Below are 230,686 nucleotides of genomic sequence, written 5' to 3' on the forward strand. Positions count from 1 at the left end.
CGCAGCCTTTGCGGACCGGGGCCGGGAGGGCTACGTAAGGCTTGCGGGGCATGACGAACACCCCGTCCGGACGTCGGCGGATCACGACCGATGTCTGGACGAGGGTGATCAGCAGGCGGTCGCCGGGATTCCAGCCGAGAGCGGCGACAGCACCGCGGTCCTGCAGCCGTCCCCCGCCGTCCATCAGCGCGATCGACAGCCGCGGACCATCCACGGCGCCGAGGTCGCGCAGCGGCGGGAGACCCATCGGGACGGGTGGCAAGGACTCAGCCGGAGACGGCATGGCGATCCGGCCGGGCAGGACCAGGGGTGAGAGGAAGGTGCTCACAACATGCCTCCCCTTCGAGCTGCGCGAAGGGAGGGCGCGTTCATGATCAGCGTAGCCGAGAGGTACTGAGACTGAACGCGAGAAAGACCCGCCGTGGCGGGTCGGTTACTCTGTGGTTTGGGAGATCTCCCACGTATTTGTGTCCGAGGGGCGACCTGCACACTAGCCACCCGTCTATCTCTGCTCTCATGAGGCGACCAGTTCTCAGAACGACACGAACAACTACTGTGCCATCTCACATGCGCCCGCAGACAGCGCCTCGCCGACTAGACTGTCACCATGACTATCTGGCTTGCAATAATAGGAGTCCTAGGCACCCTCGGTGGCGGATGGGGAAGCCAGTTGATTGCCGCCAAACGCGAACTCGCTCGCGAAAAACAAAAGATTGATAGCGCCCGAGAGGATCACTGGAGAGATCAACGACTCGCCGCGTACACAGAATTCATGATCACTCTCGACAAATTCATGGTTGCAACAAATGGCATCTCAGGAATGCTAGAAAGACTGAAGACTCATGACGTTAGATCAGAAATTCGTGCAGAAATTGAGAAGATTTCACAACTTCGCGAAGAGGCCGGGGTTAAAATGGCCGCAATGGAGATCCGCGGAACAATGCCCGTACTCAATGCCGCATCAGTGGCACTCAGCCGACTGGTAAGCCTGCGCCCGAAGACTCAAGATTACTTCCTTGCCATCGCAGACAAGAACTCGACTTCAGAAACTGTCAACCAAGCCGAGCAGGAATTTAACCAAGAACACGACCTATTTAACAAGTCGAGGTATGAAGTAGCCAAAGAAATTCGAAAGGAACTACTACTGAACGAAGAATGAACCTCCCGCCGCAACGCACCCCCGTCATCGAAAGTTCACAACGGACCGCGAGATTGGATGCGATACACTCACCCTCTAGCCCTTACCTTTACTGAATCCGCTCAAAGAATCGGAAACATTGTTAAGCTCAACGTACGCCGAGTACATTCGCGGAAGGCAAAGGAAAAACATCAGAAGAACGTAGCATCCAAGCCCGCAGGCGATTGCGCACCACACGCCAGCCACTTCATCATGCTTCGGACCGACATTCATTCCCAAGACGAGAATTGCCGCATTAACGGCACTAATTAGCGCACCCAAAAGTAGATGGGCGGCACTTTCGTCCAGCATTGCCCTCTCAGGTGAGAATACATCCTCGTCGTGCTTGGTCCACTCAGTCACCTTCATCCTAAGCGTAGACAGATGAGTGAACGCACTTAAGAGTGAGCCGGCCAACAGGGACATCCCTGCCAGCAAACCCGTCGGAGCCGAAATGCGCCAATCAAGAAAGAAAGAGACGAATCCAATTGATACTGACGGGATTAAAAGGAAGAGCCTACTCGGCCAGTCGGCTACGATCGGTTCACCATTTGCCAAGCCTCTAGACAAACCCTTCCAATGCCCCCGAAGAATGGGAATCGGACTAAATCTAGACACTTAAACCGTCTTTCCTAAAGTTGGCCAATCCACATCAATTTTCGCCGCGGTGGCCAAACACCCAAAGGTCACTCGAGCCTGATCGTAAAAAGTCGCATCATCTACTTTTTTCCCATCACTTAGCGGATAGGTAAATATTTCAGACATTCGACTAGGGCTTATGTTCGTTTTACGACCCGCCTCATCCTCCACTTGAACCCAGCCATCATCAAAGTCAAGGTTCTGTACACTCTCACCAAATATCGCCGCTAAGACCTTTGCTCCATCTTTGTCGGTGGACAGCTTCCGAGATTCTTCATTTTCGCTCGACAGGCGCTCAGTGAACCATCCTTTTATGGCTGCAGCAACTTCTTGCGCAACCCCCTCGTCGATCGACGGCGCCTTTAATTTGAATTTTGTTTTCCGCCGCGTTCTGTCCGTCTGGACCTCATGCTTAATCAGCTCGATGGAACCAAACTTTCCCTGCTTGATAATCTCCTGGAGCCGATCGTTATCCATCATAGGCTGAGCGACGGGTTTCCACCATTTTATCGCCTTGGGTCGAGACGTACTCGGCTCGTCGTAGCCCTCGTCATCAGACTCAGCCCCGAGAGCCAACTGCTGAGAACAATAGGCAAGCCAACGCACAAGAAGATCTACCGGACATACTCGACCGATAACCTCCACCACCAACACTCCCACGACGGCATCTTCAGGAAGAACGAGAGCGAAGCGAAATCTCTTCGATGGAGCATGCTCACCCAATTCCCTGTCTTCAGTTCTTCCCGGAACGCCAAGTGCGACCTCATACTCGCTAAATAATCCAGCGAAGACTTCTCCAAAGATAGCTCGCTGCACTCGCGTTGCAGAAATTACCTGGAAGGCTTTTTGCCCCGAAACATTATCGACTTCATCACCAGAAATTTCGTTCTCCTCTTCGGGCGCAGGTGAGTTCCGAAGGGTAGGCCGGCCAATCTGTGTCGACTTCAGCAACTGGAGCAGGTGAATAGCAATGTCCGCGTAGTGCTCGCCTGCACACTCAGACAAATTGACGGGCGAGCGTCCGAATCCATCTCGCAATTCGAACTTGAAGAGCCGATAGCCATAAGTCGCCACGTTACGCTCGATCCCGCTCAGGACGACCACTAGTCACGATCCAGAGGGTTGCGGGTTATGAATCGGCGACCAGTCGACGTCAAAAAGTTTGGAATGACGTCCCGGCAAGCTATGACCACAGCCAGACCTTGGAGAAGGACCGCTAACGAATCGTTTCCACTCCGTTGCTCGCTCAGCGTGCACGGATGGTGACGTCACGCTCCCTCCTAAATGTAGAACATACGTTCGATTATGCTGCTCTATGCGCTCTCGCGATAGGGCCAAATGGGTGGTTGACTGAAGCTCCAATGCTCACCTCGCCAGACCCGGCGCTGGTCACACTTGAGATCGCCCTGCAACGTCGAGCGTTGTTGCCACCAAGGCGACCATGCAGGTGACACTCAACCCGTAGGTCCGCAGGCCAGCCGCCGGCTCTGAAGCGCGATGACAGTTTGGGGGCAGGCCCTGCCACCCCGCCACGATCACGTTTCGGATACGCCCGCGAGCGGCCGTAACACCGCTGCGGCGATTGACGACCTTGATCCCGATGATCACCGTCTAGCGAGGGGGTCCGAGTCGTGGTTGCACCGGCCAGCAGTCCGACCACAGCGGCATATGTTGCGGTTCTGAAAGCCAAGCAAGGAGAGCTTCTTGCTGTTCAGTCGACTCCTCCGGACAGCTTCATTCCGCTACTCGAAATCGCCGACCCCGGCAAGGCAGCCGGACTGGGGCGTGCGTGGCCACACAGCGCACATGTGGCTTGGCTCCAACCTGTCAATCTCGACGGCCTGGCAGGAAATGATTGGGCCGTCCTTGTACGAACCATGTTCGATGAACTGCGAGCCACTGGCGCGATCGTGGTGCCAGTCGTTACTTTAGACGAAGCATCCGAACTCCATCTCGCGATTCGCGATACAGTACGAGCAGACGGACGTGGCTTAGTCGTACGCGTCGACTGTGCGGATGCCCTCGAAGAGCCCCCGGCCGACCTACTGGTCAACGTGGACGCCACCTTGACAGCGTGCGGGGTTCAGCCGGCGGATTGCGACCTAGTGCTCGACGCTGGTCTCGTTGACGGCGCTGCCGCAGTGCAAGCTGGGGCTGCCGGGGCCGCACTCGACGCTCTCCCTCATATGCCAGCTTGGCGCAATGTCGTGGTGACATTCTCCGCGTTCCCAGCGAACGTTTCCACTCACGTGCAGCCGTCAAGTGTCGTATCTATCCCCCGCATCGACGCAGCTGCCTTCAACCATCTCGCAACACGCTGGACTCAAAGATCCTTAATATTCGGCGATTATGCAGTAGGGGTGCCGACCTATGCGGACGTGAAGTGGAGTCCGATCCCAAATATTCGATATGCGGTGCAAGATAAATGGATCGTCCATCGGGCGATGACTAAGCGCAACCCGAGCCCTCAGTACATCCAACTCGCGAGAGACGTGTCCAACGCTTCTTACTTTTCCGGCCCAGCTTTCAGCCCCGGAGATAGCTATATCTACGACGTCGCTAACGGAGCCGACGGGCCAGGAAACGCGGGATCTTACCTGAAGGCCGCAATGTCTCGCCACTTCCACGTGGTACTGGATTCTCTCGCCAACCGCGGCGCGCCCTGATCTTGTCTCGCACCTCGCCGCGCAGCTGGTCGATTTCAAGAGACTGAGCCAGTCGCTCCCAGATGGCATCTCTAGGCTTCGTGCGCACCCCGTAGTCTTTTCCATGGTGAGCGAGAATATCGAGCGCCTCGTTGCGCCATAACAATTGCACGAGCGAATTTACCTGAATGTTCGGGTTCATCCGGGCCTTTCGCCGCTGACTTAGAACAATCGAGCCCGAAGCTTCTTTAGCTACCATGATCCCCCACCACGCCGGCAGCATCGTCCGCGCGCGCACGAGATGAACGTCCGCAACGACCAGAAACGCATAGTCCAAGACCCGGCCGTAGATCTCAACTTGGTTGGGGAGGCGATCTAGTCGGTCGCTTGCACTCTTAAGCTCGTATCCGGTCAGCGATCCGTTGACTACAGCGACGTCTACCCGCGCTTCCCCGCAAAGCCCCAACTCGTCAACCAGCAAAGTCTGATCGAAGTGCTCTGCGTGCTCGTCAAGCAGCCGCGCCCGGAGGGCGGTCCGCACGTCGTAGTCACGCATGCGCCCTACCGTACAGTGACTGCCCACGCTAACGAACGCGCCCAAGCCGGACGACTTCAGACATCGGCGTGCGCCGTCAACGTGTCGGTTCGCGACGCCACGTCAGGAGGCGGATGGCCATCTGACCGTCACAACGACCGAATCCGCCAGCGCCTCCCAAGAGTGGTCAACCCCAGGCGCCCACATCATGTACTCGCCCTGCCCTCTCAAGTTCGAACTGCCTCCCGTGACATCTACGCGAAACTGACCAGACACCAGAATCACAAGCGTGGTGTGCTGGTCCCCTGATGTCCACTCAGGTCGCTTTTCACCTGCAGGATGGTGAGCCCACTTCACTTCGACGTGTCCTGTGGCCCGGATGCCATGCGACGGGCTGATGAAGTGCCCTACCAGCCAGCCACGAGTATCAGCTGAGTCGTCGTACGCGTTGCCGGTTACCCAACCGCGTCTCACGAGCTCGTCGCTCACTGTTACCTCCTGCAGTCCCATGCAACGACAACAGCCGTAGCCGCCCGGCCCGCTGCAGCTGCTGACGGGTGAGATTGGCCGTCACATGCCGTCCCTGGTGCCAGTCACGCTGTCTCGCATGGCGTGACGGCTCGAAAGGTCGACCGACCTGCGAAAACCATACTTGTGACGGCTGTGGCTGCTTCCGCGCCGCTCGTCACGACTGATCATATGAGCCTCTGCAAGCTGGCGTTCGAAACGCCGCTCGTGCCCGTCACAGCTCAGCGTCGCCGCGGGGGCGGCGCGTAGTTGGGAGGAGTTTGACAGCGGCGAACGTGACCCGGCTCAGCGCGCCGACGTGCTCTGCGAACCTATCCCCGCCGAGGGACGTCAAGCGGAGTTTCTTAAGGTCCCCCTGCGTGCGGGCCTCCAGGTATCCCGCCGCGAGCAGGCACTCGACGTGCGTCACGAAGGATCGTTCGCCGAGCTGCAGAGCGCTCCGAACAGCGATGTCGTCGCTCCACTCCCCGTCGGCGAGTAGGCATGCAATGAACAGGCGGACTGGCATGAGCAGCAGCGGATCGAGTTCCTTCTGAAACGTCGGCAGAACGGCACGTACGGGTGGCGTCACGACTAGGCCGCCGGGAGTTCGCTGGTGGGGCGCGGTGAGCGCTGGAGGCAGATCAAGCACGGCATGCCGAGCGGGCGTTCCAGCAGCTCCAGTTCGCCGGGGCCGAACGTGGCGTCGCAGTACGCGGTCATGCGCTCCGGCATGACGGCATCGGCCGGCAGCGGGAACAGGTGGACCACGCGGCGAGTCTCGCCCACCGTGCCGGACAGCGGACGCGCGATGATCAGCCTGGTCGTCATCGTTCGCTCCGCAGTTCGTAGCGTCCGGCGAGGACGGGCGCGATCGGGGCGCTACCCGCCCCCGCCGGAGTCTGGGACCCGCGAGCGCGAGAAGTGCGGGCGCTGTGCGGGTGGGCCTGTTCAGGCACGTTGACCTGCGGGACGTGCTGGAAGAGGCGACGCCAGCGTGATGGCTTGCGGTGCCGCGGTGGGTGAAGGCGCTGTTCGACGACAGGGAGTGTGGTCCGAGCTGCTAGAAACGCGCGGCAGCGGACGCACGGCCGGCCGGGCGCGACGAGCATCGACGTTGGCAGCACGACGTGCCCGCACAGCCCCTCGTATCGGCCGAGCGCGGCGCGCCAGCCTCGGGAGAACTCCTCGTCGGTCACCGCGTGGTCGCGGCCGTCGATGTCGCTCCTGTGCCAGCTCACGTACAGTCCAGCGGCCCTCCCCTGCCCTACTACGTCGCTCATGAGCCCCTCCGCTACCTACCGGCTGACCAGCCACTACGGGCTGTAAGATCTGAAATCAGCCTGACTTGCGCGCTCATATAGGCGCCAGGTCACGCGGACGACATAGCGAGGACATGTCGCTGGCGGCTCGTCGAGAGGGCAGAGATGGCAGCTGGGGGCGGGACCGACGACCTGCCGCGCACCGTTCTGGAGCTGAAGCTCCGAGAGCGGAGTCAGACCCTCGCCGAGTTCGTCGAGGATGCCGAGCGCTTCGCGCGTACGTTCGGCGAGCCCGGCACGCTCAGCGTGCGGCACCTGCAGCGCCTGATCTCGGGACGCAAGCCCGACGGGGCTCCGGTCGGACGTCCGCGGCCGGCCACCGCCCGTCTGCTCGAACGGATGCTTGGCCTCCCGATTGACGACCTGCTGTCGTCACCTAACGTCGTCCGCGGGCCGGTCGAGGCGGCTGAAGAGGAGTTGCGGCAGCGGCTCAGCGCTGCCCGCCGCGTGAACGCCGACGTCCTGGCCTTGCTTCAGAACCAGTTGACTGCGGTGCGCCGTCTTGACCGGCAGCTGGGTGCCTCGACGGCGCACGAGGAGGTGTCCACCAAGGTCCGGCAGATCACGCGCCTGCGCTCGCACAGCCTGACTCCGGGGGTTCGGAGCCAGCTCGGAGCCCTACTCGCCGAGTTCGGCACGCTCGCCGGCTGGCAGCAGCTCGACATGGGGTTCGTCGGCGACTCCTGGCAGTTCTACGAGCGAGCCAAAGCGGCCGCCCACGAGTCCGGTGACGCGGCGTTTGAGGTGCACACGGCCGCCGAACAAGCTTTCGTGCTGATCGACGTCGAGGAGACAGCATCAGCCGTCGAGCTGCTGCAGGCCACCGAGCGGCGGGCCCAGCGCGTCGCGGGCCGCCTGCTGAGGTCGTGGCTCGCTGCCGCACACGGCGAAGCCCTCGCAGCGGACGGGCATCGCTCGGCGAGCATGCGTGCCTTCGACCGCGCCGCGGGGTTGTTGCCAGCCGATGTGTCCGCGGTGGACGGTCCTTACGTCGTCCTCGATCCAGTCCATCTGGCGCGCTGGCGTGGACACGCGCTCGCCCGCGTCGGCGAGACGGACGCCGTTGACGTGCTCTCCACGGCGTTGAGCCGTCTCGATCCGACGTTCACCCGCGCGGAGACGGGTTTGCGAGTGGACCTGGCGACGGCGTTCTTTGCGATGGGTGAGCGCGTTGAGGGACACGCGCACGCTCAGCGTGCTCGGACTTTGGCCGTCGAAATAGGTTCTGTCCGGCAGCAACGTCGGATCGCTCGGCTGATCGGGCCGGCGAACTGAAGGGCGGTACGAGCGGGAGCCGCCAGCCCGTAGGCTCGCGGCGTGGCTGACGAACATGGGTCGTGGAAGACGTTCGGTGAGCGGCTGGTCTACGACAACAAGTGGGTCAAGGTCGGGCTGACCGACGTCGAGGCGCCGAACGGCGAACGCTGGGACTACCACGTAGTGCACCTGGCCAGGATCGCCATAGCGCTGATCGTGAACGACCAGGATGAGGCGCTGATGCTGTGGCGCTACCGCTTCGCTACCGAGCAGTGGGGTTACGAGCTGCTGGGCGGCATGGTCGACAACGGCGACGACTCCGCCAGCACCGCCGCTCGTGAGGCGGCCGAGGAGTCCGGCTGGCAGCCCGTGGGCGAGCCCGAGCACCTGGTGAGCTTCGAGCCGCTTCCCGGCCAGGTCACCGCCCCGGTCGACGTGTACCTGTGGCGTCAGGCCGAGCACATCGGCGACCCGACCGACACCGAAGAGGTCGGCCGGGTTGAGTGGGTGCCGCTGTCTCGGGTCAACGAGCTTGCGCAACGTCAGGAACTGCTCGGCTCCGGCACGCTGGTATCGCTGCTCTACTACCTCAACTCACGCCGGGCGTGAGCCGGGCAGTACGAGCCGTTCGAGGCGGCGGCGCAATCGCACGGAACCAACCTGGGAGATGACCCGCCGGGCCTGCAGCGCGTAGGTCCTGGCTGCCTCCCGGTCGCTGGCTGCGCTGTACGCGAGGGCAAGATCCACGTACACCGCGGCGCCGGCCCGGACGAACGACGTCGACCCAATGCTGCCGACCACGCGCTCGAGGTGCTCGATCGCTTCCGGCGCGCCGAGGTGGACCAGGGCATTGCCGCGCCAACGGTCGAGGTGGCTGCCGCCGAGGAAGACGAACGGCAGCTCGGGGTGCACAACCTCGTTCGGCAGGAACGTGTCGGCTTCGTCGAACGATCGAAGAGCGTCGTCCCGATTGCCGGCGATCGCGTGGCCCTCCCCTTCGGCGGCCGCGAGCCAAGCTCGCAGTAGCTCCGGGGCTCGTTCGCCGATCGAGCGAGCTTCCCCGAACAGCGCGAGCGCGTCGTCAAGGTTGCCCACGTCGATGAGGACGAATGCCTGTTCGGCGGTGGCGTGGGCGAGCAGAGCGGCCGAGCCCGACTCCAGCGCGGCGTACTTCGCACGTTCGTAGTGCGTCCACGCCTGGTCGAGGGCGCCTATGTCGAGCGAGTTCCAGCCTGCCAGCGTCGAGGCTTCGACCAGCACGCTGGCCAGTGGTGCCCGGTCTCGACGCAAGATCGTGTGTCTGAGCAGGCCCTCTACCTCGGTGATCTGTCCGCGGAGCCGTTCGAGTCGCGCTGCCGAGCCGAACCGGCGGTCAGCGTGGCGGACGCTGATAACTTCCTCGCGGAACAGCTCGATCGTCTGCTCGTCGACCCGGCGGGCGATGATCAGCCGCTCGGCGAGTTCGTCGCCGGACGGGCCGGCGAAGTCGCCGGATGGGAACCCGAGGTCGTCATCGGTGCGGCCGTAGATCTCGCGCAGGACCGCGCGCATTGGCGGCTCGGGCATCACGTGCCCGTTCTCCCACCGCGAGATGTCCGTCTTCCGGCTCGCCACCGAACGCTCCGGCAATCCGTGCGCCGCTGCGCGCGCGTTGATTGCTCGTGCGAGCTTTTCCTGGCTCCAGCCGAGCGCATTGCGCGCCGCCTGCAAAGCGGTTGTCGACGTCATGACGGCGCCGCCAAATATGCGCTTTGACCTGCGTAAATAACAAGAGATAACACAGAGCTTGTCATCCGCTGCCAGCTGCCGGCCCGCGCGGAAATGCCGTTTCTTAGTGGCATGACACACGACGAGAAACACCGGTGGGCTGCCGAGTCGGCCGCCCACCACAAAGGACTCGCGCTAGTCGCGGGACTTCCCATCGCGGCGAAGCAGCTCAGTGAGATCGGCCAGTTGCTCGGTGATCGACGTCAGCCGCTGTTCGATCGCGGCGAGGCGTGCCGATACAGCGTCTTCCATGTTCTCGCGCGGCTGCCCCAGGGTCGGCGGGATGCGGCCGTGCAGCACGGCGAGCAGGTGTTGCGGGTGCAGGCCGAGCGCCACGGCCAGTGCTTCGAGCGTCCGGTCGCTGCGCTTGCGCTCGACGGTGTGGTTCTGGATCTCGCGGACGATCGCCTGGGAGACCTGCGAGCGCTCGGCCAGCTCGCGTTGCTTCCATCCGAGCTCGTTCACGCGCTCGTTGATGGCCTTCGCGACCGCCGCCCAGTCTTCCGACACCTATTCCTCCGTGGTCCGCCTCGGCGCCGACATTAGCGCTTACTGGATTCGACGGCGCCGAGATCCACACCGCGTCGCGCATTCGGACCGTTCCCGTGCTTTCATACGACTAAATCAGCTCTTTTTTAACGCTTAAATCAGCGTTTAGACTTTAAGGACCTCCCAATGCAGAAGAAAATGCCCAACGCCGGTGGTCCGGCGTTCTACTCGCCGGCCGAAGCTGCCTGGCTTCTCGGCGCCGACCTCAACTCGATCCATCGCGCCATCCGAGTCGGCGCGCTGCGTGCAGTGCGGCGCCGCTCCCGGCTCGTCATCCCGGCCGCCGAGCTGCGGCGGGCGCTCGGCGGTGGTGCACGATGAGCGATTACGACTACGCGGCGATCGCTGCCCGGCTCGACCGGTACGCCGCTGTGCCTGACGACGTGCTGACGAACGTAGTGGCCAGGGATGGCCTGTGCTTCTGGGCGTTCGAGCGGGCCGAGCTGCCGGAACTGACGGGGGACGATCCGCCGGACAGGGAGCTGGCTGCACGGCTCTGTGCCGGCTGCCCGGTGATCGATGAGTGCCTTGAACTCGACCTGCGTACCGCCGGGCCGGACACGCTGGGCGTGTGGGGCGCCCTGCCGGACACCGCCCGGCGTGTCCTCCACCCCGCCTGGGTGCGCCGGCGGGGAGGTGAGGCGCGATGACGCTCACTCTCTCGCCTACTCAGGTTCTTGCGGGCGCGGCGGTGCTGTTTGCCCTGTTCACGGTATGGCGGTTCGGCGCACGCAAGGCGCGCCGCGCTGCCGAGACCGCACGAGCCGGCGCCCGCGTGGTTTCGCTCGCCGGTCGGGTGCTGTTCACCGGCTCGGCATTCGTCGGCATTCAGTGGCTCGTGATCACGCACCCGGGGAACCCGACACTGCTGCTCGTGGTGCTCGGGGCGCCGGACCTGGTCGCGGCCTTCGTCCTGACGCGCGCTCTCACCGTGACGTCTCTGGACACGACGCGCCGGGGCGGTGGTCGCCGATGAGCGAGCAACTCCCCCGCGCTCAGCAGCTCGCTAAGGACGCCGCTGAAGCGGCTGACGTCCGGCGCTGGCGAACCCACCCGGACGTGGTCGCGCTGCAAGTCGAGCGAATTCGGACTCAGGTCGACCGGCTGTGCTGGGCCGGGATCGTCCTCGGCCTGGCGTTCACGACGGCCAACGTGCAGTGGTTCGCTGCTGCCGGAGCTACCTTCGGGTCGCTGCCCTGGCTGACGGCATGGCTACTGGACCCGACCGTCTGCCTGGTGCTGCTCGCGATCCTGCGGGCCGAACAGGTGACCGCCCGGTACCAGGTCCACACCGGACCGTGGGTCCGAGCGGCGAAGTGGCTCACGCTGGCGGCTACGTACGTCATGAACACCTGGTCGTCGTGGACGGCCGGATCGCCGGCCGGCGTGGTTCTGCACTCCGTGCCGCCGATGGTCGTGTTCGTCGCGGCCGAGGCTGTCACCGACCTGCGCGACAAGCTCACCGACGCCGTGCAGGCCGCACACGTGAACACCACGAACGTTCATGAACTGCCAGCGCCTGCTCGTGAACGACCTGCCCGACGGTTGTTTGCCGACTACCTCGCCGAAGCGCGCCAAGCATGGACGCCCGACGTGAAGGTGACGCCGGCATGGGTTCGGGAGGTCACCGGGTGCTCACGCGGGTTGTCGTCTCGGCTGGCCACCGCGCTTGCGGATGAGGTGCGCCATGACCGCTGAATCGGATGCCGCCGTGAACAGCAGTGCCACGCTCGCTCGGGTGGCTTCGGGGGACGTCGAGCACGTCGGCCCGGTGCTCGACGGCGAACTGATCGACGACACCTTGCCTCAGCCGCGTGCCCGGACTGTCCGACGTCGGTTCGCTCGGTGGTGGAAGCACTCGCCGCGCGTGCCCCTGTGGCTCAAGAGCAAGCCGCAAGCGATCCAGGCTGCGAAGGATGCCGTGGTCTGGGTGGTCAAGTCACCGGTCCGGTACGTCGGCGCAGTGGTGCGCGGGGTCGTGGTCGGAGTCCGGTCCTGGCGCGGTTGGGTTAAGGTGAACGACTACCGGACGGCAGCCGAGGAGTCGGAGAAGCTTGCCGACAAGTTCACGGAGATCCGTGAACTCACCTTGTTCCGCTGGAAAGTCACCGGCGCCATGGTCGCTGTCGCGGCGTTGATGGTCGCGGTGGTGAATCTGCTGTACGGCGCCGATCCGCTGTGGATCGGCGGGGCTGCCGCGTCGTTAGCGCTCGCGGTCCTGGGCCGCCGCAAGGACGGCAGTCCGGGACGGAAGCCCGCACTTGCCGGTCCGCGCACGCTCACGTGGACGATGGACCTGCAGGTCCTCGTGGACGCGTTCCGAGACGCGAAGCTCATCGGGAAGGATGAGACTCTCCGCTTGGTCGAGCGAGCGACGCGCGTCGGCGACGGGTGGGCTGTCACGACGGACCTGCCGGCCACGCGCAAGGCTGCGGACGTCGTGAAGAACCGGGATGCGCTCGCGTCGGCACTGGCGGTCGACGAAGTTCAGCTCATCGTCGAGCGCGTCCGCGGCAACGGCGGGCACGCCGGACGGATCTCGATGTGGGTAGCCGATGAGGACCCGTACGTTCGGCCGCCGCTCCAGACGCCGCTGCTCGGCGTGACGCACTGGGACGCGTGGCGGGCAGTCCCGTTCGGCCGCGACGCACGAGACCGACGGATCGACCTTCCACTCGTGTGGACGTCGTTGCTGATCGGCGCGATCCCCAGACAGGGTAAGACATTCGCTGCTCGGCTGGCGGCAAGCGGGCTCATCTTGGACGCGTGGGTGCGGCTCTACGTGGCGGACTTCAAGGCAGGAAAGGACTGGATCGCGGCCGCGCAGGTTGCACACCGCTTCATGGCGGGTGACGAACCCGAGCACGTCCTGGCGCTCGTCGACTGGCTGGTCGAACTGGTCGCCGAGGTCCAGGGCCGATACCGACGGATGCGAGACCTCGACGACATCGTGTGCCCGGAGTCGAAGGTGACGCCGGAGATGTCGCGGGACAAGGCCCTGAACATGCCGATCACGGCGATCTTCATCGACGAGGTTCAGGTACCGCTCGAAGACCGTACGCCCGTTGACGTACAAGGAAAGAAGCTTGCGGCGGGCGAGTACGTCGGCGAACTTCTGACGTGGCTGGCGAAGAAAGGGCCGGCGGCCGGGATCGTGCTTGTCCTGGCCACGCAACGGCCGGACTCGAAGACCATCCCGTCCGGGCTCCGCGCGGTGCTCGGGTCGCGGTTCGCGCTCCGGGTGATGGACTGGCGTGACTCCAACATCGTGCTCGGCGAGCAGATGAACACCCGCGGGTTCGACTCTTCGCGGCTGCTGGCGTCACACAAGGGCGTCGGGGTCCTTCGGCCGGACGGCGACACTGCGGCCGGGGCCGACGTGCTGGCCATGACGGTCCGGACGTACTACATGCCGAACGAGGACTGGCAGACCATCTGCCAGCAGGGGCGCGCTCTGCGCGAGGCCGCGGGGACGCTCACCGGGCACGCGGCCGGCCAGGACACCATGCCGACCCTCGACCATGCGGCCGTCGCGCACGCTCTCGGCGCCGGTACGGCCGCGCCGCTGGCCGAGTTGCCCGAACCGCTCGCCTCGCTCGTCACCTACCTGGGTGACGACCTCGGCCCCGACGGTCGCGACTTCGTGCCGACGGCCGAGCTGCTGGAGGCGTTGGACGCCGACCGGCGGACGTTCTCCCAGCAGATGAGCGAGGTGGGGTGCCGGCCAACGCGTGATCGCGTGACCAGCGAAGACGGCGAGACGCGGCAGGTGCGCGGCTACCTGACCGCTGATATCCGCCGAGCGGTCGAGCGTGCCCGCGCTGGCGGCGAATCGACCGGGGCCGGTGACCCGTCATGAGTGCACGAGTGGAAGGTCGGCCTTATCGGGTTATCCTACCTGCGGAATTGCCGCAGCTGACGCCTGCGGCTGCGCGCGCCTTGCTGGCCGCACTGATCGAACTGACCGAGGTGCCGGTTCTCGACGAACCGGCGAGGGAGGCGACCGATGCCCGCTGAAATCAGCGACCCATGGTCGAAATTAGACGAAATCCTCGGGCTAGAGGTGGCCGAGCCCGTAGATGAAGGGATCGGGGCCTTGGCCGTCTACGGGCGGTGCTCGACGGAGGACAACCAAGACCCGGAGACCTCGCGAGGCTGGCAGTTCGGGAACGCGCGGAAGTTCGTCGAGCCGCTGGGTGGCCGGATCGTGGCGGAGTACTTCGATATCGGGCAGTCTCGTTCGGTGCCGTGGGACCGGCGTACCGAGGCATCGCAGTTGCTCGCCCAGCTGAAGAATCCTCGACGCGGATGGGATGCCTTGGTCGTCAGCGAAGGCACGCGGTGCTGGTTCGGGAATCAATTCTCGCTCATCGCGCCGCGGTTCGCTGCCTACGGCGTGGACCTGTGGGTGCCGGAGTTGGGCGGAAAGTTCGACCCGCGGAACCCGTCGCACAAGATGCTGATGAGCGTGCTCGGCGGCATGAGCGAGTCGGAGCGGCAGCACGTTCAGGCTCGCGTGCGGGCCGCGATGGACGCGCAGGTAGTCAATGAGGGACGACACCAGGGCGGCCGGGCGCCGTTCGGGTATGTCGTCGTGGACGGCGGACCGCACCCGAACCCGAGGAAGGCAGCAGAGGGATTCCGGTTACGCCTGCTCGCTCTCGACGAGTCGGCCGCCGAGGTCGTGCGTCGCATCTTCGCCGAATACCTCGCCGGCAATGGAGACCGGGCTATTGCGAACGGGCTGAACCGCGACGGCATCCCCTGCCCGTCGGCACGACGGCCGGACCAGAACCGGCACCGACTTGCCGATGGCTGGCAAGGCAGCACAGTGCGGTCGATTCTGGAGAATCCGCGCTAGACCGGCTTCGCGTTCTTCGGGCGGTGGGCGCGGCAGGAAATGCTGCTTGATCCTGACGACGTCGCGGCCGGAAACGTCGTCCGTTTCCGTCGCGCCAAGCCGGACAAGGTAGTCCGCTCCCGCAAGCCCGCGCATCCCGAGATCGTGTCTGTCCAGGACTTCACGCAAACGCAGTTGATGCGGCGAGCCAAAGCGGCGGGTGGTCTGCGGACCGCGCGAAAGACCGAGCGCGCCGGCCGGACGGTCAAGCACGCGTACCTGTTCCGTGGACTTGTTCGGTGCGCCGCCTGCGGACGGAAGATGGAAGGCAGTCCAAGAAAGCACGGCATGTACTACCGCTGCCCGGCCCGGACGCTCACGCCCGGCTCGCCAGCCTTGCTCACGCATCCGCCGACGATTTACCTCAAAGAAGAGCCACTGCGGGACGCCCTGAACGAGTGGATCGGCGGCCTGTTCGACCGGCAGAACATCGCGCGGACCGTCGAACAACTGGTTCAGGCTCAACCGACACCGCGGGCAGCGGACGACGGGCCCGCACGGAAGCAACTGGAGGACGCGGAAGCCAGGCTGCAGCGGTTCCAGAACGCCATCTCCGCGGGCGTGGACCCATCAGCGGTCGTCGAGGGGATCAACCGGGCGCAGGCCGATCGGGCGGCCGCTCAGGCGGAACTGATGAGCGCTGGCGAGCCTGCGGGACTCGGCGAGGCAGAGGTCTACGCGATGATCGACTCACTCGGCAACGTCAGCGCCGCACTGGCCGACGGTCAGCCGGGCCGGCTGGCGCAGCTCTACCGGGACTTGCGGCTTGATCTGCGGTTCGACCACGAAAAAGAGGCTGTCGACGTGACGGCCTCTCCGCGGGTGAATAATGCGTGTGTCCGAGGGGGGACTTGAACCCCCACGCGTGGGAGATCTCCCAAGTTTAGGGAGATCATGCTGATATCGTAGCTCAGAGTTACCGCTGCCGCACGTGCCATCGATGTGCGGTTCTCGCCCTGCCCGCGATCCACCCGTACATGCAGGTCATGGACGCCGGGACGCCGACGCATTCGCGCACGATGACCGATGCCGTCATCCAACTCCGGGCCGACACGATGATGCTGCAGATAGCCACGGCGCTCGCCTGCGCCGGCGCCGACCTGCTCGCCGATTCGGCCAGCGTCCACCGCCGATCGACGGCCGCTCCGCGGTCTCGTACACCGTCGCCCCGGTCAGGTCCGGCTCCGCCGCCACGCGCGCTCCACATCCATCGTTCGGCCCAACGACCTCACCGCGCAGTCAGCCACGCGCAGCACGTTCTACCACGCATCTCCGCACCCCGCGGCGGGGCGCTCAACTGCGGTTACCAGCGTCACGCGCTGGTGCAGTGCACGTATTCGAATGTGCGATATTCGCCGAAGACAGGCCAGCCCGGCGGGCGTAGCCATCCCGCACGACGGTCTCTGCGGCGTTTCTCCGGCGGGGCGTGTTGCAAGTCGTATGGGAGCTGCGACTGTGGTGGGTATGGAGATTGAGTTGGCGGACGCGGTGGCCTCGGTCCGAGACGAGCTGATGGCCGCGGCGACGCGGGGAGCCGGCAGCGACGTCGAATTCGTGGTCGGCCCGATTGAGCTGGAGTTCGCGGTAGAGATGCGCCGGGACGCCAAGGTGAAGGCCGGGTTCAAGGCGTGGCTTGTCTCCGCCGACGCCGAAGGCGGGCTGGCGCAGGGCCGCACGCACAAGGTCAAGCTGACCCTGACCCCGCAGAAGGCCGGTGGCGGGGATTTGCTGGTGGCAGGTGAGAAGGCCCGGCCGGCCGGGCCGGGCGCGGTGTCCGGGCCTGTCGACCGCTGAGGGGTGCTGCGCAGGTGTGGGAGCGGGTCACCGCGGTCACCGGCCCGGGTGGCCCGGGATCGGGCTACGAGGTCGCACCGAGGCTGGTGTTGACCTCGGCACACGTCGTGGCCGAAGTGGGGGCGTCGGTGTCGGTGTTTCACCCGGGACGGCCAGGTGAGTTCACGGCGACGGTTCTCTGGTGCGGTACCCCCGGCGGAGAAGACGACGCGGCGTTGGTCGCGGTCGAGGACGATGCCTGGGAGACCGCGCCTGGCCAGGCCGGGTGGGGCCGCGCGGTCACTCACCAAGCGAGCATGGCCTGCGAGAGCTGGGGCGTGCCGAACCTCGTGCAACGGCCGGATCGTCCGATCGATGTGGTGCAGGCGAGCGGGACCCTCAACCCCGGCGACCGGACCGTCGGCCGTCGCTACGTGGCCCGCCTGGACGGATTCCCGCCCGAGGGCGACTCGCCTTGGGGCGGGATGTCCGGGGCGGCGCTGCTGAGCGAGGGCCTAGTCATCGGCGTCATCGCGACCGAGCCGGCCGGCCGCGCGCACGCGGTGCTGGAGGCGGTGCCGGTGTCGCTGTTGCTGCGCCACCCGGAATTTGCCGCCGCCGTCGCCGCACACACCGGGGCCGTCGCGACGCGGTGTGAGGCGGTCGAATTGCGCCGGCTGGCCGACGCACAGGCGAAAGCGCCCGACGGTCGGGTGGTGCCGTCGCCGGCGGGACTCCTGCCCGCACGGCGGGCGGTCGTTCCCTTCCACGGCCGCACCGGCCTACTCACCGACCTCACCACGTGGGCGCACGAGCCCGAGCTGGGTGTCTGGCTGCTGCACGGCCGAGGCGGGCAGGGCAAAACCCGGCTGGCGCACCACTTCGGCGAACAGCTCGCCGACCAGGGCTGGGCGACGGTGTGGCTGGACCCGCGAGCGGGTGCGGCCGAGCTGGCGCTGTTGGCGGAGGTCCGGGTGCCATTGCTGGTGGTGCTGGACTACGCCGAGGGCCGGACCGCCCAGATCGCCGACATCGCCGATCTGCCCACCCAGCGCGCCGGTGCGGCCCCGGTGAAGCTGCTGCTGCTCGCCCGGACCGCGGGCGCCTGGTGGACCGACACGCTGCCCACGGCTAGCGACGCTGTGCAGGACCTGGCCCAAACCGCCCGGGTCGCAGCGCTGCCGGTGCTGGACGACACGAGCCAGGACCGCCTTGACAGCTACCGGACGGCGGTGCAGGCCTTCGCCGCCGCCCTCATCCGCGTCCCTGGCTACGAGAACGAGCCCTGGGCTGCGGCGGCGGCCGACGTGACCGAGCGAGCAGCGCCGGAGGCCGGGGGGCAAACGGTGCTGGCCGTGCAGATGACCGCATTGGCCGACCTGCTCGACAACACCATGGCAACGTCGTCCGCGGGTGACTCGCCCGAGGATCGGTTGCTCCAGCACGAACGCCGGCACTGGGCGGCCAGCGCCGGGGACCTGGATTTGAGCCCGTCGGCGCAAAAGGACGTGGTCGCGGCCACGGCACTGCTCAGCCCCACAACGGCCCAGGAGCTGGACTCGGTCGTGGGGCTTGTTCCGGCCGTGGCCGAGCTTTCCCTCGACCGCCGGGACAGTGTGCGGGCGTGGCTGCTGCATCTCTATCCGGGCACCGAACCCGACACCTTCGCCGGGCTGGCACCGGACCGGCTCGCGGAACGCCTGATCGGCCGACTGCTCGCGGACACCACACGCGCCAGCGTCGTCGAGGCCATCGCTGCTGGGGTCGACGAAGCAGACGCGGAACGGCTGCTGATGGTGTCGGCCCGGGCTGCGGCGCACACGGTCGTTCAGCCCCAGGCAGGCGATGTCCTGACGTCACTGTGCGTACGGCATTCTGGGCTGCTGGTTGCGGCAGTCCGGGTCGTGCCCAGCATCGAGCAGGCCGCCCCGCTGCTGCGCGCCCTCGGACAGGCAGCCACCTCGACCTCCACCAGCACCACTCTGTTGCTCAGGCTCAGAGACGCGCTACCGGATCAGACGAACGTCCTCGCCGACACCGCGGCTGACATCACCGAGACGATCGTCGCGCGGCAGCGGCAAGCCCTCATCGATGATCCCTCTCTCAGTGACGCCGACCTCGCCACGAGTCTCATCCACCGCGCAATTAGGCTCTTCGCCCTCGGCCAGTACGACGAGGGTCTGCCCGTGATCACCGAAGCGGTCGACGTCTGCCGCCGGCTGGCCGAGCAACGCCCCGACGCCTATTTACTCAATCTCGCAGGGAGTCTCAACAATCGCGCAAGCATGCTCGGCGCCCTTGGCCGACACGAAGACGGCCTGGCCGCGACCACCGAAGCCATCGACATCTTCCGCCGGCTCGCCGAGCAACGCCCCGACACCTACCTGCCCAATCTCGCCATGAGTCTTAACAACCGCGCAAACATGCTCGGCGCCCTTGGCCGACACGAAGACGGCCTGGCCGCGACCACCGAAGCCGTCGCCATCCGACGCCGGCTCGCCGAGCAACGTCCCGACACCCACCTGCCCAGCCTCGCCTTGAGCCTCAACAACCACGCAGTGCGACTCGACGAGCTCGGCCGGCACGAAGACGGCTTGGCCGCGATCACCGAAGCCGTCGCCATCCGACGCCGGCTCGCCGAGCAACGTCCCGACACCTACCTGCCCAGCCTCGCCATGAGCCTCAGCAATCGCGCAAACTTGCTCGGCGCCCTTGGCCGACACGAAGACGGCCTGGCCGCGACCACCGAAGCCGTCGCCATCCGACGCCAGTTCGCCGAGCAACGTCCCGACACCTACCTGCCCGACCTCGCCATGTGCCTCAACAACCACGCAGTGCTGCTCGGCGCCCTTGGCCGGCACGAAGACGGCCTGGCCGCGACCACTGAAACCATCGACATATTCCGCCGGCTCGCCGAGCAACGCCTCGACACCTATATGCCCTACCTCGCCATGAGCCTCAACAACCACGCAATTAGGCTCTTCGCCCTCGGCCAGTACGACGAGGGTCTGCCCGTGATCACCGAAGTCGTCGCCATCCGACGCCGGCTCGCCGAGCAACGTCCCGACACCTACTTGCCCGACCTCGCCATGAGCCTCAACTATCGCGCAAACTTGCTCGGCGCCCTTGGCCGGCACGAAGACGGCCTGGCCGCGATCACCGAAGCCGTCGCTATCTACCGACAGCTAGCCAAGGAGCGGCCGGCGGTGCACGACGCGTCTTTGGAGCAGTCGCTACGTGTGCTCAAGTGGCTCCAACGAAGTCTCGAAGAGCCCTCGTAGGCGGCACCGCAGACGCTCAAGTCGCTTGCTTTCAAGGCATCGACGAACAGCGGGGTAGATCCAGGGAAGTCGGGTCGCCGTCACCGGCGAAGCCGGGAATGAAGCCCTGGTCGCGTTCGAGCGGTACCGGGGCCAGCGCGATGTTCGCCGTCTTCCACGCGGTGCTAGGAGCCCGTGGTCGTTGTCCGACCGCTCGGCGGGGAGCGCAGATGAGCGAAGAACGCCTCGACCTCAACGGCAGTCCACCGCCACCGCCACGGGCGCCCCCTCGGTCTTCGCCGAAAGCCGGCGGGTCAGCACCAGCCGGTTGCGGATCGTGTCTGACGTGGGCACGGCATCCGTTGCTGCCGATACCATCCAGCCAGCATCACCTCGAACAAAGACGACTCCGGGGCGGCGAACGACAGGCCGCCGCCCAGTTCTCAGTCGCATAGCATCACCCGAGTGCCCGTCTGCCGCCACGATGAAGCAGCACGATCCCGCCAGCGATGTCGCTGGCCGAGCTGCCCAGCTCGTCGGCGATCGCGACGATCGCCTGCGCCAGCTCGCGGGCGTGCTCGCGCAGCTGCTGCTCCTGCTCGGCGTCGGCGGTGCGCTCGGTCGCCCACAGGCAGTTGTCGTGCCGGGTCCGCAGCCATGCCAGTCGGGTCATCACCTCGGTGCGATCGGCGCGGCCGAGTGACCGAAGCCACTGGTCCAGCAGCAGGTCCCGGGCATCCACGAGTTCGCCCTCGTCGCTCAATCCCGCAGCGTTCCATTCCCCGCCGCGACCAGCAATCACCCCATGGGCGGCCCGTGACGCATTTCGGTGCGCGCGCCGGATCATTTGATGGTCGCAACGACCGCCACTGACCTCGACTGCGGCCGGACGGATACGACTGGTCTAACAGTCCAACGTCCGTTTCTGCCAATGACAGTGTGGGGCCTCGACGCAGCCGACCTCAGCGGCTGACCGGCGCCGCCAGTCAGCATCCTGTTCCGCAGTCCCTCGCCGAGCCGACGGAAATCTGAGAAGATCCCGCCAACGGTGTCCAGGGGGGACGATGACGCGAACGACCTTGCCCGTACTCGCCGGTGTGGATCTGGGAACGGAGTTCCGCTCACTGGTCGACGCGATCGCCGTGGTGGTGCCGCCGCTGAACGGCCGGATCATGGTGCTGCTCGATGATCTGCCGGACTCCTCCGCACGCCTGGATCTGGTGCGGCTGGCCGTGATCGTGATGCTGGAGCGGAAGGCCGAGAGCGTCGCGACACTGCCGGTCACTGCCTGCTACTGGAACCAGATCGGCACCGAGTGGCTGATCTCGCGGGCAGAGCCTGCTCACGGGTTCACGTTCCGCAACGGCAAAGAGCATCCGCGCGAGCGCACGGTGACCTTGGCCGACGGCGACGACGGGTTCGTGCACGTAACGGTGAACGGCGAGCGGGTCGAGGTTTCCCCGCCGTCCGAACAGGAGTGCCGTCGGTTGCTGGGATCCGAGGTGCGGGGCACGACGCTGCGGTTCCCGATCTTCCCGAGCTCGGGCCCCTCGATGCTCGCGCGCGGAGACGGACCGCGCGAGCTGGTGCTGTGGCGGTGCGGCACGCCGACAGTCAAGTTCCGACTGCCGGGCCCAGTGCTCGCCGCGATCCACGTGTCCGAATCGCACTACGAATCGCTGATCACGTTGATCGAGGTCGACCAGGAACTGGTGGTGCACGTCGAAGGCAGCCAGGACCTCGACGTGCGCAAGCTCCATGTGCCGATCGACTTCCACGTCGCCGAAGAGACTGAACACAACCTGTCGCCGCTGTACCTCGACATGGACGAGCCGTGGCGATTCGGCGTCTACTTCCACCGCGCGGGCGTGTGGTGGTACCTGCAGTGGTCCGCCGGCGACCACATCACGCTCGAGCGGTCGAACGCGGTCGTGCACCAGGCCGGTCGCTGGCCCTTCCACACCAACACCGACGGCGCCGGCCACACGCTGCTCGGGGCCGACTATTGGTACGCAGCCCCGCACGGACCCACCTGGAAGGCGTGGCACCACGACCGGCACGACGCGTTCATTGCCGTCCCGCCGGGCGAGGACGTGCTGGGTTTGGCTAATATCGGTGATCACCCTGCGCTGTTGACCCGTGAAGGCGCCACCGTCCGGGCGCGGACGCCGGACGACGTGCGCACGGTCGTCGAGTTCGCCGGACCGGTCGTGCGTCACCACGAGCTGCCGTGGGTCGCGGTGCAGCGCTCGGCACACCTGATCGAGATTCTGGACATCGCGTCCGGAACTGTCCTGCACCGCGTCGGAACCGAGGGCGAGGCCACCGGCAGATCAGGCCGGCCACACCTCGACTGAAAGTCCGTTGGCGGATCCACCGCGGACCGATCACAGCGACCGCACACGAATCCCGCCGCGATACACCAACGTCAGCTGTAGCAGCTCAGACCAATTCCCAGCGACCAGATGCCAGACAGATCTACGGTCTGGACGCTCCACAGGTGCTGGAACTCGGCCATGTGATGGAACACAACGGCGACAACGTGTTCGGTGCAGGCGAAATCGGGCGGAGTGACCCCCATGGTTCCGATTCAAGCGCCGGGCGCTTGCGGAACTGCCATTTGGCGGATCGATCTGCTGAGGCCGAACTCGACACCAGCAGCCCATGGCTACCGTCGCGGGCGAACGCGGCCGACGAGACTGAATCTCCGTCCACGCGAAGGAGTCCACCGGCGAGATCGTTCACCTCAGGCCTCACCGATTCCAGGCGTAGTCTCGGTGTGTCAGAATCAAGGCACCCGAACGCAACCGCGCCGAAGGGCCCACAGGGAGGAACGGAACGTGAGCATCGACACGCAGGCCGAAACGCCAGCCGGACTGCGCGAGCTAGCCGAGCGACTGCTGGACCGAGACGACGTCGCGGTCGATGCAGCTGCACTGCAGACGACCCTGCACGAGACAGAAGACGCCGACCTCGCAGAAGTTCTGACCGAAGAACTGCTGCGCGGCCGCCGCGCACTGCTTGCCGCACTGGTCGCTGCCCTGCGTCACGACGCCGGCGGAGCCGAGGGCACCTACGACGTCGGTTCATTCCTCGACGCAGCCGAGTGGATGGCGGGCGCCCTGGAGCGAGCAGCCTGAGAAAGCCTGCCACCCCTGGCGTGGACGCAACCGGACGTAAGGCTTGAACATTTGGCTGTTCAAAGGGCATTTCGCCGTTCGTCCCTTGCCATGCCGGCATGATGTCAACTCGTCCGGTTCCTATTGCACAAAACATGTCCAGCGGCATCAGCGTCCCTTCACGGTTTATGCAGATGACCAGCGGCAGCAGTCGCGTAAATCGTTATACGGTCACTCGACGTCGAGCACGAGCATCGCCACCACAACCACACCGGTTACGCAGAGCGACAAGGACTGGTACTTAAGGTTAGAAGCGCTGACCGCGACAGGTGCGTCGATGGAGCCAGTTGCTACTCGGCGTGCTCGGCGTCGCGCTGCTCGCCTGCTCGGGCCTGGTGTGGTGGTCAGCCGAGCAGGCACTCAGTCCTGCCCCGGAGATCCGGTCGTCGATGCGGGGCGGGCTCGTACGGTGCGGGTATCGGCCGGGTCTGAGCAGCTGCGATCCTCCTGCCCTATCAAGCGCGACGATCCTGGTAGTCGTCGCGTCGGCGATCATCGGCGCCGGACTGGTGGCCGTAGCACTTGTCAGCGCTCTACGGCGGGCGCCGGGCGTAGGTCAGACGCCGGGCGAGGGCTGGATCAGCCAGCCTTCGGCCCCCTCCGCGAAGGGCGCCTTCTCGAGTTCTGCGGGCTCAACCCGCCGACCGGAGTGCATGCAGGAACATCATCAGTTCACCTACCCACTCTCCGACACATCATCGAGCGGATGCTCGACGAGCAGGAGCTCGGAGTGTTCCCTCGGCTGCAGCACGAGGCACGACAGGGGGGCGTGCTTAAGGAGACCTGTCTCAGCCTCGTGACAGCGCCAGCAACGTGCCGCCTCTTCGGTCGAGCGTCGGTGAACAGACCGGCTACGCCCTCCCGCCGATACAGCTATCGATCACCGGGCACATTCTTCCCACCTTGGTCAAGAACAGGACAGTTCTCCCCGATAGCGAGTCGCTATCAGACGACACCCGCTCCTTTAAGCGAAGATGAGCAGATGCCGCCCTACACCTTGGCCAAGGCGTTCGAGGATGTGACGGTAGCCGTGCTCGAGTCCCACGAACCGCTCGGTTACGAGCGTCGGGTGCGGGCGGCACGGTTGCTGTGCACATTCGTCCGCGCCGCCTGCGCGGCCGGGCTGCCCGACGACCTCGACGAATGGCCTCCTCCGACCCATCCGGCCACCTGGATCGTGACAGCAATGCGCCATGCTGACGAGCCGCCAACCAACCAAGACATCGATCCGGCGAACAACGAAAACACCGAACTTCCCAACGCCGACCGCCTCGCCGAGTACGACGCGGCACTCCAGGCCAGCCCGACCTTCGACGAGTTCGACCCACTGATTCGACGCGCCTAACGTACGAAGACGACGTACCGGCAGCACTCACCCCGCAGCCGTCACCGACGGCGGCGTCCGGCTGGCGTCGCATGATGCCCGACCCCAGCCGGACGGGGTACCCACCCAGCCCGAGGTCTTCTCGGGCGCGGTGATCATGCCTCACCAGCCGCTGGTGAACGACGCTCCGCAAAGGCGCTGGTGCAGGCTGAGGCTGCAGCATCGCGCTTCGCGGACCCGGCTACGCCAGATCAGAGCAGAGCGGAGTACACCCGTTGCAGTTCGGGGCTCGGATCGGTTCCGAGTTCCTCGACGAGCCGCCGGCGGATCACCTCGTACCGGCGCACCGCCTCCGCCCGGCGGCCACAGCGGTCCAGCACCACGAGGTGCCGCACCCACAGAGACTCGCGAAGGGGGTAGCGAGCGGTCAGCACCTCCAACTCGGCCGTCAGCGACCCGTGCGCGCCCTCGAGGATCCTGAGGTCGATCCGCCGTTCCCGGGCGCACAGATACGCCTCGAGCAACCGCGGCCGCTCGCTCTGCCCCAGCCATCGGGAGTTCACGCCCTCGAACGGCTCACCGCGCCACAACGACAAAGCGCCGTCGAGCTGCGACTCTTCCCTATCGGTATCCGCGGCCGCGGTCTCTAGCCGGCGCAGAAACCGCAGCGCGTCGACGTCGTCGGGAGCGATGTCCAGCCGCAGGCCCGCCGGGTGCGTCTCGATGAAGCGAGCACCGAGCGCGCTGCGGAGCCGGGACACGTAGGTCTGCAGGCTGCGGCGAGGATCCACGGGCAAGTGGTCGCCCCACACGATCTCCGTCAGGCGCTGCAGTGGCACGGTCCGGCCGGCGGACATCGCCAGTCCCGCGAGCAAGGCGCGAAGCCGCCCCGCGGTCAGTGTGACGGTCCGCCCCCGGACTCGTACGGTGAGCGGCCCGAGCACATCCACGGCGAGTGGCGGCACGGCGCTTTCGCAGTCCTGCAAAAGCCCGGGCCACGGGCAATCGAACTCGGCTGGGTGAATGGTCGACGCTTCCCCTTGCGTACTCGTCACTCCTTCACCGTCCCACCGCGGGGGTCACAGGACAACGGTTCACCCACAGAGTCCCCTGGTGGGCTCAGCAGTATTCCCACACTGCGGTGAAGCCGTTCTGAAGCAGGCTTCACCCATCCTGGGTGTCGACTGGGGCTCGAGGAATCAGGGGTCGCAGCAACTGCCGAGGGAAGGACCTCCCATGTCAAGGATGCTCAACCGCGCGCCGAGAGCTGCCGTGATCGGTGTCGTGCTCTGCTTGGCGGGGGCCGGGACGGCTTCCGCGAGCGCGCAGGCGCGTGACGGCTACCCATGCCAGCAGTGGCACTTCTGCGGGTGGGACACCACCGGCCCCAACCCGACGGGGTTCCTCGTCGACATATCCGGCACCATCCCGTGCGGAATCACCATCGAGCTGCCGTCGGGTGTGCGGAACAGGCTCGGTTCGATCAACAACATGACGAGCGGGACCTGGGAGCTCAAGGACGGGTCCACGGTGAGGTTCACGGCGAACGAGACCTCGTGGGGAAACCTCCCGGCGGGCGCGCAGAACAACGTCGACAACCTGCGGTTCATCTGCACCTGACCCGGTGAACCGGCGGGCGTGCCGGTGCGCCCGCCGGTTCACGCTGCCGGTCGCTCAGGGATTTCAGCTCGCTCGAGCGGCTTTCGCACAAGATCGGTGACGCGGCGCCCGCGAGGGTGGCGGCCGCGCATAGAGACAGCGGTGTCGTCGCCGCCAGCGACGACACCGCGCGAGCGTGGGAGCTCGCCACCGGCGAAGAGGTCGCCGTCTTCGACTTTCGCGGGACCGGCGCCGCGGCGTTCGGGTCTGACGGGGAGCTCATCGTCTCGGCTGGCTGGGACCTCATCGTGTTCGACCGCATCACCAGGCCCTGACTCCGATCTGTAGAGGCGCAGCCAGCTGTACAAAAGCTAGTCCGATGTCAGCAAGGTCATTTCGCCGACGGCAACGTAGCCCCGTTTCAGGTTGACCCCGGAGCCGAACTCGGCGCCGCGCTTCGCCCGCTCCGGTGGTCACCACGAGGGCTCGACTGCCGAGCAGCTGGACGACGCCACCAGGGAATTCGCCGTGGCGGACTCACAGGGGACAAATCCGGTGATCGAGGCCGGCAGCGATGTCAGGCTCGACGACCGGGTTTCGCCCGGTCAAGCCGGGATGAACGGCTTGTCGTACGGCGCGGCGTCACGGGCTGCGAGCACGTGCGCCGCCACTGGGCCGACCGGGAGGCGCAGCGGTACCTCTGCCCGCTCGACCAGCTCGGCGAGCGTCGCGGCGGCCTGCTCGGGGGTGATCATCATTGCCGCAGGGACACCGCCGCCGGCGAAGAGAGCCGCGTACGGGTCCTCCGGCAGCCGGTACGCGAGGATGTCGTCCAGCACACCCGAGCTCACCGGTCCGGGCTCGGCAATGGCGACGTCGATGCCGAAGCAGGCCGAGCCGGGGATCACCTCCGACGGTGACGGAGCGCGGGACTCGGCCTGCGCCCGAGGCCCTCGATTGAGCTACAGTGTGGGCCACGGACTGGCTTGGCGGTCGTGCCGCGGGGCTCCCGGACCTCTTCCTTCTGCTCACTGACGGTGCCGCGCTGAGTCGCGCGCCGTCGGTGGTCTGCGCGTTCAGGAGACGCCCTTGACCAGCTACAGCCTTCTGGCCTCCGGTACCCGCTTCACCGTGCTCGCCACCTGGGCCGGGGTGGACAACGACTACACCGTGAAGGTCACGACCGTCGACAACGGCGACCTCGCCCGTGACCTCGCTGTCTACCTCACCCACGTGTCCGAAGGGGCGTGGGATGCCGCGCCGTGGCTCGACACTTACCCGGTCATCGAAGCCGGCATCGCCGAACTCATCGACCATCTCCGAGGCCCTGACGCCGCCATCCCGCGGATCAACCTGTCCGGAGACGGCTACCGCCACCACGACCAGTGGAGCTTCTTCGATGTCGCCGAAACCATGCTGTACCTACCGGATGTACTGAGCCGACTCACCAGAGCTCAGCGCCTGACCGTCGCCGACGAACTGGAGAACGACGCCGCCGGCCGCGCTGAAATGCTCCGCACACTGCATATACGGCAGGACGCCGCTACGGACGCATCCCGCGCATGGCAGGCCCTCGAGGTCACCCGCGCACTGCATAACGGCCAGCTCGGCCCGCTGCCAGAAGGCGCTGCGGGATGGATGGTGCGGGCGTGGGGAAGCGAACTCGTCCTGGTTGACCGGTGGGCTGCACGCGACCGGCTCGCTCGCATCGAGCAACTGGTGGCGGCGTGCCAGAAGTTCGGAGGCCGAGCAACAGCCGAGCTGGACCCCGACCTGTGCGCGCATCTCGTCGTACCCCGCAGCAAATCGTCAACCGACAACGACGTCTTCTATGTGATGGTGCCCTCCGGACACGGCGGCTCCCACGACGAGCGCCCCACGGCTCCCATGACAATCAAGCACGTCCACCGCACCCATCACACAGTCGACATCGTCGCGGTCCTCGAACCCAACGACGACGACGGCTTCGCCAGGGCACTTGGCGACTGGACGCGACTGGTGACCTCGCCCAGCATGCTCAGGTCGGCTGCCGCAAGCACCTCGAGCCCGCAGGAGACGTCAGCCTAACGACCTCCAGGTCCGTGAGCTTGCCGCCGCCACCTCGGTCGGCGGCAAGCTACGGGCACCACGCCCCGACGCGTTGCGACGTTGCGCCCCGTTCCCTCTTTGAACTAAGACCTCAGCGATGGTCGCCATACGCGCGCACGCGACAGGCATTCAGCGTGCGGCGGCGAGCAGCGGATCTGCGTCGGCCAACGGCTGCAGGAGCGGCCGCGGGGCCAAGGGGCGTCGCTCTTCAGCCGGCGATGATCAAAACTCCATGTTGTCGAGCCTGGACTGGTGGTAGTCAGTGCGCTCGATGAGGCGGTCGAACCGGTTATTTCTTCGTGCAGCATCGACCTCGGAGCGGAACGCTTCGTCGAAGCGGACGTTGAGGTCCGACTCGATCCATTGCATCGCCTCGGGCAGTTTGCTTTTCAACCACGTGTCGATCTCGTTGAAGAGCTCGAACACGTCGGCGATATCCGTCTCGGTCGTCGGCAGTAGGGAGAACAGGGGGCTGTTGCGTACCTTCGTCAGTCCTACCGGGACGGCGGCGTTCACGCCGGGCGTGTGCAGGTAGATCGTCGCGCCGTGGCCTTTTTCGAATCCGCCGTGCGAGTACGGGTTACGCCATCTCTCGACGACTTCGGTCAGGCGCTGCCGGTACTTTCCGGCGTCGCCGTCGGTGCCGAGCAGACGCTCGAACTTCAAGCCCCATCGCCATCCGATGACCTCTGTAACGTTGTCCGTCGCCGGGTCGAATCCGCTGAACGGCAAGGCCAGGACAAGGTCATGTTCCAAGAGGCTGAGGTAGGCCGTGATCGCCGCGATCATGTCGTGGAACGCGTTCATCTGCATGCGCCTTGCACCACTGAAGAACGTGACTCCCGTGCCGCGACCTTCGTACTCGGTGACGGTGGTCTCATCCTCGATGAAGATCGGTTCGGAAGCCCGCTCCCGGAAGTACTCGTAAGCCTGCCGCAGGGCCGAGTGCTGGTTCACCACGGTTGCGTTCCCGGCACTCAGGATTTCGGGCGCGGCGTCCACGATTAGCTTCTCGACCACGCGCAGGGAAGACCGCAGCTGCTTGACGATCCGCTCCATCTTCCTGTGCGCTTCGTCGATCGGCGCCTCGGTTGCCAGCATCAGCCGGACACCGAACTTCTGATGCGCCAGCTCACACCGCTCGTCCTGATACAGGAAGTCGATCCACCAAGCGACTTTCTCCCCTGGGCCGTGCGCGGGCAATCCGACGAGCTTCAGCGCGTACTTGAGCAAGACCGGAACCGGAACCGTGTCCCGACTCACTCGGAACTGGTAGCCCGGTCCAGGAGCTTCGCGCACGTCGTCGGGGACAGGCAAGAAGTCACGTAAGGCCGTGCGCTTTAGGCGCTGACCTGCTTCGTCTTCTCCGGCAAGTGAATCCACCAGATAAGCATGCCCTCCTGAGCTGGAGCTGCCGAACGAAATAGCATCCGGGTGAGCAATAGCCACCTGAAGGTGCAGCGCCACGACCTCGGCTCATTGCGTGCGTTCCGCATGAATTCGACCCGCGGTCCGGCGACTGCGTTCATGTGTTCGCTTCCGTTGCGCCACGTGCCCGCTCACCCGACCGTGCGGAGGCGCAGGGTGCGGGTTTGATCTGCCCTGCTACATCCTGGCCGAGCCAACCAGCGCTGGATACCCCAGGGCCAGCACCTAAGGGCGAGTCACTTCATTCCTCGACATCGACCGACCTAATCGTCACCACTGCGCAGACCCACGAAATGCCGTGGGACAAGCCAGATAACCCTTGCCGGCCAGGATCTTGTGCCACAAACTTGTCGGGATGTCGACCTCGGCGGCGGACCGGCGGTCGGCCGCCGCGTCTGCGCGATGGGCCTCAGCTTGGCGCCGTGCCCGTCTGCGGCGGAACCACCACTCTGGGCTAGCTGATCGTGTTGCTCGGCGGACCCACAGTGCGCAAGCGCCGAGCTCATCAGCCCAGCCCGGACACGGATAGCGGCAGCACGCGTTCTGCGCCGCGCGTCCTCCACTGCCACCAGCGCCCGTCCCTGGTCTCCGCACCGCTGGTCTCGCCAGCGGCAGCACCGCCCCGACCAGCCGGTGCCTGTGCACGGGTCTGCAGCTCAAGGTCCTCCGTGCTCGCGCGTGCACTGTGAATCGTGATGTGCTGTGCGGCGATAGCGGAATCACCCAGAGCGGTCATTTAGCAACAGTCTCACGATGCGGCAACCGGGGGGACTCAGCGGCCGACACATTCTTGTTCGAGCCGGGTCGGGCAAGAGGAGTTCACGCACGCCCGTGGTGCCGCTCGACGGCGACCTGGCCGAGTCCGGCATCGGCACGGCCGGTCCGCTCGCACGAGCCCCCGCCGATCCGAACTCCACAACCGGCTCGCCGAGTACCCTGGAGCCCGCCGACTCCATGCGGAACTACTCCTCGCGTGGGACTTGCTCCCAGCTGTCTACGCCGCGGCGCAGGTCTGCTGCCGTGACGATCGTGAGCACCCGGTCGTTCTTGTCGAGGCGCGGAGCGAACGTGCCGTCGGCTCGTTGGTAGTGGACGGTCTCGCCGTCGGACAGGACATGCCAGCGATCACCCAGCTTGCTGCCCTTCGCGGCGTACGTCGTTGCATCCGTCAAGTCCGGTTTGTCCTCCGTGGCCGCCACTCGGCCTCCTCCTTCAGCTCACACCAAGGCCCTAAAGATCAGCCATTCGGCCTATCTCCGCACCGCATTCAACCATGAGCGTCTGCTCTACGCACGGAGCCTGTCTTGATCGCGTGTCACTAGTCTCACCTGGCGTTATCGGTGACCACGACGAGTTGACAGGACGACGTTCACGGCCCACGATCGGGACAGCTGTCGTTCTGGTGTTCGAACTGTTGTCGCTGACTTCCCACAGCGATCTGGCGTGGTGTGGGAGCTTGTCGTGGCGTTCAACAACCCGAACGTGCCCTGGTCCGAAGTCGAACGGGTCGCCTCCGGCCGTGCCCCCGTCATCGGAGACGGCAGCGACTCCCCCGCCTGGTCGCGCAAGCGCGACGGCTACACCGGCGCCCCGCCGGACCTACGCGACCGCCGCGGCCGCGACGACGGCGGCGAACGCCTCCGGGCGCCGTACGCGGAGCTGCATGTCCACTCCAACTTCAGCTTCCTCGACGGCGCTTCCCACCCCGAGACCCTCGTCGAGGAGGCCGCGCGGCTCGAACTCGACGCGCTCGTGCTCACCGACCACGACGGCATGTACGGCGCGGTCCGGTTCAACGACGCCGCCCGCGAACTCGGCGTCCGAGTCGGGTTCGGCGCCGAACTGTCCCTCGACCTGCCCGCCCCACAGGCCGGCCAGCCCGATCCCGCCGGGTCGCACCTGCTGGTGCTGGCCCGGCAGCAGGAGGGCTACCACCGACTCTGCCGCGTCATCTCCCACGCCCAGATCGCCGGCGGCGAGAAAAGCCGCCCCGTCTACAACCTCGAAGAGGTCATCGACGAGCTGGCCGGGCACGTCATCGTCCTCACCGGCTGCCGCAAAGGCCGCGTCCGCCGAGCACTCGCCCAGCACGGGCCGGCCGCGGCGCGGGCCGAGCTGGAGCGGCTGGTCGACTGGTTCGGACACTCCCACGTCGCCGTCGAGCTGATCAACCACCGCCAGCCCCTCGACGACGCAGCCAACGACATGCTCGACGAGCTGGCCCGCGAGCTGCGGTTGCCGACGGTGGTGTCGAACAACGTCCACTACGCCACCCCCGCCGACGCCCCAGTCGCCGACGCAGTGGCCGCGGTGCGGGCCCGTCGGTCGACCGAGGAGCTGGAGGGGTGGCGGCCACCTTCGGGGCAGGCGTTCCTGCGCTCGGGGATCGAACAGCAGCGCCGGTTCGAGCGCCGCTACCCCGGCGCCGTCGGCCGCGCCGCGGTCCTCGGCGTCGAGGTGGCGTTCGACCTGCAGCTCGTGGCACCGGATCTGCCGCCGTTCGACGTGCCGGCCGGCCACGACGAGATGTCCTTCCTGACCGAACTCACCTGGACCGGCGCCGCCACCCGCTACGGCACCCGCGCCGACTCGCCGAAAGCATATGCGCAGCTGGACCACGAGCTGGACGTGATCAAGACCCTCGACTTCCCCGGCTACTTCCTCGTCGTGTGGGACATCGTCCGGTTCTGCAAGGAAGCCAACATCCTCTGCCAAGGCCGCGGCTCCGCCGCGAACTCCGCGGTCTGCTACGCGCTCGGGATCTGCCACGCCGACCCGGTGAAGTGGAACCTGCTCTTCGAGCGGTTCCTGGCCCCGGAGCGGGACGGGCCGCCGGACATCGACATCGACATCGAGTCCGACCGGCGTGAAGAAGCGATCCAGTACGTCTACGAGAAACACGGCCGGTTCCATGCCGCGCAGGTCGCCAACGTCATCACCTACCGGGCGCCCTCGGCGGTGCGGGACGCGGCGAAGGCGCTCGGGCATTCGCCGGGCCAGCAGGACGCCTACGGCAAGCTCGTCGATCGCTGGGGCGGCGTCGCCGCCACGAAACAGCAAACGGCCGGGGAGATCCCCGCCGACGTGCTCGACCTGGCCGGACGGATCGAAGACTTCCCCCGCCACCTCGGCATCCACTCCGGCGGCATGGTGATCTCGAAGCAACCGGTCTCGGAGATCGTCCCGGTCGAGTGGGCGACCATGGCGGACCGGTCGATCTTGCAGTGGGACAAAGACGACTGCGCCACCGTCGGACTGGTCAAGTTCGACCTGCTCGGCCTCGGCATGCTCTCCGCGCTGCACTACATGATCGACCTCGTCGCGGAGCACCACGACACCATCGTGGACATCGGGAAGCTCGACCTCGCCGACCCGGCCGTCTACGACATGCTCTGCGAAGCCGACGCCGTGGGCGTGTTCCAGGTCGAGTCCCGCGCACAGCTGGCGACGCTGCCGCGCCTGCGGCCGAGAAAATTCTACGACCTCGTCGTCGAAGTCGCCCTCATCCGCCCCGGCCCCATCCAAGGCGGTTCGGTCCACCCCTACATCCGCCGCCGCCGCGGAGAGGAGGAATGGCAGCACGCCCACCCGCTGCTCGCCAGCAGCCTGGACCGCACGCTCGGGGTGCCGCTGTTTCAGGAGCAGGTCATGCAGATGGCCGTCGACGTCGCCTCCTTCACCGGCGCCGAAGCCGACCAGCTGCGCCGCGCCATGGGCGCGAAACGCTCAAGCGCGAAGATGAAGGCCCTGATGGCGCGGTTCTTCGACGGCTGCGCCGCCAACGGCCTCGACCGCGAACTGGCGACGCGGATCTTCGAACAGATCCACGCCTTCTCCGGCTACGGCTTCCCCGAAGCCCACTCGATGTCCTTCGCGTTGCTGGTCTACGCGTCGGCGTGGTTCAAGCTCTACTACCCGGCCGCGTTCTGCGCCGGCCTGCTGCGCGCCCAGCCGATGGGGTTCTACAGCCCGCAGACCTTGGTCGCCGACGCCCGCCGCCACGGCGTCCTCGTACGAGAACCGGACATCAACGCCAGCCTCGCCCACGCCACCCTCGAACCCGACCCCGACAGCACCGGCGGCGTCGCGCTGCGGCTCGGACTCGCGGCGGTCCGGCACCTCGGCGACGCCGTCGCCGAACAGATCGTCGCCGAGCGCCAGGCCCACGAGCCCTACACGAGCATCGGTGACCTCACCGGGCGTCTTCAGCTCAAGCGCTCCGCCGCCGAGGCCCTGGCCACGGCCGGCGCGTTCAGCAGCTTCGGCGGCGACCGCCGCCAGGACCTCTGGGCCGCCGGCACTGCCGCGACCACCCGCCCTGACCACCTCCCCGGGCTCGTCCCCGGTCTGGACGCGCCGGCCCTGCCGGGTATGACCCGGTTCGAGGTCACCGCCGCGGACCTGTGGGCCACCAGCGTCTCCCCGGACTCCCACCCCGTGCAGTACCTGCGCGATCTGCTGAAGCAGCGCGGCGCCATCACCGCCGCGGACCTCGCCAAGGTCGAGGACGGCACACGGGTGTGGGTCGGCGGCGCGGTCACCCACCGGCAACGACCCGCGACAGCCGGCGGGATCACGTTCCTCAACCTCGAGGACGAGACAGGCATGGCCAACGTCCTCGTCTCCCCCGGGCTCTTTCACCGGTTTAGGCAGACATTGCGGAACCCTGCCGTTATGGTGCGCGGCATCGTCCAGGTTGGCCAGGGCGCAGTCTCGGTTGTGGCTGATCAGATCGTTCCGCTCGATATCCGCGAACTCGCTCTGCCGTCCCGTGATTTCCGCTGAAGACGCATCGAATGCGGATACTGGCAGCCAGACTTCTACTGCTGGTTCATCGCAAAGGACCAGAGGCGGCGTAAGCAGCGCGCCAGATCGCCGGATTGTGTTTACTCGTCTCATGATGGGCGGATACGGGTACGTTCCCCGCCTCCGATGAAGTTCCCGGAGCGGCCCTGAGGCAAGGGAGGGCAATGCGGGGCTGCTCGTCGACGCCGACGATTCTGCTGGCCGTTGGCGTCGAGCAGATGACGGCATGAGTCGTGATCCGCGACACTACCTTGCGGTGCTCCGAGACCTCGGCCATGACCCAGCTCACCTGCTCGGGGCACGATCGGGAGTGTGAATAACTCGGTGGTCGCGACGGGCATCGAACTGCTCGCGCAGGCAGGCGTCACACCGTCCACTCGTACCCGATCTTCGCGGGCCCGAGGAGATGCGGAGCGGCTGACAGGCGATCGGGTAACACTTGCCGGAGACAGTTGCCCGGCTATGGCCGTGTCCGAACAAAGGACACTTGTGCTACCCGCAGCTCTGACTCAGAATCGACACTCGTGACTACCCGTAAAACTATGATCACTGTTGCGGCCTGTCTGGCCTTGACCGCGGCGGCTCTCACCGCCGCACCCCCGGCTGGCGCTGTAAGCAAGGCCGTTGCCCCGGCTCCCGACCCGTCCATCTGCAAGATGGCCGGCGGTTACTACCAGAATCACCTCGACCCGCAGTATTTCTATACCTGCGATCTGGCTTACCGGCCTACTCTCGCGAAATGCCCTGGGGACTTGTGGTTCAACGAGGACCCCGACGTCGTGGTCTGTGACCTTCCCGAGAACGTCCGCGCCTACGGCACCGGCGGCACGGTCGCCACCCAGCAGGCACGGCTGCGGAAACTACCCCTCAAGGTCATAGGCCTCTCGGCAACCCTCAACCCCGGGATCGTCGGGGAAAAGGTCACCTTCACCTCGTACGGGAACGTCACGCTCTGCACGGCCACCGCCGTCGCGATCTCTCGTGACAAGGCCACCGCGACCTGTGACAGCCAGGGAGCGTTGGGCGACCTCGGCGCCACGCTCGACGGACTCCTGCGCGGCTACAAGGTCACCGTCGCGAACGACCCACGCACTGCCACCGGCACCATCGCCCTGCTCTGACCCTCCCGGCGCCGGAGGCACACGCGGACCCCACACCGGGTCGCCCGTAGGCACGCCCACTCAGCCGTCACCTTCCGACATGGCCCGGGCCCATACGACAGGGTGTCGTATGGGCCCGGGCCCGCAGCAGGAATCACGTGTCGGTCCGCGGCGGTGGGCCGGGACGTGAGTCCCGCCCTGATGACATGGCCGTCGCGGGGTCCGTGTCCTCGGGCACCGGGCCGGATACAGCGCGGCACCCACCGCGACGGTCAGGCTGTTCGGGTGAAGGTGAACGGTTTCTTGTCGGGCCCGGTGCCGGTCAGCTTCCGCGCGACACCGGCAGCATCGAACTCGGTGGTCATGTCGGTGATGACCACCACGATCCCGGCGTCGTCGCTCGGCTTTCCAGACCGCAGCCGGCCGGGTAAGCGGGGTTCGGAGGACAAGAATGTGGCGAGCAGGGACTCGTCGTCGATCAGCCGCACGTGCACCGTGCTGGTTCCCGAATCGTCGGCGCTCACCGCGTAGGCGCCCCAGCCGGTGCTGTCGGAGACTCCGAACTGGTTGGCGTGGGTGACCATGGTGGCTTGTCCGTCGATATGCAGGGTGAGTTCGTCCCAGGACGTCCGGCTGCGGCGTTCGGTCTGGTACTGGCCCGCGTAGGGGGCCAGCGCGGAGCCCTCTTTCGGGAGTCCTTCACTGCCGGAGGCTAGTTGGTAGGCCGCGACGATGGGGTCGATACGTTGATCCACCAGGGTCTTGACGCGGGCGGGATCGACTCGCGTGGCTACGGGCACGGCACCTTCTCCAGATCGGTCGGTCAGCACGAACGGGTCGCGATGTCCGCACGTCGACTTCTGTTGCGACGTCAGGCGAACACGGCGACGATCATGATGAGGCAATGTGCTTCCTGGCCGCGTCGGCCAGTCGGGGGCTCGCCGTCACCCACCCAGGCACGGTCACGATCGCTGTCGGTTAGACAGCTGAGGAGACAGCGGTTGAGAATCAGTTCCGCCCAGCCGACTGGTATCGCGCGAGCACCAGGCCGTGCCCCCGGTACGCTAGCAGTCTGCTCTGGTGCCGGCGCGGTCCGCTGTTTCGGAAAGGTCGCGGCCACTTCCGCGGCCAAGGCCGCGTCGAGCCGTGCCGCGTTGGCGGCATTGGAACCGGGTTTCGATAAATTACCGCCCGGCAGGCTCGGCCGTTGTCTATGCGGCGGACACTGTGAGCATTCTGGAGAGGCTCGCCGAGGATGTATCAGTACGCAGCTCAGGTAGACGCGTCGCAAGACAGCCCACGGGCGCCAGCCACCTGTGCCAGAAGGAGCCTGGGAGAGTGACTGGCTAACACCGCGATCAGATTCCCTGCAACCCTCGGGCAACGGGTCTTTGTTGCTCACGTTCCGTCGGCCAGGCTGCGACCTACATGCCTGAGCCCGCGATATCATTCCTTCGAGTGATGTCAAGCAGAGGTCGATCTGTCTCGTACTCGACAGCTGCTACTGATAAAGCATGACACAACAGCAATTCCGTGTTCCTGGGACGCTCGGGCTTCGGACCGCGGGGGTTTGCCTGGGTGCTGCAGTCCTTGCGACTGTCGGGTTGGTTCCCATGGTCACAGCGACGCAGGCGCAGGCGGCGGGGGGCAGCAGCGTCTTCAGCAGTCCTGGGAGCTCGACCTTCACGGTGCCGAAAGGCGTCGGGAAGATCATGACCTATGTCGTAGCAGCCGGTGCTGGCGGAGGTGGCGGCGGAGGAGGTGGCGGCGGAGGAACCGCCGCCGGTGGCCCCGGCGGCGCCGGCGGCGGAGGAGGTGGCGCCACGGTCGTCCAGTGTCCGCTGTATGTCGAGGGTGGCGACGTCCTGCGGATCGACGTGGCCCGGGGCGGCGCGGCAGGCCGGGGAGGCTCCGGCGGCGACGGCGGAGGGAAGAACGGGTCGGCCGGTTCCGCGGGCGGCTCCGGGTCGGAGGGAACGCAGTCCGGAATCACCCGCAAGGCCGGTGACCACCTCGTCGTCAGGGCCACCGGCGGAGTCCGCGGCCAAGGTGGCTCCGGCGGAGCCGGTGGCACTGTTGTCCCGGGCTCGCGAGGTTCGATGGGCGAGGGAGGCCTGCCCGGTGCGCGTGAAACCGGCACTGAGGGCCTGGTCGGTGCCGGTTGCGCGTCCGGCATCTCCAGCGGCCGGATCACGTTCGGCAGCGCAGGCGGGCCGGGCACCCTGTTTCTCTCTGGAGCAGGCGGTGAGGTGGCCACGGGTGTCCCGGCGGCCTGCCCGGCCGGCACAGGTGCCGGCGGGCGCGGCGGCGTCCTGGGGTCCGGTGGAGAAGCCCGCTCCCAGCGATCGGACGGGCTCCCGGGCGAGACCGGGAAATCTGGCAGTAACGGCTGCGTCGTGATCACCTGGTGATATCTGGTAATAGAAGCGCGCAGATCGTTCAGCCTCCGGAGGATAGGTAGCTCTGGGGAGTCTGCGGTCCAGGGCCGCAGACTCCCCAGCCTGGGTCATCTCGTACGCCACCGGGGCGACGACCAAGCCGGCGATTCCTCGCCTGCGATCACAACACGTGCCCGTGGCAGCCCTGCCTCTTGCCCGGCCTCTCCGCGCCGCGGACCCGCCCGGGGCTGCTGAGCCGCACGCCGGCCACCGTTAACCTGTATGCGCCGCAGGCGGCTGCGATTTCGTTCGAATGGCGGTCTGACACAACCACACCCCTTCGCTACTTTAGGCGCATGGTCGTTCACCTAGAGTGCACCTCTGGCGAAAGTTCTGATCATCGTTATGTCACGGCAAAGGTCAAGATCGGAAGCGACCCGTGTCACGTCATGACCAGGCTCGCCGCAGCGGTGGAACCCGCTGACTACGTCGTCTACGAAAAACCGCCAATGTGGACTTTCGCCGCCGGCAGCATCGCCGAGATCATCGTTACCCGCTGCCATTCGGTGTTGCTGGACTCCAGCGGCGAGCACATCGTCGCTCGTGATCCTCGCCCCCTCGGCGAGATCCCAGCGTTGCTCGATCGGGTGAATGTGTCAGATTGGTGTGCGTACGGTATCGCCGCCTTTGACCTCTGCCATGGTGACGCCCAAGGAAACGCGGCTGCCGACGACGCAATCCTGATGCACCTGATCATCCCCAGCGTCGAGGTCCGACTGATCGACGGATGGGCCACCGTTCGCGGTGTCAGCCAGGATGAGGTCCGGCGGCTGACCGACATCGCGCGTATCCCGGTGCCGCCACCGCGTCACCAAGGCACACCTATCGATGTCACGCGGGAGGACGGCACCGACTACCGGAAGGCGGTAGCCGATGTCATCGACGAGATCCACGCTCGCGAACTGCACAAGGTCGTCTTGTCCCGATCCGTGACGATCGATGGCGACGTCGATGTTCCCGCAACTTTCCTGCTCGGTCGCCGTCACAACAACCCTGCCCGGTCATTCATGACCAATCTCGACGGCGTGCGGGCCGCCGGGTACAGCCCGGAGATCATCGCGGAGGTGTCCCCCGACGGTCTGGTTCTGACGCAGCCGCTGGCCGGTACCCGAGCTTTCGTCGCGGGTGACACCACGCAGAACGACCGGCTCCAGGCCGAACTGCTTCAAGATTCGAAGGAGGTGTTCGAGCACGCTGTCGCAGTCCGCAATTCCTGCCATGACATGGCCGCCGTCTGTACACCTGAGTCGATTGCCGTTCAGGACTTCATGACTGTGCAACGGCGAGGAAGCTTGCAGCACCTCGGGTCTATCGTGAAAGGGACCCTTGCTCTCGAACAGGGCCCTTGGGACGCGTTCATCGCATTGCTTCCGACATTGATCGGCAGGCCACGACCAGAGGCCTATGCATTGATCCAGGAGTACGAAACCACTCCGCGTGGACTTTACGGCGGTGCAGTACTGGCAATCGACTCTCACGGTGGACTTGATGCCGCACTGGTAATCCGCGCTCTCTTCCAGGAGGGTGGCCGAACCTGGCTGCGCGCCGGAGCGGGAATTGTTCCAGAATCATCTCCTGGGCGGGAGTTCGAAGAAACTTGCGAGAAGCTGCGCAGCGTGTCGCCACACATCGTGGTCACGGCCACCGTCAGCGAATCCGGATCATCGGGGAATCCGGGACAGCACGAAACGTAGATCCGGCAACCAATCCACGTGAACCGCATGCTACCTGCTTGACGCTGCCTTTCGACTTGCGGCTCCAGGCAGTCAATGCCAGATACGGCCTGGAGGAGCCCGCTATCACTGTCGCTACCAAGATCGACATGTTTCGCTCAGCGATAGCTGACGACGTGGCAGCTCACTCCCGAACGGGTGCCAGCGACCTTGGCTACGCCGCTTGAGTGGCCGTCGTCATGACCGCAGGACAGGCATCCCGATGCTGACCGGCCCGCCGTCGCGGGCGCGCGCGATCGTGCGATCGAGGTCGACGAGCTTGGCGGTCGCCGCGTGCAGGCTGACAGTGAGGCCGTCTACTTCCCCCAGCCAGCCGTTCATCCGGGCTTCGTTGATGCGGCACCCGAGGTTGCGCACGATCTCTGCCAGCCGCTCACGCTGACGTGGATCAACGCGCAGCACGGGACAGCGGATGCAGGCGTGCTCGTGCTGGCACGGGGTCCCGTACGGGCGGCCGCAGGTGCCGAGCTCGAGCTTGCGGGTCTGGAAATGCTGCTGGAACTCGCTCCACTCCTCCTCGGTCGGCGAGCGATACTCCTCGGTCGGGCGGATCGCACGGCGCTGCGCAAGGAACGCCCGATAGGTGCGGACCAGGTCATCCTGGAACACCGCGACGTAGGCCTGGGTGGTGTCGAGCGAGGCGTGGCCGAGCAGCCGCGCGGCGATGTGCACCGGGAGGCCATTGGCCACGGCCTCGGTGGCGAACATACGGCGGAAGTCGTGCGGGGTGAAGGCCAACGGATCGCCACGGCTGTCGCGCAGCCCGGTCATCGCGAGCGTCCGGTTGATCAGCATGCGGATGCCGCCGTCGCTGATCACGACTTGCCGGCTGCCCCGCTGCCGCTGAAACAGGTGCGGCAGCGGCGGGCCGACCTCACGCTCGTAGCGGTCGTAGCGTGGGACTGACGGCACGACGCCGCCGTTCTGGTCACGCAGCCGGGTCACGATCGTGGCCAGCACGCTCGCCAACTCGGGGCTGACCAGCAGCAGCCGCTCTTCGTTGTTCTTCGACGGGATCACCTGCAGCAGCGGGATCAGCTCGTTGCTCTCGGGCAGGCGGTAGGACACGATCGCCAGCTGGGTCAGTTCGAGCAGTTCCTCCACGCGCAGCCCGGTGTGTCGGAGCGTCTCGATCGCGGCCCACGCCCAGAACCGTTCGTTTTCGCGGGCCGTGATGTTCTCGTCCTCGACGCCGAGGACGTCGCGCAGGTGGACGTTCCCGGCGCCGCGGTCGTTTGCCGATGTCCGCTGTGCCGCGTTCATTCGGGTTCGGCGGTACTGGCGGCCAGCGAACTCGAACTCGTCACCATGGGCGTGCTGCTGAGCGGCGGTGAGCAGGCCGGCCGCGTCGGCATGCAGCCGGTGGGCGGTGTCAGCCAGCAGCAGCAGGTGCGGAAGCCGTTCCCGGATGCGCTGGTGCATCCGGGAACGGGCCGCGCGTTGTTCCTTGGCGAAGCCGTGGCAGTCGTTGCGGCGAACCGGGCTGGGAACGGCCCACTCTGCCCAGTTCGCGTCCTCGACCGCCCAGCGTTGGATGTCAAGGTAGAAGGTGCGTACCCGGGTGAAGATGGCCAGCACGTCGGTGCGCGGGCGACGGGTTCCGTCGGTCTGTACGACGATGCGGGCGCGCTCACGCCACGCTGCCGCTTGCTCGGCCGACAGCTGCAGGGTGTTGATCCCGGGGTGGTGGCGTTCCAGGTCGGACCAGAACACCCCGGTGAGAATCGCAACGTCGCCGCGAAAGGAGTTGTAGTCAACAGCCGGCCGACGCGCGTCGAGGTAGCGGATCAGGACGTCCCGGACCCGTGGAGCCGCGATCTCGTAGTCGTCGACGAGATCGGCGGTGGGGCGCTGACCGAGCAGCACAGCGTGGCGGAGGCGGCTGTTGACGGGTGTGACACCGACCGCGGACAGCAGTTCCCAGGCCAGGTTCAGGCCATCGGTGGGTCTCGACGAGGCGCGCGGATGGTGCATCGCCCAGCCGTACATTTCCAGGACATCGTCGGGAGTCAGCAGACTCGGGCCGCGGCCGGTGTGCAGGACAATCTTGCTAATCGCCTTCATCGCCTGGGACCGGTGCTTGTCGTTGATGCCGCGGGCGTCCGCGGCTGCGGCCAGGGCGGCGAACTGGTCCGGCTCATGGATCATCCGGGTGTGCTTAAACAGCTTGCATGCGCGGAACGCGAGCAGGACGTCGTAGCTGGGCAGGATCACCTGGCCCAGGAACAGGTGGCCGATCGCCCGCACCCGCGGATCCCGCACCGCACGCGTGAACGGGCGCAGATCGGTCACCGTGGTGAGCCAGTCCAGCCCCCGGTCAGCGCCGGCGCTGACCCAGCGTTCCTGCCAGCCTGCGCCGGGGTGGGTCGCCAGCCACTCCAGCAGTCGGCGCAGCTCATTCAGCGTCGCCGAGTTCTCCTTCAACCCTGCGCGCCACACCGGTGACTGAGCCGGGATCCGCATGACCTGGTCGACGGTAAACGCATCGCCGCGGCCGGCACGCGGCCGCTCGAGCAGGTGGGCGAAGTCGACCATCCAGTACTTCTTGCGCGCCCGGATTGCGAGAGTCACGAGACGGTTCCTCCGAACAGGACAGCCAGGTCCTCGGCGTCATACGGCGCCGCCACCGTCGGCGGTCCCTGCGGTCGCTGCGCCCGGGCGGCCAGATGGTCGGCAACGCGGCGGATCACCTGCACCTCGTCCTCCACCAGGTAGACCTCCGCGGTCGTACTCAGGTGCGCGTGGCCGAGAATCGTCTGCAAGTCCCGCATCGACAGCCCGGGGTCGCGCGACATCCGGATCGCTGCGGTATGCCGCAGGTCGTGCAACGTCCAGTTCGTACCCAGCACGGCATTGAGCCGCCGGAACACTCCGCGCAACGCTTCATAGTTCAACGGCTGCCGCTGAAGCCCACCGCCGCGGTCGCGGCGACGTACTGTCTGCCACAACGGATCCCGCGGCTCGAAGGTCCCGAGCTCAGCGACGTACAACCGCAACCACACAAACGCCTCCGGGCTGGCCGGCAGCCACTGCTCGGCGCGGGTGCCCTTCCGCACCACGCGGATTAGCTGTTCACCCCAGTCCAGATCGACGCCGGACATTCCCAGCAGTTCGCTCGGCCGGGCTGCGCTGCTCACCCCGGCCGCGACGATCGCCCGGTCTCGGTTGGACCGCAGGGCACCGAATACCGCGTTCCACTGCTCATCCGGCATCGCCCGAGGAGCACGCTTCGGCAGACGCGGGTTGTAGCGGATTGTTCCCGCAGTCTCGGTGCGTTCTCCTGCCGCGCCGGGCGGTGGCCGCTGCCAGCCGCGACGCGGGTTGACCGGCATCGGATTGAGCAGTGGGCCCTCTCCCGTGTCGATCCAGAACTCGTAGAAGCTGCGGATCACCGCGTTGCTGTGCCGGATCGTGCGAGCCCGGTATCGATCATCCAAGGAGGACTTGCGAGTGATCAGGTTGACGGCGCCGGCCGTCGCGGCAGACACCGTCCGCGGGTGGTTCCGCGGTTTCACCGCAGCTTTCAGCCACAACACGAACCCGCGAGTCTCCGCCGAGGTCGCTCGGTCCCACGCGACCTCGACAACCACCAGCCAACGCCACCAGGGGAGCAGGTCGTAGGCGTAACTGCGCACACTACTCGGCTGGGTTCGACGGGCCGCGAAGTCCGACAGGTAGACCTCGATCGGCCGCACCGCCGCGCTGTCCGGCCCGACCACCATCCACGGCACCGTCGACCAGGGCACCACGCGACCCCACCTTGGCAACCGAACCGGCTCGATCGCCTGCGTACCCGCTGCGCACATGCAGTCCTCCAATCACTGGCTGCGCGCAGTCTCAAGCCAGGTGTCCAGTGACTTGCGGTTTCAGGGCGGCGTGTCGCTCCTTAGTCCGGTCAACAGTGTGGCAACGCAACCGGCTCGTCGACCGAGCCAGTACGGCTCTGCTCATCCGCGGACGGGTCCAGGCCGCCGAAGGCGTCGTCACCCTCGTCGCCGACCGAATCGAAGCGCTCGACCTGTCCATGGTGACCGCACCCTCACGCGACTTCCGATGACGCCAACCAGCCGCTGTAGGGTCCCAAATTTGATGGCACAACCCCGTCGAACTGCACAACGGCGACCTCAAACACCACGTCACCGCAACCACAACCCCACGATCCAGGACCGAACCGGCCGGCGGCGCACGCACCCACCGACGCCGCCAGAACCAGCCCGGCCGTGTCAAAGCCTTCTTCCGAAGGGCACCCGTCCGCTACGCCGCGGACCGGTAACGCCACATTTGCCTTACGGATTCATAGTGGCGCTGGATTACGGTTTCTCGCAGCCAGGGTCGGTGGCCGGCAACGCCCTCGCGTCGAAACCAGCGAAGCCGTCACTGAGTATCCACTGCTTCCCGTTTGGTCCACCATCAAGGATCTGAGGGTCCGCCAGACCTGACGGAGGCGGGGGGTTCTGCTCGGTCCCGTAGAGCCAGCCGCGAAGTCTCACACAGTATCCCGGCCCGACGTAAAGCCCTGCCGTGTGCGCGTAGCCCGAAAAGCGCCCGGCTGGAATCAGGTCGTCGTACTGACCGGGATGTTTGTAGGCATTGTCGAACACCTCGATGGCACCGATGCCGATCGTGCCTGTATTGCGAACTTCGTTGGCCGTGGGGGACGCCGACGCGGCAGACGTCAGACCGGTCAGGAGCGCGGCCGTCAGGACGGCCACGGATACCCATTTCATCTTTTGTATTCCCTCTTTCGTGTTTCGCGGTTTCCTGCTGGATTTTCGGTGAACCACATCGCGATCAAGCTCGGGGTCAGTCATCGGAGCCCTGCATTCGCGACGGCGCTGCTGCACCGACCGCCCCTGCATGGCCAGACCGACGCTTCGGCGGAGCCGATCGCCGGCGTCAGCGAGCCCATCAGCGTGAGCGCAGCGACGCCGGCCAAGCCACTCGTGTCACTTGTTCTTCGTGTCGCCCATCGGATTCCTCCCCCCTGTCCTACGGATCGCTGGTGACCGGGCGTGTTCTTCTCCGGTATCAGGTGCATCTCCCGGTCGCGACCTCCCGAACATCGTGCGCGGCGGCCGCTGGACGATGTTTGAGAGATCGTTGAATTCGCTGCTCAAGCGCCTAAACTCGAGTGCGGGGAAGCAGTCGGATTCTGCGGGGGGTCTGATGACAGTCGAGTTTCGGTTGCTCGGGGACGTAGAAGTGCTCGTGGACGGGGAATGGCTCGACGTCGGTCACGCCCGGCAGCGGGACGTGCTGGTGGCATTGCTGGTCGACGCGAACCGAACAGTGACGGTCGCGCAGTTGATCGATCGTGTCTGGGGATCTCTGCCACCACATCGTGCGCGCGGCACGCTCTCGTCGTACCTCACCCGGCTGCGGCAGGTGCTCTCGCGCGCCGCCGAGGAGGTCGTCATCACTCGACGGCCAGCCGGCTACGTGCTGACGACCGCCCCGGAGTCGGTCGACCTGCACCGGTTCCGGCTGCTGCTCGCCGAGGCTCACGACGCCGCGGACGAGCGAGCGGCCTCGTTGCTGGACCAGGCGCTGCGACTGTGGCGAGGTGAGGCGTTCGCGGACCTGGACCTGCCCTGGCTCATCGAACTTCGTGGCGAGCTGAGCCGGGAACGGCTGGGCGCCGAGCTCGATCGCAATGACCTGCGCCTGCGGCTCGGCCAGCACGCGCGCATTCTGCCCGAGCTCGCCGCACGAGCCCGGGAACATCCGCTCGAGGAGCGGCTGACTAGTCAGCTGATGCTCGCGCTCGCCCGATCCGGGCGCAGCGCCGAAGCGCTGCGGGTGTTCGACGCGGCCCGTCGCATCGTGATCGACGAGCTGGGCGTCGACCCGAGCCCGCAGCTGAGCCTGCTGCACGGGCGGATCCTGCGATCGGACCCCGAGCTCACCGCTTCAGCCGAGCTGCAGGGCGAAGGCCCCGTCGGGCGCAACTCCCTCCCCCGGGACATCACGGACTTCACCGGGTGCGAGACGGAGATGGCCCGGCTGCTCGAGGCATTGCCCAGCACAACAACCGGCGATGGTGGCCCCACCACGGCTGCGGTGATCCTCGCGATCGACGGCATGGCCGGAGTCGGCAAGACCAGCCTCGCCGTACACCTCGCTCATCACGTGGCAGACCGCTACCCCGATGCCCAGCTGTTGATCGATCTGCACGGACACACCCAACGGGACGCGATCGACCCGATGACCGCACTCGACGTGCTGCTCCGCGAGATCGGCGTACCGGGCGGGCAGATTCCCAACCGGCTGACGGACCGGGCTGCGCGGTGGCGCGCGGAGATGGTCCATCGCGCCGCTCTCGTGGTACTGGACAACGCCGCCGGCACGGCCCAGGTCCAGCCGTTGCTGGTGGGTGGCGCCCGATGCCTGACGCTGGTCACCAGCAGGCGGCGGCTGGTGGACTTGGACGTAACCCGGAGCCTGTCGCTCGGTGTGCTGCCGCGCTCCGATGGCGTCGACCTGTTCAACCGCATCGTCGATGACGACCGGAGCAATGCGGATCCCCGTGGGGCCGACGAGGTCGTTGCACAATGCGGCGACCTGCCGCTGGCGATCCGGGTGGCAGCCGCGCGCCTGCGTAGCCGGCCCGCGTGGACCATTCGCCACTTGGCCGACAGGTTGCGCGACCGGCGGCGCGGACTCGACGAGCTCACCGCGGGAGACCGCAGCGTCGCTGCGGCGTTCGCACTGTCCTATCAGGACCTCAGTGAGCCCCGGCAACGCATGTTCCGCTGTCTCGGGCTCCACCCTGGCCCGGACATCGACGTCTTCGCCGCTGCGGCACTGGTCGAGGCCGACGCCGAGGCGGCCGAACGGGCGTTGGAGGAGCTGCTCGACGTCCATCTGCTCCAGCAACCCCGTCCCGGCCGGTACCGGCTGCACGACCTGCTCCGCATCCACGCTCGCACCACCGCGGACGACGTCGACACCGCCGCGGATCGGGAGGCCGCGCTGCGACGGCTGGTCGGCTACTACACCCTGGCCGCCCTCGTCGCCAACCAGCGCTTGGACCCGGACCGCCCGCTGATCCGTTTCCAGACCCCCACGGCCACCTACTCCATCCCGGCGCCGGCCGACCAGGCGGCGGCGCTCGCGTGGTTCGACGCCGAACGTCACAACCTGCTGACCGTCCAGCAGCTCGCCGCCGAGCGGCAGTGGCACACCTGCGTATGGCAGCTTGCGTGGACGCTGCATTCGTACCAGCACCGGCGCGGCCATCTCGACGACAACCTGGCGGTGTGGCGGCTCGGCCAGGCGGCGACCGTCGAGCTGCGTGACCTCGCCGGCCGGTGTCTGGCCGAGCGCTACCTCGGAAGCGCCAACGCCCGCCTGGGACGGCACGCCGATGCCGTGCGTCATCTGCAGCACGCCCTTACGCTCGCCGAAGAAACACAAGAGTTGCGTCCGCAGGCCCACACCCAAAGCTCCCTGAGCTGGGCATGGGCCCAGGAAGGGGACCACAAACAGGCCCTCGAACACGGCCTCGCCGCGTTACGGATTGTCCAGCAGCTGGACAATCCGAGCTGGGAGGCGCTCGCACTCAACGCCGTCGGCTGGTGCGAGGCGCAGCTGGGCTGGTACGAACAGGCCCTCCAGCACTGCGACGCCGCACTGGCCCTAGCCCGCCGACACGGCATCCAAGACGTCGTGGCCCCCTCGCTCGACAGCCTCGGCTACATCGCCGACCGCACCGGCGAACACACCCGAGCACTGAGCTCCTACAGGCAAGCCATCACCGGCTTCCGCGAGCTGGGCAACGCCTACGAAGAGGCGAACAGCTTGGCACGACTCGCTGAAACCCACCGCGCCCTCGGCCACGCCGCTGAGGCGCGCCGCACCTGGCACGCCGCCCTACAGCTGTACGACGCCCAACACCGCACCGCCGACGCCGAACGCATGTGCAACCAGCTCGCGACAACAGCCGCCCCACGCGCCGCCGACGACGATGGAAGGGGGCAACCCTGAGCACGCCCAGCTACTCTGGGACTTTCTCCCGGAGCGAGGACACTTGAGGAAGTGTCATGGCATGTGAGACTGATCATGGTGATGTCACCGTGAGACAGCCCAGACACCTACAGGTCATCGGACACCCACATGTCATCAGCGGCGGGACCCTACAGTCGGCGGTCCGCGCTCCGGCGCCCGCGGCGAGTACGGCGACCTCCTGCCCATCCGCCCCGCCGCTGGCGTCCCCGTGCAGTGCTCGCGCGGGGAGTACCTGACTCACTACGGCATGACCCGCACCTACAGTCACCGGTACCGGTTGCACGGCACCCTCTGCTTCTGGGCCTGGTTCGAACGTGACCGTTGACCACGATGAAGGGCGGCGGGCACAGCCCGGGCACCGACAGCGGGCTGCCGGTCCGCCCCGCAGGTACGCACGCGCGGTGCCTGAACCGCAAGCATCACCTGGCGGTGAGCGGACAGACCGTCAGCTACGACCACTCGCTCAGGCCGCACACCACCAGCTGCAACTCCTGCCTGGAAGCCCACGCGGACCGGGCAACGTGGCTCGAACTCGACCTCCGACTCACCCACCAGCCACCCGATGACTGGGCCGGACTCGTCGTCCGGGCCCGGCCATCGAGCCAGCCAGCGGCGATCGGTGAGGTCGTCATCGAACTGCACGGCCAGAGCGTCGGGATCCTTGGCGTGGCGATGTGCGCGGTCGACCAGCGCGGCTTCATCACCCGAATCCAGGTCAACCCGTCGTACCGCCTTCGCCGATTCGGCACTGCGCTGGTCCTCGCAGCGCTCAACCACCGCCCCAGCTACCGCTGGGCCACCACCGACACCGGCACGTCGGCCACCGCGCGCATTCTGGACCGCGCAGCACCTGCCCGAGAACATGCAGCTCGGCAATCCCGTCTACTGCTCACATATGAAACAAGCTTAAGGAATCACTTGTACATGTTTGCGAACCTAGTTAGGGCCCGTCTGTGCACTGGAGGTCGCCGTACCAACAGTTGTTGGACGCTTTGTTCCCGTGTTCCACGTCGGTCAGTTCAATGATCACGGTCTGGATCCCGCCCGGCGTGTCCGTCGAGATCGATTTGGCCGACCATGCCCCGTCGCGCCCGCATTCCTTATATTTAGGGGACTTCGCTACCAGATTGTTGTTCTGGTAGCCGCCGTAGACCACGTACACACACTCACCGGCCCTGACGTAAAAGTCCTGGGGGCTGAAGGTAACCGTCCTCAAGGAGGCCGACCAGTTCATGTCCCCGTGAAGCCTGCCGACCAAGGTGCCGGAACTGTGGTAAACCTCCACCCAGGGGCCAGGCGGAAACTTCATAGTCGCCGAGGCGGTCGGCGCCACGGCGAGAAAGGCGGCTGCTGCGGTCGCGGCCACGGCTGCAACAGCCTTGACTCGCCTGAATCGGCCTGCCGTGCCCGCTACACCCCGGCGTCGGCCGCGTGTATTGCCCATTCTCGATCCCCTCTCGTCACCGCGAATACAGCCAGCGGCATTCTAGCAGCGGATATTGCGGTTGCTCTACATTTACAGAAAGCGGCTGACCAGAGGCCTTCACCAGCGTGATCAGCAGCCAGTTGCCGCCGTCCATCAGCGCGATAGACAGGCGGAGCCATCGGCCGCGCCGAGCTCAACAGAGCAGCAATGGCCGCAAAGCCACCTGCGTCTCCGTCGATATGCCTGGTCAGCGCACGACGACGTAGAACTCGTCGCCGTCGAGCATGTGTTCGCGGCCGTACCAGCTGGCCATCATGTTGCCCCCCTTGCCGTTGTGATCAGCCGCGATCGGTTTGGCCGCGAAACTCCACCCGCTGGCCTCCTTGACCTTGGCCGCGTTTTGGTAGGTGCTTGCGAATGGGTACTCATCACATTGCCGAGGGTTCCCGTTCTCATCCTTGGTATAGGGACCAGTTGTCACGCTTGCTTTACAGACACGTCGGATTTTCGATCTTGAACCCTTCTTTGAGTTGCCAGTGTCGTATCCGGAATACAGGTAGCTTAGCTTGCTCTCGTTGAAACGACCCGGCACCTTCTTCCCTTTGAGTTGCGGATTGATATTGATGATGTCAGGTTGGAGTTCTTGAGCTGCCTTGATGAACAGGGAAGACTCCTTGTACTCTTCATTGTTCAGATCGAAGAGCATCGTCGGCACTACGCCAGTGAAGACGCAGCGACTGCCGCGATTGGCGTACGTCGCCGAGTCGCAGCGAAATTTCTCAGGCCCGAGAGGGTTCGGAGTTGTGACACCTCCGCCACTTACTATTGATGTGACTCCGAAGAGGAAAGACCCGCGATACTCGTCGTGATACCTATGCGTGGCGTCGTCGGGCGGGACGGAGGTGGTGGCGGCGGTCGCGGTCCAACTGAAAGGCGTGTCGCCGCCGGGAGCCGCCCACATGCCGATCGGCTTGACAATCGGGGCGTGCACATAGTCGCAGGTACTGACGCGTTCCTCGTCGGCGTTGACGCAATCGAATAAAAACGTCAGGGTATATTCGGGAACAAGTTCGCCGTCCGTACCCAAGTACTTCACTCGCATACTGAACTTGATTTCGCTTGCCTTATCGGTGGCAACCCCGATGAACGTATAGCCGAAGTGCACCGTTCCCACTTTTACGAGGACGCCGTTTCTTAATGCATAATTGACCACGTCAAGTGCGCGACTCTGGCAGATATTGTACCGATTTTTATACCAGAAAGTTTCATTGCTGGTGTGCTGGTGGTCGCATTCGTCGAAGGTGACGGGGTCGGTCGGAAGGTCGGCGTCATCGATCCGCGACTCATAGGTGTAGGAGGCAGCAGCTGGCTGCGCAGTGGTTTGGGCACCGGTGTCAGCCGACACAGTCTGTGGGGAGATCAGCAGGGTTGCGGCGAGGGTGAGCACGCCGGCGAGTTTCAGGGTGCGTTTTCTCATTGCCGTCCTCACGTGATCAGGTCCATGGCGTTCCAGCCCGAACTGCCGATCTGAACCGGGGTGCCCAGAGCGGCGTTGGCGGTCCAGCCGCGGAAGGGGTAGAGCATGAGGGCGCCGCTGGTGGTGCGTTTAAGTACGTCGTCGCGGCCGTCGCCGTTGGCGTCGATGAGGGAGATCCACGTCGTGGTGTCTCCGCCGAAGGTGCCGGCTGGTGCGAGATCGGGGCAGTTCGCGGCGTCGGTGGCGAAGGTGTTGAGGCCGTCAAACGTATTGGTGTGCTTGCACGCGGTGAGCCGGCCGGTGGCGATCGAAGCGGCGATCATGTCCGGGTTCTCCCGGCTCCAGTTCGTGTTCATGTCCCATAACGGCCGTCCTGTTCGGACCTGGACGCGGGCTTTGAAGGTGTTCAGGCCGTCGAAGGTGCCGCTGTGGGGGTAGACCCACATCTTGTCCTGGTTGTCGATGGCGACGATGTCGTCGAACCCATCCGTGGTGACGTCCGCGAGCCTGATCGAATACATGGCGTTCCAGCCCGAGCGGCCCACCACGATCGGTGTGGCGGCGAGGGTGCTGGTGCCGTTGAGTTTCCCGCTGTGCGGGTAGACCAGCAGCGCGCCGTCGGACGCGCGTCGCACGAGCACGTCGGCCGGGGGCTCCGGGACAGTCTCGTACTCCTCGTTATCGCCGGTGATCTCGGCAGTGCCGACCCAGTTGTAGATGTTCCAGCCGGTCGCCACCAATGTCCTGGCGCCCAGGGTCGAAAGGCCTTGCAGCTTCCCCCTGGACGGGTAAACCCACATCGACCCGTTGTTCAGATCAGGTTGGCGAGCCAGCAGATCCGGGATCCCGTCCCCGGTCAGGTCATGGGAAAGCGTGCCTGAGCGTTGGACCCGGTCCCCGGCCGCGGCCGGGCTGAAATCGGAGGCCCTGGGTTCGGACGGCACGGCGGTGTCGGCGGTCGCCGTCGCGGGCACCACCGCGGCGGCGAGAACCGCCGCGATGAGCGCGAGCGTTCTCGACCACCGCGAACGCGCGATCATGGTCGGCTCCGACGTGGATCAGCCGGACAGCCGCGCGCCACGAATGCGGCAGGAGACATACGAGTTCCCTCCAGCAAGGCGGAGCCCGGCTCGTTCCGGCTCCTCGCCCAGCACGCCCGGCGCAATCATGAGGTTGAGACGATTCGACCCGGTTCACTCGAATGGTCCTCTGCGGACGTCGTGAATCCGAAGGATGCCCGTGCGAGCGGCCACGTACGATGCTCCTCATGGGAAGGTGAACATCTGCTCGGATCCGACGGTCCCTTTGACTGTTCACCGGACTGGCCCACCCGTCGTTGATCAGCGCAACACGCACCTTGCTCCATGGGCAGTCCCGCATTCGCCTGTTCGCCGAACTCGGGATTCGAGTCACGCCGACAGTGACGGGTATCGCCTGCGCCGGCGGGCGCTGGAGAGCTGAATCCTGCTGACCACCCGCCGACCGGCTTTGAGGCCGAGGAAGAGTCTGCTTGGTGCCTTCCTCGGCAGCAAGCAGCGTGCCACCGGCGCGCACGACCTGGGCTGGGAGGTGGTCGGCGAGTCCGTCCAGGGTCGCCGGGGTCAGCAGGTCGCTCAACTGAGGAAATGGGGGATCGGGCGGTCCGCTCGGTAGGGATGGGTGGCCAGGGAGCCGAGTTCGGTGATCTCGTCGGAGATGAGGTCGGTCAGCTGCGGCGCGAGCAGCACGCCGCAGCGGTAGGTCGCGGTGGCCAGCAGGACTCGCCGGTCGGCGGTCGGGCCGACCAGCGGCAGGTGGTCGGAGTGTAAGGCCGGTACCCGACCTGGCGGCCAGCACGACCCGCCCACAGACCACCATCGTGCCGTCCACAGACCACCGCAGCTGGACCGCCGTCCGGTCCGACATCACGCTGGTCGCCGCCGGATCGTGCCAGCGGGCGTTGCGGTGCCCGGCCACGGCCGCGCCGCGTGCCCAGCAGGCGGATGAATGTCGAGACTCGGCTCGGTCGACAGCCAGAGCGCAGCGGTCGGCGCAACCTCCGGGTCAAAGCCCGTCACATCGGCGTCGCGGCGGAGCTCGGCCGGGTGCGACTCGAAAACGGGCCCCGACCGCTCAGGACGAGCGGTCGGGGAACAGCAGTCAGCAGTGCTCACCGTCCGAGTCCTTGAGCCACACGTACTGCTTGCAGACCGCGTTCAGCGCGGTCACGCAGAGGCGGGGTGGGTGTCCGGTGGCCGAGTCATCGAACGCCGCAGCGGCGTGCTCGACGGTGTCCCACAGCCGGTAGGGCCCGGACACCGTCTGCCGGCGGGCCAGGTCGACCTCGGCGCGCGCGAGCCGCGTTCGGCGACTACGACACCGTGCCCGGCGCAGCAGGCCAGGCGCAAACCCAGCGCGTGCAGCCCCAGGAACGTCGCCCGCTAGGGCCGGTCCAACATCGCGCACCGGTCGCTCCTGCCCCGTTCGGGTGATGCACCAGCTGGCACATCAACCCACCCAGGCTCGCGGGTGTGGATGCGGTGAACCCATCCACACCACCGGAAGGCAGGATCGATGAGAACCCGGATCGCCCAGCTCACCATCGCCGCGACGTTGACCGCTGTCGGGGTGGCCGTTTCCCTGGCGTCGCCGGCGTCCGCCGCCCCCGCCTACTGCTCTGCCGAACAGTCGGGCAACGGGACGAGCGCGTACTGCTACGCGTCGGCGTCGGGCACGCAGTACCGGGCTGTGGCCCGCTGCAAGTACCTCACGCCCACTGGCAGCTGGGATTACTCCAACTTCTACAGCGCCTGGGAGAGGCAGGGAGATCCGGGCCGCGCCTACGTCGCTTGCGGCCTCGGGTGGAGTTTCCTCGAGCCCAACGCCCAGACGAGGTGACCACGCCGACCGACAACCAAGGGGTACGCCATACCAATCTCGCGTACCCCTTGGTGAACACACCACCCGGTGGACTGAGTCTTGGCCGTCAGCAGCACGACGTGAGCTGTTGACAGGGAACTTGTTCGGGGTTTCCCCACAGGACACCCTGAATCATGTTGGGGGGCGTGCCGTCGGTCAGCTGCTCCTGCCGCAACCAGTCGACGCGCCCGTCGAGCAGGGCGTGCAAGAACGGCGGCTGTGGTGTCGCGGTTGGCAGCTCGACGCGGGTGAGGACTACCTGCTAGAGGTTGGTGTTCATCGCGCAAGATCATCCGGTCACGACCAGCAGTGCACAACTCTGCGAAACCTGTCGCCTCATCGAAGCCCGCGAGCCGCACCAACGCCGCCTCGCCGAATGGGCCCACCTCGAGATCACCACCCAGCACCCACCCGAGACTGCGCCGGAACACGGACTCGTTCTCGCGACGCACCCACCTACCGCCGGCGTGCTGACCGGGCGCATCGAACTACGGCTGGACAACAGTCCGGTCGGGACCGTCACGATCACCTGCTGCCCGGCCTGCCGGACCGCGATCCTCGACTACGTCCACGTCGCCGCCGAATATCGCCGGCTCGGCTATGGGCGCGCGCTGGTCGCCGCGGCCCGCGTTCGCATGCCCGGCTACACCTGGACCGCACCGCTGCCAGCCGGAGGTATCGCCCAGGCTTTTCGAGCCCGCGTTCCCTACCCGCGCGCCGCTCCGCCCTGCGTGCATCGAACTGCGTCACGCGATCGCTGAAGGTAGGACTTCGGCCAGGCGCCGGCAGCTACCGTCCGACATGAGCGGGCAGCGATCGTGGCCACGATCGACAGCTGCGTTTTCCTTGTGTCCGAGCAATTCTCACCTGCATTGGTGGTCACCACGAGGTGTCGTCGGCCGCGAGCGCGTCAGCAAACTCGACCAACTTCAGCCGCAGTTCGGCGACGTGGACGTAGCTCAGCTCGACCGTGCGGTCATGAATCCGAGTGGTGGCGTCGATGACCGGGCCGTCGATCGTGATCCAGCCGTCCTCGGCGTGCGGACCAGCCCATCGGCCGAGGTCGACGTTCACCCGGCCGATGTAGTCGAGGTACAGGGGGTCGTCGAGGACTTGGTCGAGGGTGGCGATCACCGGTTCGAGGTCAGTGGTCTCGAACCCGAAGCCTCGATCTGACGGCACCGCCTCGATGTCCAGCTCGGGCAGCGTGACGTCGTCCTGCGCGGCATCGGCAGACCTGGCTGCGCCTGCGCCGGAGGCTGTGGTGTCGGCGGGCGCCATCCGGCGAAGGCACGTGCGGTCGGTGAACATCTCGACGGCCCAGGCGCCCATGTTGGGGGTCGGTCTCAGCAGTACGCCCACGATGTGCCCCGTTCGCCTCTGGCTCGTCCTGTTCTGACGTTCAGTGTCGGGAAGACTGGCCACACAACAGGGCAAAACTCGGGCAACCACCCGAACGAGTGCAGCCCATCGGACGGTTTCAGGCCGGTCAGTCGTAGACCCCGTCGACCGTCCACTGTGGCTTCTGGTCCAGCGTAACGGCCAAGATCAGTGCTCTATCGCGGTCGGCGTCCGCGTCGGCGACGACGACGACCTGCACCCGCGCCACCCCGTCGAATTCCCGGCTTGAGGGGCAAGGCGGTACAGCCAGGGACCGGCCCAGCTAACCACCGGCAACGCAGCCCCATCGCCGATCGCGACCGCCACAGGTGGCTCGGTCAGCTCGCCTCGAGACGTGCACCCGACGTCGCGCCCGCCGGCGTCTCGAACCGCGGCCTGGATGATGCGCCGCGGGGTAGTCGCCGGGGACGGCGCCGGGAGTCGGCCCGACAACCCCCGAGCCAGCCGGTGCGCGAGGATCGCATCACGCCGCCACGACCGCTCGGCCTGTGCTCTTTCGGCCTTGGACAAGCAGAGGACGAGGTCCGGACCGGCCGCTGCTCGCATTCAGCTGCTTCTGACATGTTGGCCTATAGGCAAACCAGTCTTCACTCCATCGTGCATTCGAGCTGGGCAGGTCTGGTCCGATAGGGATCGGATGCGGGACGCTCACGGTCGCAAGGGCTCCAGGTGCCGCGCGGAAACGGCGGGAAGAGCGTCTCAGGTCCCGTCGCCGGCCATCCGGCGATGCCAGGTCCAGATCGTCTGCCAGGGACGAAATTTCGGGCACGTCACGCCACGCGATCCCGCAGCGATAGCGGTAAATGATCCCATCGACCATCGACCTGGCATCGGAGAACGGTCTGCCTTGTTTGCCGGTGCGGACCGGGGAGCAGGTCCTCGCCCCAGGCTCACTGGTCGTCCGAGAGCAACTGAAGCCGCGACACACCGGGCAGCATCTCACCACCAAGCTTGCCGGGAATTTCGACGACACCCACCTGCGGGGCGACAACCGGACCTGCTGCCGACCGACAGCCAGAAGAACGGGCGGTCTCTCCTTGGCGGGCCTGGACCCATTGCTGTGCAGGGGTCAGGTATCGGACGCAGTGACGGCCTGGGGGAAGGTGAAGAAGTTCCCGGGGTCCACGACGGCCTTGACCTGTTGCAGCCTCGGGTAGTTCTCGCCGTGGTACGCCACGGCCCAGTCGGCGAGTTCGGGGTCCATGCCGTTGGTGTAGCCGCCGGTGCCCAGATGCGGCTGCATGACCGCGTGGATCCCGCGTAACCAGTGCAAACGCCGGGTCACGTCGTCGGCGGGGGTGAATTGGTCCCAGTAACAGTGGTACTGCACGACGCCGGCGGCGGTCCGGTGCGGGAACGCGGAGTCGGTCGCGGCGCGGTCGGCGACCGCGCCACCCATGCCGTCGATGAGCAGGCCGCTCGCCCCGCCACCGGCGGGGATGGCGGCCACCGAGCCGGCCAACGCGGTCGCCGCCGCCGCGCCGACCGGGCCGCGGACAACATGCGACTTGGCCGCGAAGGCCACGCGAGCGCCCCAGGTGCCGCCACCCCAACGTTCAGCTTCGGACGCGGCCTGCACGTAGCCGCAGGGCAGCGTCACCCGCTGGGCCTCGGCCCGGCCGATCGCGGCGACCAGCCGATCGAGCACGGGATCCAGCTCGGCGGGTGTGCCGATGAACGTGCCGGTCACCGTGGGCGGGGCCGGACCACCCCGATCGCTGAGCAGCTCGACTGCGCTCCAGACTTCCCGGGGAGTGGCCGGATCGGTGTTCCACGCCGACCAACCCCGCACCACAGCGGGAAGGTCGGCGCTGGGCCAGGCCAGCAGGAACCGAGTGAAGGTCAGGTCGCGGACGTCCTCGGTGGCGAACTCCAGTTCGGTGACCACGCCGAAGTTGCCGCCGCCTCCGCCGCGCAGCGCCCAGAACAGGTCAGGTTCCCGCTCGGCGTCCACGCGGCGCAGCCGGCCGTCGGCGGTGACGATCTCCGCGCTGACCAGGTGGTCACAGGCCAGGCCCCAGGCGCGGGTGAACGCGCTGAGCCCGCCGCCGAGGGTGACCCCGGCCAGTCCGATCGTGGGGCAGCGGCCCAGCGGCAGGCCCGCACCGGCGGCGGCCAGCGCAAGATGGGCTTGCATGCCTTTCACCCCGGCCCCCATCCGCGCCCGGCCGCCACCGACGTCGGTGGCGTTGAGGGAGCTGACGTCCAGCACCACGCCGGGGCCGGTGGAGTACCCGGCGTAGCTGTGCCCGCCGGACCGCAGGGCCAACGGAATGTCGAATTCCTGGGCGAAACGCACGCATTCCACGACGTCCTGCGGCGTGGCCGGATAGGCCATGGCTTGCGGGCGGATGACGTCGTAGCGCTGGTTGACCAGCAGCCGGGCCTGCTCGAACGCGGCGTGCCCAGGCTCGAGGACCACACCTTGGATGCGCGCGTCCAGCTCGGCATAGCGAGACCGGCCGCGGGACCGGCGGCGCCGGGACATGGCCGGCACGCCGGCACGGTGCAACGCGGCCAATGTATGGACGTCGGTGAGCACCGGGTAGTCGAAGGGCAGGGGCCGCGGCCCGACCTGGTCGGGCAGCGAGGTGAACCCGCCGTCGGCATCCTGCCGGTCCAGCAGGAACGCGACGGCGGCGGCCACGTCCGCCGGATTGCCGTGCCTGGCCAGGACCGGTACCGCCTGCGCGGTGGACAGCACGTCGCTGGGCCGGTCCGGGATCTGGCCCCAACCGCCGTCGGGGTGCTGCGTCGTGTGCAGCCGCATCACTGCGCGAGCGGTCGCGGCAGCGATCCGCGCGGCCAGTGCGGTGCTCGGCGCGGGAATAGCGTGCAGCGCGTCGAGTGCACGCAGGATGACGCTGGACTCGCTGACCGTCCAGCTGGGTTCGAAGGACCCGTCGGACAATTGGGAGTCCAGAACGAACTCGGCCGCGGCGGCGAGCAATTCGCGATGGCGGTCCGGATCCGGCGCCAGCGCGAGGATCGCGCCGGCGGTCATGTCCAGGTCCGGCGCGTCGCCGCGCACCCAGGTCGGGAATCCGCCGCCGGGATCAGCGATCGCGGTCAGATAGGCGGTGGCCCGCTCCAGCGCCGTGCGGTGCCTGACCGGGTCGGCGGCGTGCAGGAACTCCATGCAGCGGGTAGTGGTGTCCACATCGGTCTGCTGCATGCCGGTGGCGAAAGGCCAGCCGCCGTCCGGGGCTTGCCAGGACGCCACCAGGTCGGCCATCCGTGGCGTGTACCGCCGCACTGTGCCGTCGTCGAGAAAAGCCAGTCCCGCCACGGCGGTGAGCCACAAATCCTGGCTGTCCAGGAACGGCAGACCGCCGTCAGCGTTGAGCGCCAGGGTCAGCCGCAGCAGGCCGTCGGCGACCGCGGCGGGGCGGAAGGTCTGTATCGCGTGCAGGCCGAGCAGGTGCGTGGTGGCGCTGGCCTCCCACAACACCCTGTTGCACCCCGACGACATCAGCGAGACCAGGCGTTCACGTTCGGCGTCGGTGACCGTGTGTGTCCGCCCGCAGGCATGCGCGTGCACGATCCGGGTGGCCAGCAGGTGCACGTCGGTGAAGGTCGTGATGCCGTCCGGTGACGTCGGCGGCGGCGCGTCCCGGTGGTCCAGCGGCGAGCCGCACAGCAGGTGCAGCACGGTCCGCAGCATGACGGTCTTGAGACGCCCACGCCCGGCCGTGCCCCGGCTCACTGCCAGGGACAGGGCCGCGGCACGGTCCAGCGCGTGGTCGGCGGTGCGCTCGGGTTCGAGACAGGCGTCGATGAGCAGGCCTTCGATCTCGTCGGCCTCGGGCCGTCTTGCCCGCAGGAACTCGGTCAGCAGACATTGCTCCTGCCGATAAGAACCGTTGGTGCGCAACAAGGACAGTAGCAGCGCGCTCTCCAGTACCCGGCTGCCGCACCGATCGTCCAGGGTGCCGGTCGCGTCCACCGCGATGCTCAGATGCCGCGCGAGCGCCTCCACGCCGCGCTCCTGCTCGTCGACGGGGACGGCGTCGGCGGTGTTGCGGTGGGTTTCCCGTTGCCAGGCCAGCGATCCGTCCCGCACGTGCCGGATCAGCTCCGCGCGTGCGGTGCTGGCGGCCCGGTCGAAGTCGGCCATCCGGTCGGCGAGCATCACACGGGCCGTGGCGGCCGCCTCCAGTAATCCGCACTGCTGGTCCCGGGCCAGCACGCCGACCAGGTTCTCAGTGCCCTCGTTCAGTTCCCGTTGCGCGGAGCCGAGATCGTTGGTCCACGCGATGATGTCCGCGGTGATCTCCCGCAGCTCCTCCAGCGCGGGAGCGTCGGGCAATGCGCGTTCGACCAGGTCGAGCACGGGCAGCGCGGTGATGGTGTGCCGACGTAGCGCCAGATACTCGGTCAGGCCTTGACGTTTGCCCGAGTGCCGCAGCCTCAATTCGGTGCACGTGGCCTCGGCGAACTGCCGGTAGCGCTCGCGGAACCGCGCGGCCCAGCCGGGTACGGCTGAGGCGGTGGTGCGGGGCCACAGATCGCCCAGCGCGCGCACCGCCGCCACCGGATGCCCGATCCCGCTGGCGCCGTCGAGCACGTCGAGCAGCTGACCCAGCAACACCTTTGCCTGTTCCAGGGGCGCTCCGTGCTGGTCGAATTCGTCGTCCACCACTGCGATGAACGCGCCCCACTGCGCCAGCAACGCCAGCTCTGGCGGGCCGGCCTCGGCGGCCAGCCAGCCCGCGAGGCGGCCTTGGCCCTGGCGGGCGAGCCGCCGCGCGCCGGTGTCGTCGGTGACCAGGCCCGTGCGCGCGGCCCAGGCACGGACCTGGCGTTCGGCGTCGCTCCAGGCTGGGTTACAGGTGTGCGGCGTCATCAAGGGTCAACTATGCCGCCGCGGGCCTCATGATCCGAGTCCCCAACAAGGTGACCTCGGGGTGCACGAAAGAGTGACAGCAGACCCCGATCAGCCGCGTTCCGCACCGTTTCGGTGTCATGCGGACCTGTCCCTGCGATTTGCTCTGCCAGTCCCGCTGCGTGTCGACGTGCCAGCTCGATCGTGCGCAGCTCGCCGGTCTCGCGCGGCCGAACATGAACACCCTCGACGGGTCATCGCGGCGGGCCAGCCACGACCGCTCGGCTTGTGCTCCTTCGGCCCGGGTAACCAGACGACGATCCAGACAGGTCGCGAGTTGCATTCAACTGCTTCTGACATGTCGGCCTACCAGCACCCGGGCAACGCAGCTTCGCCGGCACCCTCGGCGGGCCGCTGCTCGGCGCGCACGACCCCGCCACCGGCGAGCTGGTCTACATCGGCCACGTCGGCACCGGCTTCAGCCAAGCCGCCCGCGCCGACCTCCTCACCCAACTGCAACCCCACGAGCGCCGCACGCACCCGTTCGTCGTGGCGCCGCCGCGCGAGGACGTCCGCGGCGCCCGCTGGGTCGAGCCTGAGCTGGTCGGCGAGATCGTCTACCGGCAGTTCACCCGCGCCGGGCGCGTCCGGCACACCGCCTGGCGCGGCCTGCGCCAGCCCGGCAGGCTTCGAAGTCAACTTCGTAGATCGCGATCCTAAGCCGGTCGGTGCAGTCTCGCGCGCGCGGCGGGCCGGTCGCATGAAGACGTTCGCTCCGCGTGTCACCTCACGGTGACACGAAGCTCAGATGGGGTGACGTTCCGAAACTCCGGCATGTCTGCCATGCCGCCACGCCGACCTCGTGCACTCTGAACGCCAGCCGGGAACCAGGTGTACGGTTGACGCGTTGAACAGCCAAGAGGCGATGGGTCCAGACCCCAAGCCCGTTGGAAGAACGACCTCGGCATCCGCGCCGGGGTCGTTGTTGCGTTAAGGGCCTTGGAAACTAAGTTGCCACCCGAAGGGGAAGACTTGCTCCCTCGCGGCAACCTAGTTACCAGCAAGCCTGATAGGTCTCAATAAATAAAAGAGGCGCCTGAACACGTGACCATAGCGATGGCATAGACAGTCCCCGAGACGGGTGGCTCTAGGCGCTGGCGGCCGTCTTGAACAGCCAAAACCCATCGCCGAGCCTGCTGAGGTTGGCCATTATTGCAGCCTTGACAGTGGTGAGCGTCGCAGCCCTGGGCACAGCCGTGCTGCTCGTGCGCCCTGAGGTTATGACGGCGTTCGCAAGCTCGGCGGCAGCCCGATAGCGGGCCGCGGGCCAGCGCGCCGAGGGGGAGGGAGCGCGCCGGCCCGCGGCCTCGACGCTACCTCGGTCGGCGTCGTTCCGTGCACTGTTCAGAGTCCAGCGCTTGCAGCAGATGCACCTACCGCTCGGTGATCGATCAAGGCTCCGTCTCTTCGGCGACGGGCATTCGGGTGCTCAGGTGATGAAAGCGGCCAGGACGGCGTGGGGCGGGCGGGATGGCGCTGCCGATCTGCGGGAAGGGCGCGCTCGCCGTCTGCCTGCGCGCGGGGTCGACGCTCGGCTCACGGTCCGCCCCACGTCCGGCAATCCCCTCGACAATTCCAGTAGGTAACCGAGGTGACACGATGTGTGCGGCAGCTGTGTCGGCTGCCGCGACGCAGCAGCCCGAACCACACCGCGACATCCACGCCGAGCCGGGCGCCAGCGGAGATCCTGATCAGGTATCCGTTGACATGGGACGAGTTGTCACCGGTCGACTGGAACCACGGGCGACCGACCTATCGCTGCCGTCACGGTCACACCAGCACCCAACGCGCGAATCAGCAGCGGCCGAAGACGCTCTATATCCGCGAAGACCGTCTCATCGACCAGATCAACATCCGGCTCGGCTATCAAGGACACGATGGCCATGCCACGCCGGAGTCCGACTGGACACGAAGCAGCAGTCGCGTCGCTGTAGCGCTGCGCGACTCGGGACGGTTCGTCGTCCGCGACAGCGCCGGTTGGCGGCTGCAGGAGATCGATTCGAGCTGAGCTAAGGTCGCCCCAGCTTCAAGATCGCGTTTCGCGATCCGTGGGGTAATACTGTGTCCGAGATCCATAACCCCACGCTCAAGTTCGCCACCGACCTGCAGCTCAGTTAAACGATGTTGCGATCAAGAGCGCACCGACAGCGGTACAGTCCGGGTAGGGAATCTGCGACCTCTCCAGTCAACAGCACGACGCCCGGCGGCCTACCGCACCAAGCCGAGATCAGACTCGTCGGCGTCAACATAACCCCACGCCCGCGCCAGACGGGTAAGCGCCGTGACAGTCAGTTGACGGCGGCTCTCATGATCGAAGCCGACAGGCGCAACGACCGTGAGCGCCCCCTCCTGAGCGAGCGTGTCCGCGGATGTGCCGAAGACAGACAGGTCGACCACCTTCGTCAAAGTCACCAGGCGAAGCAGCTCGCCCGGGCCGTACTCCCTGGGATCGTCGGACTTGACCTGTAGCTCCACCATCGGCGGGGCCATCAACGGAACCGCGGCAGGATCATCGACAAACACACCCGGCACGACCACCACGGCCGCCTCCCAAGCGGCTTGCCACAGCTCGGCGATCTCGGTCGCCGTGATCCGGAAATCCGCAGCACCCGTCGCCGGCGTCAGGGCCACCTGCCAGGTCTCGAGGTTCACCTGGAACTCAGCGAAAACACGCACGATCCGTTCCCGGCCCGCAGGCAGGATCAGGCGCACCGACGTACGCGCTGCGACCTCACCCTGGCGAGTCGTCAACGCGCTGTCATAGCGGGCTGCCCGGCCCGACTGGTGAACGCCGAACCCTGTCGGGCGGATCCACTCCAGGGCAGCGACGCTGCCGCCGCGCCGGCTTGACAGCAGGGGCAACATGGTGCTCAGCTTCGTCCGCGGCAGGGCCCGCTCGAGCCGTCGCCGAATCTCCCGGGTGATTTCGAAACCGTCCTCGTCGAGGTCCCATGGCAACAATGCGATCGCTCGCACCGTGAGGTCGGCGACCTCCACCGGCGGCATCTGCCGCGCCTGGCTGGCCTCCATGACGACGCGAGGCCGTGGTTCCCAACGAACCTCGGGGCGCACCACGAGCCCACGACCCCATTCGCCGCCGCCCACCTCGACCGTCGTGGCATCCGCCGGAATGTAGTCGGTCCGCGCGAGCGGGAACCCGACGGCCTGGAGTCCCTGGAACGGGTGTCCGGGCACGCTGACGACGTCGTCCCACACTGCCTCCGAGACGGCGACGGCCTTCTGTCCATACAGGGCGCAAATGAGCACCGACCCGTCGCCGGTGCCCGTGAAGTACTGGATGCGTCCGAGGTCGTTCTCGGCTACCAGCGCGATCGGCTGTCCCAACCTGCCCTCGCCACCGGCTCGTCGGAACGCCTCCTCGAACTCCCGCCGGGTCCGCGAATCGGTACCTTCCCCGACCTCGACAGGGCGCTCTGTCGCGGTCGGAGCAGTGTTGTTGATCGTCAACGAGCCGTTGACGGTGTTGACAGCCGTCCCCTGACGATCCGCACTCACGCCGGACGGTACGGGCGAATGCTCGCCGGACGCGATCAGCCCTGATTCCCGCCCGGCACCTGAGGGTCCGGCGGACGCGCGATCGAAACATCGCCGCCGGTCACCCCGCCGATCGCGACCGAGCCACGATCCGCGCTCACCCCACCCGCGATCGCAACACCCTGTCCCCCAGCAACCACACCGCCGGCCTGCCGCTCGACGTCCTGCAGGTGCTCAACCAGCGCTGTCAGCTCTGTAGCGAAGGTTTGGTCACTCTCGACGGCATCCTCGAGGGCCAGCTGCACCCGCTGCTGCGTGCGGCTCGACGGCTCCCCTGCCTGCTCGACCTCCGCGGTCAGCTTGGCCAAAGCCGGATCGGCGCCGAGCTTGCCGGCGACTAAGTCGTGCAGCCGGTCCAGCCCGGCATCCAGCGCACGATCGACCTCGGCGTCGACGCCCTGGCCGACCCGCCGCAGCTTCCGGATCGCCCAACCCACCAGGAACCCGACGGCTATCTCCAGTCCTGTCATCACCCCTCGCTCCCTTCCAGACCAACGAAGTCCCCGCATGGTGTCACTCGCCGGCCGACGGGCGCGGGAGGGACACGCCACCGTGATCGGCCGCGAACGCATCCTGAGTACCTTCCACCAGCCGTCTCGGCAGAGGCAGGTCCTGCTCCTCCACGCCCGCGACCACCACTAGCGGGAACCGCCCGACGCAGGACAGGTTTCGGACGAGCGGCCCTGGGACACCTCTCGGGCGGGAATCTCCGAGGAAACCCTCGGCCAGTTCTGGACGAGTTCGGCCACAAGGCCAGCAGCCGCGAGCCGATTCACCTAACCAACACCCTACGACGACATTCGCTGCAGCGTGTAGTACGAGCGCGAGCCGATCAAGGTCAGCGCCCAGCCTGACGGCTGTAGCCACCCCAGATCCGGCAGTCGGCGATCACAGCCCGCGCGTCGCGCAGAATGCTGATCGTCACGCCGATGCATTCGACTCACGCGGCTCGCGATCCGAGGGCCTGGGTTGACGGCTTTCGAGCGGCTCGTGCACTCGCACCCTTCACTCTCCGCTGCACCTGCACGGGCACTTGCACCCCCTGATTACCTGGCGCTGCGGGCTCCGGTGATCACCTGGGCGTATTCACTCGAACGTGTTGGCGCGCGTCATACATCTCTCGCGTCCATTCGAATATGCGTAGCGAAGCCACTCGAAAGCGTGAAATTAACTACGGCAAAACGGTGCCTGACCAGTGCTTAGTTACACACAATCACCTCTCCGACCGCTCGTCGTGCGATAAACACCGGTCGTCGACTCCAGTGCCGGAATGGTGTTGTTACCGCGCCGTAGGTACGTGGGTTTCCGCCAAGATGAGCTCAGCACCGCCTGGGGTGACCCAGACATGCAGACGCGGCCCCCAGCTGGAACTGGGAGCCGCGTCGGTGTTCGCACCGTCCGTCCAACACGCAAATATTGAGAGAGGCAACGAACATGTCGACGTTACCGCCGCTAGGTGGCGGCATGCCAGAGCGACGATCCCCCGATCGGATCACATTCAGCAGGGATCCGAACTACGTCGGCTTCGATGAGCTCTTCGAGGCGGCCGCAGAGCCGACTGTCGAGACGTCGCCCGGCATAGTGCTCGAGCCGGCCTGCCGGAAGATGCCGCGTCGTCAATCTCAGATGGACTCGCCCCATCCGGGCTGGGAACTGCTGCGGCAGATCATGGTGGGAAACCCGGCGCACGCCTGGCGCTCGGCGTTGCTGCTCGTCGTGGTGGGCACCGTGATCTGCGGCATCTTGCTGGCAGGATCGGTTGCCCTGAGCGCGGCCGGGACGGCGTTGATGGCGTTGGTTGGTCTGCTCCGCTTGAGCCGCTGGCAGGCTGACCGGGCTCGCCTCGGCTGATTCTGGCCGAGCACGAAGGTGGGGAGGACTCGGGGCTGAAAGAAGCAGCCCCGAGTCCTCCCCAGTTCATGTTCCCCGCTGACATCTATTCAATCGCCGATGTCCCCTTTCTGGGCACCTCCGACGGTGTCGTCCTGCGCCCCGGACGGGCCTACTGGTCGTTTCGCAGCGTGACGGCCAGATTTTGGCCGGCCTGCTCGCGGTCGACGTATTCCTCCTCGACGGTCTTGACCGCGCTGGTCGTTAACAGCTCTGCTGGTTTCTGTGTTGTCAGCTCGACTGACCGGGTGGACGGGATGCCCGGTCACGGCGGACCAGCCAGCAGGAGTCGTACTGACCTCCAGAACCAACTCGATATCTCCGGCACCGCACGGACCTGCTTGTTTAGCTGATCAGGCGTGCCGCGTTCGCTCATCCGCCGGTTGTTCGAGCAGCGAACGAGCCCACCTAAAGAACGCGTTGCCCAGCTCGTTCCGGTCAGGTTCAGGCAGGCCGGAGAAGCCGCCGAGCCCGGCGCACCACTCGGTCAGCGCCGGACCGGGCTCGGACAGCAGCCAATCGACTGCCAGGCACGATGCGTTCAGGTCGGCGGCGATCCGAAGACTCGCCTCCGCGAGGTCCTCCCGGACCGTTCCTCCCCGGCCCGAGCCGCCCTGGCTGATGTTGGAGATGTAGTTGCCCAGCTCGGGGGTCCGCCGCTGGCCGGCGACGACTACACCGTCGATGACGTAGACCCGGAGGTCACCGGTGTTCGGGACGAAGGACTGGGCAAGGTAGCCCATGCCGCTCTGGGCGACCATGTCGATCGCGGCGTTCAGCTGCTCGGTCGTGTCGACCTTGAGGATGCCGAACCCCATCCCCAGTTCGCGGGGCTTGACGATGTAGGGCCCCGGACCGAGTTCCTTCTCGATCAAGGGGACGACCGTCCGGGCGTAGCGCCCGAACGGTATCGCGACGGTCGCCGGGGTCCGGATGCCGAGGCGGGTCGCGCGCTGGATGATCGAGAGCTTGTCCGTGACGACGTGGGTGGGTCCGTCGAAGGTGCGTCCCAGCAGGACGGAATCGCTCTGTTCGATCGTCCGGTACACCGCATGGAGGTAGTGCGCGGTCTGCGGATCCCAGCTGAACTCGTCGACCTGGTAACACTGCCTGGTGTCGAGCAGGTCCTCGCCCCGCCACCACAGGTGCGGGCGATCGGTGCAGGCCGGGACCAGTTCGTCGATCGGGATGGCGCGGAACGTCAGCCCGGCCTTCTCGGCGAACGGCCGGTAGGCGTCGGATATCCGTTCCAGCGTGGTGGAGAGGTGTCCCGGCGAGAAGTCGTCGGGGCGGTAGATCAGGGTCACGAAGCTCACAGGGCACGCTCCGGTGCCGGGCCGCGCAAGCTCAGCCGGGCGTCGGTGCTCGTCCGGCCGAACAGCCAGCCGGACGGCGCTCCGGCGGCAAACCTGTCGAAGGCCAGCCGGTAGGAGCCGAAGCGCAGATCCGTCAGGTCGGCAGAGCTGGGCAGCGTGTCCCCGTCGGCTTCGATCTCGGAGAACCACCACCCGTCCGCGCCGTGGAGGAAATCGACACAGACATACGGCAGTCCCAGGGTCAGCGCCACTTCACGGGCCGGTCCGGCCAGCTCGGCGGGCACTTCGACGGCCTCGGCCCGGCCGCCCTGGCCGAAGTTGCTGGTCACGCTGTCGCCGCGAGGGCGGCGTAGGACCGCCCCACGCGGTTCGCCGTCCACGCAGTACACCCGGCAGTCGGCGACGCCGGTGCCGAGCCACGGCTGGATCACGACCGTGAGCCCGGCCGCGCCCGCGAGCCGGAGCACGGGGTTCAGGTCCGCCCGGTTCCGGAGGGCGAACACGCTGTTGCCGGCGCCCCAGCCGGCCGGCTTGACGATGACGGGGAACTCGATCGGAGCGTCGAACACCACGGCGGCACCCGGTCGCGTGTGGACACTCGTCGTCGCGATCGACGCGATGCCGCCGGGGCACAGAACGGCGCTCAGCAGCTTGTCGTTGTTGATCACGCTGTGCATCGCCGGCACGGTGGTGAAGAACCCCGCGGCCTCCAGCACGCAGTAGGTGGCCAGGTGCCGTGCCAGGTCCGGCTCGTTCTCCGGCCAGCTCATCAGCTTGGTGTGGAAGAACGCCTCAGCCGGGTCGACGCGCTGCCCGTGGACGAGCACCTGTGGCACGTCACCGGTGCGGCCCACGACGACGTCGTCGACCGCCACCGGGCGGATCCGTGTCCCGGCACGCTCGCCGGCGAGCTCGAAGCGCTGGTCGGCCACGTCGTGGGCGGGGTTGGGGGTCTTGCTCTCCCGGTCGGTCCTGATCCAGTACATAACCGCGTCGCCGCGCGTGCCGATGGGCACGCCGCCCGGCTGCGGCCGGTACGACCACGAACCGGTTCCGGCTCCCGTGACAAACTCGTCGAACAGGCGCCGGTAGGCACCGAACCGGGCCTGCGCGAGCGCGGGGATCCGGAGCTCGTCGTCCTGGTCCGCCTCGACCGCCGCCAGGAGGTGGCGGCCGTCCTTCTCGTGGTACTCGAGCGTGACGCAGGCCAGGCCGAGTTCACCGGCGACGCCGCGGGCGGACGCCAGAAGGGCGTCCGGCACCGGCCGGAGGGCGCCCTCCGCCGGCAGGCATCCGTACGGTTCCCCGCCGACGCAGAACACCCGGCGGACGTCGGCGCCGGTCGCGGCGGAGATCGAAAGCGTGAGCTCTGCGGCACCGGCCATCTGGAAGACGGCACGCAGCCCCTCCGCGTCGTCCACCGTGAACTCCGGCCCGTGCCAAGCCGCCGCTCGGACGGACAGCGGGAAGTCCAATCCCCAGGCGCCCGGCTCGAACCGCGCGGGGTGGTTCCCGATCTCGCGGGTGCACACGCGAACCGAAGGGACGCTCGGGATGCCGTGCCAGTCGGCTCGCAGGCCGGTGCCGGTCCGGTCGCCGTACACCATGGTGTGCAGCGCGGGCACCGTCACGAGGAAGCCGGCGGCCTCCAGCGCGGCCGTCGTCGTGAGGTGCCGCCATTCACCGGCCGGGTCCGACGGGGCGCCGGGCCACTTCGTGTGGAAGAAGGCGGTCGACGGCGAGACGACCTCGCCGTCGACACGCACCTCCGTCGTCTTCCCGTCGTGGGACAGCACGACGTCGCCGGTCCTGGCCACCCGCAGGTCGATTCCGCAGGCTGCGGCGGCTTCGCGGAAGAACCCGGCCTCTTCGTCGTTCGCGCCGCGGTCCGGCCGGAGCCAGTACAGAACGACATTCGTGCGCACCATCATCGATCTCCTTGCGTGCGATCAGGCGGGACGGTCGAAGCGCTGCCCGGCGATCGGCTGGGAGACGAACCCGTCGGGCCCGACGGGGGTGTCGCCGACGACGGTGACCCGGTGCAGCACCCGAGCGTGGCCGAGGTGCTGGTTGTCCATCGCCGCGAGGTGGATCGTGGCGCGGTTGTCCCAGAACGCGATCGTGCCCGGCGCCCACCGGAGCCGGACGGTGTACTCGGCGCGGGTGACCTGCTCGAAGAACAGGTCGAGCAGGCGACGGCTCTCGGTCGGGCTCAGTCCGACGATGCGGTCGGTCCGCGACGGGTTCACGAACAGCGCGCGCTCGCCGGTCTCGGGGTGGACCCGGACCACGGGGTGCACGGTGATCAGCTGCTTCGGGGCGATCATGTCGATCATCGACCGGTCCAACGGGTCGTGCTCGACCATCTTGTAGCCGGCGAAGAACGAGTGCTCGGCCCGCAGCCCGTCGGCCAGCTCGCGCAGTGGCTCCGACAGGCCTTCGTAGGCGGCGACAAGGTTGGCCCAGTGAGTGTCACCACCGGCCGGAGGAACCTGTTCGGCACGCAGGATCGACGCGGCCGGCGGGTTCACCGCGTGGCTCATGTCCGTGTGCCACCCGCTGATGGCCGTGGTCCACCGCGACCGGAACCGGGCCTCGTAGTCCTCGCCGTAGCGCTCGACGTCCAGGTGGGGAGATACGGTGAAGATCTCCGGGTGCTTGTCGAGCACGTCGCTGCTCTGCGGGTTCGGCCGCCGCGTCAGGTCACCGAACCGCCGTCCCAGCGCCACGTGCTGCTCGTGGTCGATCCACTGGTCGCGGAAGAAAACGACCTTGTAGCGCAGCAGCGCTTCGCGAACCGCGCCGATCGTGGTCTCGTCGAGCGGCCCGGCCAGGTCGACGCCCTCGATGTCGGCGCCGATGTGGCCCGCGACGGGCTTGACCACCAGGTCGGTGGTGACCGGGTCCAGCAGCTGTTCTGGCACGCGTTTCTCCTTGCGGGTAAGGGAAGTGGAACGGAATCAGGTGAGTTCGAAGCTGACCGATCGCGCCGCCGACGCGATCAGGATCGCCGCGGGGACGAACAGCAGCACGACGTGGATCGCCAGCACGGGCCACAGGCCGAACACCGTGGTGCCTGCACCTGCAACGGCAGCCGCGACCGGCCGCGCGCCCCAGGTGAGCCAGCGGTAGGAGGCGCTGGTCCGGCCGAGCAGCTCGGGTGGCGACAGAGCCTGCTGGAGACTGACCTGGGCCGTGTTCGAGACGACCAGGCCGCCCATCAGCACGAAGTAGCCGGCGCCGACGGCCAGCCGGCCGGCGGTGCCGGGCCCGACCAGGATGACCGGCAGTTCCCCGATCGCCGTGGCGAGCGTGGCCCAGAGCAGTACGCGGAACACCCCGTACTTCGCGAAGGCCCGCCGGGTGACGACGCTGCCGAGCAGGCCACCGGCACAGCTGACCGCGAGCATGACGCCGATGCCCGCGGGGCTCCAGTGCAGCTCACGAACCAGGTAGGTCGTCCAGATCGCCCCGACGCCCGTGAGCAGGTACGCGCTGATGGCCCCCGCGAAAGCGAGTGTCTTCAACGTGTCGTGGGCCAGGACGTAGCGCAGGCCCGCCGAGATCTCCGTACGCAGCCGCGGTCGTGTCGCCGGACGGGACGGGCGTGCTTCGCGGTGCTTGATGAACGTGAGGGTGAGCGCGCTGAACAGGAAACTCGTCGCGTCCGCCGCGATCGACGTCGCGGCGCCGATCAGGCCCACCAGCGCCCCGCCGAGCGCCGGGCCCGCCATCCGGGCGAGGGACGTCGCGCCGCCGATCTTGCTGTTCCCCTCGACCAGCCGGCCGCTGTCGAGGAAGTCGCGCAGGTAGCTCATCCGCGCCGACTCGGCTCCGATGTCGAGCGACGCGCAGAAGAACCCGACGAGCGCCAGCTGGACGACCGTGAGCACGCCGCTATGGGAAGCCAGCGGGATCGACAGCAGAGCGAGGCAGCTCAGGACGTCACTCACCACCATGAAGCGGCGCTTGCGCACCCGGTCCACCACCGCCCCGGCCGGCAACGCGACCAGCAGCGGAGCCGCGGTCGCGACCGTGATCACGAGGCTCACCTCGAACGGCGTGGCGTCGAGGTCGATGATCGCCGCCATCGGCAGGGCCAGCAGGGTGATCTGGCTGCCCACGAGGCTCACGGTCCGGCCGGACCAGAACAGGAGGAAGTTCCCGTCACGCCACAGCGAGCGCATCGGCCCTCCTCGTGTCCAGCGTCCGCAGGCGGTCGTGCCAGCGCCACAGCGAGAGCAGCACCCACAGCGAGTCCGGCGGCAGGGTGGCGAGCCGCCCGGGGCCCGGAAGGTCGAACACCTCGCTCACCAGGTCGTCACCGCGGATTTCCGGCTCGTGCTCGCCGGCCAGTACCTCGAGGCTGCGCTGCAGCGACGCCAGCCCGGGATACGGGAACTTCTGCTTCGGGCGGGCGGTGAGGGCGTCGGGCAGGAGCGGCGCCGTCGCCCGCCGGAGCAGCGTCTTGCCTTGGCGGCGCACCGTGTCGACGTGCCGGTCGAAAGGCTGCCGGAAGACGAATTCGACGAGACGGTGGTCGAGGAACGGGAATCGCCCCTCGACGCTGGCCCGCATGCTCAGGAAGTCCTCGAACTGGACGATCCGGCTCAGCTGGGTGTGCACGAGCAGCCGGTGTGCCTTCTCCAACGGTGACCCGGGAAGGCCGGCGTGGAAGTCCAGCACCTCGCGGTGGGCGTCCGCACGGCGGGCGAGGACGGCCCGGGACAGGCCCTGCACCTGCCGCGCGGCCGGCAGGCGGGCGAAGGTTGCGAGCGCCGGCTCCCGGATGTCGAGGATGTTCCGGACGAACGAGTCCATGCCGACGTACCCGCCCATGGTCTCGTCCGCGCCCTGTCCGTTGAGCACTCCGCGCAGCCCCAGGGAAGCGACACTGCGGTAGTTGCCCAGGATGCTGACGTGGCGGACGTCGTCGCAGAACGTGGCGAGATCGCAGACATCGTCGATGTCGGGCAGCGAGACGGCATGACCGCGGACCCGCACCCGGTGCTCGACGCGGCCGGCGAGCTGCCCGGCGAGTAGCCGGCTGTAGCGGAGGTCCTCGTTCCCGGCCTCACTCGGCACGTCCTCGGCTCGTTCCGCGTAGGCGACGGTGACGGCAGTGATCGGCCGGTCCGCGGCCGCGATGGTGGTGATCACCGACGAGTCGAGTCCCCCGCTGAGGAACGCGCCGATCGGCACGTCCGCGGTGGTCATCGACCGGACGCCGTGCTCGACGAGGCCACGCAGCTCCGCCACGGCGTCGCCGTCGGCGTCCCCGGCCGGCTCGACGCCGGGCAGAGCCCAGTACCGCTCGGTGCGCTCGCGTCCCTCGACGTCGATCGACATCCACGTCGCGGGCGCCACCGCTCGCACGCCGCGGACAAGGGTGCGGGTGCGATCGACTTCGAGGGTCGACGACCGGAGGAGCTGGTCGTGGACGGCGTCCACGTCCGGCCGCCGTGGGATCCGCCGGCACCGGAGCAGTGCCTCCACCTCGGAGGCGAACGCCACGAAACCGTCGCCGCGGTGGAAGTAGAGGGGCTTGATGCCGATCCGGTCCCGCGCGAGGACGAGGCGGTGCTGCCGGGCGTCCCAGAGGGCGAAGGCGTACATGCCGTGGAACCGGTCGAGGGCGCGCGCCCCCCACTGCGTCCACGCGCGGAGCACGACTTCGGTGTCGGAGCCCGATGCGAACCGGTGCCCCAGCCCGGACAGCTCGGTGCGCAGCTCGGCGAAGTTGTACAGCTCGCCGTTGTAGACGAGCGTCGAGTCCCCGCGCGTCATCGGCTGGGCCCCACCCGATCCGAGATCGAGGAAGCTGAGCCGGCGGTGCCCGAGCACCACCTCACCACCGTCCCAGATGCCCTCGCCGTTGGGCCCGCGATGCCGCAGGGCATCGGTCATCCGTCGGACGTCAGGCAACCCGGGGGTGTCCCGGGGATGTCCGGCGAACCGCAGCACCCCGGCGACACCGCACCCGGAGAACGTCATCGGAAACTCCGTCCGAGCAGCTCGACAACCGTGTCGTCGCCGAGCATCGAGACGTGGCTCCCGGCGACCACCGTGGTCACCGCTCCGGCCGTGGTGCACCGGCTCCACGCGGCGGCCTCGTCGCTCCGGTGGCCGGCCTCGGAGTACACGAGGTCGATCTCCGCTTCGACCGTGGCGCCGGGCCGCCAGGCCGCAAGCGCATCGGTGTTTCGCACCAGCGTTTCGAGTCGACGCGACTGGAAGGCCGCTGCGTCGTCGTCTTCGCGCACCAGCCGGCGGACGAGCTCCTCGACCCGCTCTTCGAGTCCGAAGTGGACGGTCTCGGTGATCGCGGCGCGCAGCTCGCCTTCGGCCTGGTCCGGCAGCAGCATCCGGAGGTGTCCGGTCAGCGCGCCGACGGCGTCGTCCCGTTCGGCGATCGGCGGCGGGTCGAGCAGGCTGAGCCGGCTCACGACCTCACCTTGTCCCTCAAGCACCACGGCCATCCGGTAGGCGACCGCCGCGCCGAAGGACCACCCGGTCAGCCGGTACGGTCCCTTCGCCTGCAGCGCACGCAAACCCGCTACGTACTGCTCGGCGAGCTCCTCGACACTGCCGGTCGTGTCGCGCTGCGCGATGCCCACGCACGACCAGCTCGAGGCGAGCCGCCGGGCGAGCGGCGCGTACCACTCGACCGAGCCGCCGATCGGGTGGACCAGGAACTGTTTGCGCACCGCGGCGTCCGTCAGCTCGACCAACCGCGCCGCGTTCTCGAGCATCCCGTCGAACCGGTCCAGCACCGCCCGTGCGAAACCGGGTTCGACGACGGCGGGGTCGTAGGTGAGGCGGGTTTCCAGCCGATCGTCGCGGACCGCCACCGTCAGGTCGAACGGTGTCGGCAGCACGTTCGCCGCGCCGAGGGGGCTCCCCGTGCCGGCCGCCGACGGCCGCAAGACGTCGTTCGTACCCGGGCTCGCCGCCTGCCCCAGGTAGTTGAACGTCACGGCGGGCAGTTCGAGGGTTCCGGTCACCCGGCCGAGTTCGGTGTCGCGACGGAGGTACCGGGCCACGCCGAAGTCGCGGGCGTCGCCGGGGATGGCGTCGAGCTGCCGGTCGACGGCGCGCGCGGCCGCCGTCAGGCCGGTCGCTCCGCCGGTGTGGAGCAACGCCGGGTGCATCGCGGTCAGCCAGCCAACGGTCTCTTCGGCGCCTTCGAGCCCGTTCCGGCCGTGCCCTTCGAGCTGGACGTAGAGCTCGTCCGAGCCGAGAGCCAGGCACAACGCCGCAAGGAGCGCGGCCCTCGGAGACACTGACGACAGGCGCGGGAGGTCGTACACCAGGTTTTCGGTGGCGGCGGCGGAATGCGTCCGGCGGAGGTGGCAGAGCTCGCCGTACGGACTGCGGCCGCCGGGCCGCTTCCAGGGCAGGACCGGCTTGGGCGCCTCGGCCAGCGCCGTCCAGAACTCGACGGCGGCCGGTGTCGGGACCGGGACCGCTTCGGTGGCCGGTCCTGGCGCGGGGCGCATCGGCGTCCCCCGGAGGGCGGCGGCGATGTCATCGCCGAGGATGTCCCAGGACACCGCGTCGACGACCAGGTGGTGCAAGACCACGCCCAGCAGGCGCTTGCCGTCACCAGAGCTTTCGAAGACCGTGAACCGCCCCATCCGGCCCGCGCCGATGTCGAGGCCGTGCTGGTGGGCCGCCATCGCTTCTTCGATCTGCGCGACACCGGCGATCTCCTGCCGATCCACCAGGACCGTCGGCTCGTGTCCGAGCACCGCGTCACGGCCGGTGAACAGGGTGCGGAACGCCTCGTGCCGGTCCACGACGTGGGTGATCGCCGCCAGCAGCACCGCGGTCTCGGCGTCCGTCGTCAGCTCGTGGACCCGGGCCTGGTTGAAGTGGTCCGGATCGGCGAACCCCTGGTCGAAGAACCAGCTCTGGATGGCGGTCAACGGGACGGGTGTGCCCGCCGGACGGCGCACGCGATCGGCGACGAATCGCGTGCCCGGAGACTCCGCCGTCAGAGCCCGGATGGTCCGCGCCTGAAGGATCCGGGACACCGTCAGCGGAATGCCCTCCGCCCGTGCGCGGGTGGCCAGCCTGATGGACTGCAGTGAGTCGCCGCCCAGCTGGAAGAAGTCGTCGTCGACACCGACGTCGGCTCGGCCGAGCACCGTCCGCCAGAGATCCAGCAGCTTCTCCTGGGCCGGGGTCTCCGCCGCCGCGACGGTCCGCGCGACGCCTTCCGCGGCGTCCGGCGTGGGCAGCCGGGCCCGATCGACCTTGCCGGTCGTGGTCAGCGGCAGCGACGGCAGCACGACCAGCGCCGCGGGCACCATGTACGACGGCAGCCGAGCGCCCAGCCACTCGGTCAGCGCGGGGGTGATCTCGGGCCCCGAGGCCGTCGCGACGTAGGCGACGAGCCGGACGTGGCCGAGATGGGGCTCGGCGACGACATGGGCGTCGGCGACGCCGTGGTGCTCGGTCAGGCAGCGCCGCACCTCCCCGGTTTCGATCCGGAACCCGCGGATCTTCACCTGGTCGTCGAGCCGGCCGACGATCTCGAATTCGCCGTCGTGACGCAGCCGGGCCTCGTCGCCCGTGCGGTAGAGGCGGCGCCCGGCGAGCGGTCCCGAGCCGATCGTCACGAACCGGTCCGCCGTAAGCTCCGGCCGGCCGAGGTACCCCGGTGCGACGCCGTCGCCGCCAACGTACAGCTCGCCGCGTGCCCCCAGCGGCATGGGCTGTCCGCGTTCGTCGAGTACGTACATCGCGTAGTTCGCGAGGGGCCTGCCGACGGTGACCCGGCCGCCCGGAACCGGCTCGCCAGGGGTGTACACGGTGGCGGCCGAACACCAGACAGTGGCCTCGGTCGGGCCGTACTCGTTGTGCAGCCCGGCCTCCGGCACGCGGTCGGCGTGCAACGCGACGACGTCCGCGGTGCACGCCTCGCCGCCGATGGCCACGACCTTCAGCGGACTGGCCCACCGGGAGGGAACCGTCTCCAGGAACTGCCGGTAGAACGACGCCACGAAGTTGACGTGGCTGACGGCGTTCCGCTCAACCAGCGACCGGATTACTTCGGGATCCCGGTGGGTGCCAGCTGCGGGCAGCACGAGGGTGCCCCCGAGTGACAGCGTCCAGAACACCATCGACCCGGCGACGTCGAAGTTCGCCGGCAGCGTCACCAAGGTGCACGGGGCTTCTGGTCCGAAGTGGACAGTCCGCGCGTGCAGTGCCGTCACCGCGTTGCGGTGCGACGTGACCACCGCCTTCGGCGTTCCGGTGGAGCCGGAGGTATACACGAGGTAGGCCGGGCGATCCTCTGCGGGCGTGGGCGACTCCGGCCTGACGGCCGTCTTGCCGTTGTGCACCAACACCTTCACGCCGGTTCCCGCGAAACGGGGGGCAACATCTTCGGGGCAGACGAGCACTGCGGGAGCGGCGTCCGCGAGGAGCAGGTCGATCCTCGCCCGCGGCAGCTCCTGGTCCACGCAGAGGTACGCCGCGCCGCGACGCAGCACCGCCAGCCACGCCGCGATGAGATCCGCGGACATCGGCCCCGCGACGGCCACGAAGTCCCCTGGGCCGACACCTACGGCGATCAGGTCGGTTTCGAGCCCTGCGGCCAGCGCGTCCAGGTCGGCGTAGGTGACGGTGACATCGCCCTGCCGGACGGCGACCTCGTGCGCCACCGCTTCGATCGCGGCGTTCACTCCGCCATGCAAGGTCGGGTGTGCCGCCGGCGACTCGACCCCGTTGGCGTAGCCGAGAATCCGGTCCAAGGACTCCGGGCCGAGCAGCGCGACGTCCACCAGCGGAGTCGTCCAGTGGTCGGCGATCGCGCCGACGATGTGTTCGAAGTCCCTCAGGAGGGCCGCGGCGGTCGCTTCGGTGAAGACCTCCCGGTTGTACTCCCAGAGGATGTTGAGGCCGTCGTGTGCTGTACCGGCGCCGGGCCGGGCGGGGTTGGGGACGCAAACGACGTTGAGATCGTTCTTCGCCGATCCGTTGTGGTCGATCCACAGTTCGCCGGCGAGGCCGTCGAGCGCGAACGACGGCCGCGGGCTGTCGTGGAAGGCGAACATCAGCTGGAAGAGCGGGTTGCGCGCCGGATCGCGCGGCAGGTCGAGGCGCTTGATGATCTCGATGAGCGGGAACTCCTGGTTGTCCTGCGCCTCCAGGATCGTCCGCATCGCCGCGTGCACGTGCGAGGCCACGGTGTCGCCCGGGCGGGCGGTCAACCGCAGGGGCAGCGCGTTGACGAACATGCCGAGCATCGCGGCCGTCTCGCTCTGCCTGCGGTTCGACAACGCCGACCCGATGACGAAGTCCTCTTCGGCGGTGTGGCGCCACACCAGGATGCCAAAGGCGGCCAGGAAGACGGCGAACCGCGTGACGTGGTACCGACCGCACAGGGCGTCAATGCGGTCGATCGTCCCCGCCGGGATGTCGGTGCGCAGGCAGGCACCGTTGAACCCCTGCTTCGCCGGACGGTTGAGCTCGGAATCGAAGGTCACCCCCTGGGCGGGACAGCCGTCAAGCTTGCTCCTCCAGTACTCCGCCTGGCCGGCGAAGTCCTTGCTCTGCTTCCATTCCTGGTACCAGCGCGCGTAGTCGCGGTACTGCACGGCGAGCGGCTCGGCCGCGGTCCGGCACTCTTCGGCTTCGGCCTGATAGGCGTCGCGGATCTCCTTGAGGAACAGGGACGCCGACCAGCCGTCGTGCACGAAGTGGTGCTCGCTCTGGAAGAGCTCCCAGCGGTCGTCGCCGAGCCGGTAGAGCTGCCACCTGACCAGGGGCAGCTCCGCGATGTCGAACACCCTGTCCATGCGGGTCCGCTTGTCGGCCTCCATCGCCTCGCGGCGGTGCGCGGGATCGACTCCGCGCAGGTCAGTGCGCCCCACGGACACCTCCCACGGTGCGTGCACCACCTGCACCGGCCCGTCCGGGCCGTCGTGGAACGTGGTCCGGAGGATTTCGTGGCGCTCCACGATCGCCGAAAGGGCCCGCTCGAGGACCGGCGGTTCGAGCTCGCCGGTCAGCCGGAGCGTGAACTGGGTGTTGTAGGCCAGCGCGTCCGGCGAGAGGTGGTGCAGGAACCAGATCTGGTGCTGCTGGGCGCTCAACGGGGACGCGGCTTCGTGCCTGTCCCGGGGGACCAGCGCCGGGCGATCGGTGCGCCGGGCGGACCTGACTTCCTCCGCGAAGGCCCGGATCGTCGGGCGGTCGAACAGCGAGCTCATCGGGATGTCGACACCATGGGCGCGCGTGATGGCGGCGGACATCCGGACGAAGGCGAGCGAGTTGGCCCCCACACTGCCGAGCGCGGTTTCGACGCCGACCTCGACCCCGAGGATCTCGCTCACCTGGGCAGCGAGGGCGGTCTCGAGGGCATCGGCCGGTTCCACTCCCCCGGCCACCACCGCCGGGCCCGGAACCGGCAGGCGCCCCTCGTCGATCTTGCCGTTCAGGGTCCGCGGGAGCCGCGGCAGGACGACGTGCGTGGCGGGCACCAGGTAGGCGGGAGCCCGTGAGCGCAAGTGGGAGTCGAGATCGGCCGGTGCCTCGCCGCCGGCCGACCCGTCACGCAGGACGAGATACGACACCAGGGTGCTGCCCAGGCCGGTGTCGTTGCGCGACACCACGTGCGCCTGCTGGACGTCCGGGTGTGACATCAACAGCGTCTCGACGTGACCCGCCTCGATCCGGTTGCCCTGGACCTTGAGCTGGCGGTCGATCCGCCCGGCGAAGACGTGCTCGCCGTCCCGGGTGACCTCCACGACGTCGCCCGTGCGATAGGCGCGCTCGCCGCCGGCCTGCCGGACGAAGCGCTCGGCGGTCAGCTCGGGCCGGTGCAGGTAGCCGAGGGCCAGGTTCCGGCCCGAGATGAGCAGTTCCCCCCGCCCGCCGGCCACGACCGGCTCGCCCGACTCGGTGAGCACCCGGTAGCCGGTGTTCAGGATGGGCTTGCCGAGGGTGAGCGGGGCCGGCTCACCGGTCGCGCTGTCGTACACGCGGGCGTAGCTCGACCAGACGCAGGCCTCGCTCGGGCCGTATTCGTTATACAGGGACGCGCCAGGCAGTAGTTCGGCGTGCCGGCCGATCAGCACGCTGCTCCAGCGTTCACTGCCGATCATGATGTGCTCGAGGCTCGCGGGTGGGTCGAGCGCGGCCCGGTCCAGGAAGGGTGCGTACAGCGACGCCGCGTAGACCAGGTGCGTGACGGCGTGTCGGCGAATGAGGTCGAGGGTGTTCGCGACATCGCTGAGCGGCGAGCGGCTGATGATCAGCGTCCCGCCGGCGAGGAGTGCCCAGAAGACGACGCCCGACGCCAGGTCGAAGGCGATCGAATGAACGAGCGGCATCCGCGTGGGCACGCCGTAGGCCGCGCAGCGCGCCGCCGTGGAGTTGAGCATGGCGCCGTGCCCGACGACGACGCCCTTGGGCCTGCCGGTGGAACCGGACGTGTAAATCACGTAGGCGGGGTCGTCGGGGCCGAGGCGCCTCGGCTGCGCGAAATCACCGGTGACGCTCTTCGCCAAGCTGTCGACCGTGAGAACCGGGACGCCGAGTCCGCCCAGCTCCGCGGCCCGCTCCGCGCTGGTCACGACGAGGTCCGGGCGGGCGTCTTCGACGATCGTGCGGAGGTAGCCGTCCGGGGTCGCCACGTCCACCGGGAGGTAGGCGGCGCCCGCGGCGACGGTGGCAAGCAAGGCGCAGGTCAGCTCAGCCGACGGTTCGACCACGATCATGACCAGCGGCGCGCCGCCGACGTGGCCGAGCTCGGTGCTGATCACTCGCGACGCCCGCTCGACCCGGTCCTGCAGCTGCTGGTAGGTCAGCCGCGTGTCCCGGTCGACGACCGCCGTCCGGTCGGCGAACCGTTCGCAGGCTCCGGAAAACGCCGTGACGAGGTCGCCGGCATCCTGAATTCCCGTCACAGTTCGCCTTCCGCTTTCTGTATCCGCAGGTGGACTCGGTCGCGGGCGCTCGGACTGAGCTGCCCGCCCAAGTGGTCCAGGTAGTGCTTGAAGTACTGCAGCCGATCGATCGGGTCGGTCTGCGGCGTGTCCAGGAACATCAGGTCGTGCACGGTGAGCGCGCGCACGGCGAACATCGGCACCGGCGACCGCATCACCAGGAACTCGGGGTTGCGGACGCTGACCACCTGGCTCCGCGGGTGGAACTCGCCGAGCATGAGACCGCGGCTCACGAAATCCATGCGGAGCCGACGGTGCCCCTCGTCGACGATCTCGGCGGCACGTCCGGGCGGCAGGCCGGGGAGGAGCCCGAGCAACGATCCGGTCTTGAACTGCTGCGGGTCGGGGAACAGCCGGAAGTAGAGGTCGGCCAGGTGAATGCCCTTGGCGACGGTTTCGTCGACGGTCCAGCGCTGGAGCTCGATGGACACACACCAGATCAGGTCCTGCCGGAACGCCGGCGCCAGGCGCGGGCACACGGCGCCGGGGCGGTTGATGCGCGAGTCCGGCCGGGCGACGAAGTCCCTCATCCACGACAGTGCGGATTCGTAAGCCGGAAAACGATCGGAAATCATGTCAGCCTGACCACTGTTCACCAGCGAGCCGGACACGAAAGGATACTCAGCAAGTTCTATTTTCATTTCCCCCTGCTTCAGCCGCCCGCTCGACCCCAATCGAGCGGAAAACAATTAGCGCACACTGAAGAACCCCCATGCGATGAACCGCGCACGAGAGCAAAATAAAATGAATGATCCCCCTGGGTCAGCGCTTGACGCGCACCACAATCTTCCCCCCTTTGAAACCCTCCGACCGGACCCTAACGATCATGAGTCGCCCTGGTCAAGCACTGTGATCCATGCCTCACGAGCACAACTAAAGTCGGATATCCGGCCCGTCAAGCCGCTTTGTGGCACTACCCAAATCCGGACTACTCCCCTTGGGTGAACGACAAATACGGGACCAGGACCTGATCGCACGCAGGACCGCACACCCGACACCAAGTGATCAAACCCCTGCTACCATGCGTCAAAGCAGCTTGTCAATGGAAAGGTTCGCCTGAACAATGGCCATCGAGTCGCACGAGAGCTTCCCATCAAAGTTTCGCCCGCTCGGACTCACGTTTGACGACGTGCTTCTCGTACCCGCGGAATCCTCCGTGATCCCCAGTGGCGTCAACACGACGAGCCGGCTGACTCGGAACATCTCGCTCGCCGTTCCGCTGGCTTCGGCCGCGATGGACACCGTGACCGAGGCTCGCATGGCCATCGCGATGGCACGCAATGGCGGTATCGGCGTCCTGCACCGGAATCTCTCCATGGAGGACCAGGCACGCCAGGTCGAGACCGTCAAAAGGTCCGAAGCCGGGATGGTGACCGACCCGGTCACGTGCTCCGTGAAGAACACCATCGCCGAGGTCGACGCGCTCTGCGCGCGGTTCCGCATCTCGGGCGTGCCCGTCGTGGACGACGAAGGCACCCTCGTCGGCATCATCACCAACCGGGACATGCGGTTCGAAATGGACCATTCCCGAATGGTCGGCGACGTCATGACCAAGGACTCGCTCGTCACAGCTCAGGTCGGGGTTTCCGCCACCGACGCACTCGCGCTGCTCCACGAACACCGGATCGAGAAGCTGCCGATCGTGGACGCCCACAACAAGCTGCGCGGCCTCATCACGGTCAAGGACTTCGCGAAAAACGAGCAGTTTCCGCACGCGGCCCGCGACGCCGACCGCCGGCTGCTCGTCGCGGCGGCCGTCGGCGTCGGGGACGACGCGATCGAGCGCGCCAAGCTGCTCGCCGACGCCGGCGTCGATGCTCTGATGGTCGATACCGCTCATGGCCACCACCAGGACGTCATCGAGACTGTCGCGAAGCTCAAGAAAGAGCTCGGGCAGACCGTCGACATCGTCGGGGGCAATGTCGCCACCCGCGCCGGCGCCCAGGCGCTCGTCGACGCGGGCGCCGACGGTGTCAAGGTCGGCGTGGGCCCCGGGTCCATCTGCACCACGCGCGTGGTCGCCGGCGTCGGTGTACCGCAGATCACCGCGATCTACGAAGCTGCTCGCGCCTGCGGGCCCGCAGGCGTCCCGGTCATCGGGGACGGTGGCATCCAGTACTCCGGCGACATCCCGAAAGCCATCGCCGCGGGAGCCAGCACCGTGATGGTCGGCAGCCTCCTCGCCGGCACCTCCGAGGCACCCGGAGAACAGATCTTCGTCAACGGGGAACAGTTCAAGGTCTACCGGGGCATGGGGTCCCTGGGAGCGATGCAGTCGCGCAACGGAACCAAGTCGTACTCGAAGGACCGCTACTTCCAGGACGACGTGCTCGCCGAGGACCGGCTCGTCCCGCAGGGCATCGAGGGGCGCACGCCGTTCCGTGGCCCGCTGGCCCAGGTGATCCACCAGCTGAACGGCGGCCTCCGCGCCGGCATGGGCTTCGCCGGGGCGGCCACCATTCCGGCTCTGCAGAACGCGCAGCTGATGCGCATCACCGCTGCCGGCCTCAAGGAAAGCCACCCGCACGACATCACCATGACCGTCGAAGCACCGAACTACAGCGGCAAAAGCTGACGAAGCTCGATCCAGCTCGTCGATGTCGCCGCACGTCGAGCCGAACCAGGCCGCCGACGCCACCCTGGTTCGGCTCGTCGAGCCTCGGCCTGCCGTACAGCGGGAACCGAGGTTCATCCCGGTCTGTTCGCTTGGAACACCTCGCCATCCACGCCTGCGAAACCATCGCCGACCTGCCGGACATCGTGCTCGACACCGTCATCCCGACCTCACCCGAGCCAAGCTGGGACATCAGCCTCGCCGGAACCGTCGCAACCCACCGGCCCAAGGTCCGGATCGTCGACTCCGGGGACTGGCGCGAGCTCGAGCCCGGCCGGTACGACCTCGTCCCAGCGTCCTCTACGACAAGATCATCATTCCCGGGCTGGTCGGCGTCACCCGGCAGATCATCAACTGCCACCCGGGCTACCGGGACCATCTGGCCTGCCAACTTGCCGCTGCGCAACGGCGAGGACCTGGCGGAGATCACCCTGCACGTCATCGACCAGGCTCGACACGATCAAACCTCGGCCACAGAACTCGGTGATGGCCATAACGCACTACAGCCGCGACGACCAGCAGCTCGGCGACCGAACGACTGGGCGCGCACCGAATCCAGCTTCCTCGCCTGACCGTTCGGTCGCCCTTGATCTCAGCGTGGAATCAACGGCGACCGGTCGTGGCGAGGTCCAAAACGGCGTCGACGAGCCGCTTCCCCGGCATCTGGGCAGCCCTGTTCGCGTGCCTTGTCAGCGCCATCCCGCGCCGCAGTGTGCCGTCGGCCAGCAGCGGTCCGAGGGCGTCCCGCAGCGCCACCGGCGTGACCTCGTCCGACAGCGCGCCGACCGCCGGCTCGGGCTGTTTACGCAACTGATCGAACGCTCAGGCTTGAACGAGCAGCGGCGCGACGAGTCCACGACGTCGCCAACTGGAGCCCGAAACCGACACCTAGATACCCTCGCGCCATTTGGCGTGAAGTTTCGAGCCACGCCGAGTGCGACAGCGGGATGGGCGCAGCCAGGTCGAGCATGCGGCAGCTTCATCGACCCGGGCCCAGCTAAACGGCGGCTTCCAGGAATGAAGTCAGGGACCCTGACTCGGGCTCTATCCAGGGCCACGGGGAGGCCGCCCGCACGGCCACCAGCCAGCCGAAGTCCTGCGTGCCTGCGGCACTCGCCGACGCCGCGGTGAACAGGACCATCCCGGCCAGCAGGGTGTGCCTGGCCCTCAGCACGTCGGCGAGCCGCCCGGCGAACAGCAACGAGAACCCCAGCGCGATCGCGTAGGCGGACAACAGCCACTGCACCTGGTCCGGCGCGAGCCCCATGCCCGACCGCAGGGCCGGGACGGCAATGGTGACGATGGAGAACTCGAGCGCGACCAGCACCTGAACCAGGCACAGCAGGCCGGTGGCCACACGCGTCACCCCGGCTGGCGCCGTCATCGGACGGCGAAACGGGACAGCCCCGTGATTACGGCGACGTGTTCCCGGGTCATGACCGCAAATCCGGCACCAAAGAATATCCGGCGAGTTCCTGCTTCATTTCCCCCACCTCGGCCGCCCGCTCGACCCCCATCGAGCGGGTGACAACTTCCCCTGTCACCGTCCGGCGGAGACTAACGATCATGAGATGCCCGGGGCAAGCACTGTGACCCATGACTCGCGAACACCACTGACAGCCGGGTTTCCAACACTCCGAACCCCTTTGTGATGTCAGACAAGAAGTGCCCACCTCTTTTGGAAAACGGCAACAACCGTGCCACGAAATCGACCCCCTGTTACTCTTCGCAAAATAATCTTGCCAATGGAAAGGGTTCGCCTCGACAATGACCATCGAGTCGCACGAGAGCCTCCCGGTGAAATTCCGCCCGCTCGGACTCACCTTCGACGACGTTCTCCTGGTACCCGCCGAATCGTCGGTGATCCCCGGTGGCGTCAACACGACCAGCCGGCTGACCCGGAACATCTCGCTCGCCGTTCCGCTGGCTTCGGCCGCGATGGACACCGTGACCGAGGCTCGCATGGCCATCGCCATGGCCCGCAGCGGCGGTATCGGCGTCCTGCACCGCAACCTGTCCTCGGTGGCCCAGGCACGCCAGGTCGACACCGTCAAAAGGTCCGAAGCCGGCATGGTGACCGACCCGGTCACGTGCTCCGTGAAGAACACCATCGCCGAGGTCGACGCGCTCTGCGCGCGGTTCCACATCTCGGGCGTACCCGTCGTGGACGACGAAGGCACCCTCGTCGGCATCATCACCAACCGGGACACGCGGTTCGAAATGGACTCCTCCCGCCTGGTCGGCGAGGTCATGACCAAGGACTCGCTCGTGACCGCCAGGGCCGATGTCTCCCCTGCAGGCGCTCTCGCGCTGCTTCACGAACACCGGATCGAGAAGCTGCCGATCGTCGACGCCCACGGCAAGTTGCGCGGGCTGATCACGGTCAAGGACTTCGCCAAGCACGAGCGGTTTCCGCACGCGGCCCGCGACGCCGACGGCCGGCTGCTCGTCGCGGCGGCCGTCGGCGTCGGGGACGACGCGATCGAGCGCGCCAAGCTGCTCGCCGACGCCGGCGTCGATGCTCTGATGGTCGATACCGCTCATGGCCACCACCAGGACGTCATCGAGACCGTCGCGAAGCTCAAGAAAGAGCTCGGGCAGACCGTCGACATCGTCGGCGGCAACGTCGCGACCCGTGCAGGCGCCCAGGCGCTCGTCGACGCGGGCGCCGACGGCGTGAAGGTCGGCGTAGGCCCCGGGTCCATCTGCGCCACCCGCGTGGTCGCCGGCGTCGGCGTCCCGCAGATCACCGCGATCCACGAAGCCGGCCTCGCCTGCGGGCCCGCGGACGTCCCGATCATCGCCGACGGCGGCATCCAGTACTCCGGCGACATCCCGAAGGCCATCGCGGCGGGCGCGAGCACCGTGATGGTCGGCGGCCTTCTCGCCGGCACGTCCGAGGCGCCCGGGGAGCAGGTCTTTGTCAACGGGCAGCAGGTCAAGGCCTATCGGGGTATGGGGTCGCTGGGAGCGATGCGGTCACGCGACGGCGTCAAGTCGTACTCGAAGGACCGCTACTTCCAGGACGACGTGCTCGCCGAGGACCGGCTCGTCCCGCAGGGCATCGAGGGGCGCACGCCGTTCCGTGGCCCGCTGGCCCAGGTGATCCACCAGCTGAACGGCGGCCTCCGCGCCGGCATGGGCTTCGCCGGGGCGGCCACCATTCCGGCCCTGCAGAACGCGCAGCTGATGCGCATCACCGCTGCCGGCCTCAAGGAAAGCCACCCGCACGACATCACCATGACCGTCGAAGCACCGAACTACAGCGGCAAAAGCTGACGTCACCGGTGGCCGCTCGAACAATCGCCTTCGAGCGGCCGAGAACCATGAAACCCACCTGGCCGGTTCAGCCGACGGGCTGAAGAGGTGCCTACCGCTACGTCGCCGTGACCCACACCCGGCCGGCAGGACCACGGCCACTCGAGGCGAAATTCGGACACGGTCACAAATCCTGCGCTCGTATTCTGGAAAGAACATCACAGCCACGACTTTGCCCCGCTTTCCGGCCACCTATAATCGTGGTTGGGTAGTCTGATTCCGGATTTCCGTCTCCCTGGATCGTTCCCCAGTCGAGACCAGGTAGATCTCCGGGAAACGACCCGACGCCGGTGGGCGCGGCGCAACCCCCACCGGCGTCGACCCGAACGGTCGCCCGCCCCTTTGCGAGCTACTCCTCGCCGGGGCGGGCGACCCCGGCTTCGCGACGGTCGGCGAAAGACGCGACTTCGCCCGGGCACGCGCGACCAATTGACTCTTCTCTTGCCGGTACTCACTATCCGTGCAATGCTTCGTGCTTATCAATGTTCGGCCGCTGCACAAAGCAGACTCTCCACCACCGCCGGTTTCCGCGAAGGCGATCGCCTCCGTGAAAGGCGGCGAGGTCGTAGCGGCGCACCTTTGACCGGACGAACCCTCGTGGTGCGCTCGTCGGTTTCACCAGCGCAGGTGGCCGCTTCACCAAGCAGGTCGCGTATAGATCGCCGCCCTCACCCATGGCTGAGCAAGCCGGAGGGCGGCATCCGGGGATGAGGTGCCGGGCCCGCGAGGGGGCGGGCCCGGCACCGCCTCGACTTCACTGTACTTCCACGCCCGCACCAACTTCAGAGCATTGATCCTAAGCAGGTCACACGCTCACAATCTCTGGTGGACCCGCAGATCATGACAGGCTGTGCCCTGGATCAGAGCAGCCGCAACTGCTTCAGGTCCGTGACGTACTTGTGGATGAGCGCGGCGGTGATGTGCGGGACGCTATCGCCTACCGCTTCCTGGAAACGGCCGGACGGGATGCGGCCGCCCATGAGCGGGTCGGTGGGCTGGGCAAAGGCGTGCAGCAGCGGCAAAACGGAGTGCTGGCGCGGCTCGTCCGGCAATGCTTGAAGGGCCGTTTCGAAGCGGGCGAACCATTCGGCGTGGTCGGCCACCCGTTGGATCGGGTGCCCAGCCTCGGCGAGCCAGTCGACGAAGGTGTCCAGGGAGTGCCCGTCTCCGTGCGGGTTCCGGACGTTGTACACCTCGTGGCCCGTCTCGGCGCCGGCCGCCAGCGCGGTCACCACCCGCGCGATGAAGTCGACAGGCAGGCCATCGTAGTGCGCGGTTGCCCCGGCCGTGTGGAACGACGCGGGCGCCAAGCCGGTGCCGAGCACGCTCAGCAGCAGCCGGCTGAGCTGGTCGGGCACGTTCAGCTGCCCGGTGTACGTCCGGTGCGCGAGGATCGCGTTCGAGCGAAGGGTCGCCACGGGCAGGCCACACTGCTCGTGGGCCTCCCGTAGCAGCACCTCCCCCGCCCATTTCGACACCGCGTAGCCATTGGCGTAGCCGTCATCGAGCGGGCGCACCGGGTTGACGGCCCGGATGTCGGCGGTCTCCGGCGCGTCCTCGGCCTGGCCGATGAGCAGGCCGCCCGTCGACACGTAGGTGAAAGGCTTGAGCTTCGTCGTGATGGCCAGCTTCACCAGCTCGGCGGTACCGGCGACGTTGGGACCGAACAGCTGGTCGTACGGCAGCACGTGGTTGACCAGAGCCCCGGGGTGCACGACGAGGTCCACCGTGTCCGCGAGCCGCCGCCAGGTCTCCGCGTCCAGGCCGAGGCCGGGTTCCCCGAGGTCACCGGCGAGCACCTCGAGCCGCCCGGCAGCCAGGGCCCGGTAGTCGCGCACGAGCGCGGGATCGCCGCTGTCGAACACCGCGTCCAGCCGGGCCCGGGCCGTGACCGCGTCCTCGCCTCGGACCAGGCATATGAGCCGGCCGTCCACCTCGGCGAGGCGGGCCAGCCACTCCAGGCACAGGAACCGGCCGAGGAAGCCGGTGGCCCCGGTCAGCAGCACGGTCCGCGCGGCACCACCGGGTGGGGGCAGCGCCGTCGCGGCGGCCAGCGTCGCCTCGTCGAGGAACCGGTCGAGGGTCAGGTCGGCGGCGCGGACCTCGGTGGCGTCCTCGCCGTGCACGGCCGAGGCCGTGATCCGCCGGGCGCCCGGGGTGAGCTGCCGCTCGACGTACCCGGCCAGCGCGCGCAAGTCGGTGGCCGGGCTGATGACCACCGCGACCGGGACCTCGACGTCGAAGATCGCCTGCAGCCGGGTGGACAGGGCCACCGCCGTCAGCGAGTCACCGCCGAGGTCGGTGAAGCGAGTCTCCCCGGAAAGACCATCGAACACCGAGCCGAGCACGGACCGCGCGGCGGCCACGACGGTCTCGGCCACCGGCCGGCCGGCTGCGTCCTCGCGCAGCTGCCGCAGGTCGGCCGTCTCCCGGTCGGCCAGCTCGGCGTACCGCCGTTCGAGCATCGGCCCGTAGTGCTGCTTCAGCTGGAGGCGCCGCGGCTTCTGCAGGACGGACAGCAGCCCGTTGGCCGTGCTGAACGGCTCGGGCTCGATCAGCACGTCACGCGGGATCTCGTAGGGCAGGAGCCGCTCGGCCCTGGCGATCCGGTGCAGCTCCTCCAGCACGAACGTCCTGGCCCGCAGGAGGTCACCGCCGGTCCGGGCCAGCGTGGCCGGCGCCGGAACCACCACCGCGAGCAGATAGGACCGCTCGCCGTTGCCGTAGACGTAGATCTGCCCGACGGCCGGGCTGGCCGCGAAGAGCGCCTCCAGCCGGGCGACCGTGACGAACTCGCCCTGTGACAGCTTCAGCACGTTGTTCGTGCGGTCCAGGTAGCGCAGCTCGTCCGGGCCGAGCTGCGCCATGATGTCGCCGGTGCGGTAGAACCCGTCCTCGTCGAAGACCTCGGCCGTGATCTCGGGCCGCTTGAAGTACCCAGGGAACATCGTCGTCATCTTGAGCAGTAGCTGGCCCCGCGGGTGGGGCTCGTCCGTGCCGAAGTAGCCCAGCTCCGGCACGTCTTCGAGCTTGTAGTCGATGACCTGCGAACGCAGCACCCTGCGGTCGAACACCACCATGCTGGCCACCTCCGTCGAGGCGTAGACCTCGTGCAGGGGCACGCCGAAGACCGACTCCACGAAGGCCCAGCGGTCGGCCGCGAGCGGCGCGCCGGCGAACACCGCCCAGAGCACCCTGCCGCCGAGCACGTTCTCGCGCACTTCGAGCAGCGCTTCGGCCTCGGCGCCCGCCTGGTCCGCGCCGGCCGAGACACGGGCGTCCACTTCGCTCTGGTAGCGCTGGAACAGCAGGTCGCAGATGCGCGGGACGAGGATCAGCTCGGTGGGACGGGCCAGTGCGAAGTCCTCGAACAGCGTGCTCAGGTCACGCCGGGCCAGGAAGTAGCACGTGCCGCCTTGGCCGAGCACGCCGAACATCGCGCCCCGGCCACCGCCGTGGCTCAGCGGCAGGTAGCAGATCCCGAACAGCGGAAGTTCCTTGTGGTCGTGGAAGAAGCCACGCCACTGTTCCGCGACCATCCGCTCGGTGAACATGGCGCCCTTGGGCGTGCCGGTGCTGCCGGAGGTGTAGACCACCAACGTCAGGCGGTCCCCGTCCGGGTTGTCGTCCGGCCGCGGGACGGGCAGCTCCCCGCCCCGGGTGACGACATCGGCGAACAGCTCCAGAACCACGCGCCGGTCCGACAGGCGCGCTCGTGCGGCTTCGACGCGTTCCCGGTCCCCGGTGAGCCCGGGGTGGTGGTCGAAGACCATGATCTTGCGCAGTCCGGCGCAGGCCAGCGCCAGGTCGACGGCGGCGTCCAGGTCCGCGGTACTCGCGGCGAGGACCGCGGCCCCGGTCTCCTCGACGATCGGCTGGAGCTGGGCCGTGGAGGCGGTGGTCTGCAGTGGCAGGGAGACCGCGGCCGCGCGCGTGCAAGCCAGGTCGATCGCGACGTAGTCGGCACTGGCGAAACCGAGGGTGGCGACGAAGTCACCGGCTCGCACCGGAACGTCGTGGTCGTCGTGCCAGGCGGCGGCGACGGCGCCCGCGCGCCGCCACAGCTCGCCGTAGGTCATGGTGTCGAACCGCGGCAGCAGGCGTGCGGTGGTGCGGCCGGTGCCCGGGTCGACGGCGAGCTCGGTGACCCGGGTGCCCAGCGCGGGCCGGTCGGCGTAGGCCGTCATCACGGTGGTCAGCACCGTCCGCAGCGAGACGTCCGGCCGGCCGATCGCCGCCACGACCTCGGGCAGCGGGGCCGCCGCGCGGAACTGCTCGTCGACGCGGTGGAGTTCGGTGAAGCGGTCCGACGCGGTCGCTGTCATTGTCAGGCCTCTTTCCGGCGATACCGAGTGCCACGAAACAATGTCGGCACGTTACCGCCAACCTTTCGGAAGAACAACGGAAACCGTACCGGGGACTCCCAAAATGGATAGAGCATTCGCAAAATGGATCCTGCACCGATGGGCAACTTCCGAAATCACCTCAGAGTGGTCCACATTCGACCGAACGTCCATCGAACGGACCAGCCGACCACCCAGAAAGCCTGTATAGCTTGATGTCAACGGCCGACGCTCGGTGTCCAATCTCAACCCCTCGGCACTCAGAGCCCACAGGAGAGTGAATTTGCGGTAGTCACCGGACAGGCGCGTTACGATGACCAAGCCGCACTCCCGACAATTGCGTTGCCCCCACCGCACGGCGAGTTGTTCTCGCCCCGGAGTGAATTCGCGCGACCCCAGGAGGCATTGATGGCTGCCCATACGGTCTTCCTCTTTCCCGGTCAGGGCTCGTACACGCCGGGGGTACTGCACGGCCTCGTGGACGAGACCGTGTCCGAGGTGTTGCTCCGCCTGGACGGGGTGGCCACCGAGTACGGATTCGCCCCGATCTCCCCGCTGCTGACCGAGACCGGCAGCCCCTCCCTGACGCAGCTCGTCACCGACGATCCGGACCGGCTCCAGCTGGCCAGCTACGCCACCTCCGTGTGCCTGGCCACGCTGCTCGAGACCCGGTACGGGATCAAGCCGGACCTGGTGTTCGGGCACAGCTTCGGGGAGATCGCCGCGTTCGCCTCGGCCGGGTTCCTGACCGTCGAGAACGGCATGCGGGTCGTGTGCATCCGGGCGAACGAGCTCCGGCGGGCCGGGGTCGCCGACGGCGGCATGGTCGCGGTGGCGCTGAACGTCGGCCGGCTGCGGCACCTGCTCGCGGCTATCGACGACCCGAACCTGGTGCTCGCCGCCGAGAACGCCCCGCAGGAGACCATCGCTTCCGGGCACACGGCCGCCCTCGACGGCCTGGAACGGCTCGCGCCGGCGCTGGGGGTGCGCGCCACCCGGCTGCGCGTGCCCTACGCCTTCCACAGCCCGCTGCTGGCCGGGCCCAGCAGGACCCTGACGGCGGCGCTGCGCGGGATTCCCATCCAGTATCCGGCCATCCGGTGCTGGTCCGACGTACTGGGGCGGTACCTGACCGACGCCGACGACATCCCCGATCTGCTGGCGCGGCACCTGGTCGAGCCGGTGCGTTTCCTGGCGGGGGTGCGGGAACTGCACGCGAACGGCGGGACCCGGTTCATCGAGTGCGGCGCCCGGGACGTGCTGACCCGGCTGGTGACCGCCGGCCTGCCGCCGGTGACCGCGCTCGCGCCGTTGCGCAAGCGGACCACGTTCGCGGAACTGGACACGTTGCTCGAGGCCGCCCCCTCGGCGGCAAGGGCAGCGACGACTCCTGCAGTTGCCGCTGCGGCAATTCCGGCGACAGCTACCGCGAGAGCTCCGGCGACGGCCCCAGCCGCCGCTCCCGCGGTTGCCACGGCGACCGCCCCCGCCGTGGTTCCCACGGGCGCCGTTGCCACGCCGCCCATCTCGGCCGGCAACGGTGCCCGCCCGGCGGACCCCTTCCCCGAACTGGCCGCCCGGCCCGCGGCCGACGCCACCCCGCCGCCCGCGCAGCCACGCCTCAACGCCGAGGACCAGCTCACCGAAGTCCGCCGCTTCTACGCCGAAGCCCTGGAATACCCCGAGTCGGTCGTGACCCCGGACGCCGAACTCGAAGCGGATCTCGGCATCGACTCCTTGAAGCAGAACGAAGTCCTCGCCGCGCTCCTGACCAAGTACGGCCTGGCCGACCACATCACCGACGTCAAGGCAACCCAGTACCCGACGCTCAACGCCATCATGGAACTGCTCCAGACCCTCCAGCCCGCCGCGACCGAGAGCCCGGCGGCGGCTCCCCCCGACGTCGTACCGCCCGCGCAGCCGAGCGGCAACACCCAGGAGCAGCTCGCCGAGATCCGCCGGATGTACGCCGAAGCCATGGAATACCCCGAATCCGTCGTCACCCCCGACGCCGAACTCGAAGCCGACCTCGGCATCGACTCCCTCAAACAGAACGAAATCCTCGCCGCCGTCCTCACCAGATACGGCCTCGCCGACCGCGCCCCGGAGGTACAGGCAACGCAGTACCCCACCCTCAACGCCATCATGGAACTGCTCCATAACCTCCAGCCCGCCGCGACCGAGAGCCCGGCGGCGGCTCCCCCCGACGTCGTAGCGCCCGCTCCGGCCGCCGACAGCATCCCGCCGCAGCGCCGCAGCGACGAAGGACAGCTCGCCGAGATCCGCCGGATGTACGCCGAAGCCATGGAATACCCCGAATCCGTCGTCACCCCCGACGCCGAACTCGAAGCCGACCTCGGCATCGACTCCCTCAAACAGAACGAAATCCTCGCCGCCGTCCTCACCAGATACGGCCTCGCCGACCGCGCCCCGGAGGTACAGGCAACGCAGTACCCCACCCTCAACGCCATCATGGAACTGCTCCAGAACCTCGAACCCGCCACAGCGGGCAAATGACCGTGCGGGAGCAGATCGCCGTGGTCGGCATGGGCGTCGCGGTGCCCGGCGCGAGCAGCCCCGAGGAGTTCTGGCGCCTCCTCAACAACGACGTCACCATGCTCGGGCATCCCCGGGATCGGTTCCGGGCCTGCTCGTTCCAGTCCGCGGACCCCGGCGCCGAGGACCGTTCGCACACGGTGACCGGCGGGTTCCTGCACGAGCTGACCGCGCACGCCCGGCTCGCCGAAGAACTGTCGGACGGCAACTTCCAGCCCGAGGAACGGGGCACCGTCCTGCTTCGGCACTGCCTGCTCCAGGCAGTCGACGGGCTCACCGTTCCGAACCGGAGTGCACTGTTCTCGGGTGGTTTCCCCGACGGCCTGCAGGCGGTCGAGGAGGCGCTGGTGATCGAGGCGGTGTCCCAGGGGATCAGCCGCGAACTCTCCCGCACCGGCACTCCGCCTTCGGCCGGCCGGCAGCAGCTCGTCCGGTCGCTGCTGGCCCGGCACTACCGGCACGGCGGCACCCCGCCCCGGCGCCTGCTCCCGGACCACCTCGTCCGCGCCGCCGCGCAGGGGGTGCTCCCCGGTTCCGGCGAGCGCGTCGTGGTGGACGCGGCGTGCGCGTCCGGGTTGTACGCCCTGGACCTGGGCGCCAAGAGCCTGCTCGACGGCACGGCGGATCTCGCCCTGTGCGGCGGGGTCTTCGTGCTGGGCCCCCGCTACGCCGTCACCTTCGCCAAGCTGAGCGGCCTGGGCCACCACGACGAAGTGCGAGTGTTCGACGAGGCCGCGGACGGCACCCTGTTCTCCGACGGCGCCGCGATGGTCGCGCTCAAACGGCTTTCCGACGCGGTGTCCGACCAGGACGAGGTCCTCGCCGTGGTGGCCGGTGTCGGCGCCTCGGCCGACGGCAAAGGTAAGGCCATCTACGCTCCGAACCCGCTGGGGCAACGGCGATGCATCGACCGGGCCCGCCAGTCGGCCGGCGTAGCGCCGGACCAGGTGGACTGGGTGATCGCCCACGGCACCGGCACCCCGGCGGGCGACGAGGTGGAGATTGCAACGTTGCGGGCCGCCGCGCCGCCGGCCGGGCACACCGTCACCTCCAACAAGTCCCTCATCGGGCACGCCGGGTGGAGTGCGGGGGCGGTGTCGCTGGTGCACGCGCTGCTGGCGTTGCGCCACGGCGTGATCCCCGCGCAGCAGCGGCTCCGGACACCCGCGCCCGTGCTCGTCGGCCAGCACGAGGTGACCGTGCCGCACACCGCCGTGCCGTGGCCGAAACCCGAAGGGGGCAGCCGGACGGTCGGGGTTTCCGCGTTCGGTTTCGGCGGCGCCAACGCCCACGTGATCTTGCGGGACCGCCTGCCCGAGCCGGCGCCCGCCCCGGAGCACGCCGGAGACCCCGTGGTCCTGGTGGCGTGGAGCGCGCACCTGCCCGGTGAGCCCGCCCCGAAAGAGGTCCTGCGGCTGCTCCGGGACGGCGTGCCGGAGCCTGCCAGGGCCTTCCCGGAACGCACGTTGCCGACCTTCGAGGAGGCGCGCCTGTCGCCTGCGGTGACTCGGCAGGTGGATCGGGGCCAGCACTTGGCGTGGCGGGTCGGAGCCCGGTTCGTGACCCAGCACGGTGAACTGTGGTCCGCGGTCCGCGAACGCACCGGCGTGGTGGCCGCCTGCACCGGGCCGAGCAGGCTCGCCCTGGACAACGTCGTCCGGTGCTACGCCGAGGACCTCCGCGACGTCACGGCGCTGCCCGAGCCGGACTCGGTCGCGCTCAAGGCGTTCCTCACCGATCACCGCGCGATGACCGAGCCGACGAGCTCGGGGACGTTGCCCGGCCTGATGCCGAACATCCTCGCCGCCCGGCTGGCCAACCGCTACGACCTGCACGGGCCGAGCCTGTCCGTGGACACCGGCCGCACCTCGGCGCTGACCGCCATCCACACGGCGAGCCGTTACCTGCGAGCGGGTGATCTCGACCTGGCGCTGGTGGTGGCGGCCAGCGCGGACCGGGGCACCGACCTCGCGGCGGTGCTGGAGGTCGACGCCGCGCGCATCGCGGAGGGCGCGTTCCTGCTGGCACTCAGCCGCCGCAGCACGGCCACGGCGCAGGGCTGGCCGATACTGGCGACACTGGCAGCCGTCCTCGACGAGGTCCCGCAGCAGCCCACGATCACCTGTGGCGGCCCGGACGGGCACACCTACCTCGGCGCGGATGGCCTGGCGCTGGTGGTGCACGCCGCGCACCAGGCCACGGCGAGTGCAGTGGCACCCGCACCCGGCGAGCCCGGCCCCGCGATCGTGGTGACTCCGGCGACGGGATCCACCACGGCACACGGAGACGGCCTGACGTCCTGGACGACGAAATCCCCTGCAGCGCAAGGAAACGGGCTCACCAACCCGGCCACGGAATCCGGCGTGGCCAGAGGAGACGGCCCAGCCACCCCGACAACGAAACCCGTCACGGCAGAAACAACCAGACTCCCCACCCCAGCCGCAGAACCCGCCGCACCCCAAGGAAACGGCCTGGCGACCCCGACGACGGAACCCACTACGGCGCAAGGCGATGGCCTCCGGCTGTGCGCCCGGTCCTTCCGGCCCGCTCCCGCCACCACCGTGCCGCCGTCCCCCGCCATCCCGGCGGGCAGTGTCGTACTCGTCGGCTCGGCCCGGCAGGCCGGGGCACTGCGCGCCCACGCTCCCGGAGCGCACATCGAGACCGCCGATTCGCCGGCCGCACGGCGGCTGCTGAATCTCACGGAGTCCGTCCGCGGCTGGCCGGACTGCCCGCCCACCGCGCACCTGCTGGTGGTCGTCCCGCTCCGGGACACACCGTGGCCCGCGCCGCCCAGCGAGCAGGTGCTGGCCCTGCACGAACTCGCCTTCCTCGCCGCTGCCGAACACCGCGAACGCCTGGCCGCCGGGTCGGTCCGGTTCCTGTTGCTGGATCCGTTCACCAACGGCGCGCCGCACCCGCACGGCGAACTGTTCAGCGGCTTGGCTCACAGCCTGCGCTGGGAACTGCCGGACTGCGACGTCCGCGTCCTCACCACCGACACCCCGGACGTCGCCGAAGCGCTCTGCCAGCTCGACGGCGAACGCGGGGAACCCCGCGGCACGCACGTGGTGCACTACCGCGACGGCGTTCGGGAAACCGAGGTGTTCGAGGAGCTACCCGGCTCGGCGGTGGTCATCCCGCCGCCCCGGGTCGTGGTCGCCGCCGGGGGCGCCCGGGGCATCACCGCGCCGCTGCTCATCGATCTCGCCCGGCGCCATCGGCCCCGGATCTGGCTGCTCGGCTCCACCGAGCTGACCGAGCCGGACGACCGGCCGGGCGATCCCGGGCAGACCGGGGACGTCCGGCAGGCCGTCCAGCGCCTCCGCCGGCAGCGCCAGGCGGGCAGCGCCCGGGAAACCCTGGACACGTTGCGCGAACTCTGCGGTGTAGCCAACGTCCACTACCTGGCCTGTGACGTGACCCGGGCGGAGGCGACCGCCCGCACCGCGGCACGCATCCGCCAGGACTGCGGCCGAGTCGACCTGGTGATCCACGCGGCCGGACTCAACCGGAGCGGTGGCCTCGGCAACAAGTCACTGGCCGACTTCCGCGCGGTGCGGGACACCAAGCTGCTCGGCTACCACAACCTGAAACAGGCCTTGGCCCCGCTGGCGCCCAAGCGCTGGATCAGCTTCAGCTCCGTGCTCGGCACGCTCGGCTACCCCGGCGAAACCGACTACGCCTCGGCGAACGCCTTCCTGTCCGCGGCCGCCCGCGCGGCGCAGGCACGCGGATCGGCCGAGCAGGCCCTGGCCTGGGGACTGTGGGCCGAGGTGGGGATGGGCGCCAGCTCCCAGCACCGCGCGAACGCCGACCGGGCCGGGCTGCTCACGCCGATGAGCACCGCCGAAGGCGTGCGGCAGTTCGCCACCGCGCTGGACACGACGGCGGCGGGGCGGGCGGAAGTGCTGTACCTGGGCGACCGGGAACGGGACGCCTTCCGCGAGCGAACCTCGGGAGGATCGCGATGAGCCCGGCGGACAGCGCACCCGTTGCGGTCGTCGGCATGGGGCTGATCCTGCCGGGAGCCGGCCACCCCGATCAGTACTGGGACCTGCTGCACCACCCACACGGCTTCGTGGCTCCCCCACCGGACCGGGCGGACCTGGACACGTTCCCCTTCCCCGGCCAAGGCGACGCGGTCCGACCCGCCGACCGGGCGTGCGGCTACCTCACCGATCCCGACTTCCACCCGCGCCTGCGCGCGGAGCTGGACGAAGGCCGGTTCGCCGAAGGCGACCACGCGACGTTGTGGCTGCGGCACAGCATGATGCAGGCGTTAGAGGGCGTCACCGTCCGCCCGGACGACCGCGGCCAGTACTTCGCCTCGATGAACGTCCAAGGCAGCCCCCGGCTGGAAGAGAGCTTGCTCGTCGACCGGCTCGCCCAGCTGCTTGCGGACGTCTCGGGCGACCAGGACCGCGCCGGGCTCGCGGCCGCCCTGCGCCCCAGCTTCCCGCGGGCGCTGGCCGACGCCAGCCGCCTGCTGCCCTACCGGGCTGCGCGGCACGCCGTGGACGGGTTGCTGCCGCAGTCGCCCGGGATCCTGGTCATGGACAGCGCGTGCGTGTCCCTGCACTCGGTCGACCTGAGCGCCGAAGCACTGCGCGCCGGTGAGTGCGATCTGACGATCTGCTCGGGGGCGAACGTCGTGTCGCGGCTGTTCCAGACGCTCCTCACGAGCGCCCCGGAAATGGCCAGCCACGCCAGCCTGCGTTCCTTCGACCGGGACTCCGAAGGCACGGTGTACACCGACGGCGCGGCCGCGGTGGTGCTGAAGCTGCACGAGCGGGCGGTGGCCGACGGCGACCACGTGCTCGGCGTGCTGCACGGTTTCGGCGCCACGGCGGACGGGCGCGGCTCCACGCTCTACCGCCCGAGCGTCGCCGGCGTGGCCAGGTCGCTGCGCCGCGCGCTCGGCTCGGCCGGGATCGGCGCCGAGGATGTGGACTGGATCATCGCGCACGGCAGCGGCATCCCGCTCGGGGACAAAGCCGAGCTGAGCGCGCTGTACGAGTGCGCGACGCCGGCCGCCCCGTGGCTGATGACCGGCAACAAGTCCGCGATCGGCCACGGCGGGCCGGCGTCCGGGATGTTCTCCCTCGTCCACGCGCTGCTGGCCATGCGGCACCAGACGATCCCCGGCCAGCTGAACTTCGCCGAGCCCACCCTGCCCGAGCTCGTGGGCGAGCGCCTGCGCATCCCGACCAACAGCCGGCCGTGGCCCGCGCGCCCGGACGGGCCGCGGCGGGTCGCCATCGCGATGTACGGCGTCGGCGGCACCAACTCCCACGTGATCTTCGGCGACCGGCCGCCCGAACCCGCCCCGGACCCGGCCACCGCCGAACCGCTGGTCGTCGTCGGCTGGACGGCGGACCTGCCCGGGCGCCCCGAGCAGGCCGAAGTGCGCAATTGGCTCACCTCGGCCTGCTCGGGCAAGCGGACCTGGCCGGACTCCTTCGGCGACCAATACCCGCTGCCCACGCTGGGCGAGCTGCGCATCCCGCCCCGCGTCCTCCGGCAGACCGACCGGTCGCACCTGATGGCGTTGTTCTGCGCGGACGAGCTCTGGTCCCGGCTCGGCGACGCCCGGGAATCCCTGCGAGACAACACAGGTGTGCTGCTCGGCCTCAGCGGATCGTGCCGGAACGAGGCGGCCTACCTCGGCGTCGCCGGCGCGGCCTACGCCGGCCACCGGCTGTCCACCGAGGACGGACAAGCCGTCGGCGGGATCGGCCCGGGAGAGCTCGCCCGGCTGGCGGTGGACTCCACGCCGCCACCGACCGTCGACTCCCTGACCGGCCTGGTGTCCAACGTCGCGTCCAGCCGGATCTGCTGGGCCCTCGACCTGCACGGCCGGGCGATCGCGGTGGACGCGGGCGCGGATTCCGGGCTGGCGGCCCTGGACCTCGCGTCGCGCTACCTGCGCACGAAGGCCCTCGACCTGTGCCTGGTCGGCGCGGTCAGCGGGCACCACACGGCGAGCCTGCCCTTCAACGACGACGGCCGCGAAGCCGCGGAAGGCGGGTTCATGCTCGCGGTCACCCGCGCGAGCACGGCTCGCGCCCACGACCTGCCAGTGCTGGGCAGGCTGCGCAACGTCCCGGCCGAAGGCACCCAGACCAGTGGCCCCGCCACGCCCTACGGACCGGCCGACCGGCTGGTCGCGGTGCTGAGCGCGTTACACGGCGAGGAGAACTCAGCGCTGGTCCAGCCGGTCGAGGACACCGCAACCCGGGCGATCCGAGTCGCGCCCACCGCGTCGCCGCCGGACGAAGGCGTGTGGCAGCTGCCCGTCACGGACGCGGACCGCGCGCTGCTGGCCACGCACCTGGTGGACGGCCGACCCACGTTCCCCGCCACGCTCCTCATCGACCACGCCGCCAAGGCGGCGGGCAGGCTGGCGCCGGGGCTGCGCCCGCTGCGAGTGACGGACGTCGAGTTGCGCTGCTTCACCCGGGTGCGAGCGGACGGTTCGGTGCCGCCGTTGCAGGTGCGCACCCGCCGGCTGCCCGAGCTGACCCCGGGAGAGATCCCGGTGCACGTCTCCATCGGGGTGGTGCCGGACCGCAGCAACGTGGACATGGTCGTGCACCTGGGCCGCGCCCACCCGGCCTCGGCGCCGTTCCGCCCCGGCGTCACGACCGGAGCCCATCCCGTCGCCGATCCCTACCACGTGCCCGGCTCACCGGTGGCACTGTCCGGCGCCCTGGTGGCGCTGGAAAACTTGGTGGTGCAGGAGGGCTCAGTCACCGCCCGGTACGTGCCCGACTTCCCCCGTCCCGACGACCTGCGTGGCCACGGGGTGCCGGTCATCGCCCTGGACTGCCTCATCCGCACGGCGGCACTGGGGCTGGCCACCGGCGAACACCTCCCGATCGCGGTGCCCACCCGGATCCCTCGCATCGACCTCCACACCGGTGACAACGACCTCACCCTGCCGCGGGGGCCGTCGCCGCTGGTGCTGAGCCATGACGCCGGATCCGGGACGACGCGCCTGAGCGAGCCGGAAACCGGCCGGGTTCTGGTGACTATGCACGACATCACCCTGCACCCGCTCGGCTGGTGGAGCCCGGGCAGCGACGAGTTCAGCGAAACGAGGGAGCCATGATCACGACCGAGGCTTGGGTCCTGCGGCAGGGGCCGCCGGGACCCGAATCCCGCCCCGGAGAGCTGGAGCTCACCACCATCCGGCTCCCCGAACCGACCGGGGACCAGGTGCTGGTCGAACCGCTGTACGGGTCGTGGGAAGCCAACATGACCCACGCGCTGGAACGCTCACCGGTGGACGTCTGCCGCCAGCGCCGGGAAGAGCACGTCGTGCTGGGCAACTCCGGGGTCGTGCGGGTGCTGCGCCCGTCGCCCGGTTCGGCGCTACGCGAGGGGCAGCTCTGCCTCGTCATGGGCATCGGCGACCCGGATCCGCACGGATACGCCAAGACCACCTTCGCCTACGACATGCGTAGCAGCACCGGCCTGCTCGCCAAGCGCACCTACATCGCGCCCCACCAGCTGGTCCCGATCCCCGAGGACACCGCGTTCCCCTTGGAACGCTGGGCGCCGTGCCTGCGCTACTGCACCGCCTGGGACAACTGGCGGGTCGCCTACGGGTGCTGGCGGACCCAGATGCCCGACGCCGATCCAGCCGGGTACCTCGTGTTCGGCTGGAGTGGCGGAGTGTCACTCGCTCAGCTCGAACTCGCCAGGCGGACCGGGTTCGCCACCGCGATGACCGTGGGCAGCCAGGCACGCGCCGACCTGGTCGCCGCCGGCGGCACCACCCCGGTGCTCTACGACCGATCGGCGGCTCCCAGCAAGGAAAAGCTACTCAAGGACATCCGCGCCCTCGCGGACGGCCGGGGGGTCGCGATCTTCCTGGACCACCTCGGCGGCAACCTGCACGACATCGTCCTCCGGGTGCTCGGCCGCCAGGGCGTCATCGCCACCTGCGGCTGGAAGATCGGCATGAAGCTCAACGTCGTCCGCGCCAGCGAGTGCATCGGCCGGCACCTGCACGTGCACACCCACTGCTGGCGGGTGGACGACTGCCCGCGGATCCGCGACTACCAGGAGGCTACCGGCTGGCTGCCCGACGTCGGCCCGGACACGATCTACGGCTTCGACGAAATCCCCCGGCTGGCCAAGGAATACGGCCAGAACACGATCGGCTCCTACTTCCCCGTCTTCCGGATCAACCCACTGTGAACAGCCAGGAGGCCAACCATGTCGCAGGTTGAGGACACCGGTACCCGAGCCGTGGCCATCGTGGGGCTCGGGGCGCTCGCGCCCGGGGCGGACGACACGAAGGAACTGTGGGAACTGCTGTGCGGGAACGAATCGCGGTTCACCGGCCCGCTCCGGTTCCCCGGTGCGCCACTGCAGTCCCCCGAGGTCGAGGACCGGGCCTTCAGCGTGATCTCCGCCTACGTCGGCGAGTTCACCCCGCATCCGACGCTGGCCGCGGAGATCCAGCGAGGCGAGTGGGAGCAGGTCAACAGCGAAGTGCTGTGGCTGCGCAACGTCCTGCTGCAGGCCATGGACGACGTGACGCCACGTCCCGGTCAGCGAGCCGGCTGCTACGTGGCCGCCTGGACGGGCGGCACCCTCCTGGCCGAGGACTCCGTGCTGGTTTCGTACCTGGCGCAGCGGCTGTCCCGCCGGCTGGCCGACGACGAGGAAACGCAAGCCGGACGCGAACAGCAGCTTCGGGAACTCCTCCGGAAGCACCATCCCTACGCCGGCGCCCAGCCCTGGCTCACCATGCCGGACGGGGTCGTGCGCGGCGCCACCGCCGGGCTGCTCCCCAACGACACCGACTGGCTGACGGTGAACGCGGCCTGCGCTTCCGGGCTCTTCGCGATGGACATCGGGATGTCGAGCCTGCTGGCCGGCGACTGCGACGTCGCCTACTGCGGCGCCGTGCACGGCGTCGGCCGGTTGATGACCGTGGCCTCCACCATGCTCGAAGGCGGCCGGTCCCGGCGCAACGAGGTCCGCTCCCTCGACGTCGCCGCCGACGGGACGATGATGTCCGAGGCGGCCACGATGGTGGTGCTCAAACGATACGACCAGGCGCTCGCCGACGGCGACGAGGCCTTCGCGGTCCTCAACTCCAGCGCGATGTCGGCCGACGGCCGCGGCAAGACCGTCATCACACCCAACCCGGCCGGGCTGCGGCGGGCGATCACGAGGGCCTGGCGCGAGGCCGGGGTCACCGCGGACGACCTGTCCTGGATCCTCGCCCACGCCACCGGTAACACCGTCGCCGACCAGCTCGAGGTCGACAGTTACCAGTACCTGGCCGGCGAACGCGATCTCTGGTGCTCGTCGAACAAGTCGCTGCTGGGCCACGCCAGTATGGCGGCGGGCGGCCTCTCGGTCATCCACGCGGTCCAAGCTTTGACCCACGAGCGGATCCCCGCCCAGGCGAAGTTCACCACGCCGAACGCGGCGCTGCGGGACGGCAAGATCCACGTTCCCACCCAGCCGGTGGACTGGCCGAAGGGTGATCGGCCGCGCGTGGTCGGTATCAGCGGGATCGGCCTGGGCGGCTCCAACAGCCACCTGATCGTCAGCGACCGGATCACCAAGGCCCCGCCACCACGACCGCCGGCCGGGCCGGGGGAGCCGCTGGTGCTCACCGCCTGGAGTGCCTGGCTGCCCGGCGCGCTCGAGCCGGAGCGGGTCCGCGAATGGCTGGCCACCGGCGAGAACCCGCCCGAGCACGGTTTCGGCGAGCAGTACCCGGCCCCGTCCTTCGCCGCGAGCAAGCTGCCGCCCGCAGTGCTGGGCGTGGTCGACCGCAGCCAGCTCATGGCGCTGGACGTGGCCCACCGGTTCGTCACCGAGCACGGGGAGATGTGGGCGGACGTGCGGGACACCACCGGGGTGCTGGGCGGGGTGTGGGGACCCACGCGCAGCCTGGTCGACTGCACCATCCGGGCCTCGGCCGGGCACCTGGACACCGTGCCGTGGGACGCGGCCGAGCGGGCGGCCTACGCGGAGGAGCTGGCCGAGGTGCGCGCCCGGCAGCGCATCACGAAGGAGACGTTGCCCGGCATGGCGCCGTGCATCGGGCTGTACCGGGTGGCCAACCGGTGGGACATGCGCGGGCCGACGATGTCCTTCGACGCCGGCGCCGGCTCCGGCCTCTCCACCGTGCACGCCGCCCTGCGCTACCTGCGGCAGGGACGGATGGACCTGGCCATGGTGCTGACGATCAACGAGTCGGCGACCGCGATCGCCGCCGAGTTCACGCATCGGGACCAGGCCCGGCTGGCCGAGGGCGCGTTCCTGCTCGCGTTCGCCCGCGCCGAGACGGCCCGCGCCCACGGCTGGCCGGTCGTGGCCGAGGTCGGCAGCGCGCTCGCCCCGGTGTCCCAGACCGGGGACGAGGTGACGGACAGCCACGACTACCTGGGTGCCACGGACATCGTGACCCTGCTGCGCCGCACGGTCCGCGGGACACGCGCCGAGGTCGAGTCGCCGTCGCCCGGCATCCGGGTCACCGTCACCCCGGCCGAACCCCGGACCACCCGGTGGGTCACGGCCCCGCGACGCGCGGACGCGACCCCGCTGCACACCGCGACGCCCGCGATCCCGCCCCGGTCGGTGGTGCTGGTCAGCACTCCCGAGCTGGCCGCCGAACTCGCCGAGCCGGTCCGGGCAGCCGAGGCGCTGCTGATCCCGGCGACACTCGACGAGACGAGCACGACCGAGCTGCTGGCCCAGGTCCCAGGCCGGCAGCACGTGCGGGTCTTCGCCGACACGCACCGGCCGATCGAGCAGTGGTGCCAAACGGATCCGGGGCTGGACCGGCTGCTCGAGCTCACCCTGCAGGTCAGCCAGAAGTGCGGCGACGGCTTGGCCGAGGGCAGTTTCGCGGTCACCGTGCTCGACCCGCTCACCGGCTTCCTGCTGCACCCCGACGCGGCGCTGTTCACCGGGTTCGCCAGGAGCCTGGGCTGGGAGATCCCGCCGGAGCGGGTCCGTGCCCTGGTCACCGACGCCCCGCTGCCGCGCGCCCTGGAGGAGCTGGCCGCCGAGACCGGCAGCGACCGCGACGCCCCGCTCGTCTACTACCGCGGCGGTCTCCGGCACGTCGACACGCTCTGTCCCGCACCGATCCCCCAGACCACGGGCACGGGCCTGGGCCCGGAGCCGGTGGTGGTAGCCGTCGGGGGTGCGCGCGGGCTGACCGCGAACGTGCTAGCCGGCCTGGCCCGCCGGTCCCGCCCGGTGCTGTGGCTGCTCGGCCGCAGCGATCCCAACGCGGTGCCGGCTGACGTCCTCGCCGCCGACGACGCGGACCGGCCCCGCCTGCGCACCGCGTTCATCCAGCGCGAGCGCGAGTCCGGCGCGGGGGTGGCCGAGGCCAACCGCCGGTTCGACCACCTCTGGCGTTCCCGGGAAGCCGCCGCCACCGTGCGGCGGCTGAAGGAGCTGTGCGGCGAGGACCGGGTGCACTACCTCCAGTGCGACGTCAGCGACGCCGCCGCCGTCACCCGGGCCGCCGAGACCATCGGTTCCCGGCACGAGCGGGTCGACCTGGTGGTGAACTCCGCCGTGGTCCTGGCGTCCGCGCGCTACACCGGCAAGAGCCTGGCGGGCTTCCGCCGGGTGATCGCCACCAAGGTCACCGGCTACCGCAACCTCAAGACGGCGTTCGCCGCGCTCTTGCCCGGGATCTGGTGCAACTTCGGGTCCACGATCGTCCTTTCCGGACTGGCAGGCGAAACCGACTACAACGCGGGCAGTGAGTACCTGGCCGCCGCCGCCCGCTACGAGGCGCGGCTGCTGGGGCACACCACGGTCACCGTCAACTGGGGCATGTGGGAGGACAGTGGCGGGGCCTCCGACGAGGAGACCCGCAAGAGGATGGACGCGATCGGCGCGGCCGGGGGTATCGGCGACGCCGAAGGCGGTCTCCTGTTCCGCGCCGAGCTCGCGGCCGCGGGCAAGTCGGATCCGGCGCCGATCTACACCACCGAGCACGACCGGCTGATCACCGCGAAACGGTTCCCCGCCCTGCTCGGTGACGTCCGGCCCCCGGCGGGCTCGGCACTGCTCGGCGAACCGGCCGAGCAGACCCCCGACCGCGCGAGCTGGACCTGGAGCGCACAGCCCGGTCGTGACGACTACCTGCTCGAACACCTCATCAACGGCCGCCCGTCGCTGCCGGTCATGGTCCTGGCCGCGATGGCCGCCGAGGCGGCTGGCCGGCTCTGTCCCGGTGTGCCGGTGCGGCAGCTGCGTGACCTCACCTTCACCCAGTACGCGCTCGCGGACCCCCGGCGGCCGAAGGCGGCGCGGTACCGCGTGCTGGCCGAAACCGTCGTTCCCGGTGAGGTGGTCCGGGTCCGGCTGTCCTCCGACGTGATCGCCCCCGGCGGCCAGGTGCTGCGCACCGACCGTGTCCACGCCGTGCTCGACGTCGTGCTCGGCGAGCCGGATCCGCAGCCGGCGCCGGAGGTCTCGCCGTTCGACTCTGGCATCCGCCTGCTCGACCCGTCCTGCCGGCTCGGCTGGCCGGCCCACCTGACCGGGGTGTTCGGCAACATCGTCGACATCAGTTCCGACGACACCCGGACCCGGGCGCGGTTCCAGCCCCGGCTCAGTCCCGGGGACGCGTTCAACCACGCGGCCCTTCCGGTCCTTCTTCTGGACGCCCTCGGCCGGACCTGCTACTTCCCGGTCACGCCCCCCGGCCGGGTGACGATGGGGGTGCCGACGCGCATCGACAGCATCGACCTGTACCTGCGGACCACCGATCGCGAGCTGGCCGAACGCTATCCACTCGGTATCGACCTGCAGGGATCAGCGACCCAGAACAAGTACACGGCGACCGCGCCCGACGGAACGGTCATCGCCAGGATCAGCGGCATCCGGCGGCACTTCCTCGCGACGCTCGACCTGGCGCCCCTGCCGTGATCGACAGCCCGGCCGTTCTGCTCACCCGCACGACCACCGCGCCGGCGGCGGTGAGCCGCCGGCGCGCCGACGAGCAGATCAGCTGGCTGCGCGACTACTCGGAGCGGCGGATCAACTCGCTGCTCATCGACGAACGCCGCTGCATCCCGCCGTACATCGCACTGGACTTCGGCCGAGCGGGCCTGCTCGGACCGCTGATCGAAGAACGGCACGGCGGCACGGCGCTGCGTTTCACGGATGCCGCGCGGGTGTTCGAGCAGCTCGCCGCGATCGACACCGGCCTGGCCACGTGGGTGGTGACCTCGGTCTACCCGGGCACCCGGGCGTTGTCGGTCTGGGCGACCGAAGGGTTCAAGGCGGAGTGGCTGCCCCTGCTCGCCGGTGGCCGGGTGCTCGGCGCCTACGCGCAGACCGAACCGGGCGCGGGCAGCGACTTCGGGCGGATCACCACCACGGCTCGCCTGGCACCCGGCGGCGGCTGGCGGCTGACCGGGGAGAAGCACTGGATCGGCAACGGTTCCTGGGCCGGCGTCCTGACGGTGCTCGCCCGCGTGGCCGGCGAGCAAGGCGAGCCCACGGGCATCACGGCGTTCGCCGTACCCGCGGCCTGCCCCGGGGTACACGCAGGTGAGGAGCACCTGTCCTCGGGCCAGCGCGGCATGGTCCAGAACCGGATGCGCTTTCAGGACGTCGCCGTCCCGGCAGGGCAGCTCCTGGGCGGCGGACGGGGCGTGCTGGTCGCCAGTGACTCCATGGGCGTCTCCCGGTTCGCGCTTGCCACCGCCGCGCTCGGCGCGATGAAACGCCTGCTGCAGCTGGGGTTCCGCTTCGCCGACGGGCGCCGAGTGGCCGGCGGGCCCCTGGTCGAGCGGGCCGCCGCGCTGGCCGTGCTGGGCCGGACCGCGGCGTGCGTCGAGACCGCAGAGGCCCTCGTGTACGGCCTGGCCGAGCGATTCGACGCGGGTCTGCCGGTCTCGATGGAGTCCGTGGTCGCCGCGAAGGTGCTGACCAGCGAGTGGGCAGTGCGGGCGGCGGACGATCTCGTGCAGTTGCTCGGCGGCCGTGGGTATGACGAGGCGAACACCGCGGCGCGGCAGTACCGGGACCTCCGTGTGTACCGAATCTTCGAAGGGACCACCGAGGTGCTGCTCAACTTCCTCGGCAACCGGGCGGTCCACCAGCCCGGCCACGTCGACACCCTGCTGCGAGAGCTTGCCGGGGCGGAGATCGCCGAGCGGCTGCGCACGGCCGTGGCCGAACGCCGGATCGAGTCCGCTGTGGACCGGGAATGGCATCGGGCACTGGCGGGCAAGGCGCTCGCCTGGGCCTTCGCGGCCGGGGCGCTGCACCGTCAGAAGGGATCGGATCCCGGTGCGGTGCGCCTGGCCGAGGACGAGCTCGACCAGGCGTTGACCCGGGTGCGCAAGGCCGACAGCGGTGCACTGGCCACACCCGGACAGCTCGCGGCGGCGGTGACCCGGCACTACCGGCGGATCAGCGAGGTGGAGCTCACCATGCCCGGGGCCCGAACCAGACCGGACCTGTCGCCGACCATCCACACTGGAGGAAGCTAGTGAGCAGACTCGAGCTGCAATCCATGGAGTTCCTGGACACCGCTCCCCATCAGGTCGAGCTGTCCCACCTGTCCCCCGCGCCGGACAGAGCCGTCTTCGCCGCGCTCAAAGACATCAACCATGCGAAAGGGTGGCTGGGCGGCATCGTGTCACAGGTCGCAGCGACTTCGCCCCCGCCATACGGTGTCGGCACCACTCGAGAGGTGTACTTCTACCGGGGCCTGGTGAAGTTCGAACAGGTCTTCATCGGCTGGGAAGAGCCGCACCTCTGGTGTTTCAGTGCCGAGCGCATGCGCCCCAAGGTGTTCAGCAAGGTCGTCGAACAGGTGCGGATCGAACCGCAGGACGGCGGCGGCTGTCTGATCACCTACCGCTTCGGCGCCGACTTCACCCCGCCCTGCCGTCCGCTGGCGGGTGCCGTTGCGACCTGGGCGAAGTACGCGATCAGCCCCGCCCTGCGACGCCTCAGTGACTACGCCACCGGCTGCTGAGGCCCTGCGGGCAGGCGCGCTCGCCGGGTGCGCGCCTGCCCGGCAATGCCGTTACTTGGCCGTCCCGCCGTAAAGCCAGTTGCCGATCAGTTCCGGGTCCGTGCCGGAGTAGAAGTCCCGGAATGCGGCGACGAGCTCGTCGACGTCGAGGAAGCCGTCACCGTTGGTGTCGAGCTTGTCGAAAGCGACCTGCGCCGATTCCGGAGCCGAGCCGACCGCACGCTGGAAATGACCGAACTCGTCCGCGCTGATGACCCCGTCGTCGTCCCGGTCGCAGAGCTGACCGATGGCGACGGCGAGCGGGCGGATCGTCTCCTCCATCCCGGCGCCGGCCTCGACGAGCTTCAGCATGTGCGCGCGGTACTCGGCCTGGTCGATCACACCGTTCTGGTCGGTGTCCATCAACGCGGCGAGCCCCTTCCACCACCCGTCCGCGACCTGGAGCAGGTTGATCGCCTTGGGCGAGCCGAACGGCTCGCCGAGCGCGACGATGATCCGCGCGGCGAAGCTAAGAATGTCGGAACCGTCGACGACGCCGTCATTGTTCGTATCCGCGTGCGCGAAGCAGAGATCAATCTTCTGCACCACTGTCGGATCGATACTGGGAGCAGTTGCCATAGAACAGCCTTCCTCAAAGTTGACCGCGAAAGCGAGACACCGGAACAATTCTCGATTTTAGAGATCACGCTCACCACAGGCAATCCCGTTACCACCTTAGTGGCGACCACTCTCTCGTTTATGCAAATCACCGATAAAATGACAAGGTCGATTCACGCCATCGAGAACGTCTTCAATCGAATGTGCCCCACACGGCGCAAGCCAGCTGACTTTCCGTCGTCCTAGATCAACGCATACCACCTCAGCCCCTGCCCGAAACTCATCACCACCACCGCCCAAGGGTTGCCAGAGCAACTGACCTCTCCGCGCAGTCGGACGCGCACGATCAGCTCGTGACGCCACCCAAGAGCCGCTGGCGACGACCCCGGAATCAGCCTGAGCCAGGCGCCCTCCCCACAGACATGGCTCACCCTCGAACCCGCGAACAGGCGGACTGCTGCCAGCACCGCGCTCGATCGCCGTCGCCACGCTCCGGCAGCAAGTGGCAATCGGGCCGCCGCGCTGACCGCGACCACCGGCGTGCCCGGACTCGCACTCACACGGGCCATGGGGGCGAGCCGTATCCTGCGAACAGAACGCGAAATGATGAGTCCTGTTCGCGGGAGCCGCACCGACAAGGTGTGGTCAGGACCAGAAATGCACTGCTGGGTGACATGCCGACTACCTCGCCACTCATGCCCACGGAGGCGTGCCGGCAACGAGCTCGGTCAAGCGCGAGCGCCGGAGCCAAGTGAGGACCAGGATCATCGCCCCGGACACGCGGGCGGACATTATGTCCGGATCACCGCAGGTCAGTCAAGGCGCCTGAACTCCGCGTCGCCGTGAGCAGTAGTGCGACGGCGCAGGTCAGCCGGATCACGTGGTCGACGCAGCAGACAAGGACTCGATCACGAAGCGGCGCTGCGAAGAATGTGTGGCGGCTGATCGAGCCACCACCGGGCGGAACGGCGGACCGCTTCGGGAACATCGTGGTTCTTCCCGAGAATTTCTCGAAGCTGGACATGATGACCCTGAATTCCCATGGCATACACGATTCGGTCGAGAATGGACTCTCGATGTTTGTGGTTCTTGTAGACGTCGACATAGCTCACAACGGCGGTTTTCCAGAAACCTTCCCCGCTGACACCGCCGATATGACCGAGCGCGTAGGCGGCCGCGTCATTCACCGAGTCGGCCACTCCGCTCGCGACAACATAGCGCTGAACAGCCTCGCGCTCCCGTTGACCTCCAAGTATTCTCAATGATTCAAAAAGCGTGGTTATCCACGCAAAGTCCTCGGTAGGCCGGTTCGCAGCGACTTCTTGCAGGAGCGCAGCGGCAACACTGGCCCGATATGGACTCAAGTAGATGAGAAAGGATGCGTAAAGCCGCGCGTCGAAAACCGGATGGAAGAGCATCTCTTGAACGAGTTCCGAAAGCATTTCGTCGGTGCGCGCCTCATGAGTGCGCCCGAAGTGCACGATCGATAAATTGTAGACGCGCTGCGCCACCAGTGCACTTTTTCCCGGAGCGAGAAGGGAGTGATTTTGGTACACCGAACGAAATTCGTGATTTTGGAGCAGTTTCGGGAGAAGGGATTTGCTCGACCGATGCTGGAGATGCGCCGGGATCGCCCGAAGGATTGCAATGGCGAGTGACTTCATTTCGTTGGTCGCGGATGTTGCGTCGGTGATCGTGTCCGCCACTAGGGGTGACAATGCAGTGAGATCGGGCGCATTGAAATGGCCTTGGTGTAGCTTCCGCACGCACGCCATGAGCACACCCTTCAAGACGCGTTCGTCAGGCGGCGCTTCGAGGTAGTGGACGACATCGTCACTGGCTCGACGATGGGCCGTGGCGTCGTACAGACAGGCCGTACCCACCAGGCTCTGCACAGCGCGGTCTTCGATCGTTTCATGCAGCGCTTCGACGCCAAGCGCACCTATGGTGGGGTGTGCGAGCAGACGGTTGAGGGCCTCGAATCGCAGCATCCAGTGGACGCCGTCGGCGCAAATGATCTCGTGCATCAGCCTGTGCAGGAGTGCAGACCACGCCGACCGGGGAACGGGAACGATCGCCGACTCCTGGGCGACGAGGGCACTGAAATCGTCCCATTCGCGACCGGAAACACTTGTTTTGGAAGAGCCTTTCTCAAAAAATTCATTCAGCAGCCGAACTGCGGATTCAGGATCGGACAGTGGGCGGCGAGTCAACGCGGGCTTCGCTCTGGTCTGAGAAGACGAGTAGCGGTAGATGGTGTCGATCACCGATACGAGTGAATGACTCCGCAGATCAAGCACGTCTTCGTAGGCACGAACCCCGTTGTATGTGATCTTTGCCGCTCCGGTTTCCCAGCGCGACAACGTAGGACTGTCGACGCGACGGTCGGGAAGTTTCAGACGCCGACTGAAGGTGCTTAAGGTTCGGCAGTCAGGATCAGCGCTGTGTATGCGCGAGGTCCTGAGCAGCCATGCGGCTCGCGCGACGGCAGCCGTGTCGGCGTCCTTGCTGGCCGACGTGCCGGCCGGACGGCCGGAACGATATTTGGAGCCACCGGTCACTACCACATGATACTTGAGCTGTGAACACTTCTTGCACTATGGATTTCTCCGTGGCAATCGATCTTCGTCTGACCCCAACGGCTTCCTAGATTGATCGTCAACCAACCGCGACTTCGTCGTGCCGTGATCGATACGAAGCAGGAGACGATGAGCTCACCACCGCCGGCCCCCCTCATGACGATCGAACTCGACACCACGCAAAAACACGCGCTGACAGCGGCGATTGACGACTGCCAATACACCAACCCTGTCGCAGATCCCGACGCCTATGTGCTCGAGGCTCAACTGCTGTCCGACCACATGCCACGTTACCTCCGCGCCGCTTTGCTGGACTTGCGCGCGAAAGGCAGCACCGCAGGTGGCCTCCTGATCCGCAACGTCCCGCTCGGCAACGTCCCGGCCACTCCTGAACACGCCGACCTCGGCACCGGAACCATGCTATCGGCCGCGAAGGCGCTCAGTGTCCTGGTGGCCCCGCTCGGGGAACAGTTCGGATTCAAACCCGAACTCGGTGGTCAGATCATCCAGGATATCCTGCCCGTCGCCGGCTTCGAAGAGACCCAGCAGTCCATCTCGAGCACCTCGCTGCTGGAGATGCACTGTGAGACCGCGTTCACCGATACCCGAGCCGACTTCATCGCGCTCCTGTGCCTGCGCGCAGATCCAGAGCATCCGGCGGCGACGCTGCTGAGCCCGGTCTCGGACGTACTGGCGCGGCTCGACCACGACACGTGCAAGGCGCTGAGGCAGTCACGGTTCGCGACGACGGTCGACGGGTCGTTCCTGCGCGGCTCCGGCATACCGGGACCGTTGTACGTCCAGCCCATCAGAGTCCTGACCGGCTCGGAAGACACTCCGCGCCTGAGGTGCGATTTCGCCGAAACAATCGGCCTGGACTCTGACAGTCAGAGTGCACTGGACCGGCTTCACCAGGCAGCAAGCGAAGCCGCCAGGCGAATCTACCTCGAGCCGGGCGATCTCCTGATCGTCGACAATCACGGCTCCTTTCACGGACGCAGCCCGTTCCCGCGACGCGGCGACGGGCGCGATCGCTGGCTGCTGCGAGCGTTCATCGCGCGCGACCTCGCTCGCAGCGCGGCAAACCGTCCGGGCAACGGACGCATCGTCGAAATCGACTACTCCGGGCTCGCCGGACCCGGTGTCACGACCGGTGCGCCCGGCATCGCTCACTCATCGACGGAGGAGAATTAAGATGAAGAAGACCGTCACCTCGCTCGCACTCACGGCAGCCGTCCTCGGGGCCGGGGTCATCGCGGCCCCCGCAGCCTCGGCGGTGACGTGCTATGGCGATTACTGCTCCGGAAAGGATCCCGAGAGCAGCGGATGCAGTGCCGACGCGTACACCGTCGTATCCGCCCGCATCCCCGGCACCGGGTCCTATGTCGAACTGCGCTGGTCACCTACCTGCAAGACCAACTGGGCACGCACCAGCTGGAACGGCGACAGCCCGTCGACATCGCTACGGGCCGTGCAATGCGCAACCGGGTACACCCAGGGCTACTCCACCAACAACGGCAGCTTCTGGTGGAGCCGGATGATCTACTCACCCTCGCTCGGGGTCTCCGCCCGCTGGTCGGGATCACCCGGAGCGACAGCAACGTCCTGTTCGTAGGCGACACGGGCCCGGGAGGTCAGCGGCGGTTCGGCTGCATCGAGGGGCTGCAGCCGGGCCACGCGACGACTCACCTGGTGGAGGCGCGGGCGCTCCCGGCACGTTGTACCTGGCTAAGTGCCCGGGTGCGCCCGCCTCGCGCGACGACGTCGACGGCGAGTTCGCACCGAGACATGGCGCCGCCCGGACCCGAGTTACGTCGACCACTTTTTTGTCACAGATCCATCCGAATCCGGACGGATCTGTGACGAACTACAAACACCCGGGACGTACTCGCGACGATTCCCAAATGCGCGACATGATCTTGACCGGGCCGAGCACCGGCCGATGTACTCGGGCATCGACCACCACCACGTTCCCGGAGCACACCATGCTGTCCGCCCTCGCCCGCATCGCCCTCGGCGCCGCCGCACTGGTCGCGACGACCGCCGGAGCCGTTCCGGCGACCGCCGCCCCGGCGTCCTCCTGCAGCGATCTGGACGTCGTCTTCGCGCGGGCCACCTACGACATCCCCTACGTGGGCGTCGCCGGGGCCTGGCACCTGGCCGCTGTCCGGAGCGCCCTGCGCGGGGTGACCATCTCGTCCTACGGCGTGCGCTACCCGGCGCTCGTCAACCCGAGCGGGACCGGACTGGGGGCGGACGACCTCGTCCGTCACCTGCGGTCCACCGCCACCGCCTGCCCGGGGACGAAGTTCGTGCTCGGCGGCTACTCGCAGGGTGCCACCGTCGTCTCGATCGCGCTCGGCGTGAGGACGCGGCTGGGCGCCGGGGCGACCGTGCCCACCAGCCTCCGGTCCCGGATCGTCGCCGTGACGACCTTCGGCAACCCGATCGGCGGCGCCGGCCAGTCGATCGGCACGTCGAGCCCGGTCTACGCCGAGCGGACCCGCGAGTTCTGCACTCCGGCCGACGTCGTTTGCCGGGGCCTCGTGGTTTCGCCGGGACTCGGCCACACCGGTTACTTCTACAACGGCGATTTCGAGCGGGCGGGCCGGTTCGTGGCCGGGCGCTACAACAGAGCCTGACGCGCATTTCCTGTGGGAACCGTCACCTCGAAACCGCAGTTCAGGGTGCCGGAACAAGATTTACAAGGGTCGGGAAAACAGTTAACATACCGACGGGTATGCAGAATACCCGTCTTTCTCCGCCGACCTGGATTCGAGGTGTGATCCCCGATGAACACGTCCGTTGTGGACGGTCTGGCGCCGGCGCAGCCGGTTCCGCAGCCGCTGGTCATCGCCGGCGTTCCGGTCGACCGGGTCCTGGTGGACGAGCTGCCGGACATCGTCGAGCGAATGCTCGAGAACAACCACCGGAACAGCACCGACTTCCGCAGGCTCCCGCCGGAGTTCATCCGAGACGAGGTGCTGTCGATCAGTTCCGCCGTCGTCCGGTTGTTCGCCCGATGGCTGCGCGACGGCGCGACGGCCACACCGCGTGAACGCGACCGGCTGGCCGAGTCTGCAGGGCGCCGCGCCGAGGAGGGCATGCCCGTGGGCGTCCTGCTGGCCGGGTACTGCCACAGCCTGCAGAGCCTCTTCCAGCAGCTGAGCGCGCCGGCCGGCCCTCAGGACCTGGACGCGGTCCGTGAGCTCGGCGTCCGGCTGTTCGACTGCGTCCGGGAAGTGATGATGGCCGCCGCCGGCGGCTACGTGGAGGACGTCCGCCAGCGGACCGGCGCCGAACAGGACACGAAGCAGGTCATGCTCTCGGCTCTGCTGAGCGACAACGCGCCGCCTGCGGCGGACGTGCCGGCGTCGCGGTACCTGGTGCTGAACCTCACCGTCGGCAGGCACTCCGACGAGTTGCACCCCGGCGTGAACACGACGATCGTGACGCGCCGGGTGCTCCGGCGACTGACCAACACGTTCGCCGCGGCCAGCGATGGCGAAGCCATGGCGTCGCTGACCGCCCGGGGCGGGATCGTGCTCATCCCGGCGGAGAAGGACGTCTCCTGGGCCCGTTGGACCGAGATCGTCGAGGCGGCCGGGCGGGCGGCGGGGGTGCAGGTGACCGCCGCGGGCACCGTCGCCGCGCCGGACCGGATCCGGGCAGCGGCGGCGCAGAACACCGAGGTACTGGACGTGCTGCGCTGGTTCGAGCGCCCACCAGGGCTTTACCGCCTCGACGACGTCCTGGTCGAGTACCAGCTGACCCGGCCGGGCCCGGCACGGCGGCACCTCGCCGCCGTGCTCGAACCGCTCGACCGGTACCCGGAGCTGGCCGAAACGTTGACGTGCTACCTGGACAACAACCAGAACCGCCGCCGCACCGCCACCCGGTTGAACGTCCACCCGAACACGATCGACTACCGGCTCAGACGTATCGCGGAAGTCACTGGGCTGAACCTCACCGAGCCGTCGGGAACGCACCGGGCGATGGCCGCACTCGCCGCCCGCCGCGCCGAAACACCGCCGATGAAATGACACATCGCCCGGAGACGGGAATGCCGCATCACCTACCGCGCACGTCCTTTTCCGCACAGCGAAAGGAAATCACCGTTGACGAAGCCGGACGCTCGGTGCCTCCACGAAGTCTTCGAGCGCCAAGTCGATCTGACTCCCGACGCCCTCGCCCTCGAATGCGGACCCGTGCGCCTGACCTACCGGGAAGTCGACGTCCGCGCCAACCAGCTGGCTCGCCGGATTCGCCGGGCCGGAGCCCGCGAGCGGGACGCCGTGGGGCTCTACCTGCACCGCTCCGAACTGCCGATTCTCGCCGCCCTTGCCTGTCACAAGGCCGGAGTGGCCTACGTTCCGCTCGAGCGTGGGTGGCCGGCCGAGCGGATCGGGCACATCGTCCGCGAACTTAAGATCTCCCTCTGCCTCGGTGAAACCCCGCGCCTCGGCGCCCTGCCGGACACCATCGAGGGTGTAGAGATCGTGCCGATCGACCAGCCGTCCCTGTTGTCCACCATCCGGCTCGGTCCTGACGAGGCTCGCGTGCGCCCCACCGACCTGGCCTACGTCGTCTACACCTCGGGCACCTCGGGCCGCCCCAAAGGCATCATGGCCGAACACGGCCAGGTCAGCGAATACATCAAGGCCTTCAACGAAGTCTGCCCGACGGCCGCCTGCGACCGGGTGTACCAGGGATTCCCAATGAGCTTCGACGGTTCGGTCGAGGAGATCTGGATGGCCTTCTCCAACGGGTCGGCTCTCGTCGTCCCGGACGTCGACGCGCCGCGCTTCGGCGACGACGACGGCCGGCACGTCGCAGGTCTCGGGATCACCTATCTCTCGACCATTCCGAGCCTGCTCTCCAAGATGTCTCAGCCGATCCCCACGCTTCGAACGCTGGTCCTGAGCGGCGAAGTCTGCTCCGACCGGCTGGTCGGCAAATGGCATCGGCCGGGTCTGCGGATCTTCAACGTGTACGGGCCGACCGAAGCCACGGTCAACTCCACCGCGGCCGAATGCCTTCCCGGCCGCCCGGTGACCATCGGCCGCCCGCTCTCCGGCTACGAACTACACGTCGTCGACGAGGAACTGGCTCCGGTGCCGCGCGGCGAGACGGGCGAGCTGATCATCAGCGGCGAGACGCTCGCACGGGGCTACGTCAACGACCCCGGCCTGACGGCGCAGCGATTCCCGACGCTCGACGGCCTCGGCGACGGTCCGCGGCGCTGCCACCGGACCGGTGACTTCGTGCGCTGGAACGACGATGACGAACTCGAATTCGTCGGCCGCGCCGACGGCCAGGTGAAGGTGCGGGGGTTCCGCGTCGAACTCGCCGAGATCGAATCGGTGCTGGCCGAACACCCCGCTATCCGCTCCGCGTGCGTCACCGTCCACAACGGCTGTTCCGCACTCGCCGCCTTCGCCGTGCCCGAAGGTCCGGCGCGGGAGATCGACCGGAACTCGGTGCTGTCGCTGCTGGCGTCCCGGCTCCCGGTGTACATGATTCCCGGTCACCTCGACGTCCTCACGGAGTTCCCGCGTACGACGAGCGGCAAGGTCGATCGCGACCGGCTCCCGGATCCGGTACTTCCCCTGGTCCGCAGTCACCTCAGGAGCGCTCGACCGGCGTAAGCCCCATTACCCAACGGCATCTGCCGCCGCGAGCGTTCCACCTGTCGGAGTGGCACTCAAGTGCGTCCGCCCGCAGCGGCACACCCGTGCTGGACAACATCGCGGGGAGGCTGAGGTGACCCGGCGAGAGGGTCGGTTCAAGCTCGGACTTCCGAGCTTGAACCGGCCGGACCGGCGGGATGCGCCTCCCTCGCGCGCATCCCGCCGGAGCTATCTGGCCGCCGCGTTTCCGCCGCGATCGAACCCGCGGCTCGCCGGCACGTCCGCGGCCCGGCCACCCTCGGTGTGCCGCAGAGACGGATCCCGCGCCGGCACCTCGAAGGTCACCGCCGTCGCGGGGCTGACCGGTCGCAGCGGTGTCACGTTCACCCGGCTTCCGGCCGGTCGCCGTCCTCCTCGCGGTTCCCCCGGCCCGGGGCGGCAGCGGATCTTCGTCGCGCCGCAGGCGATCCTTTACGTCTTTGGCCGTTGCGGGGTGATGCCGACTGCGAGGCACTCCGCCGCGCGCAACCGGCCGCCGCGGGATCGACCGGCCGCGTCCTTCCGTCGCGTCCCACCCGGACGTCGGGTCCTGATGGCGCGAAGTCGGTTCGTTTGCGCAGCACGGCAACCGTTTGCCCGACGCCCCCGCGATTTTCGCGATGGTCGTGTTCGACCGATGGGGGCGCGGTGAGGATCCGCGCTGCCGCGGCCGAGCGGTCGGCTCGCGACAGCGGCAGTCCGTGTTCGGACTTCGACCGCACCGCGATGCATGCCGAGCCGGTGGACACCGATGGGCGGCACTGACGTCCCGAGCTGAGCCAGCGCCCGGACGTGCTCGTCGTCCTCCCTGCCCGGCCGGGGCAGATCGAACTCGCCGGTCATGTGGTCACACCTCCCCTTGAGGGCGCAGAAGTGTTGCCGGAAAGCATCCGGGCCGGGTTCCGGCGGAGGATCGACGCGGACGTCGCGGCCTCCACACCCCTGGCCAGCAACATCGAGGTGAAGACAGCCGGGACGAACGCCAGCCCGTTGCCGCCGTTCCTGGTCCACATCTGCTTGAGGAAGAGGTCGTGGCTGAGGAGCAGCTGGGTGCCGTAACCGCGCCAGATCAAGGCCGAGACGACGTCCGCGGTGACTTCCGCTGACGGCGCCGTTCCCTCACCGGGAAAGGTGATGTCCATGCCGATCATGTCGAACTCGAGCCAGACCCCGCGGTCCGCGAGGGAGACCTGGTACGCGGGATCCGTGCCGGAGGGGTCCATGTGCGCCAGCACCACACGATCGGCGGCCACGCCGATCTCGTCGACGACCACGTCCAGGACGGCGTGGCCCAGCCGGCGCCATCCGGGGAGGTGGATCATCAGCGGCACCCGCGGGTGATTGAGCTGCGCCAGCGCAGCGGCGCGCAGGGATACCTGCTCGCCCTGGGTGAAGGCCGGCGACACGCCGATCTCCCCGATGATCCCCGGCCGCACGTGGTGCCGCGGGTCCCCGTGGGTCAGCTCGTCGTCGATGGCCGCGCCCTGGACGTCCACGGACCGGCCGGCGTGACCTGCCTCGAACTTCTCGAAGTACGACCCGCATCCCATGACGACGGTGACACCGGACAACTCGGCCGCGCGGCGCAGACGCACGGGATCGCGCCCGATCGCCGCGCTCGGGGTGACGTCGACGATCGTTGCGCCGCCGACGGCACGGAAGACGTCGATCTCGCGCAGCACGTCTTCGAGCGCCTTGCCGCCGAGGTTGTCCCGGCTGCAGTACGGGTCGCGGCGCAGTCGCCAGGCGTCGGACGGGGATACCGGCAGATCGGCGAGCGGGTGGCCTGGTTCGCTCACCACCGCCGACAGGTCGTTGAACAGGTGCTCGTGCGGAAGCACGACTCCGAGCCGGTCGACGGGCACCGGCCCCGTCACGGTCTGGATTTCGCGGGCGTTTTCGCTCACGACTCACGCACCCGCCGAACCGTCAGTCGCTTCGGGAGCGGAGTCCGTGAACGCCCGAACCGGCGGCACTCCTGTCATCACGCCCCTTCCACACAAAGATCATCTTCGTTTGCGCAAGCCTAAGAAGGGTGTGGCGCATCGTCAATGCCCGCGGGAAAGCCTTGTACTCGTTACAGTTCGACGAGCCCCGTCCTGGTGAATCACCCAAACCACCGCGGGGACACCCGGCCAAGCCATGGTGGACGCCCGCGCTCGACGTCATCAGGCAGACCCGCGCGGAGCATTGTTGATCACTCCCTGTGTGTGCAAGTCTTCGCACACCGAAGGCGCGAGGCGCGACAAAAGCGCCCGCGCGGTCGCTCCGCGGCAAAACCGCACATCACCGAAGAGGTCCTCCTATGCCCACCGCAGTCGCTCCGCCGATACGGGAAACACGTTTCCGGTCGGCCGACTTCGACGAGTTCCGTGGCTGGTTCGAGAACAACCTCATCCCTTCCGGGAACGCGTCACCGGCCGTGCGCAGAAACCCTTCGCCGGTTCGGTGCGGCTGATCACCGCTGGGGACCTGACCCTGGTGGACATCCAGACCTCCCGGTTCCGCAGGTCACCATCGAACCATCGGACGAACTGGCCATCCTGACCGCGTTGAACCCGCGAACCCGGTTCGAAATCGGCGCCGGCAGGCACACCGTCGCATTCGGCTTCCGCCAACCGAGGCTGCTGCCGCCGCGCGCCGCCGCCTTCGCCTGCGCCTTTGCCCGCACCGAACCGGTGAAGGTCGGGAGCGTCGCGCTGAGCCGGCAGGCGGTGGTGAACACCGCCGCCGAGACCGCCGGCCTGCCCAGGAGCGGACTAGCCTTCGACTGGGAACGCACCCCCGCACCGGATCCGTGCCGGCGCTGGCTCACCACCGTCGACTACGTCCGCCAGACCGTTCTCGGCAACCCGGCCACGGCGGCCAACCCGATCATCCTCTCCGGGGCGACCCGGCTGCTCGCCACGACGATGCTCACGACCTTCACCCACAGCGGGCTCGACGACGACACCCGGCCCGAACCCGGCCCCGCCCCGGCCGCTGTTCGCCGGGCCATCGCGTTCATCGAAACCCACGCCCAATCCCCCATCACAATCACCGACATCGCCGACGCCGCCCGCATCGGAACCCGTGCACTGAACTACGCCTTCCGCCGCCACCGGGCCACTACCCCCACGGCCTACCTCCGGCGAGTCCGTCTCGACCACGCCCACCGCGACCTGCGAGACGCCGACCCGGCCGTCGGCGACACGGTGGCTGCCATCGCTGCCCGCTGGGGCTTCCCCCACACCGCCCGCTTCGCCGCCGTTTATCGCGAAACCTACGGCGTCACCCCGAACACCACACTCCGCCCCTGACCGCAACCCGGTGTATCTCGCCTCGCGAGCTTTCGCTCTCGCAGGTTGATGAACAGTCGGCGCAACCCTTGTCACAATTCACAGATCTCGCGACCACATTCGATAGCAAGTCCCATGGCCTCGCCGGTGTCCCGCATCGATTGACGATGTTTACAATCGTCCTCGGGTAGTCTGATTCCGGCCGCATTTCGACCGTGGTCACAACCCCCAGATGAGACCCGGCGGGGCCGCCGGGAAAAGACGTGACGCAGGCAACTGCACGCCGGCGTCGCCCGGATGAATCGCCCGCTCCTCGCGAGCCGCCCTCGCCAGGAGCGGGCGACCGGAGTGCGCGCGCGACGGCCCACTCGCTCCGCGCAGGTCGGCATCGGCCGGGCCGCCACGATCCTGCTACGGCACCACATCCGCTCGCACGCCCACGAACTCGGCTCTCACGCAGCCGCTTCCGGATCAGGACGATGCGGGTGCCGACCGCCGAACTGGCTGCGCACCGCGCTCGGGTCACCGATGACTCCTGAGTTCGCTCATCGAGCCGGCTCGTCCGGGTGGACGCCGGCCCTGGCGAGGCGGAGGAGCGCGTCGAGGTTCATCCCGTCGATGACGTCGACGTCCTGGTCGGGCTCGCCACCGGACTCCGCGACAGGCTCGGCCCGCGGGGGCTCCAGTTCGCCGGCGATCCTGGCCGCGAGCAGGTCCGGGGTCGGGTAGTCGAACACCATCGTCGCGGGCAACCGCAGCCCGGTCGCGCGGTTGAGGCGGTTGCGCAGTTCCACCGCCGACAGCGAATCGAAGCCCAGTTCCTTGAACCCACGCCGGACGTCAACGGTGGCGCCGGGCTGGTAGCTCAGCGCGGTCGCGACCTCGCTCCGGACCAGCTCGAGCACGGCTTTCCGGCGCTCCGCGGCGGGCAGCTCGGCGAGCCCCGTTTCCTTGGCCTGCGGCCGCGGAGTGGCGATACGCACCAGGCCACGGAACATCGGTGCCAGATCCGGTCCCAGCGCACGCAACTTCGCCGGGTCGAGCCGCAATGGCACCACCGACGGCAGGCCAAGGCCCAGCGCGGCGTCCAGTAGGGAGAGCCCCTCCGCCGAGGACAGTTCCCGCATGCCGGCTCGAGCCAGCCGGTTCCGGTCCGTGCTCGTCATCGCGGCGGCCATCCCGCCTTCGGCCCACGGCCCCCAAGCCAGGGCGGTCGCGGTCAGGCCCTGTTCGTGACGCCACCGGGCCAGCTCGTCGAGGAAGGAGTTGGCCGCAGCGTAACCCGCCTGCCCCGGGCCGCCGAGCACGCCCTGGATGGACGAGAACAGCACGAACGCCGAAAGGTTCAAGCCGGCCGTCAGCTCGTGCAGATGCCAGGCGGCGTCGGCCTTCGGGCCGAGCACGGCGTCCAAACGCGAAGCTGGGAGCGATTCTGCGACGCCGTCGGCAAGCACGCCGGCCGCGTGCACCACGGCGGTCAGGGGGTGCTCGGCGGGAACGCCGGCCAGCAGCTCGCGAACCGCGGCGCGGTCGGAGACATCGCAGGCGACCACGGTGGCGCCGGCGCCGAGCGACGCCAGTTCGGCGGTGAACTCGGTCATCCCGGGCGCGTCCGAGCCTCGTCGCCCGGCGAGCAGCAGGTGACGGACACCGTGCACAGCGGCCAGCTGCCTGGCCACCAGGCGGCCGAGCGCTCCGGTCGCGCCGGTGATCAGCACCGTGCCGTCGGCATCCCACGCCACCCTGGTGCCGGTGCCCGCCGTGCGGACCAGGCCCGGGACCGACACGGTGTCGCCGTGCACCGCGAACTGCGACTCCACCGATGCCAGCGCCGCTGCCATGGTCCCGCCGAGGTCCTTGGGCCGTTCTGGGCCGACGCCGATCTCCGCGAGCACAAAGCGGCCGGGATTCTCCGCCTGCGCGGACTTGACCAGGCCGCGCACGCCGGCGTGCGCGATGGTCTCGCCCGAGGTCACCACGACAAGTTGCGAGTGGACGAACCGGTCGTCGGCCAGCCACGCCTGCACCATCTCGAGCGCGGCGTGGGTCAGCTCCCGCCCAGCGGACGGCTCGGCGTCCGGAACCGGCCAGAACACAGTTCCGGCGCCGGGATCGATCGCGGCGAGATCGGCGAAGGTGCCGTCCGGCTCCAGCTCCGGCAGCTTCCCGCCGACCACGGCCCACCGTCCCTCGCGAGCCGCCCTCACCGTGGGCAACGGGCGCCAAGCGACCTGGTAAAGCGCATCGTGCGTAGGGGCGAGCGCGTCGGCGGAGACCGGCCGCAGAGCCAGCGACGCCACCGTCGCGACCGGCCGCCCGCTCATGTCGACCACCTCGATCGACACGGCGTCCGGCCCGGCGGGGCGGAGCCACGCCCGGACGGTGTTCGCGCCCGTGCGGTGGACCCGAACGCCGGTCCACGCGAACGGCAGCCTGGTCCGGCCCGTCGCCGGCAGCACGCCCAGCTCGATCCCGTGCAGCGCGGCGTCGAGCAGTGCCGGGTGCAGGCCGAACCGGCCGGCGTCGGAGCGGGCCGTTTCTGGCAGGCCCAGTTCGACGAATACCTCGTCTCCCCTGCGCCACGCGGACTTCAGGCCCTGAAACGCCGGCCCGTACTCGAACCCGCGGTCGGCGAGCGTGTCGTACCAGCCGTCCAAGGTGATCTGTTCGGCGCCGTCCGGCGTCCCGGTGAACGGCGTGGGTACCGCCGCCGGGTCCGGTTCGGCGAGCAGGCCGTCGGCGTGCCTCGTCCAAGGGGCGTCGTCGTCGAGTCTGGAGTGGATGGTCACCGCGCGGCAGCCGTCCTCGTCCGGCGCCGACACCGAAACCTGCACCTGTACATCGCCGGTGGGCGGAAGCACCAGCGGAGCCGCCAACGTCAGCTCGTCGACACCGGGACAACCGAGGCGGCCGCCCACGGTGGCCGCCAGTTCGACCAGCGCGGTGCCCGGCAGCAGCACCGAACCGAGGATCGAGTGATCGGCCAGCCAGGGATGGCTGTCCCGTGACAGCCTCCCAGCGGCCACGTAACCGTCCGAACCGGCGAGGGGCAGGCCCGCCGCCAGCAGGGGGTGGCCCATCTCGCCGAGGCCGAGCGCGGCCGGCGGTTCGGCGAGCCAGTACCGTTCGCGCTGGAACGGATAGGTCGGCAAGTCGACCACGCGAGCGCCGAGGCCGTCGAACACCTCGCTCCACCGAGGAGTTGTCCCGCGAACGTACAACCTCGCCACGGCGGTGGCGATGGCCGTCTCCTCGGGCGCGTTCCGCCGCAGCGCCGGAATCAGCTCCACCACGTCGTCCCCGGGCAGGCACTCCCGCGCCATCGAGGTCAGCACTCCGGCCGGCCCCAGCTCGACGAAGGTGTCGACGCCTTGTGCGCGCAGCGCGGCGATGCCATCACCGAACCGGACGGTGCCGCGGACGTGCTCCACCCAGTACTCCGGGCCGCTCACGTCGATCAGCTCGCCGGTCAAGGTGGAGACGATCGGGATGCCAGGTGCCGAATAGGCTAGTCCCGCGGCGATCTCGCCGAACTCGGCGAGCATGGGTTCCATCAGCGGAGAGTGGAAAGCGTGGCTGACACCGAGCCGCACGGTCCGGTGCCCGGTGGCTTCGAGTTCGCTCGTCAGGTCCGCGACGGCACCCGCCGCACCCGAGACGACGACCGCGGCCGGGCCGTTCACCGCGGCCACCGCGACGGAACTGTCCACCAGCAGCGCGCGCACCTCGGCCTCGGTCGCGTGGACCGCGGCCATCGCGCCACCTTCGGGCAACGCCTCCATCAAGCGGCCGCGCGCGGCGACCAGCGTGCACGCGTCGTCCAGCGAAAGCACCCCGGAAACGTGCGCGGCCACCAGTTCGCCGACCGAGTGGCCGGCGAGGAAGTCCGGAGTCAGGCCCCAGCTCTCAAAGAGCCGGAAGAGCGCCACCTCGAACCCGAACAACCCGGTCTGGGTGAACAACGTCCGATCCAGCTGCGCGGCGTGCTCCGCGTCGAACAGGACCGCGCGCAGCGAGCGGCCGACCAGCGGGTCCAGGCGGGCGCAGACAGCGTCGAGCGCGGCGGCGAACATCGGGAACCGCCCGTAGAGTGCGGCACCCATCCCGGATCGCTGGCTGCCCTGGCCTGTGAAGAGGAAGGCGGATTTCCCGCCGCGCCCCCGCTGCCCGGCATACACCCCCGCGGCTTCACGGCCACTCGCCAGTGCGGCGAGGCCCGCGGAAAGATCGTCCGGACCGGCTGCGACGACGGCGGCCCGGAAAGGCAGGCTTTCCCGGGTGGTCGCGAGGGAAAACGCCAGGTCGGCCACAGTAGACCCCTGGTGCGCCATCAGGTCACCGGCCGCCGCCCGCAGGGCCTCCTCGGTCGCGGCCGAGAGCACGAGCGGCACCACCGCGGACACGGGCGGCCCAGCAGGCGGGGGCTCGTCGGGGGTCTGTTCGAGGATGACGTGCGCGTTGGTCCCGCTGATCCCGAACGACGACACACCCGCCCGGCGCGCCCGGCCAGCCTCGGGCTCCCACGGCACCGCCTCGGTCAGCAGGGAGAGGGCACCGGACGACCAGTCGACGTGGTCGCTCGGGCGGTCGACGTGCAGGGTGCGCGGCAGCGTCCGGTGCCGCAGCGCGAGCACCATCTTCATCACCCCGGCGGCCCCCGCGGCCGCCTGGGTGTGCCCGATGTTCGACTTGAGGGAGCCTAGCCGCAACGGGCGACCGGCCGGCCGGTCGCGGCCGTACGTGGCCAGCAGCGCCCCCGCCTCGATCGGGTCGCCGAGCCGGGTCCCGGTGCCGTGCGCCTCGACGACGTCGACATCGGCCGGTCCGAGACCGGCGTCGGCGAGCGCCGCGGTGATCACCCGCTGCTGCGCGGGGCCGCTCGGCGCGGTCAGGCCGTTGGACGCGCCGTCCTGGTTCACGGCGGTCCCGCGCACCAGTGCGAGCACGCGGTGCCCGTGGCGCCGCGCGTCGGACAGCCGCTCGACCAGGAGCATGCCCGCGCCTTCGGCCCAGCCTGTGCCGTCGGCGGCCGCGGCGAACGGTTTGCACCGCCCGTCGGCGGACAACCCGCGCTGGCGGCTGAACTCGCGGAACATGAACGGCGACGCGAGCACGGTCACCCCGCCGGCCAGCGCGAGGTCGCATTCGCCGTGGCGCAGCGAACGGACGGCGAGGTGCAGGGCCACCAGGGACGACGAGCAGGCGGTGTCGACGGTGACCGCCGGGCCTTCGAGGCCGAACGTGTAGGCGATCCGGCCAGACGCGACGCTGCCCGCGCCGCCGGTGAGTCGATAGCCCTCGACACCGTCGGGCAGCCGGGTCAGACCGGTGCCGTAGTCGTGGTACATCAGCCCGGTGAAGACACCGGTACGGCTGCCGCGGACGGACGCGGGGGTGATCCCGGCGCGTTCGAACGCCTCCCACGACGTCTCCAGCAGCAGCCGCTGCTGCGGGTCCATGGCCAGCGCCTCGCGCGGCGAGATGCCGAAGAAGCCGGCGTCGAAGTCCGCGGCGTCGTACAGGAACCCGCCCTGCAGCGAGTAGGACGTGCCGGGGTGATCCGGGTCGGGATCGTAGAGCGCGCCGAGGTCCCAGCCACGGTTGTCGGGGAACCCGGACACGGCGTCGACCTCTTGGTCGACGAGGTCCCACAGCTCCTCCGGCGATCGGACGCCGCCGGGGAATCTGGCGCTCATACCGACGATCGCAATCGGTTCCGCCGGCCCGGCACTGACTGCGGCGGCGGCCGGCGCGGCCGTGGCGCCGGACAGCTCGCCGGCGATGTGGTCCACCACGGCGTCGACGGTCGGCCGGTCGAACACGAGCGTCGTGGGCAGGCTGAGACCGGTGGCCGCGCTCGTCCGCTCGCTCAGCTCGACCCCCATGGCCGAATCGAAGCCGAGGTCGCGGAACGTCCGGCCGGACTCGACGTCGTCGGCCGCGCCGTATCCGGCGACCACCGCGACCTCGGTGCGGACCAGCGCTGAGAGCACCTCACGACGCCGCGAGGGATCGAGCCCGGTCAGCTCGGCCCACAGTGGACCCCCGACCGCGACCGGCGTGGCCGCCGCCTTCGGAGCGTCGGCGGCGGCCGGCTCAGGGACAGCAGTGTCGAGCCAGTGCCGCGTCCGCCGGAACGCGTAGGTCGGCAACGAGACCGGTGGCGCCGGGGTGAAACGCGTCGTCCAGTCGACGGGCACCCCACGGACGTGGAGGCGGGCCAGCGCGGTCAGCAGGGTGCCGATTTCGGAACGATCGCGCCGGGCGGCCGGCACGAACTCCGCGGCCGGCACCGCCCCCGCGGACATTGAATCCCTGGCGAGCGAGCCGAGCACCGCGTCCGGGCCGGCTTCCACGTAGGCCGAGATCCCCAGTCGTTCGGTGGCCCGGATGCCGTCGGCGAACCGGACGGCCTCCCGGACGTGCGTGACCCAGTAACCAGGGTCCGTCATCTCACCGGCGGTCGCGAGGCGGCCGGTCACGTTCGACACGATCGGCACCCGCGGCTCCGCGTAGGACAGATCCGCCGCGACGGCACGGAACTCGTCGAGCATGCCGTCCATGTGCGGCGAATGGAACGCGTGACTGACCCGCAACTTGGTCGTCCTCCTGCCCTTCGCCCGCCACCGCCGTTCCAGGTCGAGAACCGCCGCGGCGTCGCCGGAGATCACCACCGACGACGGACCGTTCACCGCCGCGACCGACACGTCGTGCGGGATGGGCAGCAGTTCCGCTTCGCTCGCCTGGATCGCCACCATGGCGCCGGTCGGCGGCAGGGCTTGCATCAACCTGCCCCGGGCCGCCACCAGGACCGCGGCGTCCGGCAGCGAAAGCACCTCCGCGACGTGCGCGGCCGCCAGCTCGCCGATGGAATGACCGATGACGACGGCCGGCTCGACCCCGTGCGACCGCAGGAGCTCGGCCATCGCGACTTCGAACGCGAACAGCGCGGCCTGTGCGTACCCGGTCTCCTCGAGCGGCGACGGTTCGGCGGTGCCGAACATCAGCTCGCGCAGGGGCCGGTCCAGGTGGCCGTCGAGCTGTTCGCACACCGCGTCCAGCGCACGCGCGAAGGCCGGGAACGCGCCGTAGAGCTCCCGTCCCATGCCCGGACGCTGACTGCCTTGGCCGCTGAACAGCAACGCGGTCCCGCCGGCCGCTTTCTGGCCGGTGAACAGGTTTCGGGCGCTGCCCCCGCCGCCGAGAACACCGAGGCCGGCCACCAGTTCCGCGGTGTCCGACACGACCAGCGCGGCCCGGTGGTCGAAGTGGGTCCGCCCGGTGGCGAGGGATCGGGCGACATCCACGACGTCGAGTACGGGGTCACCGGCGAGCCGGTCGGCCAGCCGGGCGGCCTGCGCGCGCAACGCCTCGTCCCCGCGGCCGGACAGCGGGACCACCACGGGTCCCGGAAACTCGTTGCCGGGCAGCGGAACCGGGACATGGTCGCCGAGCACGAGGTGGCAGTTCGTGCCGCCCATGCCGAACGAGCTGACACCGGCGAGCAGCTCGCCGGGTGCTGCGGGCAGCGCCGTGGCCGTGTCGTTGACCCTCAGGTTCAGCGCATCCGGATCGATGAGCGGGTTCGGCGTCCGGAAGTTCAAGCTGGCCGGGAAAACGCGCCCCGCCACCGACAGCACGGCCTTGATCAGCCCCGCGATCCCGGCCGCACCCTCCAGGTGACCGATGTTGGTCTTCACCGAGCCCACCGGCAGCGGAGCGCCCGCCGGCCGTGCGCCGCCCAGCACCGCGCCGAGCGCGGCCGCCTCGACCGGGTCACCGGCCGGCGTGCCCGTACCGTGCAACTCGACGAAGGCGATGTCACCGGGCGCTACCCTGGCATCGGCGTACGCGCGGCGCAGAAGGTCCCGCTGGCCCTGCTCGTCCGGCGCGGTGAGGGTGTCGCCACCGCCGTCGTTGTTGACCGCCCCACCCCGGATCACGCAGTACACCCGGTCACCGTCGGCGACAGCTCGCCGCACCGTCTTCAGCACGACCATCCCGCCGCCTTCGCCGCGGACATACCCGTTCGCCCTGGCGTCGAACGCGTAACACCGCCCGTCGGGTGAAAGCGCGCCGAACCGTTGTGCCAGCAGGAATCCTTCGGGACCGAGGTTCAAGCTCACGCCGCCGGCGAGCGCGACTTCGCTGTCGCCGTCCAGCAGGCTCCGGCAGGCCGAGTGCACGGCCACCAGCGAAGACGACTGCCCGGTGTCCACCACAATGCTCGGCCCGCGCAGGCCGAGCGCGTACGACACCCGGTTGGCGATGAGACTGCGGTGCTGCCCGGTGAGCGAATGCTGCGTGACGGGCGAGTCCGCGGCGAGTTTCGCGTAGTCGTCCCAGATCGCGCCAAGGTGCACGCCGACCGGGCCACCCCGCAGGTCGGCGGGCACGATGCCGGCGTCCTCCAGCGCCTCCCACGCGAGTTCCAGAGCCAGCCGCTGCTGCGGGTCCGCCGCGGCGGCCTCCCGGGGCGAGATCCCGAAGAACGCGGCGTCGAAACCGCCGACATCGTCGAGGAACCCGCCGCGGAAGCCGGCTCCGGCACGACCGGGCGGGGGATCGGCGATCGCCTCGACGCCGCTGGTGAGCAGCCGCCAGTAGGCGCGCGGATCCGGCGCGCCGGGAAACCGGCAAGCGAGGCCGACCACGGCGATCTCCCGGCCGGGGGCGGGGGCAGGCGGGCTGGTCGTGGTCATCTCCGGACTCCTCGCCCGCTCGGGAAGAAACAACAGGTGGCCGCGAAAGGCGCTGCGGGACGTTCGGCAGCGGGCGCTTCCGGCCAGGCCAACGCTACGAAAGGGGCGAGGGGCGGCCCAACCCTTGCCGCCCCTTACCGTCCCCCTAGAACCCGGCCGTCGCTCAGGCCGAAAGCACGTCGGCACCGTGCAGCTCGACCCGGCTCTTCACCTTGAGCTTGCGGTAGATCTGGGTCAGGTGCTGTTCCACTGTGCTCACCGTGATGAACAACTTGCCGGCGATCTGGCGGTTGGTCAGCCGCCGCGCGACGAGCACCGCGACCCGGCGTTCGGCGTCGCTCAGCTCGTCCACCGCCGACTCGGCCGGCAGCCCCGGCCACGGCTCTTCGGCGAAGTCCGGCCCGTGTCGCTCGAACTCGGGTGACCGGTCCAATGCGCCCGTGATGCCGCCTGTGATGCCGCACTGCCGAGCGATGTGCTGTGCCCTGTCCAGCATCACCCGGGCCCGACCGGCGTCACCGAGAGCCTGGTGGGTCCGGCCGAGATCAGTCAGCGCGTGGGCGAACTCCAGCCGCTCGTCGTAGCCCTGCAACGCGTCGACCGCCTTGTTCAGTAACGCGGGCCGCTCGGCCAGTTCACTCGTGGCCGCCAGGACGCGCAACGACACCGCCCGCGAGCCGGTGCCCGCCGGGCAGCACAACCGCAGCTGTTCGGCGGCCAGCGCGTGCGCGCGCGACACCTGGCCGAGGCACAGCAACGCCTTCGCCGCGTCCGTGCGCCACGGCACCAGGGCCGGCAGGTCCATCGCCCACTTCGTCATCAGCCTGCCGACGAGCTGGAACTCCTCGAACGCCGCGTCGAACCGGCCGGCCGCGTGGTGGTACAGGCCGCGAGCGCGCAGGTATCCGAGCCCGAACGGCGTGCGGTACATCGCCTCCGGCACCGGGGCCTGCATCAGCTCCGCGGCCGCGTCGAGCGAACCGAGCGCCGTGCTGGCCTGGAGCAGTACGCCCATCGCGATCCCGATGCCGACACCCCAGCTCCGACCCGGCACCGCGGTCAGCGCCGTCCGCGCACTCGTCTCCGCGAGCCGCAGGTCACCGCGCCTGATGGCGATTTCCGCCCGCAGTGCGCTGAACAGCCCACGCCACGTCTGCTCGTGCGCTTCGGTCGCCTCCCCGACCAGCAACTCGCACCAGAAGTCGGCCGACGGCAGCCGCTCGGTGAGGATGAGCGTGATGAGCGAGACCACGTTGGGCATCAACGTCCGCTCGTCGAGCCGCGACACCCGCAGCACCTGTTCGGCGCCCGCGATGACCCGCACTCCGGCCCCACCCGCGAAAACGCCTTCCAGGAGGGACGTCGCGTGCAGCCACAGGTTCGCGCTGACCGAGTCCTCGCCGGCCGGCCGGACGTCGGCGGAAACGCCGGACGGCGGCGGATAGAGGTACTCGGACAACGTCCGGAGCGAACGCAGCCGGGCGGCCGCGTGGGGCGAGAGCTGCGCCGACGACCGGTCCAGCTCGCCGAGCACCTCGCGAGCGGCGTCGTCGTGCCCGAACCACAGCAGCCAGTTCACCGGCGCGAACGCGTGCCGGGCGTCGAGGAAGCCACCGCGTACCGCGGCGGTCACCGCGTCCACGTGCCGCATCGCGCCGGCCGGGTTCGACCGCCATTCCACGCGAGCGAGCATCGCCGCGGTCGCGGCCCGCTGCCATTCGTCGGCGTCCGAGCGCAGCACCAGCTGCAGGCAGTCGAGCGCCAGGTCGACGTCACCGTCCACAAGGGCCTGTTCCGCAGTCTCGTGCAGCGCCGAAATCGCCCACGTGTCCTCGGCGGCGCCCGCGTTCAGCAGGTACCGGGCCACGACGCCGGCCGACGCCCGTTTCGCGTTCAGCGACGCCGCCGCGCGCAGGTACAGCGCGCGGCCACTCGGTTCGTCGATCGACCGCAGCACCGCCGCGCTGCCCTCGGGATGCCTGAACCGGCCGTTGCCGAGGATTCCGATCACGTTGAGCGACTGCAGGGCCCTCGCCGCGACTTCGGGTTCGACGCCGACCAGCTCGGCCGGATCGGTCCCCTCGGGCAGCACCGCGACGCCTCTCGCGACGTCGAACAGCACCGGCTCACCGCGGCACAGGCAAGCGAGCACGGCTTCCCGGTAGCAGGCACCGACGCGCACTTCGTCCAGTTCATCCACTCCGGACCCGCGGGAGGCGTGGTTGTCGTCGAGAAGTCCGCGCAGCAGCAATGGATTACCTCCGGTGAAGGCGTGGGCGTCGGCAGCGAACCGCCGTGCGAACGCCACCGGCAGTTCCGCGGCCAGCGCGGCCCCCACTCCCCGCGCGGACAGCATGTCCAGCCGGAGGTGGCGGCACCGCCCGTCCCGGAGCAGTTCCGCCCGCGGCAGCGGGAGCCGAGAGACGACGCCTGCCGATTCCGTGAACACCACGAGTACCTTCGCCGATCGCAGCCTGCGCACGAGAAAGAGCAGGCACTGCCACGAGGCCGCGTCCGCGTGATGCGCGTCGTCGACGCAGATGACCAGCGGTGCCTCGAGACTGTCGGCCAGGTCCAGGAGCGGGCGGCACAGCTCGAGCACCACCGGCGCCGACAGCCGCTGCCCCGGGATGGCCTCTCCGGCAGGCAGTGCCGGCAGGCCCGCCGCGCGCATCAGTTCGCTCAGCACACCAAGCGGCAGATCCTGTTCCGACGGCGAACCCGAAGCATTCAGGAATTTCGCACCCGCGCGCGCCGCGCGTTCGGTGAACGCGTTCAGCAAAGCGGTCTTGCCGCTCGCGACCGGGCCGGTGATCAGCGCGGCCCGGCCCTCCCCGTCTTGACATCTCGCGATCAGCTCGGACAGCTGGGATATGTGTTCTTCCCGTTCATACAACATGGACGATGACTCGCCTCCCCCGGCGAAAGACCCGCGACGCTCCACGGGTTACCGCGATCACGTCAGGTCCTCGGCCGGGACCATGGACGTCGACAGACGATCGCTTCCTACTGGCAGCCTTGGCGCTCCCCCGATACCCAGTGTTGCACTCACCGAGTTCTCGGCCAACCCGCCTTGACCTGCGTTGAACCGCGTGAGCGCGTGATGTGCGGCACAGAATTCGGCGTTGAATGGACGCCTGGCATGAGGCGCCGACAAAAGAAACCGAACCGGCGTGCGCGAATCGGCTTTACCTTTACGGGAAAGCCGTCACCGGACTACACGGCGTTCAGCGATACCACACCACACAGTAGCGGAACACCGTAAAGTGTCAAGATCCCCGGCCGCGCCAGGCGCGTCAGGACTTCGCGCGGCGGGCGGGACGTCGGCCGCGCGGCGGTGCCGGGGTGAGGCCGAGCGCGCGGACGAGGTCCGCGATCTCGCCGCGGTACAACGTCTCCGGGTCCTGGATCTGGGTCAGCAAGTGGCCATACACCTGGAGCGACACCAGCCCGTGCAGACGGCCCCAGACGCGCATCGCGAGCGCGACACCGGCGGGCGGAAGCTCGGGGAACGCCTCCTTGACCAGGGCGGCGAAACCGGGGTCGAAATCGGACCAGCGGTGGCCGTCGGCCGGATAGAGGTGCTGAGCGTGCACCCACGCCCCGGCGACGACACTGGTGAGCGCGCCGCAGACGCGGTGCTCGGCCTCCGCGATCGCACCACCGGGCGGCACCTGGTAATCCGGCGCCGGATCACCGTAGATGAGCCGGAACTTCTGCGGGTTGGCCGTGGCCCACGCCCAGTACGCCTCGCCGTAGGCCTGCACCTTGGCCGCTGGGTCGTCCGGGGCGGCCGCGAGCGAGCCTTCGAGCATGTCGGCCAGGTGGTTGTACACGTCGGCGACGAGCGCGGTGATCAGGTCGTCGCGCGTGTCGTAGTAGCTGTAGATGGCGCCTGCCGTCATTCCCATCTCGCGAGCGATCGCGCGCAGCGACACGGCGGCGGTGCCGTTGGCCGCCATGTGCTCAAGCGCGATCGTCTTGATCTCTTCAGCGGCCTCGGCACGAAGACGCTCCCGCCGGGTCTGCTTAAGGGCTGGCATACCTCGAATGGTAACAGCCGTGGAGTGGCAATACAGCATGCAGAGTCTGAGCGGTGCTCACCGAAACGACGGGTCTGCCGTGGCAGACCCGTCGCCCGGTTTCCGCCTACGCTTCCACGTCGGAGGTGTCCTGCCGCGACGGCACCTCCGCCGAGGCCGCCGCCTTCTGCTTGCGCACCAGCAGGACGAGGAAGCCACCGACCACGGTGGCGGCACCGGCGACCAGCAACGCCGTACGGAGACCGTCGACGACGGCGGACGGCGACGGTCCGGCGGAGAAGTCGAGCCCGGCGTTGGCGATCGCGATCAGCGCCGCGAGCCCGATCGCGCCGCCGATCTGCTGCGACGTCGTGGCCAGAGCGGACGCGGTCCCCTGGTCACCGGGCTCGACACCGGACGCCGCGGCTGCGTACATGGCCGGGAACGTGGTGCCACCGCCGATGCCCCAGATCACCAGCCCGGGCAGGACCATCCAGAACGAGCCGTCGGTGGCCAGGCCGACCGCCAGCAGCACCATGCCGGCACCGTTGATCACCATGCCGATCAGCAGGGTCGTCCGGATGCCGAACCGGCCGATCAGCGGCGCGGTCAGCTTCAGCGACGCCGTCGCGGAGATGATCGTCAGCGGCACGAACGCGAGCCCGGCGGACAGCGCGCTGTAGCCCAGCACGTTCTGCATGTAGGTCGTGAACAGGTAGTACGCGCCGCCGAGTGAACTCTGGAACACCAGGATCACCAGCATCGACATCAGCAGGCCGCGGTTGGCGAACAGCCGCATCGGCACCAGCGGATCCCGCGTGTTCCGTTCGACGAGCACGAACACCCCGAGCAGGACCACGCCGGCGACCAGCGCACCGGCACTGCGGATCGAGCCCCAGCCCGCCTCCGGGCCACTGACGAGCCCGAACACCAGCAGCGACGAGCCTGCCGTCGCGATGATCGCGCCGAGGACGTCGAAGCCGCCTTCGCCACGGCTCCGCGGGTCCGCGCCGAGCACCACCGGCGCCAGCGCCGCAAGGGCCAGCGCCAGAGGGACCATCACGAACAGCACCCACTGCCAGCCCCACGCGTTGGTGAGCACGCCGCCGAGCAGCGCACCCGCGGCGAGGCCGCCACTGCCCGCGGAGCCCCACACGGCGAGCGCCTTGTTGCGAGATGCCCCTTCGGCGAAGTTCGTGTTGATCAGCGCCAGCGTCGCGGGACTGAGCAGCGCGGCACCGAGGCCCTGCACGGCGCGGGCGCCGATGAGCAGGCCGGGGTCGGTCGCGAACCCGCCGGCCAGCGACGCGCCACCGAACAGGACCAGGCCGATCATGAGGATCCGGCGAGCACCCAGCCGGTCGGCCGCACGGCCGCCGAACATCAGGAACCCGCCGAAGCCGACGGCGTAGGCGGTGACGACCCATTGCAGGTTCTGCGGGGTGAAGCTGAGCGCGCGGCCGATGTCGGGCAACGCGACGTAGACGATGTTGTAGTCCACTGCGACCAGGAACTGGCCGAGCGCGAGCAGCGCGAGCCGGGGCCCGACACGCTGCTGCGGCTGGGAGGCGGGAGCTACCACGGGTTCTGCTCTTTTCTTCTAAGGAGGCCGGCGTCGGCGTACAGGAGATCTCTGCATGGCGTTCGAACACTACACGGTGTTCAGTAATAGCGTAGCTAATAGTGTCCGAACGCCGTTTCGGTGTCAAGCCGCGCCCCGGAACGCCGCCCGGCCGGCCGTGAAACCACCACGACCGGCCGGGCAGGCAAGGACTCGAGAGAATTCGAGGAGGAAACGACGATCGGATCAGTCGAAGAAGCCGTACACCTGACGGATGCGCCCGTTCTCGAAGACCATCGCGTCGTAGCCGGTGGCGACCGCGCCGGTCCCGTCCTGGTTGCCTAGCCGCCAGGTGAACAGGGCAGTGCCGTGATGTTCGTCGACGAAGCGGCCCAGCGTGAACACCAGCCCGCCGAACTTCTCGCGTTCCGTACCGAGGTACTCGGCGAAGGCGTTCCGGCCGGTCACTTCGGCGTTCGGATCGACGTAACCGCCGTTCTCGGTGAAAATGGCTTCGACCGTCGTGCGGCGTGGTCCCTCTTCCGGTTCGTTCCACGCATCCAGGTATCGCTGCACGAGGTTCTCGACGGTCTCGCTCATCGCACCGCACCCAGCACGACCGGCAGCTCGGCCAGGCTGCGGATGGCGAGCGCGCCGTTCGTCCTCGGCTCGTCGGTGGCCAGTGTGATGTCGCGGCGCACGAGCGCGGTGAGCACCACTTGGCTGACCAGCCGCGCCACCGGCGCGGCGACGCAGAAATGGATGCCGTGCCCGAAGCCGAGGTTCCGGCTCGCCGGCCTGGCCAGGTCGAGCCGGTCCGGATCGTCGTAGACGGCCGGGTCCCGGTGGCCCGCGCCCAGGAGCATGAACACCTCCGAGCCCTCGGCCACCGCCACCCCGCCGATTTCGGCGTCGGCCAGCGCGGTACGGCTGACGATCTGCACCGCCGTGTCGAAGCGCAGCAGTTCCTCGACCGAAGCGACCGCCTTGTCCGGGTTCGCCCGGAACCACGCGAGCTGGTCGGGGTGGCGAAGCAGGGCGAACGCGGCGAGCCCCATCATCGCCTGCGGCGCACTGAACCCCGGGAGCATGATATTCATGGCCGTGGTCAACACTTCGGTCTCGGTGAGCCGCTGGCCGTCCTTCTCCGCGACGACCAGTTCGCTCATCAGGTCGTCCGCCGGTTCCTTGCGGCGCAGCGCGATCATCTCCCGGCCGACGTCGGCCATCCCGGTCCGGAGCCGGTTGCGCGCGTCGATCGCCTCCTGCGGCATGCTGTATTCCGGGTCTAGCCCGCGGCCGCCGTCCGTGGCCAGTTCGATCGACTTCTCCAGGTGCTCGTCCGGTACCCCCATCAGGGTGTTCATCACGTAGGCACCCAGCGGGCGGAACACCGCCGGGGCGAGGTCCACCACCCCGCCGGCGGCCTGCTCGCACACCTGCTTGATCAGCTCCTCGGCGAACTGGTGCGCCTTGGGCCGGATCCGCTCCACCAGCCGGGGTGTGAACGATTTCGATACCAGCGAACGGATCCGCGTGTGGTCCGGGGGGTCCATGAACATGAACGCGCGCCGGGGGCCTTCGTCGGTCGGCATCATCCCTTCCATGGCACCGATACCGTTGCCGCGGCCGAGCTTCGGGTCGGCCAGCGCCGCTGATATCTCGGAAAAGCCGAGCAGTGCGACGCCGGCCTGCGTCGGCACGATCGAGCCGGACTCCTCACGGATCCGGCGGAACACCGCGTACGGATCGGCGTGGAACCCCGGGTCCCACGGGTCGTACGGCAGCGCGCCACTCGTGGCCGCGGCCGGGGTCTCGGTGTCGGTCATCGTTTCTCCTCATCGCTTGCGGTCACGGCCGGCGGGCACGAGCTCGACCGGCATCTCCAGCGGCACGGTGTGCTTGTTGTTGGGCGCCCAGACCACCGAGCCCGCCTGGCGGACCTCGGCGACCCGGTCGAGCAGCGTCTCCAGGAGCACGCGGATTTCCAGCCGACCGAACTCCTCGCCGAGGCAGTGGTGGATGCCAGCGCCGAAAGACAGGTGCGGATTGGGGGTGCGCCGGATGTCGAAAGCAGACGGACGGCGGAACACGTCCTCGTCGCGGTTGGCCGAAGGCCACCACAGCGTGACCTTGTCCCCGGCCTTGATCCGCTTGCCGTGCAGCACGATGTCTTCGGTGGCGGTGCGGCGGTTGTAGGGGTTGGGCGGGCACCAGCGCAGGATCTCCTCGATGGCGCCAGGCAGCAGTGACCGGTCCCGCCGCAGTGCCCACCATTGCTCCGGATGCCGCGCGAGTGCCAGCACCCCGCCGGCGATCGTGTTGCGAGGCTGTTCGAGGCCGGTGATGAGCAGCAGCACGATGTTCGCTTCGCGCTCGTACCGGGACGGCTGTCCGACGCCGTCGGTGGCCGCGCGCACGATCGTCGACGCGACGTCCGCACCGGGATTCGCGAGCTTGCGCACCAGCAACTGTTCGAAGTACTTCCGCATGGCGTGGAAGATCCCCGCCGAAAACTCGTCCGGCTCGCCGGTCTTCCGGTTGACGAAGCCGAGGGCACCGTGCACCCATCCGGTCAGCTGGTCCCAGTCCTCGCTCGGCGCCCCGAGCAGCAGCGCCACCGCCCGCAGGGCGAACGGCTCGGAGACGTCCACCACGAAGTCGGCCCCGCCACGGGCCACGGCGGAATCGACGAGCCCGGCCGCGATCGTCCGCAGCCGGAGTTCCCGGGACCGGACGGCGACCCCGGTCATCGCCGGGGCGAGCATGCGCTTGAACTCGTCGTGCCGCGGATCGTCCATCATCGCGAACAGGACCCCGGCGTGCACGCCCATCGGCAGGTCTTCCAGGTGCGACCCGCCGCCGGCCCGGCCGGGCCCACCCTGCGCGGAGAACTCCGGGGCAGCCGCCGCGGCCACGATGTCGGCATGCCTGGTGAGCACCCAGAAACCCTCGCCGTCGGCGCTCCGGCCTGGCGGGTGGAACAGCACCGGCGCCTCGGCCCGAAGCCGCGCGAACACCTCGTAGGGCACACCGCCGGCGAACCTCGACTGGTCGGTCAGGTCGAACCCGCCGAGCACCTCGGGTAGGTCGGTGGCAGATCCCGTTGCGCTCATTGACTTTCCTCCCCTCCGGTTCCGGCGCCACTGTCCTCACCGGACATCAGCAACCGGCTCAGCTCCGCGTAGCCGGGCTCGTCCCCCGCGGTCACCCGGTGCCACAGGTCGGCGACCCGGTGCCAGGCTTCGGCGCAGTAGACGTCCGTGAGCCGGCGCCCAAGGTCCCGCTCGTCGCCGGAGAGGGTGGCCGTACGCGCCAGCGAGACGAACACCGTGAACAGTTCCGCGGCGAGCCTGGCCAGCAGGATCAGCAGGTGCTCCCGGGCCAGCAGCCGGTCCGGCTCCGGGTGACCGCGCACCAGGTCGTAGCAGAAACGGTGGAACCGCCGAAGCTCCCGGGCCAGCTTGTCCTTGTGCCCCCCGCTGCCCGCGGACCCCGTCTCCCGATCGGAGATGTCCGAAGCTTCCGGGGAGGACAGCCTGATGTGGGTGTCGAGTGTCGCGGGATCCAGTTCGGTGTACAGCTCGGTCAGCAGCAGCCGGGCGGCCTGGTTGTCGAGCTGAAAGTCGATGTTGCCCGCGATCCGCAATCCCCTGGCGTCACGGAAGATCCGCTCCATCGGGATCTCCGGCGCGCCGCGGCGGCGCTTGCTCACCACCGTCTCGAAACCTTCGCCGCCCAGCAAGGACATCGTCCGGTCCACCGCCCGCCACGCAGCCGTGACGCAGATGTTCTTGGCCAGGAACCGGTCGAACCAGCGATCGGTCAGTTCGTCGCCCTCGAGGCTCCACCGCGCCACGCTTTCCATCGCATACGCCTCCGCGGCCGTCGCGGTGACCATCCGCTGGATCTCGTCGTAGGCGCCGAGCGCGAGCCCGTCGATCCGCCGCCGTGCCACGAACTCCCGTGACCACCCGGCACACGACTTCGTCAGCGCCAAGGCCGGTGCCGCGGTGAAGTAGAGCCTGCCGACCAGCGCGCTCATGGCGATCAGCGGCGGCATCCGGCTGCCGTCCTCGTGCACCAGAACGTGCTCCGCGGGCACTCGCACACCGTCGAACCGCAGCGACGCGTTCGGCAGGCCGTGGCTGCCCATGAACTCCACACTGGACGAGACGCTGAACCCCGGGTCCGAGGCGTCCACGAAACAGACGCACACCCGTGGCGGGCCGTCGTCAGTGATCGTCGCCGACACCCCGAGCAGGTCTGCGATCGTGCCATGCCCGATGAAAAGCTTTTCCCCGCTCAGCACGTACGCGGAGCCGTCGTCGACCGGCGTCGCGGTCAGCCCGGGACGGCGGTTGTTGTGCCCGTCGGGTTCGGTCTGCCCGAAACCGGAGAACACCCCGTCCCGGACGCGATCCCGCAGGTAGTCGAGCAACGGTCCGGCGGGAACGGCGGGTAGCAGCGCGGCGACGCCGACGCCGTTGGCGATCCCGAGCACCTGGCCGACCGGAACCGACCAGCTCGCCGCGCTTTCGACGGCACGGAAGGTCTGGTAGCGCGAAAGCGCCCGCCCACCGAGGTCGGATCCGTTGGCCAGCTTGAGATAGCCGCGGTCCCGCAGGCCGGTAAGCAGCCCGACGGGCAGTTCCCTGGTGCGGTCCAGCTCGTCGGGATCGACGTGGGACCGCACGTGGGCCAGCACGTCCGCGGCGATGGCGTCACCGTCACGGTGCTCTTGCGCGGATTCGACGGGAAAGGCCGAAAAGACGTCCTGGCGGAGCCGGCCGGATCGCAGGCAGTCGAGTATGGTCGGCACCGCTGGGCTCACGGGAACCCCCCTTTCCTCGTTTCGACGCTATGAGGGGGCAACCCCTACCGCCAACCCCGAAACCGCGCCCCGGCCCCCTACTCCGAGGCCGGGGACAGCAGCACGATCCGCCGCATCGCGTCGCCGAGATCCGTTGTGGTGACGCCGCTCGCCGCGACGTACCCGTCCGGCCGCAGCAGCACGAAACCCCGGCCGCGTCGCGGCACGTGCTCGCGGGCCACCAGATCCGACGTCGCGGAGGCCGCACGGGCGAGAGACCCGTTCGGCGAACCGGTGGTCAGCAGGCGGAAACGAGCGCCGGCCGGCGCGTCCGGCACCCAGGCCGGTGCCCGTGTCCCCGGGCGTGGCAACGCCGCCGACGCGATCCCCCGGCGCCGCCGCGGACGCGCACCGGGCAGCACGTCGGGGTAGCGGGTCCGGCCCCCGGCCAGCAGCGGCGCGAACCAGTGGGTCAACAGCCCCACTGAGCCGAGCGCGCGCCAGGCCGCGTTACGCGCCCTCGCCAGGGCCGGGCCGACCATGAACAGCTTCAGCAGCAGGCTTGTCGTACGCACGACCCGCTCCGCGGCGTGCCGGCGCTCGGGCTCATAACTGGCCAGCACCCGCTCGTCGAACCGGCCGTCGAGCACCCCGGCCAGCTTCCACCCGAGGTTGTGCACGTCCTGCAGGCCGAGGTTGAGGCCCTGGCCGCCCAGCGGCGAATGCGTGTGCGCCGCGTCCCCGACCAGGAAGCACCGGCCGCTGCGCAGCCGGGAGGCGACCCGTTCGGAGCTGCCGAAAGTCGTGATCACGGCGAGCTCGGACACCCGCAGCCCACCTGGCCCGCGTTCGTCCAGCAGGTCCTGGACGGTCTGCGCGGTGAGGGGGACGTCGGCGCTCACGGCCGCCGACACCCGGACCCGGTCCGGCCCCATCGGCGCGAACACGAGCGACCCGGCCGCCCCGAGGAAGTAGTGCAGCCCGCCGGGCGGGAGCGCGCCGTCGATCCGGCCCTCCGCCAGCAGCAGCGTCGACCCGACCCGCGCTCCGGGGAAGCCGATGCCGAGCCGCGCGCGCACGGTGCTGCGGACGCCGTCCGCGCCGACCAGCCAGTCCGCTTCGATCACCTCGTCGCCACCGGGGCCGGAGGCCCGCAGCCGGACGGCGTCCCGCCCGTCGGCGACATCGGTGACCGTGGTGGCCCGTTCCACCTTGCCGCCCAGCGCCACCAGCGCGGCCTCCAGCAGTTCGCCGGTCTGTTCCTGGGGCAGCAGCAGAGCCGCGTCAGGAGGACCGAGGGGAACGTCCAGCCGCCGCCCACCCGGCAGGTGGTAGTGCATCGACCGGACCCGCTGGCCGCGGCGTTCGGCCTCGGGCAGGATCCCCAGTTCGCCGAAGATCCGCAGGGCGGGCGGCCAGAGCAGGATCGCCCGCGAGCCGCGGTGCGGTCCCGGCTCGGCCTCGAGCACCCGCACGGCGGCGCCGCGGGACATCAGCTCGCACGCCAGCGTTAGCCCGCACGGGCCGGCTCCGACGATCACCACCGGCGTTCGCGTGGTCACGCCGGCTCCGGCGGGAGCATCGTGGGCAGCCAGTCGCGGATCGTCCGCGCGGTCGCCGCCGACCGGCTCTCGATCAGGCCGAAGTGGTCGCCCGCGGTGTCGACCAGGTCGTGCGGCCGCGGCCAGTGCGGCCGCCAGTCTTCGGACGGCCAGCCCGGCACCGGATCCGACGCCCTGATCAGCAGCGTCGGCGCCTTCAGTTCCCGGGGCGCCCAGCCCGCGAGGAGGCCGAGGTACCCGCCCATCGCGGTCAGCCGGACGTCGCTGGGCGGGGTCAGGCCGTCGAACCGGGAAGTCATCCCCTCCAGCAGCACCGGGCCGAGGCGGTCGAAGAACGTATCCGCCGGCGGATACGTGTCGAGGAGGATCACGCCGTCCGGGAACACCCCCGACCGCTCCAGCCGTTCGGCGACCGCGTACGCGACGATCCCGCCCGACGAATAACCCAGCAGCACGAACGGCACCCCTTCGGTGCGTGCCCGCACCACCTCCGCCGTGACCCCGGCCAGGGTGTCCATCGAGGACGGCAGCCGCTGGCCGTCGGCGAAACCGGGCAGGGTGCAGACGGAGATGCCCAGGCCGCCGGCGAGTTCACCGGCGAGCTGCGCGTACTGGTGCGGTGCCGAGGTGGCGAGGACGGTCGGGAAGCAGATCAGCGCCGGCCGCTCGGCCGCGTGCACGAGCGGGATGAGTTCGGGGACCTCGACGCCCGAAGGCTTGCCGAACGTCGGCCGGAGGGCGCCGGCCTCCCGGAGCACGCCGAGGAACTCCCCGATCCGGCCCAGTTCCCGGGACCGCGCCAGCAGAGGGCCGAAGACACCCGGCTCGGACGCGGGTGCTTCAGCACCGGAATCGGACAGGTGAGACTCCAGCAGCCGGGCGAGCCCCGCCGGTGTCTTCGCGTCCAGCACCGCCTTCGGCGCCAGCCGGAGCCCGGCGGCGGTGTTGAGCCGGTTCCGCAGGGCCACGGTGGTCACCGAGTCCATGCCGAGTTCGAGGAAGCCGCGCTGCGGGTCGATCGCCTCCGGGCCGTCGTGCCCGAGCACCGCGGCGATCTCACCTCGGGTGAGCTCGAGCAGTGCCTCGTGCCGTCCGGCGGGGTCGCGCCCGGCGAGCCCGTCCACCAGCGACACCGGTTCACGTCGGGACTCCGTGCCCGCCGAAGGTTCCCCGGGTTCGACGGCTGCCGCGGTGGGTGTCGCGGTCAGCCAAAACCTGCGTCGCTGGAACGGGTACGTCGGCAGCGGCAACGGCGGCCCACCGAACCCGGGGAAGACGGCCCGCCAGTCCACCGGGACACCGCCGACCCACGCCTCGGCGAGAGACAGCCGGAAACGACCGAGGTCACCTTTGTGGCGGCGGAGTGAGACGAGGCTGAGCGCATCCCGGCCGGCGTCCTCGGCGACCGCGTCGACGGAGCCGGCCAGCACGGGATGCGGGCTGCACTCGACGAACACGTCGAAGTCGTCGGCCAGCAGCGTCCGGACGGCCGGGTCGAACAGCACCGGACGGCGGCAGTTCTCGTACCAGTAGCCCGCGTCGAGCTCGGAGCCGTCGAGGATCCGCCCGTGGACGGTGGAGTACAACGGGATCCGGCCCGGTCGCGGCCGGAGGAACCCGAGTTGCGCCGCCAGTGGTTCGCGCAGGCGCTCGACCTGCGCGCTGTGCGACGCCACCGTTGCCGGGATGACCTTCGCCCGCACGCCGTCGGCCACGAACCCCGCCACCAGTTCGGCCAGCGCGCCGGGCTCGCCGGCAACGGTGACCAGGTCCGGGCTGTTGACACCGGCGATGGACAGCAGACCGCCGTGCGCGGCCAGCCGCGGTTCGACGACCGAGACCGGCAGCGGAACTGAAGCCACCTCACCGCGGCCGGTGAGCTCGTCCGCGAACAGCCGGGACCGGAGCACGACGATCCGGGCGGCGTCTTGAAGGGACAACGCACCCGAGACGCACGCGGCGGCGATCTCGCCCTGCGAATGGCCGACCACGGCGTCCGGTTCGACGCCGTGGGCCCGCCACAGTTCGGCGAGGGCCACCATCACCGCGAACAGGACCGGCTGCAGCACCTCGATCCGGTCCAGTGCGGGGCTGCCGTCCACCTGCCGGAGCACGTCTTCGACCCGCCACGGCACGTGGTGCTCGACGGCGGACGCGCACTCCCACAGCTTCGCGGCAAAAACCGGCGCCGAGTCCAGCAGGCCGACGGCCATGCCCGCCCACTGCGAACCCTGGCCGGGGAAGACGAACACGGTCCTGCCGCGTTCCTTGGCCACACCACGGATCAGCTCGGGCGACGGCCGGCACTTCGCCAGGGCGCCCAGTCCGGCCCCGGAGAACGCGACCGCGCGGTGGTCCAGCGTGGCACGCGTCGTCGCCAGCGCGTACCCGGCGTCTGCAAGGGACGGTTCCGCCTTGATCACCTCACCCAGCTGGGAGGCTTGGGCGCGCAGCGCGGCCTGGGACGCGGCCGAGACCGGCAGTGGAACCGGGCCGGCCAGATCGGCGGATCGCACGGACTCGGGTTCGGGCGCCTGCTCGAGGATGACGTGCGCGTTGGTCCCGCTCATCCCGAACGCGGACACGCCCGCTCGGCGCGGGCGGTCCGTGCCGGGCCACTCGCGCCGTTCGGTCAGCAGGGAGACCGCACCGGACGTCCAGTCCACGTTCGTCGTGGGTTCGTCGACGTGCAGGGTCTTCGGCAGCACGCCGTGCCGCATCGCCTGCACCATCTTGATCACCCCGGCCACCCCTGCGGCCGCCAGTGTGTGCCCGACGTTCGACTTGACCGAGCCGAGCCACAGCGGGTGGCCGCCGTCCCGCTCTTGGCCGTAGGTCGCCAGCAGCGCCTGCGCTTCGATCGGATCGCCGAGCCGGGTGCCGGTGCCGTGGGCCTCCACCGCGTCGACGTCCGCGGGTGACAGCCGGGCGTTTTCCAATGCCTGCCGGATCACGCGCTGCTGTGACGGGCCGTTCGGCGCGGTCAGCCCGTTCGACGCACCGTCCTGGTTCAGTGCGGAACCGCGGACCAGCGCGAGGATCGGGTGCCCGTTCCGCCGGGCGTCGGAAAGCCGTTCCACCAGGAGCATGCCGACCCCCTCGGACCAGCCGGTGCCGTCGGCGGCCGCGGCGAACGCCTTGCAGCGCCCGTCGGGCGCGAAACCGCGCTGCCTGCTGAAGTCGACGAACCCGTTCGGCGTGGCCATCACGGTCACGCCGCCCGCCAGCGCGAGCGTGCACTCGCCCTGGCGAAGCGCCTGGCTCGCCAGGTGCAGGGTGGCCAGCGACGACGAGCACGCCGTGTCCACGGTGACCGCCGGGCCCTCGAAACCGAAGCTGTAGGCCACCCGTCCGGAAAGAACACTGCTGGAGACGCCGGTCAGCCGGTACGCCTCGACGGCGCCCGGCGGGTTCGCGAGCGCGAGGCCGTAGTCCTCCACGACGCTGCCCGCGTACACGCCGGTGCGGCTGCCGCGCAGGGAACCGGGATCGATGCCCGCGCTTTCCAGCACCTCCCACGCGGCCTCCAGGAACAGCCGCTGCTGCGGGTCCATGGCCAGCGCCTCGCGCGGCGAGATGCCGAAGAATGCGGCGTCGAACTCGCCCGCGTCGTGGAGGAACCCGCCGTGGCGGGTGTAGGAGGTGCCGGTCCGGTCGGGATCGGGGTCGTACAGCGCTTCGAGGTCCCAGCCGCGGTCGGCGGGGAAACCCGAGATCGCGTCGACCTCGCCGTCGACGAGGTCCCACAGCTCGTCCGGCGAGCGGACGCCGCCGGGGAACCGACAGCTCATCCCGATGACGGCGATCGGCTCGTGCCGGGCGTCTTCCGCGTTCCGCAGCCGCTGCCGGGTCTCGTGCAGCTCGGCCGTGGCTCGTCTGAGGTACTGCCGGAGCTTCTCTTCGTCGGACATCTGGCTCCTCTCAAGGTTCGGTGGGTCAGGCTCGGCCGTCGATGAGGTCGAAGAGGTCGTCGTCGGACGCCGTTTCGAGGTCGTCGATCACCCGGGCGGGGTCCGGGACGGCGGGCCTGCCGGCCTCGGTTGCCGCTGGGGCAGGGTCGAAGTACTCCTGCAGGTGCCGGGTGATCGCGGCCGGAGTCGGATGGTCGAACACGAGGGTGGCGGGCAGCGTCAAGCCGGTCGCCACTCCGAGCCGGTTCCGCAGGGTCACCGCGGCGAGCGAGTCGAATCCCAGGTCGGACAACGCCCGGCGGGCCCCGATCGCTTCGGTGGACGCGTGCCCGAGCACGGCCGCGGCTTCGCTGCGCACCAGGGTAAGCAGATGCCGGTCCCGCTCGGCGGCGGGCAGCTGCGCCAGGCCGCGCGCTGGCCGCGGCCCCGGATCGCCGGGCACGATCCCAGTGCCGGCCGCCGGCGCCGAATCGACCCAGAACCGCCGGCGGCGGAACGGATAGGTCGGCAAGGCGACCCGGCGGGCGCCGCTGCCCTCGAACACGGCCGGCCAGTCGAGGGCCGCTCCGTGCACGAACGCCTGCGCGAGCGCGGTGGAGAACGTCCGCACCTCAGCCCGGCCGCGGCGCAGCGCCGACGTGAACCGCGCGCCGCCCGCCTCGTCCGCGGTGAGGCTTTCCGCGCCCATCGCGGAAAGCACCGCGTCCGGGCCCAGCTCCAGGAAGAACGTGACGTCCTCGGCCAGCAGCCCGCGCATCCCGGCGGCGAACCGCACGGTGTGCCGGGCGTGGCGCGCCCAGTAGTCCGGCGTGGCCAGCTCGGCCGCGGTCGCGAGCCGTCCGGTCAGGGTGGACACGATCGGCACCCGCGGCACGCCGAACGACAGTTTCGCGGCCTCGGCCCGGAACTCCGCCAGCATCGGGTCCATCAGCGGCGAGTGGAACGCGTGACCGACCCGCAGCCGCCGGGTCCGGAAGCCCTTCCGCGACAGCGTGTCGGCGATCTCGGCGACCGCCTCGCCGACACCGGAGAGGACCAGCGAGCGCGGCCCGTTCACCGCGGCGACGGCCAGCTCGTCCGCCCGGCCGGTCAGGAACTCGGCGACGTCGTCCTCGCTCGCCAGTACCGAAACCATCGCACCGCCGGTGGGCAGCGCCTGCATCAGCCGCCCTCTGGCCGCCACCAACGCCGCCGCGTCCGGCAACGACAGCACACCCGAGACATGGGCCGCGGCCAGTTCGCCGATGGAGTGGCCGAGCAGGTAGTCGGGCCGGATCCCCCGTGACCCGGCGAGGCGGTACAGCGCGACCTCGAGCGCGAACAGCCCCGCCTGGGTGAACTCCGTCCGGTCCAGCGCGGCGCCGTCGTCGTCGAACAGTACGTCCCGCAGCGGCCGTCCGAGGTGGACGTCCAGTGCGACGCACACCTCGTCCAGGGCCGCGGCGAACACCGGGAACTCTTCGTACAGCTCTCGGCCCGCACCGGCCCGCTGGCTGCCCTGCCCAGTGAACAGGAACGCGGTCTTTCCGCTGTGGACACCGTGGATGCCGTCGCTGGCCACCACGTTGCCTCCGGGCAGCCCGCCGGCGAGCGCGGTGAGCCCGGCACGCAGTTCGTCACCGTCGGCGGCGAGCACGACGGCCCGGTGACTCAGCGCGGCCCGGGTGGTCGACAGCGAATACCCGATGTCGGCCGCGGACTCGGTGGCGGCCGTCGCAACCAAGCGGGACGCCTGCTCGGCGAGGGCGGCCGGGTCCGCGGCGGAGAGCGGCGCCAGGACGAGCGAGCCAGGCCGGCCCGGGTGGAGGGCCACGCCAGTCCGGTCGGCGTCCGGTGCCTGTTCGAGCACGACGTGCGCGTTGGTGCCGCTGATCCCGAACGACGAGACCCCGGCCCGGCGCGGGCGGCCCGCGTCCGGCCAGGCGACCGGCTCGGTGAGCAGCGACACCGAGCCCGCCGACCAGTCGACGAGTGGGGACGGTTCGCCCACGTGCAACGTCTTGGGCAGCACACCGTGCCGCATGGCCTGAACCATCTTGATCACCCCGGTGACCCCGGCCGCGGCCTGGGTGTGGCCGAGGTTCGACTTCGCCGAGCCGAGCCACAGCGGACGGTCCGCCGGCCGTTGCGCGCCGTAGGTCGCCAGCAGGGCCTGCGCCTCGATGGGATCGCCGAGACGGGTGCCGGTGCCGTGCGCCTCCACCGCGTCGACGTCCGCGGCGGACAGTCCGGCGTTCACCAGCGCCCGCCGGATCACGCGCTGCTGCGCCGGGCCGTTGGGTGCGGTCAGCCCGTTCGAGGCGCCGTCGGAGTTGACCGCCGAGCCCTGCAGGACCGCGAGCACCGGATGGCCGTTGCGCCGCGCGTCCGAGAGCCGTTCCACCAGCAGCATCCCGACGCCTTCGGACCAGCCCGTACCGTCCGCGCCGGCCGCGAACGCCCGGCAGCGCCCGTCCGGCGAGAGCCCGCGTTGCCTGCTGAAGTCCACGAAGGTCGCCGGGGTCGCCATCACGGTGACACCGCCGGCGAGCGCCAGCGAGCATTCGCCGGACCGCAGCGACTGCGCCGCCAGGTGCAGGGCGACCAACGACGACGAGCACGCCGTGTCCACGGTCACCGCCGGGCCTTCGAAACCGAACGTGTATGCCACCCGGCCGGTGCCGACACTGCCCGCGCTCCCTGTGCCGAGGTACCCCTCGAGCTCGGCCGGCAGCATCGGCAGCCTGCTGAGGTAGTCGTGGTACATCAGGCCGGCGAACACCCCGGTGTCGCTGCCGCGCAGCGTGGCCGGATCGATCCCGGCCTGTTCGAGGGTCTCCCACGAGGTCTCCAGCAGCAGCCGCTGCTGCGGGTCCATCGCGAGCGCCTCCTTCGGCGAGATCCCGAAGAAATCCGCGTCGAAGTCACCCGCGTCGTGCAGGAACCCGCCTTGGCGCGTGTACGACGTGCCCGGCCGGTCCGGATCGGGGTCGTACAGCGCCTCCAGGTCCCAGCCGCGGTTGTCCGGGAATCCGGAAATGGCGTCGCCACCGGATTCCAGCAGCCGCCAGAGGTCGTCCGGCGACCGGATGCCGCCCGGGAGCCGGCAGCTCATCCCGACGATGGCGATCGGCTCGTCGGCCGGACGCGCCGGTGCCGAGGCAGGCGAGGCCGAGACGGGTGCGGTGGTGCCGAGCTGCTCCGTCAGCCACTCGGCGAGCGCGAGGGGTGTCGGGTAGTCGAAGACGAGCGTGGCGGGCAGCCGCAGCCCGGTCGTGCGGCCGAGCCGGTTCCGCAGTTCGACGGCGGTGAGCGAATCGAACCCGAGGTCGCGGAACTCCCGGCGAGCGGGCACTGCGGCCGGGCCCGCGAAGCCGAGTGCGCCCGCGACGTCCGCGCGGACGAGGTCCAGGACCGCCACCTGCCGCTCGTCCGCGGGCAGGGTGGCCAGTCGCCGCACCGGTGAGCCGGCGGTGGCGCTCCGGCGGGCTCTGGTGCCCGCCAGGCCACGCAGGAGCGGCGGCACGTTGTCGCGCGCCCGGAGCGCCGCGAGGTCCAGTCCCACCGGGACGGTCACCGCGAGCCCGCTCGCGAGCGTCGCGTCGAGCAGCTCCAGGCCATGCTCGGGAGCCAGCTCGGTCATCCCGGCGCGGGCGAGCCGGGCCCGGTCGGCGTCGGCCAGCGTGGCGGCCATGCCACCGCCGGCCCACGGCCCCCAGGCCAGCGCCGTACCGGCCAGCCCGAGCGACCGGCGGTGCCGGGCGAGCGCGTCCAGGAAGGCGTTGCCCGCCGCGTAGCTGCCCTGGCCTGCCGTGCCGTAGGTCCCCGCGATCGACGAGAACAACACAAAGGCGGCCAGGTCCAGCCCACGAGTCGCTTCGTGCAGGTGCCACGCGGCATCGGCCTTGGAGCGCAGGACGGCGCTGACGCGCTCGGGGGTCAACCCGCCGAAAACGCCGTCGTCGAGAACGCCGGCGGCGTGCACCACGGCGGTGAGCGGGCGGTCCGCCGGGATCCCCGCCACCAGGGCCGCCACTGCGGCCGGTTCGGCGACGTCGCAGGCGGCGATGGTGACGTCCCCGCCGAGAGTCGTGAGCTCGGCGGCCAGATCCGCCGCGCCCGCGGCCCGCGTGCCACGACGGCTGGTGAGCAGCAGGTGCCGGACGCCGTGCGCGGTCACCAGGTGGCGGGCCACGAGGCGGCCGAGCGCCCCGAACGCACCGGTGACCAGCACTGTCCCGGCTCCAGGCCACGGTGCGGCTGTCGCCGGCCGCTCGACCCGCCCGGTCTTGACGAGCCTCGGTGCGAAGACCGCGTCCCCTCGGATGGTCAGCCGCGGTTCGCCGGTCGCCACCGCGCCTGGCAGCGCTGCCAGTGCCGCCGGGGTGCCGTCGGTGTCGACGAGCACGATCCGGTCCGGGTGCTCGGTCTGCGCGGATCCCAGCAGGCCACGCACGGCAGCGGAAGCGATGTCGCCGGTCCTGGTGAGCACCACCAGCCTGGCCGTCGCGAACCGGCCGTCGGTGAGCCACGACTGCGCGACCGCCAACGCCCGATGAGCGGCCGTGTGCGCGGCAGCGGGAAGCTCGCCGTCGCCGGCCAGGTCGACCACCACCACATCGGGCTTCGCCTCGGCGAGGGCGCCGAAATCGGCGTACGTGGCGAGCTCTGCGGCGTCCGGCGTCGCCCAGCCCGCCGTCGACCCCGCCGCTGTCGCGATCGGCGTCAAGTCCACCGAATACAGGTGGTCGTCCGGCACGGGGGTTCGCAGCTGTTCGACCGCCACCGGCCGCAAGGTCAGCGAGTCCACTGTGGCCACCGGACGTCCGGTCGCGTCGGTCAGCCGTACCGAAACCGCGTCCGGACCGGCCGGTGACAGCGACACCCGGGCCGCGCGGGCGCCGGACGCGTGCAGCCGCACACCACGCCAGGAGAACGGGAGCCTGGCCTGCCCCGTCTCCGGCAGCACGCCGAGCCCGATCGCGTGCAGTGCCGCGTCCAGCAGCGCGGGATGCAGGCCGAACGCGGCGGCATCACCGTACTGGTCCCCGGCCAGTTCGACCTCGGCGTACACGTCGGCGCCGCGGCGCCAAGCCGCTCGCAGCCCCTGGAACGAGGGCCCGTATTCGAAGCCACGCTGGGCGAGCTCGTCGTACCACCCCGTGAGGTCTACGACGCCGGCATCGGCGGGCGGCCACACCTGTTCTTGTTCCGCGAGTTCACCGGCTTCGGGCGCGAGCAGGCCGGTGGCGTGCCGAGTCCACGGGCGGTCGCCGCCCTCGAGTCGCGAGTGGACGGTGAACGCGCACCGGCCGTCGTCGTCCGGCGCCTCGACCGCCACCTGGACCTGGACCGCGCCCGTCAGCACGAGCGGGGCTTCGAGGATCAGTTCGTCCAGCGCCGGGCAGCCGACGTGGTCTCCCGCCCGTACCGCGAGTTCCACCATCGCCGCCCCGGGGAGAAGCGCCGTGCCCATGACCGTGTGCTCGGTGAGCCACGGGTGACCGGCGGCGGAAAGCCGCCCGGTGAGCAGGAATCCGGCCGATCCGGCCAGTGACGTCACGACCGTCAGCAGCGGGTGGCCGGTCGCGGCGAGCCCCATCCCGGCGGCGGTCTCGCCTCTGGACCCGGCTTCGGAGGACAACCAGTAGCGACGGCGGCGGAAAGCGTAGGTCGGCAAGTCGGCCGGTGGTGCCGCGCTTTCACCGAACACAGCCGTCCACTTCGGACGGAAACCCCGGACGTGCAGCGAGGCCATCGCCGTGAGCCACGTGCGTTCCTCGCCGCGGTCCCGGCGGAGCGCGGGTACGAACTCCGCGTCCGCCGCGCTGTCTCGCCCCAGCGCACTCAGCACGCCGTCCGGCCCGAGCTCCAGGAACGTCGTCACCCCGCCGTCGTGCAAGCCGCGCACCCCGTCACCGAACCGGACGGCCTCGCGGACGTGCCGGACCCAGTAGTCCGGCAAGCAGAGCTCCCCGTCGGCCGCGACCCGGCCGGTGAGGTTCGACACCACCGGCAACGACGGCGGAGAGTACGTCAGTGTCGCCGCCACCGCGCGAAACTCTTCGAGCATCGGCGCCATGTGCGGCGAGTGGAACGCGTGGCCGACCCGCAGCCGCCGGGTCCGACGCCCGCGCTCGGCCAGCCGCGCGGCGATCGCGGTGACGACGTCCTCATCACCGGACAGCACCACCGCTCGCGGGCCGTTGACCGCCGCGATCGACGCCTCGCCGCCGTGCCCGGCCAACTGTTCCGCGACCTCGGCCTCGGCTGCCTCGACCGCGACCATCGCACCACCCGCGGGCAGCGCCTGCATCAGCCTGCCACGGGCTGCCACCAGCTCGACGGCGTCGGGCAGCGAAAGCACCCCGGCCACGTGCGCGGCGACCAGCTCGCCGATCGAGTGCCCCGCCACCCGGTCCGGGTGCACACCGAAGCTCCCGGCGAGGTGGAACAAGGCGACTTCCAGTGCGAACAGCCCGGCCTGCGTGTACCGGGTCTGGTCGAGCAGGCTCTCCTCGGCCGAGAACAGCACCTCGCGCAGCGGCCTGCCGAGCCGATCGCCGAAGGCCGCACACACCTCGTCGAGGGCGGCGTCGAAGACGGGGAACCGCGCGGCCAGCTCCCGTCCCATCCCCGGTCGCTGGCTGCCCTGCCCGGTGAACAGGAACGCCAGCTCGCCGGGAACGGCCTCGCCCTCGAGCGGCCGCGTGCCGTCGGCCACGGCCGCCAGTTCGGCTCGCAGCCCGGCCCGGTCCTCGGCGAGCAGCACCAGGCGGTGGTCCAGGTTCGCGCGCGCGGTCACCAGCGCGCGCCCGACGTCGGCGAGCGTGTCGGGCCGCTCGTCCAGCCACGCGTCGAGCCGCGCGGCCTGCCCGCGAAGACCGTCCTCGCTGACGGCGGACAGCACGATCGGCACCAGCGCGGGTGCGGAAGTCGCGACGGGTGCGGGCTCACCGGGCGCCTGTTCGAGGATGACGTGCGCGTTGGTGCCGCTGATCCCGAACGACGACACCCCGGCCCGGCGAGGCGCGCCCGTCCCGGACCATTCGACGGCCTCGGTCAGCAGCTTGACGTCACCGGATTCCCAGTCCACGAACGGTGACGGCGCGTCCACGTGCACTGTCTTGGGCAGCAGCCCGTGCCGCATCGCCAGCACCATCTTCATCACCCCGGCTACCCCGGCCGCGGCCTGCGTGTGCCCGACGTTCGACTTCAGCGAACCGAGCCACAACGGCCGCCCCGCGGGCCGCTCGCCGCCGTAGGCGGCCAGCAACGCCTGCGCCTCGACGGGGTCGCCGAGCCGGGTACCGGTCCCGTGCGCCTCCACCGCGTCCACATCGGACGGCCCGAGACCGGCGTCCGCCAGCGCGGCCGCGATCACCCGCTGCTGGGACGGGCCGTTCGGCGCGGTGAGGCCGTTGGACGCGCCGTCGGAGTTCACCGCCGAACCGCGCACCACCGCGAGCACTCGGTGGCCTCGCCGCCGGGCGTCGGAAAGCCGTTCCACGACCAGCATTCCGGCGCCCTCCGACCAGCCGGTGCCGTCGGCGCCTGCGGCGAAGGACTTGCACCGGCCGTCCGGCGCGAGTCCGCGCTGCCTGCTGAACTCGACGAACGTGCCCGGCGTCGACATCACGGTGACCCCGCCGACCAGCGCCAGCGAGCAGTCACCACGTCGCAGGGCCTGGCTCGCCAGGTGCAGCGCCACCAGCGACGACGAGCACGCGGTGTCCACCGTCACTGCGGGCCCTTCGAAGCCAAAGGTGTAGGCCAGCCGTCCCGAAAGGACACTGCCGGCACCGCCGGTCAGCCGGTGGCCGTCGGCCCCGTCGACCGGAACGTGCAGCGGTGGGCCGTAGTCGTGGTACATGATCCCGGCGAACACGCCGGTGTCACTGCCCCGCACCGAGAACGGGTCAATACCGGCCTGTTCGAAAGCCTCCCAAGAGGTCTCCAGCAGCACTCGCTGCTGTGGGTCCATCGCCAGCGCCTCGCGCGGCGAGATGCCGAAGAACTCCGCGTCGAACTCCGCCGCGTCGTGCAGGAAGCCGCCTTCGCGGGTGTACGACGTCCCCGGCAGGTCCTCGTCCGGGCTGTACAGGCCTTCGACGTCCCAGCCCCGATCACCGGGGAACGGCGAGATCACGTCACGACCCTCGCGCACCAGGTCCCAGAGCTGACCGGGCGAAGCGACGCCACCGGGCAGACGGCAGGCCATGCCGACGATCGCCATCGGCTCGTGCGCGGCGGCTTCGAGCCGTTGGTTGTCCCGCCTGAGCCGGGTGACCTCCTTGAGGGACTCCCGCAGCGCCTCGACAACCGCTTCCGGCGAGGTGTTCGCCATGTCTGTCTCCAATGCGAATGGTTCAGGTCTCGACGGCGGCGGGCACGACGACCAGGCCTGCCCGCAGGACGAGTTCCGCTTGCCCAGACACCGCGGCCGCGGGCACCCGCCGCAGCGACTCGCGGTCACTGCCGATGTCGAGCAGGACCAACCGGCCGGGATGCGCGTCCCCCAGTGCGCGGAACCCGCGCCAGGACCGCGCGACGACCTCGTCGCCGGAACAGATCGTGGTGACGCCGCGTGTCACCAGCACGAGCCGGCTGCCCGAGAAGCGCTCGTCGAAGAGGAACTCCCGCAGCCGTGCCAACGTCTTCGCGGGTGACCGGATCTCCGGCAGCGGCGCCGGCACGAACACCAGTTCCGGCACGACCGGACCGGCCGGCACCGACCCGAGGTCCAGGTAGATCTCGAGCCCGTGGCTGCTCCTCAGCAACGCCCCGGCCAGACCGACGTCGTCCGGACCGGCGATGACCCAGCGACCAGCCCGAGGCGGGCGTGCATCGTCTCCGGTCACAGTGGATCCCACCTCTCCTCGAATGATGTCCACAAAGGACTTTGGCGGCGACCGACAGGGGTGTTCGAGCTGCAACCCAGAAGCTAGGTTCGCCCATCCCCTAAGGCCAACCCCAGGAAGAATCGCGCACCCCCTAACCCCCACGCCGCGGCCACTGTCCACATCCGGACAGGAGGGCATCCGCGCAGCGCGGCACTCCGGACGAGGCAAGCTCACGAGACACTCGTCGCACCCGCGGTCAACAGCCATGGCCATGGAATTTCCTTCGAACACGGACACGACGTCTGTGATCCGCCACAACTGCCCGGCGCTGATCCGGTCGCGGGATCCACCGTGGCAGCTCAGGGCGCAGGATCCGGCTCGGGAGGCGAATTCCGCAGCCGGCGGCGGATGTCGTCGATCACGACGGTGCGCAGCTGGTGCTCGGCCGGGTCCCGGGCCAGCTCCACGGAAGCTTCCCCTACCGCCACGGCCTCGGCTCGGACGGCCGGGTCGGTCACCTTCTCGGCGACCGCGTCGAGGGTCCTGGCGAGTTCGAAGAGTGCCGAGCCGCGCATGCCGTCGTTCCGGGTTCGCCGGGCCCACCGGGCCACCGACTCGGACTCGCGCAGCAGGCCGACGTCGTCGCGGACGCCACCGAGGTCACGCAGGTTGCGGATCAGGTCGACCGCCGAGATCGGCCGCAGCGGGCCCGGCAGCTGGACGGCTTCGCGTCCGATGTCGACGGCCTCGGCGAGGAACGTCTCCTCCCGCAGGGATTCCCAGGCGACGGCGAGTGCGGCACCAAGGTGCGAAAGGACTTCGCCGCGGCTGTGCGCGTCGGCGGCGACCGCGCGGGCGGCCCGCAGCACCGCCAGGGCCTCGTCGAGGTAGGCACGCTCTTGGGTCGCGTCGAAGTACGTGTAGGTGGCGATACCGAGGTAGACGCAGGCGGAGAGCCACCACCGGAAAACGGTCTCGCCCTGTACGGCGGCCCGGCCGGACGCCACCGCGTCACGCAACGCCCAGAGTTCTTCGGTGGCGTAGTAGTAGCGGCGCATGGCCACGCTGACCGCCGCCAGGACAAAACTCCGCTGCCCCGGGTCGGACGTCTCCCGGGCGACCCAACGCCAGATGTCGGCAGCGCTCCGCAGGTCCTCGGGATCGGTAGTCGTGTCATACCGGCGTAATCGATCGAAACCGTCTTGCTGAGCCTTGGCGAGCTGTTGGGGAGTAGCCATGCCACCTCCTCACTCCCTCAGGTGCGAACTACCCAGTCATTGTCAGGCGAGACAACCGACGGCGGCCTTGTCAATCGTCACAGCGGATTGCGCCGGACGTGGGACACGGCACGGATCGGGACGGCGTGACCGGCGGGCATCCGATTCGCGCAAGGGCTATCCGGGTGACGAACACCGATGTGACTCCACGGAGCGAATCTGTTAATCATCGGAGGAAGATCGAGTGGCAGGAGCCCGCATGACCCGCGACGACGACGCGATCGCCCTGCTGCGGCGCATCGGCGACGGCCGAGTGTCCGACAGCGCCTACGACACCGGCTGGACCGCCCGCCTGGCCGACACCGATCCGGCACTGGCCGCGTCGGCGCTGGACTGGCTCCGGGCGCATCAGCTGCCGGACGGGACATGGGGCGCCAAGGCGCCGTACCACCCGCACGACCGCGTGCTCTGCACACTGTCCGCCACCATCGCTCTCACGCTGCACGGTTCCGGCACCGATCACCAGCTCGTCCGGCGAGCGGCACCTGCACTGAGGAAAGCGCTGGCCGCGGTCAGCCGGACCACGACGACGGAGACCGCCGGATTCGGCCTGCTCGCCGCCACGCTCCTGCGTCACGCCTGGGAACTGGGGATCGTCGGTGACGAAGCCGAGAACATCCTCGTCCTGCTGGCGGCCGAGCGGGAACAGCACCTCGCCGCGGTGCGCCCGGGCACTGTGGACAGCCGGAGCCCGCTCGCAGGGTACGCGGAGTTCGCGACCGGCATCAACCTTCGGCTGCTGGCACCGGACGCACTCGTCTCACCCGACGGGTCCGTGGGGTCCAGCCCGGCGACGACCGCGTTCCACGTGGAGGTGACTGGGGGCAGCGAGCAGTCTCTGGCGTACCTGTGGCAGATGGCGAGCCAGAGCGGCGGCATGCCCGCGACCGGCCCGATCGACGCCTTCGAATCCGCGTGGTCGCTGCGCAACTTCGCCCTGACCCGCACCGGCATCGGCCGGGCGAGCGCACAGCGCCGCCGGGTGCTCACCGGTCTCGAACAGTCCTGGATGACCGGGCACGGACTCGGTTCCGGCACCGGATCGTCCTCCGTGGACAGTGCCACCACAGCGGCCGCCTACACCGTTCTCTCGCGCTCCAGCACGGTGGTCGACCTGGCCACGCTCCTGGCCCACACCGGGACCGGCCACGACACCAGCACCGACGTCCACCTGCTGGAAGCGTTGCGTGCGGCGGGGCTGTCGCGCAGCCACCCGTACGTCGGCAGGATGGTGCAGCGCCTCACCGCCAGCCAGCACTGCACCGGCTTCTGGCGGGATCCCCGGCACCTCTCGCCTTTCCCCGTCACCGCGCACGCGGTGATCGCCGGGCTGGGTCTGGACCACCACGACGGCTGCTTCGGACGGGCGCTGCGCTGGCTGCTGGACGCCCAGCGATCAGACGGCGCCTGGGGCTTCGAAGATCCCACGGCCGAGGAAACCGCGTGCTGCCTGCAGGCGATCACGCTCGCCCACCGGCGTGGGGAAAGCGTTCCCGAACAGGCCGTGCGCGACGGGCACGGCTGGCTGCAGCGGGAAACCGGGCGGCCGCATCCGGCGCTCTGGATCGGCAAGAGCCTCTACGCGCCCGGAACCCTCATCGACTCCACCGTCCTTTCGGCACTAACCCTCGCCGAAGAGGACCGGCTCACCAGCCTCGACGCCACTTCGGCGAACGCGGGCCGATGAGATCCCGCGGTCGGCCGGATCGACCCCTTCGGACCGCGCCGCCGAAGGGGCCGATCGTCCCGCCGCCATGGGCAATCGGCGGGACCCGTGATCAGGCCAGCGGGCCGTACAGGTTGTTGCCCGGCGCCGCGGGGTCGGCGCTGGTGAAGTACTGCAGGGTCGCGGCCGAGATCTCGTCCCGGGTCAGGTAGCCGTTGCCGTCCACGTCGAGCAGGCCGAACGTGTACTCGGCGTCGGTCTCCGCCGTGCCGTAGCCGACCTGGATGCGCTTCCACTCGTCCCGGCTGAGCCGGCCGTCACCGTCGGCGTCGCCCATCGCGAGTAACGCGTCGATGGCCGGCTGGAAGAGTTCCTGGTAACGGTCTTCGTCGGCGAACACGGCCATCCCGCCGGTGAACTCCGCATGCGACACCCGGCCGTCACCGTCCGTGTCGAGGTTGGCGACGAGGGAGTCCCAGACGCTCTGAAACCCCGACTTGACCGCCTTCGCCGCGGAGGTCTCCGCGGGGTACCCGAAAGCCACGGCCACCTGGGTGCCCCGCTGGACGAAGTCGCCGTGCTCAATGAAGCCATTGCCGTCCGTGTCGAAATGCCGGAAGAAGTTCGACCACTTGCGCTCGAGGAGTTCCTGGGCCATGACGGTCCTTTCGTCGGAAATGTGTACGGGCGGCATACTAGACAGCCGAATCGCCCCCTTCCGAGAACGGTATTCGCTACCCTCCGCAGTCGAATGCCCGGAATTAAGCGATCGCTCATCACGATGGGGACCCACTGAAGCGAGACCGAATGACGCCGCCCGCGATCCAGTGGTCGCCACCGAGGTCGAGCCTGCTTTCACGCAGCGAACGATCCCGTGCCGAACATCTCTCTTTTCACACGAGAGTGTCCGCTGACGAGTACCCGAAAGACTGAATTTACAGCGTACCTTTGATTCTTGTCGCCGACCCCGAATGCGAAATGTACGATGATCATCGTCAGCTCTATCTGACCATCTTCCGATTGCCGAGGGCAATCAATCGCATCGCGAAACAGGAGTTCAGCGTGAGTGCAGCAATGGATGGCGTCCGGGAGCCGGTCGCGATCATCGGGATGGCGGCGCGGGTTCCGGGGGCGGACAGCCCTGAGGAGTTGTGGCAGCTGCTCCGCCGTGAAGGCAACGCGATCGCCGAGGTCCCGGCGAACCGCTTCACGGTCGAGGACTTCTACGACGCGGAACCGGCCACGCCGGGCCGGATGATGAGCCGCTTCGGCGGTTTCCTCGAGGACATCGAGGACTTCGACGCGGAGTTCTTCGGGATCTCCCCGCGCGAGGCCGAGTGCATGGACCCCCAGCAGCGGCTGCTGATGGAGGTCGCCTGGGAGGCATTCGAAGACGCCGGCCTGACCCTCGACGGCGTGTCAACGCTCAACGCCGCGGTGCTGATGGGCGTCATCACCAGCGACTACTGGGACCGCCAGTCGCATCGGCTACAGGACCTCGACGTGCACACGGTCGGCGGCAGCACCCGCGGCGGCAACGCCGGCCGGATCTCCTACGCGCTGAACCTGCGCGGCCTGAGCGTCGCGGTCGACGCCGCGTGCTCGTCTTCCCTGGTCGGTGTGCACCTCGCGGTGCGCTCGCTGCGCGCGGGCGACTGCGACGTCGCGTTCGCCGGCGGGGTCAACATGATCCTCAACCCCGACCACGCCATCGGCTTCTCCCAGGGCAAGATGATGGCCCCCGACGGGCAGTGCAAGGCCTTCGACGCGCGCGCCGACGGGTACGTCCGCAGCGAGGGTGCCGCGGTGGTCGCCCTCAAGCTGCTGTCGCGGGCGATCGAGGACGGCGACCGCATCCACGCCGTCATCCGCGGCAGCGCGGCCAGCAACGACGGCCACGGCGAGACGTTCATGGCGCCACAGGTCGAGGGCCAGAGCGCCGGTCTGCGCGCGGCCTACCGCGACGCCGGAGTCGCCCCGGGCAGCGTCGGTTACGTCGAGGCGCACGGCACCGGTACCAGCGTCGGCGACCCGGTCGAGATCGGGGCCTTGCAGGAGGTTCTCGGCGAGGCGCGCCCGGCCGGACAGCCGGTGCTGGTCGGGTCGGTCAAGACCAACGTCGGGCACACCGAAGGCGCCGCGGGAGCGGTGGGGCTCATCAAGGCCGCGTTGTGCGTCCAAAAGGGATTCATCCCCCGCAGCCTCAACTTCGAGACGCCGAGCCCGGCCATCCCCTGGGCCGACATCAACGTCGAGGTCGCCGCGCAGGCCCGTGACTGGCACGAGGAGAACGGGCCGCGGCGGGCCGGCGTGAGCAGCTTCGGCATCACCGGCACCAACGTCCACGTCGTGCTGGAGGAGCCGCCCGCGGTCCCCGCCGGCACGGCCCGGCACGACCGCCCGGTCCTGCTCACCCTCTCCGCACGCAGCGACGTGGCTCTCCCCCAGCTCGCCGCGTCGTATCGGGACTTGCTGGCCCGCAAGGAATCCTCGCTCGCCGACGTCGCCGGGTCCGCGGCCGTCCGCCGCACCCACCACGCCCAGCGGCTCGCGTTGGTCGCCGCGTCACCGGAGGAGGCGATCGAACGGCTCGACGCCGTCGCCCGCGGCGGGTTCCCCGAAGACGTGGTCACCGGCGACGCCGACGACGACCTCGACACCCCGCACCCGACCGCGTGGGTTTTCCCTGGCCAGGGCGGTCAATGGCTGGGCATGGGCCGCGCACTGCTCACGACCGAACCGGTTTTCGCCACCAAGATCGCCGCCTGCGAAGCCGCGATGGCGCCCCACGTCGACTGGTCGCTGACCGCGGAACTCACCGCCGCCCCAGAAGACTCCCAGCTGGCTCGGATCGACGTGGCCCAGCCGGTGATCTTCGCCGTGCAGGTCGCCCTGGCCGCCCTGTGGCAGGACCGGGGTATGACCCCGGACGTGGTGGTGGGGCACTCGATGGGCGAGGTCGCCGCCGCGCACGTCGCCGGGATCCTCGACCTCGACGACGCCGCCCTGCTGATCTGCCTGCGCAGCCGGTTGCTGCGCAAGGCCAGCGGCCAGGGGGTGATGGCCGCCGTCGACCTCAGCCCGGAGGACGCCGAGGCCGTGGTGGCGCGCTACCCAGGTGTCTCCCTCGCGGTCTGCAACGGCCCGGTCTCCTGCGTCCTGTCCGGGGACGAGACGGCGATCACCGAGATCCTCGAGACGGTGTCTGGCCGCCGGGTCAAGGTGGACGTCGCGTCCCACAGCTCGCAGATGGACCCGCTGCGCGGCGAACTGCTGGAGCTACTGGCGCCGCTCAAGCCGCGGGCGGGCCACACCCCGCTGCGGTCCACCGTGCACGGACGGGTCGTCGACGGCGCGAACCTCGGACCCGCGTACTGGATGGACAACCTGCGCGAACCCGTCCTCTTCGGACCGGTCGTGCAGGCGCTCGCCGAAGAGGGCGTCGACACCTTCGTCGAGTTCAGCCCGCACCCGCTGCTGTCGGGGTCGGTGCGGCAGAACCTGGGCCACGCCGGGAAGAACGGTGTCGTCGTCGCGACGATGTCCCGCGACTGCGGCGACCGGACCGAACTGCTGCACGCCGTCGCCGAGCTGTACGTCGCGGGCCGCCCGGTTCCCCTCGATCGTCTCCACGGCCCGGACACCCGGTACGTGCCGCTGCCCACCTACCCGTGGCAGCGCGAACGCTACTGGCGCGAGGAGCTCGTGGTGCCCACCGGCGAACAGCCGGTCGGGCTCACCGCCACCTCGAACGTCCCGGCCCACCCGATCATCGGCGCCTACTTGCGGCTGGCCCCCGGCGACTCCTACGTCTGGGACGTCGAGCTGGACCTGGGCCGCCTGCGTTACCTGGCCGAGCACCGCGTCCACGACATCCCTGTGCTCCCCGGCGCCGCCTACCACGAGCTGGCGCTCGCGGCCGGTACGCAGATCCACGGTGACGCGCCGTTCGCCGTCCGGGACCTGAGCCTGGAGCGGGCTTTGTTCTTCTCCCCCGACACCCCGGCCCGGTTGCAGATCCGCTGCACGCGCGACGAGTCGGGCGGCTACGGCTGGTCCTGCTACACCGACGACGGCGAATGGCTGCTCCTGGCCACGGCGGCCCTGCGCGCGGAACCCGAGCCGGCCGCCGCGAGGCTGGAGCTGCCGAACCCGTCGCGGTTCCCCGACGTCGTCGACGTCGGAGACCACTACGCGGCGTCGGCCGCGCGCGGGATCGTGCAGACCGGGCCGTTCCGCACGATCACCTCGCTGCGCCGGGCGGAGGCGGAGATCCTGGCCGAGTTCACCGTGGACGGTTCGATCACCGGGGACGTCGGCAAGCATGTCCTGCACCCGGCCCTGCTGGACTGCGCACTGCAGCCGCTGATGTCCCTGCTCCTCGGCGAAGACGTCGCGCACGACACCTACCTCCCTGTCGGCACCACCCGGTTCCACGGCTCGGGTGTGCCCACCCCCGGCGCGTCGCTGTGGTGTCATGTCACCCGGACCTCGCCGGAGGGCGAGACCGACCTGGTCCGCGGCGACTACGTCATCGGTGACAGCACGGGCAAGCACCTGCTGACCATCGAGGACTTCCGGCTCAAGCGCCTCGGCGGTGACCTGCCGGAGCTGGTCGAGCAGCGGATCCGCGACCTCCGGTACGACCTGGCGTGGGAACCGGCCGAGCCGTGCCGAGCGGGCGCAGGCGGTGGTCCGGTGCTCGTCGTCGGTGATGGGGCCGCCGTGTACGCCGAACTGTCCCGGCGGGGCGTCGGCACCGTCCTGGCACCCCGGCATTCCGCCGACGGCTGGGAGCAGATCCTCAAGACCGTGGACGCCGAGCACGGCACGGCCCGGGCCGTGCTCTACGTGCACGCCGGAGACCGCATCGAGGAGACCGCCGACGCCCTGGAGCTGATCCAGGCGCTCGCCGCCCTCCCGGCCCCACCGCGACTGTGGTTCATCACCCGCGGCGCGCAGGCCGTGACCGAAGGGGCGTCGGCCGATCCGCTGCACACAGCGCTGTGGGGCCTCGGGCGCGTCGTCCGCTACGAGATCCCCGACCTGCGGTGCTCCCTCATCGACCTGCCCGGGATACCGTCGGCGGCCGACCTTTCCAAGCTGTGCACCGAAATCTCCGCCGACGGCCCGGAGGACGAGATCGCCCTGCGCGACGGCGTCCGCCACCTCGCCCGCCTGACCCACGGTTCCCTGCCCGACGTCGGCCCGGTACCGGTCCGGGCCGACGGCACCTACCTGATCACCGGCGGGCTCGGCGGTGTCGGGCTGCTCACCGCCCGGTGGCTGGTCGAGCAGGGCGCCCGCCACCTCGTCCTCACCGGCCGCAGCGGACCGGACGAGCAGACCCGCGAACAGCTGCGGAGCCTCGGCGACGCGGACGTCCGGGTCGTGCGGGCCGACGTCGCCGACAGCGACCGGATGGCCGACGTCCTCGCCGACATCGACGACACCATGCCGCCGCTGCGGGGTGTGGTCCACTCGGCCGTCACCCTCGACGACGGAATCCTGACCCAGCTCGACGCCGAACGGTTCCTCTCGGTGCTACCGCCGAAGGTTGATGGCGCCTGGAACCTGCACCTGCTCACCCGGAACCTGGAGCTGGACTTCTTCGTCCTCTACTCGTCGGCGGCATCCCTGATCGGCTCACCCGGCCAGGGCAACTACGCGGTGGCCAACGCCTACGTCGACGGCCTCGCCCACTACCGCCGTGCCCAGGGCCTGCCCGCGCTCAGCGTCAACTGGGGCCAGTGGACGGCCACCGGCCGCGTCGCCAAGGCCGACCACGACCTGCGGCTCGACGACCGCGGGTTCAAGGGGTTCGCCCCCGCCGACGGCCTCGCCGTCCTGGGCCGGCTCCTGCGCGGAGATCAGGCGCAGGCGGCGGTGATGTCGTTCGACCCGGAGGTCTGGGCCAAGGACTTCCCCGCGCTGCGCACGGGATCGCTCCTGCACGACTTCGACACCACCCCGGAAGCGGGCACCTCCGGGGTCACCGTGTCGGACCTGGACGACACCGCCGCGCAGGCCGCCATCTCGGCCTACCTTTGCGGCCAGGTCGCCACCGTCGTCAAGGCACAACCGGACCGGGTCCAGGGCGGCCAGCGCCTGAACCGCCTCGGAATCGACTCGCTGATGGCCGTCCAGCTCCGCAACCGGATCACCGAGGACCTGGGCGCGTCCCTCCCGGTGGCGGTGTTCCTGCAGCGAGGCACCATCGACCACCTCGCGGAGGTGGTCCTGAGCACGATCCGTACCCCGGAGGGAAGTCAGTAGCAGGCGCTAGTGGGGCGCGGCGTTGCGGAACGCCGCGCCCCACGAACCGGCCAGGCCCTCCGGCCGTCCGGCCACCACCCGGTCTCGCCGCGCACCGGCCCGTCGTTAGGCGCCCGCCACCGGCACCCGATCGGCCACGGGGTCGAGCGCCTCCAGCACCTCGGCCACGACCTCCGTGGTCGAGTGCCGGCCACCGGCGTCCGGGGTGCCGACGCCCCGATCGCGGGCCGAGCGCAGCGCCGCCTCAGCCGCCGCGATCGCGCCCGCGCAGCCGGCGTGCCGCTCGGCGATGGCCGCGGCGGCCCGGATGGTAGCCGTCGGGTTGACCCGGCCGGTACCGGCGAGGTCGTCGGCCGAGCCGTGGACGGTCTGGTATTCGACCAGCCTGGCGACATCCGGGCGGAGGTGGACGTTCTCGGTGTACCGGTTCTCCTGGCGTTCGCCGCCGAACCGGTCGAGCAGGACGACGTGCATGATGTCGGCCCACTCGTTGCCGGCGACGATCAGGGTGCGCGGGGTGAGACCGTGCTCGATCAGGTTGCGGTTCACCGTGTCCGGCTGGCACAGCTCGACGCCCACGCCGAGCCGCCGCGCGATCCGGTCGACCCAGTCGCCGAGTGCGCCGTCGAGCAGGTGGAACTTGTACGCCAGCACGATCCGGGCCGGGCCGGCGTCCGGCCACTCGGCCCAGGCCCGGCGCACCGCGAACTCCAGGACCTTCGCGGTGATTTCCTCGCTGAAGACGGTTTCGCGGGTCACCGTTCCCGGCGTGTGCCGGTTCACGCCGGTGTAGAAGCCCTGGGCTTCGTCCCGAACCAGCAGCAGTTCCGGGGTGATCGGGTCGACCTTGACCGCTTGGAGCCGTTCGCGGACGAGGTAGAGCGACTGGGCGTTGATCGCCGTGCGGAAGACGGCAGTGACGCCGTCGGCTGCCTGGTCACGGCAGAACTGTTCGTAGTGGTCGGCGTCCTGCTGAGTGAGGTCGCGAATCCGAGCAGCGTCGCCTTCCTCTTTCAGGGTGAAATAGGAATGGTACAGCCGCGGCGATCGGGCGATTTCGATTTCGACCGAGCACATTTCGCCGACCCGGGTGAGCACCGCTTCGAAGACGTCCGCGAGTTCCGGCCCGGTACCGCGACCGACCGCCAGCCCGGCGACCGGCCGCACACGGCGCGTCTCCATTCAGCCGACCACGTTCGCGACCAGGCGGTCACCGGCGATGCCGACCTTGTCCGGGCGGTAGTAGTCCTCGATCCCGGCGATCCAGACGGGCACCTCGATGCGGTCGCCGGCCGACGGCGCGAAGGCGTCGAAGAGGGCGTCGATGTTGGCACGGTCGAACCCGATCGCCACCATGAGCGCAGCGAACAGCGGCCGCTCGATCAGCCCGTCACCGTCCGGGTCCCCTAGTGCCGCCAGGGATTCCGCGAATTCCTGGACCGTGCCGGAGAACCGCTCCGGCGACAGCACACAGGCCGCGTACTCCTCGTAGCTGACCTTGCCGTCGCGGTTCGCGTCGAGCTCGCGCTCGAGGGTCGTCCAGTACCGGCGGAAGGCTGCCTCCATGCCCTCCCTCGCGGCTGCACCGGAGCCCGCAGCCGCCTTCAGCACGCGGTCCGACATCGTCGTGAAGTCCTGCTCTTCGAGATACCCGTTCCCGTCGATGTCGAACAGGGAGAAAACGAGCTTGATGCGGTCTTCCGCGGTGGCACTCATCGATTCTTCGCCTTTCGCCGGGGTCGTTGCCCCAGCAGCTTGCTCCCGCCCGGACGAAAATGGGAATGCGTTCACCCCAAGGTGTGGAACCAGGGATTCCGGCGATTTCACTGATACAGCAGCGGTTCGTCCCCCAGCCGGGGCACGCACCGGCACGCACCGTCATGCCGCGGTGCCGACACAGAGGTCGACGAGGTCACGCAGCGGTTGCTTGACCGCCTCGCCGACCGGCAGCTCCGCCAGTACCCCCAGCGCGCGATCGGCCCGGTCGGCCAAGAGGTCCCGCACAGCGTCCAGTGCGCCGCAGCGGGCGATGATCTGCCTGGACTCCCCGATGTCGTGCTCGCTCAGGTCAAGCACGCGAGCAGCTCGGCCAGCCGACTGGACGCCGCAGCCGTCACCCTGTCCATTGTGGAACATACTGAGGGTGGTCAGCTTGCCCTCGCGCAGGTCGTCACCCACCGGTTTGCCGGTGGTCTCGGCACTGCCGTCGACGCCGATGATGTCGTCGTGGATCTGGAACGCCTCACCGAGCCAGCCGCCGAACTCACCGAACCCAAGCAGGAGCTTGTTTTCCGCGCCGCCCGCGATGGCACCCAGCCGCAGCGGGTGGCCGATCGTGTAGTTGCCGGACTTCAACCGGGCCAGTCGCAGCGCGGACTCCATCGACGCGAGCCCGGTCCGGTTTGCCAGCACGTCGAGGTAGTGCCCGCCGACGAGTTCCAGCCGCATTTCGTCGTACGCCCGCCGGAAGAGCGGCAGCCGGTCGGCCAGAGGGCGGACGAGCCGATCACCATGACCGCCCACACGAGAAGTGCGTCGCCGAGCAGGAAGCTGGACGAGAACCCGAAGTGGTCGGCTTCGCTGCGCCAGCCGCTGGTCTCGTGCAGCGCCGAGAACTGCCGGTGTGCCGTCGGCGTGCCCCGGCGCGTGTCCGAACGGTCCACGACGTCATCGTGGAACAAAGCGAACCGACGCAGGATCTCGACCGAAACGGCGAGGTCGACGATGGCGGCGCAGTCCGGCTGACCGGCCGCGCGCCAGCCCCAGTGGAACAGCTGTGCCCGCACCCGTTTGCCGGCCGAACTCATGTTCGCCGCCACCTCGACGAGATCCGCGGTTTCGCGCGCGGTCTGGCCGCTGACATCGCCGAACTTGGCAAAGGAGTCGCCCAGCGCGGCTCCGATCCGGCGGGGCAGACGTGGCCCGGCGGGCTCGCCTGATCTCGGCGAAGGGGGGCGTGGCGGCGTCCCCGGAGGAAGTCATGGGCATGATGGTCCCTTCGCCGGATATCCTTTCAGCCAGGCTGGCCGACCCTGGTGCCCAACAGACCGGAGCGCGGGTTCCGTCGGCCCGCGACCGATTCCCGTGGCCGGCTCAGCGGAGGGACATCCGCACGGATCGGACTCCACGACTAGCCGACGGCCCCCTCACCGTCACCCGATCATTGCGCTATCCGGATATCGAGTGCGCTCATCGACGGGAAACGCGCGATTTTCACCCGTCGGGAAGAAAACCAAACCGGCCCTCTCGTCGCAACGGGTCCAGTAACTGATCGAAGGAGTTTTCCCTCGCAGATTCGGTTGCTATCGTCGGGTACACGTACCAGCAGATTCGCAGAATCGGAAGCACGCGTCCTTGAGGAATACCGGCCCCTCTTCAGGTATTTGCCTGTACGGCGCGTTCACCGAACGCCCGACTGAAAGGTTCTACGATGTCCGCCAACGCCACCCGATCCCCGCGCACCACGTCAGGGCAGGCGTCCCTGCCGTACCCCGAAGAGCTCGACAAGGACCTCCGCGGCCTGGGGCTCAGCGAGGCAGAGCGAGTGGAAACCATCACCACGGCCTGGGAGTACACCCGCTGCGTCATCCCGGAATTCACCAACTGGCCCAAGTACATGGCGGTGGTGCGCCTGACCACCGTGGCGACCATCGCGGAGTACCGCGCCGAATTGATCGACGTAGCGTCCATGGCCGATCCGGGGTGCGTACTGCTGGGGTACGACATCCACGAAATGCTGGACCTGCTCTTCGGCGGAACCGAAGTCCACGAGGACATGACCCGAGAATTTCTGACGGCCATCCTGTTCTCCACCCTGAAAGCCGGAGAACAGAACTCGGACTTGGTGACCAGCTGGATCGAGGCGCTGGCCACGTCGCCGCAGGCCTACCTCCGGCTACGGGACACCGACGGGGGCGTGCGGATCTTCGTGGCATTCGCCAAGTCGTGCAACGACGTGGACGACTGGCTCTCCGAGGAGCAGAACCGGGGGATTTCCGAACTCGCCCTCTACACCTATGACAACGTCGCCATGTTCAAGCACCGGGCCGAGGGCGAGGTCAGTAACTTCTACGCATACTGCGGATCCGACCTGTCCATCAGGAAGGACGCGTACAACGCGGCACTGTCGATGCAGTGGGAGCTCGACAAAACATGGTGCAGGACGGTCGGTGGCAGGTGTGCGATGAACCTCGCCAGGCAGTTCCCGCTGCTGCACATGATGATGCACCGGTACCGGTTCATCGAAGATGGGCTCGTCATCGGGAAACCCGAAAGCGACGAAGTGATCGAGCAGACCCGGCACGGTGTGAAACTGTGGTACCGGAACGAGGCGAATCCCGAATCGGAAAAACGGCGCGATGACGCGATCGCCAGGATGAGCCCGATCCTGACCCCCGGTCTCGCCGAACTGCTGACGCTCCCCGACGAACAGAAGTGCCCGAAGTGCGTCCGCCGCGAGGTCTATGGCGTGACCGCTCCGGGGCAGTTCGGTGGCGTGGCCCTGTGCCCGGACTGTACGGCCACCTACCGGGACTACGTGCACACCTCCGAAGAACGCTGGTCGCGCGCGTTCCAGCTTGACCGCTGACACCCCGGTGTGGTCGGCCACCCGGCCCTGGGTGGGTCACTTCTCCCAGGGCCGGGTGGCCGAAGTGCCTAGCCCGCTCGGGCCCACCGGCAGCCGGGGGCTCTTGCGCTGCCAGGACGCCGGTTCGTAGCGGGCCGTCTCCCGATGCCACTCGTAGTCGCCAGCCAGCCAGTCCCGCAGCCCTTGGATGTGCCGGGCGACCACCGCGGCGATGGCCGGCCGGACCCGCCGGTCCGTGAGCACTACCAGCACTTCGACACTCGCGAGCCGTTCGAACAACTCGAGCCGCGCGTCGAGCAGCCGGTGGGTGCGCAGCACAGCGTCGCCGAGGCCGGTCGCCAGGAACGCCTGCGTGACGACAACGCCGTTGGAGACCTCTTGCTCGTACTCGGTCTCCCGGCGGTAGGAGACCAGGTCGTTGTGCAGGCCGACGACGTCGGCGAACGCCTCTTCGAGCCGCTGCATCCAGGTGGTCCCGCGGATCTCGGCTGGGATGTCGATGCCGAGAACCAGCTCGTTGAGCCGCGCGGCCCACAATGCCCCGCCCACTCGGCGGCGCATCGCGAGGTAGTCCAGCGGTTCGGGAACCCGGCCGGTGGCCAGGTTCGCGATCTCCCAGAGGGCGTCGTCAACGATGTTCGGCATCCGCTCAGCAAGCCGCTCGACCCAGGCGGGCTCGGCCTTCGTGCGCCGCACCAGGTCGGCCAGGCCTCGCTCGGCGGGGTTCTCCGGCTTCCACGTTCCCTCGCGCATCTCGCCGAGCCGCATGAGGAACTGCCGGGCGCCCGGGATGTCGCGCGTGCGCTTGAAGCGTTCCATGACGAGGTCGCCGAGGTACCAGCTCCAGGTGTGCCAGCAGGCGATGAGGTTCAGCCGGGCGCCGAGCGCGTCGGGGTGCACCCGCGCGGCGAACAGCCCGAAGTCGAAGTCGGTGAGGTCCTGCTCGTCCCAGATCTCGGCCCACGGGTCGCCCGAGCCGACGATGCCGACCCGCCGCGCCCAGCCCGTGCTGTAGGCACGCGCGGTGTCGACGTCGGGACTGCACCGGGCGGGGTAGGGCGGTGGGAGATCCAGATGCATGCACGTTCTCCTTGGTTTCGCCGGCTGTCGTCAATCCGGAGGAGCGGCGCCGGCGGCGGCGAACCGCGCCAGCAGTGCAAGCTCTTCCACCGCCCGGCCGGCGGCAGCGGTGTCCAGCTCGGTCAGCGCCGCGCTCAGGTGACGAGCAGCCAGCTCCTGGGTCCACTTGCGGCCGCCGCCCCGTTCGACGAGGCCGGCGGCACGTTCGTGGTCGGCGGCGGAGAGCGAGCCGCGGGCCAGCAGCGCGAGCAGATCCGCTCCGGCGGGCTGGGGCGAGTCGAGCACCGCGACCACCGGGGCGGACCTCTTGTGTGCGACGAGGTCCGCGTGACGAGGCCGGCCGGTGTCGTCCGGTTCGCCCCAGATGCCGAGTACGTCGTCGGCGAGCTGGCGGGCGAGACCGACGTGCGCGCCGAAGAGTTCGAGACGGGCGACGCACCCCTGGTCGCCGCCGCCCGCAGCGGCGCCGAGACCGCACGCGCACGCCACGAGCGCGCCGGTCTTCAGGCTCATCATGTCCAGGCATTCGGCACGGGTGACGTCGAAGCGGTCCTCGAAGGACAGGTCCCGGGCGTGCCCGTCGATCCCGGCGAGGACCGCGTCGATCAACGGGTGGCGCGCGTCCGGCATTTCGGACAGCACGCCGAGCGCCAGCGCCAGCAGTGCGTCGCCGGCGAGGATCGCAGGCCCGGAGCCGAAGAGCGTCCACGCAGCCGCGCGGTGCCGCCGGGTAGCGCGGTGGTCCGTCACGTCGTTGTGGAGCAGGGAGAAGTTGTGGGCAAGTTCGACGGCAACCGCGGCGGGCACCGCCTCCGCCGGGTCACCTCCCGCCGCTTCGGCGGCGAGCAGGGTCAGCGCCGGGCGGAAGATCTCGCCGGTGAACCCGTTCTCCGGTGTGCCGTCGGCGCCCTGCCAGCTGAAGTGGTAGAGGACGGCGGGCCAGATGGCTTCGGGCAGGGTCTTGAGCGCCGCGTGCAGCGCGGGAGCGATCAGCGCCCGAGCCCAGGAGAAGACCTCCGGCACGGACCTCGTGACCATCGGTGGAGTTTGGCTACTCATCGGACGGGTGATGCTCCCGATCTCGTAGGCGTGCAAGGCGGCTTACTGCTGCAGACGGACGGGGAAACGTCCAGTGGGATCCGCCACAACAGCAATAGCAGACGGCCGCCCCGCCGTCACTCGTCCGTTGCGCGATCTGGATATCCGGTGCGCCGATCGGACAGACGACGCGCACCGGTTCACCTGTCGGGCGATCAATTACGGCGATCACCAATGGGTGACATGAACACTCCCTCGTCCGGAGTATTGTTGAGTCCTCAATTTGCGTGCGATCCTCACCGGACAGAAAAGCGCGAGGCGCGACGTGGCGCCGGACGCGGTAAATCCGCGGTAAATCCGCATGCCACCGATGAGGTCCCGGTGTCCGCCACACTCTCCCCGCCGATCCACAGAAGACGGTTCGCCACCACTGACTTCGATCAGTTCCGCAGCTGGTTCGAGAACAACCTCATCACGTTCCGGCCACGCGACGCGAGCCGTGCGGTAAAGGATTTCTCGTGCTCGGCGCAGATGCTCACCGCCGGGGAATTCTCCCTGGTGCACGCGCGGTGCTCCCCCCTGCCACGGATCAACGTCGAACCACCGGACCAACTCCTCGTGATGACCGCCCAAAGCCCCCAAACCCGCTTCGAACTCGGCACCAGCAGACGATCCATCACACCCGGATTCCACCAGCCGGCGCTGCTCCCGCCTCGCACATCCAACTACGCCCGCTCCGGCCCGCTCGACATCGGCACCGTCGTGCTGAACTGGCAGATCGTGCTCGGCATGGCCGCCGAAACCACCGGCCTCCCCAAAACCGGGCTCGCTTTCGACTGGGCGCGCCCCGTTCCGCCCGGCCTCAGCCGCCATTGGCTCGCCACCGTCGACTACGTGCGCGACACCGTCCTCGGCAACGCCACCGCCGTCGGCAATCCCATCATTCTCGCCGAAGCCGCTCGCCTGCTCGCCACTACCGTCCTGGCCACGTTCACCCACAGCGGCCTCGGCGACGACACCCGCACCGAACCCGGCACCGGGCGCGACCCCTCCACCCCAGCCGCCATCCGCCGCGCGATCTGCTTCATCGAGACCCACGCCCAGTCCCCCATCACGATGACCGACATCGCCGACGCCGCCCGCATCGGACCCCGTGCCCTCCACTACGCCTTCCGCCGGCACCAGGACACCACTCCCATGGCCTACCTCCGCCAGGTCCGCCTCGACCACGCCCACCACGACCTCCGGAAAGCCGATCCGGCCAGAGGGGACACGGTGGCCGGAATCGCCGCGCGCTGGGGCTTCCCGCACGCCGCCCGCTTCGCAGCCGCCTACCGGGAAACCTACGGTGTCACCCCAGCTACTTCACTCCGCAACTGACCACGACCCGATCCGCAGCTCCCGCCGAACACCGGATCCTGACCCATTTATCGAATCAGCGCTATCGGCGATCCTTGTGGACTGTCACAAATCCCGAGATCCCTTTCTAGGGGTAATCCAACGGGCTATCCTGTTGACCAATACCGATTGCTCGTAGCTACAATCCGCGATGGGGAGTCAGTGCGAACCCATCGACGTCGCCCACTCGATCGCTCGCCCTCGCCGTCGGATCACGGCAGGCAACCGAGCCGTCTCGCGTTCGCGACCGAAGGGACATCCGCTTGACTGGGCGCCAACCGGCGAGGCCGATCACGATCGGCGGCGTGCCCGTGCACCTGACGCTCGAACGGAATGCCATCGACGTCGTTGAGCGCATGGTGGCGCGGCATCGGCGCGATCTGCCCGAATACCGGCGGCTGCCCGCCGAGGCGATCCGCGACGACGTGACCTCCGTCAGCCTCGACGCGGTCCACTTCTACGCACGCTGGTTGCGCGAGAACGCCGAACCCGCCGAAGCGGAGTTGGACCGGCTGGGCAGGTCGGCGGCCCTGCGCGCGGCCGAGGGGCTGTCCCTCGATGCTGTGCTGGCCGCCTACCTCACGGGCTTCCAAGGAATCTTCAACCGGCTGACCGCGCCGGCGGGTTCAGCGGACCTGCAGGACGTCCGCGCACTCGCCACTCGTCTTTTCGACTTCGCCCGCGCGGCGACCGGCGCCGTGGCCAAGGGCTACATCGAGGAGGTCCGTGCCGGCAGCGACGTGGAAGACGACGTCCGCCGCACCCTGCTGCGGGCTCTGCTCCAGAACGCGCCGACCACCGGGGCGATCCCATCCGACGGGTTCGCGGTGGCCCTCGAGTACATCGTGCTGTCCCTGGCGGTGGCGCGGCACCCCGACGAGGAGGAACAGGGGGTCAGCAGCACGGTGGTGACCCGGCGCATGGTGCGGCGCGTGCAAGCTGTGCTGGAGTCGGCCACTGACGACCAGGCGCTGACCTCCCTCGACGGCGGCGGCGGGATCGTGCTGGTCCCGGTCGGCGCCGAAACCGACTGGAGCGCCTGGTCCGGCGTCGTCCGGACGCTCGGTGAGGCCGCGGGCTCGGCGGTGACCGCCGCCGCAGCTCTGGCGAGCCCGGCCGATGTGCCCGCGGCGGCCCGCCAGACCGGCGAGCTCCTCGACGTCGTCCGCTGGTTCGAACTTCCGCCCGGGCTGTACCGGATCGAGGACCTCCTCGTCGAATACCAGCTGACGCGCCCCAGCCAGGCCAGGGCGAAACTGGCCGCCGTCCTCGACCCCGTGGCGGACAACCCCGAACTGTTCGCGACGCTCACCCACTACCTGGCACACGAACACAATCGGCGGCGCACCGCACGGCTGCTGCACGTCCACCCCAACACGGTGGACTACCGGCTGCGGCGGATCGGCGAGCTCACCGGCATCGACCTCGGCAAGCCGACCGGGATGCAGCGGATCACCGCCGCGCTGGCGGCCCGCCGCGCGGAGACTCAGCAGAGCTTCGGCTCGGCGGGGGCGACCCAGCGCTGACCGGCAGTAGAACGCCGGTGTTGCGGGTGGTGGCCGGCGGCATCCTCCCCGGTACCACCGGCCACACCGTAGGCTGGATCGCCACACACGCCCCCCGGCGGTGACACGATCTCCGGCCCGGCCGAGAACACCCGGTCGTGTCCTCTCGACCAGGATCGTCCATGACGGCGCGCTTCTCCACCGTGGCCATTCCAGAGAACGCGCCGATTCTTTGAGCCGGAACACAACGGCCCGGCCGCCACAGGCCAGTGCGCTGGGATCCGACACAACCTCCGGCCGGGTATTCGAGAACGCCCGGCACCAGCCGCCGGCGACTACGCCCCGCCGCGCCGGTGGCGGCCGGCGAAGTCGGCCAGCGCCAGCTCCCAGTGCGTGCGTTCGAAGTCCGGCCACAGCACCTCGGTGAAGTGCAGCTCCGCTTCGGCGGCCTGCCAGGGCATGAACCCCGACAGCCGCCGTTCACCCGAGGTGCGGACCACCAGATCCACCCCCGGCTGACCGGCCGTGGACAAGGCCGCCTCGAACCGCTCGCGGGTCCAGCCGCTCTCTCCGGCACAGGCTTGCGCAGCCTGGAGGATGTCCCAGGTACCGCTGTACGAGCACGCCAGGTTGACGGTCATGCCCACCACGTCCGCGGTGGCCACCCGCACGCTCTCCAGCGCGTTGGTGAACGACTGCGGCAGCAGACGCAAATCGCCGATGGGGACCAGCCGATACCGGCCCGAGGAGGCCAGCGCCGCCACCGCCTGCCGCGTGTGCTCCAGCGCGGCTTCCACCTGCTCAACCGGGCGCTTCGCCACGTTGTCCGGCGAGGACAGCCACAGCGTCACCACTTCCACACCCGCGTCGGCGCACCACTCCAGCACCGGCGCGAAGCGCTCGGTTCCCCGGTGCACCCCCTCCGCCGGCGAGACGCCGCCGGCGCGCGCCCAGCGCCGGTTCCCGTCCGGGACGAACGCCACGTGCCGGGGCGGCCGCCCCGCGACCGGGCCTTCGTAGCCGCTGTCGCGCGCCGCGACGGCTCCGCTGCCGGAGTACCGGTCCGAGCCCAGGCGCTGCCACTCGTAGCAGCCACGGGCGATGTCCCGCAGGGCCTGCACGTGGCCGGTCAGGGCGGCCTCGTCGGACGCGCTCAGCTCGGCGGCCAGACCGGGCAGCCGCTCTTCCAGGTAGCGAAACCTCTGTCCGGCGTCGCGGACCAGGCAGCGGACATCGTTAACCGCCTGCTCGAGGGTGCAGCCGGTGGCGGCCTCCAGCACCGTGACCATGTTGTGCACCTCCCCGCGGTTCCGTTCGCGCTCCAGCGAGAACAGGTCGTTGGGGAGCGTGAACATCCGGAAGGACTCCTCCTCCAGCTCCCGGAGCAGCGCGGAGCCGCGGACAGACGCGGGCAGCTCGTAGTGCACCACCCGTTCGTTGAGGTCCAGGAACACCGGCAGGCCGACGTTGGCCCGCCGCCACTCCAGATAGGCCGCCGGGCTCAGCAGGCGCCGCTCACCCAGGTACGTCCGCCACAAGCGAGCCAGGTCCCGGCGGATGCGGTCCCGCCAGCCGGCCGACATGCCCTCGTTTAAGCGTGGCCACAGCGCACACCAGGCGGTGCCGACCACCGTCCGTGCCGCCGCCCGCTCGGGGCTGTCGTGGTCCAGCAGCTCCAGCAGCTCCTCGACGACGTCATGGGTCTTGCTCGCCGAATCGGTGTCGGCCTGGTCGTCGACCAGCAGGAGGAACCCGATCATCGTGGCCGCCAGGTCCAGATCGCGCCCCCGGGCCTCCGGGTAGCTCAAGGCCGCGCTCAGGCCCACCCGCATGGACGCGAAGTACTTGACCTGTTCGGCGCCGCGCAGCAAGCCCTGCTCCGCCAGCCACCCCACGACGGCGTCGTTGGCCTCTTCCATTCCCGGGGCGCAGCGGACGTCGAAGGGGATGTCGACGGTTTCATGCGGCATCGGTGATCTCCCACGTGGACACGCCCGGGATCGCCAGATCCGTCAGGCCCCGCAATGCTTTTTTCGCGTCGGGCTGGAACGGCGCCGTGTCCAGGACGTCCAGTGCCTGCTGCCGACGGTCGCAGACCATCCGGCGGACCAGCGCCGGCGCCCCGGAGCCGGCGATCAGGTCACGAGCCTCCTTGATGCCGTCCTCGTCCAGTGAGCCGTCCCCGACCAGCTCCCGCAGGCGACCGGCGTCGCGCTCGCCGGCGTGCTGCAGAGCCAGCGCCAGTACGACCGTGTGCTTGCCATCGCGCAGGTCGTCGCCGCCGGCCACCTCCCCGTCGACGTCCTCGAGGTCGTCGTACATCTGGAACGCCTCGCCCAGTGGACGGGCGTAGGCGCTGCACGTCTCCAGCACGGCGCGATCACCACCGGCCAGCGCCGCACCGATCTGCAACGGCCGCTCGACCGTGTACTTCGTCGTCTTGTAGTGGATCAACCGGAATGCGTCCTCCACGCTCCCGGGGTCCCCGCCGCACGACCTGAGGTCGAGCAACTGCCCGACGTTGACCTCGCTGCGCATGCGGTCGAGCGCCTCGCGGACGGTGTCCGGCTGCGGGCCGGCGAGCCGGCCCAGCAGCTCCGCGGACCACGCCTCGCACAGATCACCGAGCAGGACCGCCGAGCCCTGCCCGAACCAGTCCTCTCGTGGCACGGGACTGTGCGCGGCGAAGTCACGGTGCACCGTGGGCCGGTCGTGCCGGGTGTCGGAGACGTCGACCAGGTCGTCGTGGATGAGCACGGCGGTGTGGAGCAGCTCGAGACCGGCCGCCACGCGCAGCACGGCCGGTTCCAGCGGCCCGTCCGAAACGGCCAGCCAGCCCATACAACAGAACAGGGGACGCACCCGTTTGCCGCCGCCGTCGAGGAAGTCGCGCAGCACCTTGAGCGGGACCTCCAGTACACCGCCGTCCTCAGAGCGTTCCTTTTCGTCCAAAAAGGACCTGAGACGGTGCTCGACGTCCCCGCGCACAGCGCGCAGGTCGATGCGAGGATGAGTGGTGCCGGTCTGGTGAACGGTCACTGGCTCGACGCTCCTTCTTCAGTGGTTTACATGGTTTCGGCGATGCGCAGCGCCTCTCCGATTAGGGTCTCCACGATCTGGTGCTCCGGCACCGTCTTGACGACCTTGCCCTTGACGAAGATCTGGCCCTTGCCGTTGCCCGACGCCACACCGAGATCGGCCTCACGAGCCTCCCCGGGGCCGTTGACGACGCAGCCCATGACGGCCACGCGCAGCGGCACCTCCATGCCCTCCAGGCTGGCGGTGACCTCCTCGGCGAGCTTGTAGACGTCGACCTGCGCGCGCCCGCACGACGGGCACGACACGATCTCCAGCTTGCGCGGCCGCAGGTTCAGCGATTGCAGGATCTGCGTGCCGACCTTGATCTCCTCGACCGGCGGCGCGGACAGCGAAACCCGGATGGTGTCGCCGATCCCCTGCCTCAGCAGCGCGCCGAAGCCCACCGCCGACTTGATCGTGCCCTGGAACGGCGGGCCAGCCTCGGTAACGCCCAGGTGCAACGGGTAGTCGCACGACTCGGCCAGCAGCTCGTAGGCACGCACCATGATCACCGGGTCGTTGTGCTTGACCGAGATCTTGATGTCGTGGAAGTCGTGCTCGGCGAACAGCGACGCCTCCCACAACGCCGACTCCACCAGCGCTTCCGGAGTCGCCTTGCCGTGCTTCTGCAACAGGCGGGGGTCCAGCGAACCGGCGTTGACGCCGATCCGGATCGGCGTTCCGTGGTCCTTCGCGGCCTGTGCGATCTCCTTGACCTTGTCGTCGAACTTCCGGATGTTCCCGGGGTTCACGCGCACCGCGGCACAACCGGCCTCGATCGCGGCGAAGACGTACTTGGGCTGGAAGTGGATGTCGGCGATGACCGGGATGGACGACTTCTTCGCGATCGCCGGCAGCGCGTCCGCGTCGTCCTGCGACGGGCAGGCGACACGCACGATGTCGCAGCCCGCCGTGGTCAGCTCGGCGATCTGCTGCAGCGTCTCGTCGACGTTCGAGGTCAACGTCGTCGTCATGGACTGCACGGACACGGGATGCTCACTGCCGACACCGACCGCCCCCACCTTCAGCTGCCGGGTCGGCCGGCGAGCGGACAAGGTAGGCACGGGGGCCTCGGGCATACCCAGGGACACAGGCACAGCTGTTCTCCTCACGGGATGGTGGTCATCGGTTCCTCACTCCAGGCAACGGCCGATCCGCTCGGCCACCACCCGCTCCGCCAGCCCGCCACGCGTCAGCACCTCGTCACGGCTGCCCTGGGCGAGGAAAGCCCGGGGAAGGGCGAAAGAGCGCACCGGAACGTCGACACCGGCCGACGCGCAGGCCCGGGTCACGGCGTCGCCCACGCCGCCGGCCTCGACGCCGTCTTCCACGACGGACACGAGACCGAACCGGGTGGCGAAGCCGACGAGGGCCGGCGCCACCGGCAGCACCCAGCGCGGGTCGACCACCGTGGCACCGACACCGCGGGCGCGGAGGATCTCCGCCACCCGCAGGCACAGCGGAGCGGTCGGCCCGACGGCGACGATCAGCACGTCCTTGCCGTCGGAGTGCAGCACGTCGATGTCTTCGAAGCTGGCGCACGCGGGCACCGGCTCCCCCACCGACGCCTTCGGGAACCTGATCGCCGTGGGACCGGGGTGCGTCACGGCCTCGCGCAGCAGCTGACGCAGCCGGTCCGCGTCACGGGGACAGGCAACCTGCATCCCCGGCACCATCGCCAGCAGCGACAGGTCCCACATGCCGTGGTGACTCGGCCCGTCCGGGCCCGTCACCCCGGCGCGGTCCAGCACGAACGTCACCGGCAGGCTGTGCAGGGCGACGTCCATCAGGACCTGGTCGAACGCCCGGTTGAGGAAGGTCGCGTAGAGGGCGACCACGGGGTGCAGGCCGCCCATGGCCAGGCCGGCGGCCGAGGTCACGGCGTGCTGTTCGGCCATGCCGACGTCGATCACCCGCTCCGGGAACTCCCTGGCGAACTGCCCGAACCCGACCGGGAACTTCATCGCCGCCGTCACGCCGACCACGTCCTGGCGCCGGCGGGCGATGGCGGCGATCTCCTCGCCGAACACCGTCGTCCACCCGGGCCTGCCGCAGGTGCGGCTCTTGCCGGTCTCCGGATCCAGCACGCCGACACCGTGCATGCGGTCGCCTTTGTGCTGCTCGGCAGGCAGATAGCCCTTGCCCTTCACCGTCACGCAGTGCACCAGCACCGGATGCGACCGGCCGCGGGCGAGGGACAGTACGTCGTGCAGGGCCTCGAAGTCGTGGCCGTCTACGGGACCGAGGTACTCGAAACCCAGCTGCTCAAACAGGTTCTGCCCGGCGACCGCATCCGACCGCAGCCCGGCGAGGTGCTCGGCGACCGCGCCGAGGGTCGGCTCGTACGACCGCTCGTTGTCGTTCAGGACGACGACGAGCGGCCGGCCGGACACGCCGATGTTGTTCATCGCCTCCCAGCACATGCCGCCGGTCAGCGCGCCGTCACCGAGGACCGCCACGATCCGCCGGTCCCGGTTGCCGGTCAGCTCGAACGACCGGCTCATGCCGTCGGCGTAAGACAGCACCGTCGAGGCATGGGAGTTCTCAATGAAGTCGTGGGCGCTCTCCCTCCGTGACAGGTAGCCGGACAGGCCGCCGGACTGCCGCAGGCCGCCGAAGGCGTCCCAGCGGCCGGTGAGCATCTTGTGCACGTACGCCTGGTGCCCGATGTCGAACAGGATCGGGTCCTGCGGCGACCGGAACACCCGGTGCAGCGCGATCGTCAGCTCCACCACACCCAGGTTCGGGCCGAGGTGCCCGCCGACCCCGCACACGGCCGGGACCAGCGCCGCGCGGATGTCTGCGGCCAAGGCAGTCAGCCGGTCCCGGCTGTATTCCCTCAGGTCGGCGTGGGAGTGCCCGGTCGCTTCGCGGAGGTCGGTCACGAGGAGCTCCTCAGTGTTGCCGGGAGACCGAATTGGATCGTCTCCCGTGCCGCCTCCCGTTCCAGCACGGCGACCTGGCCGAGACCGCCGAGCGCGGCGATCACCTCGTACACCAGTTCCGGCGGTGCCGACGCGCCGGCGGTCAGCCCCACCGTCTTCACCCCGGTCAGCCACTCCGGCCGGATGTGCGAGACGTCTTCGATGAGGTGGGCCTCGGCATCCTGGCGCCGGCACAGCTCCACCAGCCGCACCGAGTTGGACGAGTTGGCCGACCCGACCACCAGCACCAGCTCGGACTCGGCGATGATCTGCCGCACCGCGTCCTGGCGGTTGGTGGTCGCGTAACAGATGTCGTCCGACCCGGGTTCCCTCAACGCGGGGAACTTGTCCCGCAGCGCGTCGATCACCTCGGCGGTCTCGTCGACGGCCAGCGTGGTCTGGGTCAGGTAGGACACCCGGCTGACTTCCTCCAGCTCCAGCGCCAGCACGTCGTCGACGTCGGCCACCAGCACCATGGATCCGGGCGCCTCGCCCATCGTGCCCTCGACCTCCTCGTGCTCGGCGTGCCCGACCATCACCACGGTGTCGCCACGGCCGGCGAACCGGCGGGCCTCGGCGTGCACCTTGGTCACCAGCGGGCAGGTGCCGTCGATGACCTCCATCCCGCGGCGTTCCGCCTCGTCGCGGACCGCAGGCGAGACGCCGTGCGCGGAGAACACCACGGTCGCGCCGTCCGGAACCTCGTCCAGCTCGTCGACGAACCGGGCTCCCCGCCGTTCCAGGTCCTTGACGACGTGGGTGTTGTGCACGATCTGCTTGCGCACGTAGACCTGGGTGCTCCGCCGCTCGATCGTGCGCAGCACGATCTCGATGGCCCGCTCGACACCGGCGCAGAAGGAGCGTGGACTGGCCAGCAGCACCGTGCGTGGACCGGCGAGGCTCAGCCAGGTCTGCACGACGCTGTCGGCGACGGCCCGGTCCGCGCCGGCCGCGGCGACGGCCAGCCCCAGTTCGAAGTCGCCTGAGGACACCGTGGCGAAGCTGGCCTCGACCTGGCTGTCACCGGCCAGCTTCAGGGTCGCCGTCGCCGTCGGCACACCGCGTCGCCGCAGTTCTCCGGCCAGCAACGGCGCCGCCGGGCAGGCCAGCTCACGCCCGTCGAGCAGCAGCTCCGACGCGACCAGCAGGCCATCCTCGGGTCGAGTCCCGACAACGGTGACCGGGGCGGTGGCGGTGCGGGCAGCCATGGCGTTCTCTCTTCGCTCAGGGTTTGCGGCGGGCTGTGGGACGAGTGCGGCGGGTGATGCTCCGCTGGCGCAGGTCCGTTGTGCCGGGCAGCTTGCAGCTCCGGGTTCCCGCTATCGTTGTGGACCGATCCGAGGGAACGAAGGGTTTCCGATGGGTAACCGCCGCACCGGCGACGGCGTCGAACGAGGAGCGCCTGCAGCGGATCCGTCCTTACAGCATTAGCAGACGGCCATCTCGCCGTCACTCATCCGCTGCGCAATTCGGATATCCGGTGCGCCGACCGGACAGTAAACTGCGGCAATTCACCTTTTAGTGGGAAGTTTTCACAATTGCCACTAACGAGTGATATGCACGATCCCCCATCCAGAGGCTTGTCGATGACACGCTTTCATGCAATCGTTCAGTGACAGAAACTTCGAACACCGTGGTCCTCGACGCGGCCACCTCCGCGGCGGCTCCGCTAGTCACGATGAGGTCCCGTGTCCACTCCGCCGCAGATTAGCGAAACACGTTTCACCTCCACGGACTTCGATTGTTTTCGCGACTGGTTCGAAAACAATCTCATCACGTTCCATCGACACGGAGTAGGACGTGAGCAGAAGACCTTCACCGGTTCGGCGCAGTTGCTCACCACCAATGGACTCGGCCTGTTAAAGGTACAAAGTACCCCGGTACCACAAATCATCGTCGAACCACTGGACGGGCTGCTCATCATGACCGCCCGAAGCCCGCTGACCCGCATCGAAGTCAGTGCCGGCAAGCGGACCGTCACTTCCGGCCTCCACCAGCCAGCCCTGCTGCCACCCACCGAACGGGCTTTCGCACGCACTGGTCCACTGAACGTCAGCAGTGTCGCGTTGAACTGGAAGACCGTGCTGCGGACGGCTGCGGAGAGCGTCGGACTGCCGAAAACCGGGCTGACTTTCGACTGGGAACGCTCCCCCGCACCAGACCTCGGCCGGCACTGGCTCGCCACGGTCGACTACGTCCGCCACGCCGTTTTCAGCAACGCCGTCGCCACGGAGAACCCGATCATCCTCGCCGAAGCAACCCACCTGCTTGCCGCCACACTCCTCGCCACCTTCACCCACAGCGGCCTCGGCGACGACACCCGCACCGAACCCGGCACCGGGCACGACCCCGCCCCCGCCGCCGTCCGGCGGGCCGTCGCGTTCATCGAAACCCACTCCCAGTCCCCCATCACGATCACCGACATCGCCGAGGCCGCCCGCATCGGCCCTCGCGCCCTCCACTACGCCTTCCGCCGCCACCAGGACATCACGCCCATGGCCTACCTCCGCCAGGTGCGACTCGACCACGCCCACCACGAGCTCCAGAAAGCGGACCCCGCCCGAGGCGACACCGTCGCCGCCATCGCCGCCCGCTGGGGCTTCGCCCACGCCGCCCGCTTCGCTGCCACCTACCGCGAAACCTACGGCGTCACCCCCGCCAGCACACTCCGCCAATGACCACGTCCGCATGACCTTGTAAAGGAACACAAACATCGCTCGCGATTTCCATGAATAAACCCATGGCACGACTGTTGTCCGGGACTCGCCGCCAATGCATATAATCCGGGCGGGTAGTCTGATCCAGTTGTCTCGCCGCCAACCGGCGAGACGCCGGGAACGACGAGACCCCGATGGGGGCGTGGGGCATGAGCCCATCGCGGTCGCCCGATCGAATCGCCCGCTCTTCGCCGCCTGCTCCCCGGCGAAGAGCGGGCGCGCCACCTCGACGGTGATGCGCGGGCACATTGAAAGAGGACGAATTTCATGGCACAAAAGGTCATCGTCGAGTTGCTGGACGACCTCGACGGCAGCCCCGCCCGTCACACCATCCCCTTCAGCCTCGACGGCGTCAGCTACGAAATCGACCTATCCGACGACAACGCCACCGCCCTACGCGGGGAGCTCGCCCGGTTCATCGCCGTGAGCCGCCGGTCCGGTGGTCGCAAGATCCGGATCACAGCCACCCAGCCGACGTCGACGAGCAGTGCCGTCCGTGAGCAATCACGCGCGATCCGCTTCTGGGCCTCCAAGAACGGCTACGACATCTTCACACGGGGCCGTCTCCCCTTCGAAATTATCAACGCCTACGACGATGCACAGCGCCAAGTCACCGATTCGAACGTCGCCGAGAACGGCCTCGCTGAGGGTCGTTCCATACGTGATGCCGTAGCCGGAACGCCGGCTACCTGATCGTCCAGGTGTCCTTGCCGCGCAGCAGGCCCTGCAGGTCCGGCTTGCGGGCCGCGCGGGCCTCCTCGACCTGGGCGCGGGCGCCGTCGTCGTAGGTGGGGCGCTCGACCTGGCGCAGGATACCCGTCGGGACGTGGTTGAGGCTCTGATCGCCAAGGCGCGACAGCGCGAACGCGTACGACGTGTCGGTGATCGCCGGGTCGTGCACCACGATGTTGTCCTCGCCGATGTCGGCGACCTTGGCGACGTCCAAGCCGCCCCAGTCACTGCGCTTCACGCCGAACTCCTGGTTCGGGCCGAAGCGGATCGGCTCACCGGCGCGCAGCGGGATCAGCCGGGCGGCGGCCTCGTCGGCGTCCTTGAGAACGTCGAACGCACCGTCATTGAAGATCGGGCAGTTCTGGTAGATCTCGACCAGCGCCGACCCGCGGTGCTCGGCCGCGGCCTGCAGGACCTCGGTGAGGCCCTTGCGGTCGGAGTCCATCGCCCGGCCCACGAACGACGCCTCGGCGCCGATCGCCAGCGACAGCGGGTTGAACGGCGTGTCCACCGAACCCATCGGCGACGACTTGGTGACCATGCCCGGCCCCGACGTCGGGGAGTACTGGCCCTTGGTCAGCCCGTAGACCCGGTTGTTGAACAGCAGGATCTTGATGTTCACGTTGCGGCGCAACGCGTGGATCAGGTGGTTGCCGCCGATCGACAGCGCGTCGCCGTCACCGGTGACGACCCACACCGACAGATCCGGGCGTGTCGTCGCCAGCCCGGTCGCGATCGACGGCGCACGGCCGTGGATCGAGTGCATGCCGTAGGTGTTCAAGTAGTACGGGAACCGCGAGGAGCAGCCGATCCCGGAGACGAACACGATGTTCTCGCGCTTGAGCCCCAGCGTCGGCAAGAAGGACTGGACCGCGTTGAGCACGACGTAGTCGCCGCAGCCGGGACACCAGCGGACCTCCTGGTCCGACTTGTAGTCCTTGGCCTTCTGCGGCTCATCGGTGGTGGGCACAAGGTCCAGGCCGCCGAGAGTGGGCAGTCCCAGGTCTATCGCAGTCACTTCACGGCCTCCGTAACACCGTCGTGCGGCACGCCGGGATCGAACTACGGAATTCATTCCTATCATTGGGTTCGAAACAGTTCCACGGTGCGTGCGCGTTCCGGATATCAGCTTCAACAATCGGATATCCGGAACAGCGATTTCGAGGGACGTTCACCCTTTACGGTTACGGGCGCGTTTCTGCACTCAGCAACCCCAGCGCGATCGCAGCGGCATCCACCAGTTCAAGGCGGTCTCACCGACCTCCGAAGTGCCACCGCGGCGAAGCAGCGGCTCGGCGAACTCGGCCAGCTCCGTGTCCGGCAGCATGGTGAGCTCGGCACTGCCGTCGTGACCGAGGAGTACGCTCAGCTGGTCTTCGCACGGCTGGATCTCGAGCCGGACGGCCGCAGCTCCCGTGTGCCGGGCGATCAACCGCAGGCCTTCCCGCAGGGCATCGGCCAGCGCGTCCGTGAGTTTGTCCGGAACGATCACGTCGGCGTGGCCGACGAACTCGATCGCCGCGGTCAGCCCCCACTCGGCGCAGACCTCGAACAAGACCTCCCGGAGCCGGTCGTGCACGGCCGACGCGGGGTGCGGAAGCAGGTCGTCCAGCAGGAAGGCCGTCTCGCGGATCCGGGTGACCACCGCGCCGAGATCGGCGATCGCCTCCCGGACCCGGCCGGCGGTCTTCTCCGGGCGGATCGCGTCCGCGGTCGTCTGCAGGGACAGGCCGATCGCATACAGCCGTTGCACCACATGGCTGTGCAACTCGACCGCGACCCGGCTGCGTTCGTCGTAGAGCTCCGCGTGCTGCTGTTCGACACGGGCGTCCGCCAGCTCGACGGCCATCGAGGCCTGGTCAATGAAGCCCGCGGCCAGTTCGAGGTCTTCGGCGGTGAAGCCCGGCCGGCCGATCTTCCGGGAGGCCGTCAGCACGCCGTTCACCCGCCCGGCCCCGGTCAGCGGGACGGCCAGCATCGCGTCGAGGTCCGTCCGGAGCGGGATGGGGGCACCCAGCCCGGAGTACCGGTCGATCCTCGACCCCGCGACCGGCGCACCGCTGGCGAAGACCTGGCCGCACATCGTGCTGTCCACATCGACGTGGCTCCACTGCAGCTCGTCGGCACCGGCACCGACCGCGACCTCGATGCGGAGGCCCGCACCGTCCGGGCGCAGCACGGTGACCAGGTCGGCGTCGGCGACGTCCTGGGTGTGCACGGCGATCAGCTCGAGTGGACTTGCGGAGCGGGCGGCGAGCAGTTCCCGCGTGATCGCCGTCGAGGCGGCGAGCCACTCCTGCTGCTTGCGCATGGTCTCACGAAGCCGGGCGTTGGCGATCGCCTGCCCGGCGATCGCGGCAAGCGCCACGGCGAGCTGCTCGTCCTCCGCGCCGAACTCGCCTTGCCGGGATTCGGTGAGGTAGAGGTTGCCGAACACGACACCACGGACGCTGATCGGCACACCGAGAAAGCTGCACATCGGCGGGTACGCATCCGGGAAGCCGGACGAGCGCGGATCGTCGGTGATGTTCGCCAGCCGGATCGGGCGCGAATCCGCCGCCACTGCCCCGAACAACCCGGCACCCTCCGGCGGCCGCCCGACCCGCGCCACGGTTTCGGCGTCCATGCCGACGTGGACGAACTCGGCGAGCCGGTTGTCAGGCCCGAGCACGCCGAGCGCCGCGTAGCGGGCACCCAGCAGGTCACGGGCCGCCTCGACGACCCGGCGCAGCACGGTCGGCAGGGCGAGGTCGCCGGCCACCATCCGGCTCACACGCAAAAGGCCGCGCGACCGCCCGTCGAGGCCCATCACGTCCTGCACTTGTTCGACGAGCTGATCGAGCAGCTCGTCCAGGTCCCTCCGGGGGAGGCTCGAGAACGCCGGCCGTTCCGGTTCGGTCCGCGACTCTTCCTGACTTTCGCCAGCCCAGCTCACCTAGACCCCCTCTCAGGGAGACACCGCACGGCCCGCGCGGCGGCCTCCAGTTTCCCCCAAGGTGACGGGTCGTGGTCAAGTACGCCCCAGGGCGATTCGCGAGTTCGCCCTAGCCAGTGAAAAAGGCGTCGAAGGGGTCGCAAGAGAAATCCCGGAAACTCCACCGCTGCCGTATCGGCACGGAGATCCGATTCGCGCACGGGATATCCGGCACCCGCAGGCGCTGTGGAATCACCTCGAAATGAATGATAGTGATGCATTTGTGAGTTGGATCGCGGCGCGGCGTGTCGACAGAAAGGGATTCCCCAGGCCATGAGCACGAGTGCGAACGGCAACGGCGCGAGTCACGGCTCGCTCGCCGCGACCAGGAAGACGAAGCCGTGGGTCGCGACGAGCGTCTTGTCCATGGGACTGTTCGTCATCAGCCTGGATGTCACCGTACTGAACGTGGCGGTGTTCCCGCTGAGCGCCGATCTGCGTCCCGGGCCCGGTCTCCTCGAATGGATCCTCGACGGCTACACCTTGACCCTGGCTTGCGGGGTGCTGGCGGCCGGGGCGATCGGTGACCGCTACGGCCGCCGGCGGCTTTTCGCCTGCGGGCTGATGCTGTTCACCGTGGCTTCGGTCGCGGGAGCGGTCGCGAACAGCGGGCTCGTGGTGCTCAGTGCCCGCCTGCTGATGGGCGCAGGCGCCGCACTCGTGATGCCATCGACGCTGGCGACCATCGGTGCCCTGTTCCCGCGGCCGCGGGAACGCCGGTGGGCGGTGGCGTGGTGGGCGCTCATGGCAGGACTTGGTGGCCTGTCGGGGCCGCTGCTCGGCGGGTATCTGGTCCAGCACTACGGGTGGCGGGCGGGGTTCTGGATCAACGTGCCGGTGCTCGTCCTGACTCTGGCGGCCTGCCGGTGGGTGCCCGAGACCCGGGACCGTGACGCGCCCCGGGTGGACGTGCGCGGAGCGGCCCTTTCGGGGATGGCCGTGTTCTCGCTGGTCTTCGTGATCTTCTGGAGTGGGCAGCACGGCTGGGGTTGGCCGGCGTGGTCCGGGCTCGCCGCGAGCGCCGCCACGAGCGCGGGGTTCGTGATGCACTCCCGCCGCACCCCCGAAGCGCTGCTGCCCGCCGGGCTGTGGCGCGTGAGCAGGTTCCGCGTCTCGGTGCTGGTCCTCGCCGCTTCTGCGTTCTGCTTCTTCGGCGCCCTGCTGCTGGTGATGTTCCACGCGCAGGCCCGGCTGGGCGATTCCCCCGCCTCAGCCGGGGCACGCCTGCTGCCCCTGGTCGGCGGCATGCTGGTCGGCTTCGCCGTCGCGGCCGTGACGCCCCCGGCGGCGGAGCGAGCCGTGACAGCGGGAGGAATGGTGCTTTTCGCGGCCGCCTACCTGCCGCTGGTCAGCACCATGGACGCTGACGGGAGCCGGCTCGCGTGGTTCGCCGCCATCGCCGGAACCGGCGCGGGCATGGCCGTGCTGCCGGCGACCATGACCGTGCTCACCTGCGTGCCGCCGAACCGCGCGGGCGTCGGGTCGGCCGTCAACGACGCCACCCGCGAGGTCGGCGCCGCTCTCGGCATCGCGGTCACCGCCAGCCTGCTCACGGGCCCCTATCTCTCCGGCGACGTCACCCGGCAGCACACCGCGTTGCAGCAGGCCGCCGTGGCCGGTGCGGCCGTGGCCCTCCTGACCGTGGCCGCCGCGATCGGCACCCGCCGAACAGCCGGTCATCCCGCTTGACGGACGTCGACGGGTTGTTCGCCTTCTTCCAGCCCGCGATGACCAGTACGCCGGTGACATCCCGGGCGCGTACTTCTCGGCCAAGGGCGCGGAATGGCAGCCGACCAACGCACTACGGCAGGAACTCGTGCCGCGCGGATCCGTGTGAGTGGCCTGCACGTCGGCTACATGGTTCTCCAAGGGCAAGGTCGGCACGGACGTCACGGCGGTCGAGCGGCTCGGCACGGTCGACGTGCTGCGCCGCCCGAAGGAAGGCGCCGACGTCCTGCTGGTCACGGTCGGCGCGTTCGCCCCGCTCGGTCTCGCCGCCGCGGCCCGCCTGGCCGACCAGGGCATCGGCGTCACGGTCGTCGACCCGCGCTGGGTGCTGCCGGTGCCGGCCGAGCTGGTCGCGCTGGCCGAGCAGCACAAGCTGGTCGTCACGGTCGAGGACAGCGGCCGCCACGGCGGCTTCGGCTCGGCCCTGGCGGCGGTCTTCCGCGACGCCGAATGCGACGTCCCGCTGCGCGACCTGGCGGTGCCGCAAACGTTCCACGACCACGGCAGCCGCGACGAGGTGCTGTCCCGGATCGGCCTCACCGCCCAGGACGTCGCCCGCCGGGTCACCGAATGGTCGGCACACCTCGCCGGCCCAGTACCGGCCGTGGCACCGGTTCCCCGGAACGCTGTCTGACCGGCTGCTTCGAAAGAGACCTACCAGCCCTGCTGCCGGTCCAGCGGCACCCACCAGGTGAGCGCGCTCTCGTCGATTTCCGCGATGCCACCGCGGCGCAGCGTCGGCTCGGCGAACTCGGCCAGGTCCGCGTCCGACAGCATGGTGAGCTGGGCATTGCCGTCGTGGCCGAGGAACGCGCTCAGTCTGACTTCGTCCGACCAGACCGTGAGCTGGACAGCCGCGGCTCCCGTGTGCCGGGCGATCAACCGGAGGCCTTCCCGCAGCACTCCGGCCAGTTCGTCCGCGCGCTCGTCCGAGACGACCACGTCGGTCCGGCCCGCGAACTCGATCGAGCCGATCAACCCCTGTTCGGCACAGGCTTCGAACAGGACGTCCCGGAGCCGGTCGTGGACGGCGGACATGGGACGCGGCACCATGTCGTCCAGCAAGAGGGCAGTCTCGCGGATCTGGGTGACCACCGCGTCGAGGTCGGCGATCGCCGACCGAACCCGGCAAGCGATCTCCTCTTCCGGCGTCGTCCGCAGCGACCGCCCGATCGTGTGCAGCCGTTCCGTCACCTGGCCGTGCAGCTCGGCCGCGAACTGGCTGTGTTCGTCGCAGAGTTCGGCGTGCTTCCGCCCGATACGGGCCGAACGTTGGCGATGGCCTGCCCGGCGGTCGCAGCCAGCGTCACCGCGAGTTGCTCATCCGCCTCGCTGAACTCGCCGTACCGGCTCTCGGTGAGGTAGAGGGCGCCGAACACGACCCCGCGGACCCGGATCGGCACCCCGAGGAAGCTGCCCATCGGCGGGTGCCCGTCGGGGAGGCCGGACGACCGCGGATCGACGACGACGTCCGCCAGCCGGATCGGGCGCCAATCCGCCACCACGGCCCCGAGCAACCCCCGGCCCTCCGGCAACCGGCCCAGCCGCGCCACTGTCCCGGCATCCATCCCAGCGTGCACAAACTCGGCGAGCCGGCCATCAGGCCCGACCACGCCAAGCGCCGCGTACCGGGCGCCCAGCAGCTCACGGGCCGACTCGACGATCCGGTGCAGCAGCGTCGGCAACCCGAGGTCGCCTGCCACCATCCGGCTCACGCACAGCAGGCCGAGCGCCCGCTCCTCGCGGCCCAGCACTTTTCGCGCGCGTTCGGCGAGCTGATCGAGCAGCTCGTCCGGTTCTCTCTCAGGGAGGGTTGGGAACCACGGCCGTTTCAATTTCTTCCGCGTCTCTTCGCTGCCTTCGCCGGCCCGGCTCACCTGGCCCCCTCTCAGGGAGACGCGCCGTATCGCTCGCACGGCGGTCACCCTTTCCCCCAGAGGGATGGGTCGCGGTCAAGTACGCGTAAGGGCGATTCGCGGCGGCACCGCCGAATCAGCGCAATCCGGGGTGACGGCCGGGCCAGGTGAGATACTGCCGGACGTGGCCGTGACGGAACCGAAGGCGGACCTGCACCGCTCCCTGCAGGCCGCCCGCGACGCCCTGCTGTGGAAGCTCGACGGGCTCTCGGAGTACGACGCCCGCCGCCCACTGACGCCGACCGGCACCAACCTGCTGGGGCTGGTCAAGCACCTGGCCGGCTGCGAGCTGGGGTACTTCGGGGACACCTTCGGGCGGCCGCCCGGCGAGCCACTGCCGTGGGACGGCAACGAAGAGGAGCCCAACGTCGACATGTGGGCGACCGCCGACGAGTCCAGAGAGGACATCATCGGGTTGTACCGCAGGGCGTGCGCACACGCCGACACGATGATCGGCACACTCGCGCTGGACGCGATCGGGCACCTGCCACACCGGCCGGGTGATCGGGGTGAAGTGACCCTGCACCACGTCCTGGTACACATGATCGCCGAGACACACCGGCACGCCGGGCACGCCGACATCGTCCGCGAGCTGATCGACGGGGTCACCGGAACGCAGCCGGGCAAGGACACCACGGCACCAGGCGACGGGGCGTGGTGGGCGAGCTACCGGAACCGGCTGGAGCAGGCGGCACGGGAAGCCGCCGCGAGATCCTAGCCGCCGGTGCCATAGGAGTCGGCGAAGGCGGTCAGACCGATCCGATCGGCCACCGGCTCGAACCCCGGGCGCCACGGGCGGGTCGCGGCCAGCAACCACCGTGCAGGGGGCAAACCGGACGTTGAGGTGGAGTGTGCGAAAGTCATGTATGACTACAGAGCGTCGGAGTGCCGCCTGAGCGCACTGGAGACGATGCATCGGCGGTGCCGGTCAACCATGTGCACAGTGTGGCCTCGGCGTCGTACTTTGTTACGGCACTCTGCCGCCGGACCACAAGTGACCGCACTTCCGGAATTTCCAGGGAGAGGTCGCCTGCGAAGGTTGCGGTGACGCCGACTCGCGCTGCCGAAGCGCAGTCAGGGCTTCCGCAGACACCAAACGCAGCGAATGGCAAGCCGACCTGATCATCGGTATGACCAACGCGAGCGCTCGACTCGCGACTACTCAAGACTGGGCGGCAGGATCGGGCCCGCCAGACTCTGGTCCAGGTGCTCGGTGAGCCGCTCGCTCACAGCGACTGCCCGCCAGCGTCATTTGGTGTGGCTCTTATGGCATGCGTCTCGCCGAGCACCGCGCGAGGAGTGGCTGAAAGGGGTCTGTTCTGCTCGAAGTAGTGGTGCCCTCCTTACTGACATCGACACGTTGAGGCAAGGGAGAATCGCATGCACGTGATCATCGAACCGGCAACGGCCGCAAGACCGACCCGGTCGACGCGCACTCAGTAGCCCTGGTCGCGCTGCGGAGCCCGAACCTCGTCCGCCTCCAAGCCGACCTGAGCTGGTCGTGATGGGCATGCTGGTCGACGTCGCGACGAACTAGGCCGCGCCAGGACCCAGACCGTCAACCGCCTCCACCGTCTGCTCGCAGAGCTGGTTCCCGGCGGAACACCCGTGACCGGTTCGCGTCCTGGAACGGCACCGCGCCGCTGGACGCATCGTCCGGTGAACAGCAACGGCATCGCCTGTCCCGTGCCGGTAATCGCAGGATCAACCGGACGCTGCACATCATGGGAGTCGTTCAGCTTCGCAATCCGAACGCTGGCCGGGCCTATTTCGACTCGAAGAAAGCTGTGGGTAAGACGTCGATGGAAGCGATGCGTGCGCTCAAACGACGCCTGTCCAACGTCGTCTACGCCCGCACGCTGACTGATCAGAAACGACGTGACGCGGCAGGCCAGGGAAGGCACTCGGGGACTACTTTGCAATCCAGAGTGACCGGCCTGACACCGTACACCGGCCCTTCGGACAAGCCACAACCCGAACCTGCCGCCGCTCAGCTTAACGCCCCGTCACCGCCGGCCCTTGACATGAAGTGGGAGCCATGAAAGCGCGTTCAGCACTCGCACCGGACGCGGAAGATGCGGGGCGTGCTCAGGCAAGTCCTTGTGGTGAGCTCATCGGTGCTGCTGGTCGTAGCGGCGCTGGGCGGTCACGACGTCGATCGTGTACTGCCGGATCCAGCCCAGGAACTGGTCCAGTGACTTGGTGAGGCCCAGGCCGAGTGGCGTGAGTTCGTAGCTGACCCGCGGTGGAGAGGTGGGCTCGACCGTTCGCGCGACAAGCCCGTCCCGCACCAGGGTGCGCAGTGTTTGCGACAGCATCTTCTCGCTGATCCCGCCGACCGTCTCGTGTAATTCGGAGAAGCGCCGCGGTCCGTCTCCCAACGCCGCCAAGATCAACATGCCCCAGCGGCCGGTGATGTGCTCGAACACCTCACGCGCCGGGCACTCGCTGTTGAACGCATCACTCATGCCCTGCCATGCGTCCCGTCCAGCCTGGGAACCTACCTCCATATTTGGAGCTTACCTGAAGGTAGGTCCTTTCGATCAGTAAGCTTCAGACCTACGCTGCTGTCATGGTCACAGTGGTTTTTGGAGCCAGCGGCAAAGTCGGTCGCCATGTCGCGGCGGGTCTGAGCTCGGTGGGCGAGAAGATGCGGTTGACGAGCCGGACGCTGCTCCCGGTGGGCTTCCCGGTGGGAGCAGAAGTCTTCACGGCCGATCTGGAGACCCCCGCAACCCTGCCCGCCGTTCTCGACGGCGCGCAGCGCGTGTTCCTCTACGCCAAGCCGGAAGGAATCGACGGTTTCGTGACGGCGGCCGAGTCCGCCGGCGTCCAGCACGTGGTACTGCTGTCGTCCGGGTCTGTCATCCACCCGGATGCCGCGCGCAACCCGATCGCCCGGGCACACATCACCGTCGAGTCCGCCCTCGAGAGGTCCGGCCTGACATGGACATTCATCCGACCAGGAATGTTCGCCACCAACACCCTGTGGTGGTGGCGGAACTCGATCCGCGACGAGGGCATCGTCCGAGTGCCCTATCCGGACGCGCAGACAGCGCCCATTCACGAGAAGGACCTGGCGGCGCTCGCCGTGACCGCTTTGACCCAACCAGGTCACCATGGCCACGCCTACCCCGTGTGGGGGCCCGAGTCACTGTCCATCCGGCAGCAGGTACAGCACATCGGCGCCGCCACCGGTCGCAAGATCACCCTCGAGACGATCTCGATCGAACAGGCACGCGTCGAACTCGGCAGAACCATGCCACCGATGGGTGTCGACGCGATCTTGGCCGCATGGCGGGCCGGAACCACCGCGCCGCCGCAGGTATCGACCGTCGTAACGGACGTCACCGGCCGTCCTGCCCACACGTTCGCGCAGTGGGCCGACGACCACGCGAACGACTTCCGCTGAGCAGCGCGGGTGTCGAGACACGACGCTAACCTCACACCGCCAGGCAACGAGCGTTCAGCTCCTGACTTGACCGGGCACACGAAGAACCGTTTCAGGGGCCAAGAAGAACTTGACCCCCGTCGACGAGCCCGTCTGCACCGGGCTCGCCACCTTCCCGCTGTCGACATCACTGATCATGCCGACCTCGCCGCGGCGCTGTGCCACCACCGCGGGCGCCACCCGCTGAGGTTCACCTCGGCCTTCGTCATCTCACAGACCATCTGGTCTGCCACAAGCTGACATCCGCACGAACAATTCGACATCACGAACGATGCTAGATCCCCCGCCGCGACGACCGCGCAGGACGCGGACCGGACCTGGCTCGCCGACCTCCCCGAGATCGCTGCACAGGTTACCCCCGGCGTTCGTGGCCGACATCGGGCAGCGGGCCCGGCTCGCCGGGCAGCCGGGTCCGCCGCCCCGGTCAGGTCAGCACCAGTAGGTGCCGCATACGGCGGGGGTGCTGGCGGTAGCGGTCATGGTGATCGACACTCCGTTCTGGGTGGCAGTGACCTGCCCGACGATGTCGCGGTCGCCGCTGCTGCTGAACGAGAAGTTGCAGAGCGAGCTGGTGGCGATGCAGGTGCCCGCCGTCGTCGTGCGGCCGCCGATGTCGCCGCTCAGATTCCAGACGTAGGTGTAGGTCCCGGTACCGGTGAACTTGAAACTGACGGTGAACCTGGCAGCGGGCCGATCCGGAACGCAGTAGGCGTGGTAGCCGGTGTCCGCGTTCGGGGTGACGTGACAGCCGAACGTCTCACCCGCGGCCGCCGCGGAGCCGGGCAATGTCAGGCAGATCGCGGCGGCGCCGATGATGGCCGCGGTGGTCGTGCCGATCACTTTTCGCATGGTTCGAACCTCGTTTTCGTATGAGCCGCCTCCCAGGAAAGCGGCATTTCGTGCGTGGCCGCGGGAACCGTACGTTCGCCGTTTCAGAGAAATCCACGTTCCTGAACAAGTCCGAACACGAGCTTCGATCTCGGGTACCGTATTCGTGGAAATCGTGTCGCCGACCGGATGGACTTGAAGCCGTGGTGGCACAACTGGGTGACGAGCCGCCCGAGCCAGCCGAGGTCACCTCGTTTGACCAGTTGGCCGACCGGTTGCGCACGTTGCGGGTGTGGGCCGGCAGTCCCTCGTTTGCCGAGATCGCCCGCCGGATCGGCTTCGCCAGAACGGGCCGGGGAATTCCGGTCGAGCAGAGCCGTCCGCCGCGCGGGACGGTGTATTCGTGTTTCCGGCCGGGCCGGCGCCGGGTGGATATCGAGCTGGTGGTCGACATCGTCCGCGCGCTCGGCGTATCGGAAGCCAGTGCGCTGGCGTGGCGCCGAGCCGGGCGCGCAGCCGGCGACCCGGGTGCGTCCCGGCTGACGAGCGCGGTGACCGTGCTGGACCGCCTGCCACCGGACCTGCCGGAGTTCACAGGGCGCGGCGCCGAGCTGGAACGGGTCGCGGCGCTGTGTGCGGATGCAGGCGAGACCGGCGTGATCGTCGCCGTCGAGGGGATGGCGGGAGTGGGGAAGTCGGCGTTCGCGGTGCGAGCCGCGCACGCCGCCATCCGAGCCGGCGGCGGACGTGATGCGCGGTTGTTCGTCAACCTGCGCGGCTACGACCCACAGGTGCCTCCGGCTGACCCGGTGGCGGTGCTCGGCGAGTTCCTGCGCCTCCTCGGCATGCCTGGTGAGCAGGTCGAACAGCTGGACGCGGCCCGCCGCACAGCCGCTTACCGGAGACTGCTCGCCGGGCGTTCAGCGGTGGTCCTGCTGGACAACGCTGCATCGGACGAGCAGCTCGGCCCCTTGCTACCCGTGGGGGCGGGCTGCCTGACGTTGGTCACCAGCCGGCGGATGCTCGCCGGCGCGAGCGTGCGGATGCCGCTGCCGGTGTTCGACGTCGACGACGCGGTCGAGTTGTTCAGGCGGGTCGCCGGGGCCGACCGGGTCGAGGCCGAGCCCGGGCCGGCCACCCGGCTGGCTGAACTGTGCGGCTACCTGCCCCTCGAGCTGTCGGTGACCGCGGCCCACCTCGACCGCAAGCAGGGCTGGACGCTGGCCGATCACGTAGCCCGGCTCGAGTTGGCCCCCCGCGACAGTGCGATCCGGCCCGCGCTGGCTACGTCCTACCGGGCGTTGCCGGGCCCCTCGCGGCGGGTGTTGCGGCTGCTGGCCCTTCATCCGGGCCGGGAATTCAGTGAGCCGGCCGCGGCGGCACTGGCTGGTCTCGGCCCCGCTGACGCCGCTGAGCTGCTCGACCAGCTTGTGACCGAGCACCTGCTGCAACGCCGAGAGGGTGGACGCTACGAGTTCCATGACCTGATCCGCGACTACGCGCACGGCCTGGCCCGCGACGAGGACCCACGCCCGGCACATCTGGAAGCTATTAGCCGCCTGCTCGACCATTACCAGCAGGCCGCGGCAATCGCCATGGCCTTGGTCTCTCCCCCCGCTGCTCACGTCAACGGTCCGGAGTCTGGCCTTGCCTGGCTGGACGTCGAACGGCCGAATCTGCTCGCGGTCGCCGGGCTCGCCGCCGAATCCGGCATGACTGAACGCGCTATGGCGCTATCGGGGATCCTCGGCGACTACCTCGACCAGGGCGCACACTGACATGACGCGCAACTCCTCCACGGCGGAGTGCTGCGCATTCCAGATCCGGCCGCCTAGGGCGCCGCGCGGGCCCGGATCGCCAGGAACGCCACCACGTCGACGTCGACGAAGCCTTCTCCGTGCTGGTGAACACCTCCCAACGCGCGAACGTCAGGCTTCACGCCGTCACAACCTGGCTGATCAGCGTCTCGACGATCGCGTGCTCCGGCACGGTCTTGACGACCTCGCCCTTGACGAGGATCTGTCCCTTGCCGTTACCCGACGCGACACCCAGGTCGGCCTCACGAGCCTGACCCGGACCGCTGACAACGCAGCCCATGACCGCCACATGCAGCGGGATCTCGATGCCCTCCAAGCTGGCGGTGACCTCCTCGGCCAACTTGTAGACGTCCACCTGCGCGCCCGCACGACGGGCACGACACGATCTCCAGCTTCCGCGGCCGCAGGTTCAGCGACTGCAGAATCTGGATGCCCACCTTGACCTCCTCCACCGGCGGCGACAGCGAGACGCGGATCGTGTCGCCGATGCCCTGCCACAGGCCTGTTCATCGGCATGCTCGTCAACGGCTTCGGATGGTCCTGCTTGCCGTCGGCATGGCCACTGACGCCTCGTTCTGGACGGTACTGGCAGGTCTGCTCGTGTGGGGTGTCGGTGGCGGCCTGACCTTCCCTGCGATGTTCGCCGCGGCGTCCGGAGTCGCGCCCAGTGAACAAGGCATCGCGTCCGCGCTGGCAACCACCTCCCATCAGATCGGCAGCGCCGTCGGCCTCGCCGCGCTCGTCGCCGTCGCCAACGCAGGCCTCGGCAACCGGCGGCTTCCTCGCATTCCTTCTCAAGAGACAACCGAAAGCATCCCAGGATGCCACGACGTCGCGGGAGAACACGGACGAGATCGGCGTTGCCGCCGACTGCCGACCCGATCACCTCGACAGCGGAGAAGGAGAATCATCAGTGAGCAGCACAACCGGCGAGCTCGTGCGGAAGTACTTCGAAGTGTGGAACCACTTCGATGACGATCAGCGCGGGACCATGATCAACACGATCCTCACCGAAGACGTCATGTTCACCGACGTCGTCCCTGCCGACGACAATGTTGCAGGCTCCGAATGGACCACTAGACGACGTCAGTCATGACCAGCTAGCACAAGCGTGTCGGCGGCACGGCGACATCCCGACGAACATCGGCCGGCCCGGCACGGGCCGGGCAACACTTTCGAGTGAACCCGCTTCACGATCACGGCCTGGATGGCGTGTAGGGAGTGAAGGGCGCGCGAAACGGCGTGCGCCCCGGTTCCCCTTGGGAAGGAGGGTCACCCGGTGTCGTACCTGGTGACCGCGTTCGCCGCAGCCGTCACGTCGCTGACCGGCCGATGGCTGTGGTGGACGCTTATCAGCGCGGTCCGCGCTCTTCACCGGCTCGCGGAGCAGCGCCACGTCGTCCTGCTCGCCATGCGCGTGCTCGCCGCCGGCGGCGAGGTCGAGTGGCGCATCCGCCGCCGCGACCTCGACGTGCGGATCAGCACCCGCCCGGTCCGCCCGAGCGGGCCACCGCCGGCGACGTGAGCAGCGATGACCATCCGCTCCCGGAGTACTGCGCCCGAACGCCCGAAGAACTCGCCGACTACCAGCAGTTCTTCCGCAACAACCGCGGCAAGCTCCTCTGGTACGTCAAGCGGATCATCCCCGGACACGACTACGTCCTGGTCGCCGACGAAGCGCTGGTGCGAGTCTGGTCGACGTGGCGGAAACCGGCCGGACCGCGCACGGCGTGGGCGATGTCGATCGCGAACAACCTCGCTCGCGACGTCCTGCGCCGAACCCGGGAGTTCGCCGACGAAGTCCTCGAGGACACCGTCCCGCTGTGGACGACACCGGTGGACGCTGAGCAGCACTTCGAGCTGCGCGAGACCCTGCAGTACGCGGCGGAAGAACTTCCGCCGCGCGAGTTCGCGGCGATCCTGCTGCAGGTCTTGGGCTATAACACTCTCGAGGTCACCGAGCGGGTCGATGCCCGGCCGGACTCGGTCCGCCGCTACCGCAGCGACGGGCGCAAGAAGCTGGAGGATTGGCGCGCCTGCGGCCGCCCGCAGCCACGCACCGGCCCGGGCCTCGACCCGAGTAAGGGAGGAGCACCTTGATGAACCCGTCGCAGCCACCGCCCCCAACCCAGGACGCGCTACAGCAACTGCGCAGCCGGCTGCAGCGCGTGTCCCCCGACAACAACCTCGCCGGGCTCGACGGATCATTTAGGAAGTCGACGGTGACGCGGCCGCTGACCGACGAGGACATCGTCGTCTTGGTCGCGCGGCGCGATCTCACCGACCGACAGTTCGCCCACTTCGCCCCTGATGCGTTGCCGCCGACTCTGCACACCGCCGACCGGGCCAACGTCTGCGGCGGCGCGGAGGAACCGGATGAGGTCGACGAGGACTTCCTCGCGATGGCCGACGCCGCGCGCGTCGAGCCCGGCAGCGCGCTGATTATGGTGATCCGGCTCCCGGACCGCGCCGCGGACGGCCCGCTGGGTCACGCCGAGATCGAGGAGCTGCACGCCGCGGTTGCCGAGCGAGCCGCTGCTGCGCTGAGCGGCTCTGGCCAGGTGCGGTTCGCCGGCCGTGGCCCCAACTTGCTCGCCCTGATGCGTGGCCGGCACGTCGACCAGGACTTCCTGCTGCGGCTGTCCCGGCTCGCCGACGCTCTTGCTACCCCGCTCCCGGTCGCCGGGCGCCATGCACCGATCCGGGCGCACCTGGCGCTCGTGCCGCTCGCGGCCGACGCGGATGCATCTGCGGCCGTGGCTCTGCGGGCCGCGCGGGCGAAACTGCCTGTACCCGAGCCGCTTGCGTGGGCGTCGCCCGCCGAGGCGGTCAACGTTGGTCTAGAGGAGCTGTCTGAGCGGGCAGAGTTGCTGCAGCGAGCTCGCGAGGCCATCGCGGCGGGGCGGTTCGTGTTGCTTTACCGCGACATCCACAGCACCAGCGAACCCGGCGTCGCAGGCGCTCGCGCGGTCCCGGCCTGGATCGACACCGACGGCACCGAGCACACCTTTACCGAGCTCGAGGACGTCGCGGACGCAACCGGCCTCACCAGGGAGATCTTCGACCACACGCTGCCCGCGCTCTGCAATGACCTGTTGCTGTGGCGGGCCGCCCGACGCCGAAGCACCCCGCACGTCCTGCTGGAGATCCCCGAGGAGCTGCTGCGGGAGCGCTACCTGCACGACCGGCTGCCCGCCGTCTTGCAAGCAACACCTGTGCCGCCGTCGCTGCTGATTCTCGGCATCCCCGCCGCAGCCCTGGCCACCGTCGAGGGGATCGATGAGCATCTGCACCGGCTCAGCGACGTCGGCGTGCAGCTGGCCATCACCGGATACGGCGACACCCATACCCCGCTCGCGGTCCTCTCCCGACGCCGCTGGAACCTCGCCGTCATCCCCCGCGCGGTGCTGGCCAAGCTCGAAGACCCCCACCCTGACGGCGTCAATGCCGAACGCGCTGTCGTGCAGGCCCTCGTCCATGTCGCCGACCAGCTCAAGGTCCGTCTACTCGCCGACGACAGCGCCCTTCGGGTGGTCCGCCGCTACCTGATCAACGGTCTGCACATCCCGCCCTGCGCGCCCATCACGGCGGTCGAGCTGGCCGAGCGCACCTGGATCGAGCTACCAGAGTTCCCGCCCGAGTGCCCTGAACCGGACAACTTCTCCGTACCCCGCCTCGGACATGGGGTGCCCACGCAGCGAGCAGACCGATGAGCACACCGCGGCCTTTACGTGGCAAGTCAGAGGAGCGGATGGCGCAGGCATTCGTGCCCACATCTCTTATTCCGTCCCGGAGTCGCCGAGCGAACGGCCGGCAATCCGCTACGGCATTGGCGCCATCGTGGCGGTCGGATCCTTCGCGATCTCCTACGGCCACATTCACACTGTCCTCACCGCCTGGCACTACGACCCGATCGCGGCCGCCCTAGGCCCGCTTGTCCTTGACGGTCCGATGACCATCAGCGGCTTCGCCCTCCTCACCGGCCAACCCGAGCGTGCCGAAGGCAGTGAGGCGATGATCAGGGCCTGAGCTTGCGTCGTGGGGGGGGGGGGGGGGGGGGGCCCCCCCCCCCCCCCCCCCCCCCCCCCCCCCCCCCCCCGGGGCGGGGGGGGGGGGGGGGGGGTGTGTGGGGGGGGGGGGGGGGGGGGGGGGGGGGGTGGCCGCGCCCCCCCCCCCCCCCACGAGCTCCCGGGCCGCAGGCCCCGCCATATATATCGTTATACGAGCGGCGCTTATCGATGGCCTGTCGCCATGCGACAGCCGCGCCAGTGGCGCCAGTGGCGCCGCCTTTGTGAGAACTTGGGCAGCGCCCGCGCCCGACACTCAGAAGATACCCATGCCGTGCAGCTTGATCAGCAGGGCGACGAGACCGCCGGAGCCGAACACGATGCTGGTCAGCAACTTGACCACCTTGTAGGCGTCCCTGCGTCGATCGGGCTCGCGTCAACTCGCATCCACACACCCCAAGTCCGCACCAAAAAAGGCCGCCGGCGTCTCGCGCTCCGGCTCATGCTCGGGATCACGGTCGGGTCCGTGATCGGGCTCGTGCTCAGGCTCGGGCTCGGGCTCGGGCTCGGGCCTGAGCGCAAGTTCTTGCCTGTGATCGTGCTCATGATCGCGCTCGTAATCGCGCTCGTGATCGCGCTCGTGATCGCGCTCGGTGACGAGGTCAAAGGACCGCAGGAGCGCGACGCCGCGTCCATCACGTGGGATCCCCAAGAATTTATCAAGCACGACCTCATGGCCGGGCTCGCGGTCGGGTCGGATTCGGGGTCGTGTTTGCACTCGCCTTCACGGTCGTATTCGGGGTCATGTTCGGGCTCGCGGTCGGGGTTACGTTCGGGCTCGCAGTCGGGGTCACGTTCGGAGAGGTCGGAGTTCGTTACGTCGCGCTGCTGCTTTGCACACGCGGGTGGTTCGGGACCCTGGCGCTGCCTGGCGGCTCGGGCGATTCCTGCAGTGGTGCTACCACGCAGGGCTGGTCCGACAGGCAGGCGCCGGCTACCAGTTCCGCCACCGCGAACTCCAGGACCACCTGGCCCACCACCCTCAACCAGCACAAATCAGCTGCTAATACGTCTGATCGGGTGATAGCAGGTGACCATGTTGACGGTGGCCGCCGCATGGGTCTCTCAACCACATCATCACACCACACCCCCGAGCGCAGCGAGGCGTAGATGGCCCAAACTCTGACGGTACTAAGTTTCCTTGGCCCACCGCTGATCGCGTTGGCCGGCTTGGCGGCGCGGTTGCGGTGGCAGGCGCTGCGCGACCAGCGGCGACAGGACACCCTCCTCGCCCTCACGTCCCGTCTGCCCGTCAGTGGGGTGGTTGAGATCGAGGATGTGCGCGACGATGGCAGCCACCTCCATATACGCGTTACCACCGCCCCCGAGCCCGACGCTGGAAGCCGATGAGCGACCCCGAACCATCCGACACACCCGCCACCGCCCGGGCGGGAGCAGCCGAGGCCGCACCCGACACGGTGCGCGACGCGGAATTTACGGCGTTCTACCGCGTGACGACTAAACAGCTGGTCGCTTTCCTGATCGCGCAGGGCGCAAGCCTCGGCGAGGCTGCCGACATCACTCAGAACACGATGATCAAGGCCTATCAGGGCTGGCACGGCATCGAGCACCCCCGCGCCTGGGCACACCGGGTGGCCTCCCGCGCGTTGGTCCGCCACAGGCTAGAGGCCCGCGATACCCCGGTCGCAGACCCGCCCGAGCCCAACCCGCTGCTGCGCACCACCGATATCGAGCATTGGGAACGGCACCACGACATCGCTCGCGCGCTCAATGAGCTGCCGCCACGGCAACAACAAGTCATGGCCTGGACTATCTTCGGCTTCACCCCCACCGAAATCGCCGACGAGTTGTGCATGGCCCCCGGAACCGTTCGCCAGAACTTGCTTCTGGGCCGCCGGGCCCTCAGCTCCTGGCTCGCCGCGAAGGACGGCCCCCAATGAGCCACGACGACGCGCCCGCCGAACGCAAGCTTGACCAGTGGCTGGCCACCGAAAAGGCCACGCTCAATCACGCACTCGACGACGTCCTCGACCCCGAGAGGGGACTAGCCGATGCCAAGCTCCCCAGCCTGCGACATGACCTCATCCGCGACCTCGGCCAAGCCCTGGACATCGACGCTGGACTCGACGACATCCTGCACGCCCAGCCGCGCCCACCGGTCCCCACAGCCGAGCTGCTGCGGCCGCAGAGCGAGGCACTCGGACACGACAACCCCGTTGAGCAGAACACCGAGGCCGACGGCGAACTTGACGAGGGAAGCCGCTCGACACCAGGGGCTGAAGCGCGGCCGCATGAGATCGGCGCGAAACGGGCGTTGCAGCCCAGCGGAGGGGCGACCGTGCTCGCCGGGCACGAGGCTGGTCTGCTCATCGCGACCTTGACGCGCGATTCGGAGCTTGTCCGGTCTGCGGTCACTGGAAACCGCGCTGCACTCGTGGATGTATTGCGCGCGTTGCGGCCGTTGGTGTTCCGCTACTGCCTTGGACGGTTTGGATGGCGTGACGGCACGGCCGACGCCGAGGACTGCACCCAGGAAGTGCTCCTCGCGCTCGTGGGCGCGTTGCCCGCGTACCGCTACGAGCCTGAGAATTTCCTGCCTTTCGTATTCGGCATCGCAGCGCACAAAGCATCCGAGTTTCACCGTCGTCGGGTTCGCGACGGCCGGCCGGAAGTCGAGCCACCGCCCGTGGCCGAAGCCTGGGCAGGTGGGCTGCTCGACACGCTTCCGCCGCGTCAGCGCGAAATTCTGATTCTGCGGATCATTCTCGGTCTCACGGCGGAAGAGACCGCCGCAGCGGTCGGCCTCGGTAGTCCTGGCGCGGTCCGCATCGCTCAGCACCGGGCGTTGACCTCCTTGCGGCGTGCTATCGAGGCTCAAAAACGAGCCTCCTCGTAGAGCGGCCGTTCGGGCAGCGTCTCCCGCAGGTGCACGTTGCCGTTGATGACCCCGGCCTGGACCAGGCTCCCGAACACGTCATCGGCCACGCGGTTGGATGTGCCGCCTTCCGGCGGCACATCGGGGCGGTGATTCATCGATCCAGTATCACGACCGGCCCCTCACGGAGCGCAAGAGCCAGCGTGCTGAACCCGAATGGGGGAATGTCGACTGCGCGTCCCCGGCAGCATCCGCCCACACTCCCATCCTCAGCTCGGACCACACTGCGCCGAGAATCATCCGCTTCTCGGCATGGTCGCGCGCCTGCCCACGTCGACCGACTTGCGGCATAGCGGACATCGTCGCCCTGGTGGATGAACGCGATGTCACATCTTGCCCTCCGCGAGCGACATCGTGATGTGGTCGCCCGGTGTGTGTCGCCGCCTGATCGACGGGCTGAGTGTTGGCAGTCACGCTGAGTTCACACACCCGGCGCTAGCGCCGAAGTTCACCTCGGACACCAGAGCGGGACCGAATGGCTCCTGCGCTGTCTGATCCACATCCCCTAACCGCAGAGAAGAGATTCGGTCATCCGTCGCCCCCCAGCCAGCGTCCACAGCGCCGCCGAACTCCCCGACACAGTCCGACACCGACGAGCCCGAGAGGTCCGAAACACCCCGTCACCCGGCGACATCGGCTGACACCCACACACGCCCACCGCCGACGTTGACCAGAGGAAAAGGTCTTGTTCGACATCACTCGGCACCATCCGACAGAGAGAGCAGCGAACTCTTAACCAGCGGGTTCAAATTCCACCGGTATTTAAAACTCTTTAGCCGAGACTCAGCGACCTCAGCCGTATTCGCCTCGCACTCGCCAGCCGTCCAGGGAGAATTCCGCGGTCACTTTGTCGCTGAACCCGGCGTAGTAGGCCTGCTGGACGGCGCGGACCGGGTGGTGCGGGGGTGCACGTAGAGGGCATTCGTAGAGGCGAGCCATTCCAACACCGGCAGACGGGCCGGGTCGTCGAGGAAACCGGCGCCGGGCCGCCGATGACTATGCTCCCCGCAGGCCGAGTTCGGTGACCGCGCGGTCAAGCTCCGAAGCGGACTCGGCGGGCTGGGCCAGGGCAGCGCCGCGAAGCCCTCGAACCGGTCGGGGTGGGCAGTGATCGCGGCCGCGAAGCGGTCGTTGGCCGCGCAGCAGGCCGCGATCGCCTGGTCGGCGGGGAGACGATGCAGCGGGGTGCGCCAGGACAGGATCTGCATGTCGAACCTGTGCTCGTCCATCTGCTGGATAGGGCCCTCGCCGAGGTCGGCGCCGAGCTGGACGGCGGTCGTTGTCGGGAGGCCGGGGCAGCGCCCTCGCCCAGAGGCGCTGAGCTGTCGCTCACGCTCTGGGCGCCGGCGTAGGGGCATTTGGCCAGCAACGGGGCGAGGGTGGCCGCCTTCGTGGGGTCGAGGGCGTCTACTTCGATCCCGATGATCGTCATGGTGATGTCTCCTCCCGTGTGGACGGTGGGCGTGTCGGGTGGTGGCAGGTGAGGCGATTGCGGTGGAGCACTCGCGCCCACCGCGCCACACGCCGGAGATGGAGAGGGTGTCGCCGATGGCTGTGGTCGGGTCGCCGTCGACGAGCAGCAGATCTGCGCGCAAGCCGGCGGCGATGCGGCCGCGGTCATCGAGGCAGAAGCGCCGGGCCGGGACCGATGTGGCCGCACGTAGTGCGCGCACCGAGGAGAGGCCGGCCTCGACGAGCAGGGCCATCTCGTGGTGCACGCTCGTGCCTCGGGCCAGTCCGCCGCCGGTGGGGCCGCGCTGGCCCGGCTACGTGACGACTTCGGGAAGCTGCTCGCCGCCGAGCTCGACGGCTACACCGCATGGCGTCAGCGGGAGCGCTACCGTCGTAACCGGCCGCGGTGATTCCCTCCGACAACAGCTACAACCTCGGATAGCAGGATCATGGGCACGCACTCGCCCGGCCGACTGTTGAGGCGAGACTACTCAGTGTCATCGCGACGTACCTATCGCGTCACAACAGCCCGATGATGGTGCGCAGGCGGATGTCCCGCAAGATTGCTACGCCGCGACGTGAACTCGCGCGGCAAGCCCGCGGATCCCCGGCACTGCTGCCCTGTTCTGCACCAGCAGGGCGTCGACGATGGTCCGGACTGCGGCGCGGGTGTGCACTTCGCCGGGCGCACGTCGTTCGGCGGCCAGCAACGTGCTGTAGGCCGGTCCGGGCTGGCCGAGCTGCAGCTGCACGGCGGCGAGATCGACCAGATACCGTCCCTCCCGCTCGAGGTCGGGAAAGGCCACCGCCCGGGCTGTGCGCGCGTGCTGCAGAGCTGCTCCGGGCTCGCCGAGCAGCTGCTCAACCGAGACGCGATGGCTCAGCAGGTTCGCGCCGGCGCGGGCGGCGTCGGCACCAGCCAACCGCCCCGTGGTCGCCGCAGCGTCTGCCAAGAGCTCACGAGCGCGGCCACCGTCACCAGCTCGCGCTGCAGAATATGCTCCGGTGCACAACAGGCTGGAGTGCAGCAGCAGGTGGCGGGGGTCTCGACCGTCGAGTATGAGCCGGTCGGCGGCAGCGAAGACCAGTTCCTGGGCACGATCGTGATCACGGGCGCGACGGCAGACGCCCGACAACATGCGTTCTGCCTCGGCGAGCACCAACGGCTCCGCGGCCTCATCCGCGGCACGGACGGCTCGGTCGGCGCTGATCCACTCCAGGCCGCCAGGGCGCAGCTTCACCAGCGCACGGGTCGTCAGCGTGTAGGCCTGGGCTCGTGCCCCTGCGTCTCCGGTGGCCTCGGCAGCACGCACCAGCGCGGGCAGCGCCTGGGCCAGCGCGAGAAAGTCGGATTTGCCGAACGACACCTTGGCTGCGGCGAGCGCACGGGTCAGCTGAGCAGCGGGCAGCACGGCCCCGTCACTTGCCGGAGCACCGACGAGGACATCGGACAACCGGGCAGTCAGCACGACAGCGGGGTCCGGCGACACTTCCGACGAAGCCACTTCAGCTGCGGCGGCTGGAGCGCCCGCGACGGCGACGCCCACAGCCACGCCACCTGCTTTCAGGAAGCTACGTCGGCGCACATCGTCCTCCTCGGGGGCGGGCTCGCCGACCACCCTAGAAGCCTTCGGCTCTCCGCGCCCGGTCGCCACGCCATCATCGCCGTCGAGTCCGAACGCCGAGGGAGGGATCTGCAGGCTCTCAGCCAGTCGCCGGAGGGTGACGACGTTATCCATCCGGCGGTGCCCCGCCTCCATCCGTGAGATCACGCTCGGGTGAAAGCCGAGGCGCTGGGCGAGCTCGGTCTGGCTCCAGTCCGCCCGCTCGCGGGCACAGCGCAAGACCGCGGGGTAGTCGCGGCGCTCGATCGCGTCGAGCAGCAGCGCGGACATGGCCGGGAGCATCAGGCGTCCTTCACCGTCGGAAACGATGACTCACCCAGGGTAGCGGCTTGGCGCCGCTGTCAAGGGTGCTGTGCCACTTCGGCACAGCCGTGCCGGGCTGGCACAGAAGCGGCCACGACCGGATTCAGGTCCCTACGTTCGAGCTGTCCGAGGTGCAGCCCGATTCAGGAGGGATGCGATGGAGTCACAGATCGAGCCGCTGCCGATCGCCGGAGCGTGGAAGATCACCGCAGAGGTTTTCACCGATCACCGGGGCAGCTTGCACGAACCCTTCCACAGTGGACAATTTGCGGAAGCCACGGGCGTAGACCTCGTTATACGGCAGGCAACATGCTCGACCTCGCATCGAGCTGTGCTGCGGGGCATCCGGGTCACCGAGGCGTCCGGGCCGGCGAAGTACGTGACCTGCCTGCAGGGCTCCGTGCTGGACGTCGTGGTGGACTTGCGGGTCGGGTCGCCGACCTTCGGCTGCTGGCACGCCGAGCGCCTCCATCACCTCGACCGGGCAGCTCTTTACATCGCTCCCGGCCTGGGACATGCGTTTCTCGCTCTGTCGGAGACGGCGACCGTGCTGTATCTGCTGTCGCAGTCACATGAGGACGCACACGAGCAGACGGTGAACAGTCTCGATCCCGACCTCGCGATCGCCTGGCCCACCGACGTCACTCCCCTGCGCTCGGCGAGCGACGCTGCCGCGCCGAGCCTGTTCGAGGCACGGCAAGCCCGCACGCTGCCCATCTACGCAACCTGTGTCTCCCTACACGGCAAGGCGTTCCCGCAGTTCGCCTGACGCCACCACGTTCGCACCATCATCCGATTCTCGGGAAGGACCACGATGCACACTGTCTTCGTCACCGGCGGCGCCGGATTCATCGGGTCGCATCTGGTCGACCGACTCGTCAAGTGCGCCGACGTCGACCACGTCACTGTGCTGGACGCCTTGACCTACGCCGGCGACCGCCGCAACCTCACTGAAGCCGAATGCTCGGACAAGGTCCGCTTCATCCACGGTGACATCCGCGATCACGACACGGTCTCCGCGGTCCTTCCCGGGCACGACTGGGTGGTGCACCTGGCCGCGGAATCCCACGTCGACCGCTCCCTGATCGATGTCGGCCAGTCGGTCCGCACCAACGTCATGGGCACCCAGGCGCTGTTGGACGTGGCGATGCGCGCCGGTGTCGACAAGGTGGTCCACGTGTCCACCGACGAGGTCTACGGTCCCCTGCCGACCGGCGCCGCCGCCGAGGACGCTCCGTTGCGGCCGACCGTGCCGTACGCGGCAAGCAAGGCCTGCAGCGACCTGCTCGCCGCCTCCTACTACGTCTCCTGCGGCGTCCCGGTGTGCATCACCCGCAGTTCGAACAACTACGGACCGCGCCAGCACCCGGAGAAGCTGATCCCCCGATTCCTCGGCCTCCTGCTGTCCGGACAGCAGGTCACAGTGCACGGACGCGGCCGGCACCTGCGCAACTGGCTGCACGTCGAGGACAACTGCCGGGCCATCGAGCAGGTCCTGCGCGTCGGCGTCCCGGGCGAGACCTACAACATCGGCGGCGGCACCGACCTGACCACCATCGAGCTGACCAAGCTGCTGCTGCAGGCCACCGGTCGCGACGCCGACGCGATCACCTACGTCCCGGACCGGCCAGCCAACGACATCCGCTACAGCATGACCTGGGACAAGATCGCCGCCCTCGGCTTCGCTCCCGCCCGCGACCTGGCGGCCGGCCTGGCCGCCACGGTCGCCTGGTACCGGCAACACCCGGAGCGGCTGGCGCCCATCACCCCAGCGGAAGCCACGGAGGCCGAGCTGGACGGGGTGCCCGCATGACCAGCGTGACCAGCCTGAGCGGGCCAGCGGCCAACGCCCGCCCGTTCCTGCACGGCACCGAACTCGCCGCGATCAGCCGCGTCCTGCAAACCGGCCAGTACGGGCACGGACCGGAGACCGACAAGTTCGAACGCGAACTCGCGGCCTACCTCGGCGTCGACGCCGTCGTCGCGGTCGCCACCGGCACCGCGGCACTGCACCTGGCGCTGCTGGCCGCCGGCGTCGGCCCGGCCGACGAGGTCGTCGTGCCGTCGCTGACCTTCTGCGCCAGCGTCCAGGCCATCCTCGCGACCGGCGCCCGCCCCCGATTCGTCGAGGTCGACCCCGCCACGTTGTGCGTCACCCCCGAGTACGTCGAGGCCGGTCTGACCGCGGCGACCCGCGCGGTCATGCCGGTGCTCTACGGCGGACGCGCCGTCGACCTCGGCCCGATCCGCGACCAGCTCGCCGAGCGTGAGATCGCCGTCGTTGAAGACGCCGCCCATGCCTTCGGCTCGCTGATCGCAGGGGGCCACGTCGGCGCTACCGGCGATCTGACTTGCTTCAGCTTCGACGCCATCAAAGCGCTGACCTGCGGCGACGGCGGAGCGATCGTCCCGCGCACAGCCACGGAGGCCGACCAGCTGCGCCGCGCCCGGCTCCTGGGGATGACCGCCCCGCGGGAGCAGCGGGTCCGCACGGTCTCCTACCAGGTCGCCGCGACCGGATTCCGGTATCACCTCTCAACGCTGCACGCCGCGATCGGCCGCGTCCAGCTCGCCCACTTCGACGAGGTCGCGGCGAGCCGCCGCCGGCTCTGGCGTCGCTATGCCGACGTCCTCACCGTCATTCCGGGCGTCACCGTGGTCGACCTCGATGTGGCGAACACCGTGCCGTTCAACTGCGTCGTCCGTGTCCCCTCGTCCGCGCGCGACGCCATCCACGCCCGGCTGCACGCCGCCGGGATCCAGGCCGGGGTGCATTACCCGCCCAATCACATGCAGCCGGCGTTCGCCCGCTGGTCGCGGCCGTTGCCCGTTACCGAGGCTGTGGCCAGCGAACTCCTGAGCCTGCCGTTCCACCCCGGCCTGACCGACGACGACATCGACTACGTAGCCGCCAGGCTCGGCGCCGCAATCGCCGACGAGCGCGCCGCACCCGACCGCCGCAGCGCCACGGCGGCTGGGCAGCACGGAGGACGGTGATGCGCCGCGCCGCGGTACTCGGCAAGGGCAGCCTCGCTGTCCACGCCTGCGAAACCCTCGCCGGTCTGCCCGGACTCGTCCTCGACACGGTCATCCCGAACATGCCCGAACCCGAGTGGGACGTCAGCCTCACCGACACGGTCAACACCCGCTGGCCCGACGTCCGTGTCATCAGGTCCGGCGACTGGCGTGAGCTCGACCCCGGCCGTTGCGACCTCGTCCTCAGCGTCCTCTACGACAAGATCATCGGCCCCGATCTCATCGCCGCCACGCCACAGATCATCAACTGCCACCCCGGCCGGCTACCCCACTATCGCGGCGTGCGGCCGGTCAACTGGGCTTTACGCAACCGCGACGACCTCGCCGGGGTCACGCTGCACGTCATCGACGACGGCGTCGACACCGGCCCGGTCCTCGCGGAAGCCCTGTTCTCCATCTGGCCGGACGTCGACGAAGTCCGCGATGTCTGGTGGCGAGCGATCGCCCACGGCCGCCAGCTCATCTCCGACACCCTGCCCCGGCTCGAGGACATCATGCCCCGCCCGCAAGACTCCGCGCTCGCGGTCACGCATTACAGCCGTGACAACCACCAGCTCGGCGACCGCACCGAGTGGACCCGGGCTCTGTCCGGGTTCCCGACGACCTGATCGCTCAGATGCTCCGGTGGCCGCTGACCCGGCGCGGGGTCAGCGGCCACCGGTTTCGGCCAGGTCCAGCACCACGTCGACGAGCCGATCCCCGGCGTCCGGGCGCCCCTGCTCCCGCGCCTTGTCCGCCATTTCCTGCCGTCGTACAGGGTCGGCCAGCAGCGGTTCCAGAGCTTCTCGCAGCGCCGCAGGGGTGACCTCACCCAGCAGAGCACTGGCTGCGCCGGAGTCGGCGAGATGGCGTGCGTTGTGGGCCTGTTCGCCGCCTGCCGAGGACGCAAGTGGGACCAGCACCGAAGGCAGCCCCAGCGCGGTCAGCTCGGCTACCGTGCCCGCGCCGCTGCGCGAGATCACGACGTCGGCCAGCGCGAACACGTCCGGCAGCTCCGGTCCCACGAACCCGACCGGCAGATACCGGCCCGTTGCATCGACCGGCAACGGCTCGGCGGTCGCCTGCATCTCCTTTACCGCGGCCGGTCCGCATTGATGGATCACGTTGGCTCGCTCCAGCAACCACGGCAGAACCTCGCCGATGAGCCGGTTGATCTGGGTGGCTCCCTGCGCGCCACCGGTCACGTACACCGTCGGCCGAGACCGATCGAACTCAGTCAGACTGAGACCTTCGAGGGCTTTCTCGGCGTGACCGCTCAGAATCTCCGGCCTCACCGGGTTGCCAGTGACCACCGCGCGGTTCCGGGCTCGCTCCGGCAGCAGCGGCAAAGTCGATGCCGACGACACCGCCATCGCCGTGGCAACTCGAGCCAGCAGGCGGTTCGCCAGGCCCAGCCGCACCGTCTGCTCATGCACCATCAGCGGCCGCCGGCACGCCCACGCCGCAAGGCTTACCGGCACGGACACGTAGCCACCAGTTGCCAGCACCACGTCCGGCCGGAAAGCTCTCACCGCGCGCACCGCCTGGATCACCCCAAGCGGCACTCTCGCCATATCTTTCACATTGGCCCACGACATCATCTTCAGCGGATTCCGCGCTCGCCGGACCTTGCCGGCCGCAACTGCCACGAATGAGATCCCTTCGCGTTCAGCTGTGCTCGCTTCGAGCCCGCTGGCAGTACCGACCCAGAGAACCTCCGGCAACTGATCAGCCGCGACTCGGGCCTGCAGAGTACGAACAGCAGTCAACGCCGGATAGGTGTGACCACCGGTCCCGCCGCCGGTTACTAAGAGTCGCAACGGCTGACCACTATCAGCTCGGTCACTGTCGACACGAACGGCCTCCACAGGAAGTCCTACCTTTCGAAACCAACCAGAAACAGGCTTACGCCTGGAAATTTGCCCCGTTCACAAACCGGCACCGCCGGCGGCTCTCGCGCCACCTCCGCCACTCCGAGCTAGATCGCAGTCCACGACCAAGGACGGGCTACGTCACCGCGCAGACAAGCTATGCGATGACGCGCCTGGCCTGCGGCATCAGGGCGAGCCTCTGCTTTGCTCAACGCGAAACAGACCCATCGAAGCTCCTGGATGTCCGCAAACGTCCGGTATCCAGGAGCGGTGGTTACGTCGTAGCCGCCGTATGCGGTGACGAACGACTCGTAGTCCTCGGTGGTGATCCGAGCAAAATCGGTGTAGTCCACGGCAAGTTGAATCAGATCCCATTCGAGACGCCCCAAGGAGACCATCTCCAGGTCGAGCAGGATTGGCGGGCCTGAGTCTGGCGTGGCGACGTTGCCTTGCCACGCGTCCCCGTGGATTACCCTGCGTGGTCCAGCCTCGAACTCGCGGTAGCGCTGACGCAAATCCGCGAGATGACCATTCAACCAGGCACGATCGTCGTCGTCCACGTCACAAGCATCGGTGATGCGTTGGCCAAGGTGAGAAAATGGATCATGAGCAGGCAACTGCGGATCCGCTGGAGCGGATAGTGCATGGAAGGAGCGGAGAACCGTGCCCAATTCGGCGGGCGTGGCCGGCCGGTGGTCAGGTAGCAGCTTCCACCAGGAGACCGGTCGATGATCTATGACGACGGGCTGGGGCGCGTCGGCGACGGCCTGCACAACCGACAGTCCCGATTTGGTGAGCCACTTCGACACGCGAACTTCACGTGCGGCTACTTCCTCCGTCCCAGGCCGTCCGATCCTCGCGACGACTCTGTTGGGAAGCCGATACATGACGTTGGAGCCGTCGCGGATCAGCTCAGCCCCCGTGATGTCGAAGCCAGCGATACGGGCAGCCTCGGCCAGTGTGGCGTCTACGGTCGTGCGTCCTGTTGTCACGAAGTCAATCTTCTCAGGCGTCCTGTCGAGAGAGTAAAGCGATGCCGTGACGCAGCTCGGCAACATCTCCAATTCGAGTATGCTTCTCAGATGCGCGCGCTAGGTCGTTGAGTTCTTTGACGATTCGTTGAGATCGCAACAGCGCGGCGTCAGCGACCGCCTGACGTCCAATTGACGCAGCCTCGCGTGGATCACCAGCGATCATAAGGAGTGCCGCGAGTCGCGTCCGGGAGAAAGTGCGCGATCGCGGGTATTCAGAGCCTTGCAAGCGGATGGCATATTCCAAGCGAGATGCAGCCAATTCAATTCTTTTTCGAGCGCGAGCAACCGGCATGAGCGCTTTTCCGGTGCTTCCTTGGTGTTCAGCTTCGTCGTAGTAGCACAACCAAGGGGGGTCAGATGTCAGTTCACGTTCGGCGAAGTACTGGTCAGCACGCTGCACATCAGAGAGGGCCTCATCCTCTCGCTCGGCCGTGGCAAGCAACCGCGCGCGAATAGTCCACAACATAGCTCGGGCGGTTCCAGACACGCGATCCGACCTGACCTGCGCGAATTCAATAAGAGACAACGCATCGTCAAAATTGCCAAGATAGGCTGCTTTGCGCGACATTTCGGCAAGAGTATTTGCTCGCAACGCCCAAGAATTCCCTTGATCCGCACACCAGAGAGCGAACCGGAAGCAACGATCGGCTGCATCGTAATTTGCAATATCGAAGGCCGAGTATGCAACAACGCTGCTCAGATTTCCTACCGCTTCGAACATTGCGCTACGAACACTGTGGGCAGCTTGAGCTTCGACTAAGCGACCAGCCCACCGCAGTTGCGCGATCGCTGCCTCGCAAGACAATCCACCTCCGAAGAGGTTCTCCGACATCGCCACCGCGCGGGTCGTGGCCCGCACGTGGTCGACGTCCGTCCAGCCGATCCGCTTCGGAACCGGAGTCTCCACCGAAGTTTGTGTAAGGAAGGCCGCCGGACTCATCCCCAGGTCCACCGCGCCAAGCAGGTCCGAGCGGGCCGTGGGACACATCGCCACTGCCTGTATCGCACGGCTGCTGCCTCGACGGGTTGGATGAAACCCGAGGTCTGCGTCGGTTGCGGCCTCGAGTACCGCACGAAGCCCTTCCCGATACGCTTCGCCCGGCCAACCCACCTTGCCGCTTTCGTACCGCTTGACGGCGTCGGCATCCAGGCTGTACCGCTGATTCTTGGCCTTCCAGAGGTACAAGTTGACAGCTTCGGCAAGCTCGGATCGGGACATACATTCGCCGAATTTCGCCCGCGACGGAGTCGCTTCGCGCTTAGCGCGCAGCTTCACGTTCGGCGTGCCCACTGCGGTGTCCTCCCTGGCGTACGAGATCGAGTGTACCTCGGTGACCAGCAGGAACGATGGCAGACTGCCCCAGGCGTCGCCCAAATGCCCCCCAGAATGCCCTCTTGGCAACGCGCCAGTTGATCGACGCTTAGTGCATGACGACGACAGTGCAGGTCCAAGCACATCTGACGTGGGTGACGTCAGCTCAGACGCCGGTGGACCACGCAGTGACCGACGACGCCATGGCTGCTGGGATGACTTCACAAGGCGTGTACGAGGGCTTGTGCGGTGCACGCTTCCTCTCTGCACCGATGACTGCCGCCCCAGGAGCCCCTTGCGTATTTTGCCGCCGATTCGTGCAGGCGCGGGCCTCGTTGCGGTCAGTTGAGCAGCGTCTGTCTCGTCCGCCTCGCCAACGTCGCCTATCGCTCGTGCTTGGGCGCCTTACCGCGGGTGCCTGCAGGCCTAAGTCGTCGGTTTCCTCGGAGGCGAGTTCGAGAGGGAACCAAAAGAAAAACCGTGAGCCATCTTTTCAGGTCCCGTCAGAGCGGTTGTCGGCTGGCTGCGCCCTCGACCGGCGGACGAACGACCAAGGCGACCTCCAATGACCATCTCCACATTGGCACCATCATTTTTGTCCAACGATACGCCGGTGGCGTTGCCCACCATTCTCCAGGCCTACGGCTACATGCGCGTACCTGCCGGCCTGCCAGACCGCAAAGTACGAGGCCTCGAACAGGCCGTCGTCCGTCACGCCCACGGACTAGGGCTTCACTTCGTCCGCTTCTTCTTCGAGTTTCAATGCGGATCCCACGAGGGCTTCGACGAACTCCTGACAGAACTCGTGTGCACGAATGCTCGGCACGTAGTGGTACCGAGCCTACGGCATTTCGCCTTGAACACCCTGCTGCAGAACGCCATGTGCGAGCGCCTCGCCCTCGACGCCAAAGCGCACGTCCACGCCATGCGCAACCGCAGGGCGGAGTAAACCTCATGGACAAGGAAGCAGCAGAACTCGTCCGGGCATTGGCCGGGGTCAACATCCACGTTCCGGAGATCAGCCGCGAACTCCTCGCCGGCACCATGCAACCCGAACGGCAGCGGATCTTCGCCGGCATGCTGATGGAGTTGGCGGACGTACTCTTCACTCACGCCAACAACCAAGAGGCCCCGCAAGCTCCTCTAACGCTCGCCGACCGCGTCGGTATCACCGCCCGACAACTCGTAGCGGTCGCCATGCATCTGCGGACCAGCACCGCCACACCCCACCAGCTCAACGAAACAGCTGGACTACTCGTCGCTCAGTCCGAAGTGCTACGCCTCTACGCCGACAAGCTACCCACCCCACCGGCCCCGGCTCGCCCACCCGACTCGCCCGAGCCGCCGGGCTCGTGAACGGCGGGGTGCTGGTAATCCACGCCTGTCTGGCAGCTCCGGTGGTGCTGGTCGTCGCACTCATCCTCCGCGACGCCCTGCGCCACCGGCGGCTACAGCCGAACGCCGAGACCCGGGTAACTCGCAACCAGCAACCGACAATCCGCCGACGCGCTGAGGCCGAAGCCGCCGATGCCCCGACCGAAGTACTGCCGATCATTGGACCAGCACCAACCATGGAACCGGCCGAGCACTTGGCACCGATGGCTCGTCGCACGCGACCGTACGTCGGGCTACCCGAGGCGCCGCCATACCGGATGGCGGCCCCGGAGTTGGAAGTCATGGCCCGCGTTCTGCAAGGCCTGCGCCGCTTGCCCACAGGAGAATCTCGCGCGCCGACGTCGCGGCCGCGCCACGGCTAGGACCGCACAAGACCTCCGACTTGACCGAATGGGCCAGAGTCGAATTCCTTACGCCTGAGGGTTATATCTCGCTCCTGTCGGAACGTTGGCCGCGCCGGCCGCTCGCGAAACCCCACCAGAAGACGTCGGTCCCGGCCGGGAGCAGCCCCCCGAATCCCGGCCGGGACCGGCTTCCATCACACAGCCACAGGAGACCGAATGAACGGCGCCACGGGCTCCGAAGAACCGGCCACGACCCGGTTCCCCGTCACCGTCGATGCCTACGACTTCCAGCAGCTCTCCCACGACAACAAGCCATGGGCCGGACACCAGACGCGCGATGACCACCGGTTCGAGTCGATGAACGGCGACGACGTCGCCTACTCCTGGCCGCACGCCTGGTGGTACCACGACTGGCCCACCGTCATCATGGCGCGCAACTTCCTCAACGGTGCCGGCCACAACTACCAGATCATCAGCGATCTCGACGACCCTCTCGCCGAATCCGCAGCGCACACTATCTGGCGCCCCTGCCCCCGGCACCGATGCAACCACTGCTCCTTCGCACCGACCTGCAGCTACGTCATCCTCACCGGCTACCCGACGAGCCAGCCGCACCCAGCGGCAGACGCGCACACCGATAGGTACTCGCGGGCCCGGCTGCACCTGATCGCGTTTCTGTCCGCCTATGCCAACGGCATCGCTGCGCGCCTCGGGTGTCGCCGGCGCCATCCAGCTCCGCCGCCGACCGCTCGACCCGGTCATCAACCCGGGCTGAGTTCTCCTGGGCGCGGCCACCGTCCTCGCCGTAGCGCTGGCGATCTGACCATCCCTTTCCACTGTTCATCTCGCACGAAACGACGTCACATCATGGATCTTCTGTTCACCCTGCTGCTGTGCGCGCCGTACCTGGCCATCGGTTTCCATACCGCGCGCAGTGTGCTGCGCGATGCCCGGGACCAGTCCACCGACGAGCGGAGCTGCCAGCGGCCCCGTGTGCAGATCTGGCTCTACGCCGTGGCCATGGTGCCGCTGTGGCCATCCGTTGACCTCATCCCTCCGCTGGTGCGCTGGGCCGGATCCGGCCGAACGCGGCCGCGGAGGTGCTTCAGGCACGCGAAGCGGTCCTCGTGAGCGCCCGCCGAGCGCTCGGGCTGCGGCATCCGCGGTCACATCCCATCCACGCGCCCGGCGAGCGGCCCGTTCCCGTTCTCGGTGGGTGGACTCGGTGAGTCTCACCCACGCGCACCTTCCCGGCGCCGCCCGGCAGGTCTACGACCTACTGGCCGACCACCCCGGGCCCGCCACCACAGCCGCCCCGGTCGCCGCCGCCCTCGGTATCACCGAGCCGGACGCAGCCGCAGCACTGCAACGACTGCACGCCGCCCACCTGGTCGACCAACTCCCGCCCGGCCACCGGTACGCGCTCACCTCCCTAGTTCGCCAACACGCCGCACACCAACGCCGCCAGACGCCCGCATCAGCCCGCGCCGTGCAGAACACCCGTCTGGTCAGCTGGTACACCGCCGCCGCTTCCGCCGCGGTGTCGCTCGTCGCCCCCCGCGCGCCCTGGTTCAGCGCCCACGCCACCCATGAGGCCCTGCCACCCGACCACGCAGACGGGCGACGCGGGCTGCCCTGGTACGCCCAGGAACACCACGTCCTGCGCAACATCCTCGCCGCCGAACTGGCTCAGGGGCGCGCCGAGGTCGCCGTGGAACTGGCCGAAGCCGTGTGGCACCTGGCCCGCCCGACCTATCACCACGACGACCTCGCCCATGCCCAGCACACCGGCCACACCCTCACCCACCAGACCCGACGCCCGCTCGCCGCGGTGTTCCGCGCCCGCGAAGCCACCGCCCTGGCCGACCTCGGCCGCCGCGTCGAGGCCCTCCGAGCCGCCGCCGAGGCCACCACCAGCGCTCAAGACACTGCCGAGCCGGGCATCCTCGCGCTGGTCCACGCCCACAACGGCCGCGTCCATCTCACCGCCGGCCAGCCCGAGAACGCGCTGCACGAACTCGCCACCGCGCTGCGCCACCACCAGGTGGTCGACGACGACCACGGACGCGCCCTCGTCCACCGACGCATCGGCCAAGCCCACCTGGACCTCGGCCACATCGCCGACGCTACCCGCTACCTGGACGCCTCAAGCAGTGCCCTGACTCGCAAGGGGCATCGGCTGAGCGCGGCGCGATCGCTGACCTACCTGGCCCACGCGCTCGTCGCCGACAGACACTCGGCCAGAGCACTGTCGGTGGTAGGCCGCGCGCACGACCTGCTGGGCAACGCCGCGGCACCGCGCTACCGGGCCGGCATCGGCTTGGCCGCCGCCCGCGCCCGCTACGCCCTGGGCGAGGCCACTGTCACCCGCCGCATCACCGAAGACCTCATCCGCCGGCTCCGCGACTCCGGTCCCGGCGCAGCCGGAGACCTCGCTGCAGCCACCGAACTACACAACCGGCTCTGACCACGACGCCACCGGAAACCCCACCGTGAAACCGCTTCACCCGGCTGGTCGAGGCCGGCCGATGCGTCACCCAGTTCGCGGCCGAGCTACACCGACTCAGAACAGATCGGAGAGAATTGTCCACTGTGTACACCCGCCGGTACCAGCCGAGACCGACAAGAGCCGTTGCGAAGTGGCCGACGATCGGCCAGGACATCACCGCGGCACACCTACGATCGGCGGCTGACGGCATGCCGGACCCGGACTGGCTTCCCTGGCCGCCCACCGCCCGAAACTACCCCCTGCCGCTGCCGCGACATGAGCACAGCCCCTACCGCGTCTGGGAAGTGATGGAACTTCGAGCCCGCCACGTGCGGTGGTCCCAGATCGCCGTGCGCCTTGACCTGCCTGAGAACATCATCCGCGGTTGGATTCACCGCCTCGCCGCCCGGTGATCCGTTCATGACTCGGTGCCGAGGCAGAGATGGCACCGGCCGGCTCGCGCGCGAACGCTCGGCGAGACGTCGGCCCGGCCGGGACATACACCGGCCGGGCCGACCCGCACACGCACGAGACCCAGGAACTGTCACGGCGCCAACGACGTCACGGGCACCGCGGAACCTGCGGTGTGCCGGCGCCGCCGGGACCGGTGTGCTGCTCGACCTCCCACAAGTCGCCGCGGACCCAGCCGTAAGTGCCGCCGCGGTAGGACCAGCCCCACGCGTGCCCGTCGGAGGCCCCGCGCGTGCACGACACCCAAAACCCGGCGCCGTAACCGATCGTGCCCAGCACCGGACCGTCCACCGGCCGCGACCGGATGCGCGCACCACTCGCGGTCGCGGTGACCGCGATCCAGCCCTGCGCTGTTGCGGCCTCCATCGGTCGGGCGTCCGGCGAGGTCGGCGTGGACCAGACGAGGGTTCCGTCGGGCGTGACCGCCGGTATGTCCGTCGTGCCCTCGCCGACCGCGCCCACGTCCGGTCGGTCTGACACCACGCCGGCGACGGATGCCGGCTCGGCTGCCTGGACTGGCGATGCAGCCGCGATCGTCGCGCTCGCGAGAGCGCCGAACGTCAGCAGTGACGCCGCGATCCGCTTCGCACATAGAAGACTCGTTGTCATAGAAGGACTCCCGTCGGGTCTGGCGCGTCGTCGACCACTCAGCAGAAGGCTCGCTTGGGCCCCGAGGGCAGTGGCTCGTCAACGCACGCACGGAAACCAACGGCCGGTCCAGGCCATCACATCGGCTCGGCCTGAGATCTGACCCACCGTCACGTCCGACTTATGTCGGTTGCAGAAAATTTGGCTCGGGAGAGGCGCCCTCCCCAGTGCCCTCTCCCGAGCCGGGAACCCTTGCGCCGCTGGGGGGTTGAGAGCGGACCGGATCCCCAGAAGGGTCCATAGTGGTCGCTCCCGTGGACCACCGTGGATCACCTTCTAGAACCCAGGGTGCCGGAGAAATCAGTAATTCGCCACAAGTGTGGCTAATTTTTTGTTATAACTTTCAGTGTCGAGTCCTGCGCGAAGCGCAGTTCCGACGGCTCCTCCCCACCGTGTGACCGCGGCTGGGCGTGGCCGCAGCGCAGTGCAGCAGACCCGCAGCCCGGGGCAAGCCCGCAATCCACAAGGGACACAGCCGCCATCGTGCGGCCGGCTTGCCCCGGGACCCGCGGGGCCTGCTGGCGAAAGGCCGCGTCCACCGCCCACCCGGGCGGGCCACCGAGGAGGAACCCGTGCTCAAGTACCTCGTCTCCACCCACCGCACCCAAGGCGAACGGGCTAACGACTCCAACTCCCTTCCGCATACGGAACTGGTCGATCTTCCCGGCGTGTGCCACGAGAATCCGGACTCGCCCATCTGTGGCTGTGCCCGCAGTTTCGTCGGCATCTCCAGCCGGCAGACCTCAACCACCGCCGAGGTGGTCGAAACCGACATGACCGCCGCGGAGTACATCGGCCGTTTCCACGCCGGCCTCCTCGCGCTCGGCTGGGAAGACAACGTCGAGACGCGCAACGGTGTCATCGATGCCGCGGTGGAGCTGCTGCTGCTCGCCGCCATGTGGCCGAGGGGCACCGTCGTCGAACGCCGCGGCCACGAGATCCACGTGCGGATCTTCCCCGACGAATCGTGAACGCCCGCCGCCAGTCCAGCAGCTCGTACGAAGGAGCCCTCATGTCTCGTTCCACCGACGCGCGGCGTGCCCGCGCGTTCCTCCAGCACGCCGCCGAACCCGCCAACCCGGTCCTCGCCCGCTACGTCGCCCAGGTCGGTCCCATCGACGCCGCCCACCGCATCGCCAGCTGCTCCGCCCCGCCCCATGTGCTCGCCGAGTCTCGTCGCAACGTGCGCTGGCACCTCGCCGATGCCAGCCTGCGCGCTGCCGCCGAGATGGGCGCCCGCTTCGTCATCCCCGAAGACGACGAATGGCCAACCGACGTCTTCGCAGGCCTCAGCGCCCTGGCCGTCGAGCACGACACACCCAGTGCTGCTCCCCTGGGCCTGTGGGTCCACGGCGAACCGCGGCTCGACGAGCTGACGGCAGCCCGGTCCGTCGCGATCCTGGGATCCCGGGCCGCGACCGACTACGGCAAGCACTACGCCGAGGACTTCGCCGGTGCGCTGGCGTTGCGGAATGTCGCGGTGTGGAGCGGCGCCGGCTACGGCATCGACGGGGCCGCCCATCACGGGGCGCTGGCGACCGGACGTCCGGCCGGCACCGTCGCGGTGCTGCCCTGCGGGCTCGACGGCGGCTACCCGGCCGGTCACATAGGCCTTATCCAGCGGATCGCCGCCTCCGGCGCGGTCGTGTCCGAGTACCCGCCAGGTGTCCCGCCAGCCCGGCGTCGGTTCCTGCAGCGCCACCGTCTGCTCGCCGCGTTCACCACCGCGACGGTCGTGGTCGAGGCCGGACGACGCAGCGGCGCCCGCCACGCCGCACGTCTCGCCGCCGAGCTCGGCCGCCCCGTCCTTGCCACGCCCGGTCCGCTGTCCTCCGCAGTGTCTGCCGGGTGCCACGAACTCATCCAGGACGGCACCGCCCGCCTGATCACCTGCGTCGACGACATCCTCGCGGCGATCGAGCAGAGCGATGAGGACGAGATGGACGCGGAGCCCGCGACGGCCCTCATGTCGGAGGAGGCCGGTCGACGCTAGCGCACACCCCGACGGCGGCCCGGACCTGGCGCTGACCCGATCCGGCCGGGGCCGTCGCGGGCCGCCGTCGGGCGCGCGCTCGGGCGGTGGCGGCTCACACCTTCGTGGGCCGCCACCGCCTCCCACGGCCCACACGCCGCAGGAGCCGACCCGAGGAGCGCCGACCGTGACCGTGTACCTCACCCCGGGCGAACTGATCGGATCCCTGCCCGACACGCGCGCCGACACCCTGCACGTCATCGCTCTACCGACCCACGCCCGCACCAGCACCCGGGGGCGCCTCATTTCGCCGACCGGCGCGACGTTCCCGGCGACGCAGGTGCGGGGAATGACCACCGGCGAGATCGCCGAGCACGTCCAGGCCGCGCTCCCCGCCGAGGGCGACACCGACCTGGTCATCGTCGTGATCTCCGAGGACCGCGCCCGGCGGTGGCTGCCGCTGCGGGCCGCGATCGCCGCGCTCGAGGCCGACCTGCGGCCCGCCGGGCACACCGTCATCGGCCGCTACTGGGCCCCGCACACCCGCGCCGGAGCCCCGTGGCGCGACTACCGCCTCCCCACCCGCCTCGGCACCGTCATCGCCCCGCGCGCGGACCTCGACTTCTCCAAGCCCGTCAAGCTCGGCGGAGACGCCCCCACCCCGACCTGGGGCCTGCCCTTCGCCGAACCCGGCGAAACCCTGCCGGGCCGCATCGGCCGATTCGCCCGCCGCGTCCTACCGCTGCTGGTACGTCGCGGCGAAGAGGCGAACCGGCTCGTCGCCCACTCCACCATCCAGGCCGGCCGCGGCGAGTTCATCGACGACGTCGCGGCGTTCGCGGTCACCACCGCGCTGACTGACAACGCCGTCTACGGCCCCTTGCTCCTGCCGCCGTCTGATCTCGACCCGCAGCGCATCGAGCAGCTGTGGATGGCCCTCTACCGCGGCAGCACCGAGCCCGACATCCGTGCACGGTTGGCCACCTTGGTCGCGGCCAGCGCCGTGCGCCGCGGCGACCGCCACCTCACCGCCTGCGCCCTGGCCCACGCCCACGGCGCGCCGGGCGCGGCCACCGTCGGGCTGCTGTTCCAGCAGCACGCCAGCGCCGACCTCGTCGAGCACCAGCTCGACGAGATCGCCGGCCGGGTCGGCGCGACGCGCTGGTAACCCCACGTCCCCGACATTCAGCTCGGCCGCGACGCCCCGGTATGTCGTTCCACGCTCCGGGACGTCGCGGCCCCTTGCCTTGAAGGAGATCACATCGTGCATCACGTGATCCAGTGGTCTGGAGGCATCGGCTCCTGGGCCACCACCGAACTAGTCCGCCGCGAACACCCCGACGACCCGATCACTCTGCTGTTCGCCGACGTCAAGGTCGAGGACAGCGACCTCTACCGCTTTAACGCCGACGCCTCTACACGGCTCGGGATCCCGATCACCCGGGTCTGCGATGGCCGGACCCCGTTCGAGCTGTTCGTCCAGCGCAGCTACCTGGGTAACGCTCGGATAGCTCCCTGCTCACAGGCGCTGAAGCAGAAGCCCTGCCGACGCTGGCTGACCGAGCACACCGACCCGGCCGACACCGTCCTCTACGTCGGCCTCGAACCCGACGAGCAGCGCCGAGCGCCCGCGATCACCGCCGGCTGGCGCCCCTGGCTGGTCGACTACCCACTGATGCAGCAACCCGGTCTCACCAAAGACGATCTACTGACCTGGTGCCGCAACGCCGGTCTCAAACCGCCTCGGCTCTATTGTTCTGGCTACAGCCACAACAATTGCGGCGGTCTGTGCGTGCGCGGGGCCAGGCTCACTGGCGCCGCACCCGGGAGGTCTTCCCCGATCGATTCGCCTGGTACGCCCAGCTCGAACACGACTTCCGCGCCACCCACGGAGATGTGGCGATCCTCAAGCACCGCCACCACGGCCAGACCCACCCGCTGCCGCTGCGCGATCTGGGCACCGGCTCGGCGGTCGCATCGACTCTCACCGAGCTGGACCTCGAACACGTTCTGCGCCTGCTCGGACTCGGCGAACGGCCTGAAGATCGTCGACGCCGTCTCGAAGTGGGATCCTGCAACGGCGGAAATCGGGCCGGGTGACGTCTCGGCATGCCCCTCGCGCTCCTGATGGATCGGTGGTTACGGGTGCCGGGCGTTCGGTCGTCGCGGTGTGAGCAGGCCGAGGGAACCAGGCCCGCGCCGGCGGTGCACTGCCACCAGTCCACAAAACCGACTCACTCCGCAGTTCGAGGCTTGTGCACCGCCGGCGCTCGGCCTGGTGATCCGTGGCCGTCCACCCGCGAGCCCGCCTCATCCATCCAGTGATGGCGACGGAGACGGCAGCAGGGACCTAATCTCGAAGTCGGCTATGACACGGTGAGCCAGGCCTTCGCCAACTGCGCCATCCCGACGGGACGGCAGACGACGTCGCGCACGGAAGCGACCAGGTAATCGGCACGGTCGGGGTCCGAAAGCGCGATCCCGTGAGCGATGTCGACGATGGCGTAGTCCCGGTCGGCACCGAAACTCTTGTCAGCGGCAGCCAGCGCACGGTCAAGATCAACCTCAGCCAGTGACCGAGCGATTCCGGCCCACGCGCGCTCACGATCGCTCGTATCGGTGATGGCGACGGCGATACGCTCAGCGTGTGCGACATCGGTGGCCGCTATCGCACACGCCAGAGACGCATAGACTCGGTCTTCGCCATACAGTCGAGCAGTAATGCCGTGCTCGCGTTTCAGTTCGTCAAGCTGCCCAAGTAGCGCGAGAGTGCGTTCGGGCGCGACTCCGGCCAGCAAATCGGCGACACGGGTAAGAACGTGAAGCTTTTTCTGAGTGGGCGACTCGGGCTCTCCTGGCGAGTACCGGTTGCCTTCGGTCCACGCTTGGAATCGGTAGACGGCTGTCCTGATGGGCTTCAGTGGGTCCCAGATGCTCACCTTAGGCGGCTCGGGCAGGGCGAGTACGAGCTGTTCGGCCTTCTCGAAGAGGTTGGTCGCACGACCGGGATCGGTAGCCAGGACAGCGGTCCCGATCTGTACGAGCGCCGAACACTGAAAGGATTCGTCGACGGTCGCCTCGGCGATCCGGACGGCACGGTCGAGGTGGATACGGGCCATCATCGCCAAGGCCTCCGCAACCTCAGACTGAGCCCACCTGCAGTTATCGGCGGCCCATGCCAGGATGCGTTCGAGTTGATCGAGAATGCCGCCGCGATGCTCCGAATTCAACCCTCCGACCACCTCGACGACATCGCTCAGCCCGATCAAGGATAGATGCGGGTCGGTGAGGTCGAAGGACAACGCCCGCTCAACAAGACTGGCAGCTCGGTCGGGCTCAGTCGCTGCCATCACCTTCGCGATGGCAGCCGCCGCCATGAAGTTGTCGTCCACAGCGGTCAGCGTGGCGGCCACCTGCTCGGCCAGCACGAGGAGATCCTCAGCTCGTCCGGGATCCGCCGCCACAACAGCCTCCGCAAGCCTCGCCAGAGCAGCGCACTTCCACTTGCTCTGAATGATGGACCTCGCCAGTTGTTCTGCTCGTTCCACGAAGTCGATGACCCTGGGCGAGTCCAGGACCGCCATGGCTTCAGCAATCTCGACCACGACATTCGCCCTGTCCCAATTATCTCCTTTGAGGTCCGCGGCGAAAAGCAACGCACGGTCCAGCAGTGCCTCCGCTCGCCCACGAAGGGCAACCGATCTCCGATTGAGCACACCGCGATTGCGGACCAGTCCCAGCAGGTCCGCGGTCGCGGTGCCACGTTGCTGCGGCAGCGGCAGCCTGTCGGCACGCAACACGCTGTACATCTGCCGGTAAATGTCCCCCAAACTCAGCAGTTCACCGGCCGAGGACGTGCCGTCGCGCAAGAGCTTCAGCAGCCTGCCCGTGAACGCCGTGTGCGGCTCGTCCTCGCGTACCAACGCACGAGAATTGGGCGGGGCAGAAGCCAGGGTGTAGGTCCCGCCGATCTCTAGCTGGCCGAGCATGACCTGCTCCTCATCACCCAGCGTCGGTCCGATGGTGCGGCCGCTGTAACAGCTGTCCACGATCACGACCCGGTTGGCCGCAGGGCTGTCCAGGAAGGTACCCCGCACCGCCTCGAACCGCAGAGCACTGTACTCGGGCGCCCTGACCTCTGCTTCGTGCAGAGCCAGGTACAGGTCGCCGTCCCGGCCCAGCAGCCCATGCCCGGCAAAGTAGAACAGCAGTAGATCCTCGGCCTCCGCCGCGGCGGCGTGCAGCAGGCGACCGATGTCGACAACGGTCGCGAGAGCAGGCGCGACCAGGCAGTGTGCGTCGGGAAACCCGCCGATCAGCGGATCAGTGAATGCGGCTGTCAAGTCCGCAAGATTCGCTGCGACCTGGGGAACATCCGGTAGCCGTTCGTCCTGGTAGACCGGAGCGCCGACCAGTACGATCCGCGAACGCGCCGGATCAACGGCGCGGATGTTCACTCGGCTTGCTCCAGGACCAGCCGGACGAGCGCCTCGGCGTCGGGGACATTTTTGGCGTCGAGATCTACCTGCCTGCCCCTCGGCCCCTTCACGATGATCCGAATATCCGAACGTCGAGGCTGCGCAAGAAATCCTTTCAAGGAGGCGAACAGGACACTGAGAGCCCCGCCGCCGCCGACCGCAGCGATCAAGATGTCCTCGGCTCCGCCGAGCTCACCCGGCTTCGGGGCTGCCGGCACGCGCGTGATCCGGCCACGCAGTTCAGGCTCCGCGCGCAGCCAGTCCGCCAAGCTCTCGAGACCGTCAACTGGATCGTCGCCGTCGATCGACAGAAGTACCTCAGACATGATCCGCCTCCCTCGCTCCGCACAAAGTATGAACCAGATCCCGCTGAATGCACCGGCCACGCAGGATCCTGTCGAGTTAACACAAAATCGAACACGAAACATCAAGAATACCCTCGTTCCGCGGCAAGCGAACGTCACGCCTCAGGCGTCGACGCCTACCAAGCTACTCGCCGCAGCGGCATGGGTTCGCGGTCGTCGCGTCGCAGTCGGGCCCAACGAGACCAGGCCAGCGCCGGCGGCGCACGGCCACCGTTGCGTTCCACGTTCCCCTTTCGCTCGGGGGCCTGTGCACCGCCGGCGCTTCGGCCTGGTGCGTGGCAGCCGCCCACGCGCGAGCCCGCCACCACCGGCCGGCACGTACCGCCTCATGCAGAAGGGATTCTTGACGTGTCCAAGGAAACCAGTAAGTGGCTCAACACTAACGTCCTCATCGGATTCACCGAGAAACGCGGCCACGCCTGGCACTACCGCGCCGAAGACCAAGGCAACGAGCCGAACCACTACCCCGGCCCCATCCCGATCACCGAAGTCAAGCGGCGCCTGTTCGACTGGACCGCCGAGCCGGCCCGGGTGTTCGTCGAGGACCGGTTCGGTCTCCGCCTGGCCACCGCCCACCTCGGCGTCACCGCCTCCGACAACGGCGACCTCCTCGCCATCCACACCGACGAATACGGCATCCACCAGTACGCCACCTGGCTGCTGGACAACGTCGCCTCCCTGCTCGACGACGGCCTCACCATCGGCTCCGCCGGACTGCTGCGCGAACGCAAGCAAGCCTGGGTCAGCATCGAAGTACCCGACAACATCACCACACCCGAAGGCGTGGAGTTCCGCCCCAACCTGCTCGCCTGCTCCAGCCACGACGCCAGCCTCAAAACCCGCTACAAGCGCGTCATCACCAACGTCGTCTGCGACAACACCATGAACATCGGCCTGCGCGAAGACGGCCAAGAAGTCGCCGTCGTCCACAAGCGCAACAGCGCGCTGCAGCTGCTCTCCGCCCGCGAAGCCCTGAAGATCGTGCACACCGTCGCCGACGAATTCGCCGCCGAAGTCAAGAAACTCTGCCAGACCACCGTCACCGACCGCGCCTGGAAAGCCTTCCTCGACGCCCACACCCCGATCCCCGAGCAGCCGGGCCGCGGCCGCACCAACGCCGCCAACAAGCGCACTGCGCTGACCCGCTTGTGGACTAGCGACAGCCGGGTCAGCCCGTGGAAGAACACCGGCTGGGGCGTCGTGCAGGCCGTCAACACCCACTTGCACCACGAAGCCGTCATCCGCGGTGCCGGCCGAGCCGAACGGAACATGACCCGGGTGATGACCGGCGAACTGGCCAAGCACGACCGCACCGCCGCCGCAACCCTGCACAAGGTCCTCGCCGCCGTCTAAGCACCCTCCGGTCCCCGCCTTCGCTCACCGTTCCGGCTCACGAGAGGCCTCCTGCCATGAGCATTAGCACCATCCCGCCGATGACGTGCGGCACCGACGGCTGCACGAACACCGGACACGGGATCTCGATCGCCGTGTCACGCCCGAGCATCTACCGCTGCCACGACTGCATCACCTGCCTGAACGCGCTCGCCCCTCGCTGGATACGCGGGTTCACCGACGAGCGTGCCTACGCCGACCGCAACACCGAACTCGGGCACCTGAACGCGACATCGCTGCGGGAACAGGCCGCGCCGGTGCTGGCGGCCATTGACAAAGCGCGGGATGCGTTCACGATGCTGGCCGACCTCGTCGGCCCGGCGCTGGCCCGCGACACGGTCACCGCGATCGTCAACGCCGGCGACCACGTCATCGACTGCTCTATCACCAACTGCTGGGCCGCCTACCGCTACCCCGAGCACCACCCGCGCACCGCGCCGACCCGTGCGGCGTACCGGTTCGATCACGTCTGGCAGGTGCGTGTCGACGGCCGCGCCGTCGGGTCCGTCCGTCGCGTCACCGCCGGCGTGCTCGACCGCTACGAACCCCGCACCCTCACCGGATCTGTCCTACGTCCCGACCTGCCCGACGACGAACAGCCCCGCCACGACTCCGTCCACGCCGCCACCGACGCCCTCATCGCATGGACGGCCGATCGCGAGCCCGCACCCGATGCCGTGGCTCCCGGGCACTCTTGATTTCGCGGTGTCGTGCGGCCTCGATCACGCGACCAGGTCCCGCGACACCGGTCAAGGCCCACCTCGACACATCGACGTCTCGGCCGCGGGCACGGGGCCTTGACCGGCGCCACGGCGGGACCTGGGTGACCGGGGGGCGTCCGCACACCACCCCACGCGAGGCCACCTGAATGAACCGGGAATCCCCGAGCGGCACGCCTTCCCCCGGGCGAGCCGGCTCCCGGTTCGAGGCTGGCCGGGTCAGCGCACGCGCCGTGCTGCCCCGGCCAGCCTCCTCTTACGCCTCTCGTCGACCGTTCCCGGAGGTCCGACCATGCCACGCGCAACCGAACTGACCGCCATCGAACGCGACGTCCTGCGCGACGCCGCGCGCGGGCTGAACAACATCCAGATCGGCGCGAAGCAGTTCCGCTCGCCCGAAACCATCCGCACCCACATGAAGCACATCATGTACAAGCTGAACGCCCGCAATCGTGCGCATGCGGTCGCCATCGCCTATGACGCCGGGATCTTCCGGTGCTCGCTCCCGCACCTGCCGACGACCCAAACGATACCGCGGCCGATGTCCCCGCCGGGCCACACGAGGTGCGAACCCGGACAGCCAGGTCGCGCGGCTTCCACACCTGCCCGTCGCGTCGTCCGCGAACGGCGAGGGCGGCGATGAGCGAGCCAGCACTGTTCTCGCTCGAGAACCAGCACGGGAACCGTCCGCTCGATCTCGTATCCGGGGGTTCCGGCGTAGAAAGTTCCATCTACCTCACCGAAATCCTCACCCACCCTGCCCGTCACGACGTCGACCCCGAGAATCTGGTCGTGCTGCACGCCGTCGTCGGCTCGGAGTTCACCGACACCCTGACCTTGTCGCAGGGGTTCATCCTGCCTCTGCTGGCCGATCGCGGTGTCCGGCTGGTTCAGCTCTCCCGCCGCGGCCGCCACGAGCGTGACGGCATCGAGATCCCCGACGACTCCACCACCCCGAAAGTCATGCATCACACGGGGTCATGGACGCTGGCGTAGCACAACGCGGTTAACGGCATCACTCCGCAGCTGTCGGATCGGCGGCGCTCGTTGCAGTTCAAGGGTTTCGTGCTGGACCGGTTCATCCTCACGGAGTTCACCGGCCGCCCGTACCGGCACGTGATCGGATACAACAGGGACGAAACGAGCAGGGCACGCAACGACCTGGTCTTCGCGACCCAGACCCGCCAACCAGTCCACCCGCTAATCGAGTGGGGCTGGTCTCGGCAGCGCTGCGCACAGCTGCTGACAGCCGAGTTCGGCGTCGTCTGGCCGAAATCGGCCTGCGGGTTCTGCCCGTTCGCCGGATCCGCCGCCGCAGTTCCTCGCTGAGGCTGCGCATGAAACAGGACCCGGCACGCGCGATGGAAGCCCCTGCTGACAGAGTACCGCGCACTGTTCTTCAACCCGCGCAGCAAAGATGTTTGGCAAGTTCAGCCTGCATGACCGTCTCGTCGAGCATCATATCGACACCGTCCTAGCCGAGTTCGAGCACCGCCTCGCGAGCGCACAGTGGACGGTCTATGAAGTCCGCTGCCTGTTCTTCCCCCGCGGCAACGACCCAGCCCGCAAGCGGCCCGGTTGGGGTTCCGCCCGGGCCCGATTCACCGGAAGCCGTGCCGCCGCCGATCGATAGCTGCGCCACCACGCCGGGGAGCCCGCCGACTCCGCCGGGCGATTGTGGCTACGCGGCCAGATACCGTCGTCGACCTATCCTCGGGTCGCGCACTTCATCGGAGCAACGCTGGCTGCAACAGCGGACAAGCAACGTAGTTCCTTCGACAAGCAGTGGAGCGCCGTCACCGGCCACAAGCTCTTCGACCTCGCCTGACCCCGGTCTCATCCCGCCAGGGTCCCCGGCGTGCGACACGCATGGCGCCCGCTGCGGGGCACGACCGCGAGCCGTCACCGACCGGCTACCCGGCTTTGGGTGGCCGGGTCAGCGCACACGCCACGCCGCCCTGGCCAGCCTCCTTCTAGCATTACCTGTCCTCGGAAGTCCGACCGCGCCCCACCCAGCCGAACTGACCGAGCCATCGTGCTGACTCAGCGCCGCCTCGATGGCCACCGGCCGCTCCGCCGCCCAGGCCGGGAGCACGGCGATGACCGAACGCGTCGCCGGCCGGCACGCGGACCTACCCCGGCGATTCGGCCCTGCCGCTCGTCATCGATCCCGCCGATCTCGGCGCCGACGCCGTCATCGCTGAACTCCTGACCCGGGCGCCTGCGGATGCCGCGATCATCGTGCGGGGTGCCGCACTGCCGTCCGCCGCCGACGCCGACGCCGGCCACCTCGATGAACTGGCTCTATGGCTGATCCAGCTCGTTAGGTCAGCCGCAGGTCCGAGCTCACCTGCTCAGGGGCGGCATCCAACTACGCCCTGGTGGGCGGCGGCGCGAGGACATCGTCGATACTACCTTGAGCGGCACTAATGCGCTGTCACCCCGCAGCCAGCGCGGCCTCTAGGTCGTTCAGCTTCTGCCGAGCAGTCGCGATGAACTTGGCAGCACAATCGGCGCAATAGTGATTGTCTCTATCGTCCTTTACTACGAGCATCACGACATCTTTGGGCAATTCGTGTTGTTGATTACTCCGACACGAGTGCCGCTTGCCGGACCGGCTGACGCGAAGGCTTCGCAGGAGCGATTTCTGACTACCCACGCAACAACTCCTCTTCAATGCCGTCACTGATCGCGGGCAGATTTTCGATCAGATAGTCAAGGTCGTCGCTAGTGAAATCCTTACGCTTAACAGCCCCGCTCGGCACTCGACTATTGACCGCAACATCAATAGCGCCCTTTAGGACTTCAAAGTTGGTCTTGCCACGCTTGGTCTTGTCAAGCTTGCGCCCCTGGGGCGAGAGCTCACGCGCGCCAAGAATCCTCCCCACCTGCAGCTTGATCAGGTCATCCAGCTTCTTCCGCTTCGCCTGCCGCATAGCCTGCTTCGTCGGCGGAACGGTGACGAGCTCATCGAACTCCCGGCCAGTCGTCACGCCGTTCTGCGCCAGAACCCTCAGCGCGTCCGCAACTTCGGTGCTGACCTGCAGCAGCGCGATGTCTTCCAGCGTGACGCCCGACTGTGCCGTCACGACCGGATCAGGGCTGTCGTCAATGAGCCTCGGCCGACTGCCATCGCTACCACCACCCGCCGACTCGACCAAGTCTTCGTCGATCAGGTTAGCGAAGTATTCTTGATCCGCTTCGGCGAAAGCTGCGAAGTCATGCCAGACCCCCGTGATGTTTCCGCCAACATGAAAGACGACAAAACCGTCATTGACCGGATCGCTTGGCTCAACATCAGGGATGACCCGCATGATCCGCCCGATGAATTGCACGAACGGGCCAAGGTTGGCAAAGATACTGAAGACCGCAGCCACCGAAAGATACGGGTGGTCGAAACCTTCGCCAAGCTTTCGCACCTGAACAATGACGTCCAGTTCGTGGTTATCCAGCTTCTGATAGACCCTCTTGTTGACTGGCCCCTCTTGCTTGCTGTGCACGTAGTCAGCCCGCAGGCCACGCGCACGGTACTCGGTAACGATCTGGATACAGTGCTCCATGTTGAGAGCCGAGGCAATGATCTTCAGGCGCTTCTCGCCAGTGGCCTCGCGATGCCGCTCCAACTTGCGGATCGAAGCCGAAACGATCGTCACCAAACTCTCTTTCGAGCTGACAATGCTTCGCCGGAAGTCTGCGTCCACTTCGCCGCGCTGCCGCACCTCATCGAGGCCAACAAGTGTCTCCTGCTCACCGTCCCGGCGCACGTAGGTCAACGTGCCGGGATTAAGCCGACGACCGTTCACCCGCTTGACAAAGCCGTTCTTGACCGCCTCCGAGATGGGGTAGCTATAGATGATGTTGCCAGTCATCTTGCGACCGTCCGCACGCGTCGGCGTGGCACTAACGTTGATGATCTTAGCTGCCGGAAACTTGGCGCGAAGACCTTCCCAGCTGTCCGCGACATTGTGATGAGCCTCATCGAACAGGATAAGGTCGAAGAAATCCTCCTCGAACTGAGCCAGCCAAGTATTGCCATCCCGCTGCAGCTGCTGAATGTTGGTGATGACGATGTCAGCATCTACCAGATCAGTGAAATTGGTCGCCGTTCCACGAATTTCCGCTGGCTCCGGAAACTCAGATCCGCTCAGAACCTTACGTTTTAAGTAGAAGTATTTTGGGTTCGACGGAGTAAGATCAGAGTTCAGCTGATCAGCAATGTTAAGGTTTGGTGCCACGAGCAGTGTCCGCTTCGACGCGACGGCGAACGGAGCGAGCGCTAGCAAGCCTGACTTTCCACAGCCGACAGGTAGAACGATGCCGACTTCGCGCCCGTCCGGCGCTGAAAAGTCATGAGAGACAATCTCCTCATAAGCCAGTCTCTGCGGCTCCCGTAGCGCCTCGTTATCAGCGACATGCGGCTCGAGTGTCGCATAGCGATCAATTTTCACCTAAACCTCCAGATGAGCAACAGGTCGCCCACTTAGCAAAAACACACTTATAAGACTGACTGCATGCCAATCGCAGCGTCGCCGCTCAAGTGCCAGCCCACGCTTATCGCTCACCTTGCGCCACATCATCGTGTAACGCCGTTGCTAGATCATCGTCAGGATAGCCACTCAGCGTTACAGGATGCCATCAACTTTCGTGTGATCACACTACCA

General features: G+C 68.7%; 162 protein-coding genes and 8 pseudogenes. 87 read left to right on the plus strand and 83 right to left on the minus strand.

Features of this window, described 5'->3' with window-relative positions:
* Window positions 1–328 (minus strand): annotated as a pseudogene (locus ACIOD2_RS46465) (hypothetical protein); the annotation flags it as partial.
* Window positions 329–607: 279 nt separating this feature from the next.
* On the opposite strand from ACIOD2_RS46465, the gene ACIOD2_RS46470 reads away from it, so the two are divergent.
* Window positions 608–1,159 carry a hypothetical protein gene (locus ACIOD2_RS46470; protein ID WP_400552085.1) on the plus strand — a complete coding sequence of 184 codons (552 nt, stop codon included), beginning with the start codon at window positions 608–610 and terminating at the stop codon, window positions 1,157–1,159.
* A 75-nt stretch (window positions 1,160–1,234) separates the two neighbouring features.
* Here ACIOD2_RS46470 and ACIOD2_RS46475 read toward each other — a convergent pair whose 3' ends face one another.
* Together ACIOD2_RS46475 and ACIOD2_RS46480 are read right to left on the minus strand one after the other, a co-directional pair.
* Window positions 1,235–1,540, minus strand: a complete 306-nt coding sequence (locus ACIOD2_RS46475) for a hypothetical protein (protein ID WP_400552087.1) — start codon at window positions 1,538–1,540, stop codon at window positions 1,235–1,237.
* Window positions 1,541–1,795: 255 nt separating this feature from the next.
* Window positions 1,796–2,920 (minus strand): hypothetical protein, encoded by a 1,125-nt coding sequence (locus tag ACIOD2_RS46480; RefSeq protein ID WP_400552089.1) that lies wholly within the window; start codon window positions 2,918–2,920, stop codon window positions 1,796–1,798.
* 527 nt (window positions 2,921–3,447) lie between these two features.
* Between ACIOD2_RS46480 and ACIOD2_RS46485 the strand changes: the two genes are divergently transcribed.
* On the plus strand, window positions 3,448–4,482 hold the full coding sequence (locus tag ACIOD2_RS46485; RefSeq protein ID WP_400552090.1) for a hypothetical protein: 1,035 nt from the start codon (window positions 3,448–3,450) through the stop codon (window positions 4,480–4,482).
* Here the strand turns inward: ACIOD2_RS46485 and ACIOD2_RS46490 are convergent.
* The 3 genes from ACIOD2_RS46490 to ACIOD2_RS46500 all read right to left on the minus strand — a co-directional run bounded on the left by ACIOD2_RS46490 (window position 4,376) and on the right by ACIOD2_RS46500 (window position 6,334).
* Window positions 4,376–5,017 carry a sce7726 family protein gene (locus tag ACIOD2_RS46490; RefSeq protein ID WP_400552092.1) on the minus strand — a complete coding sequence of 214 codons (642 nt, stop codon included), beginning with the start codon at window positions 5,015–5,017 and terminating at the stop codon, window positions 4,376–4,378. The two genes, ACIOD2_RS46485 and ACIOD2_RS46490, sit on opposite strands and share 107 nt — an antisense overlap.
* A gap of 721 nt (window positions 5,018–5,738) precedes the next feature.
* A complete protein-coding gene (locus tag ACIOD2_RS46495) occupies window positions 5,739–6,095 on the minus strand; it encodes a MarR family transcriptional regulator (protein WP_400552093.1) in 357 nt (118 codons plus the stop codon).
* Window positions 6,096–6,097: 2 nt separating this feature from the next.
* On the minus strand, window positions 6,098–6,334 hold the full coding sequence (locus ACIOD2_RS46500) for a hypothetical protein (RefSeq protein WP_400552094.1): 237 nt from the start codon (window positions 6,332–6,334) through the stop codon (window positions 6,098–6,100).
* Window positions 6,335–6,930: 596 nt separating this feature from the next.
* Between ACIOD2_RS46500 and ACIOD2_RS46505 the strand changes: the two genes are divergently transcribed.
* Both ACIOD2_RS46505 and ACIOD2_RS46510 read left to right on the plus strand, forming a co-directional pair.
* Window positions 6,931–8,100, plus strand: coding sequence for a hypothetical protein (locus tag ACIOD2_RS46505; protein ID WP_400552096.1), 1,170 nt, complete (start codon window positions 6,931–6,933; stop codon window positions 8,098–8,100).
* A gap of 42 nt (window positions 8,101–8,142) precedes the next feature.
* Window positions 8,143–8,691 carry an NUDIX hydrolase gene (locus ACIOD2_RS46510; RefSeq protein WP_400552097.1) on the plus strand — a complete coding sequence of 183 codons (549 nt, stop codon included), beginning with the start codon at window positions 8,143–8,145 and terminating at the stop codon, window positions 8,689–8,691.
* Here the strand turns inward: ACIOD2_RS46510 and ACIOD2_RS46515 are convergent.
* Together ACIOD2_RS46515 and ACIOD2_RS46520 are read right to left on the minus strand one after the other, a co-directional pair.
* Window positions 8,677–9,810 (minus strand): tetratricopeptide repeat protein, encoded by a 1,134-nt coding sequence (locus ACIOD2_RS46515; protein WP_400552099.1) that lies wholly within the window; start codon window positions 9,808–9,810, stop codon window positions 8,677–8,679. The two genes, ACIOD2_RS46510 and ACIOD2_RS46515, sit on opposite strands and share 15 nt — an antisense overlap.
* Before the next feature lie 174 nt (window positions 9,811–9,984).
* Window positions 9,985–10,359, minus strand: a complete 375-nt coding sequence (locus ACIOD2_RS46520; RefSeq protein WP_400552100.1) for a helix-turn-helix domain-containing protein — start codon at window positions 10,357–10,359, stop codon at window positions 9,985–9,987.
* 165 nt (window positions 10,360–10,524) lie between these two features.
* Here ACIOD2_RS46520 and ACIOD2_RS46525 point away from each other — a divergent pair, with 165 nt between their 5' ends.
* From ACIOD2_RS46525 to ACIOD2_RS46565, 9 genes are all read left to right on the plus strand, one after another.
* Entirely contained in the window at window positions 10,525–10,719 is a 195-nt protein-coding gene (locus ACIOD2_RS46525) for a helix-turn-helix domain-containing protein (RefSeq protein ID WP_400552101.1), read from the plus strand.
* Window positions 10,716–11,048: a WhiB family transcriptional regulator gene (locus tag ACIOD2_RS46530; RefSeq protein ID WP_400552102.1), complete on the plus strand. Its 333-nt coding sequence runs from the start codon at window positions 10,716–10,718 to the stop codon at window positions 11,046–11,048. The genes ACIOD2_RS46525 and ACIOD2_RS46530 overlap by 4 nt, the downstream gene beginning before the upstream one ends.
* The gene (locus ACIOD2_RS46535) at window positions 11,045–11,374 is read left to right on the plus strand and encodes a hypothetical protein (RefSeq protein ID WP_400552103.1); all 330 of its coding nucleotides are present in this window, start codon (window positions 11,045–11,047) and stop codon (window positions 11,372–11,374) included. The genes ACIOD2_RS46530 and ACIOD2_RS46535 overlap by 4 nt, the downstream gene beginning before the upstream one ends.
* Entirely contained in the window at window positions 11,371–12,096 is a 726-nt protein-coding gene (locus tag ACIOD2_RS46540; protein ID WP_400552104.1) for a hypothetical protein, read from the plus strand. Before ACIOD2_RS46535 ends, ACIOD2_RS46540 begins: the two co-directional genes overlap by 4 nt.
* On the plus strand, window positions 12,086–14,257 hold the full coding sequence (locus ACIOD2_RS46545) for a cell division protein FtsK (RefSeq protein ID WP_400552105.1): 2,172 nt from the start codon (window positions 12,086–12,088) through the stop codon (window positions 14,255–14,257). The genes ACIOD2_RS46540 and ACIOD2_RS46545 overlap by 11 nt, the downstream gene beginning before the upstream one ends.
* A gap of 147 nt (window positions 14,258–14,404) precedes the next feature.
* Complete coding sequence (locus ACIOD2_RS46550; protein WP_400552106.1) at window positions 14,405–15,259, plus strand: recombinase family protein; 855 nt, start codon at window positions 14,405–14,407, stop codon at window positions 15,257–15,259.
* Window positions 15,260–15,298: 39 nt separating this feature from the next.
* Window positions 15,299–16,153 (plus strand): zinc ribbon domain-containing protein, encoded by an 855-nt coding sequence (locus ACIOD2_RS46555; RefSeq protein ID WP_400552107.1) that lies wholly within the window; start codon window positions 15,299–15,301, stop codon window positions 16,151–16,153.
* A 609-nt stretch (window positions 16,154–16,762) separates the two neighbouring features.
* Complete coding sequence (locus tag ACIOD2_RS46560) at window positions 16,763–17,092, plus strand: trypco2 family protein (RefSeq protein ID WP_400552108.1); 330 nt, start codon at window positions 16,763–16,765, stop codon at window positions 17,090–17,092.
* Window positions 17,093–17,106: 14 nt separating this feature from the next.
* Complete coding sequence (locus ACIOD2_RS46565) at window positions 17,107–20,352, plus strand: tetratricopeptide repeat protein (protein WP_400552109.1); 3,246 nt, start codon at window positions 17,107–17,109, stop codon at window positions 20,350–20,352.
* Between the two features lie 436 nt (window positions 20,353–20,788).
* Here the strand turns inward: ACIOD2_RS46565 and ACIOD2_RS46570 are convergent, their stop codons facing one another.
* Window positions 20,789–21,094 carry a hypothetical protein gene (locus ACIOD2_RS46570; protein WP_400552110.1) on the minus strand — a complete coding sequence of 102 codons (306 nt, stop codon included), beginning with the start codon at window positions 21,092–21,094 and terminating at the stop codon, window positions 20,789–20,791.
* A gap of 301 nt (window positions 21,095–21,395) precedes the next feature.
* On the opposite strand from ACIOD2_RS46570, the gene ACIOD2_RS46575 reads away from it, so the two are divergent.
* From ACIOD2_RS46575 to ACIOD2_RS46585, 3 genes are all read left to right on the plus strand, one after another.
* Window positions 21,396–22,688 (plus strand): hypothetical protein, encoded by a 1,293-nt coding sequence (locus ACIOD2_RS46575; RefSeq protein WP_400552111.1) that lies wholly within the window; start codon window positions 21,396–21,398, stop codon window positions 22,686–22,688.
* Window positions 22,689–23,171: 483 nt separating this feature from the next.
* Window positions 23,172–23,471: a hypothetical protein gene (locus ACIOD2_RS46580; RefSeq protein WP_400552112.1), complete on the plus strand. Its 300-nt coding sequence runs from the start codon at window positions 23,172–23,174 to the stop codon at window positions 23,469–23,471.
* A gap of 1,021 nt (window positions 23,472–24,492) precedes the next feature.
* Entirely contained in the window at window positions 24,493–24,855 is a 363-nt protein-coding gene (locus tag ACIOD2_RS46585) for a hypothetical protein (RefSeq protein ID WP_400552113.1), read from the plus strand.
* A 230-nt stretch (window positions 24,856–25,085) separates the two neighbouring features.
* Here ACIOD2_RS46585 and ACIOD2_RS46590 read toward each other — a convergent pair whose 3' ends face one another.
* Entirely contained in the window at window positions 25,086–25,889 is an 804-nt protein-coding gene (locus ACIOD2_RS46590) for a BTAD domain-containing putative transcriptional regulator (RefSeq protein WP_400552114.1), read from the minus strand.
* A 181-nt stretch (window positions 25,890–26,070) separates the two neighbouring features.
* Between ACIOD2_RS46590 and ACIOD2_RS46595 the strand changes: the two genes are divergently transcribed.
* Window positions 26,071–26,454: a hypothetical protein gene (locus ACIOD2_RS46595; RefSeq protein WP_400552115.1), complete on the plus strand. Its 384-nt coding sequence runs from the start codon at window positions 26,071–26,073 to the stop codon at window positions 26,452–26,454.
* Between the two features lie 116 nt (window positions 26,455–26,570).
* On the plus strand, window positions 26,571–26,768 hold the full coding sequence (locus ACIOD2_RS46600; protein WP_400552116.1) for a hypothetical protein: 198 nt from the start codon (window positions 26,571–26,573) through the stop codon (window positions 26,766–26,768).
* Window positions 26,769–27,038: 270 nt separating this feature from the next.
* On the opposite strand, the gene ACIOD2_RS46605 is transcribed toward ACIOD2_RS46600, so the two are convergent.
* Window positions 27,039–27,341, minus strand: a complete 303-nt coding sequence (locus tag ACIOD2_RS46605; RefSeq protein ID WP_400552117.1) for a hypothetical protein — start codon at window positions 27,339–27,341, stop codon at window positions 27,039–27,041.
* 181 nt (window positions 27,342–27,522) lie between these two features.
* On the opposite strand from ACIOD2_RS46605, the gene ACIOD2_RS46610 reads away from it, so the two are divergent.
* Window positions 27,523–28,500: a hypothetical protein gene (locus ACIOD2_RS46610; RefSeq protein ID WP_400552118.1), complete on the plus strand. Its 978-nt coding sequence runs from the start codon at window positions 27,523–27,525 to the stop codon at window positions 28,498–28,500.
* A 243-nt stretch (window positions 28,501–28,743) separates the two neighbouring features.
* On the opposite strand, the gene ACIOD2_RS46615 is transcribed toward ACIOD2_RS46610, so the two are convergent.
* Together ACIOD2_RS46615 and ACIOD2_RS46620 are read right to left on the minus strand one after the other, a co-directional pair.
* Entirely contained in the window at window positions 28,744–29,988 is a 1,245-nt protein-coding gene (locus ACIOD2_RS46615) for a hypothetical protein (protein WP_400552119.1), read from the minus strand.
* 923 nt (window positions 29,989–30,911) lie between these two features.
* A complete protein-coding gene (locus ACIOD2_RS46620; RefSeq protein WP_400552120.1) occupies window positions 30,912–31,148 on the minus strand; it encodes a hypothetical protein in 237 nt (78 codons plus the stop codon).
* Window positions 31,149–31,410: 262 nt separating this feature from the next.
* Here ACIOD2_RS46620 and ACIOD2_RS46625 point away from each other — a divergent pair, with 262 nt between their 5' ends.
* Entirely contained in the window at window positions 31,411–34,734 is a 3,324-nt protein-coding gene (locus ACIOD2_RS46625) for an error-prone DNA polymerase (protein ID WP_400552448.1), read from the plus strand.
* A gap of 563 nt (window positions 34,735–35,297) precedes the next feature.
* On the plus strand, window positions 35,298–35,876 hold the full coding sequence (locus ACIOD2_RS46630; RefSeq protein ID WP_400552121.1) for a chitin binding peritrophin-A domain-containing protein: 579 nt from the start codon (window positions 35,298–35,300) through the stop codon (window positions 35,874–35,876).
* A 251-nt stretch (window positions 35,877–36,127) separates the two neighbouring features.
* On the opposite strand, the gene ACIOD2_RS46635 is transcribed toward ACIOD2_RS46630, so the two are convergent.
* A complete protein-coding gene (locus ACIOD2_RS46635) occupies window positions 36,128–36,655 on the minus strand; it encodes a hypothetical protein (protein ID WP_400552122.1) in 528 nt (175 codons plus the stop codon).
* Window positions 36,656–38,682: 2,027 nt separating this feature from the next.
* On the opposite strand from ACIOD2_RS46635, the gene ACIOD2_RS46640 reads away from it, so the two are divergent.
* Window positions 38,683–39,987, plus strand: a complete 1,305-nt coding sequence (locus ACIOD2_RS46640) for a salicylate synthase (protein ID WP_400552123.1) — start codon at window positions 38,683–38,685, stop codon at window positions 39,985–39,987.
* Between the two features lie 216 nt (window positions 39,988–40,203).
* On the opposite strand, the gene ACIOD2_RS46645 is transcribed toward ACIOD2_RS46640, so the two are convergent.
* The 3 genes from ACIOD2_RS46645 to ACIOD2_RS46655 all read right to left on the minus strand — a co-directional run bounded on the left by ACIOD2_RS46645 (window position 40,204) and on the right by ACIOD2_RS46655 (window position 44,837).
* Entirely contained in the window at window positions 40,204–42,597 is a 2,394-nt protein-coding gene (locus tag ACIOD2_RS46645; protein ID WP_400552124.1) for a tyrosine-type recombinase/integrase, read from the minus strand.
* Window positions 42,594–43,775, minus strand: a complete 1,182-nt coding sequence (locus tag ACIOD2_RS46650) for a tyrosine-type recombinase/integrase (RefSeq protein WP_400552125.1) — start codon at window positions 43,773–43,775, stop codon at window positions 42,594–42,596. The genes ACIOD2_RS46645 and ACIOD2_RS46650 overlap by 4 nt, the downstream gene beginning before the upstream one ends.
* 561 nt (window positions 43,776–44,336) lie before the next feature.
* The gene (locus tag ACIOD2_RS46655; protein ID WP_400552126.1) at window positions 44,337–44,837 is read right to left on the minus strand and encodes a hypothetical protein; all 501 of its coding nucleotides are present in this window, start codon (window positions 44,835–44,837) and stop codon (window positions 44,337–44,339) included.
* 355 nt (window positions 44,838–45,192) lie between these two features.
* On the opposite strand from ACIOD2_RS46655, the gene ACIOD2_RS46660 reads away from it, so the two are divergent.
* Window positions 45,193–48,012: a BTAD domain-containing putative transcriptional regulator gene (locus ACIOD2_RS46660; RefSeq protein ID WP_400552128.1), complete on the plus strand. Its 2,820-nt coding sequence runs from the start codon at window positions 45,193–45,195 to the stop codon at window positions 48,010–48,012.
* A 351-nt stretch (window positions 48,013–48,363) separates the two neighbouring features.
* Window positions 48,364–49,059: a GNAT family N-acetyltransferase gene (locus ACIOD2_RS46665; RefSeq protein WP_400552450.1), complete on the plus strand. Its 696-nt coding sequence runs from the start codon at window positions 48,364–48,366 to the stop codon at window positions 49,057–49,059.
* On the opposite strand, the gene ACIOD2_RS46670 is transcribed toward ACIOD2_RS46665, so the two are convergent.
* The 4 genes from ACIOD2_RS46670 to ACIOD2_RS46685 all read right to left on the minus strand — a co-directional run bounded on the left by ACIOD2_RS46670 (window position 48,974) and on the right by ACIOD2_RS46685 (window position 53,234).
* Window positions 48,974–49,399: a hypothetical protein gene (locus tag ACIOD2_RS46670; protein ID WP_400552459.1), complete on the minus strand. Its 426-nt coding sequence runs from the start codon at window positions 49,397–49,399 to the stop codon at window positions 48,974–48,976. The genes ACIOD2_RS46665 and ACIOD2_RS46670 overlap by 86 nt on opposite strands.
* 307 nt (window positions 49,400–49,706) lie before the next feature.
* Entirely contained in the window at window positions 49,707–50,936 is a 1,230-nt protein-coding gene (locus ACIOD2_RS46675; RefSeq protein ID WP_400552129.1) for a hypothetical protein, read from the minus strand.
* Window positions 50,937–50,944: 8 nt separating this feature from the next.
* On the minus strand, window positions 50,945–51,976 hold the full coding sequence (locus ACIOD2_RS46680; protein ID WP_400552130.1) for a hypothetical protein: 1,032 nt from the start codon (window positions 51,974–51,976) through the stop codon (window positions 50,945–50,947).
* Window positions 51,977–53,075: 1,099 nt separating this feature from the next.
* Window positions 53,076–53,234 (minus strand): hypothetical protein, encoded by a 159-nt coding sequence (locus ACIOD2_RS46685; RefSeq protein ID WP_400552131.1) that lies wholly within the window; start codon window positions 53,232–53,234, stop codon window positions 53,076–53,078.
* A gap of 255 nt (window positions 53,235–53,489) precedes the next feature.
* Between ACIOD2_RS46685 and ACIOD2_RS46690 the strand changes: the two genes are divergently transcribed.
* Window positions 53,490–53,813 (plus strand): hypothetical protein, encoded by a 324-nt coding sequence (locus ACIOD2_RS46690; protein WP_400552132.1) that lies wholly within the window; start codon window positions 53,490–53,492, stop codon window positions 53,811–53,813.
* A gap of 293 nt (window positions 53,814–54,106) precedes the next feature.
* Entirely contained in the window at window positions 54,107–54,595 is a 489-nt protein-coding gene (locus ACIOD2_RS46695; RefSeq protein WP_400552451.1) for a GNAT family N-acetyltransferase, read from the plus strand.
* Window positions 54,596–54,713: 118 nt separating this feature from the next.
* Here ACIOD2_RS46695 and ACIOD2_RS46700 read toward each other — a convergent pair whose 3' ends face one another.
* On the minus strand, window positions 54,714–55,115 hold the full coding sequence (locus tag ACIOD2_RS46700; protein ID WP_400552133.1) for a hypothetical protein: 402 nt from the start codon (window positions 55,113–55,115) through the stop codon (window positions 54,714–54,716).
* A 1,189-nt stretch (window positions 55,116–56,304) separates the two neighbouring features.
* A complete protein-coding gene (locus ACIOD2_RS46705) occupies window positions 56,305–60,081 on the minus strand; it encodes an FAD-binding protein (RefSeq protein ID WP_400552134.1) in 3,777 nt (1,258 codons plus the stop codon).
* A gap of 354 nt (window positions 60,082–60,435) precedes the next feature.
* Between ACIOD2_RS46705 and ACIOD2_RS46710 the strand changes: the two are divergent.
* Both ACIOD2_RS46710 and ACIOD2_RS46715 read left to right on the plus strand, forming a co-directional pair.
* Window positions 60,436–60,735 (plus strand): annotated as a pseudogene (locus tag ACIOD2_RS46710) (DNA ligase D); the annotation flags it as partial.
* Between the two features lie 988 nt (window positions 60,736–61,723).
* Complete coding sequence (locus ACIOD2_RS46715) at window positions 61,724–62,128, plus strand: hypothetical protein (RefSeq protein ID WP_400552136.1); 405 nt, start codon at window positions 61,724–61,726, stop codon at window positions 62,126–62,128.
* A gap of 200 nt (window positions 62,129–62,328) precedes the next feature.
* Here ACIOD2_RS46715 and ACIOD2_RS46720 read toward each other — a convergent pair whose 3' ends face one another.
* On the minus strand, window positions 62,329–63,636 hold the full coding sequence (locus tag ACIOD2_RS46720; RefSeq protein ID WP_400552138.1) for a hypothetical protein: 1,308 nt from the start codon (window positions 63,634–63,636) through the stop codon (window positions 62,329–62,331).
* A gap of 35 nt (window positions 63,637–63,671) precedes the next feature.
* The gene (locus ACIOD2_RS46725; RefSeq protein ID WP_400552140.1) at window positions 63,672–64,145 is read right to left on the minus strand and encodes a hypothetical protein; all 474 of its coding nucleotides are present in this window, start codon (window positions 64,143–64,145) and stop codon (window positions 63,672–63,674) included.
* Window positions 64,146–65,139: 994 nt separating this feature from the next.
* Between ACIOD2_RS46725 and ACIOD2_RS46730 the strand changes: the two genes are divergently transcribed.
* Window positions 65,140–65,526, plus strand: a complete 387-nt coding sequence (locus tag ACIOD2_RS46730) for a hypothetical protein (protein ID WP_400552142.1) — start codon at window positions 65,140–65,142, stop codon at window positions 65,524–65,526.
* A gap of 392 nt (window positions 65,527–65,918) precedes the next feature.
* On the opposite strand, the gene ACIOD2_RS46735 is transcribed toward ACIOD2_RS46730, so the two are convergent.
* From ACIOD2_RS46735 to ACIOD2_RS46765, 7 genes are read right to left on the minus strand one after another with little or no spacing between them, the layout of a single operon-like run.
* Window positions 65,919–66,881, minus strand: a complete 963-nt coding sequence (locus tag ACIOD2_RS46735; protein WP_400552145.1) for a RimK family alpha-L-glutamate ligase — start codon at window positions 66,879–66,881, stop codon at window positions 65,919–65,921.
* The gene (locus ACIOD2_RS46740) at window positions 66,878–68,809 is read right to left on the minus strand and encodes a RimK family alpha-L-glutamate ligase (protein WP_400552147.1); all 1,932 of its coding nucleotides are present in this window, start codon (window positions 68,807–68,809) and stop codon (window positions 66,878–66,880) included. The genes ACIOD2_RS46735 and ACIOD2_RS46740 overlap by 4 nt, the downstream gene beginning before the upstream one ends.
* A 21-nt stretch (window positions 68,810–68,830) precedes the next feature.
* Window positions 68,831–69,805, minus strand: a complete 975-nt coding sequence (locus tag ACIOD2_RS46745) for a TauD/TfdA dioxygenase family protein (protein WP_400552148.1) — start codon at window positions 69,803–69,805, stop codon at window positions 68,831–68,833.
* Between the two features lie 36 nt (window positions 69,806–69,841).
* Window positions 69,842–71,068, minus strand: a complete 1,227-nt coding sequence (locus ACIOD2_RS46750; protein WP_400552150.1) for an MFS transporter — start codon at window positions 71,066–71,068, stop codon at window positions 69,842–69,844.
* A complete protein-coding gene (asnB, locus tag ACIOD2_RS46755; protein WP_400552152.1) occupies window positions 71,049–72,875 on the minus strand; it encodes an asparagine synthase (glutamine-hydrolyzing) in 1,827 nt (608 codons plus the stop codon). The genes ACIOD2_RS46750 and asnB overlap by 20 nt, the downstream gene beginning before the upstream one ends.
* Entirely contained in the window at window positions 72,872–79,801 is a 6,930-nt protein-coding gene (locus tag ACIOD2_RS46760) for an amino acid adenylation domain-containing protein (protein ID WP_400552154.1), read from the minus strand. The genes asnB and ACIOD2_RS46760 overlap by 4 nt, the downstream gene beginning before the upstream one ends.
* Window positions 79,798–80,529 (minus strand): DUF6875 domain-containing protein, encoded by a 732-nt coding sequence (locus ACIOD2_RS46765; RefSeq protein ID WP_400552156.1) that lies wholly within the window; start codon window positions 80,527–80,529, stop codon window positions 79,798–79,800. The genes ACIOD2_RS46760 and ACIOD2_RS46765 overlap by 4 nt, the downstream gene beginning before the upstream one ends.
* A gap of 374 nt (window positions 80,530–80,903) precedes the next feature.
* Between ACIOD2_RS46765 and guaB (ACIOD2_RS46770) the strand changes: the two genes are divergently transcribed.
* Window positions 80,904–82,415 carry an IMP dehydrogenase gene (gene guaB, locus ACIOD2_RS46770; protein WP_400552158.1) on the plus strand — a complete coding sequence of 504 codons (1,512 nt, stop codon included), beginning with the start codon at window positions 80,904–80,906 and terminating at the stop codon, window positions 82,413–82,415.
* Window positions 82,416–82,546: 131 nt separating this feature from the next.
* Window positions 82,547–83,026, plus strand: coding sequence for a hypothetical protein (locus tag ACIOD2_RS46775; RefSeq protein ID WP_400552160.1), 480 nt, complete (start codon window positions 82,547–82,549; stop codon window positions 83,024–83,026).
* Between the two features lie 31 nt (window positions 83,027–83,057).
* Here the strand turns inward: ACIOD2_RS46775 and ACIOD2_RS46780 are convergent, their stop codons facing one another.
* Window positions 83,058–83,264 (minus strand): hypothetical protein, encoded by a 207-nt coding sequence (locus ACIOD2_RS46780; RefSeq protein ID WP_400552162.1) that lies wholly within the window; start codon window positions 83,262–83,264, stop codon window positions 83,058–83,060.
* Between the two features lie 187 nt (window positions 83,265–83,451).
* Window positions 83,452–83,811 carry an MFS transporter gene (locus ACIOD2_RS46785; RefSeq protein ID WP_400552164.1) on the minus strand — a complete coding sequence of 120 codons (360 nt, stop codon included), beginning with the start codon at window positions 83,809–83,811 and terminating at the stop codon, window positions 83,452–83,454.
* A 410-nt stretch (window positions 83,812–84,221) separates the two neighbouring features.
* On the opposite strand from ACIOD2_RS46785, the gene guaB (ACIOD2_RS46790) reads away from it, so the two are divergent.
* A complete protein-coding gene (gene guaB / locus ACIOD2_RS46790; protein ID WP_400552165.1) occupies window positions 84,222–85,733 on the plus strand; it encodes an IMP dehydrogenase in 1,512 nt (503 codons plus the stop codon).
* A gap of 899 nt (window positions 85,734–86,632) precedes the next feature.
* On the opposite strand, the gene car is transcribed toward guaB (ACIOD2_RS46790), so the two are convergent.
* Window positions 86,633–90,097: a carboxylic acid reductase gene (car, locus tag ACIOD2_RS46795; RefSeq protein WP_400552167.1), complete on the minus strand. Its 3,465-nt coding sequence runs from the start codon at window positions 90,095–90,097 to the stop codon at window positions 86,633–86,635.
* 426 nt (window positions 90,098–90,523) lie between these two features.
* Here car and ACIOD2_RS46800 point away from each other — a divergent pair, with 426 nt between their 5' ends.
* From ACIOD2_RS46800 to ACIOD2_RS46830, 7 genes are read left to right on the plus strand one after another with little or no spacing between them, the layout of a single operon-like run.
* Window positions 90,524–92,632: an acyltransferase domain-containing protein gene (locus ACIOD2_RS46800; RefSeq protein ID WP_400552169.1), complete on the plus strand. Its 2,109-nt coding sequence runs from the start codon at window positions 90,524–90,526 to the stop codon at window positions 92,630–92,632.
* Window positions 92,629–96,645, plus strand: a complete 4,017-nt coding sequence (locus tag ACIOD2_RS46805) for an SDR family oxidoreductase (RefSeq protein ID WP_400552171.1) — start codon at window positions 92,629–92,631, stop codon at window positions 96,643–96,645. The genes ACIOD2_RS46800 and ACIOD2_RS46805 overlap by 4 nt, the downstream gene beginning before the upstream one ends.
* Window positions 96,642–99,785, plus strand: coding sequence for a beta-ketoacyl synthase N-terminal-like domain-containing protein (locus tag ACIOD2_RS46810; protein ID WP_400552173.1), 3,144 nt, complete (start codon window positions 96,642–96,644; stop codon window positions 99,783–99,785). The genes ACIOD2_RS46805 and ACIOD2_RS46810 overlap by 4 nt, the downstream gene beginning before the upstream one ends.
* Window positions 99,782–100,879, plus strand: coding sequence for a zinc-binding dehydrogenase (locus ACIOD2_RS46815; protein WP_400552175.1), 1,098 nt, complete (start codon window positions 99,782–99,784; stop codon window positions 100,877–100,879). The genes ACIOD2_RS46810 and ACIOD2_RS46815 overlap by 4 nt, the downstream gene beginning before the upstream one ends.
* A gap of 18 nt (window positions 100,880–100,897) precedes the next feature.
* Window positions 100,898–105,604, plus strand: coding sequence for an SDR family oxidoreductase (locus ACIOD2_RS46820; RefSeq protein ID WP_400552176.1), 4,707 nt, complete (start codon window positions 100,898–100,900; stop codon window positions 105,602–105,604).
* Window positions 105,601–107,178, plus strand: coding sequence for an acyl-CoA dehydrogenase family protein (locus ACIOD2_RS46825; RefSeq protein ID WP_400552178.1), 1,578 nt, complete (start codon window positions 105,601–105,603; stop codon window positions 107,176–107,178). Before ACIOD2_RS46820 ends, ACIOD2_RS46825 begins: the two co-directional genes overlap by 4 nt.
* 23 nt (window positions 107,179–107,201) lie before the next feature.
* Window positions 107,202–107,669, plus strand: a complete 468-nt coding sequence (locus tag ACIOD2_RS46830) for an SRPBCC family protein (RefSeq protein WP_400552179.1) — start codon at window positions 107,202–107,204, stop codon at window positions 107,667–107,669.
* Between the two features lie 51 nt (window positions 107,670–107,720).
* Here the strand turns inward: ACIOD2_RS46830 and ACIOD2_RS46835 are convergent, their stop codons facing one another.
* A complete protein-coding gene (locus tag ACIOD2_RS46835; protein ID WP_400552181.1) occupies window positions 107,721–108,335 on the minus strand; it encodes an EF-hand domain-containing protein in 615 nt (204 codons plus the stop codon).
* A gap of 839 nt (window positions 108,336–109,174) precedes the next feature.
* Window positions 109,175–110,827, minus strand: coding sequence for a hypothetical protein (locus tag ACIOD2_RS46840; protein WP_400552183.1), 1,653 nt, complete (start codon window positions 110,825–110,827; stop codon window positions 109,175–109,177).
* A gap of 123 nt (window positions 110,828–110,950) precedes the next feature.
* Here ACIOD2_RS46840 and ACIOD2_RS46845 point away from each other — a divergent pair, with 123 nt between their 5' ends.
* From ACIOD2_RS46845 to ACIOD2_RS46865, 5 genes are all read left to right on the plus strand, one after another.
* The gene (locus tag ACIOD2_RS46845; protein WP_400552185.1) at window positions 110,951–112,039 is read left to right on the plus strand and encodes a TauD/TfdA family dioxygenase; all 1,089 of its coding nucleotides are present in this window, start codon (window positions 110,951–110,953) and stop codon (window positions 112,037–112,039) included.
* 1 nt (window position 112,040) lies between these two features.
* The gene (locus ACIOD2_RS46850; protein WP_400552186.1) at window positions 112,041–112,460 is read left to right on the plus strand and encodes a DUF2690 domain-containing protein; all 420 of its coding nucleotides are present in this window, start codon (window positions 112,041–112,043) and stop codon (window positions 112,458–112,460) included.
* A gap of 289 nt (window positions 112,461–112,749) precedes the next feature.
* The gene (locus tag ACIOD2_RS46855) at window positions 112,750–113,487 is read left to right on the plus strand and encodes a cutinase family protein (protein ID WP_400552188.1); all 738 of its coding nucleotides are present in this window, start codon (window positions 112,750–112,752) and stop codon (window positions 113,485–113,487) included.
* A 150-nt stretch (window positions 113,488–113,637) separates the two neighbouring features.
* Window positions 113,638–114,888: a PucR family transcriptional regulator gene (locus tag ACIOD2_RS46860; RefSeq protein WP_400552190.1), complete on the plus strand. Its 1,251-nt coding sequence runs from the start codon at window positions 113,638–113,640 to the stop codon at window positions 114,886–114,888.
* A 75-nt stretch (window positions 114,889–114,963) separates the two neighbouring features.
* Entirely contained in the window at window positions 114,964–116,493 is a 1,530-nt protein-coding gene (locus ACIOD2_RS46865; protein ID WP_400552192.1) for an amino acid adenylation domain-containing protein, read from the plus strand.
* Window positions 116,494–117,353: 860 nt separating this feature from the next.
* Here the strand turns inward: ACIOD2_RS46865 and ACIOD2_RS46870 are convergent.
* A complete protein-coding gene (locus ACIOD2_RS46870) occupies window positions 117,354–118,421 on the minus strand; it encodes a phosphotriesterase (protein ID WP_400552194.1) in 1,068 nt (355 codons plus the stop codon).
* A gap of 465 nt (window positions 118,422–118,886) precedes the next feature.
* Here ACIOD2_RS46870 and ACIOD2_RS46875 point away from each other — a divergent pair, with 465 nt between their 5' ends.
* Entirely contained in the window at window positions 118,887–119,813 is a 927-nt protein-coding gene (locus ACIOD2_RS46875; RefSeq protein ID WP_400552196.1) for a helix-turn-helix transcriptional regulator, read from the plus strand.
* A gap of 524 nt (window positions 119,814–120,337) precedes the next feature.
* On the opposite strand, the gene ACIOD2_RS46880 is transcribed toward ACIOD2_RS46875, so the two are convergent.
* The 11 genes from ACIOD2_RS46880 to ACIOD2_RS46930 form a co-directional block, all read right to left on the minus strand.
* Window positions 120,338–128,494, minus strand: coding sequence for a type I polyketide synthase (locus tag ACIOD2_RS46880; RefSeq protein WP_400552198.1), 8,157 nt, complete (start codon window positions 128,492–128,494; stop codon window positions 120,338–120,340).
* A 163-nt stretch (window positions 128,495–128,657) separates the two neighbouring features.
* Window positions 128,658–131,393, minus strand: a complete 2,736-nt coding sequence (locus tag ACIOD2_RS46885) for an AAA family ATPase (protein ID WP_400552200.1) — start codon at window positions 131,391–131,393, stop codon at window positions 128,658–128,660.
* A gap of 397 nt (window positions 131,394–131,790) precedes the next feature.
* Window positions 131,791–132,537, minus strand: coding sequence for a TetR/AcrR family transcriptional regulator (locus ACIOD2_RS46890; protein ID WP_400552202.1), 747 nt, complete (start codon window positions 132,535–132,537; stop codon window positions 131,791–131,793).
* Between the two features lie 106 nt (window positions 132,538–132,643).
* On the minus strand, window positions 132,644–134,098 hold the full coding sequence (locus ACIOD2_RS46895; RefSeq protein ID WP_400552205.1) for an MFS transporter: 1,455 nt from the start codon (window positions 134,096–134,098) through the stop codon (window positions 132,644–132,646).
* A 225-nt stretch (window positions 134,099–134,323) separates the two neighbouring features.
* Window positions 134,324–134,677 carry a nuclear transport factor 2 family protein gene (locus ACIOD2_RS46900; protein WP_400552207.1) on the minus strand — a complete coding sequence of 118 codons (354 nt, stop codon included), beginning with the start codon at window positions 134,675–134,677 and terminating at the stop codon, window positions 134,324–134,326.
* Window positions 134,674–135,906 (minus strand): cytochrome P450, encoded by a 1,233-nt coding sequence (locus tag ACIOD2_RS46905; protein WP_400552209.1) that lies wholly within the window; start codon window positions 135,904–135,906, stop codon window positions 134,674–134,676. Before ACIOD2_RS46905 ends, ACIOD2_RS46900 begins: the two co-directional genes overlap by 4 nt.
* Window positions 135,907–135,915: 9 nt before the next feature.
* Complete coding sequence (locus tag ACIOD2_RS46910) at window positions 135,916–137,193, minus strand: cytochrome P450 (RefSeq protein WP_400552211.1); 1,278 nt, start codon at window positions 137,191–137,193, stop codon at window positions 135,916–135,918.
* Window positions 137,190–138,911, minus strand: a complete 1,722-nt coding sequence (locus ACIOD2_RS46915) for an acyl-CoA dehydrogenase family protein (RefSeq protein ID WP_400552213.1) — start codon at window positions 138,909–138,911, stop codon at window positions 137,190–137,192. Before ACIOD2_RS46915 ends, ACIOD2_RS46910 begins: the two co-directional genes overlap by 4 nt.
* Before the next feature lie 77 nt (window positions 138,912–138,988).
* Window positions 138,989–140,452, minus strand: coding sequence for an FAD-dependent monooxygenase (locus ACIOD2_RS46920; RefSeq protein WP_400552214.1), 1,464 nt, complete (start codon window positions 140,450–140,452; stop codon window positions 138,989–138,991).
* Complete coding sequence (locus ACIOD2_RS46925) at window positions 140,449–144,363, minus strand: type I polyketide synthase (RefSeq protein WP_400552216.1); 3,915 nt, start codon at window positions 144,361–144,363, stop codon at window positions 140,449–140,451. The genes ACIOD2_RS46920 and ACIOD2_RS46925 overlap by 4 nt, the downstream gene beginning before the upstream one ends.
* Window positions 144,364–144,388: 25 nt before the next feature.
* A complete protein-coding gene (locus ACIOD2_RS46930; protein ID WP_400552453.1) occupies window positions 144,389–149,584 on the minus strand; it encodes an SDR family NAD(P)-dependent oxidoreductase in 5,196 nt (1,731 codons plus the stop codon).
* On the opposite strand from ACIOD2_RS46930, the pseudogene ACIOD2_RS46935 reads away from it, so the two are divergent.
* Window positions 149,543–149,728 (plus strand): annotated as a pseudogene (locus ACIOD2_RS46935) (lipopolysaccharide kinase InaA family protein); the annotation flags it as partial. The gene ACIOD2_RS46930 and the pseudogene ACIOD2_RS46935 sit on opposite strands and share 42 nt — an antisense overlap.
* On the opposite strand, the pseudogene ACIOD2_RS46940 reads toward ACIOD2_RS46935, so the two are convergent.
* From ACIOD2_RS46940 to ACIOD2_RS46950, 3 genes and pseudogenes are all read right to left on the minus strand, one after another.
* Window positions 149,639–152,689: pseudogene (locus ACIOD2_RS46940) on the minus strand (type I polyketide synthase); the annotation flags it as partial. The pseudogenes ACIOD2_RS46935 and ACIOD2_RS46940 overlap by 90 nt on opposite strands.
* Before the next feature lie 22 nt (window positions 152,690–152,711).
* Window positions 152,712–153,203: a hypothetical protein gene (locus ACIOD2_RS46945; RefSeq protein ID WP_400552218.1), complete on the minus strand. Its 492-nt coding sequence runs from the start codon at window positions 153,201–153,203 to the stop codon at window positions 152,712–152,714.
* Window positions 153,204–153,544: 341 nt separating this feature from the next.
* Window positions 153,545–154,423, minus strand: a complete 879-nt coding sequence (locus tag ACIOD2_RS46950) for a hypothetical protein (RefSeq protein ID WP_400552220.1) — start codon at window positions 154,421–154,423, stop codon at window positions 153,545–153,547.
* 238 nt (window positions 154,424–154,661) lie between these two features.
* Between ACIOD2_RS46950 and ACIOD2_RS46955 the strand changes: the two genes are divergently transcribed.
* Window positions 154,662–156,149: a hypothetical protein gene (locus tag ACIOD2_RS46955; RefSeq protein ID WP_400552221.1), complete on the plus strand. Its 1,488-nt coding sequence runs from the start codon at window positions 154,662–154,664 to the stop codon at window positions 156,147–156,149.
* Between the two features lie 91 nt (window positions 156,150–156,240).
* On the opposite strand, the gene ACIOD2_RS46960 is transcribed toward ACIOD2_RS46955, so the two are convergent.
* The gene (locus tag ACIOD2_RS46960; RefSeq protein WP_400552223.1) at window positions 156,241–156,786 is read right to left on the minus strand and encodes an EF-hand domain-containing protein; all 546 of its coding nucleotides are present in this window, start codon (window positions 156,784–156,786) and stop codon (window positions 156,241–156,243) included.
* Between the two features lie 404 nt (window positions 156,787–157,190).
* Here ACIOD2_RS46960 and ACIOD2_RS46965 point away from each other — a divergent pair, with 404 nt between their 5' ends.
* Window positions 157,191–162,404, plus strand: a complete 5,214-nt coding sequence (locus tag ACIOD2_RS46965) for a type I polyketide synthase (RefSeq protein WP_400552225.1) — start codon at window positions 157,191–157,193, stop codon at window positions 162,402–162,404.
* A 105-nt stretch (window positions 162,405–162,509) separates the two neighbouring features.
* On the opposite strand, the gene ACIOD2_RS46970 is transcribed toward ACIOD2_RS46965, so the two are convergent.
* The 4 genes from ACIOD2_RS46970 to ACIOD2_RS46985 all read right to left on the minus strand — a co-directional run bounded on the left by ACIOD2_RS46970 (window position 162,510) and on the right by ACIOD2_RS46985 (window position 165,190).
* Entirely contained in the window at window positions 162,510–163,586 is a 1,077-nt protein-coding gene (locus ACIOD2_RS46970; protein ID WP_400552227.1) for an isocitrate/isopropylmalate family dehydrogenase, read from the minus strand.
* Window positions 163,587–164,120, minus strand: coding sequence for an EF-hand domain-containing protein (locus ACIOD2_RS46975; RefSeq protein ID WP_400552228.1), 534 nt, complete (start codon window positions 164,118–164,120; stop codon window positions 163,587–163,589). It abuts the gene before it with no gap.
* Between the two features lie 162 nt (window positions 164,121–164,282).
* Window positions 164,283–164,852, minus strand: a complete 570-nt coding sequence (locus ACIOD2_RS46980) for a polyprenyl synthetase family protein (protein WP_400552230.1) — start codon at window positions 164,850–164,852, stop codon at window positions 164,283–164,285.
* On the minus strand, window positions 164,756–165,190 hold the full coding sequence (locus ACIOD2_RS46985; RefSeq protein WP_400552455.1) for a polyprenyl synthetase family protein: 435 nt from the start codon (window positions 165,188–165,190) through the stop codon (window positions 164,756–164,758). Before ACIOD2_RS46985 ends, ACIOD2_RS46980 begins: the two co-directional genes overlap by 97 nt.
* Here ACIOD2_RS46985 and ACIOD2_RS46990 point away from each other — a divergent pair.
* Entirely contained in the window at window positions 165,077–165,343 is a 267-nt protein-coding gene (locus ACIOD2_RS46990; protein WP_400552461.1) for a hypothetical protein, read from the plus strand. The genes ACIOD2_RS46985 and ACIOD2_RS46990 overlap by 114 nt on opposite strands.
* A 491-nt stretch (window positions 165,344–165,834) precedes the next feature.
* On the plus strand, window positions 165,835–166,992 hold the full coding sequence (locus ACIOD2_RS46995; protein ID WP_400552232.1) for a hypothetical protein: 1,158 nt from the start codon (window positions 165,835–165,837) through the stop codon (window positions 166,990–166,992).
* Window positions 166,993–167,028: 36 nt separating this feature from the next.
* Here the strand turns inward: ACIOD2_RS46995 and ACIOD2_RS47000 are convergent, their stop codons facing one another.
* Together ACIOD2_RS47000 and ACIOD2_RS47005 are read right to left on the minus strand one after the other, a co-directional pair.
* The gene (locus ACIOD2_RS47000; protein WP_400552234.1) at window positions 167,029–168,072 is read right to left on the minus strand and encodes a hypothetical protein; all 1,044 of its coding nucleotides are present in this window, start codon (window positions 168,070–168,072) and stop codon (window positions 167,029–167,031) included.
* A 30-nt stretch (window positions 168,073–168,102) separates the two neighbouring features.
* Entirely contained in the window at window positions 168,103–169,110 is a 1,008-nt protein-coding gene (locus ACIOD2_RS47005; RefSeq protein ID WP_400552236.1) for a polyprenyl synthetase family protein, read from the minus strand.
* Between the two features lie 381 nt (window positions 169,111–169,491).
* Here ACIOD2_RS47005 and ACIOD2_RS47010 point away from each other — a divergent pair, with 381 nt between their 5' ends.
* Window positions 169,492–170,490 (plus strand): helix-turn-helix transcriptional regulator, encoded by a 999-nt coding sequence (locus ACIOD2_RS47010; RefSeq protein ID WP_400552237.1) that lies wholly within the window; start codon window positions 169,492–169,494, stop codon window positions 170,488–170,490.
* Window positions 170,491–170,813: 323 nt separating this feature from the next.
* On the plus strand, window positions 170,814–172,034 hold the full coding sequence (locus ACIOD2_RS47015; RefSeq protein ID WP_400552239.1) for a PucR family transcriptional regulator: 1,221 nt from the start codon (window positions 170,814–170,816) through the stop codon (window positions 172,032–172,034).
* A 314-nt stretch (window positions 172,035–172,348) separates the two neighbouring features.
* Here ACIOD2_RS47015 and uppS read toward each other — a convergent pair whose 3' ends face one another.
* From uppS to ispH, 5 genes are read right to left on the minus strand one after another with little or no spacing between them, the layout of a single operon-like run.
* Window positions 172,349–173,983: a polyprenyl diphosphate synthase gene (uppS, locus tag ACIOD2_RS47020; RefSeq protein ID WP_400552241.1), complete on the minus strand. Its 1,635-nt coding sequence runs from the start codon at window positions 173,981–173,983 to the stop codon at window positions 172,349–172,351.
* A complete protein-coding gene (locus tag ACIOD2_RS47025) occupies window positions 173,973–175,052 on the minus strand; it encodes a polyprenyl synthetase family protein (protein ID WP_400552243.1) in 1,080 nt (359 codons plus the stop codon). Before ACIOD2_RS47025 ends, uppS begins: the two co-directional genes overlap by 11 nt.
* Before the next feature lie 26 nt (window positions 175,053–175,078).
* A complete protein-coding gene (ispG, locus tag ACIOD2_RS47030) occupies window positions 175,079–176,188 on the minus strand; it encodes a flavodoxin-dependent (E)-4-hydroxy-3-methylbut-2-enyl-diphosphate synthase (protein WP_400552245.1) in 1,110 nt (369 codons plus the stop codon).
* Window positions 176,189–176,224: 36 nt separating this feature from the next.
* Window positions 176,225–177,976 carry a 1-deoxy-D-xylulose-5-phosphate synthase gene (locus ACIOD2_RS47035; protein ID WP_400552247.1) on the minus strand — a complete coding sequence of 584 codons (1,752 nt, stop codon included), beginning with the start codon at window positions 177,974–177,976 and terminating at the stop codon, window positions 176,225–176,227.
* Window positions 177,973–179,223: a 4-hydroxy-3-methylbut-2-enyl diphosphate reductase gene (gene ispH / locus ACIOD2_RS47040; RefSeq protein WP_400552249.1), complete on the minus strand. Its 1,251-nt coding sequence runs from the start codon at window positions 179,221–179,223 to the stop codon at window positions 177,973–177,975. The genes ACIOD2_RS47035 and ispH overlap by 4 nt, the downstream gene beginning before the upstream one ends.
* A gap of 480 nt (window positions 179,224–179,703) precedes the next feature.
* Here ispH and ACIOD2_RS47045 point away from each other — a divergent pair, with 480 nt between their 5' ends.
* Complete coding sequence (locus ACIOD2_RS47045; RefSeq protein WP_400552251.1) at window positions 179,704–180,693, plus strand: helix-turn-helix transcriptional regulator; 990 nt, start codon at window positions 179,704–179,706, stop codon at window positions 180,691–180,693.
* 306 nt (window positions 180,694–180,999) lie between these two features.
* A complete protein-coding gene (locus ACIOD2_RS47050; protein ID WP_400552253.1) occupies window positions 181,000–181,425 on the plus strand; it encodes an Lsr2 family protein in 426 nt (141 codons plus the stop codon).
* On the opposite strand, the gene ACIOD2_RS47055 is transcribed toward ACIOD2_RS47050, so the two are convergent.
* Window positions 181,418–182,482 carry a 2-oxoacid:ferredoxin oxidoreductase subunit beta gene (locus ACIOD2_RS47055; protein ID WP_400552254.1) on the minus strand — a complete coding sequence of 355 codons (1,065 nt, stop codon included), beginning with the start codon at window positions 182,480–182,482 and terminating at the stop codon, window positions 181,418–181,420. The genes ACIOD2_RS47050 and ACIOD2_RS47055 overlap by 8 nt on opposite strands.
* 186 nt (window positions 182,483–182,668) lie before the next feature.
* Window positions 182,669–184,399: a GAF domain-containing protein gene (locus tag ACIOD2_RS47060; RefSeq protein ID WP_400552256.1), complete on the minus strand. Its 1,731-nt coding sequence runs from the start codon at window positions 184,397–184,399 to the stop codon at window positions 182,669–182,671.
* A 312-nt stretch (window positions 184,400–184,711) separates the two neighbouring features.
* Here ACIOD2_RS47060 and ACIOD2_RS47065 point away from each other — a divergent pair, with 312 nt between their 5' ends.
* Window positions 184,712–186,127 carry an MFS transporter gene (locus ACIOD2_RS47065; RefSeq protein ID WP_400552258.1) on the plus strand — a complete coding sequence of 472 codons (1,416 nt, stop codon included), beginning with the start codon at window positions 184,712–184,714 and terminating at the stop codon, window positions 186,125–186,127.
* Between the two features lie 160 nt (window positions 186,128–186,287).
* Window positions 186,288–186,800, plus strand: a pseudogene (locus ACIOD2_RS47070) (transketolase C-terminal domain-containing protein); the annotation flags it as partial.
* A 20-nt stretch (window positions 186,801–186,820) separates the two neighbouring features.
* On the opposite strand, the gene ACIOD2_RS47075 reads toward ACIOD2_RS47070, so the two are convergent.
* Both ACIOD2_RS47075 and ACIOD2_RS47080 read right to left on the minus strand, forming a co-directional pair.
* On the minus strand, window positions 186,821–187,360 hold the full coding sequence (locus tag ACIOD2_RS47075) for a hypothetical protein (RefSeq protein ID WP_400552260.1): 540 nt from the start codon (window positions 187,358–187,360) through the stop codon (window positions 186,821–186,823).
* Window positions 187,357–188,043 carry a GAF domain-containing protein gene (locus ACIOD2_RS47080; protein WP_400552262.1) on the minus strand — a complete coding sequence of 229 codons (687 nt, stop codon included), beginning with the start codon at window positions 188,041–188,043 and terminating at the stop codon, window positions 187,357–187,359. The genes ACIOD2_RS47075 and ACIOD2_RS47080 overlap by 4 nt, the downstream gene beginning before the upstream one ends.
* Window positions 188,044–188,206: 163 nt before the next feature.
* On the opposite strand from ACIOD2_RS47080, the gene ACIOD2_RS47085 reads away from it, so the two are divergent.
* The 3 genes and pseudogenes from ACIOD2_RS47085 (at window position 188,207) to ACIOD2_RS47095 (ending at window position 190,124) form a co-directional block, all read left to right on the plus strand.
* Entirely contained in the window at window positions 188,207–188,800 is a 594-nt protein-coding gene (locus ACIOD2_RS47085) for a DinB family protein (RefSeq protein ID WP_400552264.1), read from the plus strand.
* A 925-nt stretch (window positions 188,801–189,725) separates the two neighbouring features.
* Window positions 189,726–189,791, plus strand: a pseudogene (locus tag ACIOD2_RS47090) (hypothetical protein); the annotation flags it as partial.
* A gap of 15 nt (window positions 189,792–189,806) precedes the next feature.
* Window positions 189,807–190,124, plus strand: coding sequence for a hypothetical protein (locus ACIOD2_RS47095; RefSeq protein ID WP_400552266.1), 318 nt, complete (start codon window positions 189,807–189,809; stop codon window positions 190,122–190,124).
* Between the two features lie 69 nt (window positions 190,125–190,193).
* On the opposite strand, the gene ACIOD2_RS47100 is transcribed toward ACIOD2_RS47095, so the two are convergent.
* Window positions 190,194–190,592 (minus strand): winged helix-turn-helix transcriptional regulator, encoded by a 399-nt coding sequence (locus ACIOD2_RS47100; RefSeq protein ID WP_400552268.1) that lies wholly within the window; start codon window positions 190,590–190,592, stop codon window positions 190,194–190,196.
* A 62-nt stretch (window positions 190,593–190,654) separates the two neighbouring features.
* On the opposite strand from ACIOD2_RS47100, the gene ACIOD2_RS47105 reads away from it, so the two are divergent.
* A complete protein-coding gene (locus ACIOD2_RS47105) occupies window positions 190,655–191,494 on the plus strand; it encodes an NAD(P)H-binding protein (protein WP_400552269.1) in 840 nt (279 codons plus the stop codon).
* Window positions 191,495–191,962: 468 nt separating this feature from the next.
* Here the strand turns inward: ACIOD2_RS47105 and ACIOD2_RS47110 are convergent, their stop codons facing one another.
* Window positions 191,963–192,382 carry a hypothetical protein gene (locus tag ACIOD2_RS47110; protein ID WP_400552271.1) on the minus strand — a complete coding sequence of 140 codons (420 nt, stop codon included), beginning with the start codon at window positions 192,380–192,382 and terminating at the stop codon, window positions 191,963–191,965.
* 182 nt (window positions 192,383–192,564) lie between these two features.
* Here ACIOD2_RS47110 and ACIOD2_RS47115 point away from each other — a divergent pair, with 182 nt between their 5' ends.
* Complete coding sequence (locus ACIOD2_RS47115; RefSeq protein WP_400552272.1) at window positions 192,565–194,139, plus strand: NB-ARC domain-containing protein; 1,575 nt, start codon at window positions 192,565–192,567, stop codon at window positions 194,137–194,139.
* Between the two features lie 157 nt (window positions 194,140–194,296).
* Here ACIOD2_RS47115 and ACIOD2_RS47120 read toward each other — a convergent pair.
* A pseudogene (locus ACIOD2_RS47120) lies at window positions 194,297–194,678 on the minus strand (flavodoxin-dependent (E)-4-hydroxy-3-methylbut-2-enyl-diphosphate synthase); the annotation flags it as partial.
* 167 nt (window positions 194,679–194,845) lie between these two features.
* Here ACIOD2_RS47120 and ACIOD2_RS47125 point away from each other — a divergent pair.
* From ACIOD2_RS47125 to ACIOD2_RS47145, 5 genes are all read left to right on the plus strand, one after another.
* Entirely contained in the window at window positions 194,846–195,274 is a 429-nt protein-coding gene (locus tag ACIOD2_RS47125; RefSeq protein ID WP_400552273.1) for a hypothetical protein, read from the plus strand.
* Window positions 195,275–195,457: 183 nt separating this feature from the next.
* Window positions 195,458–195,703 carry a hypothetical protein gene (locus ACIOD2_RS47130; RefSeq protein ID WP_400552275.1) on the plus strand — a complete coding sequence of 82 codons (246 nt, stop codon included), beginning with the start codon at window positions 195,458–195,460 and terminating at the stop codon, window positions 195,701–195,703.
* The gene (locus ACIOD2_RS47135; protein ID WP_400552277.1) at window positions 195,700–196,278 is read left to right on the plus strand and encodes an RNA polymerase sigma factor; all 579 of its coding nucleotides are present in this window, start codon (window positions 195,700–195,702) and stop codon (window positions 196,276–196,278) included. The genes ACIOD2_RS47130 and ACIOD2_RS47135 overlap by 4 nt, the downstream gene beginning before the upstream one ends.
* Window positions 196,278–197,891 (plus strand): EAL domain-containing protein, encoded by a 1,614-nt coding sequence (locus ACIOD2_RS47140; protein WP_400552279.1) that lies wholly within the window; start codon window positions 196,278–196,280, stop codon window positions 197,889–197,891. Before ACIOD2_RS47135 ends, ACIOD2_RS47140 begins: the two co-directional genes overlap by 1 nt.
* 127 nt (window positions 197,892–198,018) lie before the next feature.
* Window positions 198,019–198,207, plus strand: a complete 189-nt coding sequence (locus tag ACIOD2_RS47145) for a hypothetical protein (RefSeq protein WP_400552280.1) — start codon at window positions 198,019–198,021, stop codon at window positions 198,205–198,207.
* Between the two features lie 414 nt (window positions 198,208–198,621).
* On the opposite strand, the gene ACIOD2_RS47150 is transcribed toward ACIOD2_RS47145, so the two are convergent.
* Window positions 198,622–198,912, minus strand: a complete 291-nt coding sequence (locus ACIOD2_RS47150; protein ID WP_400552282.1) for a hypothetical protein — start codon at window positions 198,910–198,912, stop codon at window positions 198,622–198,624.
* A 679-nt stretch (window positions 198,913–199,591) separates the two neighbouring features.
* On the opposite strand from ACIOD2_RS47150, the gene ACIOD2_RS47155 reads away from it, so the two are divergent.
* Both ACIOD2_RS47155 and ACIOD2_RS47160 read left to right on the plus strand, forming a co-directional pair.
* On the plus strand, window positions 199,592–200,146 hold the full coding sequence (locus ACIOD2_RS47155) for an RNA polymerase sigma factor (RefSeq protein ID WP_400552284.1): 555 nt from the start codon (window positions 199,592–199,594) through the stop codon (window positions 200,144–200,146).
* Window positions 200,143–201,102, plus strand: coding sequence for a sigma factor (locus ACIOD2_RS47160; protein WP_400552286.1), 960 nt, complete (start codon window positions 200,143–200,145; stop codon window positions 201,100–201,102). The genes ACIOD2_RS47155 and ACIOD2_RS47160 overlap by 4 nt, the downstream gene beginning before the upstream one ends.
* On the opposite strand, the gene ACIOD2_RS47165 is transcribed toward ACIOD2_RS47160, so the two are convergent.
* The 3 genes and pseudogenes from ACIOD2_RS47165 to ACIOD2_RS47175 form a co-directional block, all read right to left on the minus strand.
* On the minus strand, window positions 201,081–201,239 hold the full coding sequence (locus ACIOD2_RS47165; protein ID WP_400552288.1) for a hypothetical protein: 159 nt from the start codon (window positions 201,237–201,239) through the stop codon (window positions 201,081–201,083). The two genes, ACIOD2_RS47160 and ACIOD2_RS47165, sit on opposite strands and share 22 nt — an antisense overlap.
* 744 nt (window positions 201,240–201,983) lie before the next feature.
* Window positions 201,984–202,370 (minus strand): hypothetical protein, encoded by a 387-nt coding sequence (locus tag ACIOD2_RS47170; protein WP_400552463.1) that lies wholly within the window; start codon window positions 202,368–202,370, stop codon window positions 201,984–201,986.
* A 336-nt stretch (window positions 202,371–202,706) separates the two neighbouring features.
* A pseudogene (locus ACIOD2_RS47175) lies at window positions 202,707–202,847 on the minus strand (amidohydrolase family protein); the annotation flags it as partial.
* 3 nt (window positions 202,848–202,850) lie between these two features.
* On the opposite strand from ACIOD2_RS47175, the gene ACIOD2_RS47180 reads away from it, so the two are divergent.
* Entirely contained in the window at window positions 202,851–203,003 is a 153-nt protein-coding gene (locus ACIOD2_RS47180) for a hypothetical protein (protein ID WP_400552290.1), read from the plus strand.
* 156 nt (window positions 203,004–203,159) lie between these two features.
* On the opposite strand, the gene ACIOD2_RS47185 is transcribed toward ACIOD2_RS47180, so the two are convergent.
* Entirely contained in the window at window positions 203,160–204,488 is a 1,329-nt protein-coding gene (locus ACIOD2_RS47185; RefSeq protein WP_400552292.1) for a multiprotein-bridging factor 1 family protein, read from the minus strand.
* 190 nt (window positions 204,489–204,678) lie between these two features.
* On the opposite strand from ACIOD2_RS47185, the gene ACIOD2_RS47190 reads away from it, so the two are divergent.
* Genes ACIOD2_RS47190 through ACIOD2_RS47205 form a run of 4 tightly spaced genes read left to right on the plus strand, consistent with a single transcriptional unit; the run spans window position 204,679 to window position 208,165 of the window.
* Window positions 204,679–205,290: a dTDP-4-dehydrorhamnose 3,5-epimerase family protein gene (locus ACIOD2_RS47190; RefSeq protein WP_400552294.1), complete on the plus strand. Its 612-nt coding sequence runs from the start codon at window positions 204,679–204,681 to the stop codon at window positions 205,288–205,290.
* Window positions 205,291–205,335: 45 nt separating this feature from the next.
* Window positions 205,336–206,334: a dTDP-glucose 4,6-dehydratase gene (locus ACIOD2_RS47195; protein ID WP_400552296.1), complete on the plus strand. Its 999-nt coding sequence runs from the start codon at window positions 205,336–205,338 to the stop codon at window positions 206,332–206,334.
* Entirely contained in the window at window positions 206,331–207,518 is a 1,188-nt protein-coding gene (locus tag ACIOD2_RS47200) for a DegT/DnrJ/EryC1/StrS family aminotransferase (protein WP_400552298.1), read from the plus strand. Before ACIOD2_RS47195 ends, ACIOD2_RS47200 begins: the two co-directional genes overlap by 4 nt.
* Complete coding sequence (locus tag ACIOD2_RS47205; RefSeq protein ID WP_400552300.1) at window positions 207,518–208,165, plus strand: formyltransferase family protein; 648 nt, start codon at window positions 207,518–207,520, stop codon at window positions 208,163–208,165. The genes ACIOD2_RS47200 and ACIOD2_RS47205 overlap by 1 nt, the downstream gene beginning before the upstream one ends.
* A gap of 39 nt (window positions 208,166–208,204) precedes the next feature.
* Here the strand turns inward: ACIOD2_RS47205 and ACIOD2_RS47210 are convergent, their stop codons facing one another.
* The 3 genes from ACIOD2_RS47210 to ACIOD2_RS47220 all read right to left on the minus strand — a co-directional run bounded on the left by ACIOD2_RS47210 (window position 208,205) and on the right by ACIOD2_RS47220 (window position 211,732).
* Window positions 208,205–209,404, minus strand: coding sequence for a UDP-N-acetylglucosamine--N-acetylmuramyl-(pentapeptide) pyrophosphoryl-undecaprenol N-acetylglucosamine transferase (locus tag ACIOD2_RS47210; protein ID WP_400552302.1), 1,200 nt, complete (start codon window positions 209,402–209,404; stop codon window positions 208,205–208,207).
* Between the two features lie 110 nt (window positions 209,405–209,514).
* Entirely contained in the window at window positions 209,515–210,465 is a 951-nt protein-coding gene (locus ACIOD2_RS47215; RefSeq protein WP_400552457.1) for a phosphotransferase, read from the minus strand.
* On the minus strand, window positions 210,413–211,732 hold the full coding sequence (locus ACIOD2_RS47220) for an XRE family transcriptional regulator (protein WP_400552304.1): 1,320 nt from the start codon (window positions 211,730–211,732) through the stop codon (window positions 210,413–210,415). Before ACIOD2_RS47220 ends, ACIOD2_RS47215 begins: the two co-directional genes overlap by 53 nt.
* Before the next feature lie 586 nt (window positions 211,733–212,318).
* On the opposite strand from ACIOD2_RS47220, the gene ACIOD2_RS47225 reads away from it, so the two are divergent.
* The 4 genes from ACIOD2_RS47225 (at window position 212,319) to ACIOD2_RS47240 (ending at window position 215,959) form a co-directional block, all read left to right on the plus strand.
* Window positions 212,319–212,702, plus strand: coding sequence for a hypothetical protein (locus tag ACIOD2_RS47225; RefSeq protein WP_400552306.1), 384 nt, complete (start codon window positions 212,319–212,321; stop codon window positions 212,700–212,702).
* A gap of 5 nt (window positions 212,703–212,707) precedes the next feature.
* A complete protein-coding gene (locus ACIOD2_RS47230) occupies window positions 212,708–213,109 on the plus strand; it encodes a hypothetical protein (RefSeq protein WP_400552307.1) in 402 nt (133 codons plus the stop codon).
* Window positions 213,110–213,708: 599 nt separating this feature from the next.
* Window positions 213,709–214,623 carry a hypothetical protein gene (locus ACIOD2_RS47235; RefSeq protein ID WP_400552310.1) on the plus strand — a complete coding sequence of 305 codons (915 nt, stop codon included), beginning with the start codon at window positions 213,709–213,711 and terminating at the stop codon, window positions 214,621–214,623.
* A 94-nt stretch (window positions 214,624–214,717) separates the two neighbouring features.
* Window positions 214,718–215,959 carry a hypothetical protein gene (locus tag ACIOD2_RS47240; protein WP_400552311.1) on the plus strand — a complete coding sequence of 414 codons (1,242 nt, stop codon included), beginning with the start codon at window positions 214,718–214,720 and terminating at the stop codon, window positions 215,957–215,959.
* A gap of 582 nt (window positions 215,960–216,541) precedes the next feature.
* Here ACIOD2_RS47240 and ACIOD2_RS47245 read toward each other — a convergent pair.
* A complete protein-coding gene (locus tag ACIOD2_RS47245; protein ID WP_400552313.1) occupies window positions 216,542–216,934 on the minus strand; it encodes a hypothetical protein in 393 nt (130 codons plus the stop codon).
* 737 nt (window positions 216,935–217,671) lie between these two features.
* On the opposite strand from ACIOD2_RS47245, the gene ACIOD2_RS47250 reads away from it, so the two are divergent.
* The 4 genes from ACIOD2_RS47250 to ACIOD2_RS47265 all read left to right on the plus strand — a co-directional run bounded on the left by ACIOD2_RS47250 (window position 217,672) and on the right by ACIOD2_RS47265 (window position 221,199).
* A complete protein-coding gene (locus tag ACIOD2_RS47250) occupies window positions 217,672–218,070 on the plus strand; it encodes a hypothetical protein (protein ID WP_400552314.1) in 399 nt (132 codons plus the stop codon).
* A 41-nt stretch (window positions 218,071–218,111) separates the two neighbouring features.
* A complete protein-coding gene (gene dprA / locus ACIOD2_RS47255; protein ID WP_400552315.1) occupies window positions 218,112–219,092 on the plus strand; it encodes a DNA-processing protein DprA in 981 nt (326 codons plus the stop codon).
* A 166-nt stretch (window positions 219,093–219,258) separates the two neighbouring features.
* Entirely contained in the window at window positions 219,259–220,239 is a 981-nt protein-coding gene (locus ACIOD2_RS47260) for a DUF4192 family protein (RefSeq protein ID WP_400552317.1), read from the plus strand.
* A 96-nt stretch (window positions 220,240–220,335) separates the two neighbouring features.
* Entirely contained in the window at window positions 220,336–221,199 is an 864-nt protein-coding gene (locus tag ACIOD2_RS47265) for a hypothetical protein (protein WP_400552318.1), read from the plus strand.
* A 238-nt stretch (window positions 221,200–221,437) separates the two neighbouring features.
* Here the strand turns inward: ACIOD2_RS47265 and ACIOD2_RS47270 are convergent, their stop codons facing one another.
* Window positions 221,438–223,528 (minus strand): caspase family protein, encoded by a 2,091-nt coding sequence (locus ACIOD2_RS47270; protein WP_400552320.1) that lies wholly within the window; start codon window positions 223,526–223,528, stop codon window positions 221,438–221,440.
* Complete coding sequence (locus ACIOD2_RS47275) at window positions 223,525–223,875, minus strand: hypothetical protein (RefSeq protein ID WP_400552322.1); 351 nt, start codon at window positions 223,873–223,875, stop codon at window positions 223,525–223,527. The genes ACIOD2_RS47270 and ACIOD2_RS47275 overlap by 4 nt, the downstream gene beginning before the upstream one ends.
* A 387-nt stretch (window positions 223,876–224,262) precedes the next feature.
* Here ACIOD2_RS47275 and ACIOD2_RS47280 point away from each other — a divergent pair, with 387 nt between their 5' ends.
* The 6 genes from ACIOD2_RS47280 (at window position 224,263) to ACIOD2_RS47305 (ending at window position 227,658) form a co-directional block, all read left to right on the plus strand.
* Window positions 224,263–225,267, plus strand: coding sequence for a DUF932 domain-containing protein (locus ACIOD2_RS47280; protein ID WP_400552324.1), 1,005 nt, complete (start codon window positions 224,263–224,265; stop codon window positions 225,265–225,267).
* Between the two features lie 56 nt (window positions 225,268–225,323).
* Entirely contained in the window at window positions 225,324–226,004 is a 681-nt protein-coding gene (locus tag ACIOD2_RS47285) for a hypothetical protein (RefSeq protein ID WP_400552325.1), read from the plus strand.
* Window positions 226,005–226,317: 313 nt separating this feature from the next.
* Window positions 226,318–226,668, plus strand: a complete 351-nt coding sequence (locus tag ACIOD2_RS47290; RefSeq protein ID WP_400552328.1) for a response regulator transcription factor — start codon at window positions 226,318–226,320, stop codon at window positions 226,666–226,668.
* Window positions 226,665–227,021 carry a hypothetical protein gene (locus ACIOD2_RS47295; protein ID WP_400552330.1) on the plus strand — a complete coding sequence of 119 codons (357 nt, stop codon included), beginning with the start codon at window positions 226,665–226,667 and terminating at the stop codon, window positions 227,019–227,021. The genes ACIOD2_RS47290 and ACIOD2_RS47295 overlap by 4 nt, the downstream gene beginning before the upstream one ends.
* Window positions 227,022–227,090: 69 nt before the next feature.
* The gene (locus tag ACIOD2_RS47300) at window positions 227,091–227,354 is read left to right on the plus strand and encodes a hypothetical protein (RefSeq protein ID WP_400552332.1); all 264 of its coding nucleotides are present in this window, start codon (window positions 227,091–227,093) and stop codon (window positions 227,352–227,354) included.
* 88 nt (window positions 227,355–227,442) lie between these two features.
* Window positions 227,443–227,658 carry a hypothetical protein gene (locus tag ACIOD2_RS47305; RefSeq protein ID WP_400552334.1) on the plus strand — a complete coding sequence of 72 codons (216 nt, stop codon included), beginning with the start codon at window positions 227,443–227,445 and terminating at the stop codon, window positions 227,656–227,658.
* A 1,018-nt stretch (window positions 227,659–228,676) separates the two neighbouring features.
* Here the strand turns inward: ACIOD2_RS47305 and ACIOD2_RS47310 are convergent.
* The gene (locus ACIOD2_RS47310; RefSeq protein WP_400552336.1) at window positions 228,677–230,473 is read right to left on the minus strand and encodes a DEAD/DEAH box helicase; all 1,797 of its coding nucleotides are present in this window, start codon (window positions 230,471–230,473) and stop codon (window positions 228,677–228,679) included.
* Window positions 230,474–230,686: the final 213 nt, after the last annotated feature.

The sequence above is a fragment of the Amycolatopsis sp. NPDC088138 genome (assembly GCF_044741685.1).
In the GTDB taxonomy this organism is placed as follows: Bacteria; Actinomycetota; Actinomycetes; order Mycobacteriales; family Pseudonocardiaceae; genus Amycolatopsis.

Bases quoted from the DNA above. Each gene is read 5' to 3' on its own strand.
- ACIOD2_RS46470 (WP_400552085.1), top strand. From the start codon at position 608: ATGACTATCTGGCTTGCAATAATAGGAGTCCTAGGCACCCTCGGTGGC.
- ACIOD2_RS46490 (WP_400552092.1), bottom strand. From the start codon at position 5,017: ATGCGTGACTACGACGTGCGGACCGCCCTCCGGGCGCGGCTGCTTGAC.
- ACIOD2_RS46500 (WP_400552094.1), bottom strand. From the start codon at position 6,334: ATGACGACCAGGCTGATCATCGCGCGTCCGCTGTCCGGCACGGTGGGC.
- ACIOD2_RS46505 (WP_400552096.1), top strand. From the start codon at position 6,931: ATGGCAGCTGGGGGCGGGACCGACGACCTGCCGCGCACCGTTCTGGAG.
- ACIOD2_RS46515 (WP_400552099.1), bottom strand. From the start codon at position 9,810: ATGACGTCGACAACCGCTTTGCAGGCGGCGCGCAATGCGCTCGGCTGG.
- ACIOD2_RS46525 (WP_400552101.1), top strand. From the start codon at position 10,525: ATGCAGAAGAAAATGCCCAACGCCGGTGGTCCGGCGTTCTACTCGCCG.
- ACIOD2_RS46530 (WP_400552102.1), top strand. From the start codon at position 10,716: ATGAGCGATTACGACTACGCGGCGATCGCTGCCCGGCTCGACCGGTAC.
- ACIOD2_RS46535 (WP_400552103.1), top strand. From the start codon at position 11,045: ATGACGCTCACTCTCTCGCCTACTCAGGTTCTTGCGGGCGCGGCGGTG.
- ACIOD2_RS46540 (WP_400552104.1), top strand. From the start codon at position 11,371: ATGAGCGAGCAACTCCCCCGCGCTCAGCAGCTCGCTAAGGACGCCGCT.
- ACIOD2_RS46545 (WP_400552105.1), top strand. From the start codon at position 12,086: ATGACCGCTGAATCGGATGCCGCCGTGAACAGCAGTGCCACGCTCGCT.
- ACIOD2_RS46550 (WP_400552106.1), top strand. From the start codon at position 14,405: ATGCCCGCTGAAATCAGCGACCCATGGTCGAAATTAGACGAAATCCTC.
- ACIOD2_RS46555 (WP_400552107.1), top strand. From the start codon at position 15,299: ATGCTGCTTGATCCTGACGACGTCGCGGCCGGAAACGTCGTCCGTTTC.
- ACIOD2_RS46560 (WP_400552108.1), top strand. From the start codon at position 16,763: ATGGAGATTGAGTTGGCGGACGCGGTGGCCTCGGTCCGAGACGAGCTG.
- ACIOD2_RS46575 (WP_400552111.1), top strand. From the start codon at position 21,396: ATGACGCGAACGACCTTGCCCGTACTCGCCGGTGTGGATCTGGGAACG.
- ACIOD2_RS46585 (WP_400552113.1), top strand. From the start codon at position 24,493: ATGCCGCCCTACACCTTGGCCAAGGCGTTCGAGGATGTGACGGTAGCC.
- ACIOD2_RS46595 (WP_400552115.1), top strand. From the start codon at position 26,071: ATGTCAAGGATGCTCAACCGCGCGCCGAGAGCTGCCGTGATCGGTGTC.
- ACIOD2_RS46630 (WP_400552121.1), top strand. From the start codon at position 35,298: ATGATCACTGTTGCGGCCTGTCTGGCCTTGACCGCGGCGGCTCTCACC.
- ACIOD2_RS46640 (WP_400552123.1), top strand. From the start codon at position 38,683: ATGACCAGGCTCGCCGCAGCGGTGGAACCCGCTGACTACGTCGTCTAC.
- ACIOD2_RS46655 (WP_400552126.1), bottom strand. From the start codon at position 44,837: ATGACTGACCCCGAGCTTGATCGCGATGTGGTTCACCGAAAATCCAGC.
- ACIOD2_RS46660 (WP_400552128.1), top strand. From the start codon at position 45,193: ATGACAGTCGAGTTTCGGTTGCTCGGGGACGTAGAAGTGCTCGTGGAC.
- ACIOD2_RS46665 (WP_400552450.1), top strand. From the start codon at position 48,364: ATGAAGGGCGGCGGGCACAGCCCGGGCACCGACAGCGGGCTGCCGGTC.
- ACIOD2_RS46675 (WP_400552129.1), bottom strand. From the start codon at position 50,936: ATGAGAAAACGCACCCTGAAACTCGCCGGCGTGCTCACCCTCGCCGCA.
- ACIOD2_RS46680 (WP_400552130.1), bottom strand. From the start codon at position 51,976: ATGATCGCGCGTTCGCGGTGGTCGAGAACGCTCGCGCTCATCGCGGCG.
- ACIOD2_RS46690 (WP_400552132.1), top strand. From the start codon at position 53,490: ATGAGAACCCGGATCGCCCAGCTCACCATCGCCGCGACGTTGACCGCT.
- ACIOD2_RS46700 (WP_400552133.1), bottom strand. From the start codon at position 55,115: ATGGCGCCCGCCGACACCACAGCCTCCGGCGCAGGCGCAGCCAGGTCT.
- ACIOD2_RS46705 (WP_400552134.1), bottom strand. From the start codon at position 60,081: ATGACGCCGCACACCTGTAACCCAGCCTGGAGCGACGCCGAACGCCAG.
- ACIOD2_RS46725 (WP_400552140.1), bottom strand. From the start codon at position 64,145: ATGACAGGACTGGAGATAGCCGTCGGGTTCCTGGTGGGTTGGGCGATC.
- ACIOD2_RS46730 (WP_400552142.1), top strand. From the start codon at position 65,140: ATGCCAGAGCGACGATCCCCCGATCGGATCACATTCAGCAGGGATCCG.
- ACIOD2_RS46740 (WP_400552147.1), bottom strand. From the start codon at position 68,809: ATGGTGCGCACGAATGTCGTTCTGTACTGGCTCCGGCCGGACCGCGGC.
- ACIOD2_RS46750 (WP_400552150.1), bottom strand. From the start codon at position 71,068: ATGCGCTCGCTGTGGCGTGACGGGAACTTCCTCCTGTTCTGGTCCGGC.
- asnB (WP_400552152.1), bottom strand. From the start codon at position 72,875: ATGACGTTCTCCGGGTGCGGTGTCGCCGGGGTGCTGCGGTTCGCCGGA.
- guaB (WP_400552158.1), top strand. From the start codon at position 80,904: ATGGCCATCGAGTCGCACGAGAGCTTCCCATCAAAGTTTCGCCCGCTC.
- guaB (WP_400552165.1), top strand. From the start codon at position 84,222: ATGACCATCGAGTCGCACGAGAGCCTCCCGGTGAAATTCCGCCCGCTC.
- car (WP_400552167.1), bottom strand. From the start codon at position 90,097: ATGACAGCGACCGCGTCGGACCGCTTCACCGAACTCCACCGCGTCGAC.
- ACIOD2_RS46800 (WP_400552169.1), top strand. From the start codon at position 90,524: ATGGCTGCCCATACGGTCTTCCTCTTTCCCGGTCAGGGCTCGTACACG.
- ACIOD2_RS46805 (WP_400552171.1), top strand. From the start codon at position 92,629: ATGACCGTGCGGGAGCAGATCGCCGTGGTCGGCATGGGCGTCGCGGTG.
- ACIOD2_RS46810 (WP_400552173.1), top strand. From the start codon at position 96,642: ATGAGCCCGGCGGACAGCGCACCCGTTGCGGTCGTCGGCATGGGGCTG.
- ACIOD2_RS46815 (WP_400552175.1), top strand. From the start codon at position 99,782: ATGATCACGACCGAGGCTTGGGTCCTGCGGCAGGGGCCGCCGGGACCC.
- ACIOD2_RS46820 (WP_400552176.1), top strand. From the start codon at position 100,898: ATGTCGCAGGTTGAGGACACCGGTACCCGAGCCGTGGCCATCGTGGGG.
- ACIOD2_RS46830 (WP_400552179.1), top strand. From the start codon at position 107,202: ATGGAGTTCCTGGACACCGCTCCCCATCAGGTCGAGCTGTCCCACCTG.
- ACIOD2_RS46850 (WP_400552186.1), top strand. From the start codon at position 112,041: ATGAAGAAGACCGTCACCTCGCTCGCACTCACGGCAGCCGTCCTCGGG.
- ACIOD2_RS46855 (WP_400552188.1), top strand. From the start codon at position 112,750: ATGCGCGACATGATCTTGACCGGGCCGAGCACCGGCCGATGTACTCGG.
- ACIOD2_RS46860 (WP_400552190.1), top strand. From the start codon at position 113,638: ATGAACACGTCCGTTGTGGACGGTCTGGCGCCGGCGCAGCCGGTTCCG.
- ACIOD2_RS46880 (WP_400552198.1), bottom strand. From the start codon at position 128,494: ATGACCACGACCAGCCCGCCTGCCCCCGCCCCCGGCCGGGAGATCGCC.
- ACIOD2_RS46885 (WP_400552200.1), bottom strand. From the start codon at position 131,393: ATGTTGTATGAACGGGAAGAACACATATCCCAGCTGTCCGAGCTGATC.
- ACIOD2_RS46890 (WP_400552202.1), bottom strand. From the start codon at position 132,537: ATGCCAGCCCTTAAGCAGACCCGGCGGGAGCGTCTTCGTGCCGAGGCC.
- ACIOD2_RS46900 (WP_400552207.1), bottom strand. From the start codon at position 134,677: ATGAGCGAGACCGTCGAGAACCTCGTGCAGCGATACCTGGATGCGTGG.
- ACIOD2_RS46905 (WP_400552209.1), bottom strand. From the start codon at position 135,906: ATGACCGACACCGAGACCCCGGCCGCGGCCACGAGTGGCGCGCTGCCG.
- ACIOD2_RS46910 (WP_400552211.1), bottom strand. From the start codon at position 137,193: ATGAGCGCAACGGGATCTGCCACCGACCTACCCGAGGTGCTCGGCGGG.
- ACIOD2_RS46925 (WP_400552216.1), bottom strand. From the start codon at position 144,363: ATGTCCGACGAAGAGAAGCTCCGGCAGTACCTCAGACGAGCCACGGCC.
- ACIOD2_RS46950 (WP_400552220.1), bottom strand. From the start codon at position 154,423: ATGGCTACTCCCCAACAGCTCGCCAAGGCTCAGCAAGACGGTTTCGAT.
- ACIOD2_RS46955 (WP_400552221.1), top strand. From the start codon at position 154,662: ATGACCCGCGACGACGACGCGATCGCCCTGCTGCGGCGCATCGGCGAC.
- ACIOD2_RS46960 (WP_400552223.1), bottom strand. From the start codon at position 156,786: ATGGCCCAGGAACTCCTCGAGCGCAAGTGGTCGAACTTCTTCCGGCAT.
- ACIOD2_RS46970 (WP_400552227.1), bottom strand. From the start codon at position 163,586: ATGGAGACGCGCCGTGTGCGGCCGGTCGCCGGGCTGGCGGTCGGTCGC.
- ACIOD2_RS46975 (WP_400552228.1), bottom strand. From the start codon at position 164,120: ATGAGTGCCACCGCGGAAGACCGCATCAAGCTCGTTTTCTCCCTGTTC.
- ACIOD2_RS46980 (WP_400552230.1), bottom strand. From the start codon at position 164,852: ATGCGGCTGGAACTCGTCGGCGGGCACTACCTCGACGTGCTGGCAAAC.
- ACIOD2_RS46995 (WP_400552232.1), top strand. From the start codon at position 165,835: ATGTCCGCCAACGCCACCCGATCCCCGCGCACCACGTCAGGGCAGGCG.
- ACIOD2_RS47000 (WP_400552234.1), bottom strand. From the start codon at position 168,072: ATGCATCTGGATCTCCCACCGCCCTACCCCGCCCGGTGCAGTCCCGAC.
- ACIOD2_RS47005 (WP_400552236.1), bottom strand. From the start codon at position 169,110: ATGGTCACGAGGTCCGTGCCGGAGGTCTTCTCCTGGGCTCGGGCGCTG.
- uppS (WP_400552241.1), bottom strand. From the start codon at position 173,983: ATGCCGCATGAAACCGTCGACATCCCCTTCGACGTCCGCTGCGCCCCG.
- ispH (WP_400552249.1), bottom strand. From the start codon at position 179,223: ATGGCTGCCCGCACCGCCACCGCCCCGGTCACCGTTGTCGGGACTCGA.
- ACIOD2_RS47050 (WP_400552253.1), top strand. From the start codon at position 181,000: ATGGCACAAAAGGTCATCGTCGAGTTGCTGGACGACCTCGACGGCAGC.
- ACIOD2_RS47065 (WP_400552258.1), top strand. From the start codon at position 184,712: ATGAGCACGAGTGCGAACGGCAACGGCGCGAGTCACGGCTCGCTCGCC.
- ACIOD2_RS47095 (WP_400552266.1), top strand. From the start codon at position 189,807: ATGGGAGTCGTTCAGCTTCGCAATCCGAACGCTGGCCGGGCCTATTTC.
- ACIOD2_RS47100 (WP_400552268.1), bottom strand. From the start codon at position 190,592: ATGGAGGTAGGTTCCCAGGCTGGACGGGACGCATGGCAGGGCATGAGT.
- ACIOD2_RS47105 (WP_400552269.1), top strand. From the start codon at position 190,655: ATGGTCACAGTGGTTTTTGGAGCCAGCGGCAAAGTCGGTCGCCATGTC.
- ACIOD2_RS47110 (WP_400552271.1), bottom strand. From the start codon at position 192,382: ATGCGAAAAGTGATCGGCACGACCACCGCGGCCATCATCGGCGCCGCC.
- ACIOD2_RS47140 (WP_400552279.1), top strand. From the start codon at position 196,278: ATGAACCCGTCGCAGCCACCGCCCCCAACCCAGGACGCGCTACAGCAA.
- ACIOD2_RS47155 (WP_400552284.1), top strand. From the start codon at position 199,592: ATGAGCGACCCCGAACCATCCGACACACCCGCCACCGCCCGGGCGGGA.
- ACIOD2_RS47160 (WP_400552286.1), top strand. From the start codon at position 200,143: ATGAGCCACGACGACGCGCCCGCCGAACGCAAGCTTGACCAGTGGCTG.
- ACIOD2_RS47165 (WP_400552288.1), bottom strand. From the start codon at position 201,239: ATGAATCACCGCCCCGATGTGCCGCCGGAAGGCGGCACATCCAACCGC.
- ACIOD2_RS47170 (WP_400552463.1), bottom strand. From the start codon at position 202,370: ATGGACGAGCACAGGTTCGACATGCAGATCCTGTCCTGGCGCACCCCG.
- ACIOD2_RS47185 (WP_400552292.1), bottom strand. From the start codon at position 204,488: ATGTCCGCGCTGCTGCTCGACGCGATCGAGCGCCGCGACTACCCCGCG.
- ACIOD2_RS47190 (WP_400552294.1), top strand. From the start codon at position 204,679: ATGGAGTCACAGATCGAGCCGCTGCCGATCGCCGGAGCGTGGAAGATC.
- ACIOD2_RS47195 (WP_400552296.1), top strand. From the start codon at position 205,336: ATGCACACTGTCTTCGTCACCGGCGGCGCCGGATTCATCGGGTCGCAT.
- ACIOD2_RS47200 (WP_400552298.1), top strand. From the start codon at position 206,331: ATGACCAGCGTGACCAGCCTGAGCGGGCCAGCGGCCAACGCCCGCCCG.
- ACIOD2_RS47205 (WP_400552300.1), top strand. From the start codon at position 207,518: ATGCGCCGCGCCGCGGTACTCGGCAAGGGCAGCCTCGCTGTCCACGCC.
- ACIOD2_RS47215 (WP_400552457.1), bottom strand. From the start codon at position 210,465: ATGTTGCCGAGCTGCGTCACGGCATCGCTTTACTCTCTCGACAGGACG.
- ACIOD2_RS47225 (WP_400552306.1), top strand. From the start codon at position 212,319: ATGACCATCTCCACATTGGCACCATCATTTTTGTCCAACGATACGCCG.
- ACIOD2_RS47230 (WP_400552307.1), top strand. From the start codon at position 212,708: ATGGACAAGGAAGCAGCAGAACTCGTCCGGGCATTGGCCGGGGTCAAC.
- ACIOD2_RS47235 (WP_400552310.1), top strand. From the start codon at position 213,709: ATGAACGGCGCCACGGGCTCCGAAGAACCGGCCACGACCCGGTTCCCC.
- dprA (WP_400552315.1), top strand. From the start codon at position 218,112: ATGTCTCGTTCCACCGACGCGCGGCGTGCCCGCGCGTTCCTCCAGCAC.
- ACIOD2_RS47275 (WP_400552322.1), bottom strand. From the start codon at position 223,875: ATGTCTGAGGTACTTCTGTCGATCGACGGCGACGATCCAGTTGACGGT.
- ACIOD2_RS47285 (WP_400552325.1), top strand. From the start codon at position 225,324: ATGAGCATTAGCACCATCCCGCCGATGACGTGCGGCACCGACGGCTGC.
- ACIOD2_RS47290 (WP_400552328.1), top strand. From the start codon at position 226,318: ATGCCACGCGCAACCGAACTGACCGCCATCGAACGCGACGTCCTGCGC.
- ACIOD2_RS47295 (WP_400552330.1), top strand. From the start codon at position 226,665: ATGAGCGAGCCAGCACTGTTCTCGCTCGAGAACCAGCACGGGAACCGT.
- ACIOD2_RS47305 (WP_400552334.1), top strand. From the start codon at position 227,443: ATGTTTGGCAAGTTCAGCCTGCATGACCGTCTCGTCGAGCATCATATC.